The sequence below is a fragment of the Ruegeria sp. D6 genome (assembly GCF_056534365.1).
In genome coordinates, this window is record NZ_JBQFPH010000001.1 from 1,300,589 (window position 1) to 1,507,676 (window position 207,088).

A 207,088-nucleotide genomic window follows, 5' to 3' on the forward strand; every position below is an offset into this window, starting at 1 on the left:
CCACTGGCCAACGGCGCGACCACACTGATGTTCGAAGGCGTGCCGACCTATCCGGATGCATCACGCTTCTGGCAGGTGTGCGAAAAGCACAAGGTGAACCAGTTCTACACCGCTCCGACGGCAATTCGCGCTCTGATGGGTCAGGGTACCGAGTTCGTCGAGAAATGCGACCTGAGCGATCTCCGGACGCTGGGCACAGTCGGCGAGCCGATCAACCCGGAAGCCTGGAACTGGTACAATGAAGTTGTTGGCAAAGGTAAATGCCCGATTGTTGACACCTGGTGGCAGACCGAAACCGGCGGTCACCTGATGACCCCCCTGCCCGGTGCGCACGCGATGAAGCCCGGCTCGGCGATGAAACCGTTCTTCGGCATCCAGCCGGTGGTTCTGGACCCGCAATCCGGTGTTGAGATCGAGGGAAATGGCGTTGAGGGTGTTCTGTGCATCAAAGACAGCTGGCCCGGTCAGATGCGCACCGTCTGGGGCGATCATGAGCGGTTCGAGAAGACCTATTTCTCGGACTACAAAGGCTACTACTTCACCGGCGATGGCTGCCGTCGCGATGAGGATGGCGATTACTGGATCACTGGCCGCGTCGATGATGTAATCAACGTCTCCGGCCACCGGATGGGCACGGCCGAGGTGGAAAGCGCGCTGGTCGCCCATGCCGCCGTCGCCGAGGCCGCTGTGGTTGGTTACCCCCATGAAATCAAAGGGCAAGGCATCTATTGCTATGTCACTTTGATGAATGACCGCGAGCCGTCGGATGAGCTGCTGAAAGAGCTGCGCACCTGGGTCCGGACCGAGATCGGCCCGATTGCCTCGCCTGATGTGATCCAGTGGGCCCCCGGCCTGCCCAAGACTCGCTCGGGCAAGATCATGCGCCGAATTCTGCGCAAGATTGCCGAGAACGACTTTGGTTCGCTTGGCGATACGTCGACCCTGGCCGATCCGTCAGTGGTCGAAGACCTGATCGAAAACCGGGCAAACAAGTGAGGATGTGATGGACGCTGCCACGACCATATCCCCCGCTGTTCTGATCCTTCTCGGCCCTCCGGGCGCCGGGAAGGGTACGCAGGCTCGTATGCTTGAAGAGAAGTTCGGGCTTGTACAACTCAGCACCGGTGATCTGCTGCGCGACGCGGTCGCCGCAGGTACCGAGGCTGGTAATGCTGCCAAAGCGGTCATGGAGGCGGGCGATCTTGTTAGCGACGGCATCGTCATCGCGATCCTTCGCGACCGCATGGCGGAACCGGACTGCGCCAAGGGCGTCATACTGGATGGTTTCCCCCGGACCACAGTCCAGGCCGAGGCGCTTGATGGTCTGCTCGCGTCTTCAGATCAGAAGATCAACGCGGCCATCAGCCTTGAAGTTGAAGACGCCGAGATGGTGACGCGGATTTCGGGTCGCTACACCTGCGCTGGATGCGGTGAGGGCTATCACGACACGTACAAGCAGCCCGTCGAAGACGGCAAATGCGACAAGTGCGGTCACACAGAATTCAAACGCCGCGCCGACGACAATGCCGAGACGGTCGCGTCGCGTCTGGCGGCCTATCACGCGCAGACCGCACCGCTGATTGACTACTATCAAGCCCAAGGTGTGCTGAAAGGCATCGATGCCATGGGTCAGATCGACGACATCGCGCAAGACCTTCAAGGGATTGTCGGCGAGGTCATGAAATAAGGGGAGGAGATAAGCCCTAGGGCTTTGATCCTAAATCAGAATACTTCAATGGACCCGCCTTGGCGGACCAGAGAAGTTATGCCTGACGTCACGGGGCGTTTGGCACAACCGAGAAGCGGCCCACCGCACTGGAGGAGTTGGGCAATGGGCCGCCAATGAGGGAAGCGAAGGAGGAACCCGCGATGGCGGATCATTCAACAAACTCCGCGCAGACTGCCGAAGCCGACAAGGGCTATTGGCAGGCCAACCTGCGCCTCATCTACATTAGCCTCGCGATTTGGGCGCTGGTGTCGTTTGGATTCGGCATTCTGCTGCGTCCGCTGCTGTCCGGCATCGCCGTTGGCGGTACAGATCTGGGCTTTTGGTTCGCTCAGCAAGGATCGATCCTGGTCTTTCTGGTGCTGATCTTCAACTACGCCTGGCGCATGAACAAGCTCGACGCTGAGCACGGCGTGGACGAGGAGTAATCGGCATGGATCAGTTTACCATCAACCTGCTGTTTGTGGGCGCGTCGTTTGCGCTTTACATCGGCATCGCGATCTGGGCCCGTGCGGGTTCCACATCGGAATTCTATGCCGCCGGTCGCGGCGTTCACCCGGTCACCAACGGTATGGCGACAGCGGCGGACTGGATGTCTGCGGCCTCGTTCATCTCGATGGCGGGCCTGATTGCCTTTACCGGCTACGACAACTCGACCTTCCTGATGGGTTGGACCGGTGGCTACGTGCTGCTGGCCCTGCTGCTTGCGCCCTACCTGCGTAAGTTCGGCAAGTTCACCGTGTCGGAATTCATCGGCGATCGTTTCTACAGCCAGACCGCACGTATCGTGGCGGTTATCTGTCTGATCGTTGCGTCGGTGACCTACGTGATCGGTCAGATGACCGGTGTTGGCGTGGCCTTTGGCCGCTTCCTCGAAGTGTCCAACACTACAGGTCTGCTGATCGGCGCCGGCGTTGTGTTTGCCTACGCAGTGTTTGGTGGGATGAAGGGCGTGACCTACACTCAGGTCGCTCAGTACTGCGTGCTGATCACCGCTTATACCATCCCGGCCATCTTTATCTCGCTGCAGCTGACCGGCACGCCTGTTCCGGCGCTGGGTCTGTTTGGTGACACCGCCAGCGGTGAACCCCTGCTGACCAAGCTGGACGCCATCGTGACCGAGCTGGGCTTCAACGACTACACGGCCCACCACTCGAACACGCTGAACATGGTGCTGTTCACCTTGTCGCTGATGATCGGTACAGCTGGTCTGCCGCACGTCATCATGCGCTTCTTCACCGTTCCCAAAGTGTCTGACGCACGTTGGTCGGCAGGCTGGGCGCTGGTCTTCATCGCTCTGCTGTACCTGACGGCTCCTGCTGTTGGTGCAATGGCGCGCCTGAACATCACCGACATGATGTGGCCCAATGGTGGCATCGAAGGTGGCGCTGTTTCGGTCGAAGAAATCGACAACGATCCGCGTTATGACTGGATGGCCACGTGGCAGAAAACCGGTCTGCTGGATTGGGAAGACAAGAACGGCGACGGCAAAATCCAGTACTACAACGACAAGTCGGAAGCCATGACCGCGATCGCGGAAGAAAAGGGCTGGGTTGGTAACGAACTGACCAAGTTCAACCGCGACATCCTGGTTCTGGCCAATCCTGAGATTGCCAACTTGCCAGGTTGGGTGATTGGTCTGGTCGCTGCTGGTGGTCTTGCGGCTGCTCTGTCAACCGCTGCGGGCCTGCTGCTGGCGATCTCGTCGGCTGTGTCCCATGACCTTGTCAAAGGTGCAATCAACCCGTCGATCTCTGAAAAGGGTGAACTTCTGGCGGCACGGATTGCCATGGCTGTAGCCATCGTCGTTGCAACCTATCTGGGTCTCAACCCTCCGGGCTTTGCGGCACAAACCGTGGCCTTGGCCTTTGGTCTGGCAGCAGCCTCGATCTTCCCGGCGCTGATGATGGGGATCTTCTCGACCCGCATCAACAACACCGGCGCGGTTGCAGGTATGCTGGCTGGTCTGACTGTAACCCTGGTCTACATCTTCCTGCATAAGGGCTGGCTGTTCATTCCGGGCACCAACTCGTTCACCGATGCTGATCCGCTTCTGGGTCCGATCAAGTCGACCTCGTTCGGCGCCATCGGTGCGATGATCAACTTCGGCGTTGCCTACGTCGTTGCCGGTATGACCAAAGAGACTCCGCAGGAGATCAAAGATATGGTCGAAAGCATTCGCATTCCCCGTGGTGCGGGCGCAGCTCAGGATCACTGAGTGTGATGCGGTCGGCGGCTCTTGTCTTCGATCGCATCTTTCGACTTACTGTTCCCGCCCGGCACACCACCGGGCGGGATTTTTTATTCGGAACTCCGGAGAGCGTAAATGCCCCTGTCCCATGACGAAATCACCCGGTTTCTGAAGTCTGTACACCCCTATGACTCGTTGCCCCATGATGCTTTGGACGATCTGGCCAAGCAGATCGAAGTGCGCGAAGTCGATGCCGATGGCAGCATTTACCAGCTGGGCAACGCTCTGCCCGGCGTCTTTGTGATCTATGAAGGACAGGTAGAAATTACCGATGAAAACGGCGCTGTCGTTTCGCATCTGGGATTGCGCAATTCTTTTGGTGAGCGCGGATTGCTGAAGGACGGCAAAGCCGCCACACATGCGCGCGCGCACACGCCGTCAGTGTTGATCGTGTTGCCGCCAGACCTTGTGAAAAACCTGATCGAAGGTCACGATGTGGTGTCCAAGTTCTTTAACCGTTCACGCGGTGGGCGGAGCGGACCGCAAAGCCTGGCTACCAGTGCAATTGACGTGCTGATGGCTCGTGACCCTGCCACCTGCCCGCCCGATACTCCGGTTCAAAACGCCGCGCAGATCATGCGCGACCGCCATATCTCATCGCTTTGCGTGACCGAAGGGGACAGATTGTTGGGTATCGCAACCCTCCGCGATATTTCCGGCAAATACGTCGCCGAGGCGATGCCCGCTGACACCGCGGTTTCGGCGATCATGACCGCCGATCCAATCATTCTTGCCCCGACAGATATCGGCTCGGACGTATTACACGTGATGATGGAACGTGGCATCGGTCATATTCCAATTTCCGAGGCCGGTAAGCTGGTCGGAATCGTAACCCAAACCGATCTCACCCGCTATCAGGCGGTCAATTCTGCCGAGTTGGTAGGACGAATTGCCCGCGCCGACAGCCCGCAAGAGATGGCTCAAGTCACCGCTGAGATACCACAACTGCTGGTCCAACTCGTAGCGGGCGGCAACCGGCACGAGATCGTTACACGGCTGATCACCGACATCGCAGACACTGCGACGCGGCGGTTGCTGGCACTGGCTGAGGCTGAACTGGGTGCGCCGCCAGTGCCCTACTTGTGGCTTGCTTGCGGCTCGCAAGGACGGCAGGAACAGACCGGAGTTTCTGATCAGGACAATTGCCTGATGCTAGATGACAGTGTGGCGGTCGGTGATATGGCCTACTTCGCTGCGCTGGCCAAATTCGTCTCAGACGGGCTGGATACCTGCGGTTATTTCTATTGCCCCGGTGACATGATGGCGACCAACCCTCGCTGGTGCCAGCCCGTGCGTGTCTGGCGCGAGTATTTCAATGGCTGGATTGCCAAACCCAACCCTGAGGCGCAAATGCTGGCCTCGGTGATGTTTGACCTGCGGCCCATCGGAGGGTCCTTCGATCTGTTCACCGACCTGCAGGCCGATACGCTGGCGGCAGCCAATGCGAATTCGATCTTTGTCGCGCATATGATTTCGAACTCACTGAAACACACGCCTCCTCTGGGCCTGCTGCGTGGATTCGCCACCATACGTTCGGGTGAGCATCGCAATACGCTCGACCTCAAGCATAATGGCGTGGTGCCTGTCGTGGATCTGGCACGCATCTACAGCCTGCAGGGACAATTAACCGAAGCGAACACCCGCGCCCGTCTTAGCGCCGCCGAGGCTGCGGGTGTGCTCAGCGCGTCCGGCGCACGCGATTTACTGGACGCATATGACCTGATCGCTGAGACCCGATTGGAACATCAAGTGCGTCTGGTCAAATCCGGGGATGCACCGGACAATTACCTGCCACCCGCTGAATTGTCGGACTTTGAGCGAAGTCATCTCCGCGATGCCTTTGTCGTGGTAAAAACCATGCAATCAGCGGTTGGCCATGGCAAAGGAATGCTGGGTTAAGAAACTGGAAATGAACGGAGAAATCACATGTTTCTGGAACTGATCGGCACGATTTTTGCAGGCTTTGCCTTTGCGGGTGTCGTGATGGTGGTGAACAAGCTGACCGGGGGCCGCTTGCCCAAATGGGCCGCGCCGGTTGCGGCAGGTGCGGGGATGATCGGTATGACGATTACCAGCGAGTATTCTTGGTATGACCGTACGCGCGACCAACTGCCCGACAGCCTCACCATCGTGCAGGAGGTGGAAAGCCGCGCCTTTTATCGCCCTTGGACGTACGCCGTGCCCTTTGTCGACCGCTTTGCTGCGATCGACGCCACATCGGTACGCACCAATGCCAATTTGCCGGACGAGCGTCTGGTCGATCTTTACTTTTTTGGTCGCTGGGCACCGGTCTCGAAGATGCCGGTCGCCGTAAACTGCGCCGAAAACAGCCGCGCCAACCTGGCAGACGGGGCCGAATTCGCCGATGACGGACGTTTGCTGAATGCCAGCTGGATCAAGATCGACGCTGAAGATCCGGTAATCGAGGCAACCTGCGGGGTCTGACTATGTTGAACCATCTGAGCCTGCGCCTGAGGGTGTTCCTGTTCTTCCTATTACTTGCGGCAGGAGGGCTGATCATCAGCACCCTGGCTTTGTGGGTCGGTTATCAGAGGGCAAGTGATCCCGCCCTTATGGATGCGTTCATCTTCGCAGAGATACTGATCGCGTTTGGAATGTTGGCGCTAGTTGCCGGAGTCTGGCTTCTTTTTGATGACAACGTTGCAAAACCGATCGAGCGGCTCTCGGCCCAACTCCGGGCGCGCGCGCACGCCGGGGTCAGCACGGATTTGGACCTTCAGGCGGCGCGCTATTTGGGCGATCTGGCCCCCGCCGCCGCTGGACTGGCCGAACAACTGGCTGCCAACGCCATGACCACGGCTGAGGCCGTGGCTGCGGAAACGGCCCATCTGGCCTCAGAAAAACAACGTCTAACGGCGCTGCTGACCGAGATTCCGGTTGCAATGCTTTTAGCCGGACCGAAGCATCAGATCGTTCTATATGACGCGCAGGCGGCTGAGGTTTTGGCACAGATCGCACATCCCCGGCTAAACGCCTCGCTGTTTGACTACCTCGAAGCAACCGGTCTGACGGATTCCTATGCGAAACTGATAAAAACCGGGAAAGACGTCCATTGCACGCTGACCAGTGTTGATGGGCGGCAATCCTATTCAGCCCGTATGAAACCATTGGGCGATGCCCCTGGTTACATGCTGGTTTTCGATGACAGTGCTGCGCAGATCGACCCCGACGCGGCCCGCCCGCTGGTTTACGATTTCGAACTTCTCGACACACCCGGCGATGACGCGTTTGAAGATAGACCTCTTTTGGACCTCTGCTTCGTGGTCTTTGACACCGAAACCACGGGCCTGCTCCCGCATAAGGATGAGATCGTACAGATCGGTGCGGTGCGCGTCGTAAAGGGTAAGATCGTCGAAGGCGAACGGCTTGATACCCTGGTCGATCCCGGCATCCCGATCCCCCCAGCTTCAACCAAAGTGCATAAGGTTAGCGACCGGATGGTTCAGGGTGCGCCTGATATTGCCGAGGCCGGTCGCAGCTTTCACCAATTTGCCCGGGATGCCGTCATTGTTGCCCACAATGCACCATTCGACATGGCTTTCCTGCGCCGCCATGCCGAGCGTATGGGGGTGGAATGGAGCCACCCCATTCTGGACACGGTCCTGCTGTCGGCGGTGCTGTTCGGGGCAAGCGAAACGCATACGCTGGACGCGGTCTGCGAGCGGTTAGGCATAACCATCCCGGAAGCCTTGCGTCACACGGCCTTGGGTGATGCCGTGGCGACCGCCGAAGTGTTGGTTCGGATGCTGCCGATGCTTACGGCCCGTAATTTGGTGACCTTTGGCGACGTCATCACCGAGACTCGCAAACACGGACGGTTGCTTGAAGACCTGAACTGACCAGAAATTCCTAAAATCACCGCAGCTTTCCGTGGACAATCCCGGCGTCGCGTGGCACCTGAGACAGGCCCATGTACGAGCGCGCGATGATGGAAAAAACTTTCATTCCCAGCCCCGAGCAAAGCCTTGCCTTTCGCGAGGCCCTGGGCTGTTTCGGCACCGGCGTCACCGTTGTGACCACAAATACCTCCGAGGGCCCCGCAGCAATAACGGTGAACTCATTTGCGTCTGTATCGCTGGACCCGCCGCTGGTCCTGTGGTGTCTTGATCGGGATTCGAACCGGTACGACGCGTTCCACAACTGCGAACACTACGCGATCCACGTTATGGCGCAGGACCAGCACGACCAAGCATTGCAATTCGCGCGAAACGGGTTCGATTTTTCTCATGCGGATTGGCAGGAGGATGACGCGGGGCGCCCCCGACTTGCGGAATGCCTCGCCCGCTTCGATTGCCGCCTGTCGGCCCGTCATGAGGCAGGTGACCACCTGATCCTTGTTGGTCATGTTGAACAGGTCATGCATCGCCCAGGTCAGGGGCTGATCTTCAAGCGCGGACAATTCGGCGGCTTCGCCGATCTGATCTAATCGTCCAGCGAGCCGTGGACGGCCAACGCTTCAAGTTGCGTCTCTTGCGGGGTGATCACGCGGAATGCCTCGTGCACCCCTGCCCCCGTCAGCTCTCGGGCGACGGTCAGCAATGTGTTCGGGGCATGATCTTCGCACAGCTCGGACATATGTGAGATTTCGGCCTGCGCCACTTCTAACGCGGCTTCAACCGAAGGCGCGCCGTAGAATTGCACGAAATGCTCGGCCAGATATTGCGTGATCTGGTTAATCTCGGCCTGCTCGACCTGTGTAACGGCAACAAATGTAACGCGCCCGAAGGTTTCAAGCCCCAGCCATCCATTGGCAAAGGCCTGACGCGCCTTGCCTTCCAGATCAGCCTCACTCCAGTTCGAAAACTCGAATCCGCCCGAGATGCACCATTCACCGGTTCTTGCGGGTGAATGAAACACGTTCATATCGCTTTCATCAAAATGGATAGCACGGGCGAGTTTCATCTGGCGGTCTCCAATAATTCTGTCAGCGGGTGTAAATGTGTGTCCGCGCCGTCGCGGATCAGCATACCGAAGCGCTCATCGGTGCCCAGAAAGACACCCCCTTCTCCAATAGGTTCTCCGACACCGCGCAGTAGCCCCATCCACTCCGCGTGAAGCGGCGCGTTACCGTCCTCGTTCCAGCGGTTCAACCAGGTCAACATGTGACGCGACCAGCTCTCGACCAACTGCGTCGCAGAAACCTCGGCGCATCCTTCATCATAGAGCGAGGTAACATCCGGTGTTTCCCCCGGTGCATCGCTGGTTTGAAGCAAGGCCAGTTCCCAACCAACGATCAGCCAATCGGGAACCTCATCCACCTCGGCAGACGACGCTGCAACTTTTATTGTCCCACATTTTGCACCGTTTACACAGATCAGCCCATCCCAACCCAAGTGCACCGCGACCTCGGGTGGGGCCAGCGCGCCCAGCGCATTCTGGAACCCGACAGCACAAAGCGGCAGCATCGCCATAGCATCCCGCAACGGAACCTCGGGCGCGAATACTATCGCAACGCGCAGACGATCCGCCTGAATATTGTGGACCACAGTTCCCGCGTCACAGCCCAGCGCTGCCATCGCCTGGGCACGCTCGAACGGGTCTTCGCCAGCCTTGGCAGGTTGCCCTTTTAGCAATGGGGGAAAGACCGGCTGGGTCACGCTTTGCCCTTGGCAATCATGTCGCGGGCGATCTTGCGGAAGGCTTCGGCTTGCGGGCTGTCAGGTTTGCTGACCACGATGGGGGCACCCCCGTCGGCGGCAACTCGGATATCCAGATGCAGCGGAATTTCCCCTAGCAATGGCACGCCCAGCGCCTCGGCTTCTGAGGCAACACCGCCATGGCCAAAGACATGTTCTTCGTGTCCGCAATTCGAGCAAATATGCGTCGACATGTTTTCGATCATCCCAACAATGGGCGTCTTGAGCTGGTTGAACATATCGATCCCCTTGCGGGCGTCGATCAAAGCAACATCCTGTGGGGTTGAGACGACAATGGCTCCATCCACCTGAAACTTTTGGCTCAGCGTCAGTTGCACATCGCCAGTTCCGGGGGGCAGATCAACGATCAACACATCCAATGCGCCCCATTGCACCTGACTCATCATCTGCTGCAAGGCGCCCATCAGCATGGGGCCGCGCCAGACAACCGCCTGCCCTTCGTTGGTCATTAACCCCATCGACATCATGGTAACACCGTGATTGCGCAGCGGCAGGATCGTCTTGCCATCTGGGCTGGCCGGTCGCCCCGACACACCCAGCATCCGGGGTTGTGAAGGGCCATATACGTCTGCGTCCAACAGGCCTACGCGACGGCCTTCGGCGGCCAGCGCGCAGGCAAGGTTGGCCGACACTGTGGACTTGCCCACGCCACCCTTGCCCGACGCAACCGCGATGATCCGGTCCACACCGGGAACGGCCTGCGGTCCGGTTTGTGAGGGCTTTGGCTTGGGCTTCAAATCAGGCGGTGCCTTGTCCGAATGCGCGGTCAACATTGCCGAGACTTTTGAAACACCATCAACCATCTGCGCCGCCTGTTCGGCTGTGGCGCGAACGGGCTCCATCTTCTCGGCCTGTTTGGGATCGATCTCCAGCACAAACCGAACGGTATCGCCTTCAACATTCAATGCACGCACGATACCCGCGCTCACAATATCCTGACCAGAAACCGGATCGGTAATCTTCTTCAAGTTCGTTAGAACTGCATCACGGATGCTCATGCCGTATTCCCCTTGATCCGCCCCACGCTGGGCGCCTTGCGTATCGACAGAATATAGTCGCCGCTCATTGCATGTGTCTCCGTCTCATTTTGTACATTTGACGCATCGGGTCAGCCGCCGTTAGGCTTAACCATGCGCTTTGTCCTGTTGTGCCTGAGCCTGACGCTCACCGCCACCCCCTCTTGGTCGCAAGAGGCATTGGGCCTTGCCGCCCCGGATGAGGTGACAAACTCAGGTCTTTTGCAACATATTCTTCCGCGCTTTTCTCTCAAGACCGGAATACGTGTTGTTGCGGATGAAAGCGGCGTCATGTCACTGGCCCCGAGTTCGCCCGGCGATCCGGTCTTTGCCCGTGACGGGGTGGTCTATCATCTACGAATCGACGACAGCGCCAAGCAGGTAAGGTTTCGTGAATGGCTACTTTCCGACATTGGCAGACGGACGGTTGAAAACTTCATCCCCGACGAGGGCACGCCCTTTAGCGCAAGTTTCGAAACTGCCACTGTTACCAAAGAGGTCGTGGTCGACGGAAACGCGCTGCTTGGCGAAGATCTGTCGATGACCCATTGTGGCCGGTGCCACGTAATTGGCCCAAAGAATCGGATGAACGGGCTGGGTTCGACCCCGTCTTTCGCAGTGCTGCGCGCAATGCCCGACTGGTCGGAACGGTTTCAGGCGTTCTTTGCCCTGAACCCACACCCAGCTTTCACGCAGATCGAGGGCGTCACCGAACCTTTCCCGCCCGAGCGTCCCTCGCCGATCCATCCGGTCGAGATGAGCCTGGATGACCTCGAAGCAATTCTGGCTTTCGTGACCGCCATGCGCGCCGCCGATCTGGGCGCGCCACTGCAACTTCAGTGATCCTTGCGCTTTGAAAGGTAATCATCCGTTGTGACAACCCGTGGTCTGGGGGCGGATTGAAATGGATTGTCAGCGCTATGGAACTGGGCGTTCACCCGGCAATTGTCGCACATCTGGATCATCCGCGCCTGATCCGAGGTCGCGAACATCGGATGTGTGCCCGACAACTTTTCCATGATCCGCTCAACCGTTGATTTAACGCCAAACGCTGCGCCGCATTCGACGCATTCAAAGGGTTCCTCTTCATTCAGCACCTGTTGTGACAGCGCTTGGTCGCTCAGATCAAGCTGGGGCACTAGTGTGATCGCCTGTTCTGGGCAGATCGTTCGGCAAATCCCGCATTGCAGGCAGGCGTCCTGCTGGAAATTCAACTGCGGCTTGTCCGGGTTATCGATCAGCGCCCCCGATGGGCAAAGGGACACGCAACTCAGGCACAATGTACAGGTGTCGGTATTCACTGCAATCGCGCCATAAGGCGCGCCCTCGGGCAAGGCCAGCGGCACCTCGACCTCCGGGTTCAAAGCTTGCCCCGCCAGACGCGCTATTTGACGACGATTACCCAGTGGAAGCACCGGATCAGCCAATGGCTGCGGAACATTCTGCGCATAAAGCAGATCTGCCAGCGCATCCGGGTCGGTTTCATCAATCAGACTCAGCGCGTCGTGCACTGCGATAGCCCGAGCCAGCTCTAATTCACGATCAAGCGCGTCCCGTTCGGTCTTGGGGCTAATCAGGATATCGGCGCGCGCAAAGCCATGCGCCAGCGCTGCGAGCATCTCGGCATGTCCAAAGCCCGAAACCACATTCAGCTCAAGCGGAATGACATCCGCTGGCAGTCCCCGTCCAAACCGGGCCGCCATCCGGATCATCTGCGCCCCATGGGCGTCGTGCACCAGTAATCGCGGTGCAACGCCGCCCGCGCGCCGGAAGGTCCGGGCCAGTATGTGCATCCGCGACAATACCGCCGACACCGGAGGATCTTCATATGTAATGGCAGTCGACGGGCACAACGCCGAACACTCACCGCACCCGGCGCAAATCATCGGATCAATGGCTACATGATCGCCAGCCGGTGTGATCGCACCGGTCGGGCAGACGTCCAGACAGTTTGAACACCCCGTTTGTTCCGCTCGCGAATGGGCGCAAAGCGTCTCATCCAATCGGACATAGAGCGGTTTTTCAAAGGTCCCGACCAGTTGCACCGCTTCAAAAGCAAGACGCGCGACGGCCACCGCATCGCGGGGATCAGCGCGCAAGTACCCCTCGCGCTTTTCGGGGGCATTAACCAAAGGTGTTGCTCCGGTCAGATCAACAACAATGTCGCAACGCGACGTTGCACCGTCACGGGGTGCGCTCCAACCAAATTCTCCGCGTCCGCCGGGATCTAGTTGCTGCACCTGATCCAGATGCCAAACAAATCCGCCCAGCGCGCCGGTCAGTCTGCGTATCCGTGCGCGCGCAACGTCATAGTTGCGGCTTAGCGGTTCTGCATCGTCAACCAAAAGCACAGTCACGGCCAACACAGCGGACAGCTGTTCGGCCAACGGAAAGACAACCTCTCCGGGCCCGACAATACAGCAGGTTCCTTCACTGATGACATCGAAACTTGGGGTCACTGGCTGCGGCAGTAATGCCTCAGCCGCGAGCGCAGCCATTTTGGGGGTTGCATCGGTCCCCTGTTCGGACCAGCCAGCTCGGTCGCGCAGATCGACAAATCCGGGGGCTTCAACACCCAGTTCCTCGGCAAGCTCGCTAAAAACTGCACTTTCCTGAGCGCAAGCAAACACCACCTGCTCATCGCCCGTCATCAACTCGGCGGCAGTTTGAATCTGGCGCGTACAAAGGGCGGTATGCACCTTCGAGCACTCCGTATCGCAGGCCGCAGAAATACCATCTGCGTTCAGGGACTGCGTCCCCTCGCAATCACACAATATGAGCTTGCTGGCCATTTCCCCTCCCGACGCTGCGTTCTGCCCCATCAGCAGCTTAGACCCAATCCGCGCCGAGGCAATGCGAAGCATCAGAGAAAATCCCGATATGTGCATTATTTTTCATCACAAATCGCCATCAAAACCTGAAGTTGGAAATAAACTCTAAGTGAATGTCTCATATTAGGCGAAACTAGACTTGGCAGGTCGCCAATTTATGTAACATAGTACATCAATGGAAGGCAGGGGAGAGCCTTCCGGGGAGGAGCCAGTGGCCAAGGCCGCAAGCCGGACTGAAATGACAATTGGCGTCGTCGTGCGCAGAACACCCGGGGTGACACGCTGGGCGCGTTGGAACTGGCGCGCGGTCGCTGTTTTGCCAGGTGCAGGGCCTGCCGACTGGCAAGAGTTGCGACGTGAAGGTGAGGCCATCGAATACCATGCAGCCACCCTGCCCCTCACCCTCTGGGCCGATGAAACCGAAGCCTACATGGTCAACCTGTCGGACGGTCAACCTTCGCTGTACCTGGTTTTGCGGGATGAGCTGAAAGGCGAAACACCCCTGAATGCCGTATTGATCACCGCCTCACCGTTCGAGGGGCAGGATTATGCGGATACCGGCGAAGAGATCGTTGAGAAGATTCCGATGACCGAAGGGTTGATTGCATGGCTCCGCGATTTCACCCTGCAGCATCATCAGGACGAGGTGTTCATAAAACGTAAACGGGACAAGAAACGCACCGATCTGGTGGAAGACGGCAAGGGCGATGCACGAATCCGGCAGGATTCAGATGTCTACCGGGCTCCGCGTCGGGTGCTGCAATGACCCAGGCCCGCGATTTCTGGTCCCGCCGCAAGGCCGCCGTTCAGGCCGAGACCGAAGCAGAAGCTTTGGCCGCAGAGGAACAGATCATCACAACGCGGCAAGCTGAGCTGGAGGAAAAAAGCGACGCCGAAATTCTGGCCGAGTTTGATCTGCCCGATCCCGATACGCTGGAAGCCGGCGATGATGTCTCGGGCTTCATGGCCAAAGCTGTACCTGACCGTTTGCGCCGCCGCGCCTTGCGGCGCCTATGGCGGTTGAATCCTGTTCTGGCCAATGTCGACGGGCTGGTCGATTACGGCGAGGATTATACCGATGCGGCTTGCGTGATTGAGAACATCCAGACCGCGTATCAGGTTGGCAAGGGTATGTTGGCGCATGTCGAAGCGCTCGCTGCAGAAGCAGAAGTGTCCGAAGCAGAAACAGAAGCTGACATGCCCGAGGCGATCGAGTCAGGTGAAGAACCGATCAACGCCGTCGAACCAGAACCGGAAGCCCCACAGATGGTTGAAATGGAAGAGCCAGAGGAGATCGAACTTCCCCCTGCTCCACGCCGTATGAAATTCGAATTCGAAGGATAACTCTATGACCGCAGACAACGCGCAAACATTGGATATCTCGGCTGAGGATCGTCTGCGTGCGGATTTCTATAATTTTCTTGGCCTGCTATTGGCCGGTCCACCCGATCAGTTACTTTTGGATCAGATGGCCGGGCTAAGCGGTGATGACTCGGATCTAGGTCAGGCCATTCAGGCAATGGCACGGGTGGCCAAGGTGACCAAGCCTGCCGCCGCAGAGCGCGAATTCAACGCACTGTTCATCGGATTGGGCCGAGGCGAACTGCTGCCTTATGCCTCTTTCTACCTGACGGGATTTCTGAACGAAAAACCCCTGGCGCAGCTGCGCAATGACATGGCCGCGCGGGGCATCACCCGGGCGCAGAATGTATATGAACCCGAAGACAACATCGCCTCGCTAATGGAAATGATGGCGGGCATGATCGTCGGTCGGTTCGGCGCGCCCGCCACGCTGGAAGATCAAAAGGCGTTCTGGAGCAAACATATCGGGCCCTGGGCCGCGCATTTCTATTCGGATTTGGAAGGTGCCGAGAACTCGGTTCTCTACGCCTCGGTCGGCACGGCTGGTCGGGTGTTCATGGAGATCGAACGTGAAGCCTTTCGAATGACGGCGGCCTAGCCCGCCACTCGCCGGTGCCATTAGGCACCAAACCGCAATTGGGACAGGAGGAGCCCATGAGCAAGACCAAGGAAGAAGGCGCAACCCGCCGCGACTTCCTGAAACTGGCCGGAACCGCAGCGCCCGCTGCTGTAGCCGCCGCCAGCCTGTCTGGGAAAGCCGAAGCAGCCGAATTGCCGACGGACGAAACCCGGATGCAGGACACCGCGCATACGCGCGCATACCTCGACAGCGCCCGGTTCTGACCCGGACGTAGTCATACCCGACTGACGGTTGCGATTGGCCCTGAAGTCGGTTTCGCGAAGTACCAAGCCAGCCATGGGTTACATGGCCAGCAAGGGAGGAAAGAAATGCTTAGGAAAAAGACCAACGGGGTTGCGAGACGCCCCCAGCGGACAAGTATCCTGTCCCAGGTCGGCGAGAAAACCGTCGATCGCCGCGCATTCTTGCGTGGCTCGGGCCTGACGATCGGCGGCCTTGCCACGATCAGCGCCACGGGTGGAACCGTGACGCCCGCCAGTGCCCAGACAGCGGCAAACACCGCCGTTGAGAATATCAAATCCGTATGCACTCACTGCTCGGTCGGCTGCACGGTCGTTGCCGAGGTACAGAACGGAGTCTGGATCGGGCAAGAACCCGGCTGGGACAGCCCATTCAATCTGGGTGCACACTGCGCCAAAGGGGCCTCGGTCCGCGAGCACGCCCATGGCGAGCGCCGCCTGAAATACCCGATGAAAAAGGAAGGTGGCGAGTGGAAGCGCATCAGCTGGGAAGAGGCGATCAACGAGATCGGCGATGGCATGATGAGCATCCGCGAAGAATCCGGGCCGGACAGCGTGTACTGGCTGGGGTCTGCGAAGCACAATAACGAACAGGCCTATCTGTTCCGCAAGTTCGCCGCCTATTGGGGCACGAACAACGTGGACCATCAGGCCCGTATCTGCCACTCGACCACTGTCGCGGGTGTTGCGAATACATGGGGCTACGGCGCCATGACCAATTCGTACAACGACATGCACAACAGCCGGGCCATCTTCATTATCGGTGGTAACCCGGCCGAGGCGCACCCCGTCTCGCTGCTGCATATCCTGCGTGCGAAAGAGCAGAACAATGCGCCTTTAATCGTCTGCGACCCGCGCTTTACGCGCACCGCGGCCCATGCGGATGAATATGTCCGCTTCCGCCCCGGCACAGACGTTGCGCTGATCTGGGGTATCCTGTGGCACATCTTCGACAACGGCTGGGAGGACAAAGAGTTCATCCGCACCCGTGTCTGGGGCATGGACCAGATCCGCGAAGAGGTTGCCAAGTGGAACCCGGATGAGGTTGAACGTGTCACCGGCACGCCCGGCTCGCAGCTGCGCCGCGTCGCACGGACCATGGTGAACAACCGCCCCGGTACCGTTGTATGGTGCATGGGTGGTACGCAGCACACCAACGGCAACAACAACACTCGCGCCTACTGCGTGCTTCAGCTTGCGCTTGGCAACATGGGCACCTCAGGTGGTGGCACCAACATCTTCCGCGGCCATGACAACGTGCAAGGCGCGACAGACCTTGGTGTTCTGTCCCATACCCTGCCCGGCTACTATGGCTTGTCAAAAGGCGCATGGGGTCACTGGGCCCGTGTCTGGGGTGAAGAGCCCGAGTGGCTTGCAGGCCAGTTCGCCACGATCAAGGATAAGGAAGGCAAGGATAAACCGCTGCAGAATGAGCGCGGCATCCCGGTTTCCCGCTGGATCGACGGTGTTCTCGAAGACCCAGCTAACATGGATCAGGACAACAACGTCCGCGCCATGGTTCTGTGGGGCCACGCGCCCAACTCGCAGACCCGGATGACGGAAATGAAGACGGCGATGGAGAAGCTGGACATGCTGGTCGTGATCGACCCGTATCCCACCGTCTCGGCCGTGCTGCATGACCGCACCGATGGCGTCTATCTGCTGCCCGCCTGTACGCAGTTCGAAACCCGTGGCTCGGTCACGGCCTCGAACCGATCGCTGCAGTGGCGGGACCGCGTGGTCGAACCTCTGTTCGAAAGCCTGCCGGACGAGGTCATCATGGCCAAGTTCGCCAACAAGTTCGGCTGGGCGGATCGGTTCTTCCGCAATATCGAGATGGAAGATCCCGAAACCCCGAATGTTGAAAGCATCACGCGTGAGTTCAACAGCGGCCTTTGGACAATTGGCTATACCGGTCAGTCGCCGGAACGTCTGAAAAGCCATATGGCCAACCAGCACACGTTCGACAGAACCACACTGCAAGCCATTGGTGGCCCCAACGACGGCGAGTATTACGGTCTGCCCTGGCCCTGCTGGGGAACGGCTGAGATGGGTCATACGGGGACACCAAACCTGTATGATATGTCCAAACCGGTGGCCGAAGGCGGCCTGACCTTCCGCGCCCGTTTCGGCGTGGAACGGGATGGTGACAACCTGCTGGCCGAAGGGGTCTATAGTGTTGGGTCGGAAATTCAGGATGGTTATCCGGAATTCACGATGCAGATGCTGATGGACCTTGGCTGGGACGGTGACCTGACGGCTGAGGAACGTGCGGCCATCGACGCCGTTGCGGGACCAGAGACCAACTGGAAAACCGACCTTAGCGGCGGTATCCAGCGGGTCGCGATTGCCCATGGCTGTGCGCCCTTCGGGAACGCAAAGGCACGCGCGGTCGTATGGACCTTCCCGGATCCGATCCCACTGCACCGCGAGCCACTCTATACAAACCGGCGCGATCTGGTGGAGGACTATCCAACCTACGATGACCGTCAGGCCTATCGTCTACCTACCCTTTATGCGTCGATCCAAAAGAACGACTTTTCAAAGGATTACCCGATAATCCTCACGTCTGGTCGTCTGGTCGAGTATGAGGGTGGCGGCGATGAGACGCGGTCGAACCCGTGGCTGGCTGAGCTCCAGCAAGACATGTTCGTCGAGATCAATCCGCGCGATGCCAACAACCTTGGTATTCGGGACGGATCACAGGTCTGGGTCGAAGGTCCTGAGGGCGGCAAGGTCAAGGTGATGGCGATGCTGACTAACAGAGTCGGCGCCGGTGTCGCCTTCATGCCCTTCCACTTTGGCGGCCATTTCCAGGGCGAAGACCAGCGGCACAAGTATCCTGCCGGTGCAGACCCCTATGTGCTGGGTGAAAGTACCAACACCGCCCAGACCTATGGCTATGATTCAGTGACCCAGATGCAAGAGACCAAAGCGACTCTCTGCAAAATCTGGTCAGCGTAAGGAGGACGATAATGGCTAGAGCAAAGTTTCTCTGCGACGCTGAACGCTGCATCGAGTGTAACGCCTGCGTAACCGCGTGTAAGAACGAGCACGAGGTGCCGTGGGGCATCAACCGCCGCAGGGTGGTGACGATCAATGACGGCAATCCGGGTGAACGCTCGATCTCGGTGGCCTGTATGCATTGTTCGGATGCGCCCTGCATGGCGGTGTGCCCGGTCGACTGCTTCTATCAGAACGAAGAAGGGGTCGTCCTGCACTCCAAGGACCTGTGCATTGGCTGCGGCTATTGCTTCTATGCGTGCCCCTTCGGCGCGCCGCAATACCCGCAGGCGGGCAACTTCGGATCGCGAGGCAAGATGGACAAATGTACCTTCTGTGCTGGCGGCCCCGAGGAAACGCACTCGACCGCAGAGTTCGCCAAATACGGTCGCAACCGGATCGCAGAGGGCAAATTGCCCATCTGCGCCGAGATGTGTTCTACCAAGGCCCTGCTCGCCGGCGATGGCGACGTGGTCTCGGCTATTTACCGTGAGCGTGTCGTCGCGCGCGGATTTGGTTCGGGCGCTTGGGGTTGGGGCACGGCCTACGATCAGAAAGACGGCTGACCCCGTCTACTAAAGCAAAACGGATGACCCGCAGATGTGGGTCATCCTGCATTGGATTTTTATTGAGGTTCCGATGTTGCGCTTATTCATCGCTTTCCTGCTTTCGCTAACGCTGACCCAAGTTGCGGGCGCTCAAACCAGTGAGGGGGCCGCCCCTGCGGATTCGACCGACCGGTCTACAACCGGCGGCGCGACCACGCTTGAGGACATTCTGGCCCGCCAGCGTGGCGAGAAGGTCGACAACAGCTACAGGTCTGAAAACACCGGTCAGGGCAATGTTGAAGGCCTGCTGGGACAGTTCGGCACCCATGGTGTTGCCTCTGACAGTGACGTCTACCGCGCGCTGCGTTACGGATCTGCGGACGTCACCGTTTCATCCCAGGGACCTGCGGACAGCGTGCTGATTCAAGACGGCGGCATGTGGTGGTTGAACTTCCGAACTGGCCCGTTGCGTGAATATGGAACCTACATTCTGGGCGGAATGCTTGCGATCATTGTGCTTTTCTTTCTGATCCGAGGAAAAATCCGCATCGACGGAGAAAAAACCGGCCGCACGGTCCTTCGTTTCAATAGTTTCGAACGTTTCGGTCACTGGCTCTTTGCCGGGTCGTTCCTTGTGCTCGGCATCACAGGCCTGCTGACCCTTTATGGCCGCGATTTCTTGATCCCGGTCTTTGGCAAAGAAGGGTTCGCCACTATCGCGCAAGGGTGCAAGTGGCTTCACAACAACCTCGCATGGGCCTTCATGTTGGGTCTGATAATCATCACCATAAACTGGATTGCCCATAACATCCCCAACAAGACCGACCTGAAATGGTTGGCCGCCGGAGGGGGCTTGTTCACCAAAGACAGCCATCCACCAGCCAAGAAATTCAATGCGGGTCAAAAGATAATCTTCTGGGCTTGCATTCTACTGGGTGTCTCTATCAGCCTGTCAGGCCTGTCGCTGCTATTCCCGTTCGAGCTGCCGATGTTCGCCAAAACCTTCTCAATCGCCAATTCGACAGGTATTCCGCAGGCGTTGGGTCTGAACCTGCCAGTGCAGATGTCACCGCAGGAAGAGATGCAATATGCCCAAGTTTGGCATGTCATGGTCGCCTACGTGTTCATCGCCATCATCATCGCCCATATCTACCTTGGCTCGGTGGGCATGGAGGGTGCGTTTGACGCCATGGGCACCGGTGAAGTCGAAGAACAATGGGCACGCGAGCACCACTCGCTGTGGCTGGAAGAGGTGCAAGAAAAAGAGGCCGGCAAGGCATCGGCCTCACCTGCAGAATAGATGCGCTGGCTCGCTCTTGCGCTTGTTTTGACCCCCCTGCCCGCCTGGTCCGAGTTTTTCACGCTCAAAGGCCATGGCGGGCCGATCATGGGGATCGCTTCGGCACCGGATGGGCGCATCGCAACGGCCAGTTTCGACAATTCGGTCGGTCTCTGGACCGGACAGACACCGGAATGGCTGGAGGGGCACGAAGCGGCAGTGAACTCGGTCGTTTTCAATGGCACTGCAATCTATTCTGCCGGGGATGACTTCACCCTCCGCCGCTGGCCCGGCGGGGATGTAGTCGGGCAGCACAAAGGCAAGATTATCGGCATTGCAGCGTCGAAAACTCATATCGCGACGGCCAGCTGGGATGGTACCATCGGCCTGTGGCCGGTGGACGGGTCCGAGCCGACCCTGCTTGGGCCAATCGGCAGCGGGGTGAATGCAGTTGTTTTTACGCCGGACGGAAAGCAGCTTTATTCGGCAGGTGTCGACGGAGCGTTGCGTATCTGGGATGTCGCCAGCGGTCAGGAAACAAATCGCCTGATCGAGCATGGTTTTGGCATCAATGAATTGGTCCTGAACGCACAAGACAACTGGATCGCCTACGGTACCGTCGATGGAGTGACACGCATCCTGATCCTCGCCACCGAAGAAGAACATGACTTTACGTTGGATCGGCGCCCGATCCTCGCCATGGCACTGAGCCCCGATCGCAAGCTGTTGGCTGTCGGCGATGGTGAAGGCTTTATAATGGTCATCGACACTTTCGAATGGCGCATTGCACAAGATTTCCGTGCCACCCTGCGCGGTCCGGTTTGGGCGCTCGCTTTTTCTGCAGATGGTCAAAATCTTCACGCAGGCGGCATTGATGAGGCAATGTACAGCTGGCCCGTTTCAGCGCTGGGCGATAGCGAACAGATGGCCGCTGCCGAACCCAGCTTTCTGAAAGACCCAAGCGAGATGGGCAACGGAGAACGGCAATTTGCACGCAAGTGTTCGATCTGTCACAGCCTGACGCCGGATGGGGGTCGACGTGCGGGTCCTACCTTGCACGACATCTTCGGGCGGAAAGCGGGCACATTGCCCGGTTATTTGTACTCGGATACGCTGCAAGACTCTGATATCATTTGGAGTGAAGAGACCATAAATGCCCTTTTCGACGAAGGCCCGGACCACTACATTCCTGGGTCAAAGATGCCGATGCAGCGGATCACGCAAGCACAGGACCGGATAGACCTGGTCGCGTTTCTGCGCAGCGCCACCGCACCGCAGGATTGAGCCGGAGGAGAACATGAAAGCCTTTCTGACCGCCGTCGCCGCGATGGTCGTGATCACTGTCGCCGCTCCTTACACGCTGGATCAATTCGGTTTCAGCGCCGCCGACAAGACGTCCGGTTCGGCTGTACGCCTCGACTGAATGCCGCAATACCTGACCACCCGCGAATTGGCGGATCTGCTGCGCATTGGTGAGCGGAAGGCCTATGATCTGGCATCCTCGGGCGAAATCCCGTGTGTACGCGCCATGGGCAAGCTGTTGTTCCCAAAAGCCGAGATCATAGCGTGGCTCAACGCCTCACGCTCTGGCCCCGATGTCGTCGAACCACCCCTGCCGCCGATCGTGGCAGGTAGCCACGATCCCCTGTTGGACTGGGCTTTGCGGGAAAGCGGCTCTGGGCTTGCGACTTACTATGATGGGTCTTTCGACGGGCTGAATCGTCTTGCGGAGCGCAGCGCACAGGCGGCGGCCTTGCATATCCACGAACCAGAAGGCTTCAACACTCAGACCCTGCGCGACACGATGGGCGAAGCACCTGTGATCCTCTACCAGATTGCCAACCGGCAGCGCGGCCTGTTGCTGGCACCCGGCACTTCGGACATCTCGGGGTTTCAGGATCTGAAAGGCAGACGGATCATTCTGCGGCAAGACAGCGCCGCCAGCCAGCGTCTGTTCGATGCACTGCTCGACGCCCACGGTCTGGGTCGTGATGATCTGAACACCCTGCCCGTTTGCGCCCGCACAGAAGAAGAGCTGGCCACCGCCCTGCGTGACGGCAAGGCAGAGGTTGGTTTTGGCCTTGGTGCACTGGCGCGCCCGTATGGGCTGAATTTCATGCCCACCCATTCCGAGCGTCTGGACCTTGCAATCTGGCGCCGCGCCTTCTTCGAGGCCCCCATGCAGACGCTGACCCGGTTTTTGAAATCCGAGCGTTTTACCGAACGCGCTGATGAACTAGGCGGCTATGACCTCGCAAATCTGGGTCGGATCCACCACAACGGCGCCAGTGGCTGATCCGTCGTCCATTCCTTGTTGCGCTAACCCAAGGCGAACTTACTGTGCGTTCGGAAAAAACAACTGCTCACCATCCAGCGTGTAAGACGCAATCGCCGCCTGTCCATCAGGGCCGATAAGCCAGTCGATAAACCTTTGCCCGGCAGCGGCGCGAACGCCGGAGTGCTTTTCAGGGTTCACGAGGATTACACCATATTGGTTAAACAGGCGCGGATCGCCCTCGACCAAGACCTCCAGATTGCCCCGGTTTCCGAAAGACAACCAAGTCGCTCGGTCGGTCAGAGCATACGCGTCCATGCCGCTGGCCACGTTCAGCGTTGCCCCCATCCCCGATCCGGTCTCGCGATACCAAGTCCCCGAGGCCTCCGTCGGGTCAACGCCGGTCGCCTCCCAATAGCGCATCTCGGCTTTGTGAGTGCCGCTATCATCACCGCGCGAGGCAAACGGCAGTTTCGCTTCGGCCAAAGCGGTCAAAGCGGTTACAATGTCGTTGCCACCGGCAATTTCGGCTGGATCAGATTTCGGGCCAACCAATACAAAATCATTGTACATGACATCGAACCGTTCGACGCCCCAACCGTCTGCTACAAACTGCTCTTCAGCGGGCTTGGAATGAACCAGAAGAACATCGCCATCCCCGTTGATTGCGTTCCTGATTGCCTGACCGGTCCCGACGGCTACAACGCGTACATCGATACCTGTTTCAGCCTCAAACCCTGGCAGGATATAGTCCAGCAGACCCGAGTTCTGCGTCGAGGTCGTGGATTGCACGACGATAAAGGGTTCTTCCGCCAAACCTGCGCCTGTGGTCAGTCCAAGCGCAACAATTGAAGCCCGAACAAAATCAGGGATCATTCGAAGTCTCCATCTCTGTTAATCAGGTTACCAGACCGCCAGCCAGATACCGGCGCGACTCGTTGCTTTTTGGGGTTTCCAGCACCTGCTGTGCCCCCCCATGTTCAACCACATGCCCTGCCTGCATCATCACGATGTCAGATGCCAGGCGCCGCGCTTGTCCGATGTCATGCGTCACCATCACGATTCGCACACCCCGGGCCGAGGCACGCAGGACCATCCGCTCGATCATCTGCATGGCGCTTGGATCTAAAGCGCTGGTAGGCTCGTCCAGAAACAAGGTCCTGGGGTCCAAGGCCAGCGCGCGCAGGATCGCCAACCTTTGCGCCTCGCCACCAGACAGCGAACGCGCGGATTGACGTGCCTTGCCATCCAGCCCACCTTCGGCCAGCAAAGCTTCGATACGATGCCTGCGCAAGGCACGGGGCATCGATTTCCGCTTTAGCACAAAGTCCAGATTGGCCGCGACCGAGCGGCGCAGCAACACGGGGCTTTGAAACACCATCGCCTGCCGCGATTTGTGGGCTGCATTCAACACAACACCGTCCTGACAGACACGCCCGCTGTCGGGTTGAATCAGACCATGCAGACAACGCAGCAACAGACTTTTGCCAGCGCCGTTTGGACCCAAGATCATGGTCGGACCCGCGCCATCCAGGCACAAATGCGGGACATCGAGCAGCACCTTGCCTTCGCGTGCAATGTGCAACCCTTGGACCTCTAACATGCCTGGCACCTCGGTCACGACATCACGCATGGCGCAGCCCTTCCCGCTCGGCCCGCAGGGTCAATGCGCTGACCATCGCGTTTACCGCCACGGCCAAACCGATCAGGATCACACCCAAGGCCAGCGCCAGCGCCAAGTTCCCCTTCGAAGTCTCAAGCGCAATCGTGGTCGTCATCACGCGCGTCACGTGATTGATATTGCCGCCGACGATGATCACTGCGCCTACCTCGGCGATTGCCCGGCCAAACCCGGCCAGTAATGCGGTGACCAGAGCCAGACGCGCGTCCCACAACAGCACCGGGATCGAAGCCAACCGCGATACGCCGAGCGAGCGAAGCTGTTCAGAATACTCTTCGGCCAGCATCTCGACTACCTGCCGGGTAAGTGCGGCCATGATCGGCGTCACCAGCACCACCTGCGCTATGACCATTGCGGTGGGAGTGTAGAGAAGTTCCAGCACCCCCAGAGGACCGGATCGGGATAACATCAGGTAGACCAGCAAACCGACGACAACTGGTGGGAACCCCATCAGAGCGTTCACAAGGATAATCAGCGCCCGCCGTCCCGGAAACCGCGCGACGGCCAAAGCTGCCCCAATAGGCATCCCGATGACCGCCGAAATCAGAACAGCAAAGATCGAAACACGCAGCGACAACAACACAATTGCCCACAGCTCTGCATCCCCTCCGAGGATCAGCGAGAGCGCTTGGGTGAATTCTGATGCAAATCCCTGCATATTCTACCATTCATGCCGCATGCTGTGACAAAATGCCATAAATTACAGGGAAATACTAAAGGTTCTGGCCAGCAAGTACAGGCACAAATTCGACATTCAAAACTAAGAACGCGGCCCCGTCAGGGCCGCGTTTGATTGGCGCGTCTTTTGCTGTAGCTGGTTCAGTTCAGCGCAGCGTCGGTGATCTGATGTGTCCATGCCCCTTCAGGCTTTTTGGTGATAACCGGATCAGATCCGCCCGCCAGCAGGGTATCAACCGTGCGGTCGAAATCGGCTGGATCCAGCGCCCCGTTCGACCCTGCGGTCAGCTTGGCAATCTCGCCCATCATGCGCTTTTGATGCTCCTCGGTCTGGGCACCGGTCGCATCGTTTTCGAGAACGATCTCAGCGGCTTCATCCGGGTTCTCTTCGGCGTATTTCCAACCCTTCATCGAGGCACGGACAAACCGTTCCATCTTGTCGGTGAAGGCCGCATCGCTCAAATTTTCTTCAAGCACATATAGACCATCCTCAAGCGTGGCGACGCCCTGATCTTCGTATTTGAAGGTTACCAGTTCTTCGGGCGTGACACCGGCATCAATGACCTGCCAATACTCATTGTAGGTCATGGTGCTAATGCAATCGGCCTGACGCTGCAGCAGCGGGTCGACGTTAAAGCCTTGTTTCAGCACTTCGACACCGCTGTCGCTTTTGCCATCGGTACCGATTCCCAGCTGACTCATCCAGCTCATGAACGGGAATTCGTTGCCGAAGAACCAGACTCCCAGCGTGCGATTTTTGAGATCTTCAGGCGAAGCAATCCCCGCATCTTTCCAGCAGGTCAGCATCATGCCCGAGCTCTTGAAAGGCTGCGCGATGTTCACCAGAGGCAGACCCTTTTCGCGCGCGGCAAGTGCAGCCGGCATCCATTCCACCGTAACGTCTGCTCCACCACCTGCGATCACCTGTGTGGGCGCAATATCAGGACCACCGGGCAGAATGGTGACGTCCAGCCCCTCTTCTTCGTAGAACCCTTTGTCTTTTGCCACATAATAGCCCGCAAACTGCGCTTGCGTGACCCACTTCAATTGTAGTGTCACCTCATCCGCAGCAAGTGTCGCACTGGCTGCCAGGCTAAAGGCCGCAACCGCCCCACTGAGTAGCTTCTTCATCTTCATATCTCCTAGTTGCTTATGTTTGCCCCGTTTATGGGGTCTGTTGAGTTATTCCTTTATCCTCGCTGCGACGGATGCCAGAAGGTCACCGCCTTTTCGATCATCGCCACTACGCCATAGAAGGCCGTCCCCGCCAGCGCGGCCACTACAATCTCGGCCCACACCATATCAAGCGACAATTGCCCGACGCTGGTCGATATCCGAAAGCCCATGCCCAATGTGGGGGAGCCAAAGAACTCAGCCACGATAGCGCCGATCAGCGCCAGAGTGGTAGAAATCTTGAGCCCGTTGAAAATAAACGGCATCGCGGCGGGGAGGCGAAGTTTCAGGAAGCTCTGCCAATAGGTGGCGGCATAGGTCTCCATCAGATCGCGCTGCATCGTTGTGGCTTCGCGCAGCCCTGCCACCGTGTTCACCAGCATCGGGAAGAACACCATCACTACGACGACCGCCGCCTTGGAATGCCAGTCGAACCCGAACCACATCACTAATATGGGTGCGGTGCCCACGATAGGCAGCGCTGCAACAAAGTTGCCGACGGGAAGAAGCCCGAGGCGCAGGAAATCCCATCTATCCACGGCAATTGCCATGAGAAAGGCCGAACCGCAGCCGATGATGTAGCCGCTGAGTGCTCCCTTGATGATCGTTTGAACAAAGTCAGCCCAAAGTGTTGGCAAACTATCCCAGAAACGGTCCCAGATGACTGATGGCGCGGGCAGAATGACCAAGGGCACTTCTAGTCCACGCACCACCAGTTCCCAGATGCCAATCACGGTCAGACCGAAGATCAGGGGCGCAAGAAACCGCACCATCCGCGTGTCAGAATAGGGTCCGCTGGCCAGACGGCTGTTCAACCACCAACCCAATAACCAGACAGCGATTGCACCAACAATAGGTATCATTGTGCCATCCCCATTCGTTTCAGGACGGTCCGCTCGATCAGCCCCAGCAACCCGACGAGACAGGCGGCGAGAATGGCCGCAGCAAACAGCGCCGACCAGATCTGTACCGTCTGGCCATAGTAGCTACCGGCCAGCAGCCGTGCACCCAACCCGGCAACAGCCCCGGTCGGCAGTTCTCCAACAATGGCCCCGACCAGCGAAGCAGCGACGCCAATTTTCAGCGATGTAAACAGATAGGGCATCGAGGCCGGCAGCCGCAGTTTCCAAAACCCCTGCGAACGGCTGGCATTGTAGGTTCGCAGCAAATCCAACTGCATAGCATCCGGGCTGCGCAGCCCTTTTACCATGCCTACGACGACGGGGAAGAAACTCAGATACGCCGAAATGATCGCCTTAGGAATGATCCCCTGAACCCCAACAGAATACAGAACAACGATAATCATCGGAGCCAGCGCAATGATAGGAATGGTCTGGCTGACGATCGCCCAGGGCATCACCGACAGATCCATCACCCGACTGTGCACGATCCCGACCGCCAGCAGGATGCCCAACCCGGTTCCGATAGCAAAACCCAGCATCGTAGCGCTCAGCGTGACCCAGCCATGATAAATCAGAGAGCGTTTCGAGGTGATTTTTTTCTCAATCGTGGTTTCCCACAGCTCAATCCCAACTTGATGCGGTGCAGGCAGCCGCGGGCGGTCCTGCTCCCATGTAGCTGGGATTGCAAACGCGTTGTTCAAGGCCAGACCGATCTCCCCCATGTCCCGGCGATCCTTGGCTGAAGGTGGTTGGACTTCAGCACCCGCGCGCTCCTGTTCAGTCAGAACCCCTTTGATATTCATAGGAATACAGGCCGCGTACCAGACAACGACAATGGCGGCGATCACGGTGAGGACTGCAATGATCTGCTTCATGCGTGCCACTCCATCCGAATGACAGGCACCGTGTCAGGTGGCACCGGAGGCTCTCTTCCCGTCTCAACAAAGCCCTCGCGCCGATAAAACCGTTGCGCGTCGACATTTGGCACATGTGTGGTCAGCCAAAGATGGTCGCGCCCCTCCTTCGCCTTATCCAGCAATTGCTTGCCGATGCCCTGCCCAGTGCGCAAACAATACAGCGCACCAACCTTATGTTCGACCGGATCGACAGACATATAGCAATCAATCGGATCACCTGCGATCCAGATGTCCCTGTTCGGAAACGCCTCAAGAATCAGATCCGCCAGCTTTTCTTCTGGCAATTCCTCGGGTATCCAATCGGTCTGGGCGGCCCAGGTCGCGATGATGCGCGCGCAATCCCCCACATCTTCGCGGGATGCCCGTCTGATGCCTTTATCCGCCATCACACATCATCCCCATGACCCGCTCGCAATCCTTCTCGCACGCGGTGGGCGACTTCGATAAACTCGGGCGTATCACGGATATCCAAAGGCCGCTCTTTCGGCAGAGGGCTATCGATCACATCCGTGATCCGGCCGGGCCGAGGGCTCATTACCACGATTTTGGTGCTGAGATACACCGCTTCGGGGATCGAATGTGTCACGAAACCGATGGTCTTCTCGGTGCGCGCCCATAATGCCAGAAGCTGTTCGTTCAGATGGTCGCGCACGATCTCATCGAGCGCACCGAACGGCTCGTCCATCAGCAGAATATCCGCATCAAATGCCAAGGCCCGCGCGATACTGGCCCGCTGTTGCATCCCGCCCGAGAGCTGCCAGGGGAACTTACCGCCAAATCCATCAAGATCAACAAGTTCCAGAACCTTTCTAACGCGTTCCTCCTGCTCGGAGGAGGAATAGCCCATGATCTCAAGCGGCAGCTTGATGTTCTTTGCAATGGTCCGCCACGGGTAGAGCCCGGCCGCCTGAAACACATACCCATAAGCGCGCTTTCGCCGTGCTTCGTCAGGCGTCATGCCATTCACGGTCAGGGTGCCGCCGGTCGGTGTTTCCAGCGCTGCGATACAGCGCAGGAACGTCGTCTTGCCGCAGCCCGAGGGGCCGATAAAACTAACGAACTCCCCCTTGCCAATCGACAAGTTCACATCTTTCAGCGCATGAATAGGCCCATCATTCGTCTGAAATGTAAGATCCAGCTGCCTTGCCTCAATAACGGGCTGAGTAGTATTTTCTGTATTCATTCGATTGCCTTGAAGAAGCTCAGACCCGGGTCGCCAGAAAGGCGACCCAAGGGGTTTATACACCCGTTGCCGGTATACCTGTCCGCTCAACAGGCCGGGGCGCTGTCAACTCTTTCCAGGTGCTCAGCGCCTTGTTCACATGGGTATTGGCCTCACGTGCCACGAACTTCCCGTGCCCTTCCTGAGTCTGAATCTCGCCATCATGTACAGCCACCGCACCGCGGGTCAGCGTGAACCGAGGCAGCCCTCGCACCTCTTTGCCCTCGAAGACGTTGTAGTCGATCGACGACTGCTGCGTATCAGCCGAGATCACCTTGGCCTTATCCGGATCCCAAACCACCAGATCAGCATCCGCTCCCACGAGAACCGCACCTTTTTTCGGATAACAATTCAATATCTTGGCGATGTTAGTTGAAGTAACAGCCACGAACTCATTCGGCGTCAATCGCCCGGTATTCACCCCATGCGTCCAAAGCATCGGCATCCGATCCTCCAGCCCTCCGGTCCCGTTCGGGATTTTGGTGAAATCACCCACGCCATATCGTTTCTGCTCGGTCGTAAAGGCGCAATGGTCCGTGGCCACGACGCTCAGAGTTCCCGATTGCAAACCGTTCCACAAGCTGTCCTGATGCTGCTTATTCCGGAACGGAGGGCTCATGACTCGCCGTGCCGCATGCTCCCAATCGTGATGGAAATACTCGCTTTCATCCAATGTTAGGTGTTGGATCAAAGGCTCGCCCCAAACCCGTTTGCCCTGCATCTTGGCGCGTCGAATAGCCTCATGCGCCTCCTCACAGGAAGTATGCACCACATAGAGCGGTACGCCCGCCATATCCGCGATCATGATCGCGCGGTTGGTTGCCTCACCTTCCACCTGTGGCGGGCGGGAATAGGCATGCGCCTCTGGCCCGGTATTACCTTCTGCCAATAGCTTCGCACTCAGTTCTGCAACCACATCGCCATTCTCGGCATGAACCATCGCGGTGCCACCCAACTCGGCCAGACGCTTGAACGAAGCAAACAGCTCATCGTCGTTCACCATCAGCGCGCCTTTATAGGCCATGAAATGCTTGAACGTATTGATGCCACGCGTCTCGATGACGGTTTTGATGTCGTCAAACACCTGCTCGCCCCACCAGGTCACCGCCATATGGAACGAATAATCACAGTTCGCGCGCGTAGACTTGTTGTCCCAACGCTTCAGGGCGTCCAACAGGCTTTCGCCCGGATTAGGCAACGCGAAATCCACAACCATCGTGGTCCCGCCTGCCAGCGCTGCGCGTGTTCCGCTTTCGAAATCATCGCTGGAATAGGTTCCCATAAACGGCATTTCCAGATGCGTGTGCGGGTCGATCCCTCCGGGCATGACATAACAGCCCGATGCATCAAGTTCCTTATCACCTCGCTGGTCCGGCCCAATCTCAGTAATCACACCACCTTCGACCTTTACATCCGCCTTATAGGTCAGATCAGCGGTCACAACGGTTCCGTTCTTGATTACAGTGCTCATGTTAAACTCCCTGATGCGGTCTGCGCCGCTTGCTTCATCTGGCTAAAAATATCCCGGGGGAGCCGCCCATCGGGCGACGGGGGCAGAGCCCCCTATTCCACGATCCCAGCCGTCTCAACGACCGCATGCAACAGAACATCCGCCCCAGCTGCAGCCCAATCCTTGCTGATCTCCTCAGCTTCATTATGGCTCAACCCATCAACGCATGGGCACATCACCATCGCTGTTGGCGCCACCCGGTTGATCCAGCAGGCATCATGTCCGGCGCCCGAGATGATATCCGTATGCGAATACCCCAACCGCTCAGCCGCATCGCGCACCGCCGCCACGCAACCCTCATCAAACTTCACCGGATCAAAACCGCCCACCTTCTCGAATTCGATCTGCAGCCCCATCTCTTCGACGATGTCATCAGCTGCGACCCGCAGACGGTTCTCCATATCAGTGATCACGTCCAACTCGGGCGAGCGAAAATCGACCGTGAACACTGCCTTTCCAGGGATCACATTGCGTGAGTTCGGATAGACATCGATATGCCCCGCCGCACCCACGGCATGAGGTGCATGCGACCATGCAATCTCGTCCACTTTCTCAAGAATACGCGCCATCGCCAGCCCGGCATTCTTGCGCATCGGCATCGGTGTAGACCCAGTATGCGCATCCTTGCCGGTCACGGTAACCTGGGTCCAGCTCAAACCCTGACCATGGGTTACAACGCCAATATCCTTACCCTCAGCTTCCAGAATCGGGCCCTGTTCAATGTGCAACTCAAAGAAAGCGTGCATCTTGCGCGCGCCAACCTCTTCATCGCCGCGCCAACCGATGCGGTTCAGTTCATCCCCGAACTTCTTTCCTTCGGCATCCTCACGTGCATAAGCCCAGTCCTGAGTGTGCATTCCGGCAAACACCCCCGAAGACAACATCGCCGGGGCATATCGCGTTCCTTCTTCGTTGGTCCAATTGGTGGCCACAATAGGGTGCTTGGTCTTGATGCCCAGGTCATTCAGCGTGCGAATGATCTCCAGCCCACCAAGCACGCCAAGAACGCCATCATACTTGCCACCTGTGGGCTGCGTATCCAAATGCGACCCTACATAAACCGGCAGAGCCTCGGGGTCCGCTCCCTCTCGTCGGGCAAACATATTGCCCATCTGGTCCAGCCCCATCGAGCAACCGGCATCCTCGCACCATTTCTGAAACAGCGCGCGCCCGTCGGCGTCCTCGTCCGTTAGCGTCTGACGGTTGTTCCCACCCGCGACGCCTGGGCCGATCTTGGCCATCTCCATCAGGCTGTCCCATAACCTGTCGCCATTGATCCTGAGATTCTGCGCCGGAGCTGCCATCTTGTTCTTCCCTGTTGCTTGCGATTTGGCTCGCTTTTGGTGTCTTGATTTGACCATCTGGTCAAACTCACGCTATCACGGGTTCGACATCAGTCAAGAAATTGCAGTGGCCTGCCGGAATTTTCGACATAATTGACACCCAACTGGCCGAAAAAAGGACAACAGGTGAACATGCCCAAAGACCGCGCCCCAACCCGGATTCAGCAAAAGAACCGAGCAGCGATTCTCGAGGCGGCCCTGAATGTGTTCTCAGCCCACGGTTTTCGCGGCGCAACCGTCGACCAAATTGCAGCTGAGGCGGGGCTGAGCAAGCCCAACCTGCTCTATTATTTTCCATCGAAAGAAGCGATCCATACAGCCCTGTTGTCGGGTCTGCTTGAAGTCTGGCTCGCTCCCCTGCACGCGTTGAATGAGGATGGCGACCCGCTGGAAGAAATACTGTCTTATATCCAACGCAAGCTTGAGATGAGCCGCGATCTGCCGCGCGAGAGCCGCCTCTTTGCCAATGAGCTTGTTCAGGGCGCGCCGCGCATTCATGTAGCTTTGTCCAGCGATCTAAAAAAACTGGTCGATGAAAAAACCACGATTCTGACAAGCTGGATGGCTCAGGGCAAAATTGCACGAGTCCATCCCTATCATCTGATTTTCTCGATCTGGGCACTGACACAGCATTATGCGGATTTCGATGTTCAAGTCCGGGCAATTCTTGGGGAAGAAGACCCATTCGAAGGCGCAGTTCCGTTCGTGGAAACGCTCTATCGAAAACTGCTTACACCTTAAGAGACACTTAACCCTATTGAGAAAAGCTCGGAGCATGATGACGTATCGCTCAGATCCCGAGCCTTGGATCACCCAGCTTTTCTCGTCCCGATCTGCTCGAACGGGAGCTGTTGTGCGACGCTTAGTTGCTTGGGTCGAACGGGAGGTTGGTCACGCGGCTTTTCAGGCAGAAGTGAAACGGCGCGGATACCATTTGATCCGCACCGCCAATCAATATGTCATCATCTGCCACAACGGACCCATCGACATTCTGTTCTGAGTAAATTCGTCGAATTTTCTACGCCAAGATTTTTCGACGAAAAATCTCTGACTACTCCGCCGCTTTCGCCATGGGGTTGTTGGGGTGTGTCGTCCAATTGGCATATTCAGGATCAACGACCTTGCCTGTGCGCGGATCAACCGCTCCGGCGGCCATCGGCTCCATGGAAATACACCCCTCTACAGGGCACACATCCACGCAAAGATTGCAGGCCACGCATTCCTCGTCGATAACCTCGAACACCCGATCCGCCGACATCGAAATCGCCTGATGGCTGGTGTCTTCACAGGCTGCAAAACAGCGACCGCATTTGATGCACTGATCCTGATCGATCTTCGCTTTGGCGATGTAGTTGAGGTTCAGATATTGCCAATCCGTCACATTGGGCACTGCGCGTCCGATCACTTCGTCGATATTGGCATAGCCTTTCTCATCCATCCATTCCGACAGGCCAGCCGTCAATTCATCGATGATTTTGAACCCATAGGTCATCGCTGCAGTGCAGACCTGAACATTGCCGCAACCCAGCGAGATAAACTCTGCTGCATCGCGCCAAGTGGTGACGCCACCGATGCCTGAGATCGGTAGCCCATGCGTGGCTTTGGCCCGCGCAATCTCGGACACCATCGACAACGCGATTGGTTTCACCGCCGGTCCGCAGTAGCCACCATGGCTGCCTTTACCGTCAATCGAGGGTTCGGGGCTGAACGTGTCCAGATTGACACTGGTGATCGAGTTGATCGTATTGATCAGCGATACCGCATCCGCGCCCCCATTCTTCGCCGCCGCCGCAGGTTTGCGGATATCCGTAATGTTCGGCGTTAGCTTCACGATAACTGGGCGGTCGTAATACTGTTTGCACCAACGGGTCACCATTTCGATGTATTCCGGCACCTGCCCGACGGCAGACCCCATACCCCGTTCACTCATCCCGTGCGGACAGCCAAAATTCAGCTCGATCCCGTCCGCACCGGTTTCAGCCACACGCGGCAGAATGGCCTTCCAAGCAGCCTCTTCACAGGGCACCATGATCGAGGCGATCAGGGCGCGATCTGGATAATCCGCCTTTACGCGGGCCATTTCCTCAAGGTTCACCTCAAGCGGTCGATCTGTGATCAGTTCGATGTTGTTGAGTCCCAACAACCGGCGGTCCGCGCCATAAATCGCGCCATAGCGTGGGCCGTTCACATTCACGACCGGAGGCCCCTCGGCCCCCAAGGTCTTCCACACTACGCCGCCCCATCCGGCCTCGAAGGCGCGGCGAACATTGTACTCCTTATCCGTCGGTGGCGCGGAGGCCAGCCAATACGGGTTCGGGCTTGATATTCCAAGAAAGTTTGATGTTAAATCAGCCATTTATCCGGCCTCCCTGATGCAGTTCTGCATCTTTGTCTTTGAGTTTCACGCGCTCAGAGCAGCGTGGATATCCATCGCGGCATCGCGACCTTCGGCTACGGCGGTCACGGTCAGGTCTTCGCCTCCTGCCGCACAGTCTCCGCCAGCCCACACACCGGCCATTGAAGTGCGTCCCGCCCCGGTCACGGCAATCTTATTGCCATCCAGCGTTAGGCCTTCCGGCGCACCGTCAAGCGTCTGACCGATGGCCTTAAGAACCTGATCGGCCGGCACACGGACAGTTTCACCCGTTCCGGTCAGTCGACCATCATGGCTCGCAGTATACTCCAATTCGATCTCTGCTGCGGCACCATTTCCGTGAATGGCCACCGGCTGAACATTGCAGAGAATCCGAACACCATGCGACGCCGCCAAATCCTGTTCGTACCGGCTGGCACCCATCGCGTCGCGACCTCGGCGATAGGCGATGGTGACGTGCTCAGCGCCTAGCAGTTTCGATTTCACTGCCGCATCTACGGCAGTCATACCACCGCCAATCACAACGACATTGCGACCCACAGGTAGATCAACCAGATCGCTGGCCTGTCGCACATCCGAGATAAAGTCGACCGCCGGGCGCACCCCGTCTTTATCGACCCCATCAGCCCGCAGTGCGTTCACCCCCGCAAGTCCGATTGACAGGAAAACAGCGTCATAGTTCTCCTGCAACCCTTCCAGAGAAATCGTCTCTCCCAGAATCGAACCGGTCTCGATCGCGATCCCGCCTATTTTAAGCAGCCAATCGACCTCGGCCTGTGCAAAATCATTGGTAGATTTATACGCCGCAATCCCGTATTCGTTCAGACCGCCTGGCTTGGGCTTGCCTTCGTGGATCACCACATCATGCCCCAGCATCGCCAGACGATGCGCACAGGCCAGACCGGCGGGCCCTGCCCCGACCACAGCGATTGTCTTGCCGGTTGACGTGGCGCGCTCGAACGGATGAACGCCCGAAGCCATCACATCGTCGGTTGCATAACGCTGCAGGCGTCCGATCTCGACCGGCTTGCCTTCTGCCGTCTCACGCACGCAAGCCTCTTCACACAAAGTTTCGGTCGGACAAACCCGGGCACACATGCCGCCCAGAATGTTCTGCTCCAGAATGGTTTGCCCTGCCGCCTGCGGTTGCCCGGCCTGAATCTGGCGAATGAACAACGGAATATCGATATCCGTAGGACAGGCCGTCACACATGGCGCGTCATAGCAGAAATAGCATCGATCGGCGGCCACAGCGGCCTCGTGCGGGGCCAGTGGCGGATGCAGATCGGTGAAATTCGAGGTCAGCTCATCGCTGGAAAGCCGCCCGGAGACGATCCCGGGTGCCATCTGGCCCTGTGCCATCACTCTACTCCCTGTAGATATGTTTGTTATGGACCCCAGCTTGCCACAATCTGATTTTTTATCAATTGGTAAAATTTGCCAAATGGTCAAAAAATGAAAAATCCGGGCGGAATGGCCCGGATTCAGTCAGAAATTGCCTATTTTGTTGGCAGCGGTGGCTCAGACCATCCCACCCAGGTGGCCGGATTTGATCCAAACACGGGCTCCGCCCTCTGCTGCTACAGCAGCAAAGCGTGATCCAGGCGGCAAGCGCAACCAGTCCCAAGTGCCAAATTCTTCGCCCGCCTCGGCAAAGCCACCTTCGATAACAAAGACCTCAAACCCCTTATCGGCGTCCAATTCAATATGTTCGCCCGCGCCCCAGGTTTGCACCTGGACATCCTCATGCACGTTCTTGAACAAATCGATATCTCCGCCCCCGTTGATCGAGCGCCGAACCTCGGTGCGGTCGTCGGGGTCGAACTGATGCAATTTGACCAGAATAGTCGCGCCTTCGCTGGCCGAGGGTGTATGGGAGGACGTCGGGGGATTGCGTACATAGCTGCCGACAGGGAAATCTCCGGTTTCATCCTGGAACACTCCGTCCAGCACCAGATATTCCTCACCCCCGTCATGAGTATGCGACGAAAACGCGCTGCCGGGGGCAAAGCGCACGATGGTTGTGGCACGCGCCACTTCCTCGCCAATGCGGTCCAGCATCTTGCGTTCGACGCCAGCAGCCGGTGACGCGACCCATTCGGTCTGATCAAAGTGAACGGCGACCCGCTGTGTGAAATTTGCATTGACCCGCATATGCAATCCTCCTGCGTTGCTGTCACATTAGATGGGAGCACGAGCCGGATTTGCAAACCGGTCATGTTTGGGGTTTTGACGCCCTTCACAGCTTGTTGTACTTCCGGTTGAGGCAGCGGCCGAATACCGGCCCGATCAGAAAGCGCAACACGATGCAGGCAAGCCCGGCGACATTCAACATCCTCATCATCGGGCAAAACAACCGGCTGCAATACGAGGCTCTTTTGTTCGCTGCCTCGCTGCGCCACAGCTCACCAGGGTTCAAAGGTCGGCTGTTCGTCGGGGTGCCACAGCCCGGCCCTCTTTGGCCTCAGAACCCCAGCATTCAGGATGCCGAAGTTCTTGAAGCCCTGCAGCATCTGGGTGCCGAGATTCTGCCTTTTGAATCTCATGCTTTTGGCTCGAGCTATCCCAATGGCAACAAGATCGAAGCTTTGCTGGCGATGCCAGAGGGCGAGCCCTTTGCCTTTTTCGACTCCGACACTCTGATCACCGGCGAAATTTCCGACGTCCCGTTCGATTTCGAACAGCCCGGCGCCTCACTTCGGGTCGAGGGAACATGGCCCAAACCCACGCTCTACGGCCCAGGATATGAGGGTATCTGGCGCGCACTGTATGACCGGTTCGGGCTAGATTTCGAAAGCTCTCTCGATCCCAGCCAGCCCGAGGGCTATTGGCGGCGCTACCTGTATTTTAACGCCGGTTATTTCTTCTACAAATGCCCCCGCCAATTTGGTGAGCGGTTTATGGGCTATGCCCGCACCATTCGCGACGAGGAAATCCCCGAACTGACCGGGCAAGTTCTGAACCCGTGGCTAGATCAGATCGCCTTGCCGCTGGTCATCCATTCCTTCGGTGGCGGACGGGATGCCCTGCCCGAGGGCCTGCTGGATGGTCGGATCAGCTGCCACTATCGCCTGTTCCCGATGCTCTACGCCCGCGAAAGCGATCATGTGGTCGAGATATTGGAAACCGTCGTGGCCCCGAACAAGATCAAAAAAGTGCTCAAAGGCTATGATCCACTGAAGAAGCTGGTGATACAGCGCAAGGGTGCGAAGATCCGGGCATTGTTCGACCGAAACAACCTGCCCGCACGCGAACAGGTCATTCGCAAAACGATCAAGTCCAAGGGGCTTTGGCTGCGGTGACGCGGACATTGTGCCGGGCGAGCCAATGTCCTAGAGATTCAGCAACACACATTCCAACAGGAGATTTCCTCGATGTCTGACGGACCCACCTACGGTTTTGACACGCTGCAAATTCACGCCGGGGCCCGCCCCGACCCTGCCACAGGCGCGCGCCAGACACCGATCTACCAGACCACCGCTTATGTCTTCCGCGACGCTGACCACGCCGCCGCGCTGTTCAATCTGCAGGAAGTGGGGTTCATCTATTCCCGCCTGACCAACCCGACGGTTGCCGTGCTGCAGGAACGTGTGGCGACGCTTGAGGGCGGTGTTGGCGCGGTTTGCTGTTCTTCTGGCCACGCAGCACAGATCATGGCGCTGTTCCCGCTGATGGGACCGGGCTGCAACGTTATCGCATCGACCCGTCTGTACGGCGGCACGGTCACCCAATTCAGCCAGACGATCAAACGCTTTGGATGGTCGGCCAAGTTCGTCGACACCGACGATCTGGACGCCGTCAAGGACGCTATCGATGAGAACACCCGCGCGGTGTTCTGCGAATCCATCGCCAATCCGGGCGGCTATGTAACTGATATTCGCGCGCTGGCCGATGTGGCCGATGCCGCAGGAGTTCCGCTGATCGTCGATAACACCTCGGCCACGCCTTACCTCTGCCGTCCGATCGAACATGGCGCAACGCTGGTCGTGCATTCGACAACCAAGTATCTGACCGGGAACGGCACCGTCACAGGCGGATGTATCGTTGACTCGGGCAAGTTCGACTGGTCGGCAAATGATAAGTTCCCATCGCTCAGCCAACCTGAACCTGCCTATCACGGCCTGAAATTCCACGAGACCTTCGGCCCGCTCGCCTTTACATTCCACGGCATCGCGATCGGTCTACGCGATCTGGGCATGACGATGAACCCTCAGGCGGCGCACTACACGCTGATGGGGATAGAAACGCTATCGCTACGGATGGAGCGCCATGTCGAAAACGCGCAGAAAATAGCAGCGTGGCTCGAGGCAGACGACCGTGTGGATTACGTGACATATGCTGGCCTGCCATCCTCGCCCTATAGCGACAGGGTAAAAAAGCACTACCCGCGCGGCGCGGGTGCCCTGTTCACTTTTGCGGTCAAGGGCGGCTATGACGCCTGCGTAAAGCTGGTGAACGCGCTTGAGATCTTCAGCCACGTGGCCAACCTTGGCGACGCACGGTCGCTGATCATCCACTCGGCCTCGACGACCCACCGTCAGTTGACGCCCGAGCAGCAGGAAGCTGCAGGCGCAGGCCCTGGAGTGGTCCGCGTATCCATCGGGATCGAGGATGCAGACGATCTGATCGCTGATCTCGATCAGGCTCTGTCCAAAGCCAGCGCCTGATCCGATGACCGGGCACAACACAAATGAACTGGGTCAACCCATCGGTTTTTCGGTCACGGGCGAGTTTCCTCGCCCCACGCCACCTTACACACCGATGCAGGGCCGGTTCTGTTCCGTTGTGCCATTGGATGTAAACAGGCACGCGCCCGGCTTGTACCGGGCGTTTGCCAATGACATGGACGGCCACAATTGGACTTATCTGCCCTACGGCCCGTTCGACTCTGAGGCGGATTTCACCGCATGGGCGCAGTCAAACTGCATGGATGCGGACCCGATGTTCCATACGGTGCTCGACGCGGATGAGGTACCCGTGGGGATGGCCTCATACCTTCGGGTCGAACCAGCAGCGGGTTCAATCGAGGTAGGCCATATCCACTTCTCTCCCCTGCTCCAGCGCAAACCGCAATCGACCGAGGTTATGTATCTGATGATGCGCCGTGTGTTCGATGAGCTTGGTTATCGCCGCTATGAATGGAAATGCGACGCCCTGAACGCGCCATCAAAACGCGCAGCTGAACGTTTGGGTTTCACGTTCGAGGGCGTCTTCCGGCAGGCGACCCATTACAAAGGGCGCAACCGGGATACGGCGTGGTTTTCGATTATCGACAGCGAGTGGCCGCGCATTCGCGCGGCATTCGAGAACTGGCTTGCGCCGGGGAATTTCGATGCATCGGGCCGGCAGCGCCAACCGCTGCAAGCCCGGGTTGGATCGTAGATTACTCCGCGATTTCGAACTCCATCGCGATATTGACCGAAACGGAAATCTCTCCGCCTGCGACCGGCACGCCACCGGCGTCCGACATAGCCATCTCGCGCATCTGAGCCATCGGGCGAACACCTCCGCCGTGGTCGTTGATCGATAGGACTGGACCCAGCGTAACCCCGGACGCCTGCGCCAGTTGCTGCGCCTTCTCGGTCGCATCTGCCACAGCTTTGGCCCGTGCTTCAGCCTCAAGCGGTTTGGGCTCTTGCACGCCAAAGCTCAGACCGCCGAAATCATTCGCACCATCCTTGATGACCGCATCCATGATCTGGCCCAGATTATCCAGATCCCGCACGCGTACCGAAACGCGGTTGGACGCGGTGAACCCAGTGATCTTGGGTGGCTCATTGCTGGAATTGCTGCGCCCCGACCAGACCGGTGAAAGCGAAAGATCGCGCGTCTGAACATCGCGCGCCTCCAGTCCCATTTCGTCCAGTCGTTTGAGGATCTGCGTCACCGCATCCGAGGTCGCCTGCATCGCTACCGATGCCTGCGCATCCTGATTGGTCACGCCCAGCGTTATCGTTGCCATATCGGGTGCAACCAGAGCCGTACCCGTCCCGCTGACCGAGATGCGACGTTCTTCCGCATGGGCGGGCAGCGTCGCGGTGGCAGCGGCCATGGCGGCCAAAAAAGCAAGTGTCTTCAAGATGATCCCTCCTTGATGCTTGCCCTCAAGATGGGTGGTCAGGCCCGTACACGGCAAGGGGGAAACGTGCCTTTTTCTTTCCCTCGGCGAGTTCCTGCTCTAATCTCGGCGGGCAGACATCTAAGCGTTTGCATAAAAGCCGACAATTATGGTTCATCGCGATTATGAAACCCGCCTTTGCGCTGTCATTTTCTGAAAACGGCATTTCCTTGCATCATCAGTCGGATGGAGACTGGTACTGCATTGGAACCGTTCCGTTAGATGCGTCGGATTTCGCGGACCAGATGCAGGCCCTTCGGGATCAGGGATTCGCGCTGGAAAATGACCTGAGTTGCAAGCTTGTGATTCCATCCGATCAGGTGCGCCTCTTGGTTGTCGACACCGATGGTTTGGACACCGAAGCAGCGGCGAAAAAGGTCAAGGATACGTTGGCCGCAGCCACGCCCTATGAGCTATCAGAGCTGGCTTATGTCGCGGGCGACGTGGGGACTGAGACCCCGGTTGCCGCTGTGGCCCAGCAAACGCTGGACGAAGCCAGCGCATTTGCCACCGATCATGGCTTTATCCCCGAGGCATTCTGGGTCAGCGCAACCGGCAACGATACTTTGGACGCGCCATTTCTGGAACTGCCGATCATTGTGGATGAGGACGCTGTGATTGCGGCCCCCAAACCCGTTGATACGCCGGACATACCGGTTCACGCCATCGCTGAAGATGCAGCCCCCCCTGCATTTGAGCCTGCTACCAAAGCACTGCCCTCGTCTGCCAAGACAGGAACGGATCTGAAACGCTTTGCAATTCCTGCGATCGCAGCGTCGGTTGTGGTTGGAATGTTGCTGGGTGTCTGGTCTTACAACAGCTCTGACCCCGAAATTGTCGAAGTGGCCGAACCGTTAGAGCCCGAGCTGCAGCCAGAGCCAGAAACTGTAACTGCAGAACCGCAGGCACAACCCGAACCTCAGGAAACCGAGATCGCAAGCCTCCCACAAGAACCTGAAGTGGCAGAGGAAGAACCGGTGCTCACCCCCACGGACGAGGCCATTCTCGAAGCACTGAAGATTGAACCGGAGCCGGTCGAAGACATCGCTGATCTGCCAGAGAGCAGAACCGAGTTTCGTGAGTTTACCGGCACCGCCCCTGTTGAACCTTCAGATCTGGAGCCAGCGCCTGTGGCTGGCGTGGATAATCAATATCTCACATCGGTCGATCGCTCGGACCTGTCGACCGATTCCGTCGCACTACCCGAACTTGCCAGCCTCGACACAGATGCGTCTTTTGAGTCGATCTCTTTGCCAGGCCAAGCGGGGCAGCGGTTCAACCTGGATGAACGCGGACTTGTGACGCCAAGTGCCGAAGGCACGCTGAACCCGGCCGGCGTGATGGTTTATCTGGGTCGTCCCGCATCCGTGCCCCCCGAACCCCCAACCAGGTTCGAAACAGAACCCGTTGTCATAGAAGAGGTCGATGATAGACTCGCAGCGTTTCGCCCACGGCCACGCCCGGAAAATCTGGTGGATCAATTCGAACGCCAGCAACTTGGCGGTCGATCCCGGCAAGAGCTGGCCTCGGTCCGGCCTAAGCTGCGGCCCGAGTCTCTGCAAACCCCTCCGCAGGTCGATGAAACCCCGACTGCGCTGGCTGTTGTACGGGTACCCCGTCCAAAAATCAGGCCTGCCAGCATCACGGCGCGCGCGACACGGCAACCTAGTTCTGGGAGTGCAGCGCTGGCCTCGACCGCAAATGTGGCCAGTAATGCCGATGAAGTTGGTTCGTTCCAACCCAGAACGGTCAATCCCAAAATTCCGTCTTCCGCGTCAGTTGCGCGACAAGCAACCATCGACAACGCGATTAACCTGCGCAAGTTGAACCTAATCGGCGTGTACGGCACCCCGGCAAACCGCCGTGCTTTGGTCCGCCTGCCCAGCGGACGCTACAAAAAGCTGAAGGTGGGCGATCGCATCGACGGAGGTAATGTCATCGCAATCGGCGACAGCGAGTTGCGCTATCAGAAGCGCGGCAAGAACATCACGCTCAAGATGCCGCGCGGGTAAAGAAAAAGCGCCATGTCGGTCAGACACGGCGCTCGGTTGATTTCATTGATTCATGTTTAGGCTGCCGAGATTTCACCCGACTCGATCTGCTCGCGTTCGATCGATTCAAACAGGGCTTTGAAATTGCCCTCACCAAACCCGTCATCCCCTTTACGCTGAATGAACTCAAAGAAGATCGGGCCAATGACTGTTTTCGAAAAGATCTGCAGCAGAATCTTGGTCTCACCGCCATCAACTACACCTTCGCCGTCGATCAGAATGCCGTGCTTCATCATCCGATGCTTGGGCTCATCATGGCCGGACACACGGTCGTAAGACATGTCATAATAGGCCTCGTTCGGACCGGGCATGAACTTCAGACCCTTCTCGGCAATGGCATCGGTCGAGGCGTAGATGTCGTCGCTGCCCACCGCGATATGCTGGATGCCTTCGCCATTGTACTTCTTCAGGTAGGAGACGATCTGTCCGGTCTCTCCACGATCTTCATTGATCGGAATGCGGATGCGACCACAAGGTGAAGTCAACGCGCGACTGTAAAGCCCGGTGAACTTACCTTGAATGTCGAAAAAGCGGATTTCACGGAAGTTGAACAGGTCGCCATAGAATTTGAACCACTTGTCCATGTTGCCCTTGAACACGTTGTGGGTCAGGTGATCGAGATAGTAGAACCCATCGCCGCGCGGTTTTGACTGCTCCAGCCATTCAAATTCCTCGTTGTAGGGCGAGGTGTCATAATACTGATCGATGAAGTAGATCAGCGAACCACCAATGCCCTTGATCGCCGGAACGTTCATGGTCTTGTCTGCGCCATCATAAGGCTCAGCCCCTTTGGCGATCGCGTGCTCATAAGCCTTCTGAGCATCAACAACGCGCCAGCCCATGGCAGGGGCGCAGGGGCCGTGCTCGGCCACGAATTTGGCTGCAAAACTATCAGGATCCGCGTTCAGGATGTAGGTTACATCACCCTGTTGCCAAAGCTCGACCTTGGGGGTGTTGCGGTGATAGCCGACATAGTCGAAGCCCATTCGCGCAAACAGGTCTCGCAGCTCTTGCGGCTCGGGGTGTGCGAATTCAACAAACTCAAACCCGTCGGTACCGGCTGGGTTTTCTTCGCTGATGACAGATTTCGGGGCGTTATGCGGGAAAGGACCCATGGCGCGTCTCCTCGGAAAACAGGAATTTCTTTGCTGATTCAAAAATACGCCTTAATGAGTGCTGTTTCTGCGCATTGTTTTCGTATAAACTAAGTTTAGATGCGTACTTTCCGCATATTGATTGCAAATTTTGAGGAAACGCCGCACGTGCTGGATCGGATTGATATCGGAATACTCGCAGCTTTGCAGCGCGACGCGCATCTGACGTCGCAGCAATTGGGTGATGTGCTGAATCTATCCGCCAGTCAGGCGGGCCGTCGCCGACAGCGCCTTGAGGCCGAGGGTTACATCACTGGGTACACCGCACGACTGGACCCGCTGAGGCTGGGGCTACGGGTTCAGGGGTTCATTCAGGTGCATCTGGGCACTCATGGTCCCGAACAATCCGCAGGCTTCGCCCGCATGGTCAACACCCGCCCCGAGATCACCAGCGCCTGGACGATGACAGGTGAGGCAGATTATCTGCTTCACGTCTATTGTGACGACTTATCCGCACTCAATACCTTGCTTCACGAAGTGATCCTGCCGCATCCTGCAGTTGCACGGGTGCAAAGCCAGATCGTGATGGACCAATTGAAACGCGACGCGCCGCTCCCGACCTGAGCGGATTTAAGAGGACAATAATGAACGAGTTCCTTTATCAGGCATCGATCTATCTGGCAGCTGCGGTGATCGCGGTGCCGCTTTCCGCCCGTTTGGGTCTGGGATCGGTGCTGGGTTATCTGGCCGCAGGCATCGCGATTGGTCCCATTTTGGGCCTTGTCGGGGCCGAGACGGAAAGCCTGCAGCATGTGGCCGAATTCGGCGTCGTGATGATGCTGTTCCTGATCGGGCTCGAGCTTGAGCCCCGTGCCTTGTGGGATATGCGGGACAAATTGTTAGGCTTGGGCGGGCTGCAGGTCGGCCTGTCGACCGCAGCAATCGCAGCTGTGGCGTTTTATGCTGGTCATCAATGGTCGGTGGCGCTGGCGGTTGGATTAACCTTGTCACTTTCTTCCACGGCAATCGTGCTGCAGACCCTGTCCGAAAAGGGCCTGATGCAAACCAACGGAGGTCGAGCAACCTTCTCGGTCCTGCTGACGCAGGACATTGCCGTAATCCCGATCCTAGCTTTTCTGCCGCTGCTTGCCCTGCCCGCAAGTATCCATATCGAAGATGACGGCTCCATCAGCCGTGGCGTAGGCATAGCCAAAGACGCGGACTATCACGCCAAACTCTCGCTGGTCGAAGGACTGCCCGGCTGGGCCGTTACGCTTGTCACCATTGGCGCCGTCGCGTTTGTCGTATTGGCCGGCATCTACCTGACCCGCCCACTGTTCCGTTTCATCCACGCCACCCACCTGCGCGAGATGTATACGGCACTGGCGCTAATGATCGTGGTCGGCATCTCGTTCCTGATGACCCTTGTGGGCCTGTCGCCCGCTCTTGGCGCGTTTCTCGCCGGAGTGGTTCTGGCCAGTTCGGAGTTCCGACACGAAATGGAAAGCGACCTTGAGCCGTTCAAGGGGCTGTTGCTGGGCCTGTTCTTCATCACCGTGGGCGCTGGGATCGATATCGGGTATTTCTTCGCCGACCCGTTTGACCTGATCGGTTTGGCCTTGCTGGTCATACTGGCCAAGGGGATCATCCTGTTCATCGTCGGGCGCGCCTTCAAGCTGCGCGGGCGCGATCACTGGCTGTTCACGCTGGGTTTGGCCCAGGCCGGCGAATTCGGCTTTGTCTTGTTGGCGTTTTCTACGCAGCAGAACGTGATTCCACCGGGTTTGTCGCAAAAACTGTTGATGATCATTGCGCTGACCATGTTGATCACACCGCTTCTGTTTATCGTCTACGACGTACTTTCGCGCTTTCTCGGCGAGAGCAATCCGCAGGTTGAACCCGATCAGATCGACGAAAAAGGCCCTGTCATCATCGCCGGGATCGGTCGCTTTGGGCAGATCGTCAACCGGCTGGTACAGGCAAGCGGGTTTAAAACAGTTGTTCTGGACCACGATATCGAAACGATCCAGCTGATGCGACGGTTCGGTGTCAAAGGCTTCCTTGGCGACCCCACTCGCCCCGAATTGCTGCGCGCTGCTGGAATCGAAAAGGCAGCGGTCCTTGTCGCGGCCATGGATGACTACAAACAGGTCACACGTCTCGTCGGATATGCCCGCCGCCAGCGGCCCGATCTGCACATCATCGCCCGCGCCCGCGACCGCAACCACGTCTATGAACTCTATCAGGCCGGGGCCAACGACATTGTCCGCGAGATGTTCGACGGATCGCTACGCGCGGGCCGCTATGTTTTGGAGAATATCGGCCTCAGTGAATACGAGGCCGCACAGGCCGAACAGACCTTCTATCACCACGACCGGGGATCGGTGCGCGAGCTTGCAGAACTGTGGATCCCCGGCATGCCGACAGCCGAAAACAAGAAATACATCGAGCGTGCGCGGCAACTGGAAAAAGATCTGGAAACCGCGCTGCTGGAACTGGCCGAGGAACACGCCAAGAAGTCGGCTTAACCGGCCGACACACCCGCTTCAGCGAATGTCGCCATGCCGGAATGGCAAGCAACCGCGCTTTTCAGAATATTGATCGCCAACGCTCCGCCCGAGCCTTCGCCCAGGCGCAGGCCGAGGGTCAGCAATGGCTCCTTGCCGAGCTTGCCCAGCATCGCGGCATGCGCGCCCTCGGCGCTTTGGTGGCCCGCGATGGTGTGATCCAGCGCTGTTTCCGAAATCTGCGCCAGACAGGCTGCAGCTGCGGTGCAGATGAATCCATCCAGAATGACCGGTATCCGCAATACGCGCGCGGCGGCTATCGCACCAGCCATAGCCGCAATCTCGCGTCCGCCAAGGCACCTTAGAATATGAAGTCCATCGCCCTGACCATGCAGAGCGACGCCTTCCGCAACAACCCTGGTTTTGTTCGCCAGACCTGCATCATCCACACCGGTCCCGCGGCCAGTCCAGTCGGCAGCATCCCCGCCAAATAGCGCGCAAGCGATGGCGGCAGCCGGCGTGGTATTTCCGATCCCCATCTCTCCAACAACCAGCAGATCGGCCTGCGGATCAACCGCCTGCCATCCTGTGCGCAGTGCGCTTAGAAATTCCTCTTCGCTCATCGCGGGGGCATGGGTAAAATCTGCGGTCGGACGGTCCAGCTCCAGCGCGTGCACGTCCATCTTAGCGCCCGCAGCCTTTGCCAACTGGTTGATCGCCGCGCCGCCATGTTCGAAATTCATGACCATCTGCACCGTCACTTCGGGCGGGAACGCCGAGACACCTTGAGCAGTTACGCCATGGTTGCCAGCAAACACGATGACCTGCGGCGCATCGATCCGAGGCCGCGCATCCCCGCGCCAACCTGCATACCAGATCGCCAGATCCTCAAGCCGCCCCAACGCGCCGGGCGGTTTGGTTAGTTGACCGTTGCGCTCTTCCGCGCCCTGCTTGGCAGCGGTGTCCGGACCGGGTGCGCCGGTCAGCGCATTGCGGAAACTGTTCAGGTCATTGAGTTCGGGCAGCATGGAAAGCCTCGTTGCATCAGAGTGGTTGTGTGTGTTTAACCAATGCTGGCAAAGCAACAAGACCCGGAAAGGCCTGGGAGTGACCAAAAACGACACCGCCCCGTTTTCCCTGTGGGATATCCCGCTGGCTCTGGTCCTTTTGACGCGCCTGCCCCTGCCACGCCTGCCCGATCAAGCGTTCACCCGCCAGTCGCGTGCGGCTTGGGCCTATCCCCTTGCCGGGCTTGTTGTGGGGGCGCTGGCTTGCGGCGTCGCCTGGATTGCAATCTGGGCGCAGCTGCCAACCCTTGCCACCGCCGCCCTGCTGGTCGCCACGTTGATCATCGCAACCGGAGCGATGCACGAAGACGGGCTGGCCGATACGGCCGACGGGCTTTGGGGCGGCTTCACAACCGAACGTCGACTGGAGATCATGAAGGACAGCCATATCGGTACTTACGGCGTACTGGCCCTGTTGCTGGGCCAACTGCTTCGAATTGCTGCTGTTATGGCACTGATCGGTGCGGGTCTGTTGACGGGCATATTGGCCGCCTGCCTGTTCTCACGCGCCATGATGCCCGTGCTGATGCGCGCGCTACCCTACGCTCGCAAATCGGGGCTGAGCCATTCGGTTGGTGCGCCCCCCTTGTCTGCGGTGCTGGCGGGTATCGTGTTGGCTATCGTCCTGTCGCTATTGCTGCTGGGTGGACCAGCCATCACGCCGATGCTCTGCGCCCTGCTTGCAGCGGCTTTTGTCGCTCGCATCGCCAAGACCAAGATCGGTGGCCAAACCGGTGATATTCTGGGGGCCACGCAGCAGGTCTCGGAAATCATCTTCCTCCTGGCGCTAACAGCCTCAATCTAAGACGCCCCACCGGTTTCAATGCGCAGCGTCGCGCCACAGTGTTTGCAATGCACAGCATCCGGATCGTGCCGGAACAGGCCGCAGCTTGGGCATTTGTAGCGCACTTTCTGCGGCATGAAGATCGCCTGCGCCAGACGGACAAACAACGCCACGCCAACAACCATGATGAAAACGGAAAACAGCTTTCCCGCTGGTGTGCCCAGCGTGATATCTCCGAACCCCGTTGTCGTCAGGGTCGCCATAGTGAAATAAAGTGCGTCGATATAGGGGGTCTGCGCATCTTCGGGGACGAAAAAGACCAGTACTGCAGTCGAGGTTGCAAAAACAAAGACCATCAGATTGATCGCCGCAATCACCGCGTCCTCGTGGGTTCGGAAGAAAGGACTATCTCGGCGCAAATCCCGCAGCAGATGATAGGAATGGATCAGCCGCAACGCGCGCAATATCCGAAGAAACGCGAGATTGCCGGTCAGGAACGGGTCAAGCAGCAGCGACACGATCACAACGATGTCTGCCATCGTGTAAATCTGGCGCAGCAGTTTCCAGCGGTCTTTGGAAATCCACATCCGCGCGCAGAAATCCATTAGGATGATCAGCCCGACACCCAAACTTGCCGCCGTCAGCCCAGGCCCATGCGGGATATTCGCCGTGGAGACAAAAAAGATGATCGAGGCGATATCGAACAGGATCAGCCCATAGCGAAACCAGACCGAGACCGGCTCGTGGCTGATGTAGAGAAACTTGACAGTTTGCTTCATCATGTCCCCGTATCTTCCTGCAGTTACAGAAAAATACCCGACACACACCACAAGACCAAGCGCCTAGTCACGAAAAAGGGCCGCCCCGGATATCGGGACGACCCTTAAATTGGCTTGAACGCGATCAGGCTGCGCGTGAGGTCAGAACCTCATCGACCTGTTTGGCAGCCGAAATCTCATCGGCGCCAGAAACTGCGGCCACTTCGCGTGTCAGACGTTCCAGCGCGGCTTCGTACAGCTGACGTTCGGAATAACTCTGCTCGCGCTGGTCGTCGGTGCGGTGCAGGTCGCGGACCACTTCGGCGATCGAGATCAGGTCACCCGAGTTGATCTTTTGCTCGTATTCCTGCGCCCGGCGCGACCACATGGCACGCTTGACCTTGGCTTTGCCCTTCAGCGTCTTCATTGCCTGGCTGATCACATCCGGTGAGCTGAGCGACCGAAGCCCCGATTCAGTGACCTTGTTAGTCGGCACGCGCAGGGTCATTTTGTCTTTTTCAAAAGAAATCACGAACAGCTCAAGCGAGAAGCCCGCAACTTCCTGCTCTTCGATTGACACGATCTGACCTACGCCATGAGCCGGGTAGACGACATAATCGTTCGGGCGGAACTCAAGCTTTTTCGATTTCGACATTCATATTCATCCTTCATTACTGATCGGGATATGAGACGACAAAAGCACCACAGCCGAGGCCCTGCATGGCCCCGTCAGGCGGCTTATTTGTCAAAAATTCAGAACTCCAAAGCGAGCATACTTACGGAGCACATCCCAATCACAGTCATCATTCGGTCCTAAGTATATCACAAATTTGCGACACTCAAAAGACCGCGCCGAGGTAAATGGGAAATTCCCTTTCTACCTCAACTAATTAATGCACAGATTGATGCCAAATGAACGGTAACCGGCTGCCGAATCGGTCAACCGCCCTCGCCTGGGGCTTCCGAGAAATATTTCTCCATCTTGCCTTCTTCGCCGTCGCGTTCCTCGGCCTCGGGTAAGGGGTCTTTTTTGGTCACGATCACCGGCCACATTTCCGAGTATTTCCGGTTGAACTCGACCCACTGCTCCATCCCCGGCTCGGTATCGGGGCGGATGGCGTCGGCGGGGCATTCGGGTTCGCAGACACCGCAGTCAATGCATTCGTCGGGGTGAATGACCAATGTGTTTTCACCTTCGTAGAAACAATCCACCGGACAAACCTCGACACAGTCGGTGTATTTGCAGCCAATGCAGTTTTCGGTGACAACGTAGGTCATGTTGGATTTCCCGTTTGCGCTTTGGCGACTAGCTAATCCAGTCTGACCGCCGCTTCAAGGTCAGATCACCCCTTTGGGATGCGAGAAAGATCAAGCGCGCGTCTTTCTTTCTTGGTTGGACGACCTTTTCCCTCAAACGCAGGATTCTTGGGCGATACGTCCTGCTTTTCGGTCATATCGAAGTACAAAGCTTGCGCCTCGGGGGCCGGGCCGCGACGCACGCCAAGCGCTTCGATACGTACAACCCGAACAATACGCCCCTGCGGAAAGGTCAGGACATCTCCGGGTGCCACGGCTTGCGCCGGTTTCAGCACCCGATTTCCGTTCAGACGCACATGGCCGCCGCTGACCTGTTTGGCGGCCAGGCTACGGGTCTTGAAGAACCGCGCCTGCCACAACCATTTGTCGATCCGCAGCTTGGCCTCGGCCATCGCGGATCAGTTGCCGTCCTTCAGACCCATCAACGCTACCGCAAACGGGTTATCGGGATCGATTGCCTTTTCCTTTTTGGGTGGCCGTGACGAGAAGGTCTTGGCGCCCTGAGGCTTGCCCCCCTTCTTGCCATGCGGCTTGCCCTGAGGTTTACCACGCGGCTTGCCCTTGCCCTGCCCCTGCTCGCGACGCGGACCACGGTTTTGCTGACGTTGGCGCCCCCAAGTGAAGGTGTAGAACACCTCAATTTCGGGCTCATCCAATTTGGACTCTGCTGATTTCTCAGTGGCCGTAACCTCTGCTGCCGCCTCGGTGCTTTCGGAGGCTTCGGCTGACGCCTCGGCAGTTATACCGACGTCATCCGCTTCGGCATTTGCGGTCGGTGTCTCATCGACGACAGGTTGTTCCTCGGCTTCCGCCACAGGCTGCTCCGTCGGGACCGGCTTGGCCTTCTCACGTTCGCCGCGTTCGGCCTTGTAACCCAGTCCCTGCATCAGGTCTGCAAACTGTTCCAAGGTCATGCCGGTAATCGACAACATGTCGGGTTTGGCTTCGAACCCACCGCGGCTATCCTCGGACCGCAGCATGTCGGCCAACCGTTCCAGCATATCGATCCGGATCGAGCGTTCGCCCGCATCGCGGTAGCCGCACATGGTGTCATAGCCCTGCGGCGCGTCCTTGGCGACCGGAACGGTAACCAGACCCGGAGGTGGTGCTTCGGGGAACTCCTGCAAGCCACCGGACAATGCCCATAGTACCAGACGCAGGCGCGTTGGCGCGGGTTTCAGCAGCAGCGGCATGAAGATGGTGAATTGACCGAACCGGATGCCATGTTTACGCAGCGCACCACGGGCGTCCTGATCCAGATCCTTGACCTCTTGCGCAACCTGCACACGGGGCAGCACGCCCAACGACTCGACCATACGGAAGGCAAAGCCCTTCGCCAGGCCCGTCAATTCTTCATCCCGCGACAGGTTCAGCAGCGGCTCGAACAGGGCTGCCACTTTGCGGTCGATGAAATGCTGCAGGCGGCGCTGAACCTTCTGTTCCACGTCCGGCCCGGCGGCCTCATCGACAAAAACCTCGACTACAGGCTTGAGAGGCTCGGCACCGGCAACAAGTTTGCCCACGGCATACTCGCCCCACATCAGGCCACCCTGATCGGTGAAATCAATTTCGGTATCGGGCGCATTGTAGAAGCGATCGGCACGCAGATGGAATTGCGGCGCGAGTGCTTGCAGAGAGGCTGACTTCAAGGCTTTCGCTTCAGTCCCCTGCGCGCTTTTGTCCGGGGTAAACCGGAACCCTTCCAGACGACCGACGAATTCGCCTTCGACGGTCACTTCACCCTTGTCATTTACTTCGGCCAAAAGGGCCTCCTTCTGTTTGAGCCGGCGCAGCAACACTGACGTGCGCCGGTCCACAAATCGCTGAGTCAAACGGTCGTGAAGAGCGTCCGACAGCCTGTCTTCTACAGTGCGCGTTTCCTCGCGCCAATGGGATTCGTCACGCACCCAACCGTTTCGTTGCGCAACATATGTCCAAGTGCGAATATATGCCAACCTTTTGGACAATGCATCAATGTCGCCATGGGTTTGGTCGATACGGCGGATTTGCCGCGCCATGAAATCATCGGGGATACTTCCGCGCTCATGCAGATGGCCATAGATCACCTCAAGCAGGCTGGCATGTTCGGCATGGCTGATGCCGCGAAAATCGGGGATTCTGCACACATCCCATAGCAAACGGATCGACGGTCCATCGCTGGCACGGGCAACAACTTCGGTGACTTGGGACAGAGATTTCAGGACGTTCAGATCGTCAGCTGGCCGCGCTTTGATCAGGTGCTCATTGTCTGGGCTGACCTCAAGCGAGTCGATTAGTGCGTCGATTGAGCCGAACCGCAAAGCGGCATTCCGCCAATTCAACTTTTTCATAGGCGTGAACCGGCTGTCCATAATGGCTTGGGCTACGCCCTCATCCAGCGGCGGAGCCTCGCCCGTCACACCAAACGTGCCATCCGACATTCCGCGCCCGGCCCGTCCTGCGATCTGGGCCAACTCGTTGGGGGCCAGAGGCCGCATTCGGCGGCCATCAAACTTGGTCAGAGATGAGAACGCCACATGGTTCACATCCAGGTTCAACCCCATACCGATGGCATCCGTAGCCACCAGATAATCAACCTCACCGTTTTGATAGAGGTCAACCTGCGCATTCCGCGTGCGAGGGCTGAGCGCCCCCATGACGACCGCAGCCCCGCCCTTTTGGCGACGAAGCAGCTCGGCGATGGCATAGACGTTATCGACCGAGAATCCGACGATCGCACTGCGCGCAGGCATTCGGCTGATCTTTTTCGAACCGGAATAGACCAGCTGAGACATCCGTTCACGCCGGATGAACTGCGCTTCGGGCACAAGGGCCGCGATGGGGCCGCGCATGGTGTCAGAGCCGAGAAACAGCGTTTCATTGGTGCCGCGCGACCGCAACAGGCGATCAGTAAAGACATGGCCGCGTTCGGGATCCACGCAAAGCTGAATTTCGTCAATCGCCACAAAATCAGTGCCCATGCCTTCTGGCATCGCCTCAACTGTACAGACCCAGTATTGTGTGCGCGGCGGTACGATCCGTTCCTCGCCTGTCACCAGCGCCACAACAGACGGACCGCGAATAGCGACAATCTTGTCATAGACCTCGCGCGCGAGCAGCCGCAGCGGCAGACCGATGACACCGGTCCGGTACCCCAGCATACGTTCAATCGCGTAGTGAGTTTTACCTGTGTTCGTCGGGCCAAGTACGGCCACGATTCGGGATGACCCGCTCACCTTTGCCCCCTGCGCCCTGAGACTTACAGCGCCTTGCCTTCAACCTGAGGCTTCAGCCGATTCACGGCATTGGTTACTTCTTCATGATGGGGATGTATAGCCAGCGCACGTGAATAGGCCTCAAGTGCTTGTTCTGGCTTGCCCACGATCTCAAAGATGAGGCCAAGGCCGTAAATAGCGTCGTAGTTGTTCGGATTCAGCGTCAATGCCTGTTCAAGATCCGCCGCAGCCATGCCAAACCTGTCAATGCCGAAGAAAACCGAAGCGCGCACATGCCAACCCTCGGCAAACTCGGGTGCGTGATCGGTAAGCGCCGTCAAATGATCAAGCGCGGCCTCGACATCCCCGTCATCCAGCGCTTCGCGTCCGCGTTCCAACAGCAAATCCGCTGAAGCCGAACCTGATTGTGACCACAGCGCCTGCAATTGCCGATCCAATCCGATGGCCTGTTCGGGCGTCGATTGCGCCAGTTGCTGCAACAGTGATGCCTCGTCCCGAGAATCCGCCTGCTGCGCGATGCAACTGGTGGAAAACGTGACTATGACGGCAAGTGCCGCGACGGTACGTTTGAGATTGGTGATTGCAATACCCATAACAATGGTCAGTGTAGCGTAGCGACCGGGGATGTCCATTCACGGCGCATGAACAATATGAGGAAGACCATGAGCGATATTCTGGAAAAAGCCGCGGCGGCATTGAATGAGAAACTGTCGGGCGGCGATTTCGATGCGTCAGCCAAATTTGCCATTGCCGATCTGGGTTCTATCATTCTGGATGCAAGCGGTGCGCGGGTAAGCGACGAAGATGCTGATGTGACCCTCAGCGCCGATGCGGACACCTTTGAACAGATCCTCAGCGGTGACCTGAACCCAACCGGTGCGTTCATGTCCGGCAAGCTGAGCGTTGACGGAGACATGGGTATTGCCATGAAACTCGCCTCGGTGCTGGCCTGATGGAGTTTTCGCCGGCCCCCTTATTCGAAGACGTGGCCGGCGGCCCTGCCGATGGTGCGGCGCATTGGCTGATCACCGAAGATGGCAAACGTATCCGCGTGGCACATTGGCTGCCCGACGGCGATGCGCACGGCACGGTGATGCTTTTCCCCGGTCGCACGGAATACATCGAAAAATATGGTGATACCGCCAAGGAATTTGTGAACCGGGGCTTTGCAAGTCTCGCGGTCGATTGGCGCGGGCAAGGGCTTGCAGATCGCCTGCTGGATGATCCGCGGATCGGTCATGTCGAACAATTCACCGATTACCAGCACGACGTTCGCTCAATACTGAAACTGGCCGAACAACTGGAGTTGCCCAAGCCCTGGTACGTCATAGGCCATTCCATGGGCGGAGCTATCGGGCTTCGCGCCGTTCTGGAGGGGGCTGATTTTTCGGCCTGCGCCTTTACGGGCCCGATGTGGGGGATTTTCTTTACACCAATCATGAAGCCGCTCAGCCAGCTAACCGCCTATTGGGGCCCACGGTTGGGTTTGGGCGAGAAAACACCGCCCACCACCACGCTAGAGAGCTATGTGGCCTCACAGCCCTTCGAAGGAAACGTGCTGACACGCGATCCGGCGATGTACCGAATGATGCAGGATCAGTTGGCCGCACACCCTGAACTTGCTTTGGGCGCACCGTCTACCATCTGGCTGCGCGAGGCGCTGGATGAATGCACCTGGCTGATGGAACAGACCGCGCCCGAGATCCCTGCCCTGACCTTCTTGGGCAGCCACGAACAGATCGTGGACCGCAAGGCCATTCGGGCACGTATGGCCAACTGGCCTAGCGGTACTCTGGTCGAGATTCCCAACGGCGAACACGAAGTTCTGATGGAGGCGCCCGGGGTGCGCGGGCCGGTCTTTGATCAACTTGCTGCACATTTCGCGGCAGCCGCGGCGAAACCAAAACCCGAGCCCTGTCATTAAGGTTTGACCAGACAGCTTGCTTGTGATCCGGACACGCCGCGCCTAAATGTTTGCCAACGCAGTTTATTCGAGGTGTTCCATGCGCGACCTTCCCTTTCCCGTCCGTGATGCAAATGCAGGCGGCGGTGCCGATGATCTGGGCAATTTGCCGGAATGGGATCTGACGGACCTCTATGCCTCGGAAGATGCACCCGAACTGGCCCGCGATCTGGACTGGTTGGAGGGCGAATGTGCGTCCTTTGCCACTGATTATGAGGGTAAGCTGGCCGAATTGGACGCAGCTGGACTACTGACCTGCGTGCTGCGCAACGAAAAGATCAACGCCATCGCCGGGCGGATCATGTCCTTTGCCGGATTGCGCTATTACCAACTGACCACCGACGCGGATCGCGCCAAGTTCCTGTCTGACATGCAGGAGAAGATCACCGTCTTCACCACGCCTCTGGTGTTCTTCACGCTGGAACTGAATCGCATCGACGATGACGCGCTGGCTGCTCATTTTGCCGCCAATGCCGATCTGGCGCGATACGAGCCCGTGTTCCGTCGCATTCGCGCGATGAAACCCTATCAACTGTCTGATGAGTTGGAAAAATTCCTGCACGACCTCGGCGTTGTCGGCGACGCGTGGGAACGCCTATTCGACGAAACAATCGCGGGCCTGACCTTCACCGTCGATGGTGAAGAGCTGAACATCGAAGGTACGCTGAACCTGCTGACCGAGCAGGATCGCGCCAAGCGTGAAGCCGCAGCGCGCGAACTCGCCAACGTTTTCCAAAGCAATATCAAAACCTTCGCGCGCGTGCACAATACGCAGGCCAAGGAAAAAGAAATCGTTGACCGCTGGCGCAACATGCCAACTGCTCAGACTGGTCGCCACCTGTCGAACGATGTCGAGCCCGAAGTGGTCGAAGCCCTGCGCGAGGCCGTTGTGGCCGCCTACCCCAAGCTGAGCCATCGTTACTACGAACTGAAACGCAAATGGCTTGGTCTGGACGTGATGCAAGTGTGGGACCGTAATGCTCCGTTGCCGATGGAGGACACCCGCATCGTCGATTGGTCCGAGGCCGAGAAGACGGTGATGGACGCCTATAACGCGTTTGATCCTCGGATGGGTGAGATCGCAGCTCCCTTCTTCTCGAAGGGTTGGATCGATGCGGCCGTGAAGCCCGGAAAAGCCCCCGGCGCATTTGCGCATCCCACCGTGACCGAAGTTCATCCCTACGTGATGCTCAACTATCTGGGCAAACCGCGCGATGTGATGACCTTGGCGCATGAATTGGGCCACGGCGTGCATCAGGTATTGGCCGCCGATCAGGGCGAGATGCTTTCATCGACCCCGCTGACCTTGGCCGAAACTGCTTCGGTCTTTGGTGAAATGCTGACCTTCCGCAAAATGCTGGATCAGGCCGAGACAGCGGAACAGCGCAAGGTGCTTCTGGCCGGCAAAGTCGAGGATATGATCAACACGGTCGTTCGCCAGATCGCCTTCTATGACTTTGAATGCAAACTGCACGCCGCCCGTCGTGAGGGCGAGCTGACACCAGACGATATCAACGCCCTTTGGATGAGCGTTCAGGCTGAAAGCCTTGGCCCCGCATTCGAATTCATGGACGGGTACGAGACTTTCTGGGCCTATATCCCGCACTTCGTCCACTCGCCGTTCTACGTCTATGCCTATGCCTTCGGTGATGGCCTCGTGAACGCGCTGTATTCGGTCTACGAAAGCGGTGCGGACGGGTTTGAGGACAAGTATTTCGAAATGCTGCGCGCCGGTGGCTCCAAGCACCATAAAGAGCTTCTGGCCCCGTTCGGACTGGACGCCAGCGACCCTGAGTTCTGGGACAAAGGCCTGTCGATGATCTCGGGCTTTATTGACGAACTGGAAGCGATGGAAAGCTAATGTTGAAAGGCAGCCTGTATGGCTGCCTCATTTCTCTTTGGCGGATTTCATGGTCGTCACGAAAATGGCCGTAACAATCAATGCTGCGCCGACAATCGCAAGCGGTGTGATCGTTGCGCCCAGAAACAGTGTCGAGTTGACAAAGGTGAACACAACCGAGGCGGCGAATAGCAACGTCGCCGTCAATGTCGACACGCGGGCGGCGGCCTCGTACCAAAGATAATAGGCAAGCGCGGTCGGCAAAACGCCCAGAAGGATCAAGAAGATCACGTCGTTTGCGGTCGGCATCTGAATAGAAAAAGCCGCCAGTGGCACCAGCAAAACGCCCGAACACAAAAAGATGCCAAACAGAAAGTTCAATCTTTCGGCAGTGGTCTCGGATGACTGCATCGCGCGGCTGCTGGAAATCAGGAACACCGCCCAGCTAAGTCCCGCCCCGATTTCCATCAGATCGCCCAGCAGGGGTTCTCCCCCGCCTTGAAAATCCCGATAGACGGTCAGAAACACACCGAGGATCGCCAGCAGGGTCGCCAATACATCAGTCCGGCCAACGGTGGTATCCGCGAAGAAATACAGAAATATCAACACGAAGAACGGCGCGGTATTCTCAAGCACCATCGCATTAGCAGCACCTGTATGTTCCAAACCTATGTGGAACAGGATATAGTTCACCACCGTCGACAACACCGCCAGCCGGAAGTTCCAATCCCTGTACTGGATCGAAACCCGTGCGCCCATCACCCGCAACATGCAGTAAATCGCAAAAGCAGCAATGAACAGGCGAGACACGGCAATCTGTAACCCGCCGAGATCACTAGTCAAATATCGCACGATAACGCTGTGCGTGCCCCATAGAAACGCGGCTAGGAACCCAAGAACCAACCCGTTTTGCAGTACTGATCTCTGCGGCTGATCCTTCACCGGGTGCTCCTCGCGTTATTTCAACTGACTGTCTTTCGAACCCCGCCGATTGATCCCGCCGCGAGATTTGAAGCTGCTGTCACGCTCTTGCTGGCAATCCAGGCACAGCTTTACGCCGGGCAGAGCAAGGCGGCGTTTTTCGGGGATCGGTTCTTCGCATTCGGCACAATGGGTCAGGCTTTCGCCCACAGGTCGCTTTTGCGCCTGCATCCGCGCCAGTTCATCTGAAATCGACGCTTCGATCTGTTCACTCACCGCGCCATCGCGCGCCCAGCCGCCTGCCATTTAGCCCTCCTGATCCGGTCGGGACAGGATACGCGAGACACCACAGGCGTGGCAAGCTAGAGCGAAACGGCGGCGTCAAAGACCTGATCGATAACCTCTTGTGTGCCCCTCACGAATTCCAACGAACAGGGATATTCAACCCCTTCGCGAACCGATCGGCAGAACGCTTCGACCTGCAATTGATAGTGGTTGTCCGCAGGAAACCGGGGCACCAGAACCTCAAGGCCCGGTCGGTGCAGTTCAACCCGCGCCTCGCCGAACACACGGGCATTGAACGGAGCGGTTAGACGGATCATGCCACCTTCTCCGTGAAACACCATTTCCTGATGTGGATGCATGCGTGTTGAGACGTAGGCGGAATAGGTAAATTCGGGAAACTGCGCGCGTATTTCGGTGAAGACATCCACGTCATTTTCCCACCGGATCGCACCGCTGACCAAGACCGGCTCTTGCCCAGTCGCAAACCGAGCGCTGCCGATAACATACACCCCGATGTCACGCAGCCCGCCCCCACCGGTTTCCGCACGGTTGCGGATGTTGCCCGTGTCCGCCCGGTTGTCATAGCTGAACGCCCCGGTGACATGGACCAGCCGGCCGATCGCTCCGTCCGCGATCAGTTTACGGGTCAGATGCCACTGAGGGTGATGCACGATCATATATGCTTCGGCAGCCAGCAAACCCGTCTGGTCCCTCTTTGCGATCAGCGCGTCAAATTCATCAGCCCGCATGGTCATCGGCTTTTCGCACAGCACATGCTTGCCCGCATCCAGCGCCTTCAGGCTCCATTCGACGTGAAGATGGTTGGGCAGCGGGATGTACACCGCCTCAATCTCAGGATCGGCTAGCAATGCCTCATAGCTGCTGTAGACATTCAAATCAGGGCAATATCTGGCAAAGGGCTCGGCCTTGGCCGGATCCGAGGTCGCCAACCCCGCCAGCCGCGCGCCCTCTGCCGCATGGATGGCGGGCGCCATGTGTTGTCGTGCGAATCTGGCTGCACCCAGAACACCCCAATTGACCGGTTTATGCATGCGCCCCCCCCAAAAATTGATGTAACCCGCTCACGGCGAGCTCAATGTAATTCAGTTCCTGATCTGTCTATCAACCACCTGCCAATAAGTCAGTCCTTTCTCTATCTATTTGAAAATCATACGCCTCGGTAAATTTTTTGATGAGATTAAAAAACCCCGATAACCTTATACTTTATATCGATAATCTAAAATCGATCGGCGTCAAACCTGCCCTCGCAAATCAGTTTTGTTGATCCAGTCTAATACTGCCGCCGTAGCTTAAACATCGACTGAATCATGCTCGGATGGTGCTCTGGCAACATCCGGAGCAACGGCAAACAGGGTGGGAGGCTTACTGAAATGCCAGCAACACATACGATTACAGGAACAGTGCTAAAAAGCGGTGTTCCCGGAACGTTTGACAGCGACAATCAGGATTTCGACATTCTCCGCGAAGCGGTTATTGCAGCCGGGCTGGCGGAAACGCTGGACAATCCTGAGGCAGAACTGACCGTCTTTGCCCCAAATGACGCCGCCTTTATTACTCTGGCACAAACGCTTGGGTATAAAGGGGATGACGAGGCTGGAGCATTGGGCCACATCATCAAGGCGCTCACCCTGCTTGGCGGCGGAGACCCCATCCCTTTGCTAACCAACATTTTGAAGTATCACGTGGTCGATGGTGAGTTCGACAGCACCACAGTGGTCGGTCTAGGCGACGGGGCTGAAATCCAAACTCTGCTTGGGTCGTCAGTCGAACTGAACCTTGAAAGCGATCCCCCCAGTCTGGGCGATGCCGATCCGGGCATCGACGATCCCGGCTTGATCGCGTTCGACGTGGATGCGTCAAACGGTATCATTCACGTACTTGACGGCGTACTTCTACCCGTCTCGGTGTCGGGCATTCTGGGCAAAAAGAACACGGACTTTATCCTAGGTGACAGCAGCGATGAATTCATCTTTACCGGACGCGGCAAAGACTTTGTTCACGGTGATGGTGGCAATGACGTGATCAACACCGGCTCGGGCAATGATGTGGCGCTTGGCGGTGCCGGGAACGACATAATCTTCGGGGGGCGCGGAAAGGATATTCTGCGTGGCGATGAAGGCCATGACAAAATCTTCGGAGGCCGAGGGAAAGACATCATCGACGGCGGCGAAGGCAATGACAAACTCTTTGGTGGGCGCGGTAAGGACACGTTTGTGTTCGATGAAGGCGACGGTCACGACTGGATTGTCGATTTCCGCGTCGGCAAGGACAAGATCGACCTGTCCGAATACGATGGCATTACCAGCTTTGAGGACATCGAAGACGATATCGACGGTAAGTTCTTCGGGACCAAGATCGAATTGGACGACGGAGACAGCATCTATCTATCAGGCGTCTGGGCAAGCCACCTGTCCGAGTCCGATTTCATTTTCGCATAACAAAAAAAATCAGCCCGCTCATATGGCGGGCTGATATCAGTCTGGGGTTAGTTTGAACCCAGCATACCTTTTTCGCGCGCAAGCTCTCGCATCTTCTTTTGCAGCTTCTCGAACGCGCGCACTTCGATCTGACGAATACGTTCACGGCTGACATTGTACTGCGTGCTCAGCTCTTCCAGCGTAACAGCCTGGTCCATCAGACGGCGCTGAGTCAGGATGTCTTTCTCGCGATCGTTCAGAACATCCAGCGCAGCAGCGAGCAATTCGCGCCGGGCTTCCAATTCATCGCGCGCCTCGTAGTCACCAGCCTGATCGGCATCTTCATCTTCCAGCCAATCCTGCCACTGCATGGTGCCTTCGCCTTCGGACCCCACGGTCGCGTTCAGCGACGCATCGCCACCGGACATCCGACGGTTCATGCTGATCACTTCTTCCTCGGTCACTCCGAGGTCTTCTGCAATCTTGGCCACGTTTTCAGGACGCAAATCACCCTCTTCCAGCGCGCCAATGCGTGCCTTTGCTTTACGCAGGTTGAAGAACAGCTTTTTCTGCGCTGATGTTGTACCCAGTTTCACCATCGACCACGACCGAAGGACGTATTCCTGGATCGAAGCGCGGATCCACCACATGGCATAGGTCGCCAGCCGGAAGCCTTTTTCGGGGTCGAATTTCTTGACCGCCTGCATCAGGCCCACATTGGCCTCGGAAATCACCTCGGCCTGCGGCAGGCCATAACCGCGATATCCCATGGCGATCTTGGCCGCCAGACGCAGGTGTGACGTGACCATTTTATGCGCGGCCTCGGTATCCTGTTCCTCGACCCAGCGCTTGGCCAGCATATATTCTTCCTCCGGCTCCAGCAGAGGAAACTTGCGAATCTCCTGCATATAGCGGTTCAGCCCACCCTCGGGTGTCGGCGCTGGAAGATTTGAGTAATTTGCCATTTATTTCTGCCCCTTGGACAAATGTTTAAGCCCTTAACATGGGATATGGGTACCAGACCCAATACATTCAAGAGGATCTGTTAACAGTCTGAGATTAACCCTATGTAAAGGAAAGCTGAAAAGGCCTTTTTCACAAGCCTTTGCAGTTTATTTCAGTGGTTTTCTGAGATTTTCCAGCAGGTCCGCCATATCCTGCGGCAGCGGGGCTTCAAAACGTAATGCCTGGCCCGAAACCGGGTGTTCGAAGCCTAACACTGCTGCGTGCAGAGCTTGGCGGGGGAAAGCCTGCACCACCTCGGCGGCCTCGGGCGTGAATGACCGCGCAGCCAGTTTGCGCTTTCCGCCGTAAACCGGGTCTCCGACAAGCCCGTGGCCGGCATGGGCCATATGGACACGGATTTGATGCGTTCGGCCCGTCTCAAGCCAGCATTCGATCAGAGAGAGGCTGCCCGGCGTTCCAAAAACCTCGACAATCCGTGCGCGCGTTACCGCATGGCGCCCACCGTGAAACAACACAGCCTGCTTTTGTCGATCGGTCTTGTGCCGTGCCAGCTGTGTCGCCAGACGCATGATGTTGCCCGGCTCAAAGCTGACACCCTTGATCCCGCGCAGACGTGGATCATTGGCATCAGGCACGCCATAGCAAATCGCGCGATAATAACGCTCGACACTATGCGCCTCGAACTGAGCGGCCAGCCCGTGATGCGCCGCATCTGACTTGGCCACCACCAGCAATCCGCTGGTCTCCTTATCGATCCGGTGCACGATGCCCGGACGCTTGACGCCGCCCACGCCTGAAAGATCATCACCACAATGATGCAGCAACGCATTCACCAGCGTCCCGTTCGGAGACCCCGGAGCCGGATGTACCACCATTCCCGCAGGTTTGTTGATCACGATCAGATCGTCATCCTCAAAGACGACCTCCAGCGGGATATCTTCGGGACCGATGTGGCTGTTCTCAGCCTCGGCCACGGTGATCCCGATCTGCGCACCTTCGGCAATCTTGGCTTTGGGGTCTTCGACTACCGCACCATCGACAGTCACGGCCCCTTCATTGATCAGTCGGGCCAGCCGGGTGCGCGACAGGTTCTCTTCCGCTGGCACATCCCGCGCAAGCGCCTTATCAAGGCGGGGCGGCGGAGCGGCCGCGATATGAAACTCTATCAGGCGGGTGCCCATGACTGTCCCTTCCGAACCTCAGGAACCGCAGGAAACACCGCAGCTTCGACTGCTGCGGCGGATGGTCATGCTGTTGACCGCGGTAATGATTGGCGGGGTTCTAGTGACATTCGCCTTGATTGTCATCCGCCTATCGGACCGAACTCCGACTCTGCCGGATCAGATAGACCTGCCGGATGGTGCAAAGGCCCAGGCCGTGACCATCGGCAACAACTGGTATGCGATCGTGACCGACGACAATCGCATTCTGATCTTCGACAAGACGACCGGAAAACTGCGCCAAGAGGTTACGCTGAACTAGTTTACGCCTGACTCGAAAGTCGATTCAGTTGATTGGTGAACCGCTTGTGGGGCGGATACAGGTCGCGCGCTTTCTCAAGATAGGGGCGTGCCTTGTTCTTGTTGCCGCGACGCATGTGAATCTGGCCCGCCATGCCCTGAATGACTACGGTGACTTCATCCAGATCGGCAGCTTTCAGAATGAACTTTTCACCCTGACCGGTCTTGCCCGTCCGCTCTAGCAAGCGCCCCATGGCAAACAGAAGAAACGGGCTTTCCGGGTCACAAGCTAGCGCCTCTAACATCGCTCGATGCGCAGCTACGGTATCGCCTTCTACTTCGTAAAGTTCGGACAGCCGCTTTTGGTACAAGGCACTTTCCGGCACTCCAGCCACGATCTGGCGGATTTTATCGATCGCCTGAGCTCCGGATATTTCCCCTAGATGCCTCTGTAGTATCACCCTCGCGCCCAACAATCGCGGGTCGTCTGCTGGTACGTCGTGAACCTCATCGAGTGAGGTTGAAAGCGCTTCCAATCTTTGTTGGTGATCAAAGATACGACTTGCGCGTTGATCCAGCGCCAACTCGGCCCAATCCAAGCGTATGAAATCGAAGTTGCAAGGACGCCTGACAACAACCTTGCGCTGAACCAGATACAGGTTATTGAACGGTGAAAATCGGCGTTGCCGAACGACCTTCTGCAACGACCAATCCACAGGCGGCATTAGCCTAAGCGCAAGTTGGGCGCGGTAGAGCATTCTGGACCCCAGCACCACAACATCCGGCCGTAAGGGTTTGGACCAGAACGCTTTAGCAAAGTGCAGCGTCGCCGCACCGCGCTTGCCCTGCATGCCAAGAACAGCGCCGCGCAACGCGCACAAAACAGAATAGTCTTCGGGCCAGAGATGCGGGTTCTGCAATCCCTCTTTGGCATGTGCCTCGCTTTCCTGCCACTTCGACAGGTAAAAACAGTTCAGGGATTGCAGAAGTGGCATAAAGGCGTTGTCGGCCCCGGCGTCCAGAATAGGTTTCGCACTATCATACGCCTCTTCGCAGCGATCCTGCGCTGACAGATATTGCACCGCCTTTGAATAGATATGCGCCGCCTCTGAGGGATTTGGAAAGGCCGATGGCCCCTTCGCAACCCGTTCGATGAACCGCGCATTGGCCGCCTGCATCTCATCCTTGGACAATACATCGCGGAACACTTTACGCTGCTGCCCCGAAATCCGGGCTGCAGCCATTGAAAAGCCAGATATGTGTGGCGCAATCACCTGATCCGCCCGTGACATCGCAAAAAGCTCCAGAAAGTCCCGCTGCGCCCGGGTCAGAGCCGACAGATCAGCGATATCCGACATCTGCATGAGCTCCGGAAACCGTTGCTTGAAACGGTCTATCACCTCTGGCTGATCCGAAAACATGATCGCCGTCTGGCCCTTGGATTTCTCCAGATGGGCCTCGTAAAACTCGTCAGGTTCGATCTTGGCGGGCCAGATCGAATGCTTCCATGGTAATCCGTTCAGGATTTCTCCGCGCCGAATGTGGTAAGCCGAAACCCCCTGCCCCGAGAGCTTCTGATCCGCGCGATCCATGATCTGACGAACCTCATCCACAAATCCTACGCTTTGTATGAAATCGCGATAGCGGGGATGGATGGTTTCGATCTCTTCCCACGGGAAGACCAATATCTCGTTCGCTTCTTCGACCAGAACCGAACGGCCAGAAGCCAAATGGTCGATCAGCCGCTCGGGCGATGGATCGTGTTGGAAGGCCCAAATTGGCAGAGCGGTCGCGCTTATCGTGTCGAACTCTGCCTGATCAAGGAAATGCGCATCCATCCAGTCTTTGGTGAATAACTCCTCGGGATGATCCAACTCCGGCGCATTGGCGCCTTGCGGGAACCAGTTCACCCGGTAGTCTGTCCCAAAGTCTTCGGCCAGACGGATACAGGTCAGGATCATCAGCAGGCGCGCGCCCAAACAATCCGTACGCTGACCAATGAAAACGCCACGCGTTTGGATCATTGCGCGATCCGGGTGGTCAATGCCGTGCCAATTATTCCAATTATCTGATACATACAGACATTCCCAAACCACGTTCGCCTAAGGTCTTACACAACCGCTACAGATGAGGCGAGATGCGAAAAACGCGGTGTTTCGCAATTTGTTGCAACACAAGGTTAAGCAACCACCGGACGGGCCTGCGACAAGTCCGTAGAAATGCGAATGGCCTGCGAGATCAAGTTTAGGCGCGCGATTGAGCGCTGGGAAATGATATCCGCCGGAATGCGTGTGGCCGCTGCCAAGGCGCCCGTCAGTGAAACGCCGACATCCGTTGTCAACACGCGCAGCGCGGTGGTCAGGTTCAGATCGGCCCCGGCCAGGGTTCCATCCGGTAAGGTCAGCCTGCTGTTTTCACGTTGGATGACACGCCCTTCCAGCTTGAATTCCCGCAGATCCGTTCCAGCAACGGCCATCGCGTCGCTCACCAGAAACAGATGCCCCGGCCCCTGTTTAGCTGCAAAGGCGGTGCGCATCGACTGCGGGTGAACATGGATTGCATCCGCTATCAACCCGGCAGACATCGCACCGCTGGACAAGACTGCGCCAACCAGCCCCGGTTCGCGGTTGCCCAACTGACTCATCGCGTTAAACAAATGGGTGGCGCAGTGCGCGCCCGCCTGTGCGTAAGCCACACAGGTCTGAAACTCGGCATCACTGTGCCCCAACGACACGATGACCCCCGCCTTGCTGAGCGTTTCGACCTGAGCAATCGTGACACTTTCAGGCGCAAGCGTGACCATCAATGCAGGCAACGCCCCTGCCGCTTCTATCAGCTGTGCAAGATCAGCGTCCTGCATCCGGCGGATCAGCCCGCCGTCATGCGCGCCCTTGCGTCGCACCGAGAGATGCGGCCCCTCAAGATGCAAGCCGACAATCCCCTGAACTCCGCGCTGAATGGCAAGAGAAGCAGCAGAAATGGCAGCCGTTGTCTTTTCGGGCGTGTCCGTGATCAGCGTCGGAAGGATCGACGTCGCGCCAAGCTTGCGATGAGCCGCCGCAATACGCTGTAATGTCTCGACCGATGGATCGTCGTTGAACATGACGCCTCCGCCGCCATTCACCTGCAAATCTACATAGCCGGGGCTTAAAATATCGCCCGACAGATCCTGAACCATCTCATCCGAAGGCAACTCGGCTTCGGGCAAAATACTGTCGAGCAGCCCGCCGACGAAACGGGCGGCGTGGCCGTCCTTCAGGGTTTTACCATCAAAGATAAGCCCGCCCGCGAAGGTGATCGTCGCATCGGTCATACCGTCTCCGTCACTTTCCGCAGGTGACGCGGTGCATCGGGATTGATGCCCCGGCGCGTGGCCACAGTTTCGACCATACCGTAGAACGAAGCGATTGAGGCTACCGGATCTGTCATCCAGTGCGTGGTGCGGACATGTGGTAGCCTCACGGCATCAGACACCTGATTGGTCGTTGCGAAGACTTTTGCGCCCTTAGCTGCGAGCGCATCGGCGACTTCGGCGATGTTGGCCTCAGCCGCGTCTCCGGACGAGAACGCAATCACCGGAAAGCCCTGATCCACGATCGAAACCGGGCCATGCAGAACTTCGGCCGAGGAATAGCTTTCCGCATGAATCTGGCAGGTTTCCTTGAATTTCAGCGCCGCCTCATTCGAAATTGCCCAGGACATCCCACGTCCCAACGTGAACAGGGATTGTCCATCGACTGCCTCGACCACCGCGCTCCAATCGCAGGTGATCGCCCGCGATAAATCTTCCGGCAATTTGTGAATTGCAGCCAGCAAAGTGTCATCACCCTTTACCTCGGCCAACAGCCAAAGCCCGGCGACCAGAGAGGTGACGAAAGTCTTGGTGGCAGCCACGCTAAGTTCGGGGCCTGCAAGGATGGGCAGAGCCGAGGTGGCGTTCTGGGCCAGTGCAGACGTGGTATCGTTCGTGATCGCCACCGAATACGCGCCGCCTTCTGTCAGGGACTTCGTCAGCTGTACGATGTCGGGGCTTTGACCCGATTGGGATACCGAAATACACAGCGCACCGGGGCATCGCATATCGACCCCGTAGATCGATTTCACGCTCGGCCCAACCGAGGCCATGGGCAGGCCCAGCAGCAGTTCCGAAGCGTATTTCAGATAGCTGCAAGCATGGTCCGACGAACCTCGCGCAACCGAAATCAGGAAGCCGGGATCGTGCGCGCGGATCGCGCTGGCCGTCTTTGTAATCGCCGTGGCACCATCAGTGAGAAGCCGATCAACGGCAAAAGGTATCTCATTGATTTCCTGCCGCATTTGAGTTGTATCGCTGGACATGAGCCCCGCCTTTCAGGTTGACAGACGCAGCTCTGCTACGAAATCGTAGGCATCGCCGTGATAGATGGATCGGGTCAGTTCAGCAACGCGCCCGCTTTCTAGGTATGAGGTCCGCTGAATGCGCAGCCCCGCCGTACCTTCTGCAACATCAAGCAAGCCAGCCTCGGTTGCTTCGAGATTGATGGCCGAGATTTTCTGGATCGCACGCACCGGGCGATTGCCCGAGTGTTCGAGAAAGGCGTAGAGCGATCCGGTAACCTCAGTCGGGTTAGGTAATATATCCAGCGGCAACGCCGCGCGTTCCAGCGCCATCGGTCGCCCGCCAGCCGCGCGCAGACGATGAATGCGGGCGACCTGATCACTCGCCGATAGGCCCAGCGCCAGCATCTCATCAGGTGACGGCAGGAATATTCCGCGCTCCAACCAGGTTGAGGTCGTTTCAAAACCCCGCCGCTCCATGTCTTCGGTGAACGAAGTCAGGTGCGACAGCGACTGCTCAACCCGCGCAACGGGTTGGCGCACGAAAGACCCCGAGCCCTGCCGCTGTTCGATCGCGCCCTTGCGCACAAGTTCCTGAATGGCCTTACGGACCGTCACCCGCGACAGGTCCGTCAGTTCGGCAATCTCGCGCTCGGGCGGGAGTGAACTGTTCGGGGCCAGAATACCCTCTTCGATCCCCTGCTCCAGCCGCTGCCGCAACTGCACGTAACGCGGACCGGCAGTCTGACCCAGCCAACCCTCGGGCCGCAAGAAGTCAGCAACGCTCATGTCGGGTCTCCTTTTGAAAGGCGTGGGCCAACGCGATGGCACCGGTCAACGGATCGCCCAGCGGGTCGGCCAATTCCTGTTGCATCTGTGCGGGAAGAAATTCCGCGTATTGCGGGCCGATGCCGCCGGTCAGGCAGATCGAAAGGCCGGGCATCCAGCCCATCGCCAACATCTGATCTGTCAGATATTGTGCACTATCCTCCATGATCGACAGCGCAAGTGCATCTCCTTGCTTTGCGTGTTGCGTGACAACAGGCGCCAGCGCTCCGAACTCGGTAGGCGACATCTTGGAGGCGGTCCTGACAATCCCAGCAGCGCCATCAAAACGCGACAACAGGCTGTCCGCCAATTCAGACGCAGGCTTCAGAGCGTCCACAAAGTCAAGCGTACAGGCCAAAGCCCGCCGCCCAACCCATTGCGCCGAGGCCTGATCCCCGAGAACAGGTCCCCAGCCCCCGGCAAATGACCTGCAATCCCCATTCTGGACCGCCAGAAAAGAACCCGTTCCGCAATGCGCTACGAATCCGTCTTTCGAGCCCAACGCACCACGTAATGCGGCGGGCCTGTCATCTTCAATCAGAACATGGTCAAATGGCAGCTTTTCTGCCAGCCGATCAGCCAGCGCGCGCCCCGTGATACCGGCCAGCCCCAAGTAGGCTGGCGCACGAGCGATTTGAGTTGCCTCTAGTCCGGCACGTCGGGCCAAAGCAGCAATTCCGTGCATCAACTCAGCGCAGGCTGCGTCAAAATCGGTTGATACATTTGACGCACCAACCTCGACACACTGAACCGCAGAGCCGTCTGAAACAGCAAGACGGCAGCGTGTTCCACCGCCATCAGCGGCCAGCACAATGGTATCAGAAGGGCGACTCATGGAGATACCTTTATAATACCTATTTCTAATTTTGAAGACCAAATTCCACAATAATGCAGTAATAGTTGTCTAAATCTTGAAAATAGTGGGTATAAAAATAAAATGGTAGACTAATGGTATCTAAAAGGTATGATATTCAAAATCTCGGGGGAGAATCACGTGACCAAGCCAGTTACCGAACAGCTACATCAAGACGCGATCGGACTTGACGCCCGACCGCTGACTGAGGTAGCCGAGCTGCTGGCCCGCTCGCAAGCCGACGCTGCCGCTGCCCCGCTTTCCTCGCTGCCCACCCTCTGCGCAGGCGCAAAAGCTATGGCGCAATCCATCCGATCGGGCGGGGTTTTGCGCTATTTGGCGGCAGGCTCTTCCGGCTTGATGGCCGCCTCGGATGCGCTGGAACTGGGGGGAACTTTTTCGATACCAGCCCGCCAGATTCGCATCCACATGGCAGGTGGATTGCCCTCAGGGGTAGAGATGCCGGGAGATGTCGAAGATGCCACCGACAGCCTTGCCCGAGACCTGGCCGATCTTTCTGCCAAAGACACCTTGATCACCGTCTCGGCCAGCGGAACCACACCGTACACAACCGCAGCAGCGCGGATCGCGCGGGACAGAGGCGCCACAGTTATCGGCATTGCCAATAACGGGGGCACCGAACTGTTGCAGCTTTCTGACCATCCAATCCTGCTTTCCACACCACCTGAACTGATCTCGGGCTCTACCCGCATGGGCGCTGGTACAGCGCAGAAAATCGCACTGAACATGCTTTCGACGCTGATGGCGATGGAGCTGGGGCATATTCAGGACGGCATGATGATCAATTTGCGCGCTGACAATGACAAGCTACGCGCCCGAGCCAACGGGATCGTCTGTCAGTTGACCGGTGTTTCCTCCGCGCAGGCTACAAAGGCGTTGACTGCGGCAGAGGGCAACCTCAAATGCGCGGCCCTTTTGGCTGTAGGCGCAGGGTCCCTGGACGCGGCGCAAGCAATGCTAAGCAACACCGACGATCACCTCCGCCCTGCGCTGGAGCGGATGAAACAAAACCAAGAAACCATCAACCTGGGAGATATCAAATGACACGCAAAGTTCTGAGCCTTGCCATGATGAGCACGGCGCTGGTCACAAGCGCCTATGCGCAAGAGGCCACTTTGACCATCGAAAGTTGGCGAAACGACGATCTGGCGTTGTGGCAGGAAAAGATCATTCCGGCGTTCGAGGCCGAGAATCCCGGCATCAAAGTAATATTCTCGCCCTCTGCACCGGCAGAATACAACGCTGTCTTAAACTCAAAGCTCGAGGCCGGATCGGCTGGCGATCTGATTACCTGCCGTCCGTTTGATGCCTCGCTTGCACTATACGAGTCGGGGCACCTGACCGATCTGTCTGATCTTGAGGCCATGGGAAACTTCTCGGACGTGGCCAAATCTGCGTGGCAAACCGATGACGGTTCAGCCAGTTTCTGCGTCCCGATGGCGTCAGTGATTCACGGCTTCATCTACAACAAAGATGCGTTCAATGAGTTGGGCATCGAAGTTCCAACTACCGAAGCTGAGTTCTTTGCCGCCCTCGATAAGATCAAGGAAGACGGTACCTATATCCCGATGGCGATGGGCACCAATGACCAGTGGGAAGCCGCAACGATGGGCTATAACAACATCGGCCCGAACTACTGGAAGGGTGAAGAAGGTCGTCAGGCGCTGATCAAAGGCGAGCAGAAGCTAACCGACCCCCAGTGGGTCGCCCCGTATGCGACACTGGCCAAGTGGGCCGACTATCTCGGCGACGGGTATGAAGCGCAAACCTATCCCGACAGCCAGAACCTGTTCACGCTGGGTCGTGCAGCGGTCTATCCAGCAGGCAGCTGGGAAATCTCGGGCTTCAACACGCAGGCCGATTTCGAAATGGGCGCCTTTAAGCCACCGGTCCAGAACGCGGGCGACACCTGCTATATTTCGGACCACACCGATATCGGCATCGGCATGAACGCGGCGAGCGAAAACCAAGAAGCTGCACGCACCTTCCTGGCTTGGGTCGCAAGCCCGGAGTTCGCCAGCATCTTCGGTAACGCCCTACCCGGCTTCTTCCCGCTGTCCAGCACTCCGGTCGAGCTGGAAGATCCACTGGCCAAGGAAATCGTCGGTTGGCGGGATGAGTGCGAAAGCACAATCCGCTCGACATACCAAATCCTGTCGCGCGGCACGCCGAACCTCGAAAACGAGACTTGGGGTGCATCCGTTGCAGCCATCAAGGGTGCCGAGACACCCGAAGCACTGGGTCAGCAACTGCAAGACGGTCTGGCCAGCTGGTACGCACCGCATCAGTAACAACTAGGCCACTCACACCGGACGCGGCTACCGCGTCGCGTCCGGACCTTTCCCCCGGAGATTCCCATGCAGACCCGCCGCATACGCTGGCACATTGCCGTTTTCCTCGCCCCTGCGGCGCTGGTCTACACGGCAGTGATGATCTTCCCCTTGTTCAACACACTGCGCCTCGCACTGTTCTCCGAGGTTGATCAGACACGTATCTACGTGGGCTTGCAGAATTTCCGCACCCTGTTCTTCGATCCGATCTGGTCCGAGCAGTTCTGGAACGCTTTGGGCAACAACTTCTGGTTCTTCCTGATCCACATGCTGGTTCAGAACCCCATCGGCATCGCTTTGGCCGCGCTTTTGTCGCATCCACGCTTGCGGTTTGCCGCGCTCTATCGGTCCGCGATCTTCATTCCGACCATTCTGAGCTTTGTGATCGTCGGTTTCGCGTGGAAGCTGATATTGTCCCCGCTTTGGGGCATCGCACCTTCAATGCTGGACGCCATTGGTTTGAAGTCGCTGTTTGCACCATGGCTGGGCAAGGAAGAATACGCGCTGACAACACTGGCACTTGTCTCGGTCTGGCAATTCGTCGGCATCCCGATGATGTTGATCTACGCCGCCCTGCTGTCGATCCCCGAAGAGATCCTTGAAGCCGGAGAAATAGACGGCATCACCGGTGCTTCGGCGTTCTGGAAGATCAAGCTGCCGTTGATCATTCCCTCGATTGGCATCATCTCGATCCTGACTTTCGTCGGCAATTTCAACGCGTTCGACCTGATCTATGTCTCGCAGGGCGCGCTGGCGGGCCCAGATTTCTCAACCGACATCCTCGGCACCTTCATGTACCGCACGTTCTTCGGCTTCCAACTGCAATTGGGCGACCCGCATATGGGCTCCGCTATCGCAGGCGCCATGTTCGCCATCATTCTCGTGGGTGTCTGCATCTACCTCTTCGGCATCCAGACCCGGATGCGCCGGTATCAGCTGTGAGGGTGAACGCATGAACAAAGCACGCCATAACCCGCTGAACACGGCTGCCATGCACGGGGCGCTGATCCTCTATACCCTGATCGCCCTGTTCCCGGTCTTCGTGATCATCATCAACAGCTTCAAAACCCGACGCTCGATCTTCCGCGAGCCGCTCGCCATGCCCGATGCCGAAAGCTTTTCTCTCATCGGTTACCAGACGGTTATGAAACAAGGGGATTTCTTCCTTTATTTCCAAAACTCGCTGATCGTGACCGTGGTGTCGCTGGCCTTCGTTCTGCTGTTCGGCGCCATGGCTGCCTTTGCCCTGAGCGAATACAAATTCAAGGGCAACACTCTGATGGGCCTCTATCTGGCGCTTGGGATTATGATCCCGATCCGCATCGGCACCGTGGCGATACTTGAGATGATGGTGGCAACCGGGTTGGTGAACACCCTTTGGGCCCTGATCCTTGTCTATACCGCGCAAGGTCTGCCGCTAGCCGTGTTCATCCTGTCAGAATTTATGCGGCAGGTCTCGGATGATCTGAAGAACGCAGGCCGCGTCGACGGGCTGTCCGAATACACCATATTCTTCCGATTGGTCCTACCGCTGGTCCGCCCCGCCATGGCGACCGTGGCCGTGTTCAACATGATCCCCATCTGGAACGACCTCTGGTTCCCGCTGATCCTTGCCCCGGCCGAGGAAACCAAAACACTGACGCTGGGCAGCCAGGTCTTTATCGGCCAGTTCGTCACCGACTGGAACGCGGTTCTGTCGGCGCTCAGCATGGCGATCCTGCCGGTGCTGGTGCTCTATGTCATCTTCTCGCGCCAGCTGATCCGCGGCATTACTTCAGGAGCTGTCAAATGACCAAAGTTCTGATCGCTGGCCTTGGTAATATGGGGCTGAGCCACGCTTTGGCGCACCATCAGCACCCGGACGCTGAAGTCGTGGGGCTGGTGAACCGGTCTGGCCGCGTGGATCATCCTGGCCTGACAGGCTATCCAGCCTATTCTGAGTTTCACACCGCTCTGGCCGAGACCAAGCCCGATCTGGTGGTCGTGGCGACCTACTCCGACAGCCACGCCGATTTCGCCTGCGCGGCGATGGAGGCCGGGGCGCATGTATTTGTCGAAAAGCCGCTAGCGACCACTGTGGCAGATGCCAAGCGCGTTGTCGAAAAGGCCATTGAAACCGACCGCAAACTGGTGATCGGTTACATCCTGCGCCACCATCCTTCGTGGATGCGCCTGATCGCCGAGGCGCGCGACCTTGGCGGGCCTTACGTCTTCCGACTGAATCTCAACCAACAAAGCAGCGGGGCCGATTGGGAAACACACAAAGCTCTGATGCAGACCACCTCGCCCATCGTCGATTGTGGTGTGCATTATGTCGACGTGATGTGTCAGATCACTGACTCCGACCCCGTGCGAGTCCACGGCATGGGCCTGCGCCTAAGCGATGAGATCGCCGAAGACATGTACAACTACGGCCAGTTTCAGGTGGTCTTCGAGGATGGCTCGGTCGGCTGGTATGAGGCCGGTTGGGGCCCGATGATGTCCGAAACTGCGTTCTTCGTGAAAGACATCGTGTCGCCCAACGGCTCGGTCTCGATCACCGATGGAAACAAGGGCGCTTCCGCCGACATCGACGGACACACCAAGGTTGGCGGCCTTCTGGTCCATCGCCCCGATGGCGACCAGACAATCGACATGCCCGATGAGCCCGGCCATCAGCAGCTCTGCGATGCCGAACAAGCCTATATGCTGCGCGCCATCGCCGAGGACATCGACCTGACCCGCCATATGAACGACGCCGTGCAATCGCTGGCCATCTGTCTAGCTGCCGATGAAAGCATCCGCACTGGCCAACCCATTTCGCTGAAAGAGGCACGCACATGACCGCCCTGACGCTGACAAACGTGAACAAGTCCTTCGGCACTGTCGAGGTACTGAAAGATATTAACATCGAAGTCGAAGACGGAGAATTCGTCGTCTTCGTCGGCCCCTCCGGCTGCGGCAAGTCCACCCTGCTACGCGTGATCGCGGGGCTGGAGGACGTGACCTCGGGCGAAGTGCGCATTGGCGGAGAGCTAATGAACCTCACCCCACCCTCCAAACGCGGCATCGCCATGGTGTTCCAAAGCTACGCGCTCTATCCCCACCTGAATGTGCGCAAGAACATGTCGCTGGCACTGAAACAGGAAGGACAGAGCAAGCAGGTCATCGAAGAACGCGTCGCCAAGGCCAGCAAGATGCTGAACCTTGAGCCCTATATCGACCGTTACCCCTCAGAACTGTCAGGCGGCCAGCGCCAACGTGTCGCCATCGGGCGTGCCATTGTGCGTGAACCCAAACTGTTTCTGTTTGACGAACCCTTATCCAATCTGGACGCCGCCCTGCGTATGAATACGCGACTGGAAATCGCCAACCTGCATCAGCAGCTCGATGCATCGATGATCTACGTCACTCACGACCAGACCGAGGCGATGACACTCGCTGACAAGATCGTCGTCCTGCGCGACGGGCGCGTTGAACAGGTTGGCAGCCCGATGGAGCTATATAATAACCCCGCCAACCAGTTCGTCGCGGGTTTCCTTGGCGCTCCGTCGATGAATTTCTTCCCCGCCAGCGTGATCGGCGACAGCGCGGACACAACATTGGGCATCCGCCCAGAGGACTTGTACTTATCCGACGAAGGCCCCCTGACCGCAAACGTGACCCATGTTGAGCATCTGGGTGGAGACACAAACGTGATCGCGATGATGCAAGATCACCAGATCACCGCGCGCCTGTTCGGCCAGCATCAGGTCAACGCTGGTGAATCCGTCCATTTCGGCTACGCCCATGATCGAACCTATCGCTTCAACCAACAGGGCGCCCGTCTCACCTGACAATTTCGGGTAACGATTTCAGGATGTTGGTGCGGTCGAGAAGACACACTGTGTGCAGCAGAGCGTTGCAGGCTGAGGCACGAACAATTTATATTCAACAACTTACCAGAGGCACCGTTGCCAGTCGCCGCATGCTGATGCAGAGAAACGCAAGTCAAATGTGGGGCTAATTGTGGGGCCAAAGGTAAGGAAATGAGTAGAGCAAGAAACAAACTAAGTGCGTCAAAGGTAAAGAACTTTGAAGCTGGAACCCTATACGATGGTGGCGGTCTGCAACTTGAAAAGACATCCCGAAGCTCCGGGAAATGGATCTACCGCTACAGCCGTTTTAGCAAAAGAAGAGATATGGGATTGGGGCCCTATCCCAGCGTTAGTTTGGCTGGTGCCCGCGTGGCGCGTGACCATTGGGAAAGCGTCAAGAACAATGGTTTTGATCCAATTGACGTTAGAGAAGAAGAATTAGCACAAAAGAAAATCGAACAGAGTGCTTTTGATCCGATTTTCGTAGACGCTGTGTCAAACTGCCTCCAACACAATGCGGCCAAATTGAAGAACGGTGGGGTTGCCGGTAGGTGGCGCTCTCCATTGGACACGCATGTAATTCCAAAATTGGGAAAGCGGCGTGTTTCCTCGTTAAACATCCATGACATCATCCAAGTGTTGAAACCAATTTGGAAAAACCACAAACCGACCGCCGACAAAGTAGTTCAAATAACCAGAATGGTATTGAACTTCTGCTTGGATCAAGGCGCCAAAGTAGACCCTCTCATCGTGAATAAAGCGGTAGGCCGTCTCCCAATTGTCAATCATAAGACTGAAAACATCGAAGCCACAACTTGGCAGGACGTGCCCGCCTTGTACCTCCGTTTGAATAAGCCGACGTCGAGCCATCTTGCCCTGAGGTTATTGATCCTGACGGCACAACGGGCTGACAGTGATTGTGGAGCAAAGTTTGACGAGATTGAAGGTAACGTTTGGACCGTGCCGGCGGAGCGCATGAAAAATCCGGAGACCCAAGCGCAGGACTTTCGCGTTCCTTTGTCACCTGAGGCGCTGCGTATTGTAGAGGAATGCAAGAAACGACGAAAAAACGGTTTCCTATTTCCAGGGCACCGGAATAAACCGGTTCATGGGAATGCTCTCCTAAAGGCACTTGATGGCCTAGGAGAACCAGGCCGACCTCACGGTTTTCGAAGCAGTTTCAAAGACTGGCAGCGTGAAAATCGTCCGGGGCTTGAAGCGATTTCGGAATCCTGCCTTGCTCACAAAGTTGGAAACAAGACAGAGCGGTCTTACCAGAGATCAGATTTACTAGAGCCTCGGCGAAGACTGACAACCGAATGGTCAAGTTTTGTGATCGGTAGTGCAGGCTGAATCGCCCGTCAATTCCTGATTCAAGATCTGCTAACTGAACACAACGTTATGGGCAATTCGAAAGCGCGGCCAACTCCACACATACGTGGAGGCTAGAGGGCAACGGTCTTTCGAAAACGCCATTGAAATGCTTGTTCAGTTCTTCTGGCAGAGCGGAAATGTGCTGATGGCTGGCTTGTCGAAGTGTAGCTTTCGGCACACGGCCCAACTTTTCCGATTTGTATAGCCGCTTCGATGCAACCGGGCATCGCTATCATTCGCAGCGGACACACAAACTGATGGATTCTGTTCGTAGAATGTTGCTAAGGTGCACACAATCAGAAGTGTGCAAGGTAAATCAGGCAACAATATGTGGAACTGGGATCAAGGGCGGCTCGACTATTTCCAATTCGACAATTTGAAAAAAATTGCCCGTTTTGCACTCAAAAACGATCTGCGGCAAGCCGGGCGTGACACACTTGTACCCGCGACTGGATTACCGTTTCTACCCGAGCATTACCATCCTTGGCGAAATTACAGCCGCGTCTTCCGTCTTTCCATGATTTGTGCTCAGAAAGGATCCGGTTCAGAAGCGACCCCAATTGCAAAACTTCTTGCTTCTGATGGCTCAATCACAACTGATGAGTACTTTCATTTCCTGGCGGAAGCGACAACGGATCCCTCCCCCGCTCTACAGGGGTGGGACAGTACCGCTGCGCTTCGTTATCCTTTGCTATTTTCCTTAAAGTTTTTGCTGGCGCGTTGCGCTTTAGGGTTTGATACAACCGATATCTCTCAGATTGCAGGCTCATACGAAAAGTCTGGCTTTGTTGGAGATGAAGACCAATCTGCATACATCAAATTGGTCAAAGCAGACCACGACATGACTTCCGTTCCTCGCCAAGCAGCCGAGAGTATCCAAGTCATCGCCCAGATATCCTACTTGTCCTTGGATAAGCGCACCATAACGGTATCGTTAAATCCGCAGGATGCGCTCAACATATTTGAACAGCTTTCCTTGATAGGCGGAACCCCATTACCCGACGGTGCCGACGAGGTCTTCAGGCTAACATCTTTGTTCCAATCTGCGATTGATGAGCTGGAACTCAACTACGACTCTACCGTGCTAAGCGATGTCGCAGATGCAGGCTTCACCGACGATATAGAATTCTCCGAAGGTAAAAAGATTCGCAAGACACACCTAGTCATCGAACGAAACGGCAAGCTTCGCAAAGAGTTCTTCAAGGCAAACCCTACAGCTACCTGCGACATGTGTGCACTGAACACAAATCAAGCTTACCCATGGGTTGAAAGAGTGCTTGACATTCATCATTTGTTGCCGCTTTGTTCTGGTGCGAGAACTTCGAAATCCGGAACACTTCTGGATGACCTTGTGGCTCTGTGCCCAACATGCCACAGAGCGGTTCATCGGTTCTATGACGGCTGGCTGAAAGAAGCGGGCAAGAAAGATTTCGCGGATTCAGACGAAGCAAGAATGGTCTATGAAAAGGCCAAATCACTACATGAGGCGGAGAAGTAATGCTCAAAGAAAACCCAGAATTTCTGTCTCAAGAAGCGCTTTATTCAGAACAATCTGCTCTCATGGCATCTTCCCACGAGCGTGAGAATATCGCCGACCTTATGGCTAAGCGTGGTTGGACAATCGACGATCTCGTCTATGAGAAAAGCCGTGCTCTGTCGTGGACTGGTTCCAAACCGCCGAGCTTGAAGTCCTTCAAGAAAATTGGTCGGGGCATCCCCTTAGTTTCGTTCTTCACCGGCTGCGGTGGCATGGATCTTGGATTTGAAGCTGTTGGATTCGACAACCAAGCAGCATTCGAGTTCAACGAAATCTTCTGCAAAACACTCAGAGTGAACCGACCGAAGTGGAACGTCTTTGGCCCCCCCCACTACAACGGAGATGTGTCAAAAACAGCGGAAATCGTCGAACAACTCGCGCCTTTGATCTCGTCACCATTCGAAGGTGTTTTTGTCGGGGGACCACCATGTCAGCCATTCTCGATTGCTGCAAACCAAAGATTCTCTAAGTCTGGTGAAAATTTCAAGCGCGTCGGCTTTGAACATCAGCAAAACGGGAACTTATTGTTTGATTTTGTTGATCTCGTTATTCACTTCAAACCAGCGGCCTTTGTCATTGAAAATGTTCCTGGCCTTCGAGATCTGGATGATGGAAAGCAGTTGGGAGAGGCTATCCGCGCACTTCAGAAGGAAGGTTACAATGTTGAGGAACCCGAGGTGTGGGACGCTGCTGACTATGGAATTCCGCAATACCGCCATCGAATGTTCGTCGTAGGTTCACGAAAGCTTGGACTTTTTGAGATGCCCCAAAAGCGGGAGCATATCGGATGCGGTAGTGTGTTGTCACACCTACCTGCTGAAGGCACAGAAAACCATGAAACCCGGAAGCACTTCGTTGGTTCTGTTGCAAGGTATCGGGTTCTCGACTACGGGAAACGAGACCAATTGGGGCGAGTGGACAGGCTGACCCCTACACGTCCTTCTAAAACTGTAATTGCGGGCGGCACGAACGGGGGCGGTAGATCTCATCTGCATCCTGAAATCCCTCGAACCTTAAGCGTTCGTGAATGCGCTAGATTGCAAACATTCCCAGACAACTACAAGTTTATCGGTCCGACGGCCCGCCAGTTTACCCAGGTCGGGAATGCAGTCCCGCCTGTGCTTGCGGCAACTTTGGCAACTCAAATTGCTAAGGCATTCTTCTGATAATTGCGCGCAGTCTAAAGCCATCTTCACCCCAAAAATGGGCTATTGCTTCGACCTGAAAACAAGAACAGTAGACGGCTAGAAAGCGATGCTAGTATGGAGACATTCTAAATTCTTAGGGCGAGGTTTCCTCAAATATGCTTCGATTTGCCCACCACCGACGATCAAACTTCTAGCCAGCTTCGTCAGCTCGTGATTTATGTTAGGCCGAGGATGGGAAAGTCAGAGCGACGCAACTGCTAGAATCAACCTAGTGATCCTCAGCCTCACAGTGTCTTTACGTAGGATTCCAAACTACGTTTGATCTGGTTTTAGCCAACCTAAAGTCGTTGCACCCTCGACGGAGACAACATGCCTGGCTGCGCTTGAAACCCAAGCTCCTTCGCAATCGAATAGATGGTAGATCGTGAAACCTGCATTTCTCGTGCAACCTGAGAAACAGGCAACATTAGCTCTAGACGTCTGCGAACGTCTTCTCTGTTAACCGACGGCTTTCTTCCTTTGTATTTACCTGCGGCTTTTGCTTTTGCAATGCCTTCCTTTTGACGCTTTCGAATAATCGACCTCTCAAATTCGGCAAACGCGCCCAGCATGTGCAGTTGCAAAGTTGCCGTGGCATCGTCTACGTCTGGATTCCCAGAGAAATTCAATCTTTCGCTGGTAAAGTGAACGCTTGCCCCGGCCTTTCTGATCGCCTGAACAATATCTAAAAGATCAGACATTGACCTAGCTAACCTATCGATTGACCAAACATGGACTTCGTCGCCCACCCACAGGAAATCCAACATCTTGGCTAGTTCGGTACGTTTCGTGGAACTACCCGACTGCTTCTCCTCGAAAACGCGATCACAGTAGCTCAAGTCTTGACGCGCGAGATTTTGTTCGCTCGAACTGACGCGGCGATAGCCGATCTTTCTGCTCATAATAATTCCTTTGTTCATTTTTCATCTAGAACTTAGCTGGAAATTGTTAAATTGGATTGAATGTAACCCTAGCTGGACACTTTGCTCCGTTTTTTTTGATTGCTCGGCCTGTTGCCTAAGGGTCCACTTAACTTTGACAACCAGGACCATCAGCGGTTGCAGTCAGGCCACATACTAGCCGAGGCTGCTCTCAGGTCTGAGACGACAATCGCACCCTTGAAGTAAATCAGCCTAGGTGGAATTTGAGCTACCGTGCGTGCCCATATACTTTTGGCTCTGCGTCGATTTCCCGTTCGCGGCATCTTTGGCGGAAAAAAACATGAAAAGGGCACTTCTTCGCAATCATCGTGGCGAGGTAGTCATACATACAACCCTGATTGAATCTTTGGAAAAGCAATTGAGGCAGGCTTTTTGTTGAGATCAAAGAGGCTACTAAAACTATTTCTTTCCGCTTTGCTTGTGGGCTCCCTTACTCTTACGGCGCTGAACATTTGGCAAATCGTGAATAATCCAGCGTCTACCCTTTTAGTAGAGCGCGGGTTGGATGAGTTGCGATTAAAATACGAAGAAGCGTTGTCCAAAGCGGCTTCACCGGAACTAATCGAGCAAAGGCTAAGCGCCAGATTGAGCGAAACACCAAGAGACTGGATCGCAATTAAAGCTCTGCAAGGAGTGGCAGAAGAAAAAAACATCGAGCTGAAGGAAGCCACAAAAGAGCAAATCCGAGCAGCGGCATCCGAAGACTCTGGGTTTTTCAAGACATCTGGAAAATGCTTGAAATGCGCTTTGGATTCTGCGCAGTGCGAACTGTCCGCGGTTTTGTTTTGCCAAGTGCCCGTGGCTCTCACACCACTCGGGGATGTCAGCGGTATTGTGAAGGGAGGGTACGCCTACTCCAAGGGCCAAGACGTGGATGAGGTCGACGTCATTCTGTCGGTGGTTGGGCTTACAGCGGTCGCAGCCGCTTACCCTTCCGCGGGCACATCGCTTTCAATCAAGGCAGGCGCTGGGATGGCAAAACTTATGAACTCAGTAGGTGCTTTGCCCACAAGTATCAGAAAGCAGTTCGTCCGCTCCTTTGAAGACGGGGTTGAGTGGAGCCAGGTGACAAGTGTCAGAAGCATTGAAGACCTTCGTGCACTGATAAAACCGGCGGTGTTAAATGAAACGGTCGAGATGGTTTCGTATATCGGCAAGATCAGCGGCAGCATGAGCACCGTCGACGCGATTTACGCAGTTAAACGGGTGGATGGAATAGAAGATCTCGTACCAATATCCCGAGCTTCAGAAGCGTTAAAAGGAAAGACGGTTGGCGCACTGGAAGTATTGGGAAAAAACAAGTTCATTCGCTCTACAATGAAATGGTCCGACGAAGCCATATCGGTGATTTTGGGTCTCGTTGGACTTTTGTCGGCCCTTGTTGGCTTGTTCTGGTCGGTACTAACGTCTGCGATGCTGCGTATAGCTCGCAGGACAGCAAGTAAAAGTTGATCGCTGAATCTGACAGGTTTCCACTCTGATTGAACACTACTCAGAAGCAGCTCATTTCATTATTTGGCTTTTGGATTGGGGTGACTTCCCAAGCTAGCTCTGCCATCAGTGCTCTCACCCACTTCGTAAAACACTGAGCACATAAATGTTTATTCCTGCTCCTGACGCATTTGCAGAAATACTGAAGATGGACACCACTAAGTGGTTTTCACCGGGCAAGCGGATTGAAGGGAAAGGGGGTAACGCGGCCGACAAACGGTACATTTCCCGGACCCAGAAAGTTCTCAGGGACAAGTTTCAGGCAGGCCAACTCACAGCGGCTTTGTCAGAGAAGCACATAGGAAAGTTCGTAAAGAGATTTGGCGATAGATCCGCACCATTGGTAGAATTTCGAGATCGCATTAAGTCATCGTCCGATTGGCGGGATATCGCGATCATTTCAGGACAGCTTGCCGCTGGTGAAATCGCGGGAGGACTCCCAAAGACAAGGTCAAATCTCAAGGCGTTGATTGAATTCAGGAAACTGGAATACATCTCGTGGGTTCTGCGAAAAAAGCTCTACTATGACCAAGAAACTAAATGGGATCTGAAAATTGCGGCACCTTCTAGAATACTGAACTCGCGCACATATCAGGCTTTCAGATCTCCTGCTGCCTTTGAAGTATGGAAATCTATCCCGTTTCCTGTACTTCACCCTTGCGAGTTCCTTACGCTTGGCTACGTCCTGCAAAAGGTAACCCAACAAAGGCGAATGCTCAGTGACGTGTCCATTCAGGAAAATCCGTCACAGGTCAAAACCATATTTGTAGAAAACTATCTCCTCAAAAACAGTCAATGGCCTGACAAGTCGACGATGTGGGAAGCCACCCCCATAGATCGAATAAAAACATTTACTGAAAGGAACGGGAGCCCGTTCATTGATACCTTTGTTCAATACATAGAACTGGTCGATCACAGCGAAAACCCAAAGCTCGCTTCAGTTAGCCCCGAGCATAGGAACGCGACCAACAGTTATATTCGATCATGTTTGTTTTTGATTTCAGCCTTCTGCTGCTTTGCAATCAGAATGAGGCAAGATTGGAAATATTGGGAACAGACTGCTCTCACAGCTGGTTTCGAATACGAAGATTTGATCCACGACTTTCAGGATTTTGAAAGAGGGGTGCAACCCAACAGCTGCACCCCTTCCGAAAAAACTCAACTCGTTATGCTGTAATCACGGTTGGATTACTTACTCTTGCCGCCACCTGGGGGGTTGTTTGAACGTCCTCCGCCAGACGGATTTCCGGTGGTCGCCGGCCAGCCACCTGCGTTACCTTGACCTTTTCCTTTTGCCATTTTGCATTCCTTTGTTGTGTTCAATGAAGAGAAGTCTTCCAGCTCCTCTTAAGAACGTTTTAGCTCTGCCGCTGGTTACTAAGCAAAAGGCACGCGGGGACAAAATCGACAGGTCTTGCGTATCTCTGTGCTGACCAAACGCAAGCGACGCGGTTGACGAACCACCGTCAAGGCGGGCGATAGATAGGTGTGCGTTCGCTCCTCAAGAAATTCCAACCTGTCTTTGCTTCGTTTGCAAAAACCCTACCTGAATTTAAAGGCTACGGGATTCCCGAACCTTCCGAGAGTTAAAGACCCCCTCAAGGCCACGGGTAAAGAAGGTGAATTCAGCGATGGGCAGGGGCACCCGCCTAAAACAGGACCGGAGCTTACGAAGCTAAAAGTTTTGCCAGGAAACGATCCACCAAACGACTGCGTACGGCCCGTGCCTGCTGCTCCAATCAGGTGAGACATTGGAGAGGCCCAGATTGCCTCCGGCGGGTCGGCTGGGTTTCTCTTGCCCGATGGGAATATTAATGCACCCAGCGTGTTCCCTAAGCTGGAAATCGCTTTCCATGCACCTCGAAGAGCATGATCTCGAAACGAAAGAGGTTTATAATCTGAAGAAATAGCATTGAGCACTTCGCAAGGTAAGCGGCATAGCCCAACTCCTGCTCCGGGCCTGTGCCACCTTTTCCTGACCGATAGGCTATTCTATTGTTTGGGGTGACGAGCCTGATCGATGCATGATGCGAAGCATTTCTCAATTGATTGTCTCGCTCCAGGCAGACGTTAGCAAGAGCTGGATTGTCAGCAAACGGGTTAAACCTGCTGGATTTGTCTAGTTCGAGGTATTTTTTCCTGGTCAAAGTTTGAAACTGGTCGAAGGGTCGTCCAGAAGCAACGTTGTTCAAGTATGCCAGAATATCTACAAGAGACGAGAAAGTCTCAAACGCATTGCCGTAAAACATTTTCGTCTTATCAAACTGCGCGGAGGTTACGCCAGCGCCCACATCAATTTCTATACCTTTCTTTACGCGAAAAATCACTTGGGAGAAGTCGTCGTAGGCCAGAAAAAACTCTCGGATTATCGCAAGATACAAATCCACACGGTTGGAGGCCAAATTTTCCTCGTAGTCCTTGAAGAACGCTTCAAACTCGGGTTTTTCGCGATTGTCCTGCACGACATTGAACGCATCACGAAATGGCTCCTCGAATGCTGGTTGGCTAAAAAACAAACAAAAACGCCAAAGCCAGTCCTGAATACTTTTAAGCGGATCGTTCGCATAGAACTCCGCCGACCCCTCTTCGATCTTTCTGTTACTGAGCTTTGCGTGCCCGTTTCGGTGGAGGTTCCAAGCTTTCTTCAGAAGCTTCCACTCCTCGGCGTAGTCATGTGGTCGGTAAGGTCTAGAGTTCTGCCAGTTTTTGGGGAAATCCTTGAAGGATACGAGCGAGTCGTTTTCCTTAGCAACCTTCATCATTTCCTGCATTTGCCAAAGCCTCGGAAAAGACATGTCTTTATGCCTTTCTTCCAAGGGGATTAGAAAATTCGCATCGACATTCACAATCGGCGAGTCTGCATCCTCTTCTGACAGTTCTACATTTTCTATTGGCTCACCAACAAACTGAGGAATCGGGCTTCCTTCAGGCTTGACCACGCGCAATCCAACGGTCAGTTCCTCTGAACACCCGCAACAATGAAAAGTGTGTTTTTGGTGCGTCTCATGGCCGACCCCTATCCGAACGGTGTGGTTTTGGCCGCAAGTAGTGCAACGAAATGATGTACGTACAATCATGTTTAACCCTGCTCGAATTTGTCTGCTTACGTTTCACCTATAGCCTTTGCGCATATCAGGCGACGTTATCCAAGTGAACCGCCGTTTAACGGTAGGGTTGAAACCATCCGCGTCATTCTCGCGATGCGGTACTCTATGAATTTGCGAAGGGCGTGGTACGCTAATCCAAACTCATACTATGCACAATAATCGGTAGGCCCCTTGAACGAGCAGTGTCAAAGCATCAGATGCGACGTCTAGAGAACGATGCATTGCTGCCATGACGTAGCGTTGAGTAGCTAATGTTTCAGAGGCAAGGTCACAAACCTTTGAACCTCCTCAAGAAGCTTCACAACGAAACGAACGCTTACAGCTTTGGACCCGACGGGCTTCTGAACAGCACGAAGAATCTGATCTACACAGTCTTCGGGTAGAGACCGCTTGGTGACTTCTTTTTCAATGAATGTCGCCAATTGGGCTTCACTCGGCGGATCGACATAAATTTTTCGTACACGAGATCGAAGCAAACCAGGTAGAACACTGGCATCATTCGCGGTCATCAACCAGTTGACCCGGCTCATATCAACTCCAATCTGGAAATATGGGCAATGCCAGTTTGAAGATGACACAGGTTCCAGCAAACCAAGCAGAGCAGAATGCATTGACGTACTGTGACCGCTAGTACCGAAAGCGGTCCCGGCTTTATCGATTTCATCGATAACGATAATCGGATTAGCTACTTTTGAGGAAAGCATCGTTTTCAGCGGGCGCCCACATTCAGCACCACCCCAGCCACGACTTAAGCCGGCAACGGCAAAACCCTCCGATCCTGCTCCCCCATCAATATGAACCACCGGCAAAGAAGAGAGTTGCGCAATTCGACGAACGAGATGCGTTTTTCCTAATCCTGCGCCACCAATTAGAAGCGTCGGCCTCAACCTTAAACCTGAACCATGCTCAATGACGTTGTGACGCATGTCCAGCCAGATTTCATTGATAACCTGCTGCATCCAAGGCATCTCGTGATACAGCATTGCCGCGATTTCATCGACTTGATGTTCAGTTGACGGACCACCCACAGCAACGCCGTTCATGACAGGCAGCAACATCTTTCTATCAGCTCGGGAGAGATGCTGACCTTGAGAATACATGCCGCGGGCTTCGATAATCTTCTTTGCACGACGGCGGATCTTGTCAGTGTCTTGCCAAGTCACCCGCTTGGGTTCTTCGGTGTTTACATCTTTGCAGCTTGAGTACCGTAGTTCCTCCAAGTGTTTCCTAAAACGTTTTTCGATATCTTCATCTTCAGTTTCGAACAGCTTTAGATCGGCAAGCAACGGAACAATTCTTGGCATATGAACACCTTCGTGCGAGCGTCGCAGGTGAGGAAATCCAAGGAAGTTTGCTTGGAAACTCAGCGCCTGCATTCAATAGATTTCGACCAGCAAAGCTGCTGGTCATATCAGACGAATGCGGATCCGGTTTCTGTTCATTCGCGTAACATATTGTAAGATCGGTGGAAGTACAATGGACAACCTAATTTTGATTGTCAGCAGTACTTGAGGAAGGCCTGATGGTTTTGCCAGAAATTCTGTTCATGAATCCTGTGATCCAATCGAATGCAAGGGCCACGCTTGCGGGCCAACGCCATCGCATTTTCATAATACCTTTCTTACCAGTTGTTCTTTGGCGAACTACCTTTTGCCTCTTGGATCGATGACTTCTTTCATTGTGTATCGCCCGGATCGTTTTCAGTACGTTTGGCGATACGATTACCGTGTAACTCTGAACTTCAGCATCGCGGAGCAATCGCATTACGTCGTCCGCAATTGGAGCAAGGAATTCTTTAATATCGAACGATCTTCCCGTGTTCGTCTCCCAAGCATGTCGAGCAATCCGATTGACTTCAAACAAACTGCCTTGGACACCCCTACCTAAACTTGGCTCGAAAGTCCGTTCACAGAAATTCTGCACGTAACCAAAGGCGACAATGCGACCACCTGGTGTCGCGACAGGCCGACCGCAACCACAGTAAACATTTTTTGCCTTGCTCCCGGTCTTTGACCTCAACGTGTCCTGTTCCATGCCCTCCTTACGGACCGCCCGTGCAGTTGCTTTTGCTTCGTGGGGTCTAATTTTTTTCACTAGGCAGACAGAAAGACGACCTGTATTTTCGCATTGGAAAAACTTCGTGCGTCGCCCTTGCGCCTTTAGTTCCTGCACTGTCGACTTAAGCAAACCCTCCGTCCTGGTAAGACGTTGGCCTTTGGAGATCGCCAGATATTCTTTGAAGACCTTTTTGTTTCTGGACGAGGCAATCTCAAATGCCGTCGTACTCGGCTTTGTTCCGTATCGAATGGAACGGGCGGCATCCTGATGGGCAATGCGCTTTAGATGAATTCCAGCCTTATTTTGCAGCCACGGCGTGTTCTCCTTGATGAATGCCAATGCTCTTTGTCGATGGACATCTCCAAGGCCAAACGTCAAGAAAACATGAAAATGCAGGTAGAAGGAATCCGTTTCAGGCTGGAATGGTGCTTCCAGCTGAACATACACAAAGTCGCCCAGGCTAGATTTTTTGAGTACATTTTTGAGTTTGTTCATGCGCCTGAATGCCAGTTCCACACCGGCTTCATAGTCATGAATTAAAATTCTTTTTTCGAGCGCTGGAAAAGTTAGCGCCGCCAACTGAGCCCGACCTTTCACTTTAGTTTCATAGTGGTACTGAATATTGGCCGCCGTTTGAGTTGTATCCACCAAAGCAACGGACGGCAGACGTTTGTCGTGTTTGAATGCAGGGTAACAGATCCCTAGGTATTCACCGTCGGGCAGCCCTAGCAAGAACTGTGCAGCTTTCCTCTTGCCCGGCCTGTACAAATCCTGGCCAACCTCAGCCGCCATTTCGGCAACTACGGAAGACATTTTTCGGTATCTTTCGGAGCCTGAACCGAGACGGAACCCACCCTGGTAAGCGACTTTCTTTCCTACTTGGCGCAACGTTTTTGGCGGGGGCACCTCATGACAACAAAAAAGCGCTGCCTGCCCGCTATCCAGCTTGGGTTCCTGATAATCACGTCTTCGTGGCGCACATCTTCTCTGGTCGCGGGCTTTACCCGCGTTGTTCTTGTTCACAACCTTTGTCCCTCGGTTCAATTGCCAAAGGACAAGTGTTGCTATGAGCTAAATTGAACCTGTGCCTCTGACCGCAATTTCTCGCGAACGGGGCGGTGTCACTCCAACTTCAGGGATGTGGCCACGACCTCTGATCGCCAGAAAGCAAATGGCACAAATTCGGTTTAAAACTTTTAAAAAGACTGAGCGCTTTTAGAATCCCGAAAGGAACTCATGCTGCTTCCGGGTCTCTGATCGGTCGAATTTGAATGGTTGCCAAAAACAAAAAGTTGGGGGCTGTCTGCATTACTCCATACAAAAGAAAACAATTTCCCTGAGTATGTAAGAAATATCCACAAGGATTGTTGGGTCGGCTTAGCCTTCCTTTTTGAACCTACCGGCAGCCTTCTCCGCTTCTAGTCCGATACGCACAAGTTCACGGATTGCCGCCGAACGTCCGTAGATCTCATTTTGATGGGTGTATGTCTTGATGTCCGAGAGTTCCTCATCAGTCATCAGTATTTGCAGTCTTCGCGGGGGGCTTTCACCGAGTTTTTTCATAGGCCAAGAATAATACTATACACACAGTGCGTCAAATGCTTGACACTTCAATTTTCTTATTATACACATTATACACATAATTAGACACCTTTTCCACCTCGGGGAGATTGGATCATGATCCACTTTTTTCAGCATCAGTTCCATCGCGCACATGAGATCTGCGTCGTTTTTCATGTCTGCTATGTTGTGTACGAGTTTGCGCACAAAGCGCACGTGATCTAGCACAAAAATTGTCAGGGAAACCGCCAAATCCTATGCGAACAATACGAAGGGACCTAAAGAAGTTAGGCGGGCTACCCGCTTTTTGGGAGGAAAAAAACGGCTCCACAAACTGCCTACTTATCGGAGCGCTATGTCTCTAGCGAACTGACACTGAACAACTACCGCAAATGAATGGCTCTCAGCGCTGTTTTAATGCGATCATTTAAGTGAATTAACATATTGTTTTAAATATACTATTTGACAATCAGGGGACACATGGCATCATGTTTTGGCTTTGTCTGGACGAATAGAATTTTCGTGATACTACCGCCTCAAGGTTCGCAACCGACAATGAAGTCCCAAAGCGAACACAAACAATATACCACTGAGGCAGTTCAACATGGCTTATCAAAGCAAATTCGAAGTAGCTCGCGGTGTCGATGAGATCGACATCGCATACATTCGCGAGGCCGCCCAGGCGATGCCTGAATTCGCTCCGCTTTATGTACCGCTGATCGAGGTGCCTAAATGGTTCGGTGTATCGAAAGACACGCTATATAGGGCCAGCAAAAACGGAGACATTAGGATCTACAAAGTAGGTAGCAGATCCGTAGTCAAAGTATCTGAAATCAAGTATTGGATCGAAAGGCCAGAAAACGGGGCTTAACGGATGTGGGGCCAATTGTGGGGCTGAATTCAGGAGCCACACAAAAATATATTTGTTTCTGCCACTTAGGGGTTGAATTTGGTGCGGTCGAGAAGACTCGAACTTCCACGGGTGTTACCCCACAGCGACCTCAACGCTGCGCGTCTACCAATTCCGCCACGACCGCACTGCCAATGACTTGGTAGAGGGGCGTATAGACGCTGAGCCGCGCGATGTGAAGAGGCAAAAACACAGCCGATTGAAATCACGTGCTTTAGCCATATCTAACCGCGATACAATGCAATCTGGAGCAGCCCATGCCCTCGCCCGATCCCCGCCCTACCGTGCAGATTGATGTCGTCTCGGATGTGGTCTGTCCGTGGTGTATTGTCGGCTTTCGTCAACTCGATGCCGCACTGAAGCAAGAGAATGTGCTGGCCCGATTGCGCTGGCATCCGTTCGAACTGAACCCCAACATGGGGCCAGAGGGACAGAATCTGAGGGAGCATATTGCCGAGAAATATGGCTCGACGCCCGAACAAAGCCAGCAGGCGCGCGAGCGGTTGACTGCGTTGGGCACTGAACTTGGGTTCACCTTCAATTTCACTGATGTCAGCAGAATCGTGAACACCTTTGCCGCGCATCAACTGCTTGACTGGGCGGAAACACAGGGGCGTCAGCATCCGCTGAAACTGACCCTGTTCGAAACCTATTTCACCAAGCAACAGGATGTCTCTGACGTCGAAGTGTTGATGGGCGCGGTCGAGACGGCCGGGCTCAACCCGGAGGCGGCGCGAACCGCACTTGAATCAGGTGCGCATGCCCAACCGGTGCGTGAAAAACAAGATTTCTGGACCAGCCGAGGCATCTCGGGCGTGCCTTCGATGGTGTTTGGAGGGAAATATCTGCTGACCGGCGCACAGGGCACGGACACTTATGCGCAGGTCCTGCAACGCTGCCTGGCCGAGGCCGCCTGACCCCTTCCCCCTACCCCGCAGACGGTCTAAGGAACGAGCATGGAATGGAAGACTACCGACGGGCTGATCGACTACGACGAGGCCACTGCCTTCATGGAGGCGCGCGTTGCCGCGATTGCAGCGGGTGAGGCGGACGAATGCATTTGGCTGTTGGAACACCCTCCGCTTTATACCGCTGGGACTTCTGCCAAGCGAGAAGATCTGACCGATCCGGATCGCTTTCCGGTCTATGAAAGCAAGCGCGGTGGACAGTACACCTATCACGGCCCCGGTCAGCGCGTTGTTTACGTCATGCTTGATGTGGGCAAACGCGGTCATGATGTGCGCCGCTTTGTGCAGCAGCTTGAGGCATGGGTGATTGCGGCTCTGGCCGAGTTCAATGTCATCGGTGAGATCCGCGACGGCCGCGTGGGCGTCTGGGTGCAACGGCAAGACAAGCCGCTGACGATCACCGGCCAGCCAGCCGAGGACAAGATCGCGGCCATCGGCATTCGCCTGCGGAAATGGATCAGCTTTCACGGCATCTCAATCAATGTCGAGCCGGACCTGTCACATTTCACCGGAATCGTGCCCTGCGGAATTCAGGAACACGGGGTGACCTCACTGGTCGATCTTGGGTTGCCGGTGACCATGGATGACGTCGATGTTGCGCTAAAAAAGACCTTTGATGAGGTCTTCGCCACCGAGGGCGCCTAGTTTATAGGTGATTCCACGTATTCGGATAGATCTGGCCAGAATACGCAAAAGACAATGCTAGTATTTGGGGCACTCTGTTTCGAAAATCATTCAGAAAATTCCTTTGAATGGCCTCAATTCGCCTCAAATTCAGGGATTCTTCACATCCTCTCCTTACAAACGCCATCTGACCACATAGTATGTAATGACCGTTCATGAGTGAGTGGTGTGTTAACCGGTGATCTCAGGGCTGACCTGCGAAATCCGTGAAAGTGTTTGGTTACGAGTCTGCCGTTCCGACCCCATATCGGAACGGCAATTCTCGTTTTAGGCCCCTAAATCTGTTGATGCCCAAATCGGGTTGATCCGACGCAAGCGTGCCCGCTGGCTTCGATTTCAAGCGTAACATGACCAAGCCCAAACTTGTTCTGCAGAACCTGCTTGACCATCACCCGGATATCCTCGGCACTATCTTGTGCGTCGGGTTTGATGACCAGATGCGCCGACAGCGCGGGCTCACGCTCCTGCATGCTCCACAGATGGATGTGGTGAACTCCTGCCACGCCCGATACGCCTTCAATGGCTGTGGCGACCTCTTCCGGATCCAATTCTGTTGGCGCGCCCAACATCAGAACGCGTATGGTTTCACCGATCTCGGATTTGACGTGCCAAAGGATGTAAAGTGAGATCATGATGGTGACCGCTGGGTCGACCCAAGTCCAGTTGAAGACAATTACAGCGGTACCTGCGACAATCACGGCGACGGACCCCAATGCATCGGCCACATTGTGCAGGAATGCCGCACGAATATTCATGCTGTCCTTGGACATGGAATAGGTCAGCATAGCGGTGACAAGGTCGACGACCAATGCGATCCCAGCGATCCAGACAACGATCCAGCCATTAACCGGCTCGGGCTCGACAAACCGCATTACGCCTTCGTACAGCAGATAGACCGACAGAACGATCAGTGTTGTGTAGTTAACCAGCGCCGCTACAACCTCGGCCCGGCCATACCCGAAACTCATACGCGCGTTTGCGGGTCGACGAGCGATCTTGCGGGCAAAGAATGCGATGACCAGCGCAATCGCATCTGACAGGTTGTGCAAGGCGTCCGCAATCAAGGCGAGCGAACCTGAAATAACCCCGCCCACAACCTGTGCCAGCGTCAAGAACATATTGACCGCGATGGCCCAGGCAACGCGCGCATCTCCGGCCTGCGGATCAACATGCGCGTGGCTGTGCCCTTTGTGGGAATGCTGATGAGCCATTTTAGTGTGTCCTATTTTCTGAATCACCATGCTACATAATTCCTCTAGTGACTAGAGGTTCAAGGGGGTGTTTTCGAAAATGAATGCAATCGGGGCTCCCTCATTTCGCACTGGATTCAAAGCACCTACGATCCGGTTCTGGACTTCTACCGCCGTTCGAACCTACTGCGGGTAATCGGCGCCGCTATGACGATACCGCGCTGCGGCGGTTGCAATGCGTACGCCATGGCCAAGATCTGGCCAGCCGCTGGTCTAATTAGAGGCCTTGCTCACGCTCGAAGCTGCAAATGGAAAAACTTGAACCGGGCTAATGAAATCGCCGGACAGCAGCCTGATGATTTACGAGTCCGGATCGCACGCATGAAATGAATGGAACAAGACTGATCCGTATTCCTCAGGTCTGCGACGGGCAGCGCGATTACGCAAGTGTCGTGCTCCATGCGTTTGGTGATCACGTCGCCTGCGACAGCTCGCTTCGAAGGTGGATCAGGTCAGTGCCGCGCGGATCTTGTCGGCGTGTTGAGCAATCAGGTCAAAATCGCCCATTTTACCGGGCGGGCGTATCGAGACGCCCTCGTGGCGCGGCAATACATGCACATGCAGGTGAAATACCTCTTGCCCGCCTGCGGCCTCATTGAATTGCTGAACGGTGACGCCATCTGCGCCAAACGCTTCTTTCACAGCGTGAGCCATCTTCTGTACCGTCGCCATCACCGCTGCCAGTTGCTCGGGCGTTGCATCCAGCATGTTGCGACAGGGGGTTTTGGGGATCACCAACAAGTGCCCGTCCGCCCGGGGCATGATATCCATCAGCGCGACGGTGTCGTCGTCTTCATACACACGGTTTGACGGGATTTCTCCGCGCAGGATCTTGGCAAAGACATTTTCGGGATCATAAGCGGTCATTACAGGCCTCCGGTGTTGGACTTACCCGTTGTTCTGAGCCGCCGCTTGATGCGGGTCAAGCGGGTTTCCCCGTCACCACTTGTAATCGCGGACTGAATCCCCAAATCCCTCGCATCCGAGGTCAGATTATCGCGCAGCACAGTCTGCCCGCGACAATTAATCTTGATCCAGATCAAACTCGACCATTGAAGGTCGCCCCTTCGCAATCTAAAACCAGCAGGAATCCCGCGCGTTGGAGAGGTCCGACTGCGCGGTACAGTTGCAACAGGAGGCACCTAATGGCAGACGCAGCCATTCATGGTCACGAGCATGAAGATCAGCGCGGCTTTTTCACCCGCTGGTTCATGTCGACCAACCACAAGGACATCGGGATTCTCTACCTGGTCTTTTCGGCCCTTGCCGGTCTGATCTCGGTTCTGATGACTGTCTATATGCGGCTCGAACTGATGCACCCCGGTGTTCAGTATATGTGCCTCGAAGGTTTCATGGCCGATCCATGTACCCCCAACGGTCACCTCTGGAACGTGATGATCACCTATCACGGTGTTCTGATGATGTTCTTCGTGGTCATCCCCGCCCTGTTCGGCGGATTTGGCAACTATTTCATGCCGTTGCAGATCGGCGCGCCGGACATGGCGTTCCCGCGGATGAACAACCTGTCCTTCTGGCTGTATGTCGCTGGCACCTCGCTGGGCGTCGCCTCGCTGCTCAGCCCCGGTGGTAATGACCAGCTTGGTTCAGGTGTAGGCTGGGTTCTGTATCCACCGCTGTCGACGACCGAAGGCGGCATGTCCATGGACCTTGCGATCTTCGCCGTGCACGTATCGGGCGCCTCCTCGATCCTCGGCGCGATCAACATGATTACCACCTTCCTCAATATGCGTGCCCCGGGAATGACACTGTTCAAGGTGCCTCTGTTCAGCTGGTCGATCTTCGTCACTTCGTGGCTGATTCTGCTGTCGCTGCCGGTTCTGGCAGGCGCGATCACCATGCTGCTGATGGACCGCAACTTCGGCTTCACCTTCTTTGATCCGGCCGGTGGCGGCGATCCGATCCTGTATCAGCACATCCTTTGGTTCTTTGGCCACCCGGAAGTGTACATTGTGATCCTGCCCGGCTTTGGCATCATCAGCCACGTGATCGCGACCTTCGCGCGTAAACCAATCTTCGGCTACCTGCCGATGGTCTGGGCGATCATCGCGATCGGTGTGCTGGGCTTCGTCGTATGGGCGCATCACATGTACACAGTTGGCATGTCGCTGCGCCAGCAGGCCTACTTCATGCTGGCCACGATGGTCATCGCGGTTCCGACCGGCGTTAAGGTCTTCTCGTGGATCGCGACCATGTGGGGCGGCTCGATCGAGTTCAAAACCCCGATGCTGTTCGCCTTCGGCTTCCTGTTCCTGTTCACCGTTGGTGGTGTGACCGGCGTTGTGCTGTCGCAGGCCGGCGTGGACCGTGCCTATCACGACACCTATTACGTCGTTGCGCACTTCCACTACGTGATGAGCTTGGGTGCCGTCTTCGCGATCTTTGCTGGCGTGTACTTCTACTTCTCGAAGATGACGGGCCGTCAGTATTCCGAGTTCTGGGGCAAGGTTCACTTCTGGCTGTTCTTCATCGGCGCCAACCTGACCTTCTTCCCGCAGCACTTCCTGGGCCGTCAGGGCATGCCACGCCGCTATATCGACTACCCTGAAGCGTTTGCTCAGTGGAACTTCGTTTCGTCGATTGGTGCGTTCATCTCGTTCGCCTCGTTCCTGCTGTTCTTCGGCATCGTGATCTACGCCCTGCTGCGTGGTGCGAAAGAGACACGCCCGAACCCGTGGAACGAATACGCGGATACGTTGGAATGGACCCTGCCCACGCCGCCGCCTGAACACACGTTCGAGCAGCTGCCCAAGCAGGAAGACTGGGACAAGGGCCACGCGCACTAATCCCGCCATCCAAACCAAACTCAGCAAAGCCCCGCCCCGCGCGGGGCTTTGTGTTTTTTATGCCCCCAGTCCGCAACTTGCTGCACCCAACACGTAGACGCACCAAAGATCAGGCCGCTAGTGTTTGCGAAAACAGCATAATCTAAGACGGGTGCGCGCCACATGATTCTCCCATCACGGCATCACACTTCGGCAACTGGTCAAAGGCTCTGCCGGGTTCATTTGCATCGTCATGGCCTGGATACTCCTGCTTGAACTAGTAGATGAAGTTACTCCGCTTGAGTTGATCTCGAACTCCAGCCCACCGGTCACGATGCTGGGTTTGGCAGTGGCATTTTTTCTGGGTTTCAAGAACACCTCGGCCTATGGCCGCTGGGTCGAGGCCCGCAAGATCTGGGGGGACATCGTCAACGCCAGCCGCGATTGGGGCAATACGATCAGCAATCTGGTTCAGGCTGACGGCACGCCGCTTGCGCCCGAGATACGGCGTGAATTGCTGGAACGTCATATCGCTTGGCTCAACATGCTGGCATTTCAGCTGCGCCAGCCCGCAACGCATGGACGTGCCCGCCGCCCGTGGATGTTCGGACACAAACCGGTCGTGGACAAAATCGCGCTGCATCAGGAACCCGAATGCTGGCGCGATACCCAACTGGCGGCTGATTTGCCTCTGCTCGAAGGGAAATCCAACCGTGCCGTCTACCTGTTGTTTCTTCAGGGTGAGCGGCTTTCTTCACTGGCGCAATCCGGCAAGATCGACCCCTATTGGCATGTGGCGCTGATGAACCGGCTAGCACGGTTTGCAGACGCGCAAGGCCAAAGCGAACGTATCAAGAATACCCCCTTCCCACGGCAGGTCGCCGAGGTCGGACGCATCTTCAGCTATATTTTTATCTTCATGTTACCGCTGGCGTTGAATGACCAACGCTCGATCACCGCTGGCATGGGCTACTCGGTAACAAAATCCGTTCTGCTTGACTGGGCAGTCTTTGCTCCGATCGGGGCGTTGGGTTGCTGGATTTTCTTCGTGACTGAGCGGGTCAGCGCCTCGATGGAGGACACGTTCGAAGGCGATGTAACCGATGTTCCGATCTCGTCCATCTGCCGCATGATCGAAATCGACCTGCGCCAGATGACATCCTGCGGCACTGTCCCTCAGCCGACAGAACCCATCGATAAAGCGCTACTTTGACCACTTAAATTGGGCAAAGATCGAAAAAACCTCCGTTTTGCGGTATTCTGGTTGGCAAAGCCCCTTTTGACAGGAGCCTTGCTATGCCCGAGATCGACTTTTGGTATTCAATCGGCAGCACTTACAGTTTTCTGACCATCACGCGCCTGGATGGCTGGTGCGAAGAAAACGATGCGACGGTAACCTGGCGCCCCTTCAACGTGCGCACGGTGATGTCGGAACAGCAAAATGTACCCTTCGCGGGCAAACCGGTGAAGTCGGCCTATATGTGGCGCGATATTGAGCGGCGCGCCGCGAAATATCACATCCACGCCAAACTTCCCGCCCCCTATCCAATTTCTGACCTGGCGCTGGCAAATCAGGTGGCTTTGCTGGGCATGCAGGACGGCTGGGGCGCGGGGTTCACGCAAAATCTTTATCGGATCTGGTTCGAGGACGGGATTGAAGCCGGTAGCGAAAGCGCCATTTCCGAAGCCCTGCTTCGGTGCCAACAAGATCCACGCCTGATGCTTGCCCGTGCCCGCAGCCCGGACGCTGTTGCAGCCTTGGAGGACGAGACAAACAAGGCCATCAAACTGGGGGTTTTCGGCGCACCCAGCTTTGTTGTCCGCGACGAAGTGTTCTGGGGCGATGACCGGCTGGACGATGCCCTGTCATGGGTCCGCGTCGGCCACGTTGTCTGACTGATTTTTGCTTCGACATTGCGCCGGTCTGAGCTAGGTTCTCGCCATGCCTTATCAATGGACAGAAAACTCGGACGCTGAACAGGAACTGCGGCTTTGGCCGCACAACTCCTTGCCACCACGTGGTGCAATGACCGTCATCTTGTCGGTGTTCCTGTTCGGACTGATCCCGCTGCTGGCGATGTTGGGTTCGATCGTCCTGTGGGGTCTGCTGCCGTTCCTGCTGCTGACGGTTCTGGGCCTCTGGTTGGCAATCCAGACAAACTATCGCGCGCGCAGCGTGTTCGAGGTTCTGACCTTAGGCCAGACGCAAGCCCACCTTGTGCACCACCACCCAGACAAGGGCGATCAGGAATGGACCTGCAACCGCCATTGGGCCCGTCCCGAAATGCACACCAGCGGTGGTCCGGTACCCCACTACGTAACGCTGATCGGCGATGGGCGCGAAGTTGAGATCGGCGCGTTCCTGTCCGAAGACGAGAGGATCGCGCTGTTTGATGATCTGAGTCAGAAACTGCGCAAATCGACGTGATTAAGCGCCGTTCGAGTTAGCGCAAAGATGATCTTTGACCATCGGTCCTACTTTGCCGAAATCCATCTGACCGGTATAGCGCGACTTCAACTCGCCCATCACCTTGCCCATATCGCGGATTGAGCCCGCCCCAGTAGACGTGATGGCGGTCTGAATGGCCTTGCTAACTTCGTCGTCGTCCAGCTGTTTGGGCAGGAATTCCTCAATCACCTCAACCTCGCGCAGTTCCCGCTCGGCCAAATCAAGGCGTCCACCCTCTTCGTAGGCGCGTGCGCTTTCCTTGCGCTGCTTGGTCATTTTACCCAGAATTTCAAGCACTTCGGCATCGCCGCAGCCTTTGGTCTCTTCATTGTCAGAGGCGCGCGAAGCAATATCACGATCCTTGATCGCCGCATTGATCAGGCGCAGTGTCGAAAGACGCTCGGCGGCTTTGTCTTTCATAGCTTGCTTCAGGGCAGAGTTCACCCGTGATCGCATATCCATATGGTCTGTCCATCCCCATGGCAAAGGAACCCTGACCATATCGAAACAAAAAGGTTGGTACAACAGTGGACATTAATTGTAACTCATTGATTTTTAACAATAGCCCAAAATTTGAACAGACTTGACCCTAGCGTATAACCCACTTAGTTATGCGCCCGTTTACCTTGCAGGAGAGTCGCGCCATGGCCCAGAACGCCCCGTCCAAGCCCACCGCATGTCTGGCGTTGGCCGATGGAACCCTGTTTTACGGTGTGGGCTTCGGCGCAACCGGTCAAACCGAGGCCGAGTTGTGTTTCAACACCGCCATGACAGGCTATCAAGAGATCATGACCGATCCTTCTTATGCGGGCCAGATCGTGACCTTCACTTTCCCGCATATCGGCAATGTCGGAGTGAATCCCGAAGATGACGAAACCGGCGACCCGGTGGCAGCCGGGATGGTGGTCAAATGGGACCCGACCGAGCCGTCGAATTGGCGCGCGACAGAAGAGCTAAAAAGCTGGCTGGCCCGCCGTGGTCGCATCGCAATCGGCGGCGTCGATACCCGCCGCCTGACCCGGGCGATCCGTCAGCAAGGCGCACCGCACGTGGCGCTGGCTCATGATCCCGAGGGAAACTTCGATATCGAAGCCCTGATTGCTGCAGCGCGTAGTTTTGCGGGTCTCGAAGGGATGGATCTGGCCAAAGAAGTCACCTGCGCCCAAAGCTATCGCTGGGATGAGATGCGTTGGGCTTGGCCCGATGGCTACCAGCGTCAGGAAGCTCCGATGCACAAGGTGGTCGCGATCGACTATGGTGCCAAGCGCAACATCTTGCGCTGTCTCGCCTCGGCGGGTTGCGACGTAACCGTATTGCCCGCCACCGCAACGGCTGCGGAGGTGCTGGCACACGAGCCGGACGGAGTGTTCCTGTCAAACGGACCCGGCGATCCGGCGGCTACCGGCGAATATGCTGTTCCGATGATAAAGGAAGTGCTGGATACAACAGATCTGCCCGTCTTTGGCATCTGCCTAGGCCATCAGATGCTGGCACTGGCGCTTGGCGGGCAGACGATCAAGATGAACCACGGCCACCATGGTGCCAATCATCCGGTCAAGGATATGGAAACCGGTAAGGTCGAGATCACCTCGATGAACCACGGCTTCGCCGTGGACGCGGAAACACTGCCCGATGGCGTAGTCGAAACGCATCGCTCTCTGTTTGACGGCTCGAACTGTGGTATCCGCATGACAGGTCGCCCGGTTTATTCGGTGCAGCATCATCCAGAAGCGTCACCCGGCCCGCAGGACAGTTTCTACCTGTTCGAACGCTTTGCCGCGGCGATGGCGGATCAAAAAGCACAAGCTTAAAGGCGAATTCAACAGCGTTAACCGTGTGTTAACCCTGACTAAGCAACCCTGCCGGATGTTACATGCGGCAGGGTTTCGTTATGGTCGAATTGAATCTCCAGCGTCAGACACTGGCGCAGCCTGTGCCCGGGCCGCATTCGCGCAAACCGCTCGGCACATGTCTCGTCGAACAAGGCATCATCACATCCGACCAGTTGGCGCGCGCCCTGCGGATGCAAGTATTCCAGAACGCGCCATTGGGGGAAATACTGGTCAGTGAAGGATGGGCCAGCCGTGCGCAGGTCCTCTCGGCGCTGTCTGACCAAACCGGCCTTCAGATCGCCGATCTTGCGCAGGTACCACCTGCCGCAGACCTCTGCTTGCTCGAACCGGTCGAGTTTTGGTTGGAGCACAATGTACTGCCCTGGATGCGTGTGGGGCCAATCCTGCTGATCGCTACAGCCAGGCCAGATACATTCGACGCAGTGGCAGACGCATTGAAACGCCACCGTTACACAATCATCCCGGTTCTGGCAGGACCCGAGCAGATCGATGCTGCCATCGCTCGTCAATATGCTCAACCGCTGGCACAAGCTGCAGAAACTCGCGTTGAGGCGCGGCAAAGCTGCAGGAATTGGTCGGCCCAGACGCGCCGTGGGCCGATCATTGGATTTATCCTGTTCGCGGCACTCTGTGTTTGTTTCCCAATAGTTGGCCTCGGCCTTCTTTTGGGCTTTGCACTGCTGACTCTGGGGCTGTTCTTGTCTCTCAGGCTCTCGGGGCTCATTGCTTATCTATGGCGAGAAAAATCTGAGCCAACAACAAAGACCTCTGAGTCACTTCGCCTACCCCGCGTCTCGATCCTTGTGCCGCTATATAAGGAACGCGAGATTGCCGATGACCTGATCGCCCGGCTGCGCCGCCTGACCTATCCCAAAGCGTTGCTGGATGTCATTTTGGTGCTGGAAGAGCGGGATGACGTAACCAATGAGGCGCTCAGGCAAATAGAACTGCCAACCTGGATGCGCGCCATTGTTGTGCCGGATCGGGGTGACCTGACCACCAAGCCCCGTGCGATGAACTATGCGCTGGATTTCTGCCGTGGAGAGATTTTGGGCGTTTGGGATGCCGAAGACGCGCCGCAATCCGATCAGATTGAAACCGTTGTCCGCCATTTCGCGAACGCCCCAAAGGAAGTGGTGTGCCTGCAAGGTATTCTAGACTACTACAATCCGCGCACCAATTGGCGGTCGCGCTGTTTTAGCATCGAATACAGCGGCTGGTTTCGCGTCGTCCTGAAAGGCATCGCGCGAATTGGTCTGGTCGTTCCGCTGGGCGGCACAACCTTCTTTTTTCGCCGCGACAAGCTGGTCGAACTGGGCGGTTGGGATGCCCATAATGTCACCGAAGATGCCGATCTGGGTGTCCGCCTAAGCCGTGCCGGATATCGGACCGAGATCGTCAGCACCACGACCTATGAAGAGGCGAACTTTCGCGCCTGGCCATGGGTCAAGCAGCGTTCGCGTTGGCTGAAGGGGTTCATGGTCACCTATCTGGTGCATATGCGCGCACCACGCCAATTGCTGCGCGATCTGGGTTTGCTGCGCTTTTTGGGCTTACAGGCCTTTTTTCTGGGAACACTGGGTCAATTCCTTCTGGCCCCGCTTTTGTGGGCGTTCTGGCCCATCTTTTTCGGGCTGCCCCACCTGTATCAACCAATCCTGACACCCGGTTTATTGACTGCCTGCGTGGTTCTGTTTCTCGTCGCCGAAGCCGCCAACCTATTGGTGGGTATCTGCGGTGTCATCGCAGGCAAACGCAGGTTCCTGCTACCCTGGGTGCCGACCATGGTGCTTTACTATCCGCTGGGCGTGTTGGCGGCCTACAAAGGCCTGTGGGAACTGGCGGTCAATCCGTTCTTCTGGGACAAGACCCAGCACGGCCATGCGGTCGAGGAACGTGAGGCCGCTATTTCTCGCGCCGGATCGCATCCTGTTTCAGCCGCGTCATGAAAGCGACCGAAATGTGATCCTGCAACGCCTTGGCCGCCGCGTCCTCGTCTCGCGCCGCAATCGCGTCCACGATGCCTTTGTGCTCGCTCTGCGCAATCTCGCCACGCCCTTCTGCGGCCAGCGATGTGGTCGCCATCAAGGCCATGGTCCGATGCACCAGATCAAGCTGCTGCACCAGATAGCGGTTATGCGAAGCCAGGTGAATCTGTTCGTGAAATCTCCGGTTGGCCCGCGACAGCGCAACAGGATCTCCGATCAACTCATTATCGGCCACCACCATGTCCCGAAGGACCCGAATTTCCTCTTCGGTTGCGTGTTTTGCGGCCAGACGTGCGGCCAGCCCTTCCAATTCACGCCGGACAACATAAAGCTCGGCCATCTGGTTGTGGTCCAATGAGGCCACGATCAACGACCGCCCGTCCCGTTCCAGCAACGACTGCGTTTCCAGCCGCTGCAGCGCCTCGCGGATCGGAGTGCGCGAAACGCCAAACCGCTCGGCCAGTTCGCTTTCCACCAGCCGATCACCAGGCTTGTAGACACCGACGTCTATCGCTTCGAGAATAAGGCTATAGGCGTCCGTATTGGACTGTTTGGATTGGGGCATCGGCTGAATTGTCTCCTCGTTCGGACCTGTCTAGCCGCCACACGCCCCCCCGATCAAGTGCGGCATTGAAAACCGCAGCCCATCGCCCTAAACCCAAAGCATGGTCAAACCTGCCTTTTCCCATGTCACCCAATGGGTGTTCGATCTAGACAACACGCTTTACCCGCCGCATATGCGCCTGTTCGATCAGATCGAAGTGCTGATGACGGATTACGTCGTGCAAGCTATCGGCGTCGACCGCCCCGAGGCCGACCGGCTGCGTTCGCATTACTGGCGCGAATACGGCACGACACTCGCGGGCCTGATGGCAGAGCACAATCTGGACCCCGATCCCTATCTGCACGCCGTGCATCAGGTGGACATGAGCCATATGGAACCCGATGTTGCGCTGGCGGAACATATCCGCGCTTTGCCTGGGCGACGCATTGTCTATACCAATGGATCTGCACCTTATGCCGAGCGCGTTCTGGCGGCACGCGGTCTGAATGGGCTGTTCGACGCGATCTATGGCGTAGAACACGCAGGCTATCGCCCCAAGCCGCAAAAAGCCGCGTTCGAGGCGATCTTTGCGCAGGATGGAATCGATACCGCGAAAGCCGCCATGTTCGAAGATGATCCACGCAATCTGGCCGCCCCGCACGAGATGGGAATGCGTACCGTGCACGTCGCGCCTGACCCGCACCAGGCTGACCATATTCACCATCACACCGATGATCTGACCGGGTTTCTGGGTCGCCTGCGATAGGCTGTCACACTGCGACGATCTGTTCGTTTCGCAGTTGCAGAATTGACCCCATATGCAGCTCAGCGACGAACAGAATCGGAGACCCCAATGACCGCGCTTGAGATGCCTCAGCGCCTGCCTCTTTGGCAGCGCCTTTTGTTTGCAATTCCCGTGTTTGGCTGGATGGCCCGGGACGCGGCCAATGCCGAAGCTGAAGACCTTTATTATACAGCCGCGGCGCTGGTCAGCATGTGGGGCTGTTCCATCCTTCTGTTCGGCCTGCCGGGTCTTTACATTCCTGCCCTGATGCTGGTGCCGACGATGTTCCTTGTCCTGATTTTGATCTCTCGGGGATAAAGCACGAGACAGGATGTCACTTGGCACCCACCGCGCAACAGCACTAGTGTCTGCGGCAACGGAGACATACTCATGACTGACAGCTGTGACATCCTGATTTCCGGCGGCGGAATCGCCGGATTGACCGCCGCCGCCGCCTTTGGCGCTGCCGGGTTCGACGTAGTCTGCGTCGATCCCACCCCTCCGATCACCGAGCGGGACGTGGACGGATCGGATCTGCGTACCACCGCTTTTTTGCAGCCTGCCCACGGTCTGTTGGAACAATGCGGGCTTTGGGCCAAGCTGGATGCCCACGCCGCGCCCCTGCAGATCATGCGCATCGTGGATGCGGGTGGCGATGTGCCCGAACCGCGCGTCGTGCGTGATTTTAACGCCGCCGATATCTCGGACCAGCCATTCGGATGGAACCTGCCCAACTGGCTGCTGCGCCGCGAGATGGTGGCGCGACTGGCCGAACTGCCGAATGTCGATTTCCGCCCCGGCACCGGTACGGTCAGCCTGTTCACCCGCACCAATGAGGCGCGGGTCGGCCTGAGCGACGGCACCCGCATCCGCTGCAAACTGGTAATCGCCGCCGACGGGCGCAGTTCACCAATGCGCGAAGCTGCCGGGATCAATGTTCATACCACGCGCTACGGCCAAAAGGCCCTCGCCTTCGCCGTCACCCATCCCATCCCGCACGAAAATGTCTCGACCGAGATTCACCGCTCGGGCGGGCCGTTCACTTTGGTGCCCCTGCCCGACTGGCAGGGCCAGCCGTCCTCGGCCATTGTCTGGATGGAACGTGGGCCACGTGCCGTTGAACTGCTAAACCTTGAATCCGACGCGTTCGAAGCCGCGATGACCGAACGCTCTTGCGGGCTGTTCGGACCGCTGAAATTGGCCTCACGCCGGACGATCTGGCCGATCATCAGCCAGTCGGCGGAACGGTTGTCGGGCGAACGCATCGCGCTGATGGCCGAGTCCGCGCATGTGGTGCCACCTATTGGTGCGCAGGGGCTGAACATGTCGTTGGGCGATCTGCGCTGCTTGCTGGAATTGACGCGAGCCCGGCCCGAGGGCTTAGGCGATGCGCAGATGTTGGATTCCTATCACAAGGCCCGCCATACCGAGATCGAACTGCGCGTCAAGGGCATCGACCTGCTGAACCGCGCCTCGATGATCGAAGCGCGTCCGCTGCGCGACGCACGAGCGATGGGGCTGAATGCGCTCTATTCCCTACCACCCGTGCGCAAGACGCTCATGCAAATGGGCCTCGGCGTCCGCTGAACCGCAGGGCGGGCTTCTGCCCGCCACGCTATTACAGCACCTGATCCAGAACCCGTTTCAGGCGCGCAATCGTGTCGTCAACATCATACAGCTTGTCCAAGCCAAACAGGCCGAGACGGAAGGTGCTGAACCCTTCGGGTTCGTCACATTGCAGCGGTACGCCGGCTGCGATCTGCATGCCCAGGGCCGCGAACTTCTTGCCGTTCTGCACTTCGGGGTCTGCTGTATAGCTGACCACCACACCCGGCGCGCCGAACCCTTCGGCGGCAACCGACATGACGCCCTTGTCCCTAAGATAGGCCCGGACGCCATCACCCAGCGCCCATTGCGCCGCGCGCAGCTTTTCGAAGCCGTACGCGCGCGTCTCGGCCATTGTGTCGCGGAAGGAAAGCAGAGAATCCGTTGGCATGGTGGCGTGATAGGCATGGCCGCCATTCTCGTAGGCCTGCATGATCTGGCGCCACTTCTTCAAATCTATCGCAAAGCTATCGGATGAGGTTTCTGCCAGCCGCGCCTCGGCGCGTTCGGATAGCATGACAAGACCGGCGCATGGCGTTGCGCTCCACCCCTTCTGCGGAGCCGAGATCAGCAAATCCACTCCGGTGGCCTTCATATCGACCCAGGCACAGCCCGAGGCGATGCAGTCCAGCACCATCAACGCCCCCACCTCATGCGCAGCAGCGGCCATCGCTGTCACATAATCATCAGGCAGAATCACTCCGGCCGAGGTCTCAACATGCGGCGCGAAGACAATACCCGGTCGTTTCTCATGGATTGTCGCCACAACTTCATCAATCGGGGCCGGAGCAAAAGGTGACGGGCTGGAATTGCCGGTTTCGCGCGCTTTGAGAACGGTGGTCGACGATGTCAGATCACCTGACTCGATGATCTGGCTCCACCGATATGAAAACCACCCATTGCGTACGACAAGCACATCAGCATCCCGCGCAAACTGTCGCGCGACGGCTTCCATCCCATAGGTGCCTCCGCCGGGAATGACCGCAACGCCTTCAGCATTGTAAACTTCACGCAGCATTGCCGAAATATCGCGCATGACTCGCTGAAAACTTGCAGACATATGGTTCAAAGAACGGTCGGTAAAAACCACCGAGAACTCCTCCAGCCCGCCCGGGTCAACAGTATTCAGTAGTGCCGGCATGACGCATCCTTTCTATTGGGTCCTTTTTGTTCTGCCTTGTCTTGCGCGCTCGGTAAAGCGTCAAACGCGGCCTGAAGTTGACCCAAAGTAACCCACAGCCAAAAATTTCATTTTGAGTTTTTACATGCCACAATTAGCAGAAATGACGCCAACCAGAGTCAGGTCCCCTTTACACCCTAGCGTGTTTCTGAACAGATACACACACTTTGAACAAGAACGGATAATTTTTCTCGTGACTGCGCAAAAGCGGATTAGTTTTCAAGTCGTTCGAGACGAGGTAAAGCGGCGGATTGAATCCCGCATATGGCCTCAGGGCTCGCTTTTACCCACCGAAACCCAATTAGCGGAAGAGTTCAATTGTGCCCGCGCCACGGTGAACCGGGCGCTGAGGGAGCTCGCCGAACAGGGCTTTGTCGAGCGCAAGCGCAAAAGCGGAACGCGGGTCAAGAAAGAACCACGCAAACAAGCCAAGCTTGAAATTTCACTTGCGAGACAAGCGGTTGAGAACCAAAACTCAGCCTATCGCTATGCTCTGGTGGAACGGAACGTGGTCTACAGCCCCGGCTGGCTGACCTCGCAACTGAATGTCGAACCGGACGCGCGCGTTCTGCACGTGATCTGCATGCACTATGCAGACAACCGCCCCTTCCAGCTTGAAGAACGCTGGATCAATATCGAAGCCGTACCCGAGGTCGAGCAAGCCGACCTCAACAAAAGTGGCCCACACGAATGGTTGTTGAATGCTGCCCCGTTCACCGAAGCTGAAATCGCCTTTTGCGCGATCTCGGCGGACAATCGTCTAGCTGATTTCATGGGCACGACCACTGGCACTTCGATGATTCAGCTGGAACGGACCACGTGGAAGGACGGGCAGCCGATGACTTTCGCCCGCATGACCCATCATCCGGGGTTCCGCATCCGCACTAAATACTAACCGATCGGCCCGGGCAGGCGTTCTTCGCTCAGCAGTACATTGGCTTCGACCTCTCCGGCCCCTGGTAAGGTCATCACCCTCCGGCGCAGAACCCGTTCGAAATCTGCCAGATCCCGCGCCACGACGCGCAACCGATAATCATAAAGACCCAGCACATGCTCAACCGTCTGTACCTCGGGAATGGCGCTGACGGCGCGCTCGAAATCTTCAAGGCTGACCTGCCCTTTTCGCGCAAGTTTCACGCCGAGAAAGACGGTCACTCCAAAACCCAGGGCCTCGGCATTCAGACGCAGCCGCCGCCCCTTGATCACGCCTGCTTCTTCCAGTCGACGAATACGCCGCCAGGTCGCGGGCTGCGATAAGCCAAAGCGGCGCCCCAGAGCCCCCGCGCTTTGGGTCGCGTCCTGCACCAGCGCGCGCAGAATTCTGCGGTCGATCTCATCCAGTTCGATCATACCGGCAACACCTCATCCCGTTTGACTCGGGCGATATGCATAAGGGCTTCGATATCGGCGATATGCGGTAGGGTCAGAATGCGATCGCGATAGACCTGTTGATAATGCGCCATATCTCGCGCCAACACCGATAGGCGCACATCCACCCGGCCAAGGAAGGTCTGGATCTCGATCACCTCGGCCACGTTCCGCGCCGCCGCCGTGAATTCGTCGAACGCCCGTGCCTGCGTCTTGTCCAGCGTTATCCGCAAAGAGACCTCGACCGCATAGCCCAAGGCGGCCCAGTCGATAACGGCTTCCTGCCCCTCGATCACTCCTGCCGCTTGCATCTTTTCGATCCGGCGCCAGCAGACGCCCGTAGTGATGCGGCATCGCTCAGCCAATTCTGCCGTTGTCAGGCTTGGCTCGGCCTGGAAGTGGCGTAGTATACGTCGATCAACATCATCAAGCATGATTTTTTCACATTTTGTTCACTAGAAGAATTATTCTTCATCTATTTGTCAAATACCCAATCCAAACCCTATCGCCAATAGCAATCACGCAAGATAGAAGCACATCAACCGAAACTGAAAGGACCGGCGAAATGCGCGTCTATTACGATCGCGATTGCGACATCAACCTGATCAAAGACAAAAAAGTGGCGATTCTGGGCTATGGCTCGCAAGGCCACGCCCACGCGCTGAACCTGCGCGACTCGGGCGCCAAGAACCTGGTCATCGCCCTGCGCGAAGGCTCCCCCTCGGCCAAGAAAGCCGAAGCGGAAGGCCTGCAGGTGATGGGCATCGCCGAAGCCGCAGCCTGGTGCGACGTTATTATGTTCACCATGCCTGACGAACTGCAGGCTGAGACGTACAAGAAATACGTCCACGACAACATCAAGCCGGGCGCTGCCATCGCGTTCGCCCACGGCCTGAATGTCCATTTTGGCCTGATCGAGCCGAAAGAAGGCGTTGACGTGATCATGATGGCCCCCAAAGGCCCCGGTCACACCGTGCGCGGCGAATACACCAAAGGCGGCGGCGTTCCTTGCCTCGTCGCGGTCGACAACGACGCGACCGGCAAAGCGCTGGAAATCGGCCTGTCCTACTGCTCGGCCATCGGTGGCGGCCGTTCGGGCATCATCGAAACCAACTTCCGCGAGGAATGCGAAACCGACCTGTTCGGTGAGCAGGCTGTTCTGTGCGGCGGTCTGGTTGAACTGATCCGCTGCGGCTTTGAAACGCTGGTTGAGGCCGGCTACGCGCCCGAGATGGCATATTTCGAGTGTCTGCACGAAGTGAAGCTGATCGTTGACCTGATCTATGAAGGCGGCATCGCCAACATGGATTATTCGATCTCGAACACGGCTGAATATGGCCAGTACGTCACCGGCCCGCGTATTTTGAAATACGACGAGACCAAAGCGCGTATGAAAGAGGTTCTGAACGACATCCAGCAGGGTAAATTCGTCCGTGACTTCATGCTGGAGAACGCTGTAGGCCAACCGACCATCAAAGCGTCGCGCCGTGCGAACGATGAGCACATGATCGAGGAAACCGGTGCAAAACTGCGCGCCATGATGCCCTGGATCTCGGCTGGCAAAATGGTCGACAAAGAAAAGAACTAAGTCTGACAATTGTCAGCGAAAGGGCGGCCCCGGTGGCCGCCCTTTTCATTTGGTGACAGCATTTGCGTAGCATTCGCCCAGAACATAATCCCAGCCACTGTCGTAACCGGTGCGTTTGTCCGACGCCTCAGATGCCCAGACTTCCCAGCCCGAATGGGTCAGAGTGACCGTGGTATGCCCGGCTCCGTGGGCTGCGAACCGGACCTCAACCCGCGTGGGGCGGTCGGTGTTGGTGCCGGGGTGCCAGCTGAAGGCCAGGCGAGCCCCCTGTTCGAAGATCAACACCTTGCCCCAATCAGCGCGGGTGCCATCGAACATGGTTTCATAAACCGCACCGCCGACATGAGGTTCGATCACAACTGCCAGCGCAGGCTTGCCTTGCGCCGCTGAGACAGCGTGCCCATCCAATGGCCACCAATTGGCGATGCGATTTACAAAAATGTCAAAGGCGCGCTCGGGCGTTGCGTTCACAACAATGGTCTTAATGATTGGTTCGATCATGCATCTCGTCCTTCGTTTACCTCGGCGGCGAAACTCTCCAACACGTCCGACCAGTATTGCTCGAGCCAGGCGCGCAGGTCGGCCAGCCCCTCGGGTCGGGCGGCATAGATGCGGCGCGTTCCCTCAGCCCTGCAAACGACAAGTCCGGCATCGGACAAGACCTTTAAATGTTGCGAGACCGCCGGGCGGCTTACGGGCAAATCCGCAGCCAGATCACCAACCGCCCTGGGGCGCTTGGCCACCGCCTCAAAAACCTGACGACGGGTCGAATCCCCTAAAGCCGAAAGCACTTCTTTGTAAGCCATAGCTTACGGTAAGTAATGACTTACCTAATGTCAATATCAGCGCGTGACACCGTCAGATTCGCGGGATAAGTGGATGGAATGGTTCAACAACCGACAAAACAGGATTGGAGCGGTGTTTTCACGCTGGGCCTCATCTGGGGCGGGACGTTTATGGTGGTTGCCATGGCGTTGGAAGGCTATGGACCGGTCACCGTGGCGACGTCGCGCACCACATTGGGTGCCGTTATGCTGCTGGTGCTGATGCGCCTTACCGGACGGCGTATTCCGAGTTTGACACCAGCCCTTTTGAGTTCGATTTTCTTCATCGGCATTCTGTCGACGGCGGTTCCCTTCATGCTGTTAAGCTGGGGGCAACAATTTGTCCCTTCGGCCTTTGCGGGTCTGTCCATGGCGGCGATTCCGCTGATGGTTCTGCCGCTGGCACATTTCTTTTCGGATGAGCCTATGAACCTACGGCGTCTGGTCGGCGTTTGCCTTGGCTTCTCTGGCGCGCTTGTGTTGATCGGGCCCGGTCTGGCGCAATTGGGTCAGGGTACGCAGCCACTGGCGCAAATGGCCTGCGTTACGGCAGCCTTGTGCTACGCCAGTTCGTCGATCCTGACCCGCCGCTGCCCTCCGATTGAACCGATGGCTCTGGCAGCCCTGACGCTGCTGGTTGGCGCAGTACTATTGATACCTATCATGCTGCTAACCGAGGGGCTTCCCTCGTGGCAGGGAACGCGCCCCAGTCTGGCCCTGATCGTTCTGGGCCTTGTCCCCACGGCCTTCGCCACCCTGCTGCGAGTATCCATCACCCGCAGCGCCGGGTCGGTCTTTCTGACGCTGGTGAACTATCAGGTGCCCGTTTGGTCGATGGTGTTCGGGGCCTGGATTCTATCCGAAGCCCTGCCGCTGCGGTTCTATATCGCGCTTGCCATGATCCTAACCGGGCTGGCAATCAGCCAGTGGTTCACTCTGCAGAAAATGCTGATGGGGCGTTAACCTGTCGCCGCCTCAACCTCGGATACGATCCCATCGACCACTTGGGTCAGCAGTGCGGCATCCTCGCATTCCGCCATCACCCGGATCAGAGGTTCCGTGCCCGATTTGCGGATCAGCAAACGCCCCTGCCCATTCAGACGCGCCTCGGCCTCGGAAATCGCGCTTTTGACGCTGGCCGCTTCCAGCGGGGCCTGCCCCGCGCTAAAGCGCACATTCTTCAGCAATTGCGGCACCGTCTCAAACTGGCGCGATAGGTCCGAGGCTTTCTTGCCGGATTGCACCATCTCTGCCAGAAAATGCAGCCCCGCCATCAGACCGTCGCCGGTTGTGGCATAATCGCTCATCACGATGTGACCTGACTGTTCGCCACCAAGATTGAAACCACCCTCGCGCATCCGTTCAACCACATAGCGGTCGCCAACGGCGGTCCGCTCCAGACGCAGCCCCTGCCCGGCCAGGTGCCGCTCCAACCCGAGGTTCGACATCACAGTGGCGACCAAGGCGCCGCCTTTCAGCTGATCCGCGCGGGACCAGGCGGTCGCCAACAGGGCCATCAACTGATCCCCATCAGCAACAGCGCCGGTTTCGTCGATCACAACGACGCGGTCGGCATCCCCATCCAGACAGATACCTACATCGGCGCCATGTGAAACCACGGTTTCGGCCGCAACACGAGGCTGGGTTGAGCCACATCCGAAGTTGATGTTCTTGCCGTTCGGCGCGATGCCGACCGGGATCACATCTGCTCCCAACTCCCAAAGAACTTCCGGCGCAGTACGGTGCGCGGCACCGTTGGCGCAGTCGATCACGACCTTCAGCCCATCCAAGCGCAGATTGCGCGGCAGCGATGATTTCACACGCTCGCCATAACGGAACCGTGCATCGTCAACCCGACGCGCACGACCAATATTCTGCGCCTGTGCGGGGCTTACACCTTCTTCGATCAACCGCTCGATCTCAATCTCGGCCTGATCGGACAGCTTGAACCCGTCCGGCCCAAAGAATTTAATTCCATTGTCGATCGCCGGATTGTGACTGGCCGAGATCATCACGCCCAGATCCGCGCGCATCGAGCGCGTCATCAACCCTACCGCAGGAGTCGGCACCGGCCCCAGCAGAAGCACGTTCATACCGGTCGAGGTCAAACCTGCCGTCAGCGCATTTTCCAGCATATAGCCCGACAGCCGCGTATCCTTGCCAATGACAACGCGATGTACGCCTGAGGCATCGCGGCGGAAATACCGCCCCACAGCTGCGCCAATTCGCAAAGCCATTTCCGCCGTCATAGGGTGCGTGTTGGCGGTGCCCCGCACCCCGTCGGTTCCAAACAGCTTGCGCATAAGTCGGTCTCCTGAAAATTCCTTTTGCCCGGATTACCGGACGGCGGCCCATAGACGCAAGGCCTGAGCCGTCTCGGCCACGTCATGTACCCGTACAATCTGCACGCCCTGTGATATTCCCGCCAGAGCAACCGCGATTGACCCCGGCGCGCGGGCATCCTTGCGCGGCTCTTTGCCGATCTGACCAATAAATCCCTTGCGCGAAACGCCCAGAAGGATTGGACAGCCCAGCCCGTGAAACAGGCTAAGATTGCGCAGAAGCGTCAGGTTGTGGTCCAGATTCTTGCCAAACCCGATGCCCGGATCGATGACAATTAGATCGCGGCTGAGCCCCAGTCCTTCAAGATGCGCGATTTGCCCCTCAAGGAAATCGTAAACATCCAGCAGAACATTGTCATAGTGCGGGTCATCCTGCATCGTGGTCGGATCACCCTGCATATGCATCACACAAACCGGAGCCTCAATCTGCGCGCAAAATGGTGCAAGTTTGGGATCGAAGGTAAATCCCGACACATCGTTGATCAGTCCCGCACCCGCCTGATGCGCTGCCTTGGCAACACCGGCCTTGCGAGTATCGATCGAGATCAACACATCCGTCTCGCCCCGAATTGCCTCAATCAAAGGGCGTGTGCGGGCAATCTCTTCGTCTTCAGGCACAAAATCAGCGCCCGGGCGCGTGGATTCGCCGCCAATGTCCAGAATACTTGCACCATACGCTACCATGCCGGCGGCAGCGGTCCGAGCGGCCTCGACCGAGTTATACAGCCCCCCATCCGAGAAGCTATCCGGCGTGGCATTCAGAATGCCCATGATCTGCGTTCGCGCCATATCAAGCCCGGCAATCGCTGGACGCGCACAGGTCAGACGATCCAGCTGTTCCTTTGGGATTTCAACGGCATCGACGATCTGGGTGCTTTGCCCGCGCTCAATCCGCTCGGCCTGTGAGAACCACAGCACCTGCCCTGCCAGTGGCACCGCCCCGTCGACGCGCGTGCTCCCATGCTGGACCAATGGGCGGTAATAGACGGTCACAGTTGCGCCTGCTCCACCGGAACTGCGCGCAATGGCGTTTTGGGGGCTTCGGGCAGGTCTCCGCCAATAACCAGCATCTCGCTGGCTTCAAAGGTTGCTGCGAACCAAGCAGCCAGCGCCACCGCGTCAGACGGCGCGGCTGAGGGGCCATCGACCGCATCCAGAACAATTTTGGAGGGTGCCCAAACACAAATCTGGCCGTTTTTCATCGCCCAATCCAACTCGGTCCGCGTTGAAACGACCACGCAACGGTGATCGCGCGCAGCCAGAACCCAGGCGTTCTGTTCAATTGCCAACAGATCTATCCGGCGTTGGGTCATTGCGTGACCCGTCTGCGGCACATCCAGATCAGACGCCCCAACACACAGGATCAGCGGGCGCTGGCGATTCTCAAGCTGGTCGATCCAGCCGGTGAGATTACCTGATGAAATCGCTGCATTCGACAGAAAGACCAACCGTGGATGTGGCCGCTCTTCTTCGGTCACATCATGATGTACCGCATCCTTGCCGCGCACGATCTCGACACCAAGCGCGCCAGGTCCACGATCCAGTTTTTCAATGCGAACAAAGGCTCTTACAGCCTGAGGTTCAAGCAGAATGCGCTCCGCCACGCGATCTGCCAGTGTCTCGAGCAAATTTAGTCGCTCAGCAGCCAGCTCGAACGCAATCGCTTCGGTTACACGGTCGTAAGACAGAATACGATCCACGTCATCATCGATGGGGTCTGTCAGCGGGCGCACCTCGACCACGATGTTAAAGCAGATCCGTTGCGTGGTACCGCGTTCGGCCTGAAACGCCCCGATCTCGACCTCAACGATGTGATCGCGCAGCGAAATGCGGTCCAGCGCACCGCGCGCGGCGGTAGCCTCGGACCGTTCGGACGGGTGCGCAAAGGCAAGACGGATTTCAGAGCTCATGCGGCGGACCTTTTCGGGCTCGGTGGACTGATGATCAGCCCACTTTAGGCGTTTCGCGGGCGTATAGCATCGCAGCAAACGCCTTTCCAGCTACGGAATGCGGCGTTACGTGACCCGGAACCAGCTCATCATACCCGATGCCGCATGGCCTAGCATGTGACAATGCAACAGCCAGTTGCCCGGATTGTCAGCTACCAACGCTACCTGCCGCACCTGCCCTCGCTCGACTAGAACAGTGTCGCGCCACGGCCCTAGTGTACCGTCCTGCAGGATAATGCGAAAATGGTGTCCATGCAGATGCATCGCATGTGGAAACGCCGTGTCATTTGCGAATTCAATCCGATGAACTGATCCCAATCGCGCATCCAGAAACGGATCATCTGGCCGCTCTGCATATCCGTTCAAAGCCCAGAATCGTCCAAGCTGAACCAACTCGCGCCCCGACAGCTCGGAATCGCCCAATTTGGCGCTCTCCAGCCAGCGCATTGCACCCCCCTGCATCATCATACGATGCAGAGGTGTATTCTGCAGTTCAATTTCGGGCATTCGGTTTGCTGGCAACGGTCTAACTTTTGCATTAGCAATACGCGATGATACTCCGAACACATCAAATTTGACGAGTCCGTAAGCGCCATCCCGTTCTACACTCACAATACTTGCCGTCTGGCCGGATTCCGCTGAAACATCAACGATCAAGTCAACCCGCTGCGCAGGCGCCAAAGGAAAACTGCTCTCAACTCGCAATGGAACCTCAAGCGGCATACCGTCAAGCGCAACAATCCAACCAGCAAGCCCGTCGAGCGCTACGTCGAATACCCGGGCATTCGCGGCATTGATCACCCGCAATCGCAATCGTTCAGACGCCTGCACCGGATAAGAAGGGTCAAACTCTCCGTTCACCGTTACAATGTTGCCCAGCCGACCCGCATGGCTCAGATCATGACCATTGTCGAAATCGCTCGATATCTTTGCGCTCTCGGTGTCAAGGCGCCAATCGTCCAGCATTAAGGTCAGGTCCTGATCAACATCGGGTCCGCTGGCTTCTTCGACGATCAAAGGGCCATAAAGCCCACGCGCGACCTGCTCCATCGATTGGTTGTGCGCATGATACCAATAGGTTCCCGCATCCGGCACCACGAAATCATATTCAAAGTTGGAATCTGGCTGCACAACTTCCTGCGTCAGGCCGGGCACTCCATCCATCGCATTGTCGATCCGGATGCCATGCCAGTGAACGGTCGTTGGTTGCGGCAGCATGTTTACAAGCTTGCGGCGTACCCGAGCCCCCTGCGGAACACGGATTTCCGCGCCCGGAACACCGCCGCCATAACTCCAGACCGGAGTTTCCGGGTATCCCTGGGGCGCGATCTGCTGGAGGGAAGTCTGTGCCACCAGTTCGGTGGCAGATGCCATCGCCACGCGTGGTATCATCGACAAGGCCAGGGTCGATTGCAGAAACTGTCGGCGTGATATGGTCATTGCAAGCCTCCTGGCTCGCAACATAGTTGGTAAAACGCCTGCTGCCAGCACCCTTCCAGCGCTGGTGCGTCAATCAGTTGCTGGCCGTGCGATAATTGTGCTTGTAGAAGATATGCACGCCAATACGCGCCGTTTCTTTATAGACGCGGGACCAGGACGGGCGCACTGCCTTGGTGTGGTAGTGCGTGGCACCTGCGGTCATCTCTTCAGCTACACCATCGATTGCGGCACGGGCGACTTTCGAAACGCGATCATAAGCGCGTTTTTCGTTGATAATCTCTTTCTGCCCGTCACAGGTGTAGGTGAACTGGCACTGATATTTCTTGCCCGTTCCTTGCTTTATCACACCGCACAGTGAATCCGGAAAGCGACCGCTTTCAACACGGTTCAGGATAACTTCGGCCACAGCAAACTGGCCACGCACGCTTTCACCGCGGGCCTCGAAATACAGCGCTTCGGCAAGACAACGGAAATTTTCATCTCCGGTCGCCTTTGGCTGCTGGTCCAGCCAGGCTTTGGTGTAGGAGATTTCGACTTTTTCCGGCGCCTTACGCGGCTTAAACAGTTTCAGGTAATCGCGGAAGCTTTGTGCTGGCAACTCGTTACGTGTGACCAACTCAACAGATTTTGTATCGCCTTGCCTATCGGCAAAGGACAAACTCGGTAGCAAGGCTGCGGCCCCCACGGCAACAGCCACTATGTAGCGTCTCATCAGATAACCTCGCACAGGCACAAACGCGCCATACCCTCCCCCGGCGGGCGCGACGAGGCTAATACCCCAGACGAAGCGAGACGTCCAGTTCTGAAAAAAATGCAAGAGAAAAACCGCTCACGCCGCCAATTATTATCGACAGCGGAACGTTTCTTACGCCACTATTTCTAGGTAGGAGACAGTTAGTCAACCCCCAAGTTTGGACGAAATCGCCAGTTGAGCGGCAGACAGCCGAGCGACAGGAACCCGGAAAGGAGAACAGGACACATAGTCGAATCCAAGTGACCGGCAGATAGCGATTGATTCGGGGTTACCACCATGTTCGCCACAGACAGAAAGCGTAACGTCTGGTTGGGCTTGGCGCCCGCGCTCGGCCCCCAGCTTCAGCAATTCACCTACCCCATCTGCATCCAGAACGTGAAATGGATCTTCGCCAAACACGCCTTGGCGGACATATGCCGACATGAACCGCCCCGCGTCATCGCGCGACAATCCGTAGGTCATCTGGGTCAGGTCGTTTGTTCCAAAGCTTAGGAAAGCGGAATGCGGCGCAATCTCATTCGCGCGCAGACAGGCCCGAGGCGTTTCCACCATCACTCCCAATCGATAGTCGAACTCCTGCCCCTGCTCCGAGGCAACCTCGGCCGCTACAGTATCAATGCGTGTTTTGACCAGTTCAACCTCGCGCTTGGCCGAGACCAGCGGGATCATGACCTCGGGCACGACAGGGGCACCTTCTTTGCTGGCCTCAACCGTCGCCTCGAAGATCGCGCGTGCCTGCATGTCGTAGATTTCCGGCACGGTGACACCCAGACGAACCCCGCGCAATCCCAGCATCGGGTTGTACTCGCTCATCGCCTCGACCCGACGTTCGACATCCGAGATTGGCAAATCCAGCGCCTCAGCCAGCTCGCGCTGACCAGTGCGCGTAGTGGGCAGAAACTCGTGCAAGGGCGGATCGAACAGGCGGATGCAGACCGGCTGCCCCTCCATAATCCGGAACAACTGCACAAAATCCTGCCGTTGCATCGGCAGCAACCGTTCCAGCACAGCGGCACGTCCCGACGGGGTCTGCGCAAAGATCATTTCGCGCATTACGGTCAAACGACCGGGATCGAAGAACATGTGTTCCGTTCGGCACAACCCGATCCCTTCTGCTTTGAAGTTTCGCGCAGTTTGCGCGTCAGCGGGTGTATCGGCGTTGGCGCGGATGGCGATGTCCCTCTCGGCATCGGCCCAGCTCATCAGTGTCTGAAAGCAATCATCCAGCGCCGCTTCAAGCATCTCGGGTTGTCCGGCCAATACCTGACCCGAAGTCCCATCGATGGTCAGAATATCGCCTGTCTTGAACACACGCCCATCCGGTGCGCTTAGCAGCTTTTTCTTGGTCTGGAATCGCATCTCGGACGCGCCGACGATACACGGCAGACCCAGACCTCGGCCAATCACCGCCGCATGGCTGGTGATCCCGCCCTTTTCGGTCAAAACAGCTACTGCGGCATGCATTCCGCGCACATCTTCGGGCGAGGTTTCTCGGCGCACAAGAATACAGGGCTCCCCCCGCGCGGCGCTGGCCTGCGCTTCGGCAGCCGTAAAGACAATTCGACCGGTCGCTGCACCGGGGCTGGCCGCGATGGCTGTGGTCAGCACATCACGCTCGGCCTCAGGATGGACCTGCCGGTGCAGAAGTTCATTCAGCGAATGCGGGTCGATCCGCATCACGGCCTCTTGCGGCGGAATGATCCCGTCTTCGGCCAGGCGCACCGCGATCCGCATCCCGGCCCGCGACCCGCGCGGAACCCGCACGCCGTCCAGAATATGCACCTTGCCGTTCTGCACCACGAATTCGACCTGCATCTCTTCGCGCAGCTTTTCGCGCATTAACGCAGCGTGGGCCTTGAGATCGGCAAACGCCTCGGGTGCCACATCCTCCAGCGACTGGCCGCGTTCATCCTTTTCCAGATACAGCGCAGCGACACCCTCCCCCAGCGCATCGCGCCCCTGGCTTTGGCTCAGATAGCGGCCCGTGATTTGGGGCATACCTGTCGCGGGGTCAATCAGTTGCAACACGCCTGAACCGCATTCCCCCTGTCCGACGCCCGGGATCATCTCTTGAATCACCAGCCCCAAACCGGCATCCGCAGGTGCGCCCTTGGCCTGCCGCAGCAGCCGGGCCGACGTGCCATCCCAGGCACGCGCCATCGAGCGCAGAACACCAATCAGTTGCTCTCCTCGATCTTGCGGAAAGGCCTCGTCGGTTTCATCTTCATACGCCCGCAGGGACAAGCTCAGCCCTTCGCGCCCATCTGCATCGATGGTATCGAATACGTCAGGGTCCAGACGCGCAATATGGAGCGCATAGCTCTGCACAAACCGCAGATATAGCGCCGCCGCCGCATCCGCCCCCATTTCCGCAGACCGATCCAGATATCGGGCATCGTTCATGCCGATATTCAGCACCGCCCCCGGTCCACCCCAGTCAGGATCTTCCGAACTGGGCCGTACACACAGCAATGACTCGGCGTCGAACTGTTCCAGAATGGCTGCGATGTCGGGAATGTCGCCCTTGGCAATTCGCTGCACCGCGTCAAAAGAAAGGGCCACTGTCCGAGGCACCGGCATGTCCAGCCTGACCAGTCGTTGCAGGCACTTCGCCCGGCCGCCATGCGTATTGGCGGCAACGGGCGCTTTTGGAGTGATAAGCGTGGTATGCGGATTATTCTGCACTGCGGCACCTTTTGGTTTCACCGCAGCATAAGCCCCTGCGCCCTTGGCGCAAGGGCGTTATCCCTCGATACGGGTCAGATCAGCAACGCTAGAGCAGACCTTACGGATCTGGCTCAGCAGGTTCAGACGGTTGCGGCGCAGAATGTCATTATCGGTATTGACCTGCACGTCCTCAAAGAACGCATCCACCGGCCCGCGCAGTGCGGCCATTGCCGCCATCGCTGTCGGGAAATCCTCGGCCTTCAGCGCAGGATCGATCTTGGCCTCTGCCGCGTCAAGCGCTGCAAACAGTGCCTTTTCGCTGTCAGTTTCTGCAAACTTCACATCCGCGCCGTAAGAGTATTCGACTCCATCCTTCTCTTCCGCCTGAGACAGGATGTTGTTCGCACGCTTGAACCCCTGCACGAGGTTCTCTCCATCCTCGGTCGCGATCACCGCATTCAGAGCGCGGGCGCGTTTGACCAGCAGGTTGAGGTCGTCATTCCCCTCCATCGCGATACAAGCGTCGATGACATCATGGCGGATGCCTTCGTCTCGGAGGAAGACTTTGAGGCGGTCGTGGAAGAAAGAAAGAAGATCGTCAGACGCGTCAGGAACCTTTTTCTCAAGCTCAAGAAATGCTGCTGCGGGCGATCCTTCAAGCTTTTCTTTGACAGTCTGGAATGAAGCACCAAAGACACCATGTTTTGCGATTTCTTCCAGGAGATCGCGGACATTCGCTTCGGGCAAAGCCTCATTGATAGCGCGTTCTGATCGAACCAGTTGACTATCGAAAAAACGGTCCAACCGAAGACGCAGATCATTATTCACGATTAGTCGAATTACCCCTAACGCCGCGCGACGCAGAGCAAACGGGTCCTTCGACCCGGTTGGTTTCTCATCAATCGCCCAAAATCCTGTCAGCGTATCTAGCTTGTCGGCCAGCGCTACGGTCACCGACAGCGGTGCGATCGGCACGTCATCCGACGGTCCCAGCGGCGAGTAATGCTCCTGCGCCACAGCCGCGACGGCAGCGTCTTCGCCAGCCGCTTCGATATAATACCGCCCCATAAGCCCTTGAAGTTCAGGAAATTCATAGACCATTTCGGAGTTCAGATCAGCCTTGGCCAAACGCGCGGCTTTCTCGGCCTGATCCGCATCCGCCCCGACCACCGGGGCCAGTTCTCGGGCCAGCGCGGCAATGCGGTCGATGCGTTCCGCCTGCGTGCCCAGCTTGTTGTGGAAGGTCACATTCTCCAACGCGCGGGTCCATTGGGCGATGTCCGACTTGGCAACGCGCAGGTCGTTCTCCCAGAAGAATTTCGCATCGGCCAGACGGGCCGACAAAACCTTCTGGTTCCCCGCCAGAATGGTTGCGCCGTTATCGGCGGTCTCGCGATTGGCGACGGTAATGAAGCGCTCGATCCGCCCCGTCTTGGCGTTCTTCACAGAAAAGAACTTCTGATGCTCTTTCATCGAGGTCTGCAGTACCTCGGGCGGCAGCTCAAGAAACTCCTCGTCGATCTGCCCCATCAGCACAACGGGCCATTCAACCAGACCGGCAACCTCGGCCAGAAGACCCTTGTCGTCGACCACTTCCAGACCGGCGGCGAAGGCCATGTTCTGGGCATCGTTCCAGATATGTTCGGTGCGCTCTTCGGGCGACAGCACCACGAATGCGCGTTTCAGCTTGGCGGCATAATCCTCGAACGAGGTCACCGTAAACCGGTTCGGGGCCATGAAACGATGGCCCTCAGTCGTATCACCGGACGTGATCCCTTCGATCGCAAGCGGCACGACCTGCGCGCCTGCTTCATCGGTCAGGATGCACAAGATCGAGTGCAAAGGCCGTACCCACCGCATCGATCCAGCCCCCCAGCGCATGGATTTGGGCCAGGGGAAGTTTCGAATGGTAGCTTCTAAGACCTCGGCGATGATTTCAGCTGCTGGACGACCCGCCTTTTCAATGGTGGCGAAATACACTGCGCCTTTGGGCGTGTCGCGCTCTTCCAGCTGGTCTCGGGTCAGTCCCGCGCCGCGTAGAAAGCCTTCGATGGCTTTGTCAGGCGCGCCGACCTTTGGGCCTTTGCGTTCTTCGCGGATTGTCGGGCTTTCCGCCAGCAGGCCTTCAACCGCCAGCGTCAGGCGACGCGGCGTCGTCAGTGCAGCGGCAGAGCCATAGGTCAGACCGCCTTCGACCAGACCATCGGTGATCCGCTTTTTCAGGTCTTCACCGGCGCGGGTCTGCATGCGCGCGGGGATTTCCTCGGAAAACAGTTCGATCAGCAGGTCGGGCATTTTCGGTCCTTAGAAATTGACAATCGTCTGGATGACGATGGCATTGGCGATGTCCACAAAGAATGCGGATACAAGGGGCAGTACGATAAAGGCAATAGGCGACGGGCCATATCGCTTGGTTACGGCGGTCATATTTGCGATAGCTGTGGGGGTAGCACCCAGAGCGAACCCTCCGAACCCGGCGGCCAGAACGGCGGCGCGGTAATTCGATCCCATCAACGGAAACAGAACCCAGATCACGAACACCACGGCAAACAGGGTCTGGGCGGTCATGATCACCGCAATCGCAAGGCCCAGTTCGGCGATGGTCCACAGTTGCAGGCTCATCAGCGACATCGCCAGAAATGCACCAAGCGCGAATTCCGAGATCAGCGCCAGCGAGGGTGTGCGTGAGACCGGCTTGGCATTCGGCGCGAACATGGCGCGGAGATTGGCAATCACGATCCCCATGATAAGGCAGGGCACAAACAACGGCAGTTTCAGCCCTGCGGCGCTGATTGCTTCGCTCAGGATCGCGCCTGAAATGATCGCGAGGTTGAGATACAGCAGCACCCGCATGATTGTCAGATGATCAATCTCGGATTTCTGGTCGACCTCATTGGGCAAACCCACCGTATGCTCTTCCCCGGGGCGTTCGGGGCTGAGATTGCGCCCCTCGATCAGCAGCCGCGCAATCGGCCCCCCGACCAGAGCGGCCAGCACGAGACCCAATGTGGCCACGGCCACCCCCAACTCGGTTGCGCCACTCAAACCGGTGGCGCCCGCAACTTCGGGGGCCCAGGCGATCGCGGTTCCGTGCCCCCCGATCAGCGCAGCAGACCCGAACAGCACCCCGGCTTGCGCCGGATAACCGAACATCGCGGCCCCCACTGCGCCGATCACGTTTTGCGCAAAGATGGTCAGAAGCGTCAAAATCAGAAGCAAAAGCAAAGGCTTGCCACCCGCGATCAAATCGGACAGACGGGCATTTAGACCAATCCCGGCAAAGAACAGAACCAATAGAAAGTCTCGTGCGGTCAAGCCAAAGGATAGCTCAATGCCGAAACCAAGATACAGCGCCAATACCACGAGCGAGGCCAGAAGGCCCCCGGTTACCGGCTCGGGGATGTTGAAGCTGCGCAATTGTGCGACACGGGCGTTGATCTCTGCCCCCAGCAGATAGACCGCAAAGCCCAGCGTTGCTGTCAGGAACTCCGGTATCTCAACGACCATCCCCATCTGCATCAGCCCTCGGGCCTGGGTGGGCACTCCTCGCCCACAACCGTGCCGTCATAGGCTTTTTCACCGCAATTGTTCAGCGCATGCCAGACGTAGCCTTTACCATCCTGTGTAATGGCAACGATCCGGTCGACACCATAATGGATGTTCTTGGTGCCCAAGAAAGCCTGTGCTTGACCCGATTTCAATACGTCGGCCAGCGCAACTGCGTCGTAGCAGTCAAACCATCCCGGTGCGGTCAATGGCTCGGGGTTCTCGACAGGGGTAAAATCCACCATCTGATCCGGCCTTAACTCGGTTTCGAAACAGGCCCGATACCGGATCGGAGAACTGTCGGCGTCAATGGCCTTAAACCCAGTATAGGCGATGGCTTCGGGCGCTTCCGCCCCTTGCGCCAGCAGGACCACATCCTGGCCCGGTCGCGGTTCTACCTCATAATAGAACCCATAAACCTGCAGGTAATACATGCCAGCACCGGCCAGAACGCCAGAAATCAGAAGGATTAGCGCAACCAATTTTCCAGTCATCGTTTACGCCACCTCTTTCAAGTTCATAGAAAATAAGACAGGTTCCCAAGCAGTACGGTCAGAAACGAGGCTACTCGCATGGAAACCACTCTTGCCGTCGGATTCTTTGGCGCGCTTTTTGCAATCATGAATCCGATTACCAACTTGCCTGTGTTCCTGAGTGTTACGCAAGACCTGCCCGTTTCGGATCAACGCAAAGTGGCTGTGAAAACTGCGCTTTATTGCACGATCCTCGGTGGCGCCTTCGCTGCGATCGGCAGTCAAGCGCTTGGGCTCTTTGGCATCAGCGTCGATGACCTGCGCGTCGCCGGTGGCCTCGTTGTACTGATGATCGGCCTGAACATGCTGAACGGGAACGAGAGCAGCTCGCATCACGGAACCGACGGAGAAAAGAAATCCTATCCCGCGCCCGAGACCGTTGCGTTCTATCCCTTGGCTTTTCCCATTCTGGTCGGCCCCGGAACAATCACAACACTGATCCTTTATGCGCACCACATCAAAACCCCGGTCGAAGCCGTTGTCTATGCAGGTGTATTTCTGTTCGTGGTGGCCTTGCTTTTGATCACGTTCTGGAACGCATCGGCGTTGGCTAAGCGGCTGTCGGACAATGCCCGAGTGATAATGAGCCGCTTCATGGGCATGATCCTTGCGGCTATCGCAATCAGCATGATCGCAGACGGCCTGAAGGCGTTGTTGCCCGGACTGGCCTAGGCGCTGCATCAAGCTTCGAACCCGGCAGCCTCGGTCTGCACGAACGCATCGGCGCATTGCTTGGCCAATGCGCGAACGCGGCCGATATAGGCCTGTCTTTCGGTAACCGAAATCACCCCGCGGGCGTCCAGCAAGTTGAAGATGTGGCTGGCCTTGATGCACTGATCATATGCGGGATGCGCCATGATGATGCGCTTGCCCGTCTTCGGGTCGTCATGTTCCTGCGCCAGAATGGTCGCGCATTCGGTTTCAGCCTCTTCGAAATGACGCAGCAGGACCTCGGTATTGGCAATATCGAAGTTCCAGCGGGCGTATTCCTCTTCGGTCTGCTTGAAGATGTCGCCATAGGTCAGCGGGCTGGGCGACTGAGGATCGTTGAAGGGCATGTCCATCACATGGTCGATGCCCAGCACATACATGGCCAGACGTTCCAAACCATAGGTCAGCTCACCCGAAACCGGCGCACAGTCATGGCCGCCGACCTGTTGGAAATAGGTGAACTGGCTGACTTCCATGCCGTCACACCAGACCTCCCATCCCAGACCCCACGCACCCAGAGTGGGGCTTTCCCAGTCATCCTCGACAAAACGGATGTCGTGCAGGTCCATATCGATGCCGATGGCCTCAAGGCTGCCCAGATACAGTTCCTGCAAATCAGGCGGACTGGGTTTGATCAGCACCTGGTATTGATAGTAATGCTGCAACCGGTTCGGGTTTTCGCCATAACGTCCGTCTGTCGGGCGACGCGAGGGCTGAACGTAGGCCGCTGCCCAAGCCTTGGACCCCAAAGCCCGCAACGTGGTTGCTGGATGGAACGTACCTGCGCCGACCTCCATGTCATAGGGTTGCAGGATCGCACAGCCTTTCGACGCCCAATAGGTCTGAAGCCTTAGGATAATCTCTTGAAATGAACGTGGTGCGCTTCTGGGTTCGGTCATGACAATTCCCTTGGACGCCCAAGCGCCCGGTTCCGGTGGGTTCGGCCCTTCCTATGCAAGGCATCCAAGGGCGTCAACGGGCCAAACGGCCACTCTGTCGCTGAGCGGCCACACACAGAATTCCCCGTATTCCGGGCATGGCAATCGGACCGCGATTCCGCGTAATCTGCGCCAAAGTGAAAACACTGCAGAACACGGGCAGACAATGACACGCGTATTTACGGTTATTACATTCTTTATCCTCTTCGGCCTGCGCGCCGCTTTTGCCCAGCAAGATGCGGGCGTCTTTGTTCAGATCGAGGCGCAGCCGTCGCTGCGCGAGGCGCAGGAACGGGCGCAGGTCTATGCGAACGCGCTGCCCGATGTGAACGGGTTTCGATTGAATTCCGGCTGGTATGCCATTGTTATCGGACCCTATTTACGCGACGACGCCGAACAGGTGCTGCGCGTTTACCGGGCCGAGCGTCAGATCCCATCGGACAGTTTCATCGCATTCTCCAGCGCGCTGGGGCAACAGTTCTGGCCCATCGGTGCCAACATCCTGAACCGCGGCGTCGTCACCGCCCCGATCCAGCCCGAGCCGCAACCAGAGCAGCCCTTGGCCGGTCTTACCCTGCAGGACGCAGATGAAACCCGTTCGCAGGCTCTGCAGGGCGAACGCCTTTTGACCGCGCAAGAGCGCAGAGACCTGCAAACTGCGTTGCAGGCAGCCGGGTTCTACAATTCAACAATTGACGGAGCCTTTGGTCAGGGCACCCGGCGCTCGATGGGCGATTGGCAACGTTCCAACGGGTTCGACGCGACTGGCGTTCTGACCACGTTGCAGCGCAAAACCCTGATGGATGACTACAACGCTCCACTGATCAGCGTCGGGATGGCACGCTATTCCGACCCGCAAGCCGGGATCGAACTGGATATGCCAATGGGCGTCTTGGGCTTTGACCGTTACGAGGCACCCTTTGCCCATTTCAACCCCACTTCTGATCTGGACGCCAAGGCGCTGCTGATCTCGCAGGAAGGCTCTGCCGCAACCCTGCGGGCGCTCTATCAAGTGATGCAGTCGCTTGAAATCGTTCCTCTGGACGGTGAGCGCAGCCTGCGCGGCAACAGCTTCACGATTGAAGGGCGCGGAAATGGCATGACCTCGTTCACGCAAGCAGCTCTGAAAGACGGCAAGATCAAAGGTTTCACGCTGGTCTGGCCTGCCGGGGATGAGGCTCGCCGCGCCCGAGTTCTAGCCGCGATGCGCGCAAGCTTTGCCACGACCGATGCCGTTCTGGATGCCGGTGCTGGAGCGGATGCTGACCAGCGCATCGATTTGATGTCAGGACTGCAAATCCGCAAACCGCGGCTATCGCGATCGGGCTTCTTCGCCGACGCTGATGGTACGGTTCTGACGGTCACCGAGGCCGCTGAAAGCTGCACCCGCATCACGCTGGACGGTGACCAAGAGGTTCAACTGGCTTGGCAAGATGCAGACCTTGGTGTCGCTGTGCTGCGTCCTAGTCAGACCCTTGCCCCGATCAGTGTTGCCGAGTTCCGCGCGGGCGTTCCGCGTATTCAGTCTCAGGTCGCTGTTTCGGGCTTTTCTTACGAAGGCGCATTGGGTGCCCCTACTCTGACCTTTGGCGAAATCGCTGATATCCGCGGCCTGAATGGAGAAGATGGCGTCAAACGCCTTGCACTGTCCGCCCAGCCCGGCGACGCGGGAGGACCTGTCTTTGACGATAGCGGCAGCGTTGTTGGCATGTTGCTACCTGCCCCTTCCGATGGGCGTACCCTGCCCGACTCGGTCAGCCTTGCGGCGAATGTGGCACGTCTGACCGAGGTTCTGACCAAGGCGGGCATCTCAGGTCAGCCCGCGCAAGGCTCAGCCCAGATTTCACCAAACGAACTGAGCCGCAGAGCCAACGGAATGACCGTTCTGGTGCACTGCTGGGACTGAACAATCAGGTTCAGGGAAAAGGCGCTGCACGAAGGTGCACGCCTTTTTTCATAGGTTTACAGGATATCCGGTGTGACCCGTATCAATGTGGGAACCTCGGCCTGAAAGGCGGCGCGCACTGCGGCCTGCATCTCATCCAGCGTCTTCGGTGCAGCTGACAGCGCCCCGAACGCCTCGGCCAGTTTGCAGAAATCCGGGTTTCGCGCGATCACCGCATTGGGCGCGATCTGTCCGCGCACCATGCTCTCTTCAATCTCTTTGAGTTTACCATTGTCCCACAGAATGATGGGTAGCGGCAGGCCGAGTTCGACAGCAACCCCAAGCTCTTGCATTGTGTAGTGAAAACCATAGTCACCCGCGATGACCGCTGTGGGTTTGCCCCGCCGTGCTACTGCACCACCGATCCCGGCTGGCAGGGCGTAACCCAGCGTGCCAAATCCAGTCGGGTGGTGCCAATGATAAGGAAAGCCCATGTCCCAGACTTCTTTCGCGACATACGCGAATTGGGTCATGTCCGAATAAATCATCGTATCCAAGGGCATGGCCGCCCTGAGTGCATCGACCACAGGGACAATGCCCGGGCGCTCGGCATCTACCTCGGCCCGCCAGCGCGCGCGCGCCTCGCGCACCTCGTCCGCAGACCAACCAGCGGCTGGTTTTACCTGATCGGACACTGCCCACAGCGCATGCGCAAAACTCTCACCATCTGCCTGCAGTTTGACAGCCGCACGATGGTGGTCTGACAGCACTTGCGGGTCCAGATCAACACGCACCATAGTTGCGTTGTGGCCCAGATCATGGCGCCACAGATCAACCTCGCCCAGTTCAGCACCGACAACAACGACAAGATCAGCCGAGGCAATTACTTTGGCGCTGCCCGGTCGTGGCAGCATCGATCCGAAATCCAGCGGATAATCGGACCCGGCCAGCCCGCGACCGGCATACGTCGTGAAGCACGCCGCCCCCAACTGGGTCAGGATCTGTCGCCAAAGGTTAGACCGGCACCCGCCGCCTAATATGAACAAAGGCCGCTGCGCGATATTCAGCAGCGACAGAACCGGTGCCACATCCGGTGGAACAGTCTGGTTGCGCAAGGCAGGCTGGTTTGGAAAAGGCGCAGGCGCTGCCTCGGCCTCCAATTGCGCGATGGGTACCTGAATGTGTTTCGGTCGCGGGCGCGACAGCTCAAACTCTTCGAAGGCGCGCTCGATCAGACCATAGGCAGCCTGGGCATTGTTCGCCTGACAGGACCAGTCTGTAACTGTCTCGGCCGCAGCGCGCTGATCCTTCATCTGATGCAATTGGCCACGCAGCGCTTGTGTCTCTTCAAGGCAAGAAGACAACACCAGCATCGGCACTGAATCCGAATAAGCCTGCCCCATCGGCGTCATGATGTTGCACAGGCCCGGTCCGGTGATCACATAGGCCACCCCTGGCTTGCCAGACGCGCGGGCATATCCATCGGCCATGAAACCGGCCCCCTGCTCGTGCCGGGCCAGAACATGCGTGATCCCGGCCTCTTCGATACCGCGATACATCTCCTGATTATGCACGCCCGGTATGCCAAAGATCACGTCAACGCCACGATCCTTAAGCATGTGCGAGATCTGCGCCCCAAGGGGTCGTTTCATTAGCCTCTCCAGAATTGAACGGTAAAGATTGCGTAGACAGCCAGCAGTTCAAGGCGTCCGACCAGCATCCCAATCGTCAGCAGCCACTTGGCACCGTCATTCAGCCCCGCAAAGTTGCCTGCTGGCCCGATCTGTTCCCCCAGCCCCGGCCCCACATTAGCCAGTGCCGTCGCGGCCCCCGATACCGAGGTGATAAAGTCCAACCCAGTCAGGGCCAGCGCCCACGACAGAACCCCCATCGATAGTGCAAAGAACATGAAGAAACTCATGACCGAGGTCAGCACGTCGCGACTGATCGGTCGTCCATCATAGCGCGGCACGAACACACCATGCGGCGAACGAATTCGGCTAAGCTGGGTTTTAATCGACGCAAACAGCAATTGATAGCGGAACACCTTGATCGAACACGCGGTGGACCCCGCGCAACCGCCAATCAATCCGATCAGGAAGAACAACATGACCGGGAAACTGCCCCAGCCCATATAGTCGACACTCGCGTACCCGGTGCCCGAAATGATCGATGTGATGTTGAACAGCGACTCGCGGAATGCCTGCTCCCAATGGTGCGGAAAGACCGAAGTCAGGAAGATCGACATAATCACAACCAGAACCACGATGGTTGCCAGAAACGCCCGAATCTGGCTGTCTTTCCACAACGAGCTTGTGTGACCATTGGCCAATTGCACATACCGCACGAATGGCAGCGCCGCGAGGATCATGAAGATGGCAGCGGCATATTCCAGAGGTCCCGAAAACCGGGCGAAAGAGCTGTCATAGTTTGAAAACCCGCCCGTCGCGATTGTGGTCATGGCATGTACGACGGCGTCAAAAAAGCTCATGCCGAAACCGGCATAGACCAATGCGCAGACCACCGTCAGAAATACGTAGATCAAGGAAATCTGCCCGGCGATCTCTTGCGCACGGGGCAGAATTTTTCCCATGGTTTCAAACCCTTCCGAGCGGAAAATCTGCATCCCACCAACGCGCAGCTCGGGTAGGAACACCATCGCCACGACGATGATTCCAATGCCCCCCAACCATTGCAAAACGCCCCGCCAGAGCAACAAGCCCTGTGGCAGTTCGTCTAGCCCCGAGATCACGGTTGAACCTGTGGTGGTCAGCCCCGACATCGCCTCAAAATAGGCATCGACGAAACGCAGTTCAGTTTCCCCGAACAGAAACGGAATTGCGCCAAAAACCGGCAACGCCACCCAGACACCCGAGGTCAGCAAGAATGTCTGACGGATGGTCAAACCTTCGCCCACCCCGTTGGAACAGCTCATCGCAAGAACACTGCCGGTCAGCAGTGTGATGACCGCGCTTTCAAAGAAAACATGCCACTCGCCCCGCCCCTCGATCATGTCGACAAGCATAGGCAGCAGCATGGTCGCCCCTAGAATGGCGACCAGCAGGCCAATCACATATCCGACCGGGCGAAGATCCATCATGACGGGCAGCGTTGGCGCGCCAGCCCGACGGTGTCAAGCAGATGATCCGTGTTAACTGTCGGATTTTATCTCAACGCCCGGCATCGCGGGTGGCTTCGACGGGGCGCGTGCACGACGCGGTGCCGGTTTGGCCTGCTCAGCCGACGCAGCTGCGGGTTTCTTCGTCGCAGGTTTTGCAGCGGCAGGTTTCGGAGCCGCTGTGGCCAGAGGCGCAGCTTTTGCCGGGGCGGGCTTAGCTGCCGCAGGTGCCTTGGGCGCCGCTTTTGCCGTGTTTGCTGATGCTTTCGGCGCTGCGGCTGCCGGTTGTGCCTTGGCTTGTGCGGAAGATTTAAACTCCGCAACCGGCTTGGCCGCCGTTGATACTGGCTTGGCCGCTTTCGAGGCGGATTTCGCAGATACTTTGGCCTTCGCCGGCGCTGCTTTCACAGCCATTTTGGCGGCCGGGGCCGCCTTGGGTCCAGCGGCCGCAACCTTAGGAGCCGCCGTTTTCGGCGCTGGTGCCGCCGCAGGCTTAGCCGCCGCCTTTGGCTTTGGTGCTGCTTTGGGTTTCGGCGCGGCTTTAGGCTTTGCTGCAACCTTGGCTTTTGCAGCCGGTCTTGCTGGCTTTCGCGTTGCTAGGGTCGCCGCTTTGCGGGCAACAGGTGCGGGTGCCTCGGCTGTCTTCAGTCCGTGCAGAGGTACCATCGGCAAATCAAAGGCCGCGCGCGTCATGATCTGCATGATCTCCATCTGACTGGCCATTGCGTAACCGGCCATCCGGATGGCCGCTGCCTGAAACTCAAGCGGTTGAGTAATCGGATTCATTGCATGTCTCTCCTGATAAAACCGAGGCAGCGGGTAGATGAGTAAATGACCCCGCCCGCCCCAATCGTCCGGGCGGATTTGCAGGTTGGCGGTCCAAGGCGTTGCACGTCCCGGTTTCCTTTCGGGCTGCGCGTCCCGGTTTTTACGGATGCGCAGCAGCTGCACTCGGGGACAATCTAGCGCAATTCAGGGTGCAGATGCAGCATTTCCTGCTGCATTGCGGCAAAAAAGCGCCCATGCAGGATTTTTGACTGTTTTTCCAGCAGCTTCCGCAGGGTCAATCAGCCTACATGAAACAGCGTCGTGAACAAACGCGGGTCCAGGCTCGCGGATTCGAAGGTTGGACCTTCGGTCAGAATCGAGACCGCATCATGGCTGTGCAGGCTTTCCTGATGGCTGGCGATCACACGGAAATCGCCGACATGATGATCGGCCTGTAACTCGGCGCAGAACAGACGCGCGGCATCTTCCACGAATATGGGATTGGCCGCGTTCAGTTCGGCAAAGGCCTGTTCATCTTCGCGCTTGACCATCACCTGAGTTTCGGTTGGCACCGCGCGGCGGCACAGCGCGATCAGATCTTCGAACCACAGACAATCGGCGTTGCAATCGATAACCACCGAAATCCGCGCCACCGAGCGCTGGGAATGCGGCGTCGCCAACTGCCCGCGGGTTGCGCGCGCGTGTTCGCTCAGTTCCAATGAACAGGGGCATGTGGACGAATAGACATAGTCCAGATGCATAATCTTCAGACGTTCTCCGCCTTGATCAACCAGTTCCAGCGCGATGTCGTAATACTGGTATCCGGACAAGCCCGAACGCAGGCTCTCAATCCGATCGGGATAGGAAAACCGCATCTGTATGCGCGCATCCAAACTATCCAGATCAGTCAGATAGTCGTTCAGCGCTGCCTCCATCACCTCAAAACTAAAGGTGCGCTCGGCGTGCTTGTAGAAGGACCGCATGATCCGAGACATGTTGATGCCCTTCTTCTCGGCCTCAAGGCTGACAGACCCGGTGACCGAGGTCTCAAGTGTCAGCTCGGCACCGCTTTTGCGATGGAACCGGATCGGCAGGCGGAAATTCGAGATGCCGACATGCTGGATTTGCTGCTTCGAACCCCGGATCAGGCTGGATGGACCGTTTTGCAGATCCGGCAATGTGGCCTTGTAGGCTGCATCCGCCTCAAACTCGTGGGGATATTCGCGCGACAGGGCTGGATAGTTTGACGGCAACAGCCCCGGGACAAGCTGCGCAATGGCCGGGTCCAGTTGACTGATCTCGGCCGCCGAGGCTGATTTCGCCCATTCGCGCAGCACCTTGAGCGCCGCTGCGGCCTGATCGTGATCGGGTGTCTCGTTGATGTCGCGCGGATGAATGTTCATTGGCACGGATCCCTTGCTAGGCCGACGGTTATATACCACCGAGGTTTAATTACCAGTCCTGAACGATACGCGCGGAATAGCAGTCCGGATCGAAATTCGAGGCAAGAAATCGTCATTTTACAACCAAATGCGCCGGATCAGGCGAATCACATCCGCCTGATGATGCATTCCCGGCGCAACACTAGCCCTGAGATACGTCTAGCGCGCGCTGGATATCCGCCAGCAAATCACCGGCATCCTCAAGCCCAACCGAAAGGCGGATCAGGCCCGGCGTGATACCCAACTCATCGCGTTGTTCGTCGCTCAGACGCTGGTGCGTTGTGGTGGCCGGGTGGGTTGCGATCGACTTGGCATCGCCTAAATTATTCGAGATCACAGGGATCGTCAGCGCATTCAGGAAAGCAAACGCCGCCGCTTTGCCGCCCTTGATGTCCAGCGATAGAACCGTGCCGCCCTTGCCGCCCAGCTGCTCTTGCACCAACGCGTTTTGCGCATGGGTTCTCAGCCCGGGATACAGTGTCCGCTCCAGTGCAGAATGCCCTTCTAAAGCTTCTGCAATCTTCTGCGCGCTGTCGGCTTGGGCGTTTACGCGCAGGGCCATGGTTTCAAGACCTTTGACCATGATCCAAGCGCTGAACGGGCTAAGCGCACCGCCGGTGTGCTTCATGTAAGGCTCGACCGTGCCACGGATAAATTCCTTGGTGCCGATGATCACGCCGCCCAGCGCCCGGCCCTGCCCGTCGATATGCTTGGTCGCCGAATAGACCACCACGTCGGCTCCCTGTTCGATCGCGCGCGAGAACACGGGTGTCGAGAACACGTTGTCCACGATTACAACCGCACCCACCGCATGGGCCAGCCTCGACACGGACGTGATGTCGATCACTTCAAGCGTCGGGTTCGACATGGATTCAAAAAACACTGCCTTGGTGTCAGGCCGGATCGCGGCCTCCCACGCGTCCAGATCGGTGCCGTCTACAAAGGTCACCTCAACGCCATAACGCGTCAGGATGTTTTCGAGGATATACAGACAGGACCCAAAAAGCGCCTTGGCTGAAACCACATGGTCGCCCGCCTGCAGCATCGAAGTCAGCGCACCGTTCACAGCGGCCATACCTGAAGCGGTGGCAAACGCATCCTCGCCGCCTTCCAAAGCTGCGATACGCTGCTCGAACATCGACACGGTGGGGTTGCCATAACGGGCATAGATGAACTCATCCGGGCCGCTTTCGATAAACCGGGCCTCGGCCTGCTCGGCGTTATCGTAGACAAACCCCTGCGTCAGAAAGATCGACTCAGAAACCTCATTGTACTGACTGCGACGGATACCGCCATGGACGGCTTGGGTGCGTTTGTTCCAGCTCTCGCTCATCTCATTCCTTTCAGCCCCGCATTGGAGGCAAACAAAAAACCCCAGACGCGGCCAAGCGAAAGGGGTCTTTCATCCTGACCTTTTAGCGGTGTTGTTTAACGTGGCCCGCAATCCGGTAACAAATCGCCACATGAATGAAGATGCGTTTACGCCCCGCCCCGGAACACGTCAAGCCCGACTGATCACCGGTCACGCTTTCGTAACACGGCCAGGCGCGCTCTTGCCGTTTGTGCAGAAAGCTTCATGATCGCCCAAACTCAAGGAGGCCCCATGATTGATCTCTATTTCTGGCCCACGCCCAACGGCTGGAAAGTGTCCATCGCTCTGGAAGAGATGGAGCTGCCCTACAAAACCCACTTAATCAACATCGGCAAGGGCGACCAGTTCGATCCCGAATTTCTAAAGATCTCGCCTAACAACCGTATGCCCGCCATCGTCGACCCGGATGGCCCTGACGGCGCGCCTGTTTCGGTGTTCGAAAGCGGCGCGATCCTGATGTACCTCGCCCGCAAGACCGGGCGATTCTACGGCAATACCGAACGTGACAGGATCGCAGTCGAGGAATGGCTGATGTGGCAGATGGGCGGCGTAGGCCCGATGGCCGGCCAAGCGCATCACTTCCTTAAATACGCTCCACATCTAGACCCGCCACAAGACCATTCCTATCCGAAAGACCGCTATCGCAGTGAGGTCGGGCGTCTCTACGGCGTGCTCGACCGCAGGCTGGCCGAAAACGAATACGTCGCGGGCGATTTTTACTCCATTGCCGATATGTCGATCTGGGGCTGGGCGAGCCTGTGGGAAGGCCAACAACAAGTGCTGGAGGATAAACCGCATTTTACCCGCTGGCTGGACATGATGAGCGCTCGTCCTGCGGTAATAGCAGGCCGCGCGTTGCACGCAGACCTGCGCGGAGATCATCGGGACCAGAAATCACAGGGCGTTTTGTTTAAACGGTAAGCAGTGGGTATGTTTGGATCGTAAGTCATGTTTTCTGGATGCTAGAATCAGGAGTGACTTTTGACTGCGATAGTACAATCGGCTTCTAAATCTGTTCCGCCCGAGACACTCGCCGATCTTCTTTGGAGCACAGATCCAAAACTAAACGGCTACATGTTTGGTAAAATGGATGTCTTGCACAAGATCATCGGAACGGAATGGCCTGCGCAACAGGGTTTGTATTCATACAAACATGCCTTTACGGCCATGCAACACGACAAGGTTGCGGGTCTCCTTATTGGGCATACAGACGAAGAGTATTCTGCGAATTTCGATTTTTCCGTGGATAATCAGGCTAATGCTCTTGGCGAAGATGAAGCGCTTCATCTAAAATCTGCCTTGCATTGGATGGATCGGTTGTTTCCTGCCCCGCGTCAAAACTCCTACTACATTCTCGAATTCGCCGTGAGTCCAGATATGCATGGCACTGGTATTGCCGGCCAACTCTTTGAAGTAGCAACAAAACGAGCTTTGGCGGGCGAGTGCAATCAGATATGCCTTGACGTAGCCGCCAACAATGAAGCCGTTAGTTTTTATGAGCATATTGGATTTAACGTCGAAATTGAAACGCGCGTGCCCGTATTGGACAACGAATATGGAATAGGTGTGCACCTGCACATGGTCCACGAGATCGATCAAAGCCTCTGACATCGGCTCAGGCTCAATTACAATATTGTTGATAAGAACATTCATGCGCGACCGTTCAAGTCGCAATTCCCTCTAGAAACACTTAACTCGCTTCACTAAGGAAGAATTCGACAACCGAAAAAGGAAGACGCACGCAATGGCAAAGATCACCTATGTCGAGCATGGCGGTACCGAACATACAGTCGAGGTCGCCAACGGACTGACAGTCATGGAAGGGGCCCGTGACAACAACATTCCCGGCATCGAGGCCGATTGCGGCGGTGCCTGCGCCTGCTCGACCTGCCACGTCTATATTCATCCTGACTGGGTCGAGAGAATCCCCGCCAAGGACGACATGGAAGAAGACATGCTTGACTTCGCCTATGAACCCGACCCGGCCCGCTCGCGCCTGACCTGCCAGATCAAGGTCACCGACGCGCTGGATGGTCTGGTCGTGCAGATGCCCGAAAAGCAGATCTGATGCACTCTGATGCGCCGCGTCAGCCCAACCGCCTTTGGCACCGTCGGGCGCGCGGCGCTGTTCTGATGGTTTGCATTTGGCTAACGGGGAATATGCCCGCAGCCAGCGGCGAAACCAAAGTATCTGCGCGCTTCACGGAACCAACAACACGCTACGCCCATGGGGTGCTTGGCGACGCCATCGAATACGGTGCTTTGGAAATCGGCGTCGGAACAAGTATTTCCTCGGCGGCGCGGCGAAAAGTCGATAGCTCCAAACGCTCGACCGTTACAATACGTCTGCCTGAAGACCGCGTATTCGAAGATCTTGCCCCACGCCTGGCCGATATCGATCAGGACGGGTTGCCCGAAATCATCGTTGTAGAGGCCCAGCAGCATACGGGTGCTCAACTGGCGATCTATGACATAAATGGTCAAAAAATCGCCGCCACCCCCCATATCGGCACGCGCAACCGCTGGCTCGCCCCCATCGGTGCCGCCGATCTGGACGGCGATGGACATGTCGAGATCGCCTATGTCGACCGCCCACACCTTGCGAAAACTCTGCGCATCTGGCGTTACAAAGACGGTGAACTCATTGAAATCGCGACAATCCCTGGCCTTACCAATCACAGGATCGGAGAAGATTTTATTTCAGGCGGTCTGCGCCAATGTGAAACGCACCCTGAGCTGATCCTCGCCAGCGCCGACTGGTCGCGGATCATAGGCGTCTCGTACAGCAAAGGCTGGCGACAAAAAGACCTCGGACCACTCAACAGTCTCAAAGATCTGGCCAACGCACTAAAGTGCTGATCCGATCTTCATCTGGCCATAAATACCTCGGGGAGCGCGAGGGGCTGGCCCCTCGCCCCGAAATCATCAAGCCGGGCGCAGCCCGACTACTGAGTTAAAGCGCGCGCCAGCCGATGTCGCGACGGAAGAACCCTTCAGGCCAATCAACACCTTCAACCATGTCATACGCCCGGTCGCGTGCGTCTTTCAGCGTTTCCCCACGCGCAGTCACATTCAGAACGCGGCCACCCGCGGCCTGAACCTTGCCTTCAGCCGCTTTTGTCCCCGCGTGGAATACCATGTTGCTACTATCCTCGGCCAGATCGCCCAGGCCGTTGATCACAGTGCCTTTTTCATAAGAACCAGGATACCCCTTTGCCGCCATCACGACCGTGATGGCGTGATCGTCGGCCCAGTTCACCCGCGTCTCAGCCAAGCGACCCTCGGCCGCCGCGTGCATCAGGTCCATGGCCTGAGCGCCAAGGCGCATCATCAGTACCTGACATTCGGGATCTCCGAACCGCACGTTGTACTCCACCAACCTGGGCTGACCATCCTTGATCATCAAACCGGCGTAGAGCACACCCTGAAACGGTGTCCCGCGCCGCTTCATCTCGGCCACCGTCGGGCGCACGATCTGATCCATCGCAAGGGCCTCGATCTCGGCGCTCAGCACCGGGGCCGGAGAATAGGCGCCCATACCCCCTGTGTTCAGCCCGGTATCGCCCTCGCCGACGCGCTTGTGATCCTGCGCTGTGCCGATCGACAGGATATCCTCTCCGTCACAGAGCACGAACAGAGACGCCTCCTCGCCCTCCATGAACTCCTCGATCACCACTTCGGCCCCCGCGCCACCAAAGGCTCCGCCGAACATGTCGTCAATCGCGTCCAGGGCGGTTTGCTCGTCCATCGCAACGATCACGCCCTTCCCGGCAGCCAGCCCATCGGCCTTGACCACAATCGGGGCCTCCTGCGCACGGATGTATTCCTTGGCGGGCTCAGCCTCGGTGAACCGGGCATAAGCCGCCGTCGGCGCGCCGGATGCGTCACAGATTTCCTTGGTGAAACTTTTTGAGGCCTCCAGCCGCGCCGCTTCTGCCGAGGGCCCAAAAACCAGCACACCCGCTTCGCGCAGCCGGTCAGCAACCCCTGCAGCCAAAGGCGCTTCGGGGCCAACGATCACGAAATCAATCGCGTTTTCCTCGGCAAAGTTGACCACAGCACCGCCATTCTCAATGTCCAACGCCGCGCACTCTGCGATCTGCGCGATCCCGGCATTCCCCGGCGCCACAATCAGGCGATCACATTTGGGGTTTTGCATCACCGCCCAAGCCAGACTGTGCTCGCGTCCACCGCTGCCGAGAATGAGGATATTCATGAAACGCTCCGATCTGCTTGGCCTTGCCTGCGCGGCGTTCTAAGCTGCGCAGAGATTTGACACAAGGCGCTGAAATGTCCGACCTGCTAGATGACCCGATTCCGGGTCAGAACACCCCCGAATACACTGTCTCGGACATCTCGGGCGAGGTGAAGCGCACGCTCGAGGGCACCTTTGGTCGAATCCGTGTGCGTGGTGAGGTCGGCCGCGTGTTCAAGGCCCGCTCGGGCCATCTGTATTACGACATAAAGGACGACCGGAACGTGCTGGCCTGCACAACTTGGAAAGGGCAGATTTCTGGTCTTTCAGTTGTTCCCGAAGAAGGCCTCGAGGTTGTCGTCACCGGGCGCCTGACAGCTTTTGGAGCCCAGTCGAAATACAACCTGAATGTCGATGAAGTCGCCGTCGCCGGGCAAGGCGCGCTGATGGCATTGCTGGAAAAGCGCAAAAAGCAGCTCGAATCCGAAGGCTTGTTTGCGGCTGAACGCAAGAAACCCCTGCCCTACTTGCCGCAGATCATCGGCGTTGTCACTTCGCCCTCCGGTGCGGTGATCCGAGACATCTTGCATCGGCTGCGTGATCGGTTCCCGCGCAAAGTACTGATCTGGCCCGTCGCGGTTCAGGGGGCAAACTGTGCCCCCGAAGTGACCCGCGCCATCGAAGGCTTCAATCAACTCACACCGGGCGGGGCCCTCCCGCGACCCGACCTGATTATCGTCGCGCGCGGCGGTGGGTCCATAGAAGACCTCTGGGGCTTCAACGAAGAAAGCGTCGCGCGCGCGACTGCAGCCTCAGAAATCCCGCTGATCTCGGCCGTCGGGCACGAGACCGACACCACCCTGATCGACTATGTCTCGGACCGCCGCGCGCCTACGCCAACCGCCGCTGCCGAACTTGCCGTACCGGTCCGCATGGAACTGCTGGCTTGGACCAACGAACAAGGGGCCCGCCTGTCGCGCGCCTCCACGGATGCCGTGCAACGCCGCAGCCAGCGTCTGCGCGACCTGTCCCGAGCCCTGCCCCGCCCCGATACACTGCTGGAAAGCCCGCGCCAAAGGCTCGACCAAATCTCGGAACGCCTGCCCAACGCGCTGATCCGGGGTGTTCAGAACCGCCGCGTCAAACTGCTGGACAGTGCGGCCCGCCTGCGCCCCTCGACCCTGCGCAGCTTTGTCGAAACCCGCCGCGATCGCTGGCGCAACATGTCCTCGCGCCTGTCAATGCGCCCGATCCAGCGCGAACTGGAAACACGCCGCGACGCTCTAAATCGCCTATCCGAACGCCTGAACACCGCGCAATCCACGCGATTGGACCGCCTCCGCCAGCAGATGGACGCCACCGACCGCCTACGTGAAACGCTGAGCTACAAAGCGACGCTCGGGCGTGGCTACGCCGTCGTGCGCGCCGAAGGTGAAGTCATCACAACCAAAGCTCAGGCCTCGGGTCACACTGTGCTTGAGATCGAGTTCGCCGATGGTCGCCTAAATACCGGAGCATCGGACAAAGCCCCCTCCAAGAAACCCAAACAAGCGCCGCCCAATCAGGGATCGTTGTTCTGACCGATGTTGACGATCTGGGGCCGTAAAACATCCTCGAACGTTCAGGCCCTAATGTGGTGCGTGGGTGAGCTTGGCCTAGAATACCAGCGTCACGATCTTGGCCATCGCTTCGGCGGGCTGGACACTGCAGCGTTTCGGGCACTGAACCCAAACAAAACCATCCCCGTCCTGCAAGATGGCGACAACCCACCGTTTTGGGAAACCGGCGCCATCCTGCGATATCTGGCCACCCAATATGGCGATCAGGCATTCTGGCCTTCAGATCCTACCCGGCGCGCCACGATCGACAAATGGGCCGAATGGGCGAAACTCAACGTGGCGATGGCGTTTACCGTTCCGGTGTTCTGGCAAATTGTGCGAACACCCGTTGAACAGCAGGACCAAACAGCGATCCATCGGGCCGTCAGCGATTTGGAAATCAAACTGGCAATCGCAGACAAGGAGCTGGACCAAAACACGTTCCTTGCGGGTGAGCATTTTACACTGGCGGATATACAGTTCGGCCACGTCCTTTACCGCTACTACGATATCGACATCGTCCGCGCACCGTTACCGCATTTGCGTCGATACTATGAACGGCTAACCGAAAGGCCCGCGTTTCAACTTCACGTCATGCTGGACTATGAAGACCTGCGACCATTTCAGACCCCTACATCCGGTCCGTAGCACAACATCTCTTCGCCAATATCCTCGGCCTCGTACAACTCGGTCGCTGTCGGATCGCCCTCGAATTGTGCGATCAAACCGCCCCCGGATTGCCAGAAAACCCAGCATTGCGGCGCCAGTTGATCCTCATAGATGAAACAGATCTGATCTTCCTGCTCGTACCAAACTCCGTTCATGCAATTGCCATCCAGAAATGACCAGATGACTCGGCGGTCTGGCAGATACCGTTCGACTCCGTAGGCCTGCCCATCGAACCCGTAATACAAAGTCTTCCCACGCGTATACGCATCGAATTCAGTCCCTGTCAGAGGCGACTGTGCCGCAACGGGCTGAGCGAAAAGGGTCAGCAGAATCATGCAAGTTCGGATCATGGTCACACTGTGTCAGAAGCAACCCACAAGTGCCATTCAACCTTTCCACATCGTGGCGATCGGCAAGATAACTCCACGTCACGCCTTGATGCACCGCCGAGATCATGGCGATGATTGACTCAAAAACATCGGGGACGCACCATGACGACACTTCTTTTCTGGATTGCGGCGGCCTGCGCGCTGGCCTACCTGCCACTTACCGCGCGCCCGGCCGGCACCCTGCGTAGCATGCTGAAAACAGCATCGGTCGTGCTGCTGGCAGGCGTCGCCATACTGGCAAGCGCGCCATGGCTCCTGATCCTCGCCCTCACCTTCTGCGCGATAGGTGATGCCCTTCTGTCACGCGAAACCGACAGCACATTCATGGCAGGCATCGGTGCATTTGCTGCGGGGCATTTGGCCTATATCGCCTTATTTTTGACGAGCCCCAGCAGCAGCCCTGAACAGATCTTCGACCACCCCGCGATCTTCTGGTCCCTGATCATCCTGGGCATCGTTATGGCCACGCTGCTCACCCCCCGCGCCGGAGACCTCAAAATCCCCGTCCTCGCTTATATTCCAATCATCCTGGGCATGGGCATCACCGTTCTTGCCCTTCCCGAAACTGGAGCCTTACGCTGGGCCCTTCCCGCCGCGATGGCCTTCATCGCCTCGGACCTGGCGCTTGCGACTGAAAAGTTCCTGCTACCTGCCAATCACCCGACCCTGAAGCTTACGCCCTATCTGGTCTGGCCGCTTTACTGGGCTGCCCAAGCCGGGTTTCTGATCGCCTTCACCTGACCCTTTGCAACTGCCTTCAATCCACATTAGGTGAAGGGAACACCTGCGGAGATCAAAAATGGCGTTTTTCTCAAAGCTCAAGGACAAGCTGTTCAAATCCTCATCGCGCCTCGAAGAGGGGCTGGATGCAATTGTCGAGGATGGCGGTGAGGAAACCCCAAATCCTGATCCGGTGATCCCCGAACCAGAGCCCGAACCGCAACCGGTTCCCGAAGTACCTGAACCCACGCCCGCGCCCCAACCGGTCGAGCCTCCTGCTCCGATCCCGGCTGATCCCACACCGGTGCCTCCACCCCCAGAGGTTCCAGAATCCAAGGGCTTGATGGGTCGCCTGTTCGGCCGAAATGAATCCAAGACCGTTGTCCGCCGCACGCTGGACGACGACATGCTGGAGCAACTCGAAGAGCTTCTGATCGCCTCGGATATGGGCGTCGACACCGCCTTGCGCGTTACGTCCAACATGGCCGAGGGCCGCTTTGGCCGCAAACTCTCGACCCAGGAAATCAAACAGCTGCTGGCGCAGGAGGTTGCCCGCGTGATGGAACCCGTGGCCAAACCAATGCCGATCTACCCGAAACGCCCGCAAGTGGTGCTGGTTGTTGGCGTCAACGGTTCGGGCAAAACTACGACAATCGGCAAGCTTGCCAGCCAGTTCAAAGCCGCCGGCAAGAAAGTCGTCATCGCCGCCGGAGACACATTCCGCGCCGCCGCCGTCGAACAGCTGCAGGTCTGGGGTGACCGCGCAGGCGTGCCCGTACTGACGGCACCCGAAGGGTCCGACCCTGCCTCGCTCGCCTTCGATGCACTGACCAAGGCCCAGAACGAAGGTGCTGACCTTCTGATGATCGACACCGCAGGCCGCCTGCAAAACCGCGCCGACCTGATGGAAGAGCTGGCCAAAATCGTCCGCGTCATCCGCAAGGTTGACGACACCGCACCGCACAACACTCTGCTGGTGCTGGACGCCACCACCGGGCAAAACGCCCTCAGTCAGGTCGAAACCTTCCGCAAACTGGCCGATGTCTCGGGCCTCGTGATGACCAAACTGGACGGCACAGCCAAAGGCGGCGTGCTGGTCGCCCTCGCCGACAAGTTCGGCCTTCCGATCCACGCCATTGGTGTCGGTGAGCAAATCGACGACCTCGCCCCGTTTGATCCCGAAGAATTCGCCGCCGCCCTGACGGGCTTACAATCCTGATCCGCCCCTTCATCTGGCCGAAAATACCTTCGGGGGGCGTGGGGGGCAGACAGCCCCCCACTCTCTCCGCCCAAGCGAAAGCCCCGATTTGAGCGACTGGCTGATCTCCCTCGAAGGCACCGAAGCAGGCCACCAACTCGCCCTCGCCCTCGCGCTGATGGCGGCCTTTCTGCATGCGGTTTTCGGTGCACTGCAAAAAGGCCGCCACGACCCGTGGATGTCGCGCGGGGCGATCGATGCCTGCTACTGCCTTATGGCGATGCCATTCGCCTTCTTCATCGTGCCATGGCCCGAACCTTACATGTGGCCGATCTTTGGCGTCGTCTGGCTGATCCATATCGGCTATAAAGTGCTGCAGGCGATGGCCTACACCAAAGGCTCCTATACCGTTGTCTATCCGGTCGTGCGCGGTACTGGCCCGCTCTTCACCGTGATCGGAGCCTATCTTTTGTTCGGTGAAACCTTCTCGGCCATCCAATGGCTTGGAGTCGCGACGCTTCTTGCGGGTATCTTCGGCCTTGCCGCCTATAACCTGCGCTACCTTGAGACCAATCGAGATACGCTGCAAATCGCGCTGGTGCTGGCGGTCGTCACGGGCCTCTTCGTGGCGCTCTATACGACCTATGATGCCTACGGTATCCGCGCTACGGCTGACCCGTTCACCTTCCTTGCGTGGTTCTTCATGATCGACGGGGCCGCGATGCCTATCTATGCTGCGCTCAGATACCGCGCAATGATCCACCGCCCTGCGCTTGGACCTCTGATGCTTCGCGGGTTCGCGGGCGGCATCATTGCGCCGATGTCCTTCGGTGCCATCATGCTCGCCACGCGACTGGACAAGGTCGGAGAGGCGGCGGTCCTGCGCGAAACCTCCACCGTTTTCGCAGCACTCATCGGCTGGCTGGTGCTGAAAGAAACTGTCGGCCCCAGACGCATTGCGTTGATGGCATTGATTGCACTCGGCGCAGTAATAGTTGAAATGGGCGGGTAAGCAGCAGGTTGGAATCATGGCAGAGAAAAAAGACATCAACCCATTCCTCAAACAGGTACTGGAACTTGGCCCCCCACTGGCCTTCTTCTTCATCTACCTGCGCCTGCGTGATGACAATTTCGTGATCGGCGGCACCGAGTATTCTGGGTTCATCGTCGCCACCATCCTGTTCGTGCCGCTGATGCTGGCTGCCATGGGCATCCTCTGGTACCTGACGGGCAAACTCAGCCGTATGCAGATTTTCACCGCATTCATGGTGATTTTCTTCGGCGGCCTCACCGCGTGGTTCAATGATGAGCGGTTTTTCAAGATGAAAACAACGCTGGTCTATGGCTTCTTTTCCGCCATCCTCGGGATCGGGCTTTTGCAGGGGAAATCCTACCTGGCATATGTTCTGGACGAGATGCTACCCATGCAGCACGAGGGCTGGATGATCCTCACCCGGCGTCTGTGTGCCTGTTTCGCAGTACTGGCCGCAGCCAATGAATTGGTCTGGCGCACGATGTCAACGGACCTATGGGTCAAGATCGAAACCTTCGGCTTTCCCATTGCCTTGATGGCGTTTCTGATGATGCAGTTCAACCTGCTGCAAAGCTATATGGATGATCCCGACAAGCAATAACTGTTCTTGCCCAAGCGTAACAAGCTAACAAAATTTCTTGGCTTAAGCTTGAAGCTGTGAAAAGTTGGGTCACCACCCGCACCACTCAACCCCGGAGATCAGCGCCCGAATGATGGCATTTCCCAACAGTGGATTCCTGTCCGAAGCCTCTGAAGAGCTGCGCACCATGCTGGCAGCCCAGGCCACCGAAGTCACATTGGATCGGGGCGATGTCCTGTTCGAGCAGGACGATGAAGGCGATGCGCTCTATGCCATTCTTTCCGGTGCGCTCGAAGTGTCATTTCTTGCGTCGAGCGGGCGCAAGCTTTCTCTCAGCATGATGCGCCCAGGTGAGGTGTTCGGGGAGATCGCGTTGTTCGACAGCGGTCCCCGCACCGCAACCGTAACAGCAGCTGAGCCCTCCAAAGTCCTGCGCGTTCGCCAGAAAGACATGATGGCGCAGATCCGGGAACATCCTGACCTTGCGGTGGATCTGATCCGCTTGGCCGGTCTTCGCATGCGTTATATGGGCGCTCAATTGAACGAGCAGGTATTCCTGCCGATGCCGATCCGACTGGCGCGCAAGCTTTTGCACCTGGCAGGACAACAGGACAGCCCAACGGCACGTATCACGCTTTCGCAGAGCGAATTGGCCGAATTTGTCGGTGCGACGCGTGAGGCAGTGTCAAAGACCATTTCGACATGGAAACGCGACAATGTCGTCGAAGCTTCGCGCGGCGGGCTGCAGATCCACGACTTTGACGCGCTGCGGCAACTGGCCGAATCCGATTTAATCTAAATTTTCGGCACAGATGTGATCCGCTTCACATACGCAGCTTTAAGATTGCCCTAAGGTCAATCCCGTTACCGTAGGAGGTCGGTTTTATCATCCCCGATATCTGTCCACCGACCTCTCCCTGTACAGAGCCATATGCCTTCCCCGGCATATGGCTTTTTTCTTAACGAAGTATGAAAAAGGCCGGGAAAATATCCCGACCTTCTAATTTCGGATCTGTTCGCTGAGTTTATTATTCTAGGCTCAGCGCTACGAACCGGGGTTCCCCGCCCCGCCGCACCAGCAGCAGCAGAGATTTGCGTCCTGCTTCACGCGCCTCATCCATCCGCGTCTCCAGATCGGTGATCGAAGTCACCTTCTGCTGCCCCGCCTCAGTGATAAGATCACCGGCGCGCAGACCCTTTTCAAAGGCTTCCGAGGATTCATCAACATTGGTCACCAACAATCCTTCGGCATCGGCATCCAGACCCAATTCCTCGCGCTGGCTATCCCCCAGCGGAGCGATGGTCAGGCCAAGAATATCCTTGTCTTCCTCCGTCGGCGTTTCGGCTTCCGGCTCCTCGCCGTTCTCGGCACGTTCGGCGTCTTCGCGGCGGCCCAGCGTCACCAGCACGGTCTGGGTGCCTCCATCACGGTGCACGACCACACGCACAGATTTGCCAACGGTGGTCTCTCCCACCTGCCGCACAAGGCCGCGTGTATCCTCGACCTCGACGCCATCAAAGCTGATGATCACGTCTCCGGCCAGCAGGCCCGCTTCTTTTGCCGGGCCTTCCGGTACATCGCTGATCAACGCACCTCCGGGTTTGTCCAGCCCCATCGCCTCGGCCATATCCTCGGTCACGTCCTGAATGCGCACGCCCAGCCAACCGCGGCGGGTCTCCCCGAACTCACGCAGTTGATCAACGACCTTGATCACCACATTCGAAGCCATCGAGAAACCAATCCCGATCGAGCCGCCATTGGGAGACAGGATCGCCGTATTCACACCGATCACCTCGCCATTCATGTTGAACAGCGGCCCACCCGAGTTGCCCCGGTTGATCGCAGCATCGGTCTGGATGTAGTCATCATATGACCCGCTCAGCGCCCGATTCCGGGCCGAGATAATCCCTGCTGACACCGAAAAGCCCTGCCCCAGCGGGTTGCCCATCGCGATCACCCAATCGCCCACGCGGGCAATGTCGCTGTCACCGAACTGCACGTATTTCAGCGGCCCTTCCGCCTCGACTTTCAGCAGCGCGATGTCGGTCTTTTCGTCCCGGCCGATTACCTTGGCAACCAAATCTTTCGCGGGCTGGCCATCACCGGGAAAAAACTCGACCAATATCTCATCAGCTTCGGCAATCACGTGATTGTTGGTGACGATATAGCCGTCTTCCGAGATCACGAAGCCCGAGCCCAGCGCATTGCTGCGACGTGGACGATTTTCATTGTCCCCGCCATTGCGATCCTGAAACTCTCGGAAAAAGTCTTCGAATGGTGAGCCCTCTGGCACGATCCCTTGCGGGCCAGTCTGGCCTTCGATCAGTGTCGACGTGGTGATATTGACTACCGCAGGGCTAATCTGTTCAGCCAGCGGCGCCAGGCTATCACCCCGCGCCTGCGCGGACACGGATTGAGCCAAAACCAGCAGCACCCCCACTAAGATCAGCCACATCAGCCGCATCTTCATAACAAAATCGTCCCGTCGGACGGACACACTGCGCGCCTTAGCCTGCACTTGGGGTCTCCTTGTTGACTAATTCTCTGTTGGCATCACCCGGATGCCCTTCTTTGCAACCAATGTAGTCAGTTTGTCCCGGCCCGCAACTCGGGATCGCGGGGAAATCACCGGTGCGTGAAACCATCGCATCAAAAACCGACCTGATATGCGCCCCACAGCAGCACCAGCCCACTGACCACACAAAGCAGCCCGACCAGCCGCCGCGCCTGTTCCGGCAACGCGCGCAGCGCCTCAAGCATGCGTTCAATAAGCGAAGGGGCCAGCGCATAGGCCAGCCCCTCGACAATCAGTACCAGCCCGAAGGCCAGAAGGATCATGCCCATCACTCAGCGGCCGCAGCTGCCGGTGCCCGACGCCCGGTCGGAGAAGCAAGGTAGTTGAAAAACTCCGAGTCCGGGCTCAGGATCAACGAGCTGTTGCTGCCTTGCAGAGCGTTCTCGTAAGCAGTGAGCGACCGGTAGAATTCAAAGAATTCCGGATCGGCACCATAGGCTTCGGCGAAGATCGCGTTGCGTTCGGCATCGGCCTCACCGCGAATGATCTCGGCCTCACGGTTGGCGTCGGAAACCAGTTCAACCACGGTCCGGTCGGCCTGCGCGCGCACTCGCTGCGCGGCTTCGTTACCGCGGGCGCGTTCGTCGGTCGCTTCACGTTCACGTTCTGCCTTCATCCGGTCAAACGTCGCCTCAAGGTTGGCCTGCGGCAGATCGGTCGCCTTCAGACGCACGTCGATTACGTTCACGCCCAGCGCACGTGCCTGTGCAATCGCGCTGTTGCGGATACGCAGCATCAGCGCGGCACGATCCGAACTCAGGATGTCTCGGGACGAAACCGAACCCAGCACTTCGCGGGTTTCGGCGCGCAGAATGCGGTCCAGACGATCCTCGGCAACCGGGATACCGCCGACACCAACGGCCTGACGGAACTGTTCCAGATCAGAAATCCGGTAGCGTGCGAAGGCATCGACCACCAGACGACGATCGTCCAGAGGCGTCACTTCCAGCGGCTGAACGTCAATCGACAGGATACGGTCGTCATACCGTACCACTTCCTGAATCAGCGGGATTTTGAATGCCAGCCCCGGATCTTCCTTAACCGCAACAACGCGACCAAATTGCAGAACCAGAGCGCGCTCACGCTCGTCCACGATGAAGATCGAGGACAGAACACCGACTATCGCAAGAAAGATGATCGGCAGAATAAACGTTGTCTTACGCATCAGTTGCTCTCCCCTGCAGGGTTACGGCGCAACTCGTTGAGCGGCAGATAAGGCACAACGCCCTGCCCCGATCCTGTCGAGTTTTCATCCAGAATGATCTTGTCCACATCACCCAGCACCTGCTCCATGCGTTCCAGATACAGACGTTTGCGGGTCACATCAGGTGCTTTGGAATATTCCTCCAAAACCGCGCTAAAGCGGCTGGCTTCACCCTGTGCACCGTTGATCTGCTGGGCACGATAAGCTTCAGCCTCTTCCAGTACCTGCGCGGCTTCACCACGCGCCTCAGCGAGAACGCGGTTGGCATAGGCGTCAGCGACGTTCTGCAACCTGTCACGCTCCTGCGCGGCGGCCTGAACGTCGCGGAACGCGGCAATCACGTCCTGCGGTGGATCAGCCTTGTCAAAGTTCACACGAACGATGTTCACACCCGAATCGTAGCTGTCCATGGTCTCTTGGATCAGTTCCTGCAGGCGATCAGCAATGATACCGCGATCCCGGTTCAGGATCGGCGCAAGTTCGCTCTGCGCAATAATCTCGCGCATCGCCGATTCAGACACGGCGCGGATTGTCTGGCGCGGATCACGCAGGTTGAACAGGAATTTCGCCGGGTCATTGATGTTCCAGACAACCTGATAATCGATATCAACCACATTCTCGTCGCCGGTCAGCATCAGACCATCGTCGCTGCCACGGGCACCGCCCATGTCTTCGTTCTGTTCGCGGGTCACCGGAATGACCTCGGCGGTTACAAACGGCCACGGGGCAAAATTCAGGCCCGGATTTCCCACAGCCGAGAATTCGCCCAGAAACAGTTCGACGGATTGTTCTTCCGGTTTGACGGTATAGAAGCTCGCCAAACCCCAAAGACCAGCCGCGACGAGCAGACCGATCGCAACGGTTCCCTTAGTAAACGCGGGGCCACCGCCGCCGCCCGAACCATTTGTACCACGGCCACCGCCGCCACGACCGCCCATCAGGACGCGCAGCTGTTCCTGGCCCTTTTTCATCAGCTCATCGATCTCGGGGATCTGCGGGCCGTCACCTTCGGGGGGCTTGCGCCCATCCCCGTTGTTACCCCGATTTCCTCCGCCTCCGGATGAGCCTCCGCCCCCCCAGGGGCCGCCGCTGTTGCCCGCCATATGTATCTTTTCCCTTGTGTTGGACCGTGTGATCACGGGTTCCCTTGTAACGTGTGTGCGCGCGCTTGCAAATCAAGCCGTGCGCACAGGTTGCCGCATTGTCACCAGTTCTTCGGCCATCACCGGATGAACTGCAACCGTACGGTCGAAATCTTCTTTGGTGGCACCCATCTTTACGGCAATTCCGGCAAGTTGGATCATCTCACCCGCGCCCGGCGCAACGATGTGACAGCCGAGTATTTTCCGCGTCTCTTGCGACACGATCAGCTTCATCAGCACGCGCTGTGTGCCTCCGGCAAACGCCTTCTGCATGGGCTTGAATGAGGTCGCATAAACCTCAATCGGTTCCTGTTCCGCAGCCGCTTCCTCGCTGAGGCCCACAGTACCCATTTCCGGCTGGGTAAAGATCGCGGTCGGGATCAGTTCGTGATCAACGGGCGTTGGGTTGCCTTTAAAGACGGTCTCGACAAAGGCCATGCCTTCGCGGATCGCCACAGGGGTCAGGTTCACCCGATCGGTTACATCACCAATGGCAAATATCGAGGGCACGCCTGTCTGGCTGTACTCATCCACGATGATCTCACCCTTGCGACCGCGCGCGACGCCCAAAGCCTCAAGCCCCATATCGTCAGCGTTCGGGGCACGTCCGGTGGCGTACATCACCACGTCAAACAACTGTTCAGACCCGTTGGTGGCTTTCACCCAGATCTTGTCGCCCTGCTGTTTCATCTCAAGCACATTGGTGCCCAGATGCAGGTCGATGCCATTCTGGCACATCTCTTCGCTGATCAGGCCGCGCGCTTCATCGTCGAAGCCTCGCAGAATCTGCGCCCCGCGATAGAACTGGGTCGTCTTGACCCCCAGCCCGTTCATGATCCCTGCAAATTCACAGGCGATATAGCCGCCACCTACGATCAGTAGGCTTTGAGGCAATTTCTCAAGATGGAAAATCTCGTTCGACGTGATGGCCAGTTCCGAGCCCGGAAACTCGGGCACAACCGGGCGACCACCGGTGGCGACCAGAATGTGCTTGGCGGTCTTGCGGGTGCCATCGGCCAGCTCGACGGTATGTGGATCGACCACGCGCGCGCGCAGGTCAAAGCTTTCGACCCCGTTGTTCTTCAGGATGTTGCGATAGATGCCCTCCAGGCGATCCAGCTCAGCATGCAGCTTGCCCTTGAACGTATCCCAGTTGAACGCGCCGGGCTGAATGTCCCAGCCATATTCCTGCGCATCGCCGACCGTATCCGCGAACTCGCTGGCAAACACCATCAGCTTCTTGGGCACACAACCCCGGATCACACAGGTCCCGCCATAGCGATCCTCTTCCGCCAGCGCCACCTTGGCCCCGTTTTCACCCGCCGCCACCCGTGCCGCGCGAACTCCGCCCGAGCCGCCTCCGATGACGAACAGATCATAGTCAAAGCTCATGTACGAGTTCCTTTTATTCCGCGTGGCCAAAATTCACTGGATATCTGGGCGCAAATCCTGAACTGCCAACCCCTGACGCGGGAAATAGTGATTTTTCTTCTGCAGTTTATCGCGCCACCTGCCTGATCTTTAGTCCGCCAGATCAGAAAACAGGTTGTCCCCGCCGTCGCCCAGCATATCGGTCAGGACTGTACCCTCATTGATATCACGCAATTCGACCCGGCCATCGCCATAACCAATGACAACCTTGTCGCAAATATCAATGAACAGCCCATTTTCGACCACACCCGGGATCTGATTCATTACCAGTGCCAATTGGCGGGCATTGCCGATCCGCTTGAGATGCAGGTCCAGAATGTGATTGCCCTCATCCGTAACCTTGGGTGCCTCACCGTTCATGCGCAAAGTGACCGAGGTGCCCAGCACATCCATTGTGTCCAGCGCTTCTTCAATCAGGGTGCGGGTGGTCTGCCAGCCGAACGGGATCACCTCGACCGGCAAAGGGAATGCGCCCAGCGTCTCGACCTCTTTGCCTGCATCCGCGATCACCACCATCTGATCGCTGGCTGTGGCCACAATCTTTTCCTGCAACAGCGCAGCACCACCGCCCTTGATCAGGTTGAACTCGCCATCAAACTCATCCGCGCCGTCGATTGTCAGGTCCAACCAGCCGGCCTGATCCAGCGAGACGACCTCGATCCCTTCTTCCCGCGCCAATTGCGCCGTCGCGGTCGACGTCGGAACGCCCTTGATTTTCAACCCCTCGTCGCGCACCCGTTCACCCAGGCGGCGCACCAACCATGCGGCGGTCGAGCCTGTCCCCAATCCCACACGCATCCCGTCCTGAACAAGATCGGCGGCACGACAGGCAGCAACGTATTTCGCTTTGTCGATGGGCGACAAGTCTCTGGTCATGGCAGCTTCCCCCAAGAATACTGCCAGACTTATACGGAATGCCCCGCGCAACTGCGAGAGGCAAAACACTCCGCACCTGTGCTAACATGTCGCTGAAATACGCGTTTCCGATAGGAAACGTCGCAATCAGCCTCTATTGTGATCGCCAGACCCCCTAGATAGTCGCCATGGAATCGCCATACCGCCTGCACTACGCCCCCGACAACGCCTCGCTGGTGATCCGACTGGCGCTGGAAGAGATGGGCCTACCCTATGAGACCATACTGGTCGATCGCGCCCGCGATGCACAGAATAGTGCGGCGTATCGGGCGTTGAATCCGAACGGGCTGATCCCAGTGCTGGAGACGCCCCAGGGTCCAATCTTCGAGACCGCCGCAATCCTGCTGTGGCTGGCTGATACGCATGGGCAATTGGCCCCGACACAGGTCAGCCCTGATCGGGCGGCATTCCTGAAGTGGCTGTTCTTCGCCTCAAATACCCTGCATGCCGATCTGCGAATCCTGTTCTATGCCGAGAAATACATCGCGGCAGATCAAGCCGATACACTACGCTCCGGCATTCACCCGCGGCTGCGGCAGCACCTGAAACTGCTGGATGCTCAGGCCCAAAAAGCGCCCGACTGGTTCAGTGCTGATCACCCTTCAGTCCTGACGATATATGTCTCCTGCATGATGCGCTGGATGGCGCTTTATCCCGCTAAGGCGGACCGCAGCTGGTATCAACTCGCCGACACGCCTTATCTGCAAAAAATCCTGGTGCAGCTAGAATCAAACCCGTCGACCCGCGCAGCTATTGCCGCCGAGGGGCTGGGGGTCACTCCCTTCACCTCGCCGACCTACGCCAACCCTCCAGAAGGCTCAGCTACCTGATATGTTTCTCTCTGTCTTCGATATGTTCAAAGTGGGCATCGGCCCATCTTCTTCCCACACCATGGGTCCGATGGTGGCCGCCGCACGGTTCCTTGACCTGATGCGCGCCTCGCCGTTCGAGTTTTCGGGCCTGCGCGGCTCGTTGCACGGCTCGCTGGCCTTTACCGGCGTCGGCCACGCCACCGACCGCGCTACCATTCTCGGCCTCGCCGGGTTTGTGCCTGACACCTATGACAACGACAAGGCCGAAGCCACACTGGCAGCTATCGCAGAATCCCATACGGTGACACCCGAAGGCCTGCCGACGCTGAGCTTTGATCCCAAAGCCGATCTGATCTTCGACTACGACAACAATCTGCCCGGTCATGCCAATGGTATGATCCTGATGGCCACTGACGCACAAGGCGATGTCATCCTGCGTCAGGTCTACTACTCCATCGGTGGAGGATTTGTTCTCACGGAAGAGGAATTGGCCGAAGGCAAGGCAACTGACGAAGGTGCGCCTGTGCCCTTCCCGTTCAAATCCGCCGCCGAAATGCTGCAAATGGCCAAAGACAACGGTAAAAGCATCGCTCAGATGAAGCGCGAAAATGAGATCGCGCGCGGTTGCGCGGATAGCTTTGCCAAAGGCACCGCGCGTCTTTGGCAGGTCATGAATGACTGCATCGAACGTGGGCTAAAAACGGATGGCATCCTGCCCGGTGGTCTCAGCGTGCGCCGCCGCGCCAAGGGCATCCACGATGCCCTGCTGGCGGAACGCGGCATGAACCTGAATGCCCCGCATACGATCAACGACTGGATGAGCGTCTACGCCATGGCCGTAAACGAGGAAAACGCAGCCGGTGGGCAAGTTGTCACCGCCCCTACAAATGGCGCGGCAGGCGTGCTGCCATCAGTTCTGCGCTATTACCTCGATCACGTGCCCGGCGCGTCCGAAAGCCATGTCGAGGATTTCCTGCTGACCGCCGCCGCCATCGGTGGTCTGGTCAAGTTCAACGCTTCGATCTCGGGCGCTGAAGCGGGCTGTCAGGCCGAGGTTGGCAGCGCGTCAGCCATGGCTGCGGCAGGCATGTGCGCCGTGATGGGCGGTACGCCTGAGCAGGTTGAAAATGCCGCCGAGATCGCGTTGGAACATCACCTTGGCATGACCTGCGACCCAGTCGCGGGCCTTGTGCAGGTGCCGTGTATCGAGCGTAACGGCTTGGGCGCGATTAAGGCCGTCTCTGCCGCATCGCTGGCCCTGCGTGGCGACGGCAAGCACTTTATGCCTTTGGACGCGGCCATTGAAACGATGCGCCAGACCGGCGAGGATATGCACGAGAAATACAAAGAAACCTCTTTGGGCGGGTTGGCCGTCAACGTGCCGAACTGCTGATCTGACAGCAAGAACAAGTGGGGTGACATGCGCGGACACTGCCTATGCGGCAAGATTGGATACGAGGTTGATCCTCCGGTTCTGTCCTGTGTCACCTGCCATTGCGACAGCTGCCGTCGCCAATGCGCCGCTCCGATGACCACCTATTTCGGCGTGCGCGACGGCAATTGGCGCTGGATCGGGGAAGAACCGAAACGCTTCAACTCCTCCCCCGGGGTCGAGCGCAGCTTTTGTCCCCATTGCGGCACACCGATATCCTTCCGGTCGACGGTGATGTCGGATGTGATGCATCTCTACGTCGCGACACTGGAAAATCCCGAAGTACTCAGCCCGACCTTGCATGTCGCGCACGAGGAAAAGCTTAGCTGGCTGCAGCTTGGTGACGGCCTGCCCACCTGCATCGGCCCGGATTACACCAAAGTCCAACCCCTGCCCGACACCTGAGATCAGAGCTTCCCCCTGTGCCGCTAAAGCGCTAGCGTCGCGCACATGACTCAGGATCGTCCCGTTCTCGGCATCATATTGATGCTCGGTTTTTGCGTGCTCGCACCGCTGGGTGACGGGATGGCAAAGCTGTTGGGTGAAACCACAGCTTTGGGACTGCTGGTACTGGTGCGGTTTGCTGTTCAGGCGATGATCTTGATCCCACTGATCGCGATGACCGGCAAGCCATGGAAGATGACGCCGCGCGTTTTGCGCCTGACGATGATCCGCACCCTTCTGCACATCATTGGGATCGCAGCGATGTTCACAGCGCTGCAATATATGCCGCTGGCCGATACCGTGGCCATCGCCTTTGTAATGCCCTTCATCATGCTGCTTTTGGGCAAATACGTACTGGGCGAACAGGTCGGCCCCCGACGTCTGGTCGCCTGTGTCGTGGGATTCATCGGCACCTTGCTGGTCATCCAACCCAGCTTTGCACAAGTGGGCGCGCCCGCCTTGCTGCCCCTGATCGTTGCGGTGGTCTTCGCCCTGTTCATGTTGGTTACGCGGCAGATCGCCAAGGAAACAGACCCGGTTGCACTGCAGGCGGTATCGGGGGCCATGGCTACCGTCTTTTTGCTTCCGATTGTCCTGCTGGGTTCCCAGATCGGCCTGCCAGCAATGTCCCTGACGATGCCCACGGCCGAGACGCTCTGGCTGCTACTGGGGATCGGTGTGCTGGGCACCGTGGCGCATCTGCTGATGACATGGTCTCTGCGCTATGCGCCGTCTGCGACTCTGGCCCCGATGCAATATCTAGAGATTCCGGTCGCCACCCTGATCGGCTGGCTGATCTTCCACGATCTGCCAAACGGGCTGGCCGCGCTAGGCATCGGCATCACCATCGCCGCCGGGCTCTACGTTATCCTGCACGAGCGGGCCAACGCTCGGTCCGGCCCGACTGAAACGCCTGCATAACCAGATCCAACGCCGCGCGCGGCAGGATCGTCAGCAACCCGGGTCCATCGACCTCAAGCGTTAGCGCGCCTAGCGCTCGGTTTGAGGTCCCGACCTGCCCGTCCGGTTCTAGCACCAGATCATCAATCGGCCATTCCAGCCCCTCGCTGCACCCGGTCACCCGCTGCAGCGGAAACAAAGAGACCGTGTCTCCTGCTGTGAGATCCAGACTGATCCGGGGTGGTGCATGAAAGACAATTTCTCGTGCGCCCAACAGGACACAAGGCCGATCCTGCAACCGAACCAGAGTATTGAACGCCACCAACTGATGATCCACCCGCGCGCCCAGAAATCCTGCTGCCAGCACCACAGGCGCATCCATATTGCGCAGCGCCTTGTCAAAATCGGTGCTGTTCTGCTCGGATATCCGGAACAACCGATCCTTGGGAATCCGGGCCCGATATTCTGCCGTAATCGAGTCCAAATCGCCGATCACTGCGTCCGGCATCCGTCCCGAATCAATCAACGCAGCCGCACCGCCATCCGCCGCAACGGCAGAATTGACGCGACTTAGCACCAGATTCACATCCTCTGAACAGATTTCGCCCCCACCAAACAGCCCGATTGGCCCGCCAGAGCGAACAATTGCCCCATTTTCCACAAGATTGACCATATTTTCCAGTTTTGGACATAATGAAACCACAAAATGATAGCTTCATGGCTAGAGTTTCGAGTCGGTTGCCCCTGCTGTGTCTGGTAGTCGACCTGGTAGTTTGTAAAGGACATGCGTCTGATGGTACAGAACAACAAGGTACTCACCGTTTCATACGGCACCTTCTCGTGCACCCTCGAAGGCTTTGACGATTCATTTGAAACAATGAAGGCGATCGCCGAGTATTTCCGGGACCTTGCAGCGGATGACCGATACTTCGGATCGGAACCCCCTCAGCCTGACGCCGAGATGCTGACCCGGATCGCACAGCGGGACGCCGCACAGAAGGTTGAAGCCAGCCAGAACGAGACCGGCCTGTTGCTGCGCGCAACGGAAACCGCCCCGGTTGCAGCACCGACCCCCGCTGCAATTGCGCCAGCCACAACACCTGAACCTGTTCAGCCTGTCGCGGATGTTGTTCCCCCTGCTCCGTCTGCTCCGCAATCCGAAGATGCCCCCGCCGCTGACAGTATCGCAGCCAAGCTGCAGCGAATCCGGGCTGTTGTTTCGCATTCCGATGCTGCCCCTGCCGGATACTCTGAAGACGAAGACGTCAGCTATCTGCAGCCCGTGAAGCCAAAGGTCGATGCAATTTCTGCCGCTTTTGAGTCCGGCGCGCTGAGCCCGACCGATCTGGAAGACACTGCTACGGACGACGCTCCGGCAACGGCCCCGCAGGTCGAAGAGCCTGCCGAACCCGAGCAAATGGCAACGATCTCTGAGCTGCCCGTTCAGGACGAAGAACCACTCGCGCCTGCCGCCATCAAGCAGGACGAAGTCGAAGCAGCCCCGATCATCTCACCGGCGATCACTGCCGAACTTGAAGACGAGGACGAAGCGCCCGAACAGCCGGCAGCCGATGTCACGGACAAGGACGTGTTGTTCTCGGACCTCGACGACGACCCTGAAACTAAAGACGAAGGCCCGTCAAACATTCTGAATGGCCAGGACGACACCGACGAAGACGACACCGACGAAGATGAAACATCACCGGATCTTACCGGCCTCACCCATGGCGTCATCTCGGCCGAGGATGAGGCGCTGCTGCTTGACGAAATGGCGCTGGTAGAAACCGAGCTGGCGGCAAACACGACGGCTGAGCTGCCCGATATGACGGGTCTGGATCAGGACGTCTCGCGCCTGATGGACGAAGCGGGCGCCCATATGGATGATCCTGCCACCAGCGGCCAGCGCGAAACATATTCTCACCTGCGCACTGCCGTTGCTGCAACCGAAGCAGACCGCGAAGATGGCGCAGACAAATCTCAGACCCCCGAGGATGATTATCGCGGTGATCTGGCCTCGGTCGTCAATCCACGCCGACCCGAGATCGAGGTCACCAGTGAACGCCCCACCCCGGATGCTGCCGCACCATTGAAACTGGTGGCTGAACAGCGGGTGGATACCGAAACGGCTGACACCGGCCCGGTGACACCGCGCCGCGTCACCTCGGCGGACGAGGAATCTGCAGATGAAGAAGGTGGTTTTGCCGCCTTTGCGCAAGAACAGGGTGCCCAATCGCTACTCGACCTGCTGGAAGCTGCCGCGGCTTATCTGTCCTTCATCGAAGGTCAGGAGCAGTTCTCACGTCCACAGCTGATGAACAAAGTTCGCTCGCTCAAGCAGGACTCGTTCAACCGCGAAGAAAGCTTGCGCTCATTCGGTCAGTTGCTGCGGGACGGCAAGATCGAAAAGGCCGGAGGTGGCCGTTTCGCCGCCTCAACCCAAATCGGGTTCCGCCCGAACGACGACGAGCGTGCCGCTGGCTGACTCCAAGATCCCCAAATACCCCCTCAAGACAAAATTGGGCCAGAGGAAACTCTGGCCCTTTTTCGTTCCGTGGCTGGCAGCCAAAAAGCCAATCAAGTTCAGAAGTTGAACGCCAGCGCCACGTAAGGGCCGGTCAGGATCAGATCAATCACATCGCGCCCGTCTTCAAACTCAACATCCAGATGGCGATACCCGCCCGCAACGTTGATATTCTCACGCCACTTCCAACTAGCCTGCACCAGCGCCTCCCACTGGAATTCCGAGCCATAACCGAAGCCGCCGATATTGCCCATCGCTGTGAGGCTCCAGCGGTCATTCAGCGCGTAGTTATAGCGTGCGCCGATCAACGGGTCGGTCCAGCTTTGATCTGTGCTGAAGGTGCGATCCAGCACGGTGGTCGAAACATCCAGGTCCCAATGGCGCAGCCCGGCCAACGCTTCCAACCGTGACCGATCATCCTGATAGACCGCATAGCTGGCCGCCAGTGAGACCATCGTGCCCTCAAGATCCCAACTGGCTGCATCGTCAAACCGACCGACCGAGACATCGTCACCCAAATTGAGATAATTGAATTCACCACCAATGGTCCAACGCCCATTTCGGGCCTGACCAGCGATCAGGAACGCGCCCTTCAGAATGTCGAAGATCGAGGTATCCCCGTTCACCGGCGGGTTTGGTCCCACGTCCAGTGAGGTTCTGAATTCCGGCCCCCAGAAATAAGGCGCAATGGTATAGCGCCAATCATCGGCCTGAGCGCTGCTCGCGATACATGTTGTGGTAACCGCCGCTAATACCCGGTTTTTCATGCCCTATCTGCCTCTGGTTGCCGCGAAAGAAAGTCGCAAACATCGTGCCACGCAGAAGACACCAAGACAATCGGGCGGCTTAGCTTTGATCTTGATCCGGGTCCTCTTTGCCCACCCCGCGGAAGACAAATTTGAACGGCAACGCCCAGACAATGCCAAGCGCGACATATACCAGAAGTTCCAGCCAGATCGGCGGGCGATCCAGCCAGTTCACGATTGTCACAACCGCAACGATATAGATGGGGAGCCCGATCAGCAGCAGCACCAATGACCACCGCCGACGTGCCTTATAGCTGAGGCCGGGTTTGTCGTTGCTGCTCATCAATCTGCAAACGGGTCGGTCACCAGAATGGTGTCCTCCCGCTCCGGGCTGGTGGACAAAAGGGCGACCGGACATTCGATCAATTCCTCGACGCGGCGCACGTATTTGATCGCGTTCGCAGGCAAGTCTGCCCAACTGCGCGCGCCTTCGGTGGATTCGCTCCAGCCCGGCATCTCTTCGTAAATCGGCGTGCAACGTGCTTGCTGGTCGGCGGCGGTCGGCAGATAGTCCAGACGATCGCCATCCAGCTCATACCCGACACAAATTTTCAACGTCTCGAACCCGTCCAACACATCCAGCTTGGTCAGGGAGATGCCGTTCACACCGCTGGTCGCGCAGGTTTGGCGTACCAGACAGGCATCGAACCAACCACAACGGCGTTTGCGCCCCGTCGTGGTGCCGAACTCATGCCCCCGTTCGCCCAGGCGTTGGCCATCTTCGTCGTCTAATTCGGTTGGGAAAGGCCCCTCACCCACGCGGGTCGTGTACGCCTTGACGATGCCCAAAACGAAGTCGATCGAACCCGGTCCAATCCCAACGCCTGTCGAGGCCTGGCCCGCAATCACATTCGACGATGTCACAAATGGATAGGTCCCGAAATCGATATCCAGCAGCGCACCCTGTGCGCCCTCGAACAGGATTCGCTTGCCTGCCTTGCGCTTCTCGTTCAGCACCTTCCACACCGGTGCTGCGAAAGGCAAAATCTGCGGCGCGATCTCTTTCAACTGCGCAATCAACGCGTCACGATCAATAGGTTCCAACCCCAGCCCATTGCGCAGCGCATTGTGATGGACCAGAGCCCGATCGACCCGCAGCGCCAGCGTCGCATCATCAGCCAGATCAGCCACCCGGATTACACGCCGACCAACCTTGTCTTCATAGCATGGACCGATCCCGCGACCGGTCGTGCCGATCTTGGCCACCGAGTTCTGGCTTTCGCGCGCACGATCCAGCTCGCCATGGAACGGCAGGATCAGCGGGGTGTTCTCGGCAATCATCAGCGTCTCGGGCGTGATATCGACACCCTGCGCGCGGATCGTACCGATCTCTTTGATCAGGTGCCAAGGGTCCAAAACGACCCCATTGCCGATCACGCTCAGCTTTCCACCGCGTACGACGCCCGAAGGTAGCGCATGCAGTTTGTAAACCTCACCCTCAATGACCAGCGTGTGCCCGGCATTATGTCCACCCTGAAAACGCGCGATCACATCCGCTCGCTCACTGAGCCAGTCGACGATCTTGCCTTTTCCTTCGTCGCCCCACTGGGCGCCGACAACAACCACGTTGGCCATATCCGGTCCTTTTGCGCTGAATATTCAAACCCGGCTCATATAGCCGGGCACAGACGGCAGGGAAACCGATATTTCGCCGCAGATACAAATCGTGCTGCGCGCGATGCCTCCGGCGGAGGTGTTTTTGGCCAGATGAAGAGCGGATCCCCTGCTTCATCTGGCCAAAAGTACCTCGGGGGAGTCGCCCGGACGGGCGGCGGGGGCAGCGCCCCCTCTGCTTTTAGCGCAAGTGTACGGGATGACCGTGGGGTGTTGTCAGGTAAGCCTCTTCCCATGCATTGCGAAGATCCTGGACATCATCAGTGGGCGCTTCCCCCTGCTCAGCCAGCAGCGCCTCCAAGGTCTCCAACCAAGCGTGAAAGTAATCGTCCCCACCATCCAGATCTTTTTTGAGGCCGTTCCGTTTCAAAGTATTGGAAAACCGTTCCGCCCAGTCCGGCCAATCAAACCGGCCCGCTTCGTTCAAGGCCACTGTGACCGCAAAAACCTGTGCGTGCCAGGGCTCAGCAAAAACCGGCTCGGGGGCCGAGTGAGTGATACAATCGCTCATGCGGGCTCCAGATAAGATTGCCAGAGGTCCAGCACGACCTCATCCGCCGGGTGCTCAGGGTTTGCCCAAAGTTCTGAGGCGGGAAACACGACCGCATATAGCGGCTCGGGGGCTTCACCCAACCCATGGGCGTTGGAATCCGGCAGGACATGAGTGCCATGCAGCCTGAGGATGCGACCCGTTGCACCCGCGGCATAGATCGGCAACCGGGTGTGGCCGCCATCAACCAGTCGATTGGCGCTGTGGCCCAGGGTTCGAACGGCTTGCCCGGTTTGAAACCGAACTGCGACGTTCGACGGGCGATCTGCGGGTCCACCTTTGGCCAAAGCGCCTGCGACGGCGTCAGCCTTCAGGGTACGCTCAGTCAGAGGGTGAACACCATCCTCGTCAACACCGCGCAAATCATCAAGCGTCAGGACACCCTTTTCGACCAGAAGATCAGCCAGACCAGACATCCATTTCTCATAGTAAGAAAACCGCGCGTAGTCCGTAGGAGACAACCTTTCCCGCGCGTGGCGTGAGACATCGATATTCCATCGCCCCAGAAACCCCGCAGCGAGCGTTACCGCCAGCGCCCTACCGTGCCAGTCTTCGGCAAACACCGGCGCGTCTTCGGGTTCCGGGTTCACCGGACCATCACCAAAGCGCCCTCCCATATCATGTACGCGCGTCATGACGGCACCTTGGGTAGCCCAGTGCCGATCATGCTGTCGCGGGTGACCAGCGCCGCCAATTCGTCCGCGTTCAATCCTTCTGTGCCCTCTGGGCGCATCGGCAGGACGAGGTAACGAATTTCGGCCGTCGAATCCCAGACGCGAACCGATGTACCTTCGGGCAAGGTAACACCAAACTCAGACAGGACCTTGCGTGGCTCACGCACGGCACGGGCGCGGTAGGCGTCAGATTTGTACCAGCCGGGTGGAATTCCTAGCAGCGGCCACGGGTAACAGCTGCACAAGGTGCAGACGACCATGTTGTGCTGTTCAGGCGTGTTCTCGACGACCACCATATGCTCACCCTGACGACCGTAATAGCCCAGATCCGCCACGACTGATGTGGCGTCTGCCAGCAGTGAGGCTTTGAAATCGGGATCACTCCAAGCCTTTGCAACAACATGCGCGCCGTTCTGTGGCCCTATCTTGTTCTGATAAGTATCGATGATTTCATCCAGCGCTGCAGGATCAATCAGACCCTTGCGGGTCAGAATCGTCTCAAGCGCTTTGACGCGCAGCGCGGGTTCGGGAGGCAACAGGGCGTGCGGGTGGTCGTGATCATCATGTGGCATGAGGCGCAGCCTGCGCGACAGCACAGCGCTCTGTCCAGTCTCTTTGGTGTGATATGAAACATCACCGCACGTGATGCCAACTCGTGACTTGCCCCCGCTGGCAAACTTGCATAAGTACCACGCGATACACGCCACGCTGTACAGGACCACCATGGAAAACGTCGTTCTCATCATCCACCTTCTTCTGGCCTTGGGCCTGATTGTCGTTGTGCTGATGCAACGTTCCGAAGGCGGCGGCCTTGGCATGGGTGGCGGTGGCGGCGGGGCCATGACGGGCCGCGCGGCAGCAACGGCGTTGGGCAAGCTGACATGGATCCTGGCCGCGTGCTTTATCGTCACCTCGATCACGCTGACGATTCTGGCGGCCCAGAAATCTTCTGGCAGCTCGGTGATTGACCGTTTGGGCGTACCTGCCCCGGCCCCGGCTGAGGAAAGCGCTCCGGCAGTCCCATCGGCAGATGAATTGTTGCCGCCGGCGCAAGGCGACAATGCTCCGCTGATCCCGCAGGCGGCCGACTAAGCCACAAAACCTAGAAAGTCATAAGGGAACTGCAACAGCATCTTGCGGTTCTCTTGCGCTATGTGCGCGAATCCTTTATACGTGAAGTCCCGTGATGCAGCGGTTTTTTCGAACCGCCGGGCAGCTAATAATGACGTCTCACGGGAGCAGCCGAAAAACATGGCGCGTTTTATTTTCATCACTGGTGGTGTGGTTTCGTCCTTGGGCAAAGGACTGGCTTCGGCGGCGTTGGGATCGCTGTTGCAGGCCCGCGGATATTCGGTGCGTCTGCGCAAGCTGGACCCCTATCTAAACGTCGATCCGGGCACCATGTCGCCCTTCGAACACGGCGAAGTATTCGTCACCGATGACGGCGCTGAAACCGATCTGGACCTTGGTCATTACGAACGCTTCACCGGTGTGGCGGCACGCAAGACCGACTCGGTCAGCTCGGGGCGGATTTATTCCAATGTGCTGGAGAAAGAGCGCCGTGGAGATTACCTCGGCAAAACCATTCAGGTGATCCCGCACGTCACCAATGAGATCAAGGATTTCATCGCGATTGGCGAGGATGAGGTTGATTTCATGCTCTGTGAAATCGGCGGCACCGTAGGTGATATTGAGGGCCTGCCCTTCTTTGAAGCGATCCGCCAGTTCAGTCAGGACAAGCCGCGCGGTCAGTGTATCTTCATGCACCTGACGCTGCTGCCCTATATCAAAGCCTCGGGCGAGTTGAAAACCAAGCCGACCCAGCACTCGGTGAAAGAGTTGCGCTCGATCGGTCTAGCCCCTGACATTCTGGTTTGCCGGTCCGAGGGACCGATTCCAACCAAAGAACGCGAAAAGCTGGCCCTGTTCTGTAACGTCCGCCCCGACAGCGTGATTGCCGCACAAGACCTCAGCACCATCTACGACGCCCCGCTGGCCTATCACCGTGAAGGTCTGGATCAGGCGGTTCTGGACGCATTCCAGATCAGCCCGGCCCCCAAGCCCGATCTGGCCAAATGGGAAGACGTCAGCGACCGCATCCACAACGCCGAAGGCGAAGTGAAAGTAGCCATCGTCGGCAAATACACCCAGCTTGAAGATGCCTATAAGTCAATTGCCGAGGCCCTGACCCATGGCGGCATGGCCAACCGCGTACGCGTCAAGATCGAGTGGGTCGATGCCGAGGTGTTTGACAACGAAGACGCCGCACCTCATCTGGAAGGCTTCCACGCCATACTCGTCCCCGGCGGCTTTGGCGAGCGTGGGACAGAAGGCAAGATCAAGGCCGCTCAATATGCGCGTGAACACAAAGTGCCCTATCTGGGCATCTGTCTGGGCATGCAGATGGCCGTGATCGAAGCCGCACGCAACGCGGCGGGAATCACCGAAGCCGGGTCCGAAGAATTCGACCATGAAGCCGGGAAAAAGCGTTTCGAGCCCGTGGTTTACCATCTGAAGGAATGGGTGCAGGGCAACCACAAGGTCGAACGCAAAGTCGGAGACGACAAGGGCGGCACCATGCGTTTGGGCGCCTATAACGCGGTTCTGGCCGAAGGCTCGAAGGTCGCGGAAGTCTATGGCGGCACCCAGATTGAGGAACGCCACCGTCACCGCTACGAGGTCGACATCAAGTACCGCGACAAGCTGGAAAAGGCGGGCCTGAACTTCTCGGGCATGTCCCCGGATGGTCGCCTGCCGGAAATCGTCGAATGGTCGGATCACCCATGGTTTATTGGTGTTCAGTATCACCCGGAACTGAAATCCAAACCTTTCGACCCGCACCCCCTGTTCCGCGAATTCGTGCGCGCCGCGAAAGACACCTCGCGTCTGGTCTGATCACGGGCCGATAACAGATTTGTACCAGTCGGCGCGAAATATCTTTACGCGCCGGCGGTTTGCACGGTTAACTGCCGCCATAGCAGCGACAGGAGACCGGCCATGACCGATCAGATTACCCAAGCAGAAACATTTGCCGCCCTGCACAAGAAGGGTGATCCGGTCATCCTCTATAACATTTGGGACCCCGGCAGCGCCGTCGCTGTACGCGATGCAGGGGCCAAAGCGCTGGCGACTGGCAGTGCTCCGGTCGCGATGGCGCAGGGGTTTTCGGACGGCCAGAACATCCCGTTTGAGTTGGCGTTAGACAACGCTCGCCGCATTGTCGAGGCGGTTGATATACCGGTCACCATGGACCTCGAAGGCGCTTATGCCGAGGATACTTTTGGCATATCGGCCAATGTCAAACGCGCGCTGGAAACCGGAGTAATCGGCTTTAACTTCGAAGATCAGGTCGTTGGAACTAAAGATCTTTATGACATCGAAACACAGGCAGCGCGTGTCGCTGCGATGCGCGAAAGCTGTGACGTGGCCGGTGTTCCCGCCTTCATCAACGCCCGCACTGACATCTTCCTCAAAGCCGCTCCGGACACGCATGATCAAGCGATGCTGGATGACGCCATGGCCCGCGCGGCAGCCTACGCCGATGCCGGAGCCAGCGGGTTCTTCGCGCCGGGCCTGAAAGACGAATCCATGATCGGCCAGCTTTGCGCGGCCACCGACTTGCCGGTCAACATCATCGCCCTGCCCGGCACGCCTGACACGCCGACGCTGGCGAAACTCGGCGTGGCCCGGATCAGCTATGGCCCGGTTCCCTATCGGCAAATGACCGCTTGGTTACAGGATTCAGCACGCGCCGCGCTGCAATCCGGTGGATGATCCACTTTTAGGGGATTGCATTTCAACCTGTTCCTCCGCACCTTGCATCCGATACCAGCGGAGGACACCTTGTGGCCAAAGGATACTGGGTTGCCCATGTCGATGTAGACGACATTGAAACCTACAAATCTTACATTGCTGCCAATGCGGCCCCATTCGCCGATTACGGGGCCAAGTTTCCTGTACGCGGCGGCGAGAGGAGCGAGCCCGAAGGCAAGGCTCGCGCCCGCACAGTTGTCATCGAATTTCCCAGCTATGAACAGGCGCTGGCCTGCTATGAAAGCGATGCCTATCAAGCCGCCAAGGCCTTGCGCGATCCGGTTTCGACCGGTGATCTTGTGATTATTCAGGGCTATGAGGGCTAGCACCGCTTGGCGCGCCTCGAATTACGGAATATCCTGCCGATATGTTGAAAAAATTCTTCCAGGCCTTTCGGCCGCCGCAACATGACAAACTGCCCGATCCTGATGCCGAACTGGCCCTGGGGGCATTGCTGGTACGTGTCGCGCAGGCCGACCGCGACTACAAGCTGGAAGAGATCAGCCTGATCGACCGCATTCTTGCGCGACTTTACCAGCACAATGCGATCGAGGCCGCCAAGGTCCGCGCCACCTGCGAAAAATTGCACGCAGCTGCTCCGGAAACAGATACATTCGGCAAACTGATCCGCGAAACCACCGATCTTCAGGAACGCTTGGCCGCGCTTGACGCCCTGTGGGAGGTCGTGCTGGCCGATGGCAACTCGGACGAGGGCGAGGTCAAGATCGTCGAAGAAGCCCGCATTGCCATGGGCCTCAGCTTCAACGACAGCAAAGCGGCACGCGAGCGGATACAAAGCCGCTTGGAAGCGACCTAGGCTGTCTCTATATAAACGCTTATGTTCAGTGATTTCCTGTCCCGGCTCACTCAGCCGCAGCCCGACCCGCTTGTCGAAGATGATGCCCGTCTGGCCCTCACCGCCCTGTTGGTGCGTATCGCTCGGTCCGACAACGACTATGCCGATACCGAAATGGCCCGAATCGACCGCATCTCGGCCGAACGCTACGGCCTGTCGCCATTTGAGGCCGCAGCCCTGCGCGCCCGCGCCGAAGACCTTGAAGCCGAGGCGCCCGACACCGTCCGCTTTACTCGCGCCATCAAAGAGGCCATCGCCTATGACGACCGCCTGGCCGTTGTGCAGGCCATGTGGTCGGTCGCACTGGCGGATGGGCACCGCAGCGGTGAAGAGGATTCTCTGCTACGCCTTGTCGTCAGCCTGCTCGGCGTGAGCGATGTGGATTCGGCGCTTGCAAGACAAAAGGCGGCGAAGGTCTGATCAACCGGCAAGCCTTTGGGCGTTGTCAGCGCTATGAATCGCTGCCTTCAAGCTCATTCAGAAATTTGTAGTCTGTCGGCGGATCGTCACAGATGCCGGGCCCACACTCCAAAAGCGCCGAACCAGCGTTCGCGACGGCCAATGCCAAAATCAGGAAAAACGCTGTTTTGGCCAATGTACTTCCTCCGAAGCGTTCGGTTGCCCGAACGTCCGACGCAAGATCATACTGCTTCTCGAATACCAGCATGATTGCGGTGCCAAGGATTATCAAACCAAACGCGACTCCCGCCCAGGTATAGAAGTGTAGGCCCAGAACCGGGGAGCCATAGTGCCCTGTTCCGGGCACGATATGCAGCAGAATCTGCCGGATCGAAACGCTGATCCCAAATATCGCTGCCACCAGCACGATGCCATAGTTTCTGGCGCGCGTACCCCATAACAGGTTCAGAGCAAGCCCGAACCCAACGGCCACGAATCCCACGCGTTGGAGCAAACATAACGGACAGGGCAGTTCATAAAGGACAAGCTGAAAGTAGAAGGCAAGCACCAGAACCAGGCAAACCGCCAGTGCACCAATCGCATTCATGTTACGAGCAAATTCAGGTGACATTGGACGACCTCACAGTTGAATCGTTAAGGGGGTCGTGGCGTGAAACTTCAGCCAGTAGGCACTCGCCAAAAGCGTCAGCACGAACAATGCGTATGAAATTCTGACCAGCTTAAAGTATGCCAGCACCATCGTGCCGGCGAACAATGCAAATAATAGCGCGATCACAAGAAGCCCCTTACGTGAATTGAATTCGTATATTTCAATCTTTAACTCAAAACGAATTATTCCCAAATTCAAACAGTTTTGGTGATTGGATCAAGCCAGTTCAATAAATTCGGTTTCGCTTAGGATCACCTCGGTTGATCCGTAATCCTGTGACCTGAATCTCTGGGCCGCAATCAAGAGATTGATCTGGCTGACCTGTCGATAATGGTGCATCGAGTCACAGAATGCGCCCAACAAACTGACAGTTTAGACAGCGCGACCGCCCGATTTGGCAATTTCGCTGCGTGAACTTGTCAATTGCGCATTGCATTAGCCCGATTTTTCAGCCCTATTACCGCACCAACACCAATCATATCTGGACTGCCCGTGACAGACGCCGCTCCCGTCATTGAGATCAAGAACCTGCACAAAAGCTTTGGCCAACTCGAGGTGCTCAAGGGCGTGGACATCACCGCGCATCGCGGCGACGTCGTGTCGCTGATCGGATCATCCGGCTCGGGGAAGTCTACCCTGCTTCGCTGCTGCAATCTGTTGGAAGACAGCCAAGAGGGCGAGATTCTGTTCAAAGGCGAGCCCGTCCGTTGGACTGGCAGCCACAATCATCGCCGTCCCGCCGATCCCAAGCAGGTGCTGCGCATCCGCACAAATCTGTCGATGGTGTTCCAGCAGTTCAATCTGTGGGCCCATATGACCATCCTGCAGAATGTGATGGAGGCTCCGGTCACTGTCATGGGCCGCGACAAGGCCGAGGTCGAAGACAGCGCGCGCAAATATCTGGAGAAGGTCGGCATCGGCGACAAATGCGACGTCTATCCGGCGCAACTATCGGGCGGACAGCAACAACGCGCCGCAATCGCACGTGGGCTGTGCATGGAACCTCAGGCGCTGCTGTTTGACGAACCGACCTCAGCGCTCGATCCCGAACTGGAACAGGAAGTGATCAAAGTGATCAAGGATCTGGCCGCAGAAGGCCGCACCATGATCATCGTGACCCATGACATGAAGATGGCTGCGGATATCTCCAGCCACGTTGTGTTCCTGCATCAGGGCCTGATCGAAGAAGAGGGTTCAGCCGAAGACATTTTCACTGCCCCTGAATCCGAACGGCTTCAGGGCTTTCTCTCCGCCACTCAGGCGGCTTAACCAACGGACAGAACCAATAAAGGGGAGTAACTCATGAAAAACCTGATTCTGACCACCGCAGCGCTGGCGTTGACCGCCGGTATCGCAATGGCCGAAACTGTGCGCATGGGCACCGAGGGCGCCTACCCTCCGTACAACTTCATCAATGATGCTGGTGAGATCGACGGCTTCGAGCGTGAAGTCGGTGACGAGCTGTGCAAGCGCGCTGGTCTGGAATGCGAATGGGTCAAGAACGACTGGGATTCGATCATTCCGAACCTGGTCTCGGGCAACTACGATACCATCATCGCCGGCATGTCGATCACTGACGAACGCGATGAGGTCATCGACTTCACCCAGAACTACTACCCGCCGACCGCCTCAGCTTACGTAGCTGCTTCAGATGGCGCTGACACGAAAGGTGGCATCGTCGCTGCACAGACCGCAACCATTCAGGCCGGTCACGTTGCTGAATCCGGCGCGACTCTGGTCGAATTCGCCACCCCCGAAGAAACCATCGCCGCGGTGCGCAACGGCGAAGCGGATGCTGTGCTGGCTGACTATGACTTCCTGGTCCCGATTGTTGAGGAATCCGGTGGCGAGCTGGTCTTTGTCGGCGATCTTGTCCCGCTGGGCGGTGGCATCGGCATGGGCCTGCGCGAGAGCGACGCAGAACTGCGCGGCAAGTTCGATGACGCGATTTCGTCCATGAAGGCGGACGGCACGCTCAACGAGATGCTGGTCAAATGGTTTGGCGAAGGTATCGCTACATACAACACAGACGGCTCGGTCGTAACCAACTAAGCCCTCCGTCCAATTGTCCGGCGCGTGCGCGCGCCGGACCTGCCGGACCTGAGACCGGCCAGACGTTCGAAAGACGCCTTATGTTCTCCTACTGCGCTGATCCTGACACGCTGGGCACGTTCCGCTGGTTCTCGTGCTATCTGACCAATGGCGTCCACTGGTCGTTCTACTTGTCGTTTTTCAAGGTGCTGGGTCTGCTGGCCGTCACCGCCCCGGTCGCCCTGAGCTTCGGTTTTGCCGGCGCTATGGCAGCGCGATCGCATTTCCCGCCGCTTAGCTGGCTGGGTAAGGCCTATATCGCCATCGTGCGTGGCGTGCCTGATATCGCTTTCTTTCTGTTCTTCGTGATCGCTCTGGATCAGGGCTTTGAATGGCTGCGCCATAAAGTGCTCTGCCCCGAATGGACCGATCCGGTGCGGCAGGGCAACGACTTCATCGTCTGTCAGGCCGCCAAGCTGCCGCTGGGCACTGCACCCGAATGGGTGCATGAAACCTACGGCTTCTTCCTTGCCGTCGTCACATTCTCTATCGTGTTCGGCGCGTTTGCCGCCAACGTCCTGTTCGGCGGCATGCGCGCTGTACCACACGCCCAGCTTGAGACGGCCGCAGCCTACGGCATGACACGCCGCCAGACCTTTTGGCGTATCCTGGTGCCGCAAATGTGGGTCTACGCCCTGCCTGGCCTATCGAACCTGTGGATGGTGCTGATCAAGGCCACGCCACTGCTGTTTCTGCTGGGCATCGAAGATATCGTCTATTGGGCGCGCGAGTTAGGCGGCACAAAAACATCCCGCTTTACCGATTACCCTCATGGCGACTGGCGCATGTGGTACTTCCTCGCCCTTCTGATCTTCTACCTCGGCATGACCCGCGTCTCGGAAATCGGGCTTGAGAAACTGATGCGCCGCCTGTCCCATGGTCAGGCCACATCGGGCGGAGAGCTTCTGCGCAAGGAGACCACCGCATGAGCTGCATCCAGACCATTCAAGACTACGGCCTCCGTTCGCTGGGCTTCGGGGAACGCCTGCTGCCCAAAACCGATTTCACCCTGTGCGAGCACTTCACGCTGATCGGCTCGGGCATGATCTGGAATATCTATTTCGGGATCATGGCGATGGTCACGGGGTTCTTCCTCGCCACCGCGTTGGCCGTCGGCAAAGCCTCGTCGAATAAATGGCTGCGTAAACCGTCCGAGTGGTTCATCTTTTTGTTCCGCGGCTCGCCGCTGTTCATCCAGTTCTTCTTTGCCTATTTCTTCTTCCTTTCGCTGAAGAAGCCCTATCCGATGTTCGACGCCTTCACCTCGGCCTGGCTGGGGGCGCTGATCGTGCTGTTCCTGAATACTTCCGCCTATTCGGGTGAGATCTTCTATGGCGCCCTGCGTTCGATCCCCAAGGGCGATATCGAAGCCGCTGACGCCTATGGCATGTCCGGCTGGTCCCGCTTCCGACGTATTGTTTGGCCCACAATGCTGCGGCTGGCGTGGCCCGCCTATACGAACGAAGCGATCTTTGTGTTCCAGTCCACAACGCTGGTCTTCTTCTCGGCCTTCCCGGCCTGGCAACAACGGGGCGACGCGCTGTACTACGCCAGCTATTTCGCGGACAAGACGTTCAACCCGTTCATCCCCTACCCGATTCTAGCGTTCTATTTCATCCTGCTAACGCTGGTCATCGTTTGGGGCTTCGGAAGGGTCAACAAACGCCTGAACCGCCACCTGCCTGCCGAGCGGAAAGCCAAGATGCGCTTCCGTCTGAATCTGGCGCGCTAAGCCCACTCCACCGGGTTCAGCCGGAACAGTTTCGAAAGCTGCTCATAGACCTCGGGCACCTCGTGCTTCAGTGCTTTCGGGCGCTCAAAGAACACTTCGACCGAGACGGCAAAGAACTCTTCATGCCCGGTCGCGCCATACGGATCGATGACTGTCCGCCGCCCGCTTTCAACCGCATGGACATGTGCGTCATAGGCGGTCAGGAACACCTTTTCCCATTCCGCGAATGTCTGCCCTTCACTCAGGATCGGTACGCCATTTGTACCCCCCGACAGGTCATCGATCTGGTGCGCAAATTCATGCAGTACCACATTCTGCCCGTCTCGATCATCCAACGCCCCCTGCCGGCTGTGCGCCCAAGATAAAATGACCGGCCCGCGATCCCAGCTTTCCCCGGTCCGCACGATCTCTTTCTCGGACACGACATAGCCCGAGCGCCGCTGCTGCTTTGACTTGAACGCATTGGGATAGATCAGAATGGTCGTCAGATTGTCATACCAAATGTCGCTATTGATCACGAGCAAACAGGCCTGCGCCGCAATCGACAACTCCATCTCCTCAGTCACTTCCAACCCGTCGCAGCCGTAGAAGCTCACTTGATCCAGAAACAGGTTCACCTTGCCATCCAAGTGGCTGCGCAGCCCGGCGGGCAGCCGCCGGATGATGGGAACTTGCTGATCAATGATGTCCCGTTGATCCGAGGTCAGAGGCGTCGCCAACAGCGCCGCGCGGGCCTGTCTCTTGGACCAGACGTAATAGCCGACCCCGCCTGCGATCAGTAACACTATGGTAAGAAAGATGAACATATCTGAGACTATAGGTATCGCTACGCCCGGCACAATCGGGCACCTGAATGTTGTACAACTCGGAAGACAGCGGTCTCGACCACTGTACAAGTCGGTTGATTTTCAACATCGCGCCCCACCGCAAGCGACGCCTATTCGTAATTTGATCAAATTTCGTGACAAGACGCTAATCCTGATTTAAACCTCTCGTGACTAGACCACGGAGCCCCCAATGGACCTGAGCGCCCTGCATACATTCCGCGTCGCCGCCTGTGACCTCAACGGTCAGATGCGTGGCAAACGCGTGCCACCCTCATACGGTGCCAAGTTGGACAAAGGCGCCGTACGCATGCCGTTCTCTGCGCTCAATGTCGATCTCTGGGGCGCTGATATCGAAGGCAGCCCGCTTGTCTTCGAAAGCGGTGATGCAGATGGTGTGTTGCGCCCCACCGGGCGTGGACCGGTTCCTATGCCCTGGCTTGATACACCCACCGCGCTGGTGCCCATGTGCCTCTACCACGATGACGGCACGCCTTTTGCGGGCGATCCGAGACACGCGCTTTCTGCGGTTCTGGATCGATTTTCCGAACGGGGCTGGTCGGTCATCGCCGCCACCGAACTCGAGTTCACTCTGCTTGACGCCTCAGGCGACCAACCGCAGCCTCCCATCAACCCGGTCACGCGCCGCAGGCTGCGGGACGAAGCCGTTCTGTCGATGGCCGAAATGGATGCGTTTGATGCGTTCTTCACCGATCTCTACGATGGTTGCGCCGCTATGGGTATTCCCGCTCAGACTGCAATATCTGAAAGCGGGATCGGTCAGTTCGAGATCAATCTGAACCATCAGGACGCCATGCGCTGCGCCGATGATACGTGGCTTTTCAAGACCTTGGCGCGTGGCATGGCCCGCAAGCATGGCTTCACAGCAACCTTCATGTCCAAGCCCTATGCCGAGGATGCGGGCAACGGAATGCATGTGCATTTCTCGGTCGTCGATGTCGATGGACGCAATGTCTTCGATAACGGAGGGGCCGAGGGAACCGTTGAACTGCGCTCGGCGGTTGCTGGATGTCTGACCGCGATGCCTGGCTCTACGCTGATCTTCGCTCCCCATGGCAATTCTTACACGCGCCTCGTGCCTGGTGCCCACGCACCCACCGGAGCAAGCTGGGCCCATGAAAACCGCACGGCTGCCCTGCGCATTCCGGGTGGTGCCCCTGCCGCCCGACGGATCGAACATCGCGTTGCTGGCGGTGACATCAACCCCTATCTCATGCTGGCCGCAGTTCTGGGCGCGGCAATGGTTGGGATCGAGGATGGCCTGCGACCGCCCAGCCCGATTTCGGGCAATGCCTATGAGTTGACCGATCTGCCGCAGCTGGCAGCCGACTGGCCGTCGGCCATCTCTGCTTTCGAAACTGACCCGGTAGTTGCGCGCATTTTCCCGGACGATCTGATCCGCAACCTGGTAATGACCAAACGGCAGGAAATTGCACGATTCGCGTCCCACCCCCCTGACGAGCACTGGCTCAGCTATCTTGAGAGCGTCTGAACCTCTTGCCCAGCTCGCTTCGCTCCGTTAGAATAAATTTGATCAAATTTGGTGAACTATGAAAATCGGCATCCTTGTAACCGGCCACCCACCCGATGAATTGCATGAACAATTCGGGGAATATGATGGCATGTTTCGCGCATTACTGGGTGGGAACGGCTTTGAATTCCAAACATACGCAGTGGTCGATGGTGAGTTTCCGGAAGACGCGCATCAGGCCGACGGGTGGATCATCACCGGATCTCGTCATGGCGCATACGAAGATCACGCTTGGATTCCCCCGCTTGAACAGCTGATCCGGGATATTCAGAAGACAGGAAACCCCTTGATTGGTGTTTGCTTTGGCCATCAAATCATCGCACAAGCGCTTGGTGGAAAAGTGGAAAAGTTTGACGGTGGCTGGGCCGTAGGACGCACGGAATACAGCTTTGGCGATCAGACCGTCACCTTGAATGCTTGGCATCAGGATCAAGTGACCAAACTGCCCGCAGGTGCGGTGGTCACCGGTACGAATGACTTTTGCCAAAACGCCATGGTCACCTATGGCGATACGATCTGGACCGTGCAGGCCCATCCTGAATATGGAAATGACTTCATACAGGGCTTGATGGAGACCCGAGGCAAAGGCGTGGTTCCCGATGCGTTGATGCAGGCGGCAGCGAACCGGAAAGATGCCCCGGATGATAATGCCAAAATCGGACACCACATGGCAGAGTTCCTAAAGAAAGCGAGGGCCTGATGGCCGACTGGACAGATCAGCTGCCTGAGGCGGCGCGCACCTACTTTGAAGGCAAACGGCTGGATGAGGTTGAATGCATCATCTCTGACCTGCCCGGCATCGCCCGCGGCAAGGCGGTCCCGGCGTCAAAGTTTGCCAAGCAATCCTATTTTCACCTACCCGACAGCATTTTCTACCAGACCATCACAGGGGATTGGGGCGAAGCTGCAGGTGAGGACGGTTTCATTGAGCGGGACATGATCCTGAAACCCGACTTCTCAACTGCGTCGGCCGCTCCTTGGACGGGCGACTGGACCTTGCAGGTGATTCACGACGCGTTCGACCGAGATGGCGAGCCGATCCCTTTCAGCCCCCGCAATGTGCTCAAACGCGTTGTGAAGATGTATCACGACAAAGGTTGGAAGCCGGTTGTCGCCCCCGAGATGGAATTTTTTCTTGTCGCGCCGAATGTAGATCCCGCGCAAGGGATCAAGCCGATGATGGGCCGCTCGGGCCGACCTGCGGCGGCGCGGCAGGCTTACTCGATGACAGCGGTCGATGAATTCGGGCCGGTGATCGACGACATCTACGACTTTGCCGAGTTTCAGGGGTTTGAGATCGACGGGATCACGCAAGAAGGCGGTGCCGGACAACTAGAGATCAACCTGCGCCATGGCGATCCGGTGAAGCTGGCGGACGAAGTATTCTATTTCAAACGCCTGATCCGCGAAGCCGCGCTACGTCACAACTGCTTTGCTACGTTCATGGCAAAACCGATCGAAGATGAGCCGGGCTCGGCCATGCACATCCATCACTCGATCATCGAAAAAGAAACGGGACAGAACATCTTCTCCGGCCCACAAGGTGGCGAGACGGATGCGTTTTATCACTTCATCGCCGGCTTGCAGAACCACCTGCCTGCAGGGCTGGCGGTGATGGCTCCGTATGTGAATTCTTATCGCCGTTACGTCAAAGACCATGCGGCCCCGATTAATCTGGAGTGGGCACGCGACAATCGCACAACTGGCATTCGCGTACCTCTGTCCGGCCCCGAGGCGCGCCGGGTCGAAAACCGCATCGCAGGCATGGACTGCAACCCTTATCTTGGTATCGCATTGTCGTTGGCCTGTGGCTATTTGGGCCTGACTCAGCAAGAACGCCCACGCCGCCAATTCTATGGCGACGCCTATGAAGGCGACGGCGATATCCCTCAGATCATGGGTGAAGCTCTGGATCTGTTTGATGAAGCCACTGCCCTGCACGAAGTTCTGGGTCCCGAGTTCGCCCGTGTCTACGGCATCGTCAAACGTGCTGAATACGAAGAGTTCCTGCAGGTCATTTCCCCGTGGGAACGCGAGCATCTGCTGATGAACGTCTAGGGCAAAGACGCGATGAACCTGCTGTATTCTAATGACCGCAAGGCGGAGTACCCGCCAAGCTGGTATGCCGCGACGGCACACGCCTTTGACCGCCACCCGGCGCTTGAAGGCGACCATACCGCAGACGTCTGCATTGTCGGAGGCGGATACACGGGCCTTTCGGCAGCATTGCACCTGGCTGAGGCTGGGTTCGATGTCGTCCTGCTGGAAGCACATCGCGCGGGCTTTGGGGCTTCGGGTCGCAACGGAGGCCAACTGGGCAGCGCGCAGCGTTTGGATCAAGAGGATCTTGAACGGCTTGTCGGCGATGAAGATGCGTTAAAGCTTTGGGATCTGGCCGAAGAAGCCAAGGATCTGGTCAAATCTCTTATCTCAAAACATCAGATCGATTGCGACCTGAAGCCCGGCATTGCGGTTCTGGGCTTTAACAACTCGGAGCGCGCAGAGCTACATGATCACGCGGCGCATCTGTCGGGCAAATACAAATACGACCAAATCGAAACTTTAGATGCCGATGCCGCGCGCGGGCTTTGCCCTTCACCAGCCTATGCGGGTGGGTATCTGGACAATGGTGCCGCGCACCTACACCCGTTGAACTACGCCCTCGGCCTTGCGCGTGCCGCTGTCAGAGCCGGGTTAAGACTGCATGAAGACACCGAAGTTCTTGGCATCGATCAGGGCGCTCGTGTTACTGTACGCACTGAAAAGGGCACGATCACTGCCGATCACGTTATTCTGGCCTGCAACGGATACCTCGGAGATCTGAACCGGCAAGTTGCATCGCGCGTGATGCCCATCAACAATTTCATCGCGGCAACCGAACCTTTGGGCGCTGAAGTGCAAAAAGTTTTGGCCAAAGATATCGCCGTTGCTGACACCAAGTTCGTGATAAACTATTTCCGGCTAAGCGCCGATGGCAGGCTGCTGTTTGGGGGTGGCGAAAGCTATGGTTATCGTTTCCCCGAGGACATCGCCGCAAAAGTCCGCAAGCCGATGACCGAGATTTTCCCGCATCTGCGTGACGTCAAAATCGACTACGCATGGGGCGGAACGCTGGGCATCACCATGCGGCGCATGCCCTATTTGACCCGGGTTGCGCCAAATATCCTGTCCGCCTCGGGTTATTCTGGCCACGGCGTCGGCACCGCGACCCATGCGGGGCAACTCATGGCGTTGGCGATCCAGGGGCAGGCTGAGGGGTTCGATACCATGGCCCGCGTTCCTGCAGTGCCCTTCCCGGGTGGTCCTGCTTTGCGGACGCCGTTGCTGATACTGGCCATGACTTGGTATGCGCTGCGTGACAGGCTGGGTATCTGAACACATTCTTTACGACGAATTGGTGAAATCTCGCTGACGATGCGAATTGGGACTTGGCTTGCCTGCATATCGAATTTATATTTCCCAAAGATAAAATTCGGGAAATCCAAATATGACGCTTGTACCCAACGTTCATGAAGCCGAACCCATCCCCACAGCCGCCCGAGACGCAATCGACGCCCTGATGAAGTCAGGCGATCTGTTTCGCTATACCGCACCTCAGGATGCGCCCGTTGCTCTCCTGGAGGCAGAGTTTGCCGAACTGCTCGGCACAAAATACGCGCTGGCGGTCTCTTCCTGTTCTGCCGCGCTGTTTTTGTCGCTCAAGGCGCTTGGGTTGCCCCGCGATGCGCGGGTTCTGATCCCCGGATTTACCTTTGCCGCCGTGCCGTCATCGATTGTTCACGCGGATTGCATTCCGGTTCTGTGCGAAGTCGGGGACAATTATCGCGTCGATATGGCCGATTTCACGGCCAAGCTGGACAGCGTGCAGGCAGTGATCATCAGCCATATGCGCGGCCATACCTCGGACATGGACGCGATCATGGAGCTGTGCGAAGCGCGCGATATCCCGGTGATCGAAGACGCCGCCCACTCATTGGGCACAACCTGGCATGGGCGCAATATTGGCACCATCGGTAAGGTCGGCTGCTTCTCGTTCCAGTCCTATAAAATGATCAACGCAGGCGAAGGTGGCATTCTGGTCAGCGACGATGCGGATCTTGTGGCGCGGGCTGTCATCATGTCGGGCGCATACGAGCACAACTGGAAAAAGCACTCTGGCTCACCAGAGCTGGAGCAGGCCTTTGCCAAATGGCAGAACCAGTTGCCACTGTATAACCTGCGCATGAGCAACCTCAGCGCTGCAGTCATTCGTCCGCAAATTCCCGAATTGGCACGCCGTGTCCGCGACGGGCTGGCAAACCATGACTATGTGGCTGATCGTCTGAACACATCGCCCTACATCGATGTCCCTGCCCCTCTGACACCCGAGCAGCGCGCACCGGATTCGATCCAATTCAATCTGGTTGACCTCAGCGACGATGAAATCCGCGCCTTTGCCGCCGCAGCCGAGGCACGCGGTGTCAAGGTGCAGGTCTTTGGACTGAGTCAGGATAACGCTCGTGCCTTCTGGAACTGGCAGTTCCTACCCGAACAGTTCGACCTGCCACAGACCCGTGCGATGCTGATGAAGGCCTGCGATGTACGTCTGCCCGTGCGTTTGACGCGCGATGAACTGGACGTAATCTCGGACATCCTGCTGGCTTCTGTTGGCGAGGTTGTTGGCCCGGTGCCAGTCTACGGGACCTGATCGTCAGTACTATTGCAGATCAAGGTCATGAACTGAAAGTAACAATGCGTCGATCCCGTCAGGGGTTGGCGCGACGCGCGACAAAATCCCGGCAACGGCAAGCCCGGTTTCTGTTTGCATCAGAAACGGCGCACCGGAATCCCCCATCATGACGGGGCAGATCGCGCGCATCAGCCCTTGGCCGGCCTGTGCGGCATTACAGCTATCGGTGCGACTGAGCACGTGAGGCCGCAATCCGGGATAGCCCGCGAACGAGCCCATCTGCGGGACAGTCCGGGAAATATCGAAAAAACCAACCTGCTCTCCAATTGGCTCGGACAACTCCAAAACGGCCCAATCCAGATCGGCGCGATTGTTGAATACACCGTCGCGCCCCTGTTCCGAATCCAGCCGATAGGCCAATACATTGGACACGGCGGCAGCCTCGCCGCGCTGATACCCTGCGGCAAACCGGATACTGGCCGGAGGAATCCAGCGGTTGCGCGCGCTGTTGTACAAGCAATGTGCCGCGGTCAAAACCAGCCGCTCAGACACCAGCACGCCGGTACAATGGGACCGCTGGCTGCGGCTGGCAAAATTGACCCGGCCAATGGCGCGCCAGGGCGGGGTCGTTGCATCCAGAATTTCGCGCGCGCGAATCTCATCGCAGCCCGCAGCCGTATCCCGACCCATTGTGCAGATAGGTTCCCACACGGATGTAAACTGGCCTTGGGCCTGTGCAGTCTGGGCCCAGATCAACGCGCCCAGAACAGACAGCCAGCGCATCGGTCAGGCTAGCTCAGCTTCGATAGTTTTTGTTGCAGCTCGGCAAGTTGCTTTTTGATGTCGTCCAAATCCTCTTTGGGTTCGGGCGATGTTTCTTGTTCATCATCCGGCCCCGACCAGTTCCCCGACAGACCACCGGTCATGGCTTTTAGGAAGGCCTTTTGCTGCGCTTGCATCGCCTCGAATCCCGGCATCTGGGACATCGGGTTCATGGCGCTCATGTTCTCCATCATCTTCGACTGGCTTTCGCGCAGCATCTCGAATGAGCTTTGCAGGAATTGCGGCATCATGCCCCCGCCCGGCACCATGTAGCTGCGCACCAGATCGTTCAGCACATTAATCGGCAAAACATTTTCGCCGCGGCTTTCGTGTTCGGCAATGATTTGAAGCAGATACTGACGGGTCAGGTCATCACCGGTTTTCAGGTCGATGATCTGAACCTCGCGGCCATCGCGTATGAAACCGGCTATATCTTCAAGCGTCACGTAGTCGCTGGTCTCGGTGTTATACAGCCGACGGCTGGCATAGCGCTTGATCAGCAGCGGTTTGTCTTGTTCCGACACCCTGTACCCTCCCCAAGGATGATGCGTTGCAGCAGAGGTTATGCGACTGCAGAACAAAAAGAAAGGGCAGGTCAAGCGACCTGCCCGAAGCGATTACACCATTTGGGAGGAATGGGTGCTATATCGCAGCCTTACTTACTTGGCGGTTGCTGCTTTCTTTGCGGCAGCGGTCACCTCGTTGGTGGCTTTTTTGACGGCTGCGGTTGCATCTTCTGCAGCGTCTTTGCCAGCCGCCATCAGCAGCTCAACGGTTTCGGTCTGAACTTTTTTCGCGATTTCAGCGAAAGCAGCCAGGTTTTCAGCGGCAACTTCAGCCGACGCGCTTGCGAAGTCGGTTGCAGCTTTTGCGTAATCCGCAGGCTCGGTTTTTGCTTTCGACATCTCGGTCAGTTTGGCCAGGGTTTCTTTGGTCCATTTGTTCGAGATTTCAGCCGATTTCTCAGCTGCGTCCAGAGCAACACCCGACAGCTTTTCGTTCAGAGAAGCGGTCGATTTGAATGCGTCTTCCAGAGCGGTTGTGTCAACCGGGAACGCGCCCATCATGTCTTTCAGGGTCGCGGTAAAGTCTTGGGTCTTTGCCATTGTCCTAAATCCTTCTAGCCGTTCCGGGCCCACCCCGGTTCTCATCAGCTTGAAGGTAATATGATTGCTGCATCGCAGCATTGCAAGTTTTTTCTTGCTGCAATGCAGAAATTTTTGAGTTTCAAAATGATATCAGCGGTTTGCCTTGACCAAAACATAGGTACCCGGAGCCGGGCAAAGGCGTGGATGATCCGAATCGCCGGTATCGCGCGCGGGAACCTGCTTGCCTGATCGCTTCTTTAACCACGCTTCCCACATCGGCCACCACGAACCTTCGTGGAAGTCAGCCTCTTTCAGCCATGTATCGGCATCACACTTCAGCTCAGGATTGGTGTAATGGCCATATTTTTTCTTACTGGGCGGATTTACGATGCCCGCGATGTGGCCGGACTCAGACACCACAAAGGTCTTCGACTTCGCGCCCATCTGCTGCACCCCGCGATAGCAATCCTTCCATGCGGCAATATGATCCGTCTCGCAGGTGATCGCCATCAAAGGCACATCGACATCCTTGATATGCAGCTTATGGCCAAGCAATTCGAACCCGTCGTTGACGAAATCGTTGCTCTGACACAAACCGCGCAGATACTGGATCGCCATCCGACCTGGCAGGTTGGCCCCGTCGCCGTTCCAGTACAACAGGTCAAACGCTGGCGGTGTTTCACCCATCATGTAGCTGCGGATCGCCGGCGTATAGATGAGATCTCTGGATCGCAGGAAAGACATCGTTCGCCCGATGATCCATGCCTTTAGAATACCATCCTTCGAGACCTGTTCTTCGATGCCATCTACAAAGTCATTTTGCAGGAACGGCGTGAACTCCCCCTGCTCACCAAAGTCTGTCAGGGTGGTGAAGAAAGTGGCAGATTTGATCGACTTGTCGCCGCGCTGCTTCATCAGCGAAAGCGACAGGCTCAGCGTCGTACCGGCGATGCAGTAACCCACTGCGTTGACCTGCTTGACCTTGCAGATTTTCTTCGCCTCTTCGATGGCGGTCAGGAACCCTTCCTGAATATAGTCCTCCATCCCAATATCGGCGTGTGAACTATCGGCATTCACCCAGCTGACCACAAACAGGGTATAGCCCTGCTCGGTCACCCATTTAATCAGGCTGTTCTGAGCCTTCAGGTCCAAGATATAGAACTTGTTGATCCATGGCGGGAACAGAACGATCGGCGTTTCGTGCACCGTCTCGGTCACCGGTTTATACTGGATCAGTTCCATCATTCGGTTGCGATAGACGACGTCGCCGGGTGTAGTTGCGATATTCCCGCCAATCTCAAAGGCACTTTCGTCAGCCAGCCTGACAACCATTTCGCCGTCATTGGCCTCAAGGTCCGACACGAGGTTCTCCAGCCCCTGTATCAGGGACTGCCCTTCGGTCTCGATGGCCTTTTCCAGCGCATCGGGGTTGGTGGCCAGAAAATTCGTTGGCGCCATCATATCTATGATTTGTTGCGAGAAGTACTGCAGACGCTGTTTATCCTTGGTTTCCAGATCGTCAACCGATGCGACGGCCTGCGCGATCGCTTCGGCATTGGTTTGGTACTGCTGGCGAATGAGGCGAAAGTAGGGGTTGGTTTCCCACATTGGATTGGCAAACCGTTTATCTTTGGCAGCGGCTGGGGGTACATCCCCGTCGCTTTGGGTCATCGCTTTCTGCGCTTCCGCAAAGTTGAGAACCGATTTTCCCCAATACTCAATTTGCTGCTCCAACAGCTTTGTGGGGTTTTGAAACGCTTCAGCCCAATACGCAGTTGCTGCTTTTGCAAAAAGCTCTTGATTCGGGCCATCCAGAGCGGGGGTGTGCGGCGTTTTTCCGGCCATGACCTCGACCAGGCGTTTGGACAGTTCTTCTACTTTGTCCATATTTTCTTTAAGTCGTTCAATATGTTCTTCGGTCAGTTTTGGCGTCTGGTCTTCGGTAGTTGTCATTTTAACAATTCCCCCCTAGTCTCGCTGCTGTGCAGAATAACGTCGTTGGCGTCGGGGGGCAAAGCGGCGAATGGTCCGAATTCTCAGGCTGATACTCAGGAGGCACATTCGATGCGCTACATGATGACCTATGACCTGATGGAAACCATGCGTAACACCAACCAATGGCTTGGTGCAACCGCAAGCGCGATGGCATCCTACCCCCTGTTCTCGATGACACCCAACCCGGCCTTCAACTGGATGGCTGCATGGGGCGAAGTAACCGAGCGCACATTTCAGCGTATGGTCGTCAAGCCTGATTGGGGCATCCGCACCTTTACCTGCGAAGACGGCAAGGACCATCTGGTCGATATCACAACCGTGCTTGAGCGTCCTTTCGGCGACCTGATCCATTTCCGCGTTAATGGACGCACAGAACAGCCACGCAAGGTGCTGCTGGTTGCGCCGATGTCGGGGCATTACGCGACCCTGCTCCGCTCGACCGTCAAAAGCCTGCTTGTCAATTGTGAGGTCTACATTACCGATTGGCATAACGCGCGCGACATTCCCGTGTCCGAAGGCAAGTTCGATGTCGAGGATTACACGCTCTACCTTGTCGATTTTATGAAAGAGCTCGGCCCCGAAACGCATGTTATTGCGGTTTGTCAGCCCGCACCGCTGACTCTGGCCGCAACCGCCTATCTGGCCGAGGTCGAGCCGAAGGCGCAGCCAAGTACCCTGACGCTGATCGGCGGTCCCGTCGACCCCGACGCAACTCCGACCGAAGTTACGGATTTTGGTCGCCGTGTAACGATGGGTCAGTTGGAAGAAACGATGATTCAGCGGGTTGGCTTTAAATACAAGGGCGTAGGCCGGATGGTGTATCCCGGCTTGCTACAACTGGCTTCGTTCATGTCAATGAATGCCGAACGTCACAGCAAGGCGTTCTCGGATCAGATTCAGCGCGTTATTCGTGACGAGGCATCCGACCACGATGCCCATAACCGGTTCTATGACGAATATCTGGCGGTGATGGACATGACTGCCGAGTTCTATCTTTCGACCGTTGAACGTGTCTTCAAAAACCGTGAGATCGCGCGCAACGAGTTCGTTGTAGCCGGCCACAAGGTAGATATCGGCAAGATCACTGATGTGGCTGTGAAATCGGTCGAAGGCACGAATGACGATATCTCAGCCCCTGGGCAATGCATTGCGGCGCTGGATTTATGCACGGGTCTGCCCGACAGCAAAAAGGCCAGCCATGTTGAACCCGGCGCGGGTCACTATGGCATTTTTGCGGGCCGCAGCTGGCGCGACAACATCCGTCCGCTAGTGATTGATTTCATGAATGAAAACAGCCGCAAACCCCGTCGACGAGCCGCCAATAGCAACAAAGTTGCATGAGCCGCGCAGCGGCAGGAGACCTTCCTTTCCGTTGCAATTGCGGCGCCCTTTCGGGGCGCATTACTGAACACGGCGTCGTATCCGGCACTCATGTCGTGTGTTTTTGCCATGACTGCCGCGCGGCTCAGCTGTATTTTGAACAGCCCGACCCTGCACCCGGCCCAGTCGAGGTGTTTCAGATGTCACCGGAAGACATCAAGATCGATGCAGGGGTCGAGCACTTGGCAGCCATGCAACTTAGCCCCAAGGGCATGTTGCGGTGGTGTGCCAGATGCTGCAACGCGCCGCTGGCCACGACGCCGACAACTCCAAAATTTCCGTTCGCGGGTTTTATCGTCAAACGTATTCCCCACCCCAGCAGTTTGGGTCCCATTACTACGCGTGGATTTGTGCCAAGGGCTGACGGCAAGCAGTCTCATGAGAAAATCCGCTATGCCGCTATGGGTCTGCTTAAACGCGTACTAAAATCGCGTCTGTCCGGGAGCTGGAAGAAAACGCCATTCTTTGACTCTGAAACCGGTCGGCCGGTGGTGCAACCAACTGTTCTGACCAAGAACCAGCGCGCGGTTTTCTACGACTAGGTCAGCCGCAGTGGTTTCCGGAGCCAATCCTGCAGCATCGCAATCACGGATTCGGGTGCTTCCAGTGTCGGATAGTGCCCGGCCTCATCAATCACGCGCAACTCTGCATCCGGAATGAGATCAGCCATGAAGGTATTCTTGCGGACCGGATTCTCCGCATCATGGGCACCGCAAATGATCAGCGTGGGCATCCTGATCCGGCGCAGCGTGCCTTGTTGGTCCGGACGGCGTTGCAGGGTTCTTATCTGACGCACAAACACATCCGAGCCCAATTCCTCGGCCATCTGCAACACTTCGTTCAAAATCGGGATGCGTTGCGGACCGGGAGACAACATGTCCGAGCCGATCAGCTTGCGCATCACTTCGTCCAACCTCCCCGCCTGCGCGCCAACGATCAGGTCTTCGCGACTCGCCGCGATATGAGGTGTGTCGGCCTGCGCATCCGTCGCCAGCAAGGCCAGTCGTGTCACCCTCTCAGGTGCTCGCCGCACGATCTCAAGCGCGACGCCACCACCCAGACCAAACCCGCACAAAGCAAACCGGTGCGGCAGTTGATCCAGCAAGCCCGACGCGATCTCTTCGAACCGTTCACCGCCGGTGATTGGTGCGACCATAACTGCACGTTCACGCGACAGCGCGGTGATCTGCGCCTGAAACAACCGTGCATCGCACATCAATCCGGGTAGCAAAACCAACGGCTCGATCACCTCGGTGCCCTCCGCTCGTTGTTATTGTTTTGTTACAGGATGAGAGGTTTGCCAACGGCGGGCAAGCAAAACTTCACGGATAGCTGATCGCCCGAAACGGTGGGAAATCCGCATAGCGTTCCTGCCTTTGGCCCAGCGGTTCATCTGGCTCCGCCCCGGCCCGCAACAAGCAGCCGCGCGGGGCGATGTAGCTGTCGATCCGCCGTACAGGCTTGGGCCGCCAAACCAGATTGAACGCGCATAATTTGGGAAAGAACCAAATCTCGGAATAATCCAGATGGTCATGCATCCACCACGCCAGATCGCGCCAATCGCGCCCCTGCGCATAGCGGTCTGCAAACCACGGAATTACCACCGACGCCCCTGCTACACGTGCGTCACCTTCGCCCCAATCCCAAATGTGGCACTCCAACGGGTTGTCATTGCGGGCACAGTTCAACCTGTTCTCGTTCCCGAACCGGTTCAGTGATCGCGAGCGATAGCCCGAGCGCACCGCGATACGACCAAAGGTTTCTTCCAGCGGATCCAGCAGGGTCTCGCAAAACGCGCGCCCGGTCTCGATCGCAAGATCAGGGTTGTCGGGAATATTTTGCAATGCGTGAAAGTTCCCGATCTCGGTATATAGGAAATCACGCATGAAAAAATGCCGGGATAGTCGCACGCGACCCAACGTCTCAAGGCTCCACATACTGCCCGGTCTACGCATATTCAGCCACCGCCTTGCCTCTGAATCCCCTGCTCTGACAGCCACTCCAATATGCCCGCGACCGCCGCGTCGGTCTGACCCGGTGACATCAGACGCCCCGCGACCACGTGTGAGGCCGGATCATCCCCGGGCCCCATTGTCACCAATGAAACCATCGCCTGACCACCCCAGGTCTTGGCCGCCTCATGCATTTTATCCGGACGCACCACCTGATCATCATCAGAAAACCAGAACAGCGCCGGAACCCGCGCGCCCGAGAAGTCCAGCGCATTGACCGCATCCACAAGGGCAAACATCGGCACGACCGCCTCCCATGGATAAACGGTTGTCCAAAAGATGTTCTTCTCGGGATCAGTGCTTGAGACATCCCGGTCCTGTCCCATCAAAGGCGGCAGCCAATGCCGGGCCCACGGCAAAGATGGCACCCAGGAACCAGCCGAGTTTACGCCAAAGTTCGGCGACACCAAAACCAACGCAGCCACATCAGTGCTCAGTTCCGTGTCCATCGCAGCCGCGGCGGCCAGAGTCGCCCCCGTCGAGGTTGCGATCACAATGACTTGCTCACCAACAGCCCTGGCGGCAGCCAACGCCTCTGCTGTATCCTGCATCCAGCCCGACGCCGTACCTTCGGCCATTGCGTCCCCATCACGGCCATGTCCCTGAAGCCTTGTGTAGACAAGGTTGGCACCCAACGCGTCCGCAACGCGATCAGGTACTGGCCTGATCTCCTCGGACGTGGCGGAAAACCCATGAATGTAGAGCACTGCATAAGCTGTCCGCTGTTCGACAAAACCATCTTGCCAGACCACGCGCTTTTCAACACCTGGCACGATGTCATCATAGGCGGATTCGATGCTTTCAAAGTAAACCTGAACGCCTTCGCCAAATTTGCGCGGATCGAAACGCGGATGCAGGTCCACTGGCTCGCGCGGGCCAAAGGCGTAGATCAACACACCAACCAGCGTCAAACCCACCAGCACCCGCCCCAAAACCCAGCCGAGGCGACGCATCAGGTGCCTTCCAGGACTTCTCGCAGAGCCTGCTCAATCAGCCCGAGGCATCGCTCATCCGAGAACCTGTGATCCGCATCTTTGACCAGCAGCAGTTGCATGTCCGGACCAGTGGCATGATCCAGCAGGCGCACTGCCGTATCGGTCGAGACGGCCGTATCTGCTGTTCCCTGCAGGAGACGCACAGGGAAAGGCAGATCAAGCGAAGCGCGCAAAACCAACCGCTGCCGCCCATCCTCAATCATCCGCTTGGTGATGACGTAGGGCTCCATGTAGTCCGATGGCAGTTCTACATGTCCAACCGTCTCTAGTTCAGATTTTTGCTGGTCCGAAAACGACGCCCAATACCCGTCCTCGGTAAAATCTGGGGCCGCCGCAATTGTCACCATACCTGCGATCCGCTCGGGCATGACACGCGCCAGCAACAGCGCTTGCCAACCGCCCATCGACGATCCCACAACAACCAGCGGACCATCAGTTAACCGAGAAACTGCTGCCAGCGTATCCTCGTGCCAGTCCCCGATACACCCGTCAGTAAAGGCGCCCGAGCTTTCACCGTGCCCCGAATAGTCAAACCGAAGGAACCCCTGCCCGCGCGCGCGAGCCCACGCTTCCAGATGCACCGCCTTGGTGCCCTCCATATCTGATTTCAAGCCACCTAGAAAAACGATGGTCGGCCCGCGCCCATCACTCTTGTGATACGCCAGACGTCGTCCCTGAGCGGTTTCCAGAAATTCTGCCTCTGCCATGCTACCCTCTTTGCTTGTCCGCCCATCATGCATGTCACGCACCTCACTGCAATTGCCCGATCCTTCTTCATCTGGCTAAAAATACCTCGGGGAGTGCGAGGGGCTGGCCCCTCGCTCCTGCCCTTGACACCTGTGTCCCCACCTGCCACATGAGCCGAGCATACATAACCCGCAACCGGGCGTTCAGTGGGCGCCAAACCGACGAGGAGAGCCGATATGGCCCTGGACTCACAGTCAGTCTCCCTTACCTTTCCCGATGGCAGTTCCCGATCCTATGAAGCAGGCGTTACGCCCGCACAGGTCGCCGCCGACATCTCGACCTCGCTGGCAAAAAAAGCCATTTCTGCCACGGTGAACGGACAGCATTGGGACCTGCAATGGCCAATCGAAGCCGACGCGCAAATCGCCATTCACACCATGAAGGACGAGGCGCAAGCCAATGAGCTGATCCGACACGATCTGGCGCATGTCATGGCCCGCGCCGTGCAAGAGATTTGGCCCGCAACCAAGGTCACCATCGGCCCCGTCATCGAAAACGGCTGGTACTATGACTTTGACCGTGAGGAACCGTTTACGCCCGAAGATCTCGGCCTCATCGAGAAAAAGATGAAAGAGATCATCAACAAGCGTGACCCGGTGACCACCGAGGTCTGGGATCGCGATCGCGCAATCGAGTTCTACAAGGCCAATAATGAGCCCTATAAAGTTGAACTGATCGAATCCATCCCGGGTGACGAACCGCTGCGCATGTATTGGCACGGACACTGGCAGGATCTCTGCCGTGGCCCGCACTTGCAGCATACCGGTCAACTGCCGGGCGACGCGTTCAAGCTGATGTCAATCGCCGGGGCTTATTGGCGCGGCGACAGCGACCGCGCAATGCTACAGCGCATCTATGGCGTGGCCTTCACCGGCAAGGAAAAGCTCAAGGCTCATCTGCACATGTTGGAAGAAGCCGCCAAGCGCGACCACCGCAAGCTGGGTCGCGAGATGGATTTGTTCCACATGCAGGAAGAGGCCCCAGGGCAGATTTTCTGGCACCCTAATGGCTGGACCATCTACACTCTTCTGCAAGATTACATGCGTCGGCAACAGCGCAAAGGTGGCTATGTTGAGGTCAACACCCCTCAGGTCGTCGACCGCAAGCTGTGGGTAGCCTCGGGTCATTGGGACAAATACCAAGAGAACATGTTCATCGTCGAAGTGGACGAGGAACATGCACGGGAAAAGGCGGTCAACGCCCTGAAACCGATGAACTGCCCCTGCCACGTGCAGATTTTCAATCAGGGTCTCAAATCCTACCGCGACCTTCCTCTGCGCATGGCCGAGTTCGGATCGTGTAACCGGTACGAACCTTCGGGCGCGCTGCACGGCATCATGCGCGTGCGTGGCTTTACCCAGGATGATGGCCATATCTTCTGCACCGAAGACCAGATCGAATCCGAAACCGCTGAGTTCATTCGGTTCCTGTCCGGGATCTACAAAGACCTCGGGTTTGAGAACTTCTCGGTCAAATTCTCGGATCGGCCGGAAAAACGCTCAGGATCGGACGAGGTCTGGGACAAGGCTGAAGCCGCCCTGCTCAGCGCAACTCGCGCGGCTGGGATAGAGCCGGAACTCAATCCGGGTGAAGGGGCATTCTACGGCCCGAAACTCGAGTTTGTTCTGACCGATGCGATCGGGCGGGATTGGCAATGCGGCACGCATCAGGTGGACTTTGTTCTGCCCGAGCGTTTGGACGCCACGTATATCGGCGCTGATGGTGGCAAACACCGCCCAGTTATGTTGCACCGCGCGACCTTGGGCTCGTTTGAACGTTTCATCGGCATTCTGATCGAAGAACACGCGGGCAAGCTGCCGTTCTGGCTGGCCCCGCGCCAGGTCGTTGTGGCCTCGATCACCTCCGAGGCCGATGAGTATGTGGCCGAAGTGGTCAGCACCCTTCGCGCAGCAGGCATCCGCGCCGAGGCGGATATTCGCAATGAGAAGATCAACTATAAAGTCCGCGAACATTCGGTCGGCAAAGTGCCGATCATTCTGGCCGTTGGTCACCGTGAAGTCGAAGATCGCACGGTCAGTGTCCGTCGCCTTGGCGAAAAACAGACGCGGGTCCAATCGCTTGAGGCTGTAACAAATGAGTTGAGCGTGGCTGCAACGCCCCCCGATCTGCTGTAACATTCGGCAGCAAACCGCTAGAAATCCGGCCCGGTATTTTGGGCCGGATTGAAACAAATATCATTTTTCAATTCAAAAACAATTTGTTAACGTTCAAGGGTGCATGACGACCTTTGACGGGGTTGTGAGACACGGGCTCGTGAATTCAACTGCTGCCCCTGAACCATTACCTTGTCGTTGTCACAAGCAGACATACGCAGTCATTAACAAGGATTACCAAGATGTCGAACACTGCAAAAACACTGGTTATCGCAAGCGCAGTTGCTGCAGCCGTTTCCGGCGCGGCCACAACCGCAACAGCCCAGGCCAAAGAAAAGTGCTATGGCGTTTCTCTGGCAGGTCAGAACGACTGTGCAGCCGGCCCCGGCACAACTTGCGCGGGCACTTCGACCGTCGACTATCAGGGCAACGCATGGACCCTGGTTGACGCAGGCACCTGCGCCGACATCGAGCTGCCTAAAACAGCAGACGGTGCAGATCGCAAAGGCTCGCTTGAGCCGCTGGAGCGTGACCTGCCTGCATAAGGCTTTTCCGAATGAACCAGAAAGGGCGGGCAGGATCGCCCGCCCTTTCCACGTGATCAGGGGATTTGCAAATGTTGGACAATGCGCTCAGATCGAACCGGCTGCCTGCCGCGCCGGGCGTTGGTTACAAGCCACAGCATTTCTCGCAGATTCTTGAGCAGGCCAAGCCTGTGGTGTGGTTGGAAATCCATGCCGAAAACTACATGGGCGACGGCGGCAGACCGCTGGCACAGCTTCGCCACCTGTCCGAACAATTCCCCATTTCAGTGCATGGTGTCGGGCTGTCGATCGGCGGCGAAACGCCACTTGACCCCGATCACCTGGACCGCCTGAAGCATCTTATCGGCTGGTTGAACCCGGCCAGCTTTTCGGAGCATTTGGCCTGGTCAACCCATGACAGCCACTTCCTGAACGATCTACTTCCTCTGCCCTATACTGATGCGACTCTGGCCCGCGTTTGCGACCATATCGATCAGGTGCAAGAGGTGGTCGGGCGGCAAATGCTGTTAGAGAACCCCTCAAGTTATTTGGCCTTCGAGGAAAGCACATGGTCCGAACCTGATTTCTTGCGCGAAATCACCCGGCGCACCGGCTGCGGGCTGTTGCTGGACGTGAACAACGTCTTTGTTTCAGCCACCAATCTGGATTTCTCACCGCAGGGCTATATTGATGCCTACCCGCTGGACCAAGTCGGTGAGATTCACCTGGGCGGGCATGATGAGGACGAGGACGATCATGGGCATCCCTTGCTGATCGACAGCCACGGGCGCGAAGTGGTGGACCCGGTCTGGGCGCTGCTGGACTACGTACTAGACAAATCCGGCCCCAAACCCCTGTTGATTGAATGGGACACCGATGTACCGGACTGGCCGGTGTTACGGGCCGAAGCCGAGCGCGCGCAAAAAGCGCTGGATCGCGTGCCCGCATGAACGTGTCGCAAACGACATTCCACATGGCACTGCTAGATGCCAACAAGCCCATTCCCGACGGGTTGCTAGACGCCGAGGCGCAGCCCGCCGGTCGTCGCTTCAGCGTCTATCGCAACAACGTCGCCGTCTCGCTGACCGAGGCGTTGCATCAGGCCTTCCCGGTGATCACAAAACTGCTGGGACCCCAGAATATGGACGGGCTGGCTGGAATATTCTTGCGCCAGCACCCGCCGTCTTCACCCCTGATGATGTTTTATGGCGAGGAATTCCCAAAATTTCTGGAAGGAATGGAGCAGTTGTCGCATCTGGGCTACCTGCCAGATGTTGCCCGTCTGGAACTGGCGCTGCGTAGGGCTTACCACGCCGCTGATCGACAACCCATAGATGCCGAAGCGCTCAGCTTGCCACCGGAAGATTTGATGCAAGCCAAACTGACCCTCGCGCCGTCGGTGCAGGTGTTGCGTTCAAGCTGGCCCATACATGCGATCTGGCAATTTAACACCGAAGAAGGCGCGCCGAAACCCGAAGCGGGCGCTCAAGATACTTTGATCATGCGTCCCGAATACGACCCTGCCCCACACCCATTGCCACCCGGTGGTGCGGCATGGATCGCGCTGATTCAAGATGGCAAATCCATCGGTGAGGCATTTGAATCCACCATGGCCGAAACACCCGAATTTGATCTTGGAACCACTCTGGCACTGCTTTTGCAGGGCGGTGCAATAACTTCTGTGACTATCGAAAGGCTGGACACATGACTGCCCTGATCTCAACTTACAATAATGCGATGGAAAAAGCGGATCACGCGTCCGGTTGGCTGACACCAACCCTGGCTCGGGTGGTCTTTATCGCCGTGTTGTTCGTCTACTACTGGAACTCGGCCACGCTGAAAATCGACGGCTCAATCTTTTCGCCATCGGCCGGAGCCTTCGGTCAGATCTTTCCCAAAGCTGCAGAGGCGGTGCTGTATGATGTGACTCAGATGACCTTTTTCCAGCGGGTCGTCATCTTCTTTGGCACAGTGGCCGAATTTGTCCTGCCTGTGCTTTTGCTGGTCGGCCTGCTGACGCGCCTTGCCGCGCTTGGCATGATCGGATTTGTCTGGGTTCAAACACTGACCGATGTCACCGGGCATGGTATCAAACTGGGCGGCTTGTTCGACAACGCAATTACGTTGATGGATCAGCGCGTGATGTGGACATTCCTGCTGCTGGTGATTGTGATCAACGGCGCGGGTCCGCTGTCTCTGGATCGGTTATTACGCCTGAAGTGACCTAGAAATGTGCCTTGGGCTCGTCCGGTTTTCCTGCGGCGAGCCCGAGCAACCCTGCTACGCCTGCAAAGGCAATCGGGAACATGGTGAAAACACCAAAGCCAAAGGCGTAGTACATCCCAGCGGCAGAAATCAGCAGCAAAATGCCTGCAATCAGAGCCCGCGAATGGGCCATCGCCCCGCCAACGATTGCCAACAAAGGCGCCACGATCGAAGCCGTCTGGATCAACTCGGGGTTCTCTACCTGCTCGGCAATGCCTTCGATCTCACCAAACTGGTCGATCAGTTCCACAAAGCCGTAGCCAAAAAAACCGACGATCATCCCGATCAGCCCGGCAATGACGCCTAAAATCATGGCAGCGTTTCGCATTCACAGGTCTCCGCTTGTTGCCCGTGTCACATAAGCAGTTCTTCAGGCAACACCAAGGGCCTGACGGGTTTCAGGCGTCCAGCCCAGATACATCTGACCATTGGATACTATCAATGGGCGTTTCATCAGGGTCGGATGATCAGCCAACAGCGCGAGCACCGGTCGATTGCGTGTGTCATCATCCAATCCCCGCCAGGTTGTTGATCGCGTATTGAGCAAGGCTTTGCCGAAAGTCTCGTACGCCTCGGACAGCACATTTTCGGGAACCCCTTGCGCGCGGACATCAACGAAAACCGCATCTGGAAGCAGTTTCAATGCCTTACGGCACGTATCGCAAGTTTTTAACCCATATAGCTGCATCATCTAACTAATCCTGTAATCGCTGCAAATTTAGACAAACCCATCAGGCTGCCCCAGTTATTCTTGATTTTTTACTTCACCGTGTAATGTTGAAAAAGGCGAAACACGCGACCCGGGCTGTATCGTGAGGGCGAACAGTGACGTGTGGCGGTTTTGCCAGCCAAGGCCCCCACCAATTTGTGGGACAACTTGTAAGTAGAAGGAGACACGGGAAATGCCAACCGGCACCGTGAAATGGTTTAATACAACCAAAGGCTATGGTTTTATTGCGCCCGACGAAGGGGGCAAAGATGTGTTTGTTCATATCTCGGCCGTAGAACGATCCGGTCTGACCGGACTCGCTGACAATCAGAAAGTCTCGTACGAGTTGCAGGACGGACGTGACGGCCGCCAAATGGCTGCTGATTTGAAGCCGCTGTAAGGCACAGCCCGCCCCGGCGGGAAAGACAAAAGAAGGTTGACGGCCAATTTCAGGCCGTTAACCGCAAACCCTAGTGAACGCGCCCACCTTGGGACGTGCTCAGTTTTCTGTTGAATCAACCCTCTCGGATAACAGCCTCAAACTCACGCCATTCCCGTGCGGTCATGCCTGAGTTTTCCTGAGTGACATCTTCACCGCTGAGCATCCGACGCAAGCAGGTCACCATCTGCGCCGAGAGGTTGACTGCGCCAAGCCGGTAGTCCTCAAACGCGCGGTAGGCAAACGGTACCCAGTCGGCGACAATCTTGCACATGGTGTCTGCGTAAACGCGGATTTCGTACTGCGCGTGCGGGTCGGCACGCAGACGCAAGAAGTGGAACAAGTTGTGCAAGTCCACCTTCCAATACCATTGCGTATAAATGTTGGCTGGAAGGTTCATCCGCGCCAGTTCACGCGCAAGCCCTTGCTGGCCGTCCTGACCGATCATCGCCTCGTAGTTGTCATAGCAGCGCGCACTGTCCGCTTTCAGTATCTCCAACACGCGCGCGGCCTCTTCGCCTTGCAATGTGTCTCCACGGCCCTGATTGTTAACCTCGGATTGCGCGGCGACATGTTCGGGTGCCGGGATATAGAACTCTCGATCCAGTATCGAATACCGCGCCGAATATTCGTTCACATTCGCCGTGCGGTGGCGGATCCACTGGCGGGCTACGAATACGGGCAGTTTGACGTGCAACTTGATCTCGCACATTTCAAACGGGGTCGAATGCCAGTGGCGCATCAGATAGCGGATCAGACCTTCATCATTTTGCACCGATTTGGTGCCTTTGCCGTAGGAAACACGCGCGGCCTGACAGATCGCTGCATCGTCGCCCATATAGTCGATAACGCGGACAAACCCGTGATCCAGAACCTGATGCGCCGTGTACAGATGATCTTCCATACCTTCGGCAACGACGCGGCGGGTCGGGCTCGACTGTGCGCGCTGAGCTTCGATCTCGGCCAGTTGGTCGGCAGACAGAGGCATGAAATTATCCTTTCCAGCAATGAGTCGCCGACCACTATATATCGGCAAGCTTGCCATCGGAACCGCGATATGTGCGGCGCATTGCGCTAAATCGGAATTGTGTCCGGCCAGCCCCTCGACATGGGATGAAGGCGCGCTAAGCTGCTTGGCATCACAACCAATGCAAGGAAAGTCGCGATGGGGCTGACATATCTCCACACCATGGTCCGCGTGAAGGATCTTGAGAAATCCATAGCGTTTTATGAACTATTGGGCCTGAAGGAAACGCGTCGTTATGAAAGCGAGGCTGCGCGGTTCACACTGGTATTCCTCGCCCCACCGGGACAAGAGGACGCGCCCATTGAACTTACATACAACTGGGATGGCGACGACGCATTGCCAAGCGACAGCCGCCATTTCGGGCACCTCGCCTATGGCGTCGACAACATTTACGAGACTTGCCAGCATCTTCAGGACAATGGCGTCGTGATCAACCGCCCGCCACGCGACGGGCGTATGGCGTTCGTTCGCTCGCCCGACAATGTCTCGATCGAGTTGCTGCAAAATGGTGAAGCGTTAGCCCCGGCAGAGCCTTGGTCTAGCATGGAAAGCACCGGCCACTGGTGATCCGCTGGCTGGGAGCACTGGGGCTGGCTGTCACGGGCAGCCCACTTTGGGCCGAGACCTGCCGCCTGGCGCTGGCGCTGGCGATGGACATCTCGACCTCGGTGGACGCGACCGAGGATGCGCTGCAACGACAGGGGCTGGCCAACGCATTGATTGCGCCCGAGGTGCAGGAGGCTTTCTTCCTTTCACCTCAACCGGTTGCATTAGCCGTCTATGAATGGTCCGGCAGTTTCAACCAGACATTGCTTTTGGATTGGACGATAATCGATACTCGGGCCAATTTGATCTCCGCCGCGCATCGGATCGGCACATCGAAGCGATCGGAAGACGAGTTTCCAACTGCAATGGGTCACGCGCTGGCGTATGGGGCAACCCTGCTGGCGAGCGCCCCGAATTGTCTGTTCCAAACCATTGATATCTCGGGCGATGGCAAGAATAACGATGGCTACGGGCCACAGATCGCCTACAAGCACTTTCCATTCGAAAACACGACCGTGAATGGTCTGGTGATCAATGCAGCTGATTTCGAAGGAGAAATCGACTTGATCCCGTTCTTTCAGAAAAATGTACTTCACGGACCCGGTGCTTTTCTTGAGATCGCCGCCGGGTTCGAAGATTTTGAGCGTGCCATGCGTCGCAAACTGGAACGGGAATTGAAAGGATTGGAACTTAGTGCGTTGCAACCGGATAATGCGAAATGATCCGCCTGTGTGCGACACTTCTTTGCCTGCTGGCCAACCCGCTTTCAGCGCAATGTCGACAGGCTTTGGCGTTGGGAATGGATGTCTCTGGTTCGGTCGACAGTCGTGAGTACAGGTTGCAACTTAGTGGCCTTGCGGCGGCGTTGCGCCATCCCGAGGTGGTTCAACTGATCCTTTCAAACCCGTCTACCTTTATTCGGATCGCTATCTACGAATGGAGCGAACCTGGCCACCAACGCCTCTTGCTTGGTTGGACAGATGTTCGCTCGACTGCTGATCTGCGTCGAATTCAGCAACATTTAGAAAGCACAACACGCTCATCAGCGCCGCAGGGAACGGCGGTCGGGTCGGCCATGTTGTACGGTGCTGAGATGTTGGAGAGCCAAAGCGATTGCTGGCGGCGAACACTGGATCTGTCCGGTGATGGTAAGCACAATCTCGGACATCACCCGCGGGACATAAAAGCCACTCTGCAAAACACTGATATTACAATCAATGCCCTTGTAATCGGTATCGACGACCACAATCCAGGAGACACCCGCCAGGTAGAAATTGGGGAGCTATCTGCTTATTACCACGCGTGGGTCATCCGAGGCCCCGATGCTTTCGTCGAAGTCGCCCTTGGCTTCGAAGCCTATGAAGATGCGATGACACGTAAACTGATCCGTGAGCTTGAAGGTCTGTCGCTCTCCCAAACTCAGCCATCAAAGCTATCAGTAGATATACCGAATCTGATCGGTCCAATATCGTTCGACCCGACGCAGTGAACCGGTGATCTCTTCAATCCCATCGGTCCCGATCACGCCGCGGTTTTGCAGCCCTTCTGCATGGCGGGCGAACAGGTCTGACACGATATCGCGAATCTCACGCCCACGCGGCGTCAGGCGTACCCGTACCGAGCGGCGGTCAATCTCGCATCGTTGATGGTGCATATAGCCCATCTCGACCAGTTTCTTAAGATTGTAGCTGACATTGCTGCCTTGATAGTAACCACGGCTCTTCAACTCTCCGGCGGTTACTTCATGGTCGCCTATGTTGAACAACAGCAGGGCCTGCACCGCGTTGATCTCAAGTACGCCGACACGCTCGAATTCATCCTTGATGACGTCCAGAAGCAAGCGATGCAGACGCTCGACCAGCGCCAACGCCTCAAGATAGCTCGTCATGAACCCCTTGGTCCCGGGCGCGGTGACCTGTAACTCCATACTCATTCAATCCTCCGATTCATCGCGCTGTTTCTGAAAACATGACGCGAATTCCCGAAAAATCGGTTAAGCCTGATGATTGCTTATTTTTGAAAGGTTTGCGCGATATCCGCGATCAATTCGGCCAGCGGTTCCGGCGGGCTGGCCTGACCAGTGACCCATTGATACAGGTCCTGGTCATTTTCATGCAACAAGGCATCGTATGTGTCCAATCCCGCCTCGTCCATAGAAGACAGATTGCGATCGGCATATGCCGTCAGGATCAAATCCATCTCTTTGATGCCCCGCCGCATCGAACGCATTTTCATGCGCTTGATCCGGGTCTCGCGCGGCTCGGTCATTGATTGCGTTCCAATTTCAGACGCAGCGCTTTTTCGACGCGGGCCAGCCGCTCGGAGTTGGCTCGCATCTCACCTCGGATCGTGCGTAGCTCTGCAACGAGATCGCGCAATTCCGAGTCCGTATCGCCATGCAGGCTTGTTTCGTCCATGCCGTCGCCCTCGCCCGTCAGAAGCCACATGATCGAGACATTCAGCAGCCCCGCCATCATCGACAGCTTGTTCGCGCGGGGTTCCGACAAATCATCTTCCCACGAAGTGATCGTGGCTTTTTTGACACCAAGCCTGCGGGCCAATTGGGTCTGCGTCATGCCTGCGGCTTCGCGTGCGCCAGCAACGCGATCCCCGAAGGTTGCGGTGTCCGGTCCGAACCAGTCTGTTTCGTCGTTCATCGGGGTCTCCAAAGGGTAAAACTCAATTGGCTTGATCGTTATTTCGGCGCACCCTATGACAGTCGAGCTGAACATACAAACCGAGGCCGACCATGAGTTTCCTGTCTGCGACACTGTCACGCGTAAAACCCTCGCCCACCATCGCGATGACGTCCAAAGCAGCCGAGCTGAAGGCCGCCGGGCGCGATGTGATCGGGCTGAGCGCGGGCGAGCCCGATTTCGACACGCCGCAGAACATCAAGGACGCCGCCGTGGCCGCCATCGCTGCGGGCAAGACCAAATACACTGCTCCGGACGGCATCCCCGAGCTAAAACAGGCGGTTTGCGCCAAGATGAAGCGTGACCACGGATTGGACTATACGCCCGCTCAGGTCTCGGTCGGGACCGGGGGTAAGCAGACGCTTTACAACGCGCTGATGGCTACGCTGAACGAGGGCGATGAGGTCCTCATCCCCGCGCCCTATTGGGTCAGCTACCCGGACATGGTGTTACTGGCCGGTGGCACACCAGTGATCGTCGAAACTTCGCTGCAGACCAATTTCAAACTGACAGCGGATCAACTGGAAGCCGCAATCACACCTAAAACGAAATGGTTCATCTTCAACTCACCCTCGAATCCCACCGGGGCGGGCTATAGCCGTTCTGAACTAAAAGAACTGACTGATGTCCTGATGCGACATCCGCATGTCTGGGTGATGACCGATGATATGTATGAGCACCTGGCCTATGACGGGTTCGAGTTCTGCACGCCCGCACAGGTGGAACCGAGACTTTATGATCGGACGCTGACCTGCAATGGCGTCTCCAAAGCCTATGCCATGACCGGTTGGCGTATTGGCTATGCGGCAGGCCCGGTCGAGTTGATCGCCGCGATGCGCAAGGTGCAATCTCAATCAACTTCGAATCCCAGTTCGGTCAGCCAATGGGCAGCAGTCGAGGCTCTGAATGGAACTCAAGCATTCCTTGCGCCGAATAATGAGATATTCAAACGCCGTCGCGATCTGGTCGTCGACATGCTCAGCCAAATCGACGGTATCTCGTGCCCGACACCCGAAGGCGCGTTCTACGTCTATCCATCAATTGCAGGCTTGATCGGGAAAACCACACCCGCGGGCACCGTGATAGATTCGGACGAAACCTTCGCAATCGCCCTGCTGGAAGAGGCCGACGTGGCGGTGGTGTTTGGCACAGCTTTTGGTCTGTCGCCCAATTTCCGCGTCAGCTATGCGACCTCTGATGAAGCCCTGACTGAAGCCTGCTCACGCATCCAACGTTTTTGCGCCGCGCTCACCTGATACCGGAGTTTGTTATGTCCACAGCCCTGCCTGAATACTATTTCCGCGTGCGCGAAAATGGGGCAGCGGTGTTCAGGATCGACACGGAAAATCGCCATCGCCGGATCGAGATGGAACAGATCGCGGTCATCAACATCCGCAATGGCGAGGTCAAACCGCAGGGCCAGCGTGTACTAAGCGACGCCGACAACGATGAAATCGCGCGCTGGATGGAAGAGCGCAAAGCCCTGCTATCCCGCCGCGATATGGATGATATACACCGTGCGGTTGACTACCTGAATCTGACCACGCAATGGGCTCAGTCTAAAGCAACGGATGCGCAATTAGAGGACGTGACCGACCCATTGCTGATGGCAATGCACGACTTGCGGTCGGTACTTGTTCGAAAGAAATCCGACCGGATGAGCAAAGAATGATCCCCTAGGCGGGAACTTCTCCTACATCGCGCACCGACCTTAGCCAGAAGCGCGCCATCAACAATACGGCAGCACAAGCGAGGCCAATCACGAGGCCAAGCCAGACTCCGATCCCCTCCATACCTTGAACAAAGCCGAAATAGTACGAAGCGGGGATACCGATCACCCAATAGCTGAGTGCGGCCATCACCATCGGTATTTTTGCATCCTGCAAACCTCGCAACAGGCCTAGTGCGATGACCTGCGCCCCATCGACCAGCTGGAACAACGCAGCCATCGCCAGCAGGCCAGTACCGATTAGCAGGATCTGTGGCCGCTGCGGATCATCGGCCTCCATAAACAGCGAGATCAGGGGTTCAGCGCATGTCAGGAATAGAACAATCGTCAAGACCGACACGATCAACGACATCCCGGTCACCGTAATCGCGCCTTTCTCAAGATGCGCCCGATCCCGTCGACCCAACGCGTTGCCCGCCCGAATAGTCGCCACATTAGACAGGCCCAAATGAACCATGAACGTCGCTGAGGCGAGGTTCAACGCAATCCCGTGAGCTGCCAGCGGCACTGGACCCAACCAGCCCATCATGACAGCAGAGATCGCGAACAACGACACCTCCGCCAGTGTCGTCAGACCGATGGGAACGCCCAAACGCAGCACGCTCATGAACATCTCCCAATCCGGGCGCCAAAACCGCTGAAACAAGCTGTGTTCCGGCAACGCACGCACCGCATAGATCACGACCGCCACCAATGATACGATCTGCGTCACCACTGACGCGATAGCCGCACCAATCACCCCAAGTTCGGGCGCGCCCCAGTTTCCGAAGATCAGCGCATAGTTGGTCACGCCATTGACCACAGCTGCAACAATCGTGATCCACAGCACAATCTGCGTCCGCTCAAGCGCGGCCAAATAGGACTTCAGGACCATCACCAACAGCGCCGGGAACAAGCCCCACCCCGCGACTCGCAGGTATACTGACGCAGTTTCAGCGACTTGCGGCTCTTGCTTCAAAGCAATCAGGATCGGATGGGACCACCACAAAAGGGGCATCATCACCGTCGCATAGATCAGTGATAGCCACAGACCCATGCGAGTGGAGCGGCGAATGCTGGTCTCATTCTCCTCGGCGGCAGCGGTCGCCACCATTGGCATTACGGCCCACCCAAACCCGGCACCAAACAGGAACAGGACGAAGTAATAGCTGTTGGCCAGCGTCACGGCGGCCAACGCCTCGACACCGTACCAGCCCAGCATGACGGTATCGGTCAAACCAATCGCATACTGTGCCAGATGCCCGCCAATCAATGGCAGGCCCAGCACCGCGATTGCGCGCAAATGGCCGGGATATGTCATCACCTTGTTCATTCCGCCAGCCTTAGGCTTGCGCGCTGCCCGAGACAAGAGCGGAACAAACTTATTTCATAATGAGACTAACGAGAACAAAGCGACGCTCGCCATCACCTTTGGTGCAACGGCTTTACAGTTTATCGATTTTCAGCCGATCTTCGCGTCAGGATGCAGCGCTGTCCCCAGAATATGGTCCGAGTTATGAATTACGTGATGCGCCTGCCCAACTATCAACGGATCAGGCTCACCAACGATCCTCAGGTCTTTGTCCGGGTAGTCCAGCGTCGACAGGAAATGCCGCATGCAGTTCAGACGCGCGCGTTTCTTGTCGTTGGATTTGACAATCGTCCAGGGCGCATCAGCGGTGTCGGTATAGAAGAACATCGCCTCTTTCGCCTCGGTATAATCATCCCATTTGCTCAGGCTAGCCTTGTCAATCGGTGACAGTTTCCATTGCTTCAACGGATCAGTTTCACGACTCCCAAAGCGCCGCTGCTGCTCTTCCTGCGTGACCGAGAACCAGTACTTATAAAGTTGAATGCCCGAGCGCACCAGCATCCGCTCCAACTCGGGCGTCTGCCGCATGAATTCCAGATACTCATTGGGTGAGCAGAAGCCCATCACCCGCTCGACGCCCGCACGGTTGTACCAGGACCGATCATAAAACACCATCTCGCCCACGGTGGGCAGCTGCTGCACATAACGCTGGTAATACCACTGCCCCTTTTCCTCATCCGTCGGCTTGTTCAATGCGACCACACGCGCCTGACGCGGGTTCAGATGCTCCATGAACCGCTTGATGGTCCCACCCTTGCCGGCGGCGTCGCGGCCCTCGAACAACAGCACAAACCGCTGCCCGGTCTCCTGCGCCCACAATTGAACCTTCAGCAACTCTGCCTGCAGCTCGGCCTTTTGCGCCTCGTAATCCTTGCGTGCCATCTTGCGGCCATAGGGGTACTTGCCGCTCTCAAAAGCTTGCCGGATTTTCTCGGATGTTGGTGCCGAGGCATCCGCCTTCAGGTCAGTTACAGCTTTGATCTGAGATGATTTTTGTTTGATCTGGGGTGCCGCATCCATACATGTTCTCCTCGTTTTCACTGTCGAGGAGATGCTTAGCCGATTGTCACACGGCGCGCTTTGATTGGTGTCAAATTGACATAGGTTTTATCGGGGCGTCAAAGAACAAGCCTATGCCCGTTCTTTACATGATCCCAAAATACATAGGGGGGAGCGGCCAGCCCCGCACTTACCGATGTCCCCAATCATCAGGATTGTCCGAGTTGTTCGGCGACAAGCCCAAAACGTCTCCGTCAGTCGAACACCCCAAACCCAAAACGGTTCTGTTCGCATAGGAGAAATAAGAACACACCTGATTGATCTCCAGAATCTCGCCATCTTCCCACCCCGCCTCTCGCAGAGCGATCACGTCCGCCTCGGTCAGATCTCCGGGTGCCTCGGTCAGCTTGCGCGCATATCTCATCGCTTCGACCTGTGCCGCGTCCAGCGGGGCCGAGGCCGGATCACGCGCCTCAATCGCCGCACGGATCGCATTGCCGCGCACCTCATCCTGCAGCAACCGCTGCAATCCGGAAAAGTGATGTTCTACGCAATACCCGCACCGGTTCAGAGAGCTGACCCACACGCCCAACACTTCAAGAAACCATTTTGGCACCTTGTTGGCCGAATGGTGCAACACGTTCTTGTAGACTGCCATATGGGCTTCCATCGAATGCGGCCGCAGGCTGTGCGCCATCATGATGTTGTCTACATTGTTGTCCGGCCCGGTGACCCGGTCATAAAGCTTCCTCAGCTTTCCCGTAGCCTCTTCGAATGGAATGGTTCTGATCCAACTCAATTCTTCTGCTCCCCTAATTTCTGCTTCCGGAACAAAGCCTAAACGGGATTTCGAAACATGACGAGATCTTGGAAAGCTCGCGGTTTGATAACAATCTGTTTTGCATAACTGATATATGCTGGGCAGCTACCCTTACTGTCTGCTACGTCCCTATTGAAACAACTTTCTGACCAAAGACTTTTCAACTGTGCGCCCACTCATCTGTATTTTTGCCCTGTCTTGTTTTGGCTCTGCTATAGCTATGTTCAATCCAGCGTTCTCAGATTGGTTATTGCTGACAGGACCGTGCGCATTGGCAAGTATGCTACTGCTGTTCGGAAAAAGGCTACGCCGGCTCAAAACTTCGAAAAACTGGGCTGTCGTCGATGGATCAAATGTTTTGCACTGGAAAGGCGGTGTTCCTAATATCGCCACAGTGCGCGAGGTTGTCGACGAGTTGAAGACAAAGGGGCGGACACCGGGCGTCGTCTTTGATGCCAATGTAGGATACAAAATCTCAGATCGCTATATTAACGACAGTTCCCTTGCGGCTTTGCTTGGGTTGCCATGCAGCCACGTGATGGTTGCGCCGAAGGGTACTCCTGCCGACCCGCTGGTCCTTCAGGTAGCGCGGGATCTCGGCGCTGCTATCGTCACAAATGACCGGTTCCGTGATTGGGATGACGAATATTCGGATGTGCTTGAGAAAAGTTCTCTTGTTCGAGGTGGCTTTAAAGACAAAACTCTCTGGCTGTCATTGTAAACGCGCTGCAATACAGCGCTGAATATCGCTCCGGTTCCGTTGGCCCCGACAAACCGGATACAACACCTCGCGTCCCTCTTCCCCCGGACCACATCACCTGCCATAATGGGGGAAACTCAAAAACAAGAGCAGCACCCATGCCCGACGATCTGTTGACGCCAGAAACAACGACCGCTTACGACGCCTCGTCCATCGAGGTGCTGGAAGGTCTGGAACCGGTCCGCAAACGCCCCGGCATGTATATCGGCGGCACGGATGAGCGTGCATTGCACCATATGGTGGCCGAGATACTCGACAACTCAATGGACGAAGCTGTTGCGGGCCATGCCAACCGGATCGAGGTCGAGCTGCACGCAGATTACGCCCTGACCGTGCGCGACAACGGGCGCGGCATTCCGATCGACCCCCACCCGAAATTCCCGGACAAGTCCGCATTGGAGGTGATCCTGTGTACCCTGCACGCAGGCGGCAAGTTCTCGGGCAAGGCGTATCAGACTTCGGGCGGTCTGCACGGTGTGGGTGCATCGGTGGTGAATGCCCTGTCGGATTCGATGGTCGTGCAGGTGGCGCGGGATAAGCAGCTGTTCGAACAACGGTTCTCGCGTGGTATCCCGCTGGGTCCCGTGGAAAAGGTCGGTGCGGCCCCCAATCGGCGCGGCACCACAGTGACTTTCCACGCCGACGCCGACATCTTCGGCCATCACAAGTTCAAACCCGCGCGCCTATTCAAATCCATACGCTCCAAGGCTTACCTGTTCTCGGGCGTCGAAATCCGCTGGAAATCTGCCATCGACGACGGCGAAACCCCGACCGAGGCGAGTTTCCACTTCCCCGGCGGCTTGTCGGATTATCTTAAGGAAACGATGAACGGCTCGTCGACCTATGCCGAGCAGCCCTTTGCTGGCACCGTGGACTTTAACGAGAAGTTCGGCACCCCCGGCAAAGTCGAATGGGCGATCAACTGGACGCCTTCGCGCGATGGGTTCATCCAGTCCTACTGTAACACTGTCCCCACCCCCGAAGGCGGCACACATGTCGCCGGTTTCTGGGCTGCGGTCCTCAAGGGGATCAAGGCCTATGGCGAGCTGATCAATAACAAGAAAGCAGGTCAGATCACCCGTGACGACCTGATCACCGGCGGCTGCGCGCTGGTGTCCTGCTTTATCTCGGAACCGGAATTCGTCGGCCAGACCAAAGACCGCCTTGCCACGGTCGAGGCGCAACGGCTGGTCGAAAACTCGGTCCGCGACCATTTCGATAACTGGCTGGCGGCTGATACGAAATCCGCCGGGGCGATCCTCGACTTCCTCATCCTGAGGGCCGAAGAACGCCTGCGCCGACGGGCCGAGAAGGAAACACAACGCAAGTCCGCCACTAAGAAACTTCGTCTCCCCGGCAAGTTGGTGGACTGTTCTAGTTCAACACGCGACGGCACGGAATTATTCATTGTCGAGGGCGACTCGGCGGGCGGGTCCGCCAAAATGGGCCGCGACCGCAAAACACAGGCCCTGCTGCCCTTGCGCGGCAAGATCCTGAACGTGCTGGGTGCGGCCAGTTCCAAACTGGGCACCAATGCCGAGATCAACGACCTGACCCAAGCGCTGGGTGTCGGCCTTGGCACCAAGTTCAACGTCGACGACCTGCGCTATGATAAAATCATCATCATGACCGATGCGGATGTGGACGGGGCGCATATCGCCTCGTTGCTGATGACGTTCTTCTTCACGCAGATGCGCCCGATGATCGACGCGGGCCACCTCTATCTGGCCTGCCCGCCCCTCTACCGCCTGACCCAAGGCGCCAAGCGCGTCTATTGTCTGGACGAGGCCGAGCGCGACGAATGGCTTGAAAAAGGTCTGGGCGGCAAAGGCAAGATCGACGTCTCACGCTTCAAAGGTCTGGGCGAAATGGACGCCAAGGACCTGAAAGAGACCACAATGGACCCGGCCTCGCGCAAGCTGATCCGCGTCACCATCGACGAGGACGAACCCGGCGAGACCGGCGACCTGGTCGAGCGCCTGATGGGCAAAAAACCCGAACTGCGGTTCCAATACATTCAGGAGAACGCCCGGTTTGTTGAGGAGTTGGATGTTTAGCTTTTGGCCAACTAAACCAATTTGACTACATCAAACGAAGATAAGGCGCCGGGGTCTCCGACGCCTATTATGGTCCAAACGTAGCTCTGGGAACAAATCTGTACTTTCACGGGATAGCCGGCTGCAACAATGGTTTGGATGCTATTTGTTAGATAATTTAGCTGAAATGTCTGCTCTCGACTCAAGAAGCTTTGAGCAGAAGCAACGACAAGAAAAGAGGTGATCTTGTGATACACCTCCGCAATTGCTTCCGAAATTCTAACCTGCTCCGTCTCCGGTAAAGCCTCCAATTCTCGCTCGGCCTGACCAGAGATCGATATCATGTTTAAGTCTTCGTGCTTCGGCTCTTTTTGGGCTTCCAGCATTCTCAGCAGCTCGCTCAATATTTTGTCACTTTTGCATCCCCCATCATCACAATAATGCGTTTTTTCGCATAGGGTCAACACTTTTTCTTTACTTTTTCATTGAAAAGTACTGAAAATAGGGTTGCGCGGATCCAAATCGATTGCTAATTGGCCCGCAAAACAGGGAGGAACAAACATAACCATGAAAAAGATGACAGAATGACACAATGAAATCTCAATGAACAAACTATATAAATAATCATGAGAAATGACAGTAATGTCTCTAAGGAGATCAAAAATGGCAACCGAATCCAATAACAGGAACGACAACTCGAAGTTTCGTTTCACTGTAGATGTATCCCGCAGGTTGGCAGATGAGATCGAGCGCATTGCCGAGGAAACGGGAAGAAGCAAGGCCGAGGTTTTTAGGCTTGCTATCGAACTTCTATCCACCGCCCGAGACGCTCGCCGCGAAGGTATGCATGTAGGTGCTTGGGAGGATTCTCCTGAGCATCGACGCGAGCGTGAATTCGTAAACTTCGGTTAAGTTGGTGCTGACCATTGAACAAGCCTGTCGTACAAGAAAAACAAGTTGAAACCGTCGACATTGGCAAGCAATCGAGCGAACTTCCATTGTACTCGGAAGGTTCGCTCGAAGCTCTAGACAAAGAGCACGCAATCCGAAACCATTGGTTCAAAGAAAAAGCGATCGTATTTTTGTCCGTGACAGTGATCTTGGCGATAATGGTTTTTAGCTTTTTTACGATCACATTCCCGCAAGACGATAGTTCTGCCGATTGGGGCCGCCAAACACTTTCAGCGTTGCTAGGCTTTGCAGCCGGTGCAATTTGGCAAACGAAAGCGAAGAAAAGTTCCTAAACCTCTCTCACTTCGGTGCGTCACTGCGACCGAAATCGAACCGCACTCACGGCCCCCTTGCCTAACCCGTTGATCCCGTTCACACTTACCCTCAAACCGTCACCAAAGAACGACATTTGAGGTTCCGAGCGTCCAAGACCCAATTTAACCACGATCAATTTTCCGAACGGGAGGACGACATGAAAACACTAACCCTCGGGCTGGCCCTGACCCTGCTGGCCTCGGCAGCCCCCGCGCAGCAGATGCTCAGCACTGCATCGCCCATACCGGACGGGGCCGAGACGCGGTTTTGCTACTATGACGGGATGGCCTATTCGCCAGACGCGTTCATCCTGCTGACCGGTGACAACACCGTAACCTCAACCATCAGTACGCGCGAGGAACGGCTGCTGCGGTGTCATCGCAATGACGATGGCTCTCTGGTCTGGAAACCGCAGAGCACGTTTCAAACCAACAACTGACGTAGGATGGGTTTCCAACCCATTAAAGCGGAGCGGGGACGATGGGGTGAAACCCCATCTTACCCAACATTCCGATCCAACCAGTCGGCAATCTGTTCGGCTGGGCCTTCCCAGCCCGGCTCCATGAACAGAAAATGCGCGTGGTTCTCGATGGGCAGAAAGGTCGCACGGTCTCCGTAAAGCTTCGCCAGCGCACGGCAGGTGTTGGGGTTTACGGCCCTGTCCTCGGTGCCTGAAACGATCAGAACCGGGCAGTCGACCATGTCGATATCCACCTTCATCGCGTGGTGGTCGTCGAACATCCAGAAGAACATCTCGAACATCACCCGCCCGCTTTCGGGGCCGAGTTGGTCATACACCTCATGCTGCTGCGCCTCGGGCATCTTGTTGAGCGCAAAAGGGGCCATCAGGTCGAAATCAACGCGCATGGGCTGTTTCCAGAACGCCCCACCCTCCATCAACGCGCGCGGCACAGCGCGTTCGTCGTCGGTTTCCGGCAATGTGCCCCAAGCCGCGTTTGGGTTGATCAGGACAATTGCGCTGGCCAACCCGCGAGACGCCACCTTCTGCGCCACTACCCCCGCAATGGCATGGCCCAGTAGAACAGGTTTGCTCTCCAACCCTTGCACGAAGTCTGCAATGTCATTGGCGTAATCTAGGACGCTTGTGTCGGTGAGGCCGGGATCGGGATCTGCCTTGGGGTCGCCACCATGATAGCGTAGCGCGGGCGTATGCACCGTCCAGCCACGTGCACGAAAGAAGCCCGCATAATCCTCCATACACCACGGCCCGGCAAAAGCACCGTGGATCAGAACAATCTCTTTCGTCATGAAAATCTCCCTCACCTCCGACCAGTATGAGAGGTGAGGGATGGGTTCGGCAAGCCTGTCAGTGTGCTGCGTTGAAGAGCGTTGTCAGGTTTTCTTCGGTCAATTCGATCGGATTCCCTCCGCATGAGGGGTCGATGATTGCGCCCTGGACCAGTTCGGGGATGGCGGCTTTGGTGACGCCCAGGTCAGAGAGTTTGCGGGGAATAGCGAAGCTGTCGTTGAACTCTTGCACGAAGCTGCGGAAGCCGTCGAAGCCGCCGTCGATGCCCAGATAGGCGGCGGCTTGCTGGAAGCGGTCGGCGATGACTGGCGCGTTGAACTCGAGCACGGCGGGCATGCAGACCGCGTTGGTGGTGCCGTGGTGGGTGTTGAACA

Annotated in this window: 211 protein-coding genes, 1 tRNA gene, 1 pseudogene and 1 riboswitch (1 of these 214 only partly in view); of the genes and pseudogenes, 110 read left to right on the plus strand and 103 right to left on the minus strand. The window is 57.1% G+C overall.

From position 1 onward, the window contains the following. The 8 genes from acs to ACR0A1_RS06490 all read left to right on the plus strand — a co-directional run. Nucleotides 1-996 carry the 3' portion of an acetate--CoA ligase gene (acs, locus tag ACR0A1_RS06455; protein ID WP_223118173.1) on the plus strand. 969 nt of this gene lie to the left of the window's left edge, so the window shows 996 of its 1,965 coding nt (coding positions 970-1,965); its start codon lies beyond the left edge, outside the window; its stop codon occupies nucleotides 994-996. A 7-nt stretch (nucleotides 997-1,003) separates the two neighbouring features. Further along, the gene (locus tag ACR0A1_RS06460; protein ID WP_170393348.1) at nucleotides 1,004-1,687 is read left to right on the plus strand and encodes an adenylate kinase; all 684 of its coding nucleotides are present in this window, start codon (nucleotides 1,004-1,006) and stop codon (nucleotides 1,685-1,687) included. A gap of 182 nt (nucleotides 1,688-1,869) precedes the next feature. After that, entirely contained in the window at nucleotides 1,870-2,154 is a 285-nt protein-coding gene (locus ACR0A1_RS06465; protein ID WP_010439512.1) for a DUF4212 domain-containing protein, read from the plus strand. Between the two features lie 5 nt (nucleotides 2,155-2,159). After that, entirely contained in the window at nucleotides 2,160-3,944 is a 1,785-nt protein-coding gene (locus tag ACR0A1_RS06470; protein WP_170393349.1) for a sodium:solute symporter family protein, read from the plus strand. 108 nt (nucleotides 3,945-4,052) lie between these two features. Next, nucleotides 4,053-5,876, plus strand: a complete 1,824-nt coding sequence (locus ACR0A1_RS06475; RefSeq protein ID WP_170393350.1) for a DUF294 nucleotidyltransferase-like domain-containing protein — start codon at nucleotides 4,053-4,055, stop codon at nucleotides 5,874-5,876. Between the two features lie 27 nt (nucleotides 5,877-5,903). After that, nucleotides 5,904-6,422 carry a hypothetical protein gene (locus tag ACR0A1_RS06480; protein WP_170393351.1) on the plus strand — a complete coding sequence of 173 codons (519 nt, stop codon included), beginning with the start codon at nucleotides 5,904-5,906 and terminating at the stop codon, nucleotides 6,420-6,422. A 2-nt stretch (nucleotides 6,423-6,424) separates the two neighbouring features. Next, nucleotides 6,425-7,837, plus strand: coding sequence for a 3'-5' exonuclease (locus tag ACR0A1_RS06485; RefSeq protein WP_170405188.1), 1,413 nt, complete (start codon nucleotides 6,425-6,427; stop codon nucleotides 7,835-7,837). An 86-nt stretch (nucleotides 7,838-7,923) separates the two neighbouring features. Beyond that, complete coding sequence (locus tag ACR0A1_RS06490) at nucleotides 7,924-8,424, plus strand: flavin reductase family protein (protein WP_170393353.1); 501 nt, start codon at nucleotides 7,924-7,926, stop codon at nucleotides 8,422-8,424. On the opposite strand, the gene ACR0A1_RS06495 is transcribed toward ACR0A1_RS06490, so the two are convergent. From ACR0A1_RS06495 to ACR0A1_RS06505, 3 genes are read right to left on the minus strand one after another with little or no spacing between them, the layout of a single operon-like run. After that, a complete protein-coding gene (locus tag ACR0A1_RS06495; RefSeq protein ID WP_170662265.1) occupies nucleotides 8,421-8,900 on the minus strand; it encodes a DUF6505 family protein in 480 nt (159 codons plus the stop codon). The two genes, ACR0A1_RS06490 and ACR0A1_RS06495, sit on opposite strands and share 4 nt — an antisense overlap. Further along, on the minus strand, nucleotides 8,897-9,595 hold the full coding sequence (locus ACR0A1_RS06500) for a biotin/lipoate--protein ligase family protein (RefSeq protein ID WP_480866695.1): 699 nt from the start codon (nucleotides 9,593-9,595) through the stop codon (nucleotides 8,897-8,899). The genes ACR0A1_RS06495 and ACR0A1_RS06500 overlap by 4 nt, the downstream gene beginning before the upstream one ends. Beyond that, the gene (locus tag ACR0A1_RS06505; RefSeq protein ID WP_480866697.1) at nucleotides 9,592-10,653 is read right to left on the minus strand and encodes an Mrp/NBP35 family ATP-binding protein; all 1,062 of its coding nucleotides are present in this window, start codon (nucleotides 10,651-10,653) and stop codon (nucleotides 9,592-9,594) included. The genes ACR0A1_RS06500 and ACR0A1_RS06505 overlap by 4 nt, the downstream gene beginning before the upstream one ends. Before the next feature lie 132 nt (nucleotides 10,654-10,785). Here ACR0A1_RS06505 and ACR0A1_RS06510 point away from each other — a divergent pair, with 132 nt between their 5' ends. After that, nucleotides 10,786-11,514 carry a cytochrome c family protein gene (locus ACR0A1_RS06510; protein WP_170405173.1) on the plus strand — a complete coding sequence of 243 codons (729 nt, stop codon included), beginning with the start codon at nucleotides 10,786-10,788 and terminating at the stop codon, nucleotides 11,512-11,514. Here ACR0A1_RS06510 and ACR0A1_RS06515 read toward each other — a convergent pair. Further along, nucleotides 11,508-13,463: a 4Fe-4S binding protein gene (locus ACR0A1_RS06515; protein WP_480866879.1), complete on the minus strand. Its 1,956-nt coding sequence runs from the start codon at nucleotides 13,461-13,463 to the stop codon at nucleotides 11,508-11,510. The genes ACR0A1_RS06510 and ACR0A1_RS06515 overlap by 7 nt on opposite strands. 250 nt (nucleotides 13,464-13,713) lie before the next feature. On the opposite strand from ACR0A1_RS06515, the gene ACR0A1_RS06520 reads away from it, so the two are divergent. The 10 genes from ACR0A1_RS06520 to ACR0A1_RS06565 all read left to right on the plus strand — a co-directional run bounded on the left by ACR0A1_RS06520 (nucleotide 13,714) and on the right by ACR0A1_RS06565 (nucleotide 22,869). Then, on the plus strand, nucleotides 13,714-14,268 hold the full coding sequence (locus ACR0A1_RS06520; RefSeq protein ID WP_170510438.1) for a DUF3305 domain-containing protein: 555 nt from the start codon (nucleotides 13,714-13,716) through the stop codon (nucleotides 14,266-14,268). Further along, nucleotides 14,265-14,846 carry a DUF3306 domain-containing protein gene (locus ACR0A1_RS06525; protein ID WP_480866700.1) on the plus strand — a complete coding sequence of 194 codons (582 nt, stop codon included), beginning with the start codon at nucleotides 14,265-14,267 and terminating at the stop codon, nucleotides 14,844-14,846. Before ACR0A1_RS06520 ends, ACR0A1_RS06525 begins: the two co-directional genes overlap by 4 nt. Nucleotides 14,847-14,850: 4 nt before the next feature. Further along, the gene (locus tag ACR0A1_RS06530; protein WP_480866702.1) at nucleotides 14,851-15,462 is read left to right on the plus strand and encodes a TorD/DmsD family molecular chaperone; all 612 of its coding nucleotides are present in this window, start codon (nucleotides 14,851-14,853) and stop codon (nucleotides 15,460-15,462) included. Nucleotides 15,463-15,518: 56 nt separating this feature from the next. Then, a complete protein-coding gene (locus ACR0A1_RS06535) occupies nucleotides 15,519-15,707 on the plus strand; it encodes a ubiquinol-cytochrome c reductase iron-sulfur subunit N-terminal domain-containing protein (RefSeq protein WP_170393361.1) in 189 nt (62 codons plus the stop codon). A gap of 105 nt (nucleotides 15,708-15,812) precedes the next feature. Further along, nucleotides 15,813-18,707 (plus strand): formate dehydrogenase subunit alpha, encoded by a 2,895-nt coding sequence (locus tag ACR0A1_RS06540; protein WP_480866704.1) that lies wholly within the window; start codon nucleotides 15,813-15,815, stop codon nucleotides 18,705-18,707. An 11-nt stretch (nucleotides 18,708-18,718) separates the two neighbouring features. Further along, complete coding sequence (gene fdh3B / locus ACR0A1_RS06545) at nucleotides 18,719-19,312, plus strand: formate dehydrogenase FDH3 subunit beta (protein WP_037307340.1); 594 nt, start codon at nucleotides 18,719-18,721, stop codon at nucleotides 19,310-19,312. Nucleotides 19,313-19,385: 73 nt separating this feature from the next. Continuing rightward, entirely contained in the window at nucleotides 19,386-20,594 is a 1,209-nt protein-coding gene (locus ACR0A1_RS06550) for a formate dehydrogenase subunit gamma (protein ID WP_170405163.1), read from the plus strand. Next, nucleotides 20,595-21,857: a c-type cytochrome gene (locus tag ACR0A1_RS06555; RefSeq protein WP_480866707.1), complete on the plus strand. Its 1,263-nt coding sequence runs from the start codon at nucleotides 20,595-20,597 to the stop codon at nucleotides 21,855-21,857. It abuts the gene before it with no gap. A 13-nt stretch (nucleotides 21,858-21,870) separates the two neighbouring features. Beyond that, nucleotides 21,871-21,996, plus strand: coding sequence for a hypothetical protein (locus tag ACR0A1_RS06560; RefSeq protein WP_255612119.1), 126 nt, complete (start codon nucleotides 21,871-21,873; stop codon nucleotides 21,994-21,996). Then, a complete protein-coding gene (locus ACR0A1_RS06565) occupies nucleotides 21,997-22,869 on the plus strand; it encodes a helix-turn-helix transcriptional regulator (RefSeq protein WP_170801139.1) in 873 nt (290 codons plus the stop codon). Between the two features lie 39 nt (nucleotides 22,870-22,908). Here the strand turns inward: ACR0A1_RS06565 and ACR0A1_RS06570 are convergent, their stop codons facing one another. The 10 genes from ACR0A1_RS06570 to ACR0A1_RS06615 form a co-directional block, all read right to left on the minus strand. Continuing rightward, complete coding sequence (locus ACR0A1_RS06570) at nucleotides 22,909-23,724, minus strand: substrate-binding domain-containing protein (protein WP_170393366.1); 816 nt, start codon at nucleotides 23,722-23,724, stop codon at nucleotides 22,909-22,911. A 22-nt stretch (nucleotides 23,725-23,746) separates the two neighbouring features. Further along, on the minus strand, nucleotides 23,747-24,481 hold the full coding sequence (locus ACR0A1_RS06575) for an ATP-binding cassette domain-containing protein (RefSeq protein ID WP_480866709.1): 735 nt from the start codon (nucleotides 24,479-24,481) through the stop codon (nucleotides 23,747-23,749). Beyond that, the gene (locus ACR0A1_RS06580) at nucleotides 24,474-25,187 is read right to left on the minus strand and encodes an ABC transporter permease (RefSeq protein ID WP_480866711.1); all 714 of its coding nucleotides are present in this window, start codon (nucleotides 25,185-25,187) and stop codon (nucleotides 24,474-24,476) included. Before ACR0A1_RS06580 ends, ACR0A1_RS06575 begins: the two co-directional genes overlap by 8 nt. Before the next feature lie 161 nt (nucleotides 25,188-25,348). After that, nucleotides 25,349-26,338, minus strand: a complete 990-nt coding sequence (locus ACR0A1_RS06585; protein ID WP_170393369.1) for an ABC transporter substrate-binding protein — start codon at nucleotides 26,336-26,338, stop codon at nucleotides 25,349-25,351. A 59-nt stretch (nucleotides 26,339-26,397) separates the two neighbouring features. After that, nucleotides 26,398-27,243 carry an ABC transporter permease gene (locus tag ACR0A1_RS06590; protein ID WP_170393370.1) on the minus strand — a complete coding sequence of 282 codons (846 nt, stop codon included), beginning with the start codon at nucleotides 27,241-27,243 and terminating at the stop codon, nucleotides 26,398-26,400. Then, nucleotides 27,240-28,157, minus strand: a complete 918-nt coding sequence (locus ACR0A1_RS06595; RefSeq protein WP_170405143.1) for an ABC transporter permease — start codon at nucleotides 28,155-28,157, stop codon at nucleotides 27,240-27,242. Before ACR0A1_RS06595 ends, ACR0A1_RS06590 begins: the two co-directional genes overlap by 4 nt. Beyond that, nucleotides 28,154-28,585, minus strand: a complete 432-nt coding sequence (locus ACR0A1_RS06600) for a GNAT family N-acetyltransferase (protein ID WP_170393374.1) — start codon at nucleotides 28,583-28,585, stop codon at nucleotides 28,154-28,156. Before ACR0A1_RS06600 ends, ACR0A1_RS06595 begins: the two co-directional genes overlap by 4 nt. Then, entirely contained in the window at nucleotides 28,585-29,382 is a 798-nt protein-coding gene (locus tag ACR0A1_RS06605) for an ABC transporter ATP-binding protein (protein ID WP_170393376.1), read from the minus strand. The genes ACR0A1_RS06600 and ACR0A1_RS06605 overlap by 1 nt, the downstream gene beginning before the upstream one ends. Before the next feature lie 55 nt (nucleotides 29,383-29,437). After that, the gene (gene hydA / locus ACR0A1_RS06610) at nucleotides 29,438-30,892 is read right to left on the minus strand and encodes a dihydropyrimidinase (protein ID WP_480866714.1); all 1,455 of its coding nucleotides are present in this window, start codon (nucleotides 30,890-30,892) and stop codon (nucleotides 29,438-29,440) included. 92 nt (nucleotides 30,893-30,984) lie between these two features. After that, entirely contained in the window at nucleotides 30,985-32,235 is a 1,251-nt protein-coding gene (locus ACR0A1_RS06615) for a Zn-dependent hydrolase (protein ID WP_480866716.1), read from the minus strand. A 171-nt stretch (nucleotides 32,236-32,406) separates the two neighbouring features. On the opposite strand from ACR0A1_RS06615, the gene ACR0A1_RS06620 reads away from it, so the two are divergent. Together ACR0A1_RS06620 and ACR0A1_RS06625 are read left to right on the plus strand one after the other, a co-directional pair. Continuing rightward, nucleotides 32,407-33,015: a TetR family transcriptional regulator C-terminal domain-containing protein gene (locus ACR0A1_RS06620; RefSeq protein WP_170817649.1), complete on the plus strand. Its 609-nt coding sequence runs from the start codon at nucleotides 32,407-32,409 to the stop codon at nucleotides 33,013-33,015. 112 nt (nucleotides 33,016-33,127) lie between these two features. Continuing rightward, nucleotides 33,128-33,274, plus strand: a complete 147-nt coding sequence (locus ACR0A1_RS06625; protein ID WP_480503159.1) for a hypothetical protein — start codon at nucleotides 33,128-33,130, stop codon at nucleotides 33,272-33,274. A 51-nt stretch (nucleotides 33,275-33,325) separates the two neighbouring features. Here the strand turns inward: ACR0A1_RS06625 and preA are convergent, their stop codons facing one another. The 3 genes from preA to ACR0A1_RS06640 form a co-directional block, all read right to left on the minus strand. Continuing rightward, nucleotides 33,326-34,630 carry an NAD-dependent dihydropyrimidine dehydrogenase subunit PreA gene (preA, locus tag ACR0A1_RS06630; RefSeq protein WP_170626034.1) on the minus strand — a complete coding sequence of 435 codons (1,305 nt, stop codon included), beginning with the start codon at nucleotides 34,628-34,630 and terminating at the stop codon, nucleotides 33,326-33,328. 45 nt (nucleotides 34,631-34,675) lie between these two features. After that, nucleotides 34,676-36,010, minus strand: coding sequence for an NAD(P)-dependent oxidoreductase (locus ACR0A1_RS06635; protein ID WP_170421155.1), 1,335 nt, complete (start codon nucleotides 36,008-36,010; stop codon nucleotides 34,676-34,678). Between the two features lie 159 nt (nucleotides 36,011-36,169). Beyond that, entirely contained in the window at nucleotides 36,170-36,802 is a 633-nt protein-coding gene (locus tag ACR0A1_RS06640) for a cupin domain-containing protein (protein ID WP_480613760.1), read from the minus strand. Between the two features lie 152 nt (nucleotides 36,803-36,954). Between ACR0A1_RS06640 and ACR0A1_RS06645 the strand changes: the two genes are divergently transcribed. The 3 genes from ACR0A1_RS06645 (at nucleotide 36,955) to ACR0A1_RS06655 (ending at nucleotide 40,030) form a co-directional block, all read left to right on the plus strand. Then, nucleotides 36,955-37,950, plus strand: a complete 996-nt coding sequence (locus ACR0A1_RS06645) for a hypothetical protein (RefSeq protein ID WP_170817645.1) — start codon at nucleotides 36,955-36,957, stop codon at nucleotides 37,948-37,950. 72 nt (nucleotides 37,951-38,022) lie between these two features. Continuing rightward, nucleotides 38,023-39,315 (plus strand): O-acetylhomoserine aminocarboxypropyltransferase/cysteine synthase family protein, encoded by a 1,293-nt coding sequence (locus tag ACR0A1_RS06650; RefSeq protein ID WP_170731916.1) that lies wholly within the window; start codon nucleotides 38,023-38,025, stop codon nucleotides 39,313-39,315. 4 nt (nucleotides 39,316-39,319) lie between these two features. After that, the gene (locus tag ACR0A1_RS06655; RefSeq protein ID WP_170595914.1) at nucleotides 39,320-40,030 is read left to right on the plus strand and encodes a GNAT family N-acetyltransferase; all 711 of its coding nucleotides are present in this window, start codon (nucleotides 39,320-39,322) and stop codon (nucleotides 40,028-40,030) included. Between the two features lies 1 nt (nucleotide 40,031). On the opposite strand, the gene ACR0A1_RS06660 is transcribed toward ACR0A1_RS06655, so the two are convergent. Next, on the minus strand, nucleotides 40,032-40,727 hold the full coding sequence (locus ACR0A1_RS06660; RefSeq protein ID WP_170421149.1) for an SIMPL domain-containing protein: 696 nt from the start codon (nucleotides 40,725-40,727) through the stop codon (nucleotides 40,032-40,034). Nucleotides 40,728-40,891: 164 nt separating this feature from the next. Between ACR0A1_RS06660 and ACR0A1_RS06665 the strand changes: the two genes are divergently transcribed. After that, nucleotides 40,892-42,778: a hypothetical protein gene (locus ACR0A1_RS06665; RefSeq protein WP_480866720.1), complete on the plus strand. Its 1,887-nt coding sequence runs from the start codon at nucleotides 40,892-40,894 to the stop codon at nucleotides 42,776-42,778. A gap of 56 nt (nucleotides 42,779-42,834) precedes the next feature. Here ACR0A1_RS06665 and hppD read toward each other — a convergent pair whose 3' ends face one another. Next, nucleotides 42,835-43,932: a 4-hydroxyphenylpyruvate dioxygenase gene (gene hppD / locus ACR0A1_RS06670; protein ID WP_170393394.1), complete on the minus strand. Its 1,098-nt coding sequence runs from the start codon at nucleotides 43,930-43,932 to the stop codon at nucleotides 42,835-42,837. Nucleotides 43,933-44,079: 147 nt separating this feature from the next. Between hppD and ACR0A1_RS06675 the strand changes: the two genes are divergently transcribed. Then, nucleotides 44,080-44,535, plus strand: coding sequence for an Lrp/AsnC family transcriptional regulator (locus ACR0A1_RS06675; RefSeq protein ID WP_480866722.1), 456 nt, complete (start codon nucleotides 44,080-44,082; stop codon nucleotides 44,533-44,535). A gap of 20 nt (nucleotides 44,536-44,555) precedes the next feature. Further along, nucleotides 44,556-46,439, plus strand: coding sequence for a monovalent cation:proton antiporter-2 (CPA2) family protein (locus ACR0A1_RS06680; RefSeq protein ID WP_170393396.1), 1,884 nt, complete (start codon nucleotides 44,556-44,558; stop codon nucleotides 46,437-46,439). Here the strand turns inward: ACR0A1_RS06680 and cobT are convergent. After that, nucleotides 46,436-47,446, minus strand: coding sequence for a nicotinate-nucleotide--dimethylbenzimidazole phosphoribosyltransferase (gene cobT, locus ACR0A1_RS06685; RefSeq protein ID WP_480866725.1), 1,011 nt, complete (start codon nucleotides 47,444-47,446; stop codon nucleotides 46,436-46,438). The genes ACR0A1_RS06680 and cobT overlap by 4 nt on opposite strands. Before the next feature lie 79 nt (nucleotides 47,447-47,525). On the opposite strand from cobT, the gene cobS reads away from it, so the two are divergent. Next, nucleotides 47,526-48,290 carry an adenosylcobinamide-GDP ribazoletransferase gene (gene cobS, locus ACR0A1_RS06690; RefSeq protein WP_480753587.1) on the plus strand — a complete coding sequence of 255 codons (765 nt, stop codon included), beginning with the start codon at nucleotides 47,526-47,528 and terminating at the stop codon, nucleotides 48,288-48,290. Here cobS and ACR0A1_RS06695 read toward each other — a convergent pair. From ACR0A1_RS06695 to ACR0A1_RS06720, 6 genes are all read right to left on the minus strand, one after another. Then, nucleotides 48,287-49,048 carry an ion channel gene (locus tag ACR0A1_RS06695; RefSeq protein ID WP_170406404.1) on the minus strand — a complete coding sequence of 254 codons (762 nt, stop codon included), beginning with the start codon at nucleotides 49,046-49,048 and terminating at the stop codon, nucleotides 48,287-48,289. The two genes, cobS and ACR0A1_RS06695, sit on opposite strands and share 4 nt — an antisense overlap. A gap of 124 nt (nucleotides 49,049-49,172) precedes the next feature. Continuing rightward, nucleotides 49,173-49,682 carry a CarD family transcriptional regulator gene (locus tag ACR0A1_RS06700; RefSeq protein ID WP_010439402.1) on the minus strand — a complete coding sequence of 170 codons (510 nt, stop codon included), beginning with the start codon at nucleotides 49,680-49,682 and terminating at the stop codon, nucleotides 49,173-49,175. A gap of 284 nt (nucleotides 49,683-49,966) precedes the next feature. Next, entirely contained in the window at nucleotides 49,967-50,305 is a 339-nt protein-coding gene (gene fdxA / locus ACR0A1_RS06705) for a ferredoxin FdxA (protein ID WP_010439399.1), read from the minus strand. Between the two features lie 65 nt (nucleotides 50,306-50,370). Further along, the gene (locus ACR0A1_RS06710) at nucleotides 50,371-50,736 is read right to left on the minus strand and encodes an RNA-binding S4 domain-containing protein (protein ID WP_170393403.1); all 366 of its coding nucleotides are present in this window, start codon (nucleotides 50,734-50,736) and stop codon (nucleotides 50,371-50,373) included. Between the two features lie 6 nt (nucleotides 50,737-50,742). Further along, the gene (locus ACR0A1_RS06715) at nucleotides 50,743-53,559 is read right to left on the minus strand and encodes a helicase-related protein (RefSeq protein ID WP_480866728.1); all 2,817 of its coding nucleotides are present in this window, start codon (nucleotides 53,557-53,559) and stop codon (nucleotides 50,743-50,745) included. 23 nt (nucleotides 53,560-53,582) lie between these two features. After that, nucleotides 53,583-54,191, minus strand: coding sequence for a tetratricopeptide repeat protein (locus ACR0A1_RS06720; protein ID WP_170405089.1), 609 nt, complete (start codon nucleotides 54,189-54,191; stop codon nucleotides 53,583-53,585). A 30-nt stretch (nucleotides 54,192-54,221) separates the two neighbouring features. On the opposite strand from ACR0A1_RS06720, the gene ACR0A1_RS06725 reads away from it, so the two are divergent. The 3 genes from ACR0A1_RS06725 (at nucleotide 54,222) to ACR0A1_RS06735 (ending at nucleotide 57,383) form a co-directional block, all read left to right on the plus strand. Next, entirely contained in the window at nucleotides 54,222-54,512 is a 291-nt protein-coding gene (locus ACR0A1_RS06725; protein WP_170393409.1) for an SCP2 sterol-binding domain-containing protein, read from the plus strand. Next, a complete protein-coding gene (locus ACR0A1_RS06730) occupies nucleotides 54,512-55,483 on the plus strand; it encodes an alpha/beta fold hydrolase (RefSeq protein WP_480866730.1) in 972 nt (323 codons plus the stop codon). Before ACR0A1_RS06725 ends, ACR0A1_RS06730 begins: the two co-directional genes overlap by 1 nt. A 79-nt stretch (nucleotides 55,484-55,562) precedes the next feature. Beyond that, nucleotides 55,563-57,383 carry a M3 family oligoendopeptidase gene (locus ACR0A1_RS06735; protein ID WP_480866732.1) on the plus strand — a complete coding sequence of 607 codons (1,821 nt, stop codon included), beginning with the start codon at nucleotides 55,563-55,565 and terminating at the stop codon, nucleotides 57,381-57,383. Between the two features lie 27 nt (nucleotides 57,384-57,410). Here ACR0A1_RS06735 and ACR0A1_RS06740 read toward each other — a convergent pair whose 3' ends face one another. Genes ACR0A1_RS06740 through ACR0A1_RS06750 form a run of 3 tightly spaced genes read right to left on the minus strand, consistent with a single transcriptional unit; the run spans nucleotide 57,411 to nucleotide 59,620 of the window. Then, nucleotides 57,411-58,304, minus strand: a complete 894-nt coding sequence (locus ACR0A1_RS06740; protein WP_480866734.1) for a DMT family transporter — start codon at nucleotides 58,302-58,304, stop codon at nucleotides 57,411-57,413. Between the two features lie 15 nt (nucleotides 58,305-58,319). After that, on the minus strand, nucleotides 58,320-58,589 hold the full coding sequence (locus ACR0A1_RS06745; RefSeq protein WP_170393417.1) for a DksA/TraR family C4-type zinc finger protein: 270 nt from the start codon (nucleotides 58,587-58,589) through the stop codon (nucleotides 58,320-58,322). 56 nt (nucleotides 58,590-58,645) lie between these two features. Next, the gene (locus tag ACR0A1_RS06750; protein ID WP_480866736.1) at nucleotides 58,646-59,620 is read right to left on the minus strand and encodes a Gfo/Idh/MocA family protein; all 975 of its coding nucleotides are present in this window, start codon (nucleotides 59,618-59,620) and stop codon (nucleotides 58,646-58,648) included. A gap of 339 nt (nucleotides 59,621-59,959) precedes the next feature. On the opposite strand from ACR0A1_RS06750, the gene ACR0A1_RS06755 reads away from it, so the two are divergent. Beyond that, nucleotides 59,960-61,027, plus strand: coding sequence for a fasciclin domain-containing protein (locus ACR0A1_RS06755; RefSeq protein ID WP_480762310.1), 1,068 nt, complete (start codon nucleotides 59,960-59,962; stop codon nucleotides 61,025-61,027). A 47-nt stretch (nucleotides 61,028-61,074) separates the two neighbouring features. On the opposite strand, the gene rpoH is transcribed toward ACR0A1_RS06755, so the two are convergent. Further along, nucleotides 61,075-61,971 carry an RNA polymerase sigma factor RpoH gene (gene rpoH, locus ACR0A1_RS06760; protein WP_170393423.1) on the minus strand — a complete coding sequence of 299 codons (897 nt, stop codon included), beginning with the start codon at nucleotides 61,969-61,971 and terminating at the stop codon, nucleotides 61,075-61,077. A gap of 147 nt (nucleotides 61,972-62,118) precedes the next feature. Beyond that, nucleotides 62,119-63,153 (minus strand): RluA family pseudouridine synthase, encoded by a 1,035-nt coding sequence (locus ACR0A1_RS06765; RefSeq protein WP_480866739.1) that lies wholly within the window; start codon nucleotides 63,151-63,153, stop codon nucleotides 62,119-62,121. Here ACR0A1_RS06765 and ACR0A1_RS06770 point away from each other — a divergent pair. Further along, nucleotides 63,152-63,454, plus strand: coding sequence for a DUF6476 family protein (locus ACR0A1_RS06770; protein WP_170393427.1), 303 nt, complete (start codon nucleotides 63,152-63,154; stop codon nucleotides 63,452-63,454). The two genes, ACR0A1_RS06765 and ACR0A1_RS06770, sit on opposite strands and share 2 nt — an antisense overlap. A 1-nt stretch (nucleotide 63,455) precedes the next feature. On the opposite strand, the gene ACR0A1_RS06775 is transcribed toward ACR0A1_RS06770, so the two are convergent. The 5 genes from ACR0A1_RS06775 to ACR0A1_RS06795 all read right to left on the minus strand — a co-directional run bounded on the left by ACR0A1_RS06775 (nucleotide 63,456) and on the right by ACR0A1_RS06795 (nucleotide 69,412). Further along, nucleotides 63,456-65,456 (minus strand): hypothetical protein, encoded by a 2,001-nt coding sequence (locus ACR0A1_RS06775; RefSeq protein WP_480866741.1) that lies wholly within the window; start codon nucleotides 65,454-65,456, stop codon nucleotides 63,456-63,458. 155 nt (nucleotides 65,457-65,611) lie between these two features. Next, nucleotides 65,612-66,745 (minus strand): N-acetylglucosamine-6-phosphate deacetylase, encoded by a 1,134-nt coding sequence (nagA, locus tag ACR0A1_RS06780; RefSeq protein ID WP_480866743.1) that lies wholly within the window; start codon nucleotides 66,743-66,745, stop codon nucleotides 65,612-65,614. Beyond that, the gene (locus tag ACR0A1_RS06785) at nucleotides 66,742-67,770 is read right to left on the minus strand and encodes an SIS domain-containing protein (protein WP_170662214.1); all 1,029 of its coding nucleotides are present in this window, start codon (nucleotides 67,768-67,770) and stop codon (nucleotides 66,742-66,744) included. Before ACR0A1_RS06785 ends, nagA begins: the two co-directional genes overlap by 4 nt. Before the next feature lie 12 nt (nucleotides 67,771-67,782). Beyond that, complete coding sequence (locus ACR0A1_RS06790) at nucleotides 67,783-68,538, minus strand: GntR family transcriptional regulator (protein WP_170583864.1); 756 nt, start codon at nucleotides 68,536-68,538, stop codon at nucleotides 67,783-67,785. Next, on the minus strand, nucleotides 68,525-69,412 hold the full coding sequence (locus ACR0A1_RS06795) for a glucosamine kinase nucleotide-binding domain-containing protein (protein ID WP_480753610.1): 888 nt from the start codon (nucleotides 69,410-69,412) through the stop codon (nucleotides 68,525-68,527). The genes ACR0A1_RS06790 and ACR0A1_RS06795 overlap by 14 nt, the downstream gene beginning before the upstream one ends. A 159-nt stretch (nucleotides 69,413-69,571) precedes the next feature. Here ACR0A1_RS06795 and ACR0A1_RS06800 point away from each other — a divergent pair, with 159 nt between their 5' ends. From ACR0A1_RS06800 to ACR0A1_RS06840, 9 genes are all read left to right on the plus strand, one after another. Further along, entirely contained in the window at nucleotides 69,572-70,495 is a 924-nt protein-coding gene (locus ACR0A1_RS06800; protein WP_170421117.1) for an N-acetylmuramic acid 6-phosphate etherase, read from the plus strand. Beyond that, the gene (locus ACR0A1_RS06805; protein ID WP_170405048.1) at nucleotides 70,492-71,742 is read left to right on the plus strand and encodes an ABC transporter substrate-binding protein; all 1,251 of its coding nucleotides are present in this window, start codon (nucleotides 70,492-70,494) and stop codon (nucleotides 71,740-71,742) included. The genes ACR0A1_RS06800 and ACR0A1_RS06805 overlap by 4 nt, the downstream gene beginning before the upstream one ends. Nucleotides 71,743-71,808: 66 nt before the next feature. After that, nucleotides 71,809-72,723, plus strand: coding sequence for a carbohydrate ABC transporter permease (locus ACR0A1_RS06810; protein ID WP_480866746.1), 915 nt, complete (start codon nucleotides 71,809-71,811; stop codon nucleotides 72,721-72,723). A 10-nt stretch (nucleotides 72,724-72,733) separates the two neighbouring features. Then, nucleotides 72,734-73,573, plus strand: a complete 840-nt coding sequence (locus ACR0A1_RS06815; RefSeq protein WP_170421113.1) for a carbohydrate ABC transporter permease — start codon at nucleotides 72,734-72,736, stop codon at nucleotides 73,571-73,573. Beyond that, nucleotides 73,570-74,604, plus strand: coding sequence for a Gfo/Idh/MocA family protein (locus tag ACR0A1_RS06820; protein ID WP_480866748.1), 1,035 nt, complete (start codon nucleotides 73,570-73,572; stop codon nucleotides 74,602-74,604). The genes ACR0A1_RS06815 and ACR0A1_RS06820 overlap by 4 nt, the downstream gene beginning before the upstream one ends. After that, nucleotides 74,601-75,596, plus strand: coding sequence for an ABC transporter ATP-binding protein (locus ACR0A1_RS06825; RefSeq protein WP_480866750.1), 996 nt, complete (start codon nucleotides 74,601-74,603; stop codon nucleotides 75,594-75,596). Before ACR0A1_RS06820 ends, ACR0A1_RS06825 begins: the two co-directional genes overlap by 4 nt. Nucleotides 75,597-75,788: 192 nt before the next feature. Continuing rightward, nucleotides 75,789-76,970 (plus strand): tyrosine-type recombinase/integrase, encoded by a 1,182-nt coding sequence (locus ACR0A1_RS06830; protein ID WP_480866752.1) that lies wholly within the window; start codon nucleotides 75,789-75,791, stop codon nucleotides 76,968-76,970. Nucleotides 76,971-77,319: 349 nt separating this feature from the next. Continuing rightward, nucleotides 77,320-78,489, plus strand: a complete 1,170-nt coding sequence (locus tag ACR0A1_RS06835; RefSeq protein WP_480753622.1) for an HNH endonuclease — start codon at nucleotides 77,320-77,322, stop codon at nucleotides 78,487-78,489. Next, nucleotides 78,489-79,694, plus strand: coding sequence for a DNA cytosine methyltransferase (locus ACR0A1_RS06840; RefSeq protein ID WP_480753626.1), 1,206 nt, complete (start codon nucleotides 78,489-78,491; stop codon nucleotides 79,692-79,694). Before ACR0A1_RS06835 ends, ACR0A1_RS06840 begins: the two co-directional genes overlap by 1 nt. A gap of 320 nt (nucleotides 79,695-80,014) precedes the next feature. Here the strand turns inward: ACR0A1_RS06840 and ACR0A1_RS06845 are convergent, their stop codons facing one another. Continuing rightward, nucleotides 80,015-80,617, minus strand: coding sequence for a recombinase family protein (locus ACR0A1_RS06845; RefSeq protein WP_480866755.1), 603 nt, complete (start codon nucleotides 80,615-80,617; stop codon nucleotides 80,015-80,017). 411 nt (nucleotides 80,618-81,028) lie between these two features. Here ACR0A1_RS06845 and ACR0A1_RS06850 point away from each other — a divergent pair, with 411 nt between their 5' ends. Together ACR0A1_RS06850 and ACR0A1_RS06855 are read left to right on the plus strand one after the other, a co-directional pair. After that, a complete protein-coding gene (locus ACR0A1_RS06850; RefSeq protein ID WP_480866757.1) occupies nucleotides 81,029-82,108 on the plus strand; it encodes a hypothetical protein in 1,080 nt (359 codons plus the stop codon). A 145-nt stretch (nucleotides 82,109-82,253) separates the two neighbouring features. After that, on the plus strand, nucleotides 82,254-83,324 hold the full coding sequence (locus ACR0A1_RS06855) for a hypothetical protein (protein ID WP_480753635.1): 1,071 nt from the start codon (nucleotides 82,254-82,256) through the stop codon (nucleotides 83,322-83,324). A 655-nt stretch (nucleotides 83,325-83,979) separates the two neighbouring features. On the opposite strand, the gene ACR0A1_RS06860 is transcribed toward ACR0A1_RS06855, so the two are convergent. The 3 genes from ACR0A1_RS06860 to ACR0A1_RS06870 all read right to left on the minus strand — a co-directional run bounded on the left by ACR0A1_RS06860 (nucleotide 83,980) and on the right by ACR0A1_RS06870 (nucleotide 88,335). Beyond that, complete coding sequence (locus ACR0A1_RS06860; protein ID WP_480866759.1) at nucleotides 83,980-85,086, minus strand: hypothetical protein; 1,107 nt, start codon at nucleotides 85,084-85,086, stop codon at nucleotides 83,980-83,982. A gap of 416 nt (nucleotides 85,087-85,502) precedes the next feature. Continuing rightward, complete coding sequence (locus tag ACR0A1_RS06865; RefSeq protein ID WP_480866761.1) at nucleotides 85,503-86,630, minus strand: AAA family ATPase; 1,128 nt, start codon at nucleotides 86,628-86,630, stop codon at nucleotides 85,503-85,505. A 109-nt stretch (nucleotides 86,631-86,739) separates the two neighbouring features. After that, nucleotides 86,740-88,335, minus strand: coding sequence for a hypothetical protein (locus ACR0A1_RS06870; protein ID WP_480866763.1), 1,596 nt, complete (start codon nucleotides 88,333-88,335; stop codon nucleotides 86,740-86,742). A 1,141-nt stretch (nucleotides 88,336-89,476) separates the two neighbouring features. Between ACR0A1_RS06870 and ACR0A1_RS06875 the strand changes: the two genes are divergently transcribed. After that, on the plus strand, nucleotides 89,477-89,743 hold the full coding sequence (locus ACR0A1_RS06875; protein ID WP_480866765.1) for a helix-turn-helix transcriptional regulator: 267 nt from the start codon (nucleotides 89,477-89,479) through the stop codon (nucleotides 89,741-89,743). Nucleotides 89,744-89,822: 79 nt separating this feature from the next. On the opposite strand, the gene ACR0A1_RS06880 is transcribed toward ACR0A1_RS06875, so the two are convergent. Next, nucleotides 89,823-89,909: transfer RNA gene (locus ACR0A1_RS06880), tRNA-Leu, on the minus strand. A 130-nt stretch (nucleotides 89,910-90,039) separates the two neighbouring features. Here ACR0A1_RS06880 and ACR0A1_RS06885 point away from each other — a divergent pair. Both ACR0A1_RS06885 and lipB read left to right on the plus strand, forming a co-directional pair. Further along, nucleotides 90,040-90,699: a DsbA family oxidoreductase gene (locus tag ACR0A1_RS06885; RefSeq protein ID WP_480866767.1), complete on the plus strand. Its 660-nt coding sequence runs from the start codon at nucleotides 90,040-90,042 to the stop codon at nucleotides 90,697-90,699. A 39-nt stretch (nucleotides 90,700-90,738) separates the two neighbouring features. Further along, nucleotides 90,739-91,395: a lipoyl(octanoyl) transferase LipB gene (lipB, locus tag ACR0A1_RS06890; protein ID WP_480704525.1), complete on the plus strand. Its 657-nt coding sequence runs from the start codon at nucleotides 90,739-90,741 to the stop codon at nucleotides 91,393-91,395. A gap of 314 nt (nucleotides 91,396-91,709) precedes the next feature. Here lipB and ACR0A1_RS06895 read toward each other — a convergent pair whose 3' ends face one another. After that, entirely contained in the window at nucleotides 91,710-92,645 is a 936-nt protein-coding gene (locus ACR0A1_RS06895) for a cation diffusion facilitator family transporter (protein ID WP_170405039.1), read from the minus strand. Nucleotides 92,646-93,131: 486 nt separating this feature from the next. Then, on the minus strand, nucleotides 93,132-93,551 hold the full coding sequence (locus ACR0A1_RS06900; RefSeq protein ID WP_170510549.1) for an HIT family protein: 420 nt from the start codon (nucleotides 93,549-93,551) through the stop codon (nucleotides 93,132-93,134). Nucleotides 93,552-93,829: 278 nt separating this feature from the next. On the opposite strand from ACR0A1_RS06900, the gene ctaD reads away from it, so the two are divergent. From ctaD to ACR0A1_RS06920, 4 genes are all read left to right on the plus strand, one after another. Continuing rightward, a complete protein-coding gene (gene ctaD / locus ACR0A1_RS06905) occupies nucleotides 93,830-95,488 on the plus strand; it encodes a cytochrome c oxidase subunit I (protein ID WP_170393460.1) in 1,659 nt (552 codons plus the stop codon). 232 nt (nucleotides 95,489-95,720) lie between these two features. Continuing rightward, nucleotides 95,721-96,680: a bestrophin family protein gene (locus tag ACR0A1_RS06910; RefSeq protein WP_480866769.1), complete on the plus strand. Its 960-nt coding sequence runs from the start codon at nucleotides 95,721-95,723 to the stop codon at nucleotides 96,678-96,680. A gap of 83 nt (nucleotides 96,681-96,763) precedes the next feature. Next, entirely contained in the window at nucleotides 96,764-97,363 is a 600-nt protein-coding gene (locus ACR0A1_RS06915) for a DsbA family protein (RefSeq protein WP_480753655.1), read from the plus strand. A 46-nt stretch (nucleotides 97,364-97,409) separates the two neighbouring features. Further along, nucleotides 97,410-97,895: a DUF2244 domain-containing protein gene (locus tag ACR0A1_RS06920; RefSeq protein WP_170393467.1), complete on the plus strand. Its 486-nt coding sequence runs from the start codon at nucleotides 97,410-97,412 to the stop codon at nucleotides 97,893-97,895. On the opposite strand, the gene ACR0A1_RS06925 is transcribed toward ACR0A1_RS06920, so the two are convergent. Further along, on the minus strand, nucleotides 97,896-98,378 hold the full coding sequence (locus ACR0A1_RS06925; protein WP_170393469.1) for a GatB/YqeY domain-containing protein: 483 nt from the start codon (nucleotides 98,376-98,378) through the stop codon (nucleotides 97,896-97,898). It lies immediately after the preceding gene. 182 nt (nucleotides 98,379-98,560) lie between these two features. Here ACR0A1_RS06925 and carA point away from each other — a divergent pair, with 182 nt between their 5' ends. Together carA and ACR0A1_RS06935 are read left to right on the plus strand one after the other, a co-directional pair. Further along, a complete protein-coding gene (gene carA, locus ACR0A1_RS06930) occupies nucleotides 98,561-99,727 on the plus strand; it encodes a glutamine-hydrolyzing carbamoyl-phosphate synthase small subunit (protein ID WP_170801215.1) in 1,167 nt (388 codons plus the stop codon). A gap of 62 nt (nucleotides 99,728-99,789) precedes the next feature. Further along, nucleotides 99,790-101,718 (plus strand): glycosyltransferase family 2 protein, encoded by a 1,929-nt coding sequence (locus tag ACR0A1_RS06935; RefSeq protein WP_480866772.1) that lies wholly within the window; start codon nucleotides 99,790-99,792, stop codon nucleotides 101,716-101,718. On the opposite strand, the gene ACR0A1_RS06940 is transcribed toward ACR0A1_RS06935, so the two are convergent. Further along, nucleotides 101,675-102,322 carry a GntR family transcriptional regulator gene (locus tag ACR0A1_RS06940; RefSeq protein ID WP_170393473.1) on the minus strand — a complete coding sequence of 216 codons (648 nt, stop codon included), beginning with the start codon at nucleotides 102,320-102,322 and terminating at the stop codon, nucleotides 101,675-101,677. The two genes, ACR0A1_RS06935 and ACR0A1_RS06940, sit on opposite strands and share 44 nt — an antisense overlap. A gap of 100 nt (nucleotides 102,323-102,422) precedes the next feature. Between ACR0A1_RS06940 and ACR0A1_RS06945 the strand changes: the two genes are divergently transcribed. From ACR0A1_RS06945 to ACR0A1_RS06955, 3 genes are all read left to right on the plus strand, one after another. Next, nucleotides 102,423-103,067, plus strand: a complete 645-nt coding sequence (locus ACR0A1_RS06945) for a pyrimidine 5'-nucleotidase (RefSeq protein ID WP_480866774.1) — start codon at nucleotides 102,423-102,425, stop codon at nucleotides 103,065-103,067. Nucleotides 103,068-103,154: 87 nt separating this feature from the next. Then, nucleotides 103,155-103,403 (plus strand): hypothetical protein, encoded by a 249-nt coding sequence (locus ACR0A1_RS06950; RefSeq protein ID WP_170405023.1) that lies wholly within the window; start codon nucleotides 103,155-103,157, stop codon nucleotides 103,401-103,403. 72 nt (nucleotides 103,404-103,475) lie between these two features. Further along, on the plus strand, nucleotides 103,476-104,672 hold the full coding sequence (locus ACR0A1_RS06955; RefSeq protein WP_170801218.1) for a UbiH/UbiF family hydroxylase: 1,197 nt from the start codon (nucleotides 103,476-103,478) through the stop codon (nucleotides 104,670-104,672). A gap of 31 nt (nucleotides 104,673-104,703) precedes the next feature. Here the strand turns inward: ACR0A1_RS06955 and ACR0A1_RS06960 are convergent, their stop codons facing one another. Continuing rightward, entirely contained in the window at nucleotides 104,704-105,831 is a 1,128-nt protein-coding gene (locus ACR0A1_RS06960; RefSeq protein WP_480866776.1) for an aminotransferase class V-fold PLP-dependent enzyme, read from the minus strand. Nucleotides 105,832-106,063: 232 nt separating this feature from the next. Here ACR0A1_RS06960 and ACR0A1_RS06965 point away from each other — a divergent pair, with 232 nt between their 5' ends. Further along, nucleotides 106,064-106,765, plus strand: a complete 702-nt coding sequence (locus tag ACR0A1_RS06965; protein ID WP_170393483.1) for a GntR family transcriptional regulator — start codon at nucleotides 106,064-106,066, stop codon at nucleotides 106,763-106,765. On the opposite strand, the gene ACR0A1_RS06970 is transcribed toward ACR0A1_RS06965, so the two are convergent. Both ACR0A1_RS06970 and ACR0A1_RS06975 read right to left on the minus strand, forming a co-directional pair. After that, nucleotides 106,762-107,220 (minus strand): Lrp/AsnC family transcriptional regulator, encoded by a 459-nt coding sequence (locus tag ACR0A1_RS06970; protein ID WP_170393485.1) that lies wholly within the window; start codon nucleotides 107,218-107,220, stop codon nucleotides 106,762-106,764. The two genes, ACR0A1_RS06965 and ACR0A1_RS06970, sit on opposite strands and share 4 nt — an antisense overlap. Further along, nucleotides 107,217-107,672: an Lrp/AsnC family transcriptional regulator gene (locus tag ACR0A1_RS06975; protein WP_170421091.1), complete on the minus strand. Its 456-nt coding sequence runs from the start codon at nucleotides 107,670-107,672 to the stop codon at nucleotides 107,217-107,219. Before ACR0A1_RS06975 ends, ACR0A1_RS06970 begins: the two co-directional genes overlap by 4 nt. A gap of 131 nt (nucleotides 107,673-107,803) precedes the next feature. On the opposite strand from ACR0A1_RS06975, the gene ilvC reads away from it, so the two are divergent. Next, on the plus strand, nucleotides 107,804-108,826 hold the full coding sequence (gene ilvC, locus ACR0A1_RS06980; protein ID WP_170393489.1) for a ketol-acid reductoisomerase: 1,023 nt from the start codon (nucleotides 107,804-107,806) through the stop codon (nucleotides 108,824-108,826). A 45-nt stretch (nucleotides 108,827-108,871) separates the two neighbouring features. Here ilvC and ACR0A1_RS06985 read toward each other — a convergent pair whose 3' ends face one another. Both ACR0A1_RS06985 and ACR0A1_RS06990 read right to left on the minus strand, forming a co-directional pair. Further along, complete coding sequence (locus ACR0A1_RS06985; protein ID WP_170421089.1) at nucleotides 108,872-109,327, minus strand: SRPBCC domain-containing protein; 456 nt, start codon at nucleotides 109,325-109,327, stop codon at nucleotides 108,872-108,874. After that, nucleotides 109,324-109,632, minus strand: a complete 309-nt coding sequence (locus tag ACR0A1_RS06990; protein ID WP_170421087.1) for a metalloregulator ArsR/SmtB family transcription factor — start codon at nucleotides 109,630-109,632, stop codon at nucleotides 109,324-109,326. Before ACR0A1_RS06990 ends, ACR0A1_RS06985 begins: the two co-directional genes overlap by 4 nt. Before the next feature lie 78 nt (nucleotides 109,633-109,710). Between ACR0A1_RS06990 and ACR0A1_RS06995 the strand changes: the two genes are divergently transcribed. Next, a complete protein-coding gene (locus ACR0A1_RS06995) occupies nucleotides 109,711-110,613 on the plus strand; it encodes a DMT family transporter (RefSeq protein ID WP_480866780.1) in 903 nt (300 codons plus the stop codon). On the opposite strand, the gene glmM is transcribed toward ACR0A1_RS06995, so the two are convergent. The 9 genes from glmM to ACR0A1_RS07040 all read right to left on the minus strand — a co-directional run bounded on the left by glmM (nucleotide 110,610) and on the right by ACR0A1_RS07040 (nucleotide 122,842). Continuing rightward, on the minus strand, nucleotides 110,610-111,953 hold the full coding sequence (gene glmM / locus ACR0A1_RS07000; protein ID WP_480613815.1) for a phosphoglucosamine mutase: 1,344 nt from the start codon (nucleotides 111,951-111,953) through the stop codon (nucleotides 110,610-110,612). The genes ACR0A1_RS06995 and glmM overlap by 4 nt on opposite strands. A 33-nt stretch (nucleotides 111,954-111,986) precedes the next feature. Further along, nucleotides 111,987-112,985, minus strand: coding sequence for a dihydropteroate synthase (gene folP, locus ACR0A1_RS07005; RefSeq protein ID WP_480866782.1), 999 nt, complete (start codon nucleotides 112,983-112,985; stop codon nucleotides 111,987-111,989). After that, nucleotides 112,982-113,902, minus strand: a complete 921-nt coding sequence (locus tag ACR0A1_RS07010) for a dihydroneopterin aldolase (RefSeq protein WP_170393501.1) — start codon at nucleotides 113,900-113,902, stop codon at nucleotides 112,982-112,984. Before ACR0A1_RS07010 ends, folP begins: the two co-directional genes overlap by 4 nt. Before the next feature lie 105 nt (nucleotides 113,903-114,007). Beyond that, the gene (locus ACR0A1_RS07015; RefSeq protein WP_480866784.1) at nucleotides 114,008-115,381 is read right to left on the minus strand and encodes a multicopper oxidase family protein; all 1,374 of its coding nucleotides are present in this window, start codon (nucleotides 115,379-115,381) and stop codon (nucleotides 114,008-114,010) included. A 73-nt stretch (nucleotides 115,382-115,454) separates the two neighbouring features. After that, nucleotides 115,455-116,093, minus strand: coding sequence for a cell wall hydrolase (locus ACR0A1_RS07020; RefSeq protein ID WP_170393504.1), 639 nt, complete (start codon nucleotides 116,091-116,093; stop codon nucleotides 115,455-115,457). A 186-nt stretch (nucleotides 116,094-116,279) separates the two neighbouring features. Then, entirely contained in the window at nucleotides 116,280-118,841 is a 2,562-nt protein-coding gene (locus ACR0A1_RS07025; protein ID WP_170563328.1) for a pyruvate, phosphate dikinase, read from the minus strand. A gap of 36 nt (nucleotides 118,842-118,877) precedes the next feature. Next, a complete protein-coding gene (gene glyS, locus ACR0A1_RS07030) occupies nucleotides 118,878-121,097 on the minus strand; it encodes a glycine--tRNA ligase subunit beta (RefSeq protein ID WP_480866787.1) in 2,220 nt (739 codons plus the stop codon). Nucleotides 121,098-121,106: 9 nt separating this feature from the next. Continuing rightward, nucleotides 121,107-122,315 carry a sodium/glutamate symporter gene (gene gltS, locus ACR0A1_RS07035; RefSeq protein ID WP_170732432.1) on the minus strand — a complete coding sequence of 403 codons (1,209 nt, stop codon included), beginning with the start codon at nucleotides 122,313-122,315 and terminating at the stop codon, nucleotides 121,107-121,109. A 5-nt stretch (nucleotides 122,316-122,320) separates the two neighbouring features. Next, nucleotides 122,321-122,842: a DUF6446 family protein gene (locus ACR0A1_RS07040; RefSeq protein WP_170465487.1), complete on the minus strand. Its 522-nt coding sequence runs from the start codon at nucleotides 122,840-122,842 to the stop codon at nucleotides 122,321-122,323. Nucleotides 122,843-122,920: 78 nt separating this feature from the next. Between ACR0A1_RS07040 and ACR0A1_RS07045 the strand changes: the two genes are divergently transcribed. Continuing rightward, the gene (locus tag ACR0A1_RS07045) at nucleotides 122,921-123,553 is read left to right on the plus strand and encodes a MarC family protein (RefSeq protein WP_170393508.1); all 633 of its coding nucleotides are present in this window, start codon (nucleotides 122,921-122,923) and stop codon (nucleotides 123,551-123,553) included. Nucleotides 123,554-123,561: 8 nt separating this feature from the next. Here the strand turns inward: ACR0A1_RS07045 and ACR0A1_RS07050 are convergent, their stop codons facing one another. Further along, the gene (locus tag ACR0A1_RS07050) at nucleotides 123,562-124,491 is read right to left on the minus strand and encodes a glycine--tRNA ligase subunit alpha (protein ID WP_170689645.1); all 930 of its coding nucleotides are present in this window, start codon (nucleotides 124,489-124,491) and stop codon (nucleotides 123,562-123,564) included. A 205-nt stretch (nucleotides 124,492-124,696) separates the two neighbouring features. On the opposite strand from ACR0A1_RS07050, the gene ACR0A1_RS07055 reads away from it, so the two are divergent. Beyond that, the gene (locus ACR0A1_RS07055; RefSeq protein WP_480866789.1) at nucleotides 124,697-126,436 is read left to right on the plus strand and encodes a serine protease; all 1,740 of its coding nucleotides are present in this window, start codon (nucleotides 124,697-124,699) and stop codon (nucleotides 126,434-126,436) included. A 56-nt stretch (nucleotides 126,437-126,492) separates the two neighbouring features. Here the strand turns inward: ACR0A1_RS07055 and ACR0A1_RS07060 are convergent, their stop codons facing one another. The 5 genes from ACR0A1_RS07060 to metZ all read right to left on the minus strand — a co-directional run bounded on the left by ACR0A1_RS07060 (nucleotide 126,493) and on the right by metZ (nucleotide 133,076). After that, nucleotides 126,493-128,067 carry a thiamine pyrophosphate-binding protein gene (locus ACR0A1_RS07060; RefSeq protein ID WP_170645850.1) on the minus strand — a complete coding sequence of 525 codons (1,575 nt, stop codon included), beginning with the start codon at nucleotides 128,065-128,067 and terminating at the stop codon, nucleotides 126,493-126,495. Further along, nucleotides 128,067-129,515: a TrkH family potassium uptake protein gene (locus ACR0A1_RS07065; RefSeq protein WP_170393516.1), complete on the minus strand. Its 1,449-nt coding sequence runs from the start codon at nucleotides 129,513-129,515 to the stop codon at nucleotides 128,067-128,069. Before ACR0A1_RS07065 ends, ACR0A1_RS07060 begins: the two co-directional genes overlap by 1 nt. Before the next feature lie 51 nt (nucleotides 129,516-129,566). Then, nucleotides 129,567-130,319: a hypothetical protein gene (locus tag ACR0A1_RS07070; protein WP_480866791.1), complete on the minus strand. Its 753-nt coding sequence runs from the start codon at nucleotides 130,317-130,319 to the stop codon at nucleotides 129,567-129,569. A gap of 281 nt (nucleotides 130,320-130,600) precedes the next feature. Beyond that, on the minus strand, nucleotides 130,601-131,704 hold the full coding sequence (folE2, locus tag ACR0A1_RS07075; RefSeq protein ID WP_170563343.1) for a GTP cyclohydrolase FolE2: 1,104 nt from the start codon (nucleotides 131,702-131,704) through the stop codon (nucleotides 130,601-130,603). A gap of 181 nt (nucleotides 131,705-131,885) precedes the next feature. After that, nucleotides 131,886-133,076, minus strand: coding sequence for an O-succinylhomoserine sulfhydrylase (gene metZ / locus ACR0A1_RS07080; RefSeq protein WP_480866793.1), 1,191 nt, complete (start codon nucleotides 133,074-133,076; stop codon nucleotides 131,886-131,888). A gap of 62 nt (nucleotides 133,077-133,138) precedes the next feature. After that, nucleotides 133,139-133,216: riboswitch (SAM riboswitch) on the minus strand. Between the two features lie 130 nt (nucleotides 133,217-133,346). On the opposite strand from metZ, the gene ACR0A1_RS07085 reads away from it, so the two are divergent. The 4 genes from ACR0A1_RS07085 (at nucleotide 133,347) to ACR0A1_RS07100 (ending at nucleotide 135,974) form a co-directional block, all read left to right on the plus strand. Further along, the gene (locus ACR0A1_RS07085) at nucleotides 133,347-134,036 is read left to right on the plus strand and encodes a glutathione S-transferase N-terminal domain-containing protein (RefSeq protein WP_480866795.1); all 690 of its coding nucleotides are present in this window, start codon (nucleotides 133,347-133,349) and stop codon (nucleotides 134,034-134,036) included. A 60-nt stretch (nucleotides 134,037-134,096) separates the two neighbouring features. Then, nucleotides 134,097-134,723 (plus strand): GNAT family N-acetyltransferase, encoded by a 627-nt coding sequence (locus ACR0A1_RS07090; protein WP_480736547.1) that lies wholly within the window; start codon nucleotides 134,097-134,099, stop codon nucleotides 134,721-134,723. 136 nt (nucleotides 134,724-134,859) lie between these two features. Further along, nucleotides 134,860-135,183, plus strand: coding sequence for a 2Fe-2S iron-sulfur cluster-binding protein (locus ACR0A1_RS07095; RefSeq protein WP_170393530.1), 324 nt, complete (start codon nucleotides 134,860-134,862; stop codon nucleotides 135,181-135,183). After that, on the plus strand, nucleotides 135,183-135,974 hold the full coding sequence (locus tag ACR0A1_RS07100) for an FG-GAP repeat domain-containing protein (RefSeq protein WP_480866798.1): 792 nt from the start codon (nucleotides 135,183-135,185) through the stop codon (nucleotides 135,972-135,974). The genes ACR0A1_RS07095 and ACR0A1_RS07100 overlap by 1 nt, the downstream gene beginning before the upstream one ends. A gap of 94 nt (nucleotides 135,975-136,068) precedes the next feature. Here the strand turns inward: ACR0A1_RS07100 and purD are convergent, their stop codons facing one another. Continuing rightward, the gene (gene purD, locus ACR0A1_RS07105) at nucleotides 136,069-137,331 is read right to left on the minus strand and encodes a phosphoribosylamine--glycine ligase (RefSeq protein WP_480736552.1); all 1,263 of its coding nucleotides are present in this window, start codon (nucleotides 137,329-137,331) and stop codon (nucleotides 136,069-136,071) included. 74 nt (nucleotides 137,332-137,405) lie between these two features. Between purD and xseA the strand changes: the two genes are divergently transcribed. Together xseA and ACR0A1_RS07115 are read left to right on the plus strand one after the other, a co-directional pair. Beyond that, entirely contained in the window at nucleotides 137,406-138,890 is a 1,485-nt protein-coding gene (xseA, locus tag ACR0A1_RS07110; RefSeq protein WP_480866800.1) for an exodeoxyribonuclease VII large subunit, read from the plus strand. A 3-nt stretch (nucleotides 138,891-138,893) separates the two neighbouring features. Further along, nucleotides 138,894-139,556, plus strand: coding sequence for a glutathione S-transferase family protein (locus ACR0A1_RS07115; RefSeq protein ID WP_480866801.1), 663 nt, complete (start codon nucleotides 138,894-138,896; stop codon nucleotides 139,554-139,556). On the opposite strand, the gene ACR0A1_RS07120 is transcribed toward ACR0A1_RS07115, so the two are convergent. Then, complete coding sequence (locus ACR0A1_RS07120) at nucleotides 139,532-139,912, minus strand: hypothetical protein (protein ID WP_480866803.1); 381 nt, start codon at nucleotides 139,910-139,912, stop codon at nucleotides 139,532-139,534. The genes ACR0A1_RS07115 and ACR0A1_RS07120 overlap by 25 nt on opposite strands. A gap of 156 nt (nucleotides 139,913-140,068) precedes the next feature. Between ACR0A1_RS07120 and ACR0A1_RS07125 the strand changes: the two genes are divergently transcribed. From ACR0A1_RS07125 to ACR0A1_RS07145, 5 genes are all read left to right on the plus strand, one after another. Further along, nucleotides 140,069-140,707 carry a lysoplasmalogenase family protein gene (locus tag ACR0A1_RS07125; protein ID WP_480704476.1) on the plus strand — a complete coding sequence of 213 codons (639 nt, stop codon included), beginning with the start codon at nucleotides 140,069-140,071 and terminating at the stop codon, nucleotides 140,705-140,707. A 58-nt stretch (nucleotides 140,708-140,765) separates the two neighbouring features. Beyond that, nucleotides 140,766-141,905, plus strand: coding sequence for a signal recognition particle-docking protein FtsY (gene ftsY, locus ACR0A1_RS07130; RefSeq protein ID WP_480866806.1), 1,140 nt, complete (start codon nucleotides 140,766-140,768; stop codon nucleotides 141,903-141,905). Between the two features lie 88 nt (nucleotides 141,906-141,993). Continuing rightward, nucleotides 141,994-142,896, plus strand: a complete 903-nt coding sequence (locus tag ACR0A1_RS07135; RefSeq protein ID WP_170393546.1) for a DMT family transporter — start codon at nucleotides 141,994-141,996, stop codon at nucleotides 142,894-142,896. A 16-nt stretch (nucleotides 142,897-142,912) separates the two neighbouring features. After that, a complete protein-coding gene (locus ACR0A1_RS07140) occupies nucleotides 142,913-143,518 on the plus strand; it encodes an inner membrane-spanning protein YciB (protein WP_170393548.1) in 606 nt (201 codons plus the stop codon). A gap of 109 nt (nucleotides 143,519-143,627) precedes the next feature. Further along, the gene (locus tag ACR0A1_RS07145; RefSeq protein ID WP_170393550.1) at nucleotides 143,628-144,296 is read left to right on the plus strand and encodes a Crp/Fnr family transcriptional regulator; all 669 of its coding nucleotides are present in this window, start codon (nucleotides 143,628-143,630) and stop codon (nucleotides 144,294-144,296) included. Nucleotides 144,297-144,525: 229 nt separating this feature from the next. On the opposite strand, the gene ACR0A1_RS07150 is transcribed toward ACR0A1_RS07145, so the two are convergent. The 6 genes from ACR0A1_RS07150 to rpiA all read right to left on the minus strand — a co-directional run bounded on the left by ACR0A1_RS07150 (nucleotide 144,526) and on the right by rpiA (nucleotide 150,726). Continuing rightward, nucleotides 144,526-145,968 carry a Do family serine endopeptidase gene (locus tag ACR0A1_RS07150; RefSeq protein ID WP_480866882.1) on the minus strand — a complete coding sequence of 481 codons (1,443 nt, stop codon included), beginning with the start codon at nucleotides 145,966-145,968 and terminating at the stop codon, nucleotides 144,526-144,528. Between the two features lie 179 nt (nucleotides 145,969-146,147). Further along, on the minus strand, nucleotides 146,148-146,342 hold the full coding sequence (locus ACR0A1_RS07155) for a DUF2065 domain-containing protein (RefSeq protein ID WP_170393554.1): 195 nt from the start codon (nucleotides 146,340-146,342) through the stop codon (nucleotides 146,148-146,150). After that, on the minus strand, nucleotides 146,342-147,238 hold the full coding sequence (hflC, locus tag ACR0A1_RS07160) for a protease modulator HflC (RefSeq protein WP_170393556.1): 897 nt from the start codon (nucleotides 147,236-147,238) through the stop codon (nucleotides 146,342-146,344). Before hflC ends, ACR0A1_RS07155 begins: the two co-directional genes overlap by 1 nt. Continuing rightward, nucleotides 147,238-148,380: an FtsH protease activity modulator HflK gene (hflK, locus tag ACR0A1_RS07165; RefSeq protein WP_170393723.1), complete on the minus strand. Its 1,143-nt coding sequence runs from the start codon at nucleotides 148,378-148,380 to the stop codon at nucleotides 147,238-147,240. Before hflK ends, hflC begins: the two co-directional genes overlap by 1 nt. A 72-nt stretch (nucleotides 148,381-148,452) precedes the next feature. Further along, complete coding sequence (gene gor / locus ACR0A1_RS07170; protein ID WP_480866810.1) at nucleotides 148,453-149,811, minus strand: glutathione-disulfide reductase; 1,359 nt, start codon at nucleotides 149,809-149,811, stop codon at nucleotides 148,453-148,455. A gap of 129 nt (nucleotides 149,812-149,940) precedes the next feature. Continuing rightward, nucleotides 149,941-150,726, minus strand: coding sequence for a ribose-5-phosphate isomerase RpiA (gene rpiA, locus ACR0A1_RS07175; protein WP_170645840.1), 786 nt, complete (start codon nucleotides 150,724-150,726; stop codon nucleotides 149,941-149,943). 167 nt (nucleotides 150,727-150,893) lie between these two features. Between rpiA and ACR0A1_RS07180 the strand changes: the two genes are divergently transcribed. Genes ACR0A1_RS07180 through ACR0A1_RS07195 form a run of 4 tightly spaced genes read left to right on the plus strand, consistent with a single transcriptional unit; the run spans nucleotide 150,894 to nucleotide 154,374 of the window. After that, nucleotides 150,894-151,595, plus strand: coding sequence for a glutathione S-transferase family protein (locus tag ACR0A1_RS07180; protein ID WP_480753709.1), 702 nt, complete (start codon nucleotides 150,894-150,896; stop codon nucleotides 151,593-151,595). 1 nt (nucleotide 151,596) lies between these two features. Next, nucleotides 151,597-152,970 (plus strand): L-serine ammonia-lyase, encoded by a 1,374-nt coding sequence (locus ACR0A1_RS07185; RefSeq protein ID WP_170511074.1) that lies wholly within the window; start codon nucleotides 151,597-151,599, stop codon nucleotides 152,968-152,970. 27 nt (nucleotides 152,971-152,997) lie between these two features. Then, nucleotides 152,998-153,414: a GFA family protein gene (locus tag ACR0A1_RS07190; protein WP_170510657.1), complete on the plus strand. Its 417-nt coding sequence runs from the start codon at nucleotides 152,998-153,000 to the stop codon at nucleotides 153,412-153,414. Between the two features lie 45 nt (nucleotides 153,415-153,459). After that, nucleotides 153,460-154,374 (plus strand): DMT family transporter, encoded by a 915-nt coding sequence (locus ACR0A1_RS07195; protein ID WP_170563387.1) that lies wholly within the window; start codon nucleotides 153,460-153,462, stop codon nucleotides 154,372-154,374. Here ACR0A1_RS07195 and ACR0A1_RS07200 read toward each other — a convergent pair. Beyond that, nucleotides 154,319-155,026 carry a thiamine diphosphokinase gene (locus tag ACR0A1_RS07200; RefSeq protein ID WP_170563390.1) on the minus strand — a complete coding sequence of 236 codons (708 nt, stop codon included), beginning with the start codon at nucleotides 155,024-155,026 and terminating at the stop codon, nucleotides 154,319-154,321. The genes ACR0A1_RS07195 and ACR0A1_RS07200 overlap by 56 nt on opposite strands. A gap of 120 nt (nucleotides 155,027-155,146) precedes the next feature. Here ACR0A1_RS07200 and ACR0A1_RS07205 point away from each other — a divergent pair, with 120 nt between their 5' ends. Beyond that, nucleotides 155,147-156,835, plus strand: coding sequence for a hypothetical protein (locus ACR0A1_RS07205; RefSeq protein WP_480866813.1), 1,689 nt, complete (start codon nucleotides 155,147-155,149; stop codon nucleotides 156,833-156,835). 98 nt (nucleotides 156,836-156,933) lie between these two features. Here ACR0A1_RS07205 and ACR0A1_RS07210 read toward each other — a convergent pair whose 3' ends face one another. From ACR0A1_RS07210 to nthA, 6 genes are all read right to left on the minus strand, one after another. Then, entirely contained in the window at nucleotides 156,934-157,641 is a 708-nt protein-coding gene (locus ACR0A1_RS07210) for a YfaZ family protein (protein ID WP_170404917.1), read from the minus strand. Nucleotides 157,642-157,720: 79 nt separating this feature from the next. Beyond that, nucleotides 157,721-157,963, minus strand: coding sequence for a DUF2842 domain-containing protein (locus ACR0A1_RS07215; RefSeq protein WP_170393574.1), 243 nt, complete (start codon nucleotides 157,961-157,963; stop codon nucleotides 157,721-157,723). Then, nucleotides 157,963-159,255 (minus strand): adenylosuccinate synthase, encoded by a 1,293-nt coding sequence (locus tag ACR0A1_RS07220; RefSeq protein WP_170393577.1) that lies wholly within the window; start codon nucleotides 159,253-159,255, stop codon nucleotides 157,963-157,965. Before ACR0A1_RS07220 ends, ACR0A1_RS07215 begins: the two co-directional genes overlap by 1 nt. Before the next feature lie 220 nt (nucleotides 159,256-159,475). After that, nucleotides 159,476-159,805 (minus strand): nitrile hydratase accessory protein, encoded by a 330-nt coding sequence (locus ACR0A1_RS07225; protein ID WP_170563403.1) that lies wholly within the window; start codon nucleotides 159,803-159,805, stop codon nucleotides 159,476-159,478. Continuing rightward, nucleotides 159,802-160,479, minus strand: coding sequence for a nitrile hydratase subunit beta (nthB, locus tag ACR0A1_RS07230; protein ID WP_480866816.1), 678 nt, complete (start codon nucleotides 160,477-160,479; stop codon nucleotides 159,802-159,804). The genes ACR0A1_RS07225 and nthB overlap by 4 nt, the downstream gene beginning before the upstream one ends. After that, nucleotides 160,476-161,090 carry a nitrile hydratase subunit alpha gene (nthA, locus tag ACR0A1_RS07235; RefSeq protein WP_170511094.1) on the minus strand — a complete coding sequence of 205 codons (615 nt, stop codon included), beginning with the start codon at nucleotides 161,088-161,090 and terminating at the stop codon, nucleotides 160,476-160,478. The genes nthB and nthA overlap by 4 nt, the downstream gene beginning before the upstream one ends. Nucleotides 161,091-161,241: 151 nt before the next feature. On the opposite strand from nthA, the gene secG reads away from it, so the two are divergent. From secG to ACR0A1_RS07265, 6 genes are all read left to right on the plus strand, one after another. Further along, complete coding sequence (gene secG / locus ACR0A1_RS07240; RefSeq protein WP_010439184.1) at nucleotides 161,242-161,610, plus strand: preprotein translocase subunit SecG; 369 nt, start codon at nucleotides 161,242-161,244, stop codon at nucleotides 161,608-161,610. 159 nt (nucleotides 161,611-161,769) lie between these two features. Then, the gene (locus ACR0A1_RS07245; RefSeq protein ID WP_170421030.1) at nucleotides 161,770-163,413 is read left to right on the plus strand and encodes a CTP synthase; all 1,644 of its coding nucleotides are present in this window, start codon (nucleotides 161,770-161,772) and stop codon (nucleotides 163,411-163,413) included. Between the two features lie 102 nt (nucleotides 163,414-163,515). After that, the gene (locus tag ACR0A1_RS07250) at nucleotides 163,516-164,292 is read left to right on the plus strand and encodes an isocitrate lyase/PEP mutase family protein (protein ID WP_170393586.1); all 777 of its coding nucleotides are present in this window, start codon (nucleotides 163,516-163,518) and stop codon (nucleotides 164,290-164,292) included. Between the two features lie 71 nt (nucleotides 164,293-164,363). Then, on the plus strand, nucleotides 164,364-164,657 hold the full coding sequence (locus ACR0A1_RS07255; RefSeq protein ID WP_480866819.1) for a DUF1330 domain-containing protein: 294 nt from the start codon (nucleotides 164,364-164,366) through the stop codon (nucleotides 164,655-164,657). 41 nt (nucleotides 164,658-164,698) lie between these two features. Next, nucleotides 164,699-165,148, plus strand: a complete 450-nt coding sequence (locus ACR0A1_RS07260) for a tellurite resistance TerB family protein (RefSeq protein ID WP_170393590.1) — start codon at nucleotides 164,699-164,701, stop codon at nucleotides 165,146-165,148. Between the two features lie 21 nt (nucleotides 165,149-165,169). Further along, entirely contained in the window at nucleotides 165,170-165,607 is a 438-nt protein-coding gene (locus ACR0A1_RS07265; RefSeq protein ID WP_170393592.1) for a tellurite resistance TerB family protein, read from the plus strand. Nucleotides 165,608-165,638: 31 nt separating this feature from the next. Here the strand turns inward: ACR0A1_RS07265 and ACR0A1_RS07270 are convergent, their stop codons facing one another. Then, nucleotides 165,639-166,217: a disulfide bond formation protein B gene (locus ACR0A1_RS07270; RefSeq protein ID WP_170393594.1), complete on the minus strand. Its 579-nt coding sequence runs from the start codon at nucleotides 166,215-166,217 to the stop codon at nucleotides 165,639-165,641. Nucleotides 166,218-166,226: 9 nt separating this feature from the next. Continuing rightward, complete coding sequence (locus ACR0A1_RS07275) at nucleotides 166,227-166,382, minus strand: DUF5993 family protein (RefSeq protein WP_223118239.1); 156 nt, start codon at nucleotides 166,380-166,382, stop codon at nucleotides 166,227-166,229. A gap of 366 nt (nucleotides 166,383-166,748) precedes the next feature. On the opposite strand from ACR0A1_RS07275, the gene ACR0A1_RS07280 reads away from it, so the two are divergent. From ACR0A1_RS07280 to ACR0A1_RS07295, 4 genes are all read left to right on the plus strand, one after another. Further along, nucleotides 166,749-167,525 (plus strand): ABC transporter ATP-binding protein, encoded by a 777-nt coding sequence (locus ACR0A1_RS07280; protein ID WP_170393596.1) that lies wholly within the window; start codon nucleotides 166,749-166,751, stop codon nucleotides 167,523-167,525. 33 nt (nucleotides 167,526-167,558) lie between these two features. After that, complete coding sequence (locus tag ACR0A1_RS07285) at nucleotides 167,559-168,308, plus strand: transporter substrate-binding domain-containing protein (RefSeq protein WP_170393598.1); 750 nt, start codon at nucleotides 167,559-167,561, stop codon at nucleotides 168,306-168,308. A gap of 80 nt (nucleotides 168,309-168,388) precedes the next feature. Further along, on the plus strand, nucleotides 168,389-169,276 hold the full coding sequence (locus ACR0A1_RS07290; RefSeq protein WP_170393600.1) for an ABC transporter permease: 888 nt from the start codon (nucleotides 168,389-168,391) through the stop codon (nucleotides 169,274-169,276). Then, a complete protein-coding gene (locus tag ACR0A1_RS07295) occupies nucleotides 169,273-170,079 on the plus strand; it encodes an ABC transporter permease (RefSeq protein WP_170393602.1) in 807 nt (268 codons plus the stop codon). The genes ACR0A1_RS07290 and ACR0A1_RS07295 overlap by 4 nt, the downstream gene beginning before the upstream one ends. Here ACR0A1_RS07295 and ACR0A1_RS07300 read toward each other — a convergent pair. Then, nucleotides 170,076-170,885 carry a M90 family metallopeptidase gene (locus ACR0A1_RS07300; protein ID WP_480866822.1) on the minus strand — a complete coding sequence of 270 codons (810 nt, stop codon included), beginning with the start codon at nucleotides 170,883-170,885 and terminating at the stop codon, nucleotides 170,076-170,078. The two genes, ACR0A1_RS07295 and ACR0A1_RS07300, sit on opposite strands and share 4 nt — an antisense overlap. Before the next feature lie 211 nt (nucleotides 170,886-171,096). On the opposite strand from ACR0A1_RS07300, the gene ACR0A1_RS07305 reads away from it, so the two are divergent. From ACR0A1_RS07305 to ACR0A1_RS07325, 5 genes are all read left to right on the plus strand, one after another. After that, nucleotides 171,097-172,416, plus strand: coding sequence for a glutamine synthetase family protein (locus tag ACR0A1_RS07305; protein ID WP_480866824.1), 1,320 nt, complete (start codon nucleotides 171,097-171,099; stop codon nucleotides 172,414-172,416). Nucleotides 172,417-172,474: 58 nt separating this feature from the next. After that, nucleotides 172,475-173,155, plus strand: a complete 681-nt coding sequence (locus tag ACR0A1_RS07310; RefSeq protein WP_170596049.1) for a type 1 glutamine amidotransferase — start codon at nucleotides 172,475-172,477, stop codon at nucleotides 173,153-173,155. Further along, on the plus strand, nucleotides 173,155-174,513 hold the full coding sequence (locus ACR0A1_RS07315; protein WP_170393610.1) for a glutamine synthetase family protein: 1,359 nt from the start codon (nucleotides 173,155-173,157) through the stop codon (nucleotides 174,511-174,513). Before ACR0A1_RS07310 ends, ACR0A1_RS07315 begins: the two co-directional genes overlap by 1 nt. 12 nt (nucleotides 174,514-174,525) lie before the next feature. Beyond that, nucleotides 174,526-175,830: an NAD(P)/FAD-dependent oxidoreductase gene (locus ACR0A1_RS07320; protein WP_170510700.1), complete on the plus strand. Its 1,305-nt coding sequence runs from the start codon at nucleotides 174,526-174,528 to the stop codon at nucleotides 175,828-175,830. A 112-nt stretch (nucleotides 175,831-175,942) separates the two neighbouring features. After that, nucleotides 175,943-177,142, plus strand: a complete 1,200-nt coding sequence (locus ACR0A1_RS07325; RefSeq protein ID WP_480753727.1) for a DegT/DnrJ/EryC1/StrS family aminotransferase — start codon at nucleotides 175,943-175,945, stop codon at nucleotides 177,140-177,142. A 9-nt stretch (nucleotides 177,143-177,151) separates the two neighbouring features. Here ACR0A1_RS07325 and ACR0A1_RS07330 read toward each other — a convergent pair whose 3' ends face one another. From ACR0A1_RS07330 to ACR0A1_RS07345, 4 genes are all read right to left on the minus strand, one after another. Then, entirely contained in the window at nucleotides 177,152-177,907 is a 756-nt protein-coding gene (locus tag ACR0A1_RS07330; protein ID WP_170596055.1) for a trypsin-like serine protease, read from the minus strand. Between the two features lie 8 nt (nucleotides 177,908-177,915). Then, entirely contained in the window at nucleotides 177,916-178,470 is a 555-nt protein-coding gene (phaR, locus tag ACR0A1_RS07335; RefSeq protein ID WP_170393618.1) for a polyhydroxyalkanoate synthesis repressor PhaR, read from the minus strand. A gap of 135 nt (nucleotides 178,471-178,605) precedes the next feature. Continuing rightward, the gene (locus tag ACR0A1_RS07340; protein WP_029621740.1) at nucleotides 178,606-179,052 is read right to left on the minus strand and encodes a phasin family protein; all 447 of its coding nucleotides are present in this window, start codon (nucleotides 179,050-179,052) and stop codon (nucleotides 178,606-178,608) included. Between the two features lie 132 nt (nucleotides 179,053-179,184). Beyond that, nucleotides 179,185-180,987, minus strand: a complete 1,803-nt coding sequence (locus ACR0A1_RS07345) for a PHA/PHB synthase family protein (protein ID WP_480866828.1) — start codon at nucleotides 180,985-180,987, stop codon at nucleotides 179,185-179,187. Between the two features lie 111 nt (nucleotides 180,988-181,098). On the opposite strand from ACR0A1_RS07345, the gene phaZ reads away from it, so the two are divergent. Further along, the gene (gene phaZ, locus ACR0A1_RS07350; protein WP_170393624.1) at nucleotides 181,099-182,370 is read left to right on the plus strand and encodes a polyhydroxyalkanoate depolymerase; all 1,272 of its coding nucleotides are present in this window, start codon (nucleotides 181,099-181,101) and stop codon (nucleotides 182,368-182,370) included. Next, a complete protein-coding gene (locus ACR0A1_RS07355) occupies nucleotides 182,367-182,951 on the plus strand; it encodes a DUF6151 family protein (RefSeq protein ID WP_170393626.1) in 585 nt (194 codons plus the stop codon). Before phaZ ends, ACR0A1_RS07355 begins: the two co-directional genes overlap by 4 nt. On the opposite strand, the gene ACR0A1_RS07360 is transcribed toward ACR0A1_RS07355, so the two are convergent. The 4 genes from ACR0A1_RS07360 to ACR0A1_RS07375 all read right to left on the minus strand — a co-directional run bounded on the left by ACR0A1_RS07360 (nucleotide 182,948) and on the right by ACR0A1_RS07375 (nucleotide 186,123). After that, nucleotides 182,948-183,658 (minus strand): alpha/beta fold hydrolase, encoded by a 711-nt coding sequence (locus tag ACR0A1_RS07360; protein ID WP_170421006.1) that lies wholly within the window; start codon nucleotides 183,656-183,658, stop codon nucleotides 182,948-182,950. The genes ACR0A1_RS07355 and ACR0A1_RS07360 overlap by 4 nt on opposite strands. Before the next feature lie 73 nt (nucleotides 183,659-183,731). Beyond that, the gene (locus tag ACR0A1_RS07365) at nucleotides 183,732-184,346 is read right to left on the minus strand and encodes a hypothetical protein (RefSeq protein ID WP_223118287.1); all 615 of its coding nucleotides are present in this window, start codon (nucleotides 184,344-184,346) and stop codon (nucleotides 183,732-183,734) included. 20 nt (nucleotides 184,347-184,366) lie between these two features. Then, on the minus strand, nucleotides 184,367-185,374 hold the full coding sequence (locus tag ACR0A1_RS07370; RefSeq protein ID WP_480866830.1) for an alpha/beta hydrolase: 1,008 nt from the start codon (nucleotides 185,372-185,374) through the stop codon (nucleotides 184,367-184,369). After that, on the minus strand, nucleotides 185,374-186,123 hold the full coding sequence (locus ACR0A1_RS07375) for an alpha/beta fold hydrolase (protein WP_170393631.1): 750 nt from the start codon (nucleotides 186,121-186,123) through the stop codon (nucleotides 185,374-185,376). The genes ACR0A1_RS07370 and ACR0A1_RS07375 overlap by 1 nt, the downstream gene beginning before the upstream one ends. Before the next feature lie 216 nt (nucleotides 186,124-186,339). On the opposite strand from ACR0A1_RS07375, the gene thrS reads away from it, so the two are divergent. The 5 genes from thrS to ACR0A1_RS07400 all read left to right on the plus strand — a co-directional run bounded on the left by thrS (nucleotide 186,340) and on the right by ACR0A1_RS07400 (nucleotide 191,024). Further along, nucleotides 186,340-188,298, plus strand: a complete 1,959-nt coding sequence (gene thrS / locus ACR0A1_RS07380) for a threonine--tRNA ligase (protein ID WP_480866832.1) — start codon at nucleotides 186,340-186,342, stop codon at nucleotides 188,296-188,298. Between the two features lie 221 nt (nucleotides 188,299-188,519). Next, nucleotides 188,520-188,822 carry a BufA1 family periplasmic bufferin-type metallophore gene (locus ACR0A1_RS07385; RefSeq protein ID WP_010439128.1) on the plus strand — a complete coding sequence of 101 codons (303 nt, stop codon included), beginning with the start codon at nucleotides 188,520-188,522 and terminating at the stop codon, nucleotides 188,820-188,822. Between the two features lie 71 nt (nucleotides 188,823-188,893). Continuing rightward, entirely contained in the window at nucleotides 188,894-189,751 is an 858-nt protein-coding gene (gene bufB / locus ACR0A1_RS07390; RefSeq protein ID WP_170393635.1) for an MNIO family bufferin maturase, read from the plus strand. Continuing rightward, complete coding sequence (locus tag ACR0A1_RS07395; protein WP_170393637.1) at nucleotides 189,748-190,509, plus strand: HvfC/BufC family peptide modification chaperone; 762 nt, start codon at nucleotides 189,748-189,750, stop codon at nucleotides 190,507-190,509. The genes bufB and ACR0A1_RS07395 overlap by 4 nt, the downstream gene beginning before the upstream one ends. After that, nucleotides 190,506-191,024 (plus strand): DoxX family membrane protein, encoded by a 519-nt coding sequence (locus ACR0A1_RS07400; protein WP_170393639.1) that lies wholly within the window; start codon nucleotides 190,506-190,508, stop codon nucleotides 191,022-191,024. The genes ACR0A1_RS07395 and ACR0A1_RS07400 overlap by 4 nt, the downstream gene beginning before the upstream one ends. A gap of 1 nt (nucleotide 191,025) precedes the next feature. Here the strand turns inward: ACR0A1_RS07400 and ACR0A1_RS07405 are convergent, their stop codons facing one another. Then, complete coding sequence (locus ACR0A1_RS07405; RefSeq protein ID WP_170393641.1) at nucleotides 191,026-191,394, minus strand: hypothetical protein; 369 nt, start codon at nucleotides 191,392-191,394, stop codon at nucleotides 191,026-191,028. Between the two features lie 42 nt (nucleotides 191,395-191,436). Then, the gene (locus ACR0A1_RS07410) at nucleotides 191,437-191,754 is read right to left on the minus strand and encodes an arsenate reductase family protein (RefSeq protein WP_170422413.1); all 318 of its coding nucleotides are present in this window, start codon (nucleotides 191,752-191,754) and stop codon (nucleotides 191,437-191,439) included. A 214-nt stretch (nucleotides 191,755-191,968) separates the two neighbouring features. Here ACR0A1_RS07410 and ACR0A1_RS07415 point away from each other — a divergent pair, with 214 nt between their 5' ends. Continuing rightward, a complete protein-coding gene (locus tag ACR0A1_RS07415) occupies nucleotides 191,969-192,175 on the plus strand; it encodes a cold-shock protein (protein ID WP_008758035.1) in 207 nt (68 codons plus the stop codon). Between the two features lie 115 nt (nucleotides 192,176-192,290). On the opposite strand, the gene thyX is transcribed toward ACR0A1_RS07415, so the two are convergent. After that, entirely contained in the window at nucleotides 192,291-193,202 is a 912-nt protein-coding gene (gene thyX / locus ACR0A1_RS07420) for an FAD-dependent thymidylate synthase (RefSeq protein ID WP_170393643.1), read from the minus strand. A gap of 177 nt (nucleotides 193,203-193,379) precedes the next feature. Between thyX and ACR0A1_RS07425 the strand changes: the two genes are divergently transcribed. Genes ACR0A1_RS07425 through ACR0A1_RS07435 form a run of 3 tightly spaced genes read left to right on the plus strand, consistent with a single transcriptional unit; the run spans nucleotide 193,380 to nucleotide 195,276 of the window. Continuing rightward, nucleotides 193,380-193,808, plus strand: a complete 429-nt coding sequence (locus ACR0A1_RS07425) for a VOC family protein (RefSeq protein WP_170393645.1) — start codon at nucleotides 193,380-193,382, stop codon at nucleotides 193,806-193,808. Continuing rightward, on the plus strand, nucleotides 193,805-194,509 hold the full coding sequence (locus tag ACR0A1_RS07430) for a DUF1194 domain-containing protein (RefSeq protein ID WP_170511139.1): 705 nt from the start codon (nucleotides 193,805-193,807) through the stop codon (nucleotides 194,507-194,509). Before ACR0A1_RS07425 ends, ACR0A1_RS07430 begins: the two co-directional genes overlap by 4 nt. Beyond that, complete coding sequence (locus ACR0A1_RS07435; RefSeq protein ID WP_480866836.1) at nucleotides 194,506-195,276, plus strand: DUF1194 domain-containing protein; 771 nt, start codon at nucleotides 194,506-194,508, stop codon at nucleotides 195,274-195,276. Before ACR0A1_RS07430 ends, ACR0A1_RS07435 begins: the two co-directional genes overlap by 4 nt. Here the strand turns inward: ACR0A1_RS07435 and ACR0A1_RS07440 are convergent. From ACR0A1_RS07440 to ACR0A1_RS07450, 3 genes are all read right to left on the minus strand, one after another. Beyond that, nucleotides 195,223-195,720, minus strand: a complete 498-nt coding sequence (locus tag ACR0A1_RS07440; protein WP_170393651.1) for a MarR family winged helix-turn-helix transcriptional regulator — start codon at nucleotides 195,718-195,720, stop codon at nucleotides 195,223-195,225. The genes ACR0A1_RS07435 and ACR0A1_RS07440 overlap by 54 nt on opposite strands. A gap of 77 nt (nucleotides 195,721-195,797) precedes the next feature. Then, nucleotides 195,798-196,055 carry a succinate dehydrogenase assembly factor 2 gene (locus tag ACR0A1_RS07445; RefSeq protein ID WP_170393653.1) on the minus strand — a complete coding sequence of 86 codons (258 nt, stop codon included), beginning with the start codon at nucleotides 196,053-196,055 and terminating at the stop codon, nucleotides 195,798-195,800. Next, the gene (locus tag ACR0A1_RS07450; RefSeq protein ID WP_170393655.1) at nucleotides 196,052-196,444 is read right to left on the minus strand and encodes a helix-turn-helix domain-containing protein; all 393 of its coding nucleotides are present in this window, start codon (nucleotides 196,442-196,444) and stop codon (nucleotides 196,052-196,054) included. The genes ACR0A1_RS07445 and ACR0A1_RS07450 overlap by 4 nt, the downstream gene beginning before the upstream one ends. A gap of 92 nt (nucleotides 196,445-196,536) precedes the next feature. Here ACR0A1_RS07450 and ACR0A1_RS07455 point away from each other — a divergent pair, with 92 nt between their 5' ends. Both ACR0A1_RS07455 and ACR0A1_RS07460 read left to right on the plus strand, forming a co-directional pair. Continuing rightward, complete coding sequence (locus ACR0A1_RS07455; RefSeq protein ID WP_480866839.1) at nucleotides 196,537-197,739, plus strand: pyridoxal phosphate-dependent aminotransferase; 1,203 nt, start codon at nucleotides 196,537-196,539, stop codon at nucleotides 197,737-197,739. Nucleotides 197,740-197,753: 14 nt separating this feature from the next. Then, a complete protein-coding gene (locus tag ACR0A1_RS07460; RefSeq protein WP_170404825.1) occupies nucleotides 197,754-198,155 on the plus strand; it encodes a hypothetical protein in 402 nt (133 codons plus the stop codon). Between the two features lie 4 nt (nucleotides 198,156-198,159). On the opposite strand, the gene ACR0A1_RS07465 is transcribed toward ACR0A1_RS07460, so the two are convergent. The 3 genes from ACR0A1_RS07465 to ACR0A1_RS07475 all read right to left on the minus strand — a co-directional run bounded on the left by ACR0A1_RS07465 (nucleotide 198,160) and on the right by ACR0A1_RS07475 (nucleotide 201,361). Beyond that, complete coding sequence (locus tag ACR0A1_RS07465; protein ID WP_170404822.1) at nucleotides 198,160-199,524, minus strand: MATE family efflux transporter; 1,365 nt, start codon at nucleotides 199,522-199,524, stop codon at nucleotides 198,160-198,162. Nucleotides 199,525-199,653: 129 nt separating this feature from the next. Next, nucleotides 199,654-200,583, minus strand: a complete 930-nt coding sequence (gene ppk2 / locus ACR0A1_RS07470) for a polyphosphate kinase 2 (protein ID WP_170404818.1) — start codon at nucleotides 200,581-200,583, stop codon at nucleotides 199,654-199,656. Between the two features lie 169 nt (nucleotides 200,584-200,752). Beyond that, a complete protein-coding gene (locus ACR0A1_RS07475) occupies nucleotides 200,753-201,361 on the minus strand; it encodes a peroxidase-related enzyme (RefSeq protein ID WP_170510752.1) in 609 nt (202 codons plus the stop codon). A gap of 301 nt (nucleotides 201,362-201,662) precedes the next feature. On the opposite strand from ACR0A1_RS07475, the gene ACR0A1_RS07480 reads away from it, so the two are divergent. Together ACR0A1_RS07480 and parE are read left to right on the plus strand one after the other, a co-directional pair. Continuing rightward, nucleotides 201,663-202,103: an NYN domain-containing protein gene (locus tag ACR0A1_RS07480; RefSeq protein ID WP_480866842.1), complete on the plus strand. Its 441-nt coding sequence runs from the start codon at nucleotides 201,663-201,665 to the stop codon at nucleotides 202,101-202,103. A gap of 137 nt (nucleotides 202,104-202,240) precedes the next feature. Continuing rightward, the gene (gene parE / locus ACR0A1_RS07485) at nucleotides 202,241-204,199 is read left to right on the plus strand and encodes a DNA topoisomerase IV subunit B (RefSeq protein WP_480866844.1); all 1,959 of its coding nucleotides are present in this window, start codon (nucleotides 202,241-202,243) and stop codon (nucleotides 204,197-204,199) included. Between the two features lie 11 nt (nucleotides 204,200-204,210). On the opposite strand, the gene ACR0A1_RS07490 is transcribed toward parE, so the two are convergent. Continuing rightward, entirely contained in the window at nucleotides 204,211-204,582 is a 372-nt protein-coding gene (locus ACR0A1_RS07490; RefSeq protein ID WP_480771335.1) for a hypothetical protein, read from the minus strand. Between the two features lie 259 nt (nucleotides 204,583-204,841). On the opposite strand from ACR0A1_RS07490, the gene ACR0A1_RS07495 reads away from it, so the two are divergent. The 3 genes from ACR0A1_RS07495 to ACR0A1_RS07505 all read left to right on the plus strand — a co-directional run bounded on the left by ACR0A1_RS07495 (nucleotide 204,842) and on the right by ACR0A1_RS07505 (nucleotide 205,883). Beyond that, nucleotides 204,842-205,090: a ribbon-helix-helix protein, CopG family gene (locus ACR0A1_RS07495; protein WP_480771334.1), complete on the plus strand. Its 249-nt coding sequence runs from the start codon at nucleotides 204,842-204,844 to the stop codon at nucleotides 205,088-205,090. A gap of 14 nt (nucleotides 205,091-205,104) precedes the next feature. Then, complete coding sequence (locus ACR0A1_RS07500; RefSeq protein WP_480771333.1) at nucleotides 205,105-205,422, plus strand: hypothetical protein; 318 nt, start codon at nucleotides 205,105-205,107, stop codon at nucleotides 205,420-205,422. A gap of 179 nt (nucleotides 205,423-205,601) precedes the next feature. Continuing rightward, nucleotides 205,602-205,883, plus strand: coding sequence for a hypothetical protein (locus ACR0A1_RS07505; protein ID WP_170420982.1), 282 nt, complete (start codon nucleotides 205,602-205,604; stop codon nucleotides 205,881-205,883). 59 nt (nucleotides 205,884-205,942) lie between these two features. Here ACR0A1_RS07505 and ACR0A1_RS07510 read toward each other — a convergent pair whose 3' ends face one another. Together ACR0A1_RS07510 and ACR0A1_RS07515 are read right to left on the minus strand one after the other, a co-directional pair. Continuing rightward, nucleotides 205,943-206,713 carry an alpha/beta hydrolase gene (locus tag ACR0A1_RS07510; protein WP_480866847.1) on the minus strand — a complete coding sequence of 257 codons (771 nt, stop codon included), beginning with the start codon at nucleotides 206,711-206,713 and terminating at the stop codon, nucleotides 205,943-205,945. A gap of 58 nt (nucleotides 206,714-206,771) precedes the next feature. After that, nucleotides 206,772-207,088, minus strand: a pseudogene (locus tag ACR0A1_RS07515) (iron-containing alcohol dehydrogenase); the annotation flags it as partial.

Bases quoted from the DNA above. Each gene is read 5' to 3' on its own strand.
- ACR0A1_RS06560 (WP_255612119.1), top strand. From the start codon at position 21,871: ATGAAAGCCTTTCTGACCGCCGTCGCCGCGATGGTCGTGATCACTGTC.
- metZ (WP_480866793.1), bottom strand. From the start codon at position 133,076: ATGAGCGAGAGCTGGAACAAACGCACCCAAGCCGTCCATGGCGGTATC.
- ACR0A1_RS06575 (WP_480866709.1), bottom strand. From the start codon at position 24,481: ATGCGTGATGTCGTGACCGAGGTGCCAGGCATGTTAGAGGTCCAAGGG.
- ACR0A1_RS06845 (WP_480866755.1), bottom strand. From the start codon at position 80,617: ATGAGCAGAAAGATCGGCTATCGCCGCGTCAGTTCGAGCGAACAAAAT.
- ACR0A1_RS06505 (WP_480866697.1), bottom strand. From the start codon at position 10,653: ATGAGCATCCGTGATGCAGTTCTAACGAACTTGAAGAAGATTACCGAT.
- ACR0A1_RS06555 (WP_480866707.1), top strand. From the start codon at position 20,595: ATGCGCTGGCTCGCTCTTGCGCTTGTTTTGACCCCCCTGCCCGCCTGG.
- ACR0A1_RS06950 (WP_170405023.1), top strand. From the start codon at position 103,155: ATGACCGCGCTTGAGATGCCTCAGCGCCTGCCTCTTTGGCAGCGCCTT.
- thyX (WP_170393643.1), bottom strand. From the start codon at position 193,202: ATGCCTCTGTCTGCCGACCAACTGGCCGAGATCGAAGCTCAGCGCGCA.
- ACR0A1_RS06710 (WP_170393403.1), bottom strand. From the start codon at position 50,736: ATGGCCGAGGCCAAGCTGCGGATCGACAAATGGTTGTGGCAGGCGCGG.
- hppD (WP_170393394.1), bottom strand. From the start codon at position 43,932: ATGGGTCCTTTCCCGCATAACGCCCCGAAATCTGTCATCAGCGAAGAA.
- ACR0A1_RS07305 (WP_480866824.1), top strand. From the start codon at position 171,097: ATGGACCTGAGCGCCCTGCATACATTCCGCGTCGCCGCCTGTGACCTC.
- bufB (WP_170393635.1), top strand. From the start codon at position 188,894: ATGTTGGACAATGCGCTCAGATCGAACCGGCTGCCTGCCGCGCCGGGC.
- ACR0A1_RS06920 (WP_170393467.1), top strand. From the start codon at position 97,410: ATGCCTTATCAATGGACAGAAAACTCGGACGCTGAACAGGAACTGCGG.
- ACR0A1_RS06835 (WP_480753622.1), top strand. From the start codon at position 77,320: ATGTGGAACTGGGATCAAGGGCGGCTCGACTATTTCCAATTCGACAAT.
- fdh3B (WP_037307340.1), top strand. From the start codon at position 18,719: ATGGCTAGAGCAAAGTTTCTCTGCGACGCTGAACGCTGCATCGAGTGT.
- nagA (WP_480866743.1), bottom strand. From the start codon at position 66,745: ATGACCGATGCGACGATCACCTTCGCGGGCGGGCTTATCTTTGATGGT.
- ACR0A1_RS06775 (WP_480866741.1), bottom strand. From the start codon at position 65,456: ATGATCCAAACGCGTGGCGTTTTCATTGGTCAGCGTACGGATTGTTTG.
- ACR0A1_RS06595 (WP_170405143.1), bottom strand. From the start codon at position 28,157: ATGAAGCAGATCATTGCAGTCCTCACCGTGATCGCCGCCATTGTCGTT.
- ACR0A1_RS07410 (WP_170422413.1), bottom strand. From the start codon at position 191,754: ATGCAGCTATATGGGTTAAAAACTTGCGATACGTGCCGTAAGGCATTG.
- ACR0A1_RS06885 (WP_480866767.1), top strand. From the start codon at position 90,040: ATGCCCTCGCCCGATCCCCGCCCTACCGTGCAGATTGATGTCGTCTCG.
- ACR0A1_RS07210 (WP_170404917.1), bottom strand. From the start codon at position 157,641: ATGAAAAACCGGGTATTAGCGGCGGTTACCACAACATGTATCGCGAGC.
- ilvC (WP_170393489.1), top strand. From the start codon at position 107,804: ATGCGCGTCTATTACGATCGCGATTGCGACATCAACCTGATCAAAGAC.
- ACR0A1_RS06765 (WP_480866739.1), bottom strand. From the start codon at position 63,153: ATGGGCACCCGCCTGATAGAGTTTCATATCGCGGCCGCTCCGCCGCCC.
- cobT (WP_480866725.1), bottom strand. From the start codon at position 47,446: ATGCTGCCCGAACTCAATGACCTGAACAGTTTCCGCAATGCGCTGACC.
- ACR0A1_RS07245 (WP_170421030.1), top strand. From the start codon at position 161,770: ATGGCGCGTTTTATTTTCATCACTGGTGGTGTGGTTTCGTCCTTGGGC.
- ACR0A1_RS06460 (WP_170393348.1), top strand. From the start codon at position 1,004: ATGGACGCTGCCACGACCATATCCCCCGCTGTTCTGATCCTTCTCGGC.
- ACR0A1_RS06925 (WP_170393469.1), bottom strand. From the start codon at position 98,378: ATGGATATGCGATCACGGGTGAACTCTGCCCTGAAGCAAGCTATGAAA.
- ACR0A1_RS07510 (WP_480866847.1), bottom strand. From the start codon at position 206,713: ATGACGAAAGAGATTGTTCTGATCCACGGTGCTTTTGCCGGGCCGTGG.
- ACR0A1_RS06805 (WP_170405048.1), top strand. From the start codon at position 70,492: ATGACACGCAAAGTTCTGAGCCTTGCCATGATGAGCACGGCGCTGGTC.
- ACR0A1_RS06855 (WP_480753635.1), top strand. From the start codon at position 82,254: ATGTTTATTCCTGCTCCTGACGCATTTGCAGAAATACTGAAGATGGAC.
- ACR0A1_RS07320 (WP_170510700.1), top strand. From the start codon at position 174,526: ATGAACCTGCTGTATTCTAATGACCGCAAGGCGGAGTACCCGCCAAGC.
- ACR0A1_RS06785 (WP_170662214.1), bottom strand. From the start codon at position 67,770: ATGTCCAGCGATACAACTCAAATGCGGCAGGAAATCAATGAGATACCT.
- ACR0A1_RS07445 (WP_170393653.1), bottom strand. From the start codon at position 196,055: ATGACCGAGCCGCGCGAGACCCGGATCAAGCGCATGAAAATGCGTTCG.
- ACR0A1_RS06615 (WP_480866716.1), bottom strand. From the start codon at position 32,235: ATGGCAGCTCCGGCGCAGAATCTCAGGATCAATGGCGACAGGTTATGG.
- glyS (WP_480866787.1), bottom strand. From the start codon at position 121,097: ATGCCCGACCTGCTGATCGAACTGTTTTCCGAGGAAATCCCCGCGCGC.
- ACR0A1_RS06530 (WP_480866702.1), top strand. From the start codon at position 14,851: ATGACCGCAGACAACGCGCAAACATTGGATATCTCGGCTGAGGATCGT.
- ACR0A1_RS06825 (WP_480866750.1), top strand. From the start codon at position 74,601: ATGACCGCCCTGACGCTGACAAACGTGAACAAGTCCTTCGGCACTGTC.
- hflC (WP_170393556.1), bottom strand. From the start codon at position 147,238: ATGCGTAAGACAACGTTTATTCTGCCGATCATCTTTCTTGCGATAGTC.
- ACR0A1_RS07250 (WP_170393586.1), top strand. From the start codon at position 163,516: ATGACCGATCAGATTACCCAAGCAGAAACATTTGCCGCCCTGCACAAG.
- ACR0A1_RS07060 (WP_170645850.1), bottom strand. From the start codon at position 128,067: ATGAAACGACCCCTTGGGGCGCAGATCTCGCACATGCTTAAGGATCGT.
- ACR0A1_RS06550 (WP_170405163.1), top strand. From the start codon at position 19,386: ATGTTGCGCTTATTCATCGCTTTCCTGCTTTCGCTAACGCTGACCCAA.
- ACR0A1_RS06970 (WP_170393485.1), bottom strand. From the start codon at position 107,220: ATGATCGAACTGGATGAGATCGACCGCAGAATTCTGCGCGCGCTGGTG.
- purD (WP_480736552.1), bottom strand. From the start codon at position 137,331: ATGAATATCCTCATTCTCGGCAGCGGTGGACGCGAGCACAGTCTGGCT.
- lipB (WP_480704525.1), top strand. From the start codon at position 90,739: ATGGAATGGAAGACTACCGACGGGCTGATCGACTACGACGAGGCCACT.
- ACR0A1_RS06940 (WP_170393473.1), bottom strand. From the start codon at position 102,322: ATGCCCCAATCCAAACAGTCCAATACGGACGCCTATAGCCTTATTCTC.
- secG (WP_010439184.1), top strand. From the start codon at position 161,242: ATGGAAAACGTCGTTCTCATCATCCACCTTCTTCTGGCCTTGGGCCTG.
- ACR0A1_RS07270 (WP_170393594.1), bottom strand. From the start codon at position 166,217: ATGTCACCTGAATTTGCTCGTAACATGAATGCGATTGGTGCACTGGCG.
- ACR0A1_RS07435 (WP_480866836.1), top strand. From the start codon at position 194,506: ATGATCCGCCTGTGTGCGACACTTCTTTGCCTGCTGGCCAACCCGCTT.
- ACR0A1_RS06590 (WP_170393370.1), bottom strand. From the start codon at position 27,243: ATGATACCTATTGTTGGTGCAATCGCTGTCTGGTTATTGGGTTGGTGG.
- ACR0A1_RS06680 (WP_170393396.1), top strand. From the start codon at position 44,556: ATGAACGAGTTCCTTTATCAGGCATCGATCTATCTGGCAGCTGCGGTG.
- ACR0A1_RS06665 (WP_480866720.1), top strand. From the start codon at position 40,892: ATGAAACCCGCCTTTGCGCTGTCATTTTCTGAAAACGGCATTTCCTTG.
- ACR0A1_RS06750 (WP_480866736.1), bottom strand. From the start codon at position 59,620: ATGCATAAACCGGTCAATTGGGGTGTTCTGGGTGCAGCCAGATTCGCA.
- ACR0A1_RS07100 (WP_480866798.1), top strand. From the start codon at position 135,183: ATGCACTCTGATGCGCCGCGTCAGCCCAACCGCCTTTGGCACCGTCGG.
- ACR0A1_RS06650 (WP_170731916.1), top strand. From the start codon at position 38,023: ATGTCTGACGGACCCACCTACGGTTTTGACACGCTGCAAATTCACGCC.
- hflK (WP_170393723.1), bottom strand. From the start codon at position 148,380: ATGGCGGGCAACAGCGGCGGCCCCTGGGGGGGCGGAGGCTCATCCGGA.
- ACR0A1_RS07050 (WP_170689645.1), bottom strand. From the start codon at position 124,491: ATGACCGAACCCAGAAGCGCACCACGTTCATTTCAAGAGATTATCCTA.
- thrS (WP_480866832.1), top strand. From the start codon at position 186,340: ATGGCCCTGGACTCACAGTCAGTCTCCCTTACCTTTCCCGATGGCAGT.
- ACR0A1_RS07010 (WP_170393501.1), bottom strand. From the start codon at position 113,902: ATGAGCTCTGAAATCCGTCTTGCCTTTGCGCACCCGTCCGAACGGTCC.
- ACR0A1_RS07345 (WP_480866828.1), bottom strand. From the start codon at position 180,987: ATGACAACTACCGAAGACCAGACGCCAAAACTGACCGAAGAACATATT.
- ACR0A1_RS07370 (WP_480866830.1), bottom strand. From the start codon at position 185,374: ATGCGTCGCCTCGGCTGGGTTTTGGGGCGGGTGCTGGTGGGTTTGACG.
- ACR0A1_RS07180 (WP_480753709.1), top strand. From the start codon at position 150,894: ATGGAATCGCCATACCGCCTGCACTACGCCCCCGACAACGCCTCGCTG.
- ACR0A1_RS06755 (WP_480762310.1), top strand. From the start codon at position 59,960: ATGCCAGCAACACATACGATTACAGGAACAGTGCTAAAAAGCGGTGTT.
- ACR0A1_RS06865 (WP_480866761.1), bottom strand. From the start codon at position 86,630: ATGCAGGCGCTGAGTTTCCAAGCAAACTTCCTTGGATTTCCTCACCTG.
- ACR0A1_RS06960 (WP_480866776.1), bottom strand. From the start codon at position 105,831: ATGCCGGCACTACTGAATACTGTTGACCCGGGCGGGCTGGAGGAGTTC.
- ACR0A1_RS07225 (WP_170563403.1), bottom strand. From the start codon at position 159,805: ATGAGCGATTGTATCACTCACTCGGCCCCCGAGCCGGTTTTTGCTGAG.
- ACR0A1_RS07405 (WP_170393641.1), bottom strand. From the start codon at position 191,394: ATGCGAAACGCTGCCATGATTTTAGGCGTCATTGCCGGGCTGATCGGG.
- ACR0A1_RS07190 (WP_170510657.1), top strand. From the start codon at position 152,998: ATGCGCGGACACTGCCTATGCGGCAAGATTGGATACGAGGTTGATCCT.
- ACR0A1_RS06480 (WP_170393351.1), top strand. From the start codon at position 5,904: ATGTTTCTGGAACTGATCGGCACGATTTTTGCAGGCTTTGCCTTTGCG.
- phaZ (WP_170393624.1), top strand. From the start codon at position 181,099: ATGCGCTACATGATGACCTATGACCTGATGGAAACCATGCGTAACACC.
- ACR0A1_RS07220 (WP_170393577.1), bottom strand. From the start codon at position 159,255: ATGGCCAACGTGGTTGTTGTCGGCGCCCAGTGGGGCGACGAAGGAAAA.
- ACR0A1_RS07015 (WP_480866784.1), bottom strand. From the start codon at position 115,381: ATGACCATATCACGCCGACAGTTTCTGCAATCGACCCTGGCCTTGTCG.
- ACR0A1_RS07265 (WP_170393592.1), top strand. From the start codon at position 165,170: ATGTTCAGTGATTTCCTGTCCCGGCTCACTCAGCCGCAGCCCGACCCG.
- ACR0A1_RS06810 (WP_480866746.1), top strand. From the start codon at position 71,809: ATGCAGACCCGCCGCATACGCTGGCACATTGCCGTTTTCCTCGCCCCT.
- ACR0A1_RS06915 (WP_480753655.1), top strand. From the start codon at position 96,764: ATGCCCGAGATCGACTTTTGGTATTCAATCGGCAGCACTTACAGTTTT.
- ACR0A1_RS07505 (WP_170420982.1), top strand. From the start codon at position 205,602: ATGAAAACACTAACCCTCGGGCTGGCCCTGACCCTGCTGGCCTCGGCA.
- gor (WP_480866810.1), bottom strand. From the start codon at position 149,811: ATGAGCTTTGACTATGATCTGTTCGTCATCGGAGGCGGCTCGGGCGGA.
- ACR0A1_RS06580 (WP_480866711.1), bottom strand. From the start codon at position 25,187: ATGCAGGGATTTGCATCAGAATTCACCCAAGCGCTCTCGCTGATCCTC.
- ACR0A1_RS07200 (WP_170563390.1), bottom strand. From the start codon at position 155,026: ATGGTCAATCTTGTGGAAAATGGGGCAATTGTTCGCTCTGGCGGGCCA.
- ACR0A1_RS07150 (WP_480866882.1), bottom strand. From the start codon at position 145,968: ATGAAGATGCGGCTGATGTGGCTGATCTTAGTGGGGGTGCTGCTGGTT.
- ACR0A1_RS07385 (WP_010439128.1), top strand. From the start codon at position 188,520: ATGTCGAACACTGCAAAAACACTGGTTATCGCAAGCGCAGTTGCTGCA.
- ACR0A1_RS06945 (WP_480866774.1), top strand. From the start codon at position 102,423: ATGGTCAAACCTGCCTTTTCCCATGTCACCCAATGGGTGTTCGATCTA.
- ACR0A1_RS07140 (WP_170393548.1), top strand. From the start codon at position 142,913: ATGGCAGAGAAAAAAGACATCAACCCATTCCTCAAACAGGTACTGGAA.
- ACR0A1_RS07300 (WP_480866822.1), bottom strand. From the start codon at position 170,885: ATGTTCATCTTTCTTACCATAGTGTTACTGATCGCAGGCGGGGTCGGC.
- ACR0A1_RS07125 (WP_480704476.1), top strand. From the start codon at position 140,069: ATGACGACACTTCTTTTCTGGATTGCGGCGGCCTGCGCGCTGGCCTAC.
- ACR0A1_RS06990 (WP_170421087.1), bottom strand. From the start codon at position 109,632: ATGGCTTACAAAGAAGTGCTTTCGGCTTTAGGGGATTCGACCCGTCGT.
- ACR0A1_RS06840 (WP_480753626.1), top strand. From the start codon at position 78,489: ATGCTCAAAGAAAACCCAGAATTTCTGTCTCAAGAAGCGCTTTATTCA.
- ACR0A1_RS06730 (WP_480866730.1), top strand. From the start codon at position 54,512: ATGGAGTTTTCGCCGGCCCCCTTATTCGAAGACGTGGCCGGCGGCCCT.
- ACR0A1_RS06470 (WP_170393349.1), top strand. From the start codon at position 2,160: ATGGATCAGTTTACCATCAACCTGCTGTTTGTGGGCGCGTCGTTTGCG.
- hydA (WP_480866714.1), bottom strand. From the start codon at position 30,892: ATGAGCACTGTAATCAAGAACGGAACCGTTGTGACCGCTGATCTGACC.
- ACR0A1_RS06605 (WP_170393376.1), bottom strand. From the start codon at position 29,382: ATGAATACAGAAAATACTACTCAGCCCGTTATTGAGGCAAGGCAGCTG.
- ACR0A1_RS07020 (WP_170393504.1), bottom strand. From the start codon at position 116,093: ATGAGACGCTACATAGTGGCTGTTGCCGTGGGGGCCGCAGCCTTGCTA.
- ACR0A1_RS07215 (WP_170393574.1), bottom strand. From the start codon at position 157,963: ATGAGCAGCAACGACAAACCCGGCCTCAGCTATAAGGCACGTCGGCGG.
- ACR0A1_RS07465 (WP_170404822.1), bottom strand. From the start codon at position 199,524: ATGAACAAGGTGATGACATATCCCGGCCATTTGCGCGCAATCGCGGTG.
- ACR0A1_RS06745 (WP_170393417.1), bottom strand. From the start codon at position 58,589: ATGGCAGGCGGCTGGGCGCGCGATGGCGCGGTGAGTGAACAGATCGAA.
- ACR0A1_RS07085 (WP_480866795.1), top strand. From the start codon at position 133,347: ATGATTGATCTCTATTTCTGGCCCACGCCCAACGGCTGGAAAGTGTCC.
- ACR0A1_RS07375 (WP_170393631.1), bottom strand. From the start codon at position 186,123: ATGGCAGAGGCAGAATTTCTGGAAACCGCTCAGGGACGACGTCTGGCG.
- ACR0A1_RS06790 (WP_170583864.1), bottom strand. From the start codon at position 68,538: ATGAGCGTTGCTGACTTCTTGCGGCCCGAGGGTTGGCTGGGTCAGACT.
- ACR0A1_RS06700 (WP_010439402.1), bottom strand. From the start codon at position 49,682: ATGTCGAAATCGAAAAAGCTTGAGTTCCGCCCGAACGATTATGTCGTC.
- ACR0A1_RS07400 (WP_170393639.1), top strand. From the start codon at position 190,506: ATGACTGCCCTGATCTCAACTTACAATAATGCGATGGAAAAAGCGGAT.
- ACR0A1_RS07070 (WP_480866791.1), bottom strand. From the start codon at position 130,319: ATGAATCCGATTACTCAACCGCTTGAGTTTCAGGCAGCGGCCATCCGG.
- ACR0A1_RS06515 (WP_480866879.1), bottom strand. From the start codon at position 13,463: ATGGCCAGCAAGCTCATATTGTGTGATTGCGAGGGGACGCAGTCCCTG.
- ACR0A1_RS07095 (WP_170393530.1), top strand. From the start codon at position 134,860: ATGGCAAAGATCACCTATGTCGAGCATGGCGGTACCGAACATACAGTC.
- ACR0A1_RS07355 (WP_170393626.1), top strand. From the start codon at position 182,367: ATGAGCCGCGCAGCGGCAGGAGACCTTCCTTTCCGTTGCAATTGCGGC.
- ppk2 (WP_170404818.1), bottom strand. From the start codon at position 200,583: ATGGATGCGGCACCCCAGATCAAACAAAAATCATCTCAGATCAAAGCT.
- ACR0A1_RS07295 (WP_170393602.1), top strand. From the start codon at position 169,273: ATGAGCTGCATCCAGACCATTCAAGACTACGGCCTCCGTTCGCTGGGC.
- fdxA (WP_010439399.1), bottom strand. From the start codon at position 50,305: ATGACCTACGTTGTCACCGAAAACTGCATTGGCTGCAAATACACCGAC.
- nthB (WP_480866816.1), bottom strand. From the start codon at position 160,479: ATGACGCGCGTACATGATATGGGAGGGCGCTTTGGTGATGGTCCGGTG.
- ACR0A1_RS07185 (WP_170511074.1), top strand. From the start codon at position 151,597: ATGTTTCTCTCTGTCTTCGATATGTTCAAAGTGGGCATCGGCCCATCT.
- ACR0A1_RS06735 (WP_480866732.1), top strand. From the start codon at position 55,563: ATGCGCGACCTTCCCTTTCCCGTCCGTGATGCAAATGCAGGCGGCGGT.
- ACR0A1_RS07115 (WP_480866801.1), top strand. From the start codon at position 138,894: ATGTTGACGATCTGGGGCCGTAAAACATCCTCGAACGTTCAGGCCCTA.
- ACR0A1_RS06535 (WP_170393361.1), top strand. From the start codon at position 15,519: ATGAGCAAGACCAAGGAAGAAGGCGCAACCCGCCGCGACTTCCTGAAA.
- ACR0A1_RS06540 (WP_480866704.1), top strand. From the start codon at position 15,813: ATGCTTAGGAAAAAGACCAACGGGGTTGCGAGACGCCCCCAGCGGACA.
- rpiA (WP_170645840.1), bottom strand. From the start codon at position 150,726: ATGACCAGAGACTTGTCGCCCATCGACAAAGCGAAATACGTTGCTGCC.
- ACR0A1_RS07045 (WP_170393508.1), top strand. From the start codon at position 122,921: ATGGAAACCACTCTTGCCGTCGGATTCTTTGGCGCGCTTTTTGCAATC.
- ACR0A1_RS06975 (WP_170421091.1), bottom strand. From the start codon at position 107,672: ATGCTTGATGATGTTGATCGACGTATACTACGCCACTTCCAGGCCGAG.
- ACR0A1_RS06635 (WP_170421155.1), bottom strand. From the start codon at position 36,010: ATGGCACAGGGCCAGATGGCACCCGGGATCGTCTCCGGGCGGCTTTCC.
- ACR0A1_RS07310 (WP_170596049.1), top strand. From the start codon at position 172,475: ATGAAAATCGGCATCCTTGTAACCGGCCACCCACCCGATGAATTGCAT.
- ACR0A1_RS07260 (WP_170393590.1), top strand. From the start codon at position 164,699: ATGTTGAAAAAATTCTTCCAGGCCTTTCGGCCGCCGCAACATGACAAA.
- ACR0A1_RS07315 (WP_170393610.1), top strand. From the start codon at position 173,155: ATGGCCGACTGGACAGATCAGCTGCCTGAGGCGGCGCGCACCTACTTT.
- xseA (WP_480866800.1), top strand. From the start codon at position 137,406: ATGTCCGACCTGCTAGATGACCCGATTCCGGGTCAGAACACCCCCGAA.
- ACR0A1_RS06495 (WP_170662265.1), bottom strand. From the start codon at position 8,900: ATGAAACTCGCCCGTGCTATCCATTTTGATGAAAGCGATATGAACGTG.
- carA (WP_170801215.1), top strand. From the start codon at position 98,561: ATGGCCCAGAACGCCCCGTCCAAGCCCACCGCATGTCTGGCGTTGGCC.
- ACR0A1_RS06695 (WP_170406404.1), bottom strand. From the start codon at position 49,048: ATGAAGCAAACTGTCAAGTTTCTCTACATCAGCCACGAGCCGGTCTCG.
- ACR0A1_RS06910 (WP_480866769.1), top strand. From the start codon at position 95,721: ATGGCCTGGATACTCCTGCTTGAACTAGTAGATGAAGTTACTCCGCTT.
- ACR0A1_RS07325 (WP_480753727.1), top strand. From the start codon at position 175,943: ATGACGCTTGTACCCAACGTTCATGAAGCCGAACCCATCCCCACAGCC.
- ACR0A1_RS07290 (WP_170393600.1), top strand. From the start codon at position 168,389: ATGTTCTCCTACTGCGCTGATCCTGACACGCTGGGCACGTTCCGCTGG.
- ACR0A1_RS06725 (WP_170393409.1), top strand. From the start codon at position 54,222: ATGAGCGATATTCTGGAAAAAGCCGCGGCGGCATTGAATGAGAAACTG.
- ACR0A1_RS06795 (WP_480753610.1), bottom strand. From the start codon at position 69,412: ATGAGTCGCCCTTCTGATACCATTGTGCTGGCCGCTGATGGCGGTGGA.
- ACR0A1_RS07495 (WP_480771334.1), top strand. From the start codon at position 204,842: ATGGCAACCGAATCCAATAACAGGAACGACAACTCGAAGTTTCGTTTC.
- ACR0A1_RS06875 (WP_480866765.1), top strand. From the start codon at position 89,477: ATGGCTTATCAAAGCAAATTCGAAGTAGCTCGCGGTGTCGATGAGATC.
- ACR0A1_RS06995 (WP_480866780.1), top strand. From the start codon at position 109,711: ATGGTTCAACAACCGACAAAACAGGATTGGAGCGGTGTTTTCACGCTG.
- ACR0A1_RS06475 (WP_170393350.1), top strand. From the start codon at position 4,053: ATGCCCCTGTCCCATGACGAAATCACCCGGTTTCTGAAGTCTGTACAC.
- ACR0A1_RS06565 (WP_170801139.1), top strand. From the start codon at position 21,997: ATGCCGCAATACCTGACCACCCGCGAATTGGCGGATCTGCTGCGCATT.
- ACR0A1_RS06830 (WP_480866752.1), top strand. From the start codon at position 75,789: ATGAGTAGAGCAAGAAACAAACTAAGTGCGTCAAAGGTAAAGAACTTT.
- ACR0A1_RS06600 (WP_170393374.1), bottom strand. From the start codon at position 28,585: ATGGCGGATAAAGGCATCAGACGGGCATCCCGCGAAGATGTGGGGGAT.
- ACR0A1_RS07415 (WP_008758035.1), top strand. From the start codon at position 191,969: ATGCCAACCGGCACCGTGAAATGGTTTAATACAACCAAAGGCTATGGT.
- ACR0A1_RS06985 (WP_170421089.1), bottom strand. From the start codon at position 109,327: ATGATCGAACCAATCATTAAGACCATTGTTGTGAACGCAACGCCCGAG.
- ACR0A1_RS07065 (WP_170393516.1), bottom strand. From the start codon at position 129,515: ATGATGGATCTTCGCCCGGTCGGATATGTGATTGGCCTGCTGGTCGCC.
- ACR0A1_RS07195 (WP_170563387.1), top strand. From the start codon at position 153,460: ATGACTCAGGATCGTCCCGTTCTCGGCATCATATTGATGCTCGGTTTT.
- ACR0A1_RS06525 (WP_480866700.1), top strand. From the start codon at position 14,265: ATGACCCAGGCCCGCGATTTCTGGTCCCGCCGCAAGGCCGCCGTTCAG.
- ACR0A1_RS06645 (WP_170817645.1), top strand. From the start codon at position 36,955: ATGCAGGCAAGCCCGGCGACATTCAACATCCTCATCATCGGGCAAAAC.
- ACR0A1_RS07120 (WP_480866803.1), bottom strand. From the start codon at position 139,912: ATGATTCTGCTGACCCTTTTCGCTCAGCCCGTTGCGGCACAGTCGCCT.
- rpoH (WP_170393423.1), bottom strand. From the start codon at position 61,971: ATGGCAAATTACTCAAATCTTCCAGCGCCGACACCCGAGGGTGGGCTG.
- ACR0A1_RS06820 (WP_480866748.1), top strand. From the start codon at position 73,570: ATGACCAAAGTTCTGATCGCTGGCCTTGGTAATATGGGGCTGAGCCAC.
- parE (WP_480866844.1), top strand. From the start codon at position 202,241: ATGCCCGACGATCTGTTGACGCCAGAAACAACGACCGCTTACGACGCC.
- ACR0A1_RS06485 (WP_170405188.1), top strand. From the start codon at position 6,425: ATGTTGAACCATCTGAGCCTGCGCCTGAGGGTGTTCCTGTTCTTCCTA.
- ACR0A1_RS07340 (WP_029621740.1), bottom strand. From the start codon at position 179,052: ATGGCAAAGACCCAAGACTTTACCGCGACCCTGAAAGACATGATGGGC.
- ACR0A1_RS07145 (WP_170393550.1), top strand. From the start codon at position 143,628: ATGATGGCATTTCCCAACAGTGGATTCCTGTCCGAAGCCTCTGAAGAG.
- ACR0A1_RS06510 (WP_170405173.1), top strand. From the start codon at position 10,786: ATGCGCTTTGTCCTGTTGTGCCTGAGCCTGACGCTCACCGCCACCCCC.
- ACR0A1_RS07425 (WP_170393645.1), top strand. From the start codon at position 193,380: ATGGGGCTGACATATCTCCACACCATGGTCCGCGTGAAGGATCTTGAG.
- ACR0A1_RS07330 (WP_170596055.1), bottom strand. From the start codon at position 177,907: ATGCGCTGGCTGTCTGTTCTGGGCGCGTTGATCTGGGCCCAGACTGCA.
- ACR0A1_RS07285 (WP_170393598.1), top strand. From the start codon at position 167,559: ATGAAAAACCTGATTCTGACCACCGCAGCGCTGGCGTTGACCGCCGGT.
- glmM (WP_480613815.1), bottom strand. From the start codon at position 111,953: ATGCGCAAGCTGTTTGGAACCGACGGGGTGCGGGGCACCGCCAACACG.
- ACR0A1_RS07440 (WP_170393651.1), bottom strand. From the start codon at position 195,720: ATGAGTATGGAGTTACAGGTCACCGCGCCCGGGACCAAGGGGTTCATG.
- nthA (WP_170511094.1), bottom strand. From the start codon at position 161,090: ATGCCACATGATGATCACGACCACCCGCACGCCCTGTTGCCTCCCGAA.
- ACR0A1_RS07460 (WP_170404825.1), top strand. From the start codon at position 197,754: ATGTCCACAGCCCTGCCTGAATACTATTTCCGCGTGCGCGAAAATGGG.
- ACR0A1_RS07040 (WP_170465487.1), bottom strand. From the start codon at position 122,842: ATGACTGGAAAATTGGTTGCGCTAATCCTTCTGATTTCTGGCGTTCTG.
- ACR0A1_RS07205 (WP_480866813.1), top strand. From the start codon at position 155,147: ATGGTACAGAACAACAAGGTACTCACCGTTTCATACGGCACCTTCTCG.
- ACR0A1_RS07395 (WP_170393637.1), top strand. From the start codon at position 189,748: ATGAACGTGTCGCAAACGACATTCCACATGGCACTGCTAGATGCCAAC.
- ACR0A1_RS07055 (WP_480866789.1), top strand. From the start codon at position 124,697: ATGACACGCGTATTTACGGTTATTACATTCTTTATCCTCTTCGGCCTG.
- gltS (WP_170732432.1), bottom strand. From the start codon at position 122,315: ATGGGGATGGTCGTTGAGATACCGGAGTTCCTGACAGCAACGCTGGGC.
- ACR0A1_RS06490 (WP_170393353.1), top strand. From the start codon at position 7,924: ATGATGGAAAAAACTTTCATTCCCAGCCCCGAGCAAAGCCTTGCCTTT.
- ACR0A1_RS06955 (WP_170801218.1), top strand. From the start codon at position 103,476: ATGACTGACAGCTGTGACATCCTGATTTCCGGCGGCGGAATCGCCGGA.
- ACR0A1_RS06620 (WP_170817649.1), top strand. From the start codon at position 32,407: ATGCCCAAAGACCGCGCCCCAACCCGGATTCAGCAAAAGAACCGAGCA.
- ACR0A1_RS06570 (WP_170393366.1), bottom strand. From the start codon at position 23,724: ATGATCCCTGATTTTGTTCGGGCTTCAATTGTTGCGCTTGGACTGACC.
- preA (WP_170626034.1), bottom strand. From the start codon at position 34,630: ATGGCTGATTTAACATCAAACTTTCTTGGAATATCAAGCCCGAACCCG.
- ACR0A1_RS07480 (WP_480866842.1), top strand. From the start codon at position 201,663: ATGCTACTGCTGTTCGGAAAAAGGCTACGCCGGCTCAAAACTTCGAAA.
- ACR0A1_RS06770 (WP_170393427.1), top strand. From the start codon at position 63,152: ATGACTGTCCCTTCCGAACCTCAGGAACCGCAGGAAACACCGCAGCTT.
- ACR0A1_RS07365 (WP_223118287.1), bottom strand. From the start codon at position 184,346: ATGTGGAGCCTTGAGACGTTGGGTCGCGTGCGACTATCCCGGCATTTT.
- ftsY (WP_480866806.1), top strand. From the start codon at position 140,766: ATGGCGTTTTTCTCAAAGCTCAAGGACAAGCTGTTCAAATCCTCATCG.
- ctaD (WP_170393460.1), top strand. From the start codon at position 93,830: ATGGCAGACGCAGCCATTCATGGTCACGAGCATGAAGATCAGCGCGGC.
- ACR0A1_RS06720 (WP_170405089.1), bottom strand. From the start codon at position 54,191: ATGGACATCCCCGGTCGCTACGCTACACTGACCATTGTTATGGGTATT.
- ACR0A1_RS06895 (WP_170405039.1), bottom strand. From the start codon at position 92,645: ATGGCTCATCAGCATTCCCACAAAGGGCACAGCCACGCGCATGTTGAT.
- ACR0A1_RS06640 (WP_480613760.1), bottom strand. From the start codon at position 36,802: ATGCGGGTCAATGCAAATTTCACACAGCGGGTCGCCGTTCACTTTGAT.
- ACR0A1_RS06815 (WP_170421113.1), top strand. From the start codon at position 72,734: ATGAACAAAGCACGCCATAACCCGCTGAACACGGCTGCCATGCACGGG.
- ACR0A1_RS07155 (WP_170393554.1), bottom strand. From the start codon at position 146,342: ATGGGCATGATCCTTCTGGCCTTCGGGCTGGTACTGATTGTCGAGGGG.
- ACR0A1_RS06585 (WP_170393369.1), bottom strand. From the start codon at position 26,338: ATGAAGAAGCTACTCAGTGGGGCGGTTGCGGCCTTTAGCCTGGCAGCC.
- ACR0A1_RS06655 (WP_170595914.1), top strand. From the start codon at position 39,320: ATGACCGGGCACAACACAAATGAACTGGGTCAACCCATCGGTTTTTCG.
- ACR0A1_RS06935 (WP_480866772.1), top strand. From the start codon at position 99,790: ATGCGGCAGGGTTTCGTTATGGTCGAATTGAATCTCCAGCGTCAGACA.
- ACR0A1_RS07450 (WP_170393655.1), bottom strand. From the start codon at position 196,444: ATGAACGACGAAACAGACTGGTTCGGACCGGACACCGCAACCTTCGGG.
- ACR0A1_RS06465 (WP_010439512.1), top strand. From the start codon at position 1,870: ATGGCGGATCATTCAACAAACTCCGCGCAGACTGCCGAAGCCGACAAG.
- ACR0A1_RS07455 (WP_480866839.1), top strand. From the start codon at position 196,537: ATGAGTTTCCTGTCTGCGACACTGTCACGCGTAAAACCCTCGCCCACC.
- ACR0A1_RS06900 (WP_170510549.1), bottom strand. From the start codon at position 93,551: ATGACCGCTTATGATCCCGAAAATGTCTTTGCCAAGATCCTGCGCGGA.
- folE2 (WP_170563343.1), bottom strand. From the start codon at position 131,704: ATGAACATTCATCCGCGCGACATCAACGAGACACCCGATCACGATCAG.